The 227,264-nt window shown below is 67.4% G+C and carries 213 protein-coding genes, 1 tRNA gene and 1 pseudogene (2 of these 215 only partly in view); 118 read left to right on the top strand and 97 right to left on the bottom strand.

The genetic code is table 11. The features are described from left to right. The 3 genes in view from CFB47_RS16825 to CFB47_RS16815 are tightly spaced (at most 16 nt apart) and all read right to left on the bottom strand, a layout consistent with a single transcriptional unit that may run on beyond the window. Positions 1-1,295, bottom strand: the 5' portion of a protein-coding gene (locus CFB47_RS16825; protein ID WP_089461714.1) for an acetyl-CoA carboxylase biotin carboxylase subunit. Its footprint begins 169 nt before the window's first position; the window shows 1,295 of its 1,464 coding nt (coding positions 1-1,295); the start codon lies at positions 1,293-1,295; the stop codon falls past the left edge of the window. Between the two features lie 4 nt (positions 1,296-1,299). Beyond that, entirely contained in the window at positions 1,300-1,542 is a 243-nt protein-coding gene (locus CFB47_RS16820; protein WP_089461713.1) for an acetyl-CoA carboxylase, read from the bottom strand. 16 nt (positions 1,543-1,558) lie between these two features. Continuing rightward, positions 1,559-2,341 carry a 5-oxoprolinase subunit PxpA gene (locus CFB47_RS16815; RefSeq protein ID WP_089461712.1) on the bottom strand — a complete coding sequence of 261 codons (783 nt, stop codon included), beginning with the start codon at positions 2,339-2,341 and terminating at the stop codon, positions 1,559-1,561. A gap of 259 nt (positions 2,342-2,600) precedes the next feature. Here CFB47_RS16815 and CFB47_RS16810 point away from each other — a divergent pair, with 259 nt between their 5' ends. Then, on the top strand, positions 2,601-3,518 hold the full coding sequence (locus tag CFB47_RS16810; RefSeq protein ID WP_069249003.1) for a LysR family transcriptional regulator: 918 nt from the start codon (positions 2,601-2,603) through the stop codon (positions 3,516-3,518). 78 nt (positions 3,519-3,596) lie between these two features. Here CFB47_RS16810 and bioB read toward each other — a convergent pair whose 3' ends face one another. The 11 genes from bioB to aceK form a co-directional block, all read right to left on the bottom strand. Then, entirely contained in the window at positions 3,597-4,619 is a 1,023-nt protein-coding gene (bioB, locus tag CFB47_RS16805; RefSeq protein ID WP_089461711.1) for a biotin synthase BioB, read from the bottom strand. A gap of 54 nt (positions 4,620-4,673) precedes the next feature. Then, positions 4,674-5,393 carry a dethiobiotin synthase gene (bioD, locus tag CFB47_RS16800; protein ID WP_089461710.1) on the bottom strand — a complete coding sequence of 240 codons (720 nt, stop codon included), beginning with the start codon at positions 5,391-5,393 and terminating at the stop codon, positions 4,674-4,676. After that, complete coding sequence (gene bioF / locus CFB47_RS16795; RefSeq protein WP_256946699.1) at positions 5,390-6,760, bottom strand: 8-amino-7-oxononanoate synthase; 1,371 nt, start codon at positions 6,758-6,760, stop codon at positions 5,390-5,392. The genes bioD and bioF overlap by 4 nt, the downstream gene beginning before the upstream one ends. After that, a complete protein-coding gene (gene bioA, locus CFB47_RS16790; RefSeq protein WP_089461709.1) occupies positions 6,757-8,103 on the bottom strand; it encodes an adenosylmethionine--8-amino-7-oxononanoate transaminase in 1,347 nt (448 codons plus the stop codon). Before bioA ends, bioF begins: the two co-directional genes overlap by 4 nt. A 398-nt stretch (positions 8,104-8,501) precedes the next feature. Continuing rightward, complete coding sequence (locus CFB47_RS16785) at positions 8,502-9,851, bottom strand: type II toxin-antitoxin system HipA family toxin (RefSeq protein WP_089461708.1); 1,350 nt, start codon at positions 9,849-9,851, stop codon at positions 8,502-8,504. Beyond that, the gene (locus tag CFB47_RS16780) at positions 9,851-10,240 is read right to left on the bottom strand and encodes a helix-turn-helix domain-containing protein (RefSeq protein WP_241026014.1); all 390 of its coding nucleotides are present in this window, start codon (positions 10,238-10,240) and stop codon (positions 9,851-9,853) included. The genes CFB47_RS16785 and CFB47_RS16780 overlap by 1 nt, the downstream gene beginning before the upstream one ends. A gap of 154 nt (positions 10,241-10,394) precedes the next feature. Continuing rightward, a complete protein-coding gene (locus CFB47_RS16775) occupies positions 10,395-11,669 on the bottom strand; it encodes a dienelactone hydrolase family protein (protein ID WP_089461707.1) in 1,275 nt (424 codons plus the stop codon). A 106-nt stretch (positions 11,670-11,775) separates the two neighbouring features. Further along, a complete protein-coding gene (locus CFB47_RS16770) occupies positions 11,776-12,213 on the bottom strand; it encodes a YchJ family protein (RefSeq protein ID WP_069248996.1) in 438 nt (145 codons plus the stop codon). A 45-nt stretch (positions 12,214-12,258) separates the two neighbouring features. After that, positions 12,259-12,936 carry an SDR family oxidoreductase gene (locus CFB47_RS16765; RefSeq protein WP_089441137.1) on the bottom strand — a complete coding sequence of 226 codons (678 nt, stop codon included), beginning with the start codon at positions 12,934-12,936 and terminating at the stop codon, positions 12,259-12,261. 111 nt (positions 12,937-13,047) lie between these two features. Continuing rightward, positions 13,048-13,815 carry a carbonate dehydratase gene (gene can / locus CFB47_RS16760; RefSeq protein WP_089441136.1) on the bottom strand — a complete coding sequence of 256 codons (768 nt, stop codon included), beginning with the start codon at positions 13,813-13,815 and terminating at the stop codon, positions 13,048-13,050. A 55-nt stretch (positions 13,816-13,870) separates the two neighbouring features. Then, the gene (gene aceK, locus CFB47_RS16755; protein ID WP_089461706.1) at positions 13,871-15,688 is read right to left on the bottom strand and encodes a bifunctional isocitrate dehydrogenase kinase/phosphatase; all 1,818 of its coding nucleotides are present in this window, start codon (positions 15,686-15,688) and stop codon (positions 13,871-13,873) included. A 304-nt stretch (positions 15,689-15,992) separates the two neighbouring features. Here aceK and CFB47_RS16745 point away from each other — a divergent pair, with 304 nt between their 5' ends. Further along, entirely contained in the window at positions 15,993-17,072 is a 1,080-nt protein-coding gene (locus tag CFB47_RS16745; RefSeq protein ID WP_089461705.1) for an MBL fold metallo-hydrolase, read from the top strand. A gap of 15 nt (positions 17,073-17,087) precedes the next feature. Here CFB47_RS16745 and CFB47_RS16740 read toward each other — a convergent pair whose 3' ends face one another. The 6 genes from CFB47_RS16740 to argS all read right to left on the bottom strand — a co-directional run bounded on the left by CFB47_RS16740 (position 17,088) and on the right by argS (position 25,248). After that, positions 17,088-18,734 (bottom strand): ABC-F family ATP-binding cassette domain-containing protein, encoded by a 1,647-nt coding sequence (locus CFB47_RS16740; RefSeq protein WP_089461704.1) that lies wholly within the window; start codon positions 18,732-18,734, stop codon positions 17,088-17,090. Positions 18,735-18,933: 199 nt separating this feature from the next. Further along, positions 18,934-20,529 carry an ABC transporter substrate-binding protein gene (locus CFB47_RS16735; RefSeq protein WP_089457014.1) on the bottom strand — a complete coding sequence of 532 codons (1,596 nt, stop codon included), beginning with the start codon at positions 20,527-20,529 and terminating at the stop codon, positions 18,934-18,936. Between the two features lie 423 nt (positions 20,530-20,952). Next, complete coding sequence (locus tag CFB47_RS16730; protein WP_089441131.1) at positions 20,953-21,726, bottom strand: SDR family oxidoreductase; 774 nt, start codon at positions 21,724-21,726, stop codon at positions 20,953-20,955. 19 nt (positions 21,727-21,745) lie between these two features. Then, positions 21,746-22,384 carry a thiol:disulfide interchange protein DsbA/DsbL gene (locus tag CFB47_RS16725; protein ID WP_089441130.1) on the bottom strand — a complete coding sequence of 213 codons (639 nt, stop codon included), beginning with the start codon at positions 22,382-22,384 and terminating at the stop codon, positions 21,746-21,748. Between the two features lie 69 nt (positions 22,385-22,453). Further along, on the bottom strand, positions 22,454-23,359 hold the full coding sequence (locus CFB47_RS16720; protein WP_089461703.1) for an SPOR domain-containing protein: 906 nt from the start codon (positions 23,357-23,359) through the stop codon (positions 22,454-22,456). Between the two features lie 92 nt (positions 23,360-23,451). Further along, positions 23,452-25,248: an arginine--tRNA ligase gene (argS, locus tag CFB47_RS16715; protein ID WP_089461702.1), complete on the bottom strand. Its 1,797-nt coding sequence runs from the start codon at positions 25,246-25,248 to the stop codon at positions 23,452-23,454. A 200-nt stretch (positions 25,249-25,448) separates the two neighbouring features. Between argS and CFB47_RS16710 the strand changes: the two genes are divergently transcribed. After that, positions 25,449-25,772 carry a DUF1840 domain-containing protein gene (locus CFB47_RS16710; RefSeq protein ID WP_089426439.1) on the top strand — a complete coding sequence of 108 codons (324 nt, stop codon included), beginning with the start codon at positions 25,449-25,451 and terminating at the stop codon, positions 25,770-25,772. A gap of 113 nt (positions 25,773-25,885) precedes the next feature. Here the strand turns inward: CFB47_RS16710 and metH are convergent, their stop codons facing one another. From metH to CFB47_RS16680, 5 genes are all read right to left on the bottom strand, one after another. Beyond that, on the bottom strand, positions 25,886-28,603 hold the full coding sequence (metH, locus tag CFB47_RS16705) for a methionine synthase (RefSeq protein WP_179258954.1): 2,718 nt from the start codon (positions 28,601-28,603) through the stop codon (positions 25,886-25,888). Positions 28,604-28,645: 42 nt separating this feature from the next. Next, positions 28,646-29,713 carry a homocysteine S-methyltransferase family protein gene (locus CFB47_RS16700; RefSeq protein WP_089441336.1) on the bottom strand — a complete coding sequence of 356 codons (1,068 nt, stop codon included), beginning with the start codon at positions 29,711-29,713 and terminating at the stop codon, positions 28,646-28,648. Positions 29,714-30,201: 488 nt separating this feature from the next. Then, positions 30,202-30,459: a DUF3567 domain-containing protein gene (locus CFB47_RS16695; RefSeq protein WP_006477667.1), complete on the bottom strand. Its 258-nt coding sequence runs from the start codon at positions 30,457-30,459 to the stop codon at positions 30,202-30,204. Between the two features lie 254 nt (positions 30,460-30,713). After that, the gene (locus CFB47_RS16685; protein WP_089461834.1) at positions 30,714-32,003 is read right to left on the bottom strand and encodes a DUF3108 domain-containing protein; all 1,290 of its coding nucleotides are present in this window, start codon (positions 32,001-32,003) and stop codon (positions 30,714-30,716) included. Between the two features lie 127 nt (positions 32,004-32,130). After that, entirely contained in the window at positions 32,131-32,997 is an 867-nt protein-coding gene (locus CFB47_RS16680) for an IclR family transcriptional regulator (protein ID WP_011353357.1), read from the bottom strand. Positions 32,998-33,164: 167 nt separating this feature from the next. Between CFB47_RS16680 and CFB47_RS16675 the strand changes: the two genes are divergently transcribed. The 6 genes from CFB47_RS16675 (at position 33,165) to rfaE2 (ending at position 39,205) form a co-directional block, all read left to right on the top strand. Next, on the top strand, positions 33,165-34,157 hold the full coding sequence (locus CFB47_RS16675) for a fumarylacetoacetate hydrolase family protein (RefSeq protein WP_039346348.1): 993 nt from the start codon (positions 33,165-33,167) through the stop codon (positions 34,155-34,157). A gap of 137 nt (positions 34,158-34,294) precedes the next feature. Then, positions 34,295-35,122 (top strand): enoyl-CoA hydratase/isomerase family protein, encoded by an 828-nt coding sequence (locus CFB47_RS16670; protein WP_089461701.1) that lies wholly within the window; start codon positions 34,295-34,297, stop codon positions 35,120-35,122. An 88-nt stretch (positions 35,123-35,210) separates the two neighbouring features. After that, a complete protein-coding gene (locus CFB47_RS16665; RefSeq protein WP_089461700.1) occupies positions 35,211-35,972 on the top strand; it encodes a PhaM family polyhydroxyalkanoate granule multifunctional regulatory protein in 762 nt (253 codons plus the stop codon). Positions 35,973-35,996: 24 nt separating this feature from the next. After that, the gene (locus CFB47_RS16660) at positions 35,997-37,223 is read left to right on the top strand and encodes a patatin-like phospholipase family protein (protein WP_089461699.1); all 1,227 of its coding nucleotides are present in this window, start codon (positions 35,997-35,999) and stop codon (positions 37,221-37,223) included. Positions 37,224-37,690: 467 nt separating this feature from the next. Continuing rightward, the gene (locus tag CFB47_RS16650) at positions 37,691-38,569 is read left to right on the top strand and encodes a diiron oxygenase (RefSeq protein ID WP_089441121.1); all 879 of its coding nucleotides are present in this window, start codon (positions 37,691-37,693) and stop codon (positions 38,567-38,569) included. A 150-nt stretch (positions 38,570-38,719) separates the two neighbouring features. Next, the gene (rfaE2, locus tag CFB47_RS16645) at positions 38,720-39,205 is read left to right on the top strand and encodes a D-glycero-beta-D-manno-heptose 1-phosphate adenylyltransferase (protein ID WP_089426432.1); all 486 of its coding nucleotides are present in this window, start codon (positions 38,720-38,722) and stop codon (positions 39,203-39,205) included. A 16-nt stretch (positions 39,206-39,221) separates the two neighbouring features. Here rfaE2 and CFB47_RS16640 read toward each other — a convergent pair whose 3' ends face one another. The 6 genes from CFB47_RS16640 to CFB47_RS16615 all read right to left on the bottom strand — a co-directional run bounded on the left by CFB47_RS16640 (position 39,222) and on the right by CFB47_RS16615 (position 45,178). Further along, positions 39,222-39,464: a hypothetical protein gene (locus tag CFB47_RS16640; RefSeq protein WP_089426666.1), complete on the bottom strand. Its 243-nt coding sequence runs from the start codon at positions 39,462-39,464 to the stop codon at positions 39,222-39,224. A gap of 203 nt (positions 39,465-39,667) precedes the next feature. Further along, positions 39,668-40,468 carry a type III pantothenate kinase gene (locus CFB47_RS16635; RefSeq protein WP_089461698.1) on the bottom strand — a complete coding sequence of 267 codons (801 nt, stop codon included), beginning with the start codon at positions 40,466-40,468 and terminating at the stop codon, positions 39,668-39,670. Beyond that, the gene (locus CFB47_RS16630) at positions 40,465-41,385 is read right to left on the bottom strand and encodes a biotin--[acetyl-CoA-carboxylase] ligase (RefSeq protein ID WP_089461697.1); all 921 of its coding nucleotides are present in this window, start codon (positions 41,383-41,385) and stop codon (positions 40,465-40,467) included. The genes CFB47_RS16635 and CFB47_RS16630 overlap by 4 nt, the downstream gene beginning before the upstream one ends. A 110-nt stretch (positions 41,386-41,495) precedes the next feature. Then, positions 41,496-42,041, bottom strand: a complete 546-nt coding sequence (locus CFB47_RS16625; protein ID WP_089461696.1) for a hypothetical protein — start codon at positions 42,039-42,041, stop codon at positions 41,496-41,498. Between the two features lie 213 nt (positions 42,042-42,254). Beyond that, on the bottom strand, positions 42,255-43,100 hold the full coding sequence (locus CFB47_RS16620) for a tetratricopeptide repeat protein (RefSeq protein ID WP_089461695.1): 846 nt from the start codon (positions 43,098-43,100) through the stop codon (positions 42,255-42,257). Between the two features lie 8 nt (positions 43,101-43,108). Next, positions 43,109-45,178, bottom strand: coding sequence for a bifunctional 2',3'-cyclic-nucleotide 2'-phosphodiesterase/3'-nucleotidase (locus CFB47_RS16615; protein WP_089461694.1), 2,070 nt, complete (start codon positions 45,176-45,178; stop codon positions 43,109-43,111). Between the two features lie 305 nt (positions 45,179-45,483). On the opposite strand from CFB47_RS16615, the gene CFB47_RS16610 reads away from it, so the two are divergent. From CFB47_RS16610 to CFB47_RS16565, 10 genes are all read left to right on the top strand, one after another. After that, a complete protein-coding gene (locus CFB47_RS16610) occupies positions 45,484-46,608 on the top strand; it encodes an ABC transporter permease (protein WP_089441112.1) in 1,125 nt (374 codons plus the stop codon). Beyond that, positions 46,605-47,519, top strand: coding sequence for an ABC transporter ATP-binding protein (locus tag CFB47_RS16605; RefSeq protein WP_089457004.1), 915 nt, complete (start codon positions 46,605-46,607; stop codon positions 47,517-47,519). The genes CFB47_RS16610 and CFB47_RS16605 overlap by 4 nt, the downstream gene beginning before the upstream one ends. 18 nt (positions 47,520-47,537) lie before the next feature. Next, positions 47,538-48,467 carry an MlaD family protein gene (locus CFB47_RS16600; protein WP_089461693.1) on the top strand — a complete coding sequence of 310 codons (930 nt, stop codon included), beginning with the start codon at positions 47,538-47,540 and terminating at the stop codon, positions 48,465-48,467. Positions 48,468-48,505: 38 nt separating this feature from the next. Next, a complete protein-coding gene (locus tag CFB47_RS16595) occupies positions 48,506-49,129 on the top strand; it encodes an ABC-type transport auxiliary lipoprotein family protein (RefSeq protein ID WP_089461833.1) in 624 nt (207 codons plus the stop codon). 19 nt (positions 49,130-49,148) lie between these two features. Beyond that, positions 49,149-50,300, top strand: a complete 1,152-nt coding sequence (locus CFB47_RS16590) for a VanZ family protein (RefSeq protein WP_089457002.1) — start codon at positions 49,149-49,151, stop codon at positions 50,298-50,300. Between the two features lie 144 nt (positions 50,301-50,444). Continuing rightward, entirely contained in the window at positions 50,445-50,762 is a 318-nt protein-coding gene (locus CFB47_RS16585; RefSeq protein WP_011694422.1) for a ferredoxin, read from the top strand. Positions 50,763-50,775: 13 nt separating this feature from the next. Beyond that, complete coding sequence (locus tag CFB47_RS16580; protein ID WP_089457001.1) at positions 50,776-51,420, top strand: alpha/beta hydrolase; 645 nt, start codon at positions 50,776-50,778, stop codon at positions 51,418-51,420. Positions 51,421-51,906: 486 nt separating this feature from the next. Further along, positions 51,907-53,220: a D-alanyl-D-alanine carboxypeptidase family protein gene (locus CFB47_RS16575; protein ID WP_089461692.1), complete on the top strand. Its 1,314-nt coding sequence runs from the start codon at positions 51,907-51,909 to the stop codon at positions 53,218-53,220. A gap of 48 nt (positions 53,221-53,268) precedes the next feature. After that, positions 53,269-54,195 (top strand): D-amino acid aminotransferase, encoded by a 927-nt coding sequence (locus CFB47_RS16570; protein ID WP_089461691.1) that lies wholly within the window; start codon positions 53,269-53,271, stop codon positions 54,193-54,195. Further along, positions 54,195-54,503, top strand: a complete 309-nt coding sequence (locus CFB47_RS16565) for a YbeD family protein (protein ID WP_011353335.1) — start codon at positions 54,195-54,197, stop codon at positions 54,501-54,503. Before CFB47_RS16570 ends, CFB47_RS16565 begins: the two co-directional genes overlap by 1 nt. On the opposite strand, the gene CFB47_RS16560 is transcribed toward CFB47_RS16565, so the two are convergent. Next, on the bottom strand, positions 54,487-55,473 hold the full coding sequence (locus CFB47_RS16560) for a transcriptional regulator GcvA (RefSeq protein ID WP_089441104.1): 987 nt from the start codon (positions 55,471-55,473) through the stop codon (positions 54,487-54,489). The two genes, CFB47_RS16565 and CFB47_RS16560, sit on opposite strands and share 17 nt — an antisense overlap. A gap of 102 nt (positions 55,474-55,575) precedes the next feature. Here CFB47_RS16560 and CFB47_RS16555 point away from each other — a divergent pair, with 102 nt between their 5' ends. From CFB47_RS16555 to CFB47_RS16520, 8 genes are all read left to right on the top strand, one after another. Further along, positions 55,576-55,902, top strand: coding sequence for a DUF2917 domain-containing protein (locus CFB47_RS16555; protein ID WP_089441334.1), 327 nt, complete (start codon positions 55,576-55,578; stop codon positions 55,900-55,902). A gap of 84 nt (positions 55,903-55,986) precedes the next feature. Continuing rightward, positions 55,987-56,745, top strand: coding sequence for a lipoyl(octanoyl) transferase LipB (gene lipB, locus CFB47_RS16550; RefSeq protein ID WP_089461690.1), 759 nt, complete (start codon positions 55,987-55,989; stop codon positions 56,743-56,745). Beyond that, positions 56,738-57,730, top strand: a complete 993-nt coding sequence (lipA, locus tag CFB47_RS16545; protein ID WP_039346279.1) for a lipoyl synthase — start codon at positions 56,738-56,740, stop codon at positions 57,728-57,730. Before lipB ends, lipA begins: the two co-directional genes overlap by 8 nt. A gap of 333 nt (positions 57,731-58,063) precedes the next feature. Then, positions 58,064-58,432 carry a helix-turn-helix domain-containing protein gene (locus CFB47_RS16540; RefSeq protein WP_179258953.1) on the top strand — a complete coding sequence of 123 codons (369 nt, stop codon included), beginning with the start codon at positions 58,064-58,066 and terminating at the stop codon, positions 58,430-58,432. 7 nt (positions 58,433-58,439) lie between these two features. After that, complete coding sequence (locus CFB47_RS16535) at positions 58,440-59,765, top strand: type II toxin-antitoxin system HipA family toxin (RefSeq protein ID WP_089461689.1); 1,326 nt, start codon at positions 58,440-58,442, stop codon at positions 59,763-59,765. A gap of 182 nt (positions 59,766-59,947) precedes the next feature. Then, entirely contained in the window at positions 59,948-60,964 is a 1,017-nt protein-coding gene (gene tauA / locus CFB47_RS16530) for a taurine ABC transporter substrate-binding protein (protein ID WP_039346278.1), read from the top strand. Positions 60,965-61,004: 40 nt separating this feature from the next. Next, a complete protein-coding gene (locus CFB47_RS16525; protein WP_089456995.1) occupies positions 61,005-61,802 on the top strand; it encodes a taurine ABC transporter ATP-binding protein in 798 nt (265 codons plus the stop codon). Next, positions 61,802-62,764, top strand: coding sequence for an ABC transporter permease subunit (locus CFB47_RS16520; RefSeq protein ID WP_089461688.1), 963 nt, complete (start codon positions 61,802-61,804; stop codon positions 62,762-62,764). The genes CFB47_RS16525 and CFB47_RS16520 overlap by 1 nt, the downstream gene beginning before the upstream one ends. A 15-nt stretch (positions 62,765-62,779) precedes the next feature. Here the strand turns inward: CFB47_RS16520 and CFB47_RS16515 are convergent, their stop codons facing one another. The 3 genes from CFB47_RS16515 to CFB47_RS16505 all read right to left on the bottom strand — a co-directional run bounded on the left by CFB47_RS16515 (position 62,780) and on the right by CFB47_RS16505 (position 66,293). Beyond that, entirely contained in the window at positions 62,780-63,376 is a 597-nt protein-coding gene (locus CFB47_RS16515) for a hypothetical protein (protein WP_089461687.1), read from the bottom strand. A 5-nt stretch (positions 63,377-63,381) separates the two neighbouring features. Beyond that, complete coding sequence (gene ggt / locus CFB47_RS16510) at positions 63,382-65,259, bottom strand: gamma-glutamyltransferase (RefSeq protein ID WP_089461686.1); 1,878 nt, start codon at positions 65,257-65,259, stop codon at positions 63,382-63,384. A 71-nt stretch (positions 65,260-65,330) separates the two neighbouring features. After that, positions 65,331-66,293, bottom strand: coding sequence for a LysR family transcriptional regulator (locus CFB47_RS16505; RefSeq protein ID WP_089461685.1), 963 nt, complete (start codon positions 66,291-66,293; stop codon positions 65,331-65,333). A 249-nt stretch (positions 66,294-66,542) separates the two neighbouring features. Here CFB47_RS16505 and CFB47_RS16500 point away from each other — a divergent pair, with 249 nt between their 5' ends. The 9 genes from CFB47_RS16500 to CFB47_RS16460 all read left to right on the top strand — a co-directional run bounded on the left by CFB47_RS16500 (position 66,543) and on the right by CFB47_RS16460 (position 79,627). Further along, positions 66,543-68,675 (top strand): 3-hydroxyacyl-CoA dehydrogenase NAD-binding domain-containing protein, encoded by a 2,133-nt coding sequence (locus tag CFB47_RS16500; RefSeq protein WP_089461831.1) that lies wholly within the window; start codon positions 66,543-66,545, stop codon positions 68,673-68,675. A 29-nt stretch (positions 68,676-68,704) separates the two neighbouring features. Continuing rightward, the gene (locus CFB47_RS16495; RefSeq protein ID WP_089461684.1) at positions 68,705-69,913 is read left to right on the top strand and encodes an acyl-CoA dehydrogenase family protein; all 1,209 of its coding nucleotides are present in this window, start codon (positions 68,705-68,707) and stop codon (positions 69,911-69,913) included. A 14-nt stretch (positions 69,914-69,927) separates the two neighbouring features. Further along, positions 69,928-71,064: an acyl-CoA dehydrogenase family protein gene (locus CFB47_RS16490; protein WP_089461683.1), complete on the top strand. Its 1,137-nt coding sequence runs from the start codon at positions 69,928-69,930 to the stop codon at positions 71,062-71,064. Positions 71,065-71,094: 30 nt separating this feature from the next. Further along, positions 71,095-72,300 carry a CaiB/BaiF CoA-transferase family protein gene (locus CFB47_RS16485; protein ID WP_089461682.1) on the top strand — a complete coding sequence of 402 codons (1,206 nt, stop codon included), beginning with the start codon at positions 71,095-71,097 and terminating at the stop codon, positions 72,298-72,300. 197 nt (positions 72,301-72,497) lie between these two features. Then, on the top strand, positions 72,498-72,803 hold the full coding sequence (locus CFB47_RS16480) for a DUF485 domain-containing protein (RefSeq protein ID WP_039346261.1): 306 nt from the start codon (positions 72,498-72,500) through the stop codon (positions 72,801-72,803). A gap of 11 nt (positions 72,804-72,814) precedes the next feature. Further along, the gene (locus tag CFB47_RS16475) at positions 72,815-74,500 is read left to right on the top strand and encodes a cation acetate symporter (RefSeq protein ID WP_089461830.1); all 1,686 of its coding nucleotides are present in this window, start codon (positions 72,815-72,817) and stop codon (positions 74,498-74,500) included. 358 nt (positions 74,501-74,858) lie between these two features. Continuing rightward, on the top strand, positions 74,859-76,148 hold the full coding sequence (locus tag CFB47_RS16470; RefSeq protein ID WP_039346259.1) for a dicarboxylate/amino acid:cation symporter: 1,290 nt from the start codon (positions 74,859-74,861) through the stop codon (positions 76,146-76,148). Positions 76,149-76,152: 4 nt separating this feature from the next. After that, the gene (locus CFB47_RS16465; protein WP_089461681.1) at positions 76,153-78,177 is read left to right on the top strand and encodes an ATP-binding protein; all 2,025 of its coding nucleotides are present in this window, start codon (positions 76,153-76,155) and stop codon (positions 78,175-78,177) included. Positions 78,178-78,271: 94 nt separating this feature from the next. After that, entirely contained in the window at positions 78,272-79,627 is a 1,356-nt protein-coding gene (locus CFB47_RS16460; RefSeq protein WP_089426405.1) for a sigma-54 dependent transcriptional regulator, read from the top strand. A 97-nt stretch (positions 79,628-79,724) separates the two neighbouring features. Here CFB47_RS16460 and CFB47_RS16455 read toward each other — a convergent pair whose 3' ends face one another. Beyond that, the gene (locus CFB47_RS16455) at positions 79,725-80,261 is read right to left on the bottom strand and encodes a peroxiredoxin (protein WP_089426404.1); all 537 of its coding nucleotides are present in this window, start codon (positions 80,259-80,261) and stop codon (positions 79,725-79,727) included. A gap of 159 nt (positions 80,262-80,420) precedes the next feature. Between CFB47_RS16455 and CFB47_RS16450 the strand changes: the two genes are divergently transcribed. After that, on the top strand, positions 80,421-80,993 hold the full coding sequence (locus tag CFB47_RS16450; protein ID WP_089461829.1) for a hypothetical protein: 573 nt from the start codon (positions 80,421-80,423) through the stop codon (positions 80,991-80,993). Between the two features lie 333 nt (positions 80,994-81,326). Here CFB47_RS16450 and CFB47_RS16445 read toward each other — a convergent pair whose 3' ends face one another. After that, a complete protein-coding gene (locus tag CFB47_RS16445; RefSeq protein ID WP_089461680.1) occupies positions 81,327-82,940 on the bottom strand; it encodes a YifB family Mg chelatase-like AAA ATPase in 1,614 nt (537 codons plus the stop codon). Positions 82,941-83,274: 334 nt separating this feature from the next. Then, positions 83,275-83,526, bottom strand: a complete 252-nt coding sequence (locus CFB47_RS16440; protein ID WP_006489451.1) for an accessory factor UbiK family protein — start codon at positions 83,524-83,526, stop codon at positions 83,275-83,277. A gap of 355 nt (positions 83,527-83,881) precedes the next feature. On the opposite strand from CFB47_RS16440, the gene CFB47_RS16435 reads away from it, so the two are divergent. The 7 genes from CFB47_RS16435 to ptsP (CFB47_RS16405) all read left to right on the top strand — a co-directional run bounded on the left by CFB47_RS16435 (position 83,882) and on the right by ptsP (CFB47_RS16405) (position 91,308). Continuing rightward, positions 83,882-84,220, top strand: a complete 339-nt coding sequence (locus CFB47_RS16435) for a P-II family nitrogen regulator (protein ID WP_027789049.1) — start codon at positions 83,882-83,884, stop codon at positions 84,218-84,220. Between the two features lie 37 nt (positions 84,221-84,257). Next, positions 84,258-85,772: an ammonium transporter gene (locus CFB47_RS16430; RefSeq protein ID WP_089456981.1), complete on the top strand. Its 1,515-nt coding sequence runs from the start codon at positions 84,258-84,260 to the stop codon at positions 85,770-85,772. Between the two features lie 244 nt (positions 85,773-86,016). After that, positions 86,017-87,306, top strand: a complete 1,290-nt coding sequence (gene gshA / locus CFB47_RS16425; protein WP_011353295.1) for a glutamate--cysteine ligase — start codon at positions 86,017-86,019, stop codon at positions 87,304-87,306. Between the two features lie 26 nt (positions 87,307-87,332). Beyond that, positions 87,333-88,289: a glutathione synthase gene (gene gshB / locus CFB47_RS16420; protein ID WP_089456980.1), complete on the top strand. Its 957-nt coding sequence runs from the start codon at positions 87,333-87,335 to the stop codon at positions 88,287-88,289. Between the two features lie 231 nt (positions 88,290-88,520). Further along, a complete protein-coding gene (locus tag CFB47_RS16415) occupies positions 88,521-88,991 on the top strand; it encodes a PTS sugar transporter subunit IIA (protein WP_089426398.1) in 471 nt (156 codons plus the stop codon). Between the two features lie 73 nt (positions 88,992-89,064). Continuing rightward, positions 89,065-89,334 carry an HPr family phosphocarrier protein gene (locus CFB47_RS16410; protein ID WP_089441083.1) on the top strand — a complete coding sequence of 90 codons (270 nt, stop codon included), beginning with the start codon at positions 89,065-89,067 and terminating at the stop codon, positions 89,332-89,334. A 201-nt stretch (positions 89,335-89,535) separates the two neighbouring features. After that, positions 89,536-91,308 carry a phosphoenolpyruvate--protein phosphotransferase gene (ptsP, locus tag CFB47_RS16405; protein WP_089441332.1) on the top strand — a complete coding sequence of 591 codons (1,773 nt, stop codon included), beginning with the start codon at positions 89,536-89,538 and terminating at the stop codon, positions 91,306-91,308. A gap of 72 nt (positions 91,309-91,380) precedes the next feature. Here ptsP (CFB47_RS16405) and CFB47_RS16400 read toward each other — a convergent pair whose 3' ends face one another. The 3 genes from CFB47_RS16400 to gpmA form a co-directional block, all read right to left on the bottom strand. After that, positions 91,381-92,133 (bottom strand): molybdopterin-synthase adenylyltransferase MoeB, encoded by a 753-nt coding sequence (locus CFB47_RS16400; RefSeq protein ID WP_089456979.1) that lies wholly within the window; start codon positions 92,131-92,133, stop codon positions 91,381-91,383. A 103-nt stretch (positions 92,134-92,236) separates the two neighbouring features. Further along, a complete protein-coding gene (locus tag CFB47_RS16395) occupies positions 92,237-93,784 on the bottom strand; it encodes a S41 family peptidase (RefSeq protein WP_039346234.1) in 1,548 nt (515 codons plus the stop codon). 273 nt (positions 93,785-94,057) lie between these two features. Further along, complete coding sequence (gene gpmA, locus CFB47_RS16390) at positions 94,058-94,804, bottom strand: 2,3-diphosphoglycerate-dependent phosphoglycerate mutase (protein ID WP_027789056.1); 747 nt, start codon at positions 94,802-94,804, stop codon at positions 94,058-94,060. Between the two features lie 135 nt (positions 94,805-94,939). On the opposite strand from gpmA, the gene CFB47_RS16385 reads away from it, so the two are divergent. The 5 genes from CFB47_RS16385 (at position 94,940) to CFB47_RS16365 (ending at position 97,843) form a co-directional block, all read left to right on the top strand. Next, positions 94,940-95,362, top strand: coding sequence for a rhodanese-like domain-containing protein (locus CFB47_RS16385; RefSeq protein WP_089426395.1), 423 nt, complete (start codon positions 94,940-94,942; stop codon positions 95,360-95,362). Beyond that, on the top strand, positions 95,359-95,619 hold the full coding sequence (gene grxC / locus CFB47_RS16380; RefSeq protein ID WP_039346228.1) for a glutaredoxin 3: 261 nt from the start codon (positions 95,359-95,361) through the stop codon (positions 95,617-95,619). The genes CFB47_RS16385 and grxC overlap by 4 nt, the downstream gene beginning before the upstream one ends. Before the next feature lie 107 nt (positions 95,620-95,726). After that, the gene (gene secB, locus CFB47_RS16375) at positions 95,727-96,209 is read left to right on the top strand and encodes a protein-export chaperone SecB (RefSeq protein WP_089426394.1); all 483 of its coding nucleotides are present in this window, start codon (positions 95,727-95,729) and stop codon (positions 96,207-96,209) included. A 25-nt stretch (positions 96,210-96,234) separates the two neighbouring features. Next, the gene (locus CFB47_RS16370) at positions 96,235-97,233 is read left to right on the top strand and encodes an NAD(P)H-dependent glycerol-3-phosphate dehydrogenase (RefSeq protein WP_089441081.1); all 999 of its coding nucleotides are present in this window, start codon (positions 96,235-96,237) and stop codon (positions 97,231-97,233) included. 85 nt (positions 97,234-97,318) lie between these two features. Further along, positions 97,319-97,843, top strand: a complete 525-nt coding sequence (locus CFB47_RS16365) for an O-acetyl-ADP-ribose deacetylase (protein WP_089461679.1) — start codon at positions 97,319-97,321, stop codon at positions 97,841-97,843. 34 nt (positions 97,844-97,877) lie between these two features. Here CFB47_RS16365 and trmL read toward each other — a convergent pair whose 3' ends face one another. Further along, positions 97,878-98,348 carry a tRNA (uridine(34)/cytosine(34)/5-carboxymethylaminomethyluridine(34)-2'-O)-methyltransferase TrmL gene (trmL, locus tag CFB47_RS16360; protein WP_089461678.1) on the bottom strand — a complete coding sequence of 157 codons (471 nt, stop codon included), beginning with the start codon at positions 98,346-98,348 and terminating at the stop codon, positions 97,878-97,880. Between the two features lie 103 nt (positions 98,349-98,451). Continuing rightward, entirely contained in the window at positions 98,452-99,240 is a 789-nt protein-coding gene (locus tag CFB47_RS16355; RefSeq protein WP_089461677.1) for a ComF family protein, read from the bottom strand. 81 nt (positions 99,241-99,321) lie between these two features. On the opposite strand from CFB47_RS16355, the gene CFB47_RS16350 reads away from it, so the two are divergent. The 8 genes from CFB47_RS16350 to CFB47_RS16315 all read left to right on the top strand — a co-directional run bounded on the left by CFB47_RS16350 (position 99,322) and on the right by CFB47_RS16315 (position 106,385). Next, on the top strand, positions 99,322-100,287 hold the full coding sequence (locus CFB47_RS16350; protein ID WP_089461676.1) for a methyltransferase domain-containing protein: 966 nt from the start codon (positions 99,322-99,324) through the stop codon (positions 100,285-100,287). Positions 100,288-100,482: 195 nt separating this feature from the next. After that, on the top strand, positions 100,483-101,007 hold the full coding sequence (locus CFB47_RS16345) for a DUF2244 domain-containing protein (RefSeq protein WP_089441077.1): 525 nt from the start codon (positions 100,483-100,485) through the stop codon (positions 101,005-101,007). Positions 101,008-101,062: 55 nt separating this feature from the next. Further along, the gene (gene coxB, locus CFB47_RS16340; protein WP_089461675.1) at positions 101,063-102,664 is read left to right on the top strand and encodes a cytochrome c oxidase subunit II; all 1,602 of its coding nucleotides are present in this window, start codon (positions 101,063-101,065) and stop codon (positions 102,662-102,664) included. Between the two features lie 43 nt (positions 102,665-102,707). Next, positions 102,708-104,315 carry a cytochrome c oxidase subunit I gene (ctaD, locus tag CFB47_RS16335; protein ID WP_069248929.1) on the top strand — a complete coding sequence of 536 codons (1,608 nt, stop codon included), beginning with the start codon at positions 102,708-102,710 and terminating at the stop codon, positions 104,313-104,315. A gap of 69 nt (positions 104,316-104,384) precedes the next feature. Continuing rightward, on the top strand, positions 104,385-104,525 hold the full coding sequence (locus tag CFB47_RS41205) for a cytochrome oxidase small assembly protein (RefSeq protein ID WP_006760728.1): 141 nt from the start codon (positions 104,385-104,387) through the stop codon (positions 104,523-104,525). Positions 104,526-104,560: 35 nt separating this feature from the next. After that, positions 104,561-105,169, top strand: coding sequence for a cytochrome c oxidase assembly protein (locus CFB47_RS16325; RefSeq protein WP_089456974.1), 609 nt, complete (start codon positions 104,561-104,563; stop codon positions 105,167-105,169). 16 nt (positions 105,170-105,185) lie between these two features. Then, entirely contained in the window at positions 105,186-105,386 is a 201-nt protein-coding gene (locus CFB47_RS16320) for a DUF2970 domain-containing protein (protein ID WP_089441075.1), read from the top strand. A 141-nt stretch (positions 105,387-105,527) separates the two neighbouring features. After that, positions 105,528-106,385, top strand: a complete 858-nt coding sequence (locus CFB47_RS16315; RefSeq protein WP_039346195.1) for a cytochrome c oxidase subunit 3 — start codon at positions 105,528-105,530, stop codon at positions 106,383-106,385. 171 nt (positions 106,386-106,556) lie between these two features. Here CFB47_RS16315 and CFB47_RS16310 read toward each other — a convergent pair whose 3' ends face one another. Continuing rightward, positions 106,557-106,766, bottom strand: coding sequence for a twin transmembrane helix small protein (locus CFB47_RS16310; protein ID WP_043187227.1), 210 nt, complete (start codon positions 106,764-106,766; stop codon positions 106,557-106,559). A gap of 84 nt (positions 106,767-106,850) precedes the next feature. On the opposite strand from CFB47_RS16310, the gene CFB47_RS16305 reads away from it, so the two are divergent. From CFB47_RS16305 to CFB47_RS16285, 5 genes are read left to right on the top strand one after another with little or no spacing between them, the layout of a single operon-like run. Then, complete coding sequence (locus CFB47_RS16305) at positions 106,851-107,561, top strand: SURF1 family protein (RefSeq protein WP_256946703.1); 711 nt, start codon at positions 106,851-106,853, stop codon at positions 107,559-107,561. A 60-nt stretch (positions 107,562-107,621) separates the two neighbouring features. After that, on the top strand, positions 107,622-108,248 hold the full coding sequence (locus tag CFB47_RS16300; protein WP_089441072.1) for a cytochrome C oxidase subunit I: 627 nt from the start codon (positions 107,622-107,624) through the stop codon (positions 108,246-108,248). A gap of 24 nt (positions 108,249-108,272) precedes the next feature. Further along, positions 108,273-109,385 carry a heme A synthase gene (locus CFB47_RS16295; RefSeq protein ID WP_039346192.1) on the top strand — a complete coding sequence of 371 codons (1,113 nt, stop codon included), beginning with the start codon at positions 108,273-108,275 and terminating at the stop codon, positions 109,383-109,385. A gap of 8 nt (positions 109,386-109,393) precedes the next feature. Continuing rightward, entirely contained in the window at positions 109,394-110,296 is a 903-nt protein-coding gene (gene cyoE / locus CFB47_RS16290) for a heme o synthase (protein WP_006477738.1), read from the top strand. 18 nt (positions 110,297-110,314) lie between these two features. Further along, positions 110,315-110,932: an SCO family protein gene (locus CFB47_RS16285; RefSeq protein ID WP_089461673.1), complete on the top strand. Its 618-nt coding sequence runs from the start codon at positions 110,315-110,317 to the stop codon at positions 110,930-110,932. 152 nt (positions 110,933-111,084) lie between these two features. Here the strand turns inward: CFB47_RS16285 and CFB47_RS16280 are convergent, their stop codons facing one another. Beyond that, positions 111,085-111,375 (bottom strand): YciI family protein, encoded by a 291-nt coding sequence (locus CFB47_RS16280; protein ID WP_089441070.1) that lies wholly within the window; start codon positions 111,373-111,375, stop codon positions 111,085-111,087. 247 nt (positions 111,376-111,622) lie between these two features. Between CFB47_RS16280 and CFB47_RS16275 the strand changes: the two genes are divergently transcribed. Then, on the top strand, positions 111,623-113,227 hold the full coding sequence (locus CFB47_RS16275) for a methyl-accepting chemotaxis protein (RefSeq protein WP_089457209.1): 1,605 nt from the start codon (positions 111,623-111,625) through the stop codon (positions 113,225-113,227). A 212-nt stretch (positions 113,228-113,439) separates the two neighbouring features. Beyond that, positions 113,440-114,255, top strand: coding sequence for a MetQ/NlpA family ABC transporter substrate-binding protein (locus tag CFB47_RS16270; RefSeq protein WP_089456971.1), 816 nt, complete (start codon positions 113,440-113,442; stop codon positions 114,253-114,255). Between the two features lie 111 nt (positions 114,256-114,366). Here CFB47_RS16270 and CFB47_RS16265 read toward each other — a convergent pair whose 3' ends face one another. After that, on the bottom strand, positions 114,367-114,675 hold the full coding sequence (locus CFB47_RS16265) for a VF_A0006 family four-cysteine protein (RefSeq protein WP_089441068.1): 309 nt from the start codon (positions 114,673-114,675) through the stop codon (positions 114,367-114,369). Positions 114,676-115,010: 335 nt separating this feature from the next. On the opposite strand from CFB47_RS16265, the gene CFB47_RS16260 reads away from it, so the two are divergent. The 11 genes from CFB47_RS16260 to nagE all read left to right on the top strand — a co-directional run bounded on the left by CFB47_RS16260 (position 115,011) and on the right by nagE (position 131,220). Further along, entirely contained in the window at positions 115,011-115,976 is a 966-nt protein-coding gene (locus tag CFB47_RS16260) for an ABC transporter substrate-binding protein (RefSeq protein WP_011353263.1), read from the top strand. Positions 115,977-116,115: 139 nt separating this feature from the next. Next, a complete protein-coding gene (locus CFB47_RS16255) occupies positions 116,116-117,012 on the top strand; it encodes an ABC transporter permease (RefSeq protein ID WP_089461672.1) in 897 nt (298 codons plus the stop codon). Position 117,013: 1 nt separating this feature from the next. Continuing rightward, entirely contained in the window at positions 117,014-117,808 is a 795-nt protein-coding gene (locus tag CFB47_RS16250; protein WP_089461671.1) for an ABC transporter ATP-binding protein, read from the top strand. 306 nt (positions 117,809-118,114) lie between these two features. After that, entirely contained in the window at positions 118,115-118,822 is a 708-nt protein-coding gene (gene imuA, locus CFB47_RS16245) for a translesion DNA synthesis-associated protein ImuA (protein WP_089461670.1), read from the top strand. Beyond that, entirely contained in the window at positions 118,755-120,251 is a 1,497-nt protein-coding gene (locus CFB47_RS16240) for a DNA polymerase Y family protein (RefSeq protein WP_089456970.1), read from the top strand. Before imuA ends, CFB47_RS16240 begins: the two co-directional genes overlap by 68 nt. Before the next feature lie 6 nt (positions 120,252-120,257). Continuing rightward, positions 120,258-123,479, top strand: coding sequence for an error-prone DNA polymerase (locus CFB47_RS16235; protein WP_089461669.1), 3,222 nt, complete (start codon positions 120,258-120,260; stop codon positions 123,477-123,479). Positions 123,480-123,812: 333 nt separating this feature from the next. Then, on the top strand, positions 123,813-124,547 hold the full coding sequence (locus CFB47_RS16230) for a GntR family transcriptional regulator (protein WP_043187255.1): 735 nt from the start codon (positions 123,813-123,815) through the stop codon (positions 124,545-124,547). A 99-nt stretch (positions 124,548-124,646) separates the two neighbouring features. Beyond that, the gene (gene nagA, locus CFB47_RS16225; RefSeq protein ID WP_089426373.1) at positions 124,647-125,750 is read left to right on the top strand and encodes an N-acetylglucosamine-6-phosphate deacetylase; all 1,104 of its coding nucleotides are present in this window, start codon (positions 124,647-124,649) and stop codon (positions 125,748-125,750) included. Continuing rightward, a complete protein-coding gene (locus tag CFB47_RS16220; RefSeq protein ID WP_179258960.1) occupies positions 125,743-126,750 on the top strand; it encodes an SIS domain-containing protein in 1,008 nt (335 codons plus the stop codon). The genes nagA and CFB47_RS16220 overlap by 8 nt, the downstream gene beginning before the upstream one ends. 15 nt (positions 126,751-126,765) lie before the next feature. After that, entirely contained in the window at positions 126,766-129,363 is a 2,598-nt protein-coding gene (gene ptsP, locus CFB47_RS16215; RefSeq protein WP_089461667.1) for a phosphoenolpyruvate--protein phosphotransferase, read from the top strand. Between the two features lie 87 nt (positions 129,364-129,450). Further along, positions 129,451-131,220, top strand: coding sequence for an N-acetylglucosamine-specific PTS transporter subunit IIBC (gene nagE / locus CFB47_RS16210; RefSeq protein WP_089461666.1), 1,770 nt, complete (start codon positions 129,451-129,453; stop codon positions 131,218-131,220). A 165-nt stretch (positions 131,221-131,385) separates the two neighbouring features. Here the strand turns inward: nagE and CFB47_RS16205 are convergent, their stop codons facing one another. From CFB47_RS16205 to rpoH, 6 genes are all read right to left on the bottom strand, one after another. Then, positions 131,386-133,869 (bottom strand): family 20 glycosylhydrolase, encoded by a 2,484-nt coding sequence (locus tag CFB47_RS16205; RefSeq protein ID WP_089461665.1) that lies wholly within the window; start codon positions 133,867-133,869, stop codon positions 131,386-131,388. A gap of 587 nt (positions 133,870-134,456) precedes the next feature. Next, a complete protein-coding gene (cydX, locus tag CFB47_RS16195; protein WP_011353251.1) occupies positions 134,457-134,573 on the bottom strand; it encodes a cytochrome bd-I oxidase subunit CydX in 117 nt (38 codons plus the stop codon). A 62-nt stretch (positions 134,574-134,635) separates the two neighbouring features. After that, positions 134,636-135,772, bottom strand: a complete 1,137-nt coding sequence (cydB, locus tag CFB47_RS16190; RefSeq protein WP_089456965.1) for a cytochrome d ubiquinol oxidase subunit II — start codon at positions 135,770-135,772, stop codon at positions 134,636-134,638. Between the two features lie 31 nt (positions 135,773-135,803). Beyond that, complete coding sequence (locus CFB47_RS16185; protein WP_089441058.1) at positions 135,804-137,384, bottom strand: cytochrome ubiquinol oxidase subunit I; 1,581 nt, start codon at positions 137,382-137,384, stop codon at positions 135,804-135,806. Further along, the gene (cydP, locus tag CFB47_RS16180) at positions 137,374-137,658 is read right to left on the bottom strand and encodes a cytochrome oxidase putative small subunit CydP (RefSeq protein WP_179243673.1); all 285 of its coding nucleotides are present in this window, start codon (positions 137,656-137,658) and stop codon (positions 137,374-137,376) included. Before cydP ends, CFB47_RS16185 begins: the two co-directional genes overlap by 11 nt. 359 nt (positions 137,659-138,017) lie before the next feature. Then, positions 138,018-138,953, bottom strand: coding sequence for an RNA polymerase sigma factor RpoH (gene rpoH, locus CFB47_RS16175; protein WP_089426365.1), 936 nt, complete (start codon positions 138,951-138,953; stop codon positions 138,018-138,020). A gap of 360 nt (positions 138,954-139,313) precedes the next feature. On the opposite strand from rpoH, the gene pagL reads away from it, so the two are divergent. Both pagL and CFB47_RS16160 read left to right on the top strand, forming a co-directional pair. After that, the gene (gene pagL / locus CFB47_RS16165) at positions 139,314-139,883 is read left to right on the top strand and encodes a lipid A 3-O-deacylase PagL (RefSeq protein ID WP_089456962.1); all 570 of its coding nucleotides are present in this window, start codon (positions 139,314-139,316) and stop codon (positions 139,881-139,883) included. 45 nt (positions 139,884-139,928) lie between these two features. Beyond that, complete coding sequence (locus CFB47_RS16160) at positions 139,929-140,312, top strand: nuclear transport factor 2 family protein (RefSeq protein ID WP_039346091.1); 384 nt, start codon at positions 139,929-139,931, stop codon at positions 140,310-140,312. Between the two features lie 143 nt (positions 140,313-140,455). On the opposite strand, the gene leuA is transcribed toward CFB47_RS16160, so the two are convergent. Beyond that, the gene (gene leuA / locus CFB47_RS16155) at positions 140,456-142,102 is read right to left on the bottom strand and encodes a 2-isopropylmalate synthase (RefSeq protein WP_089461664.1); all 1,647 of its coding nucleotides are present in this window, start codon (positions 142,100-142,102) and stop codon (positions 140,456-140,458) included. A gap of 380 nt (positions 142,103-142,482) precedes the next feature. After that, positions 142,483-143,457 carry a DNA-binding protein YbiB gene (gene ybiB, locus CFB47_RS16150; RefSeq protein WP_089461663.1) on the bottom strand — a complete coding sequence of 325 codons (975 nt, stop codon included), beginning with the start codon at positions 143,455-143,457 and terminating at the stop codon, positions 142,483-142,485. A 193-nt stretch (positions 143,458-143,650) separates the two neighbouring features. On the opposite strand from ybiB, the gene maiA reads away from it, so the two are divergent. Then, positions 143,651-144,295: a maleylacetoacetate isomerase gene (gene maiA, locus CFB47_RS16145; protein ID WP_089461828.1), complete on the top strand. Its 645-nt coding sequence runs from the start codon at positions 143,651-143,653 to the stop codon at positions 144,293-144,295. 86 nt (positions 144,296-144,381) lie between these two features. Here the strand turns inward: maiA and ftsY are convergent, their stop codons facing one another. Then, on the bottom strand, positions 144,382-145,536 hold the full coding sequence (gene ftsY / locus CFB47_RS16140) for a signal recognition particle-docking protein FtsY (protein WP_089461662.1): 1,155 nt from the start codon (positions 145,534-145,536) through the stop codon (positions 144,382-144,384). 214 nt (positions 145,537-145,750) lie between these two features. On the opposite strand from ftsY, the gene rsmD reads away from it, so the two are divergent. The 3 genes from rsmD (at position 145,751) to CFB47_RS16125 (ending at position 147,300) form a co-directional block, all read left to right on the top strand. Next, on the top strand, positions 145,751-146,365 hold the full coding sequence (gene rsmD / locus CFB47_RS16135) for a 16S rRNA (guanine(966)-N(2))-methyltransferase RsmD (protein WP_089456958.1): 615 nt from the start codon (positions 145,751-145,753) through the stop codon (positions 146,363-146,365). Between the two features lie 111 nt (positions 146,366-146,476). Beyond that, on the top strand, positions 146,477-146,974 hold the full coding sequence (coaD, locus tag CFB47_RS16130) for a pantetheine-phosphate adenylyltransferase (RefSeq protein ID WP_039346084.1): 498 nt from the start codon (positions 146,477-146,479) through the stop codon (positions 146,972-146,974). A gap of 59 nt (positions 146,975-147,033) precedes the next feature. Next, positions 147,034-147,300 (top strand): YfhL family 4Fe-4S dicluster ferredoxin, encoded by a 267-nt coding sequence (locus CFB47_RS16125; RefSeq protein WP_069248899.1) that lies wholly within the window; start codon positions 147,034-147,036, stop codon positions 147,298-147,300. Positions 147,301-147,384: 84 nt separating this feature from the next. On the opposite strand, the gene hisC is transcribed toward CFB47_RS16125, so the two are convergent. The 8 genes from hisC to CFB47_RS16085 all read right to left on the bottom strand — a co-directional run bounded on the left by hisC (position 147,385) and on the right by CFB47_RS16085 (position 154,547). After that, positions 147,385-148,452, bottom strand: a complete 1,068-nt coding sequence (gene hisC / locus CFB47_RS16120) for a histidinol-phosphate transaminase (RefSeq protein WP_089456957.1) — start codon at positions 148,450-148,452, stop codon at positions 147,385-147,387. 115 nt (positions 148,453-148,567) lie between these two features. After that, a complete protein-coding gene (gene pth, locus CFB47_RS16115) occupies positions 148,568-149,167 on the bottom strand; it encodes an aminoacyl-tRNA hydrolase (RefSeq protein WP_006477776.1) in 600 nt (199 codons plus the stop codon). A gap of 121 nt (positions 149,168-149,288) precedes the next feature. Continuing rightward, positions 149,289-149,894 carry a 50S ribosomal protein L25/general stress protein Ctc gene (locus CFB47_RS16110; protein ID WP_089441047.1) on the bottom strand — a complete coding sequence of 202 codons (606 nt, stop codon included), beginning with the start codon at positions 149,892-149,894 and terminating at the stop codon, positions 149,289-149,291. Between the two features lie 161 nt (positions 149,895-150,055). Continuing rightward, positions 150,056-151,012, bottom strand: a complete 957-nt coding sequence (locus CFB47_RS16105) for a ribose-phosphate pyrophosphokinase (RefSeq protein WP_089441046.1) — start codon at positions 151,010-151,012, stop codon at positions 150,056-150,058. 44 nt (positions 151,013-151,056) lie between these two features. Further along, positions 151,057-151,133 (bottom strand) — tRNA-Gln (locus CFB47_RS16100). Between the two features lie 55 nt (positions 151,134-151,188). Further along, positions 151,189-152,070: a 4-(cytidine 5'-diphospho)-2-C-methyl-D-erythritol kinase gene (ispE, locus tag CFB47_RS16095; protein ID WP_089461661.1), complete on the bottom strand. Its 882-nt coding sequence runs from the start codon at positions 152,068-152,070 to the stop codon at positions 151,189-151,191. Positions 152,071-152,095: 25 nt separating this feature from the next. Beyond that, positions 152,096-152,716, bottom strand: a complete 621-nt coding sequence (gene lolB / locus CFB47_RS16090; RefSeq protein WP_089456956.1) for a lipoprotein insertase outer membrane protein LolB — start codon at positions 152,714-152,716, stop codon at positions 152,096-152,098. Positions 152,717-152,723: 7 nt separating this feature from the next. Next, the gene (locus CFB47_RS16085) at positions 152,724-154,547 is read right to left on the bottom strand and encodes a tetratricopeptide repeat protein (RefSeq protein WP_089456955.1); all 1,824 of its coding nucleotides are present in this window, start codon (positions 154,545-154,547) and stop codon (positions 152,724-152,726) included. An 86-nt stretch (positions 154,548-154,633) separates the two neighbouring features. On the opposite strand from CFB47_RS16085, the gene mutM reads away from it, so the two are divergent. Together mutM and mutY are read left to right on the top strand one after the other, a co-directional pair. After that, the gene (gene mutM, locus CFB47_RS16080; RefSeq protein ID WP_046544386.1) at positions 154,634-155,461 is read left to right on the top strand and encodes a bifunctional DNA-formamidopyrimidine glycosylase/DNA-(apurinic or apyrimidinic site) lyase; all 828 of its coding nucleotides are present in this window, start codon (positions 154,634-154,636) and stop codon (positions 155,459-155,461) included. A 24-nt stretch (positions 155,462-155,485) separates the two neighbouring features. Next, the gene (gene mutY / locus CFB47_RS16075; RefSeq protein ID WP_089456953.1) at positions 155,486-156,592 is read left to right on the top strand and encodes an A/G-specific adenine glycosylase; all 1,107 of its coding nucleotides are present in this window, start codon (positions 155,486-155,488) and stop codon (positions 156,590-156,592) included. Positions 156,593-156,807: 215 nt separating this feature from the next. Here the strand turns inward: mutY and CFB47_RS16070 are convergent, their stop codons facing one another. The 11 genes from CFB47_RS16070 to kdsD all read right to left on the bottom strand — a co-directional run bounded on the left by CFB47_RS16070 (position 156,808) and on the right by kdsD (position 166,040). Then, positions 156,808-157,443: an LON peptidase substrate-binding domain-containing protein gene (locus CFB47_RS16070; protein ID WP_089441042.1), complete on the bottom strand. Its 636-nt coding sequence runs from the start codon at positions 157,441-157,443 to the stop codon at positions 156,808-156,810. Between the two features lie 27 nt (positions 157,444-157,470). After that, the gene (gene rapZ, locus CFB47_RS16065) at positions 157,471-158,379 is read right to left on the bottom strand and encodes an RNase adapter RapZ (protein ID WP_089441041.1); all 909 of its coding nucleotides are present in this window, start codon (positions 158,377-158,379) and stop codon (positions 157,471-157,473) included. A gap of 74 nt (positions 158,380-158,453) precedes the next feature. Further along, positions 158,454-159,422: an HPr(Ser) kinase/phosphatase gene (hprK, locus tag CFB47_RS16060; protein ID WP_011353227.1), complete on the bottom strand. Its 969-nt coding sequence runs from the start codon at positions 159,420-159,422 to the stop codon at positions 158,454-158,456. A gap of 129 nt (positions 159,423-159,551) precedes the next feature. Beyond that, positions 159,552-160,091, bottom strand: coding sequence for a PTS sugar transporter subunit IIA (locus CFB47_RS16055; RefSeq protein ID WP_011353226.1), 540 nt, complete (start codon positions 160,089-160,091; stop codon positions 159,552-159,554). A 168-nt stretch (positions 160,092-160,259) separates the two neighbouring features. Continuing rightward, the gene (gene hpf / locus CFB47_RS16050; protein ID WP_006477786.1) at positions 160,260-160,619 is read right to left on the bottom strand and encodes a ribosome hibernation-promoting factor, HPF/YfiA family; all 360 of its coding nucleotides are present in this window, start codon (positions 160,617-160,619) and stop codon (positions 160,260-160,262) included. Positions 160,620-160,778: 159 nt separating this feature from the next. Then, entirely contained in the window at positions 160,779-162,284 is a 1,506-nt protein-coding gene (locus CFB47_RS16045; protein ID WP_089441040.1) for an RNA polymerase factor sigma-54, read from the bottom strand. 159 nt (positions 162,285-162,443) lie between these two features. Next, the gene (lptB, locus tag CFB47_RS16040) at positions 162,444-163,220 is read right to left on the bottom strand and encodes an LPS export ABC transporter ATP-binding protein (protein WP_011353224.1); all 777 of its coding nucleotides are present in this window, start codon (positions 163,218-163,220) and stop codon (positions 162,444-162,446) included. Then, positions 163,217-163,882, bottom strand: coding sequence for a lipopolysaccharide transport periplasmic protein LptA (lptA, locus tag CFB47_RS16035; protein ID WP_089426349.1), 666 nt, complete (start codon positions 163,880-163,882; stop codon positions 163,217-163,219). The genes lptB and lptA overlap by 4 nt, the downstream gene beginning before the upstream one ends. A gap of 20 nt (positions 163,883-163,902) precedes the next feature. Next, on the bottom strand, positions 163,903-164,517 hold the full coding sequence (gene lptC / locus CFB47_RS16030) for an LPS export ABC transporter periplasmic protein LptC (RefSeq protein WP_089441038.1): 615 nt from the start codon (positions 164,515-164,517) through the stop codon (positions 163,903-163,905). A 3-nt stretch (positions 164,518-164,520) separates the two neighbouring features. After that, entirely contained in the window at positions 164,521-165,057 is a 537-nt protein-coding gene (locus tag CFB47_RS16025) for an HAD family hydrolase (RefSeq protein WP_089456952.1), read from the bottom strand. Further along, complete coding sequence (gene kdsD / locus CFB47_RS16020) at positions 165,057-166,040, bottom strand: arabinose 5-phosphate isomerase KdsD (RefSeq protein ID WP_039345999.1); 984 nt, start codon at positions 166,038-166,040, stop codon at positions 165,057-165,059. Before kdsD ends, CFB47_RS16025 begins: the two co-directional genes overlap by 1 nt. A 125-nt stretch (positions 166,041-166,165) precedes the next feature. Here kdsD and CFB47_RS16015 point away from each other — a divergent pair, with 125 nt between their 5' ends. From CFB47_RS16015 to purU, 5 genes are all read left to right on the top strand, one after another. After that, positions 166,166-168,172 carry a monovalent cation:proton antiporter family protein gene (locus CFB47_RS16015; RefSeq protein WP_089446438.1) on the top strand — a complete coding sequence of 669 codons (2,007 nt, stop codon included), beginning with the start codon at positions 166,166-166,168 and terminating at the stop codon, positions 168,170-168,172. Positions 168,173-168,253: 81 nt separating this feature from the next. Further along, entirely contained in the window at positions 168,254-168,820 is a 567-nt protein-coding gene (locus tag CFB47_RS16010) for an adenine phosphoribosyltransferase (protein ID WP_011353218.1), read from the top strand. A 43-nt stretch (positions 168,821-168,863) separates the two neighbouring features. Next, complete coding sequence (locus CFB47_RS16005) at positions 168,864-169,478, top strand: LysE family translocator (RefSeq protein WP_089461660.1); 615 nt, start codon at positions 168,864-168,866, stop codon at positions 169,476-169,478. A gap of 6 nt (positions 169,479-169,484) precedes the next feature. Further along, complete coding sequence (locus CFB47_RS16000; RefSeq protein WP_089461659.1) at positions 169,485-170,351, top strand: NUDIX hydrolase family protein; 867 nt, start codon at positions 169,485-169,487, stop codon at positions 170,349-170,351. A 73-nt stretch (positions 170,352-170,424) separates the two neighbouring features. Further along, entirely contained in the window at positions 170,425-171,309 is an 885-nt protein-coding gene (gene purU / locus CFB47_RS15995) for a formyltetrahydrofolate deformylase (protein ID WP_089456949.1), read from the top strand. Between the two features lie 110 nt (positions 171,310-171,419). On the opposite strand, the gene CFB47_RS15990 is transcribed toward purU, so the two are convergent. Then, positions 171,420-172,505 carry an AI-2E family transporter gene (locus CFB47_RS15990; protein ID WP_174973068.1) on the bottom strand — a complete coding sequence of 362 codons (1,086 nt, stop codon included), beginning with the start codon at positions 172,503-172,505 and terminating at the stop codon, positions 171,420-171,422. A gap of 250 nt (positions 172,506-172,755) precedes the next feature. Further along, the gene (uvrA, locus tag CFB47_RS15985; protein ID WP_089456948.1) at positions 172,756-175,641 is read right to left on the bottom strand and encodes an excinuclease ABC subunit UvrA; all 2,886 of its coding nucleotides are present in this window, start codon (positions 175,639-175,641) and stop codon (positions 172,756-172,758) included. Positions 175,642-175,915: 274 nt separating this feature from the next. Between uvrA and CFB47_RS15975 the strand changes: the two genes are divergently transcribed. Together CFB47_RS15975 and CFB47_RS15970 are read left to right on the top strand one after the other, a co-directional pair. Then, positions 175,916-177,103 carry an MFS transporter gene (locus tag CFB47_RS15975; RefSeq protein ID WP_089426342.1) on the top strand — a complete coding sequence of 396 codons (1,188 nt, stop codon included), beginning with the start codon at positions 175,916-175,918 and terminating at the stop codon, positions 177,101-177,103. Between the two features lie 102 nt (positions 177,104-177,205). Beyond that, positions 177,206-177,763 (top strand): single-stranded DNA-binding protein, encoded by a 558-nt coding sequence (locus CFB47_RS15970; RefSeq protein WP_059233184.1) that lies wholly within the window; start codon positions 177,206-177,208, stop codon positions 177,761-177,763. Between the two features lie 314 nt (positions 177,764-178,077). Here CFB47_RS15970 and CFB47_RS40455 read toward each other — a convergent pair whose 3' ends face one another. Together CFB47_RS40455 and CFB47_RS15965 are read right to left on the bottom strand one after the other, a co-directional pair. Next, positions 178,078-178,404 (bottom strand): hypothetical protein, encoded by a 327-nt coding sequence (locus CFB47_RS40455; protein ID WP_143330839.1) that lies wholly within the window; start codon positions 178,402-178,404, stop codon positions 178,078-178,080. Between the two features lie 240 nt (positions 178,405-178,644). After that, entirely contained in the window at positions 178,645-180,039 is a 1,395-nt protein-coding gene (locus CFB47_RS15965) for an amino acid permease (protein WP_089456945.1), read from the bottom strand. Between the two features lie 383 nt (positions 180,040-180,422). Here CFB47_RS15965 and CFB47_RS41200 point away from each other — a divergent pair, with 383 nt between their 5' ends. From CFB47_RS41200 to CFB47_RS40450, 3 genes are all read left to right on the top strand, one after another. Continuing rightward, positions 180,423-180,572, top strand: a complete 150-nt coding sequence (locus tag CFB47_RS41200; RefSeq protein WP_179250023.1) for a hypothetical protein — start codon at positions 180,423-180,425, stop codon at positions 180,570-180,572. Between the two features lie 470 nt (positions 180,573-181,042). Beyond that, entirely contained in the window at positions 181,043-182,191 is a 1,149-nt protein-coding gene (locus tag CFB47_RS15960) for a branched-chain amino acid ABC transporter substrate-binding protein (protein WP_089461658.1), read from the top strand. A 211-nt stretch (positions 182,192-182,402) separates the two neighbouring features. Then, positions 182,403-182,618 (top strand): hypothetical protein, encoded by a 216-nt coding sequence (locus CFB47_RS40450; RefSeq protein WP_143330838.1) that lies wholly within the window; start codon positions 182,403-182,405, stop codon positions 182,616-182,618. Between the two features lie 81 nt (positions 182,619-182,699). Here the strand turns inward: CFB47_RS40450 and CFB47_RS15950 are convergent, their stop codons facing one another. The 3 genes from CFB47_RS15950 to CFB47_RS15940 form a co-directional block, all read right to left on the bottom strand. Next, entirely contained in the window at positions 182,700-183,587 is an 888-nt protein-coding gene (locus CFB47_RS15950) for a VOC family protein (protein ID WP_089461656.1), read from the bottom strand. An 11-nt stretch (positions 183,588-183,598) separates the two neighbouring features. Next, positions 183,599-184,378 (bottom strand): serine O-acetyltransferase EpsC, encoded by a 780-nt coding sequence (epsC, locus tag CFB47_RS15945; protein ID WP_218829427.1) that lies wholly within the window; start codon positions 184,376-184,378, stop codon positions 183,599-183,601. A gap of 134 nt (positions 184,379-184,512) precedes the next feature. Then, positions 184,513-185,424 (bottom strand): LysR family transcriptional regulator, encoded by a 912-nt coding sequence (locus CFB47_RS15940; protein ID WP_089456941.1) that lies wholly within the window; start codon positions 185,422-185,424, stop codon positions 184,513-184,515. Positions 185,425-185,572: 148 nt separating this feature from the next. Between CFB47_RS15940 and CFB47_RS15935 the strand changes: the two genes are divergently transcribed. The 9 genes from CFB47_RS15935 to CFB47_RS15895 all read left to right on the top strand — a co-directional run bounded on the left by CFB47_RS15935 (position 185,573) and on the right by CFB47_RS15895 (position 195,443). Continuing rightward, positions 185,573-186,442, top strand: coding sequence for an NAD(P)-dependent oxidoreductase (locus CFB47_RS15935; RefSeq protein ID WP_089461655.1), 870 nt, complete (start codon positions 185,573-185,575; stop codon positions 186,440-186,442). A gap of 20 nt (positions 186,443-186,462) precedes the next feature. Further along, a complete protein-coding gene (locus CFB47_RS15930; RefSeq protein WP_089456939.1) occupies positions 186,463-187,974 on the top strand; it encodes an aldehyde dehydrogenase family protein in 1,512 nt (503 codons plus the stop codon). A 53-nt stretch (positions 187,975-188,027) separates the two neighbouring features. Next, positions 188,028-189,371 (top strand): DUF3100 domain-containing protein, encoded by a 1,344-nt coding sequence (locus CFB47_RS15925; protein WP_089461654.1) that lies wholly within the window; start codon positions 188,028-188,030, stop codon positions 189,369-189,371. A 75-nt stretch (positions 189,372-189,446) separates the two neighbouring features. After that, positions 189,447-190,820, top strand: coding sequence for an L-serine ammonia-lyase (locus tag CFB47_RS15920; protein ID WP_089461653.1), 1,374 nt, complete (start codon positions 189,447-189,449; stop codon positions 190,818-190,820). A 90-nt stretch (positions 190,821-190,910) separates the two neighbouring features. Further along, on the top strand, positions 190,911-192,104 hold the full coding sequence (locus CFB47_RS15915; protein ID WP_089461652.1) for a M20 aminoacylase family protein: 1,194 nt from the start codon (positions 190,911-190,913) through the stop codon (positions 192,102-192,104). Between the two features lie 23 nt (positions 192,105-192,127). Beyond that, complete coding sequence (locus CFB47_RS15910; protein ID WP_089461651.1) at positions 192,128-193,330, top strand: MFS transporter; 1,203 nt, start codon at positions 192,128-192,130, stop codon at positions 193,328-193,330. An 87-nt stretch (positions 193,331-193,417) separates the two neighbouring features. Next, entirely contained in the window at positions 193,418-193,966 is a 549-nt protein-coding gene (mug, locus tag CFB47_RS15905; protein WP_089461650.1) for a G/U mismatch-specific DNA glycosylase, read from the top strand. Continuing rightward, positions 193,953-194,576, top strand: a complete 624-nt coding sequence (locus tag CFB47_RS15900; RefSeq protein ID WP_089461649.1) for a DNA-3-methyladenine glycosylase — start codon at positions 193,953-193,955, stop codon at positions 194,574-194,576. The genes mug and CFB47_RS15900 overlap by 14 nt, the downstream gene beginning before the upstream one ends. 102 nt (positions 194,577-194,678) lie before the next feature. Beyond that, on the top strand, positions 194,679-195,443 hold the full coding sequence (locus CFB47_RS15895; protein WP_089461648.1) for a ParA family protein: 765 nt from the start codon (positions 194,679-194,681) through the stop codon (positions 195,441-195,443). Positions 195,444-195,506: 63 nt separating this feature from the next. Here CFB47_RS15895 and CFB47_RS41195 read toward each other — a convergent pair whose 3' ends face one another. Continuing rightward, entirely contained in the window at positions 195,507-195,659 is a 153-nt protein-coding gene (locus CFB47_RS41195; protein ID WP_179243659.1) for a hypothetical protein, read from the bottom strand. A gap of 284 nt (positions 195,660-195,943) precedes the next feature. On the opposite strand from CFB47_RS41195, the gene phaP reads away from it, so the two are divergent. The 4 genes from phaP (at position 195,944) to CFB47_RS15870 (ending at position 199,278) form a co-directional block, all read left to right on the top strand. Next, complete coding sequence (gene phaP, locus CFB47_RS15885; RefSeq protein ID WP_089461647.1) at positions 195,944-196,528, top strand: TIGR01841 family phasin; 585 nt, start codon at positions 195,944-195,946, stop codon at positions 196,526-196,528. Between the two features lie 292 nt (positions 196,529-196,820). Then, on the top strand, positions 196,821-198,002 hold the full coding sequence (locus CFB47_RS15880) for an acetyl-CoA C-acetyltransferase (RefSeq protein ID WP_089431889.1): 1,182 nt from the start codon (positions 196,821-196,823) through the stop codon (positions 198,000-198,002). A 217-nt stretch (positions 198,003-198,219) separates the two neighbouring features. Next, positions 198,220-198,963: an acetoacetyl-CoA reductase gene (phbB, locus tag CFB47_RS15875; RefSeq protein WP_089441026.1), complete on the top strand. Its 744-nt coding sequence runs from the start codon at positions 198,220-198,222 to the stop codon at positions 198,961-198,963. Between the two features lie 108 nt (positions 198,964-199,071). After that, complete coding sequence (locus CFB47_RS15870) at positions 199,072-199,278, top strand: hypothetical protein (protein ID WP_089441025.1); 207 nt, start codon at positions 199,072-199,074, stop codon at positions 199,276-199,278. A gap of 87 nt (positions 199,279-199,365) precedes the next feature. Here the strand turns inward: CFB47_RS15870 and CFB47_RS15865 are convergent, their stop codons facing one another. From CFB47_RS15865 to CFB47_RS15820, 10 genes are all read right to left on the bottom strand, one after another. Next, positions 199,366-199,713 carry a hypothetical protein gene (locus CFB47_RS15865; RefSeq protein ID WP_089456928.1) on the bottom strand — a complete coding sequence of 116 codons (348 nt, stop codon included), beginning with the start codon at positions 199,711-199,713 and terminating at the stop codon, positions 199,366-199,368. Further along, positions 199,697-200,176, bottom strand: coding sequence for a hotdog family protein (locus CFB47_RS15860; RefSeq protein WP_089461646.1), 480 nt, complete (start codon positions 200,174-200,176; stop codon positions 199,697-199,699). Before CFB47_RS15860 ends, CFB47_RS15865 begins: the two co-directional genes overlap by 17 nt. Then, positions 200,173-200,991, bottom strand: a complete 819-nt coding sequence (locus CFB47_RS15855) for a beta-ketoacyl synthase chain length factor (RefSeq protein ID WP_089461645.1) — start codon at positions 200,989-200,991, stop codon at positions 200,173-200,175. The genes CFB47_RS15860 and CFB47_RS15855 overlap by 4 nt, the downstream gene beginning before the upstream one ends. An 8-nt stretch (positions 200,992-200,999) precedes the next feature. Continuing rightward, complete coding sequence (locus CFB47_RS15850) at positions 201,000-202,211, bottom strand: beta-ketoacyl-[acyl-carrier-protein] synthase family protein (RefSeq protein WP_089461644.1); 1,212 nt, start codon at positions 202,209-202,211, stop codon at positions 201,000-201,002. Between the two features lie 63 nt (positions 202,212-202,274). Then, a complete protein-coding gene (locus CFB47_RS15845; protein ID WP_089461643.1) occupies positions 202,275-203,168 on the bottom strand; it encodes a polysaccharide deacetylase family protein in 894 nt (297 codons plus the stop codon). Further along, a complete protein-coding gene (locus tag CFB47_RS15840) occupies positions 203,165-205,642 on the bottom strand; it encodes an MMPL family transporter (protein ID WP_089461642.1) in 2,478 nt (825 codons plus the stop codon). Before CFB47_RS15840 ends, CFB47_RS15845 begins: the two co-directional genes overlap by 4 nt. Then, entirely contained in the window at positions 205,642-206,298 is a 657-nt protein-coding gene (locus CFB47_RS15835; protein WP_089461641.1) for an outer membrane lipoprotein carrier protein LolA, read from the bottom strand. Before CFB47_RS15835 ends, CFB47_RS15840 begins: the two co-directional genes overlap by 1 nt. Then, positions 206,295-207,278 (bottom strand): acyl-CoA synthetase, encoded by a 984-nt coding sequence (locus CFB47_RS15830; RefSeq protein WP_089461640.1) that lies wholly within the window; start codon positions 207,276-207,278, stop codon positions 206,295-206,297. The genes CFB47_RS15835 and CFB47_RS15830 overlap by 4 nt, the downstream gene beginning before the upstream one ends. Continuing rightward, positions 207,275-209,023, bottom strand: a complete 1,749-nt coding sequence (locus CFB47_RS15825) for an acyl-CoA synthetase family protein (protein ID WP_089461639.1) — start codon at positions 209,021-209,023, stop codon at positions 207,275-207,277. The genes CFB47_RS15830 and CFB47_RS15825 overlap by 4 nt, the downstream gene beginning before the upstream one ends. Positions 209,024-209,073: 50 nt before the next feature. Continuing rightward, positions 209,074-209,727, bottom strand: coding sequence for a hypothetical protein (locus CFB47_RS15820; RefSeq protein ID WP_089441327.1), 654 nt, complete (start codon positions 209,725-209,727; stop codon positions 209,074-209,076). Between the two features lie 572 nt (positions 209,728-210,299). On the opposite strand from CFB47_RS15820, the gene CFB47_RS15815 reads away from it, so the two are divergent. The 5 genes from CFB47_RS15815 to CFB47_RS15795 all read left to right on the top strand — a co-directional run bounded on the left by CFB47_RS15815 (position 210,300) and on the right by CFB47_RS15795 (position 214,648). Beyond that, the gene (locus tag CFB47_RS15815; RefSeq protein ID WP_069249366.1) at positions 210,300-210,560 is read left to right on the top strand and encodes a phosphopantetheine-binding protein; all 261 of its coding nucleotides are present in this window, start codon (positions 210,300-210,302) and stop codon (positions 210,558-210,560) included. Between the two features lie 119 nt (positions 210,561-210,679). Next, the gene (fabG, locus tag CFB47_RS15810) at positions 210,680-211,396 is read left to right on the top strand and encodes a 3-oxoacyl-ACP reductase FabG (protein ID WP_089461638.1); all 717 of its coding nucleotides are present in this window, start codon (positions 210,680-210,682) and stop codon (positions 211,394-211,396) included. A gap of 87 nt (positions 211,397-211,483) precedes the next feature. Beyond that, complete coding sequence (locus CFB47_RS15805; protein ID WP_089461637.1) at positions 211,484-212,782, top strand: endoribonuclease L-PSP; 1,299 nt, start codon at positions 211,484-211,486, stop codon at positions 212,780-212,782. Between the two features lie 125 nt (positions 212,783-212,907). Then, positions 212,908-213,690: a glycosyltransferase family 2 protein gene (locus tag CFB47_RS15800; RefSeq protein ID WP_089456918.1), complete on the top strand. Its 783-nt coding sequence runs from the start codon at positions 212,908-212,910 to the stop codon at positions 213,688-213,690. 196 nt (positions 213,691-213,886) lie between these two features. Then, the gene (locus tag CFB47_RS15795; protein ID WP_089461636.1) at positions 213,887-214,648 is read left to right on the top strand and encodes a M48 family metallopeptidase; all 762 of its coding nucleotides are present in this window, start codon (positions 213,887-213,889) and stop codon (positions 214,646-214,648) included. Between the two features lie 100 nt (positions 214,649-214,748). Here CFB47_RS15795 and CFB47_RS15790 read toward each other — a convergent pair whose 3' ends face one another. Genes CFB47_RS15790 through CFB47_RS15775 form a run of 4 tightly spaced genes read right to left on the bottom strand, consistent with a single transcriptional unit; the run spans position 214,749 to position 219,488 of the window. Continuing rightward, positions 214,749-216,467: a lactate permease LctP family transporter gene (locus CFB47_RS15790; protein WP_089461635.1), complete on the bottom strand. Its 1,719-nt coding sequence runs from the start codon at positions 216,465-216,467 to the stop codon at positions 214,749-214,751. A gap of 50 nt (positions 216,468-216,517) precedes the next feature. Then, positions 216,518-217,963: a LutB/LldF family L-lactate oxidation iron-sulfur protein gene (locus CFB47_RS15785; RefSeq protein ID WP_089461634.1), complete on the bottom strand. Its 1,446-nt coding sequence runs from the start codon at positions 217,961-217,963 to the stop codon at positions 216,518-216,520. Further along, entirely contained in the window at positions 217,960-218,694 is a 735-nt protein-coding gene (locus CFB47_RS15780) for a lactate utilization protein C (protein WP_089461633.1), read from the bottom strand. The genes CFB47_RS15785 and CFB47_RS15780 overlap by 4 nt, the downstream gene beginning before the upstream one ends. Then, complete coding sequence (locus CFB47_RS15775; protein WP_089461632.1) at positions 218,691-219,488, bottom strand: (Fe-S)-binding protein; 798 nt, start codon at positions 219,486-219,488, stop codon at positions 218,691-218,693. Before CFB47_RS15775 ends, CFB47_RS15780 begins: the two co-directional genes overlap by 4 nt. Before the next feature lie 134 nt (positions 219,489-219,622). Between CFB47_RS15775 and CFB47_RS15770 the strand changes: the two genes are divergently transcribed. The 6 genes and pseudogenes from CFB47_RS15770 to CFB47_RS15745 all read left to right on the top strand — a co-directional run bounded on the left by CFB47_RS15770 (position 219,623) and on the right by CFB47_RS15745 (position 225,218). Further along, entirely contained in the window at positions 219,623-220,339 is a 717-nt protein-coding gene (locus CFB47_RS15770) for a FadR/GntR family transcriptional regulator (protein WP_069248848.1), read from the top strand. A gap of 225 nt (positions 220,340-220,564) precedes the next feature. Then, the gene (locus tag CFB47_RS15765; protein WP_089461631.1) at positions 220,565-222,190 is read left to right on the top strand and encodes a phospholipase D family protein; all 1,626 of its coding nucleotides are present in this window, start codon (positions 220,565-220,567) and stop codon (positions 222,188-222,190) included. 149 nt (positions 222,191-222,339) lie between these two features. Then, entirely contained in the window at positions 222,340-223,113 is a 774-nt protein-coding gene (locus CFB47_RS15760) for a class II aldolase/adducin family protein (protein WP_006497398.1), read from the top strand. A gap of 367 nt (positions 223,114-223,480) precedes the next feature. Further along, positions 223,481-223,915: a CHRD domain-containing protein gene (locus tag CFB47_RS15755; RefSeq protein ID WP_046544429.1), complete on the top strand. Its 435-nt coding sequence runs from the start codon at positions 223,481-223,483 to the stop codon at positions 223,913-223,915. Between the two features lie 17 nt (positions 223,916-223,932). Continuing rightward, positions 223,933-224,112, top strand: a pseudogene (locus CFB47_RS15750) (zinc ribbon domain-containing protein); the annotation flags it as partial. Between the two features lie 137 nt (positions 224,113-224,249). Next, positions 224,250-225,218 carry an alpha/beta hydrolase gene (locus tag CFB47_RS15745; RefSeq protein WP_089461630.1) on the top strand — a complete coding sequence of 323 codons (969 nt, stop codon included), beginning with the start codon at positions 224,250-224,252 and terminating at the stop codon, positions 225,216-225,218. Here the strand turns inward: CFB47_RS15745 and CFB47_RS15740 are convergent. Next, positions 225,188-226,030 carry an EcsC family protein gene (locus CFB47_RS15740; RefSeq protein WP_089461629.1) on the bottom strand — a complete coding sequence of 281 codons (843 nt, stop codon included), beginning with the start codon at positions 226,028-226,030 and terminating at the stop codon, positions 225,188-225,190. The genes CFB47_RS15745 and CFB47_RS15740 overlap by 31 nt on opposite strands. A gap of 107 nt (positions 226,031-226,137) precedes the next feature. On the opposite strand from CFB47_RS15740, the gene CFB47_RS15735 reads away from it, so the two are divergent. Continuing rightward, a protein-coding gene (locus CFB47_RS15735; RefSeq protein ID WP_089461628.1) for an MDR family MFS transporter crosses the window boundary here: on the top strand, positions 226,138-227,264 show its 5' portion. 469 nt of this gene lie beyond the right edge of the window; the window shows 1,127 of its 1,596 coding nt (coding positions 1-1,127); it begins with the start codon at positions 226,138-226,140; the stop codon falls past the right edge of the window.

Genomic DNA, 227,264 nt, shown 5'->3' with positions numbered 1-227,264 from the left:
GTCGTCTTCAGGCCGCCGACGTGCAGCTCGCCGAGCGCGCGAGCCAGGCGCCGCAGCGCGGCCGCGCGGCTCTCGTCGTGCACGATCAGCTTCGCGAGCAGCGAATCGTAGAACGGCGGCACGACGTAGCCCGGATAGAGCAACGAATCGACGCGCACGCCGGGGCCGGTCGGCCACACCAGTTCGTCGATCCGGCCGGGGTTCGGGCGGAAGTCCTGCAATGGATCTTCCGCGTTGATCCGGCATTCGAGCGCCGCGCCGCGCATCGTGATGTCGTGCTGCGCGAAGCGCAGCGGCTCGCCGTCGGCGATGCGCAGCGTCTCGCGCACGAGATCGATGCCGGTGATCGCCTCGGTCACCGGATGCTCGACCTGGATGCGCGTGTTCATCTCGATGAAGTAGAACTCGCCGCGCGCGTCGTCGAACAGGTATTCGAGCGTGCCCGCGCTGCGATAGCCGACCGCTTGCGCGAGTCGCGTGGCCGACGCGCACAGTGCGTCGCGCTGCGCGGGCGTGAGCGAAGGCGACGGCGCTTCCTCGAGGATTTTCTGGCGGCGCCGCTGCAGCGAGCATTCGCGTTCGAACAGGTGGACGACGTGGCGGCCGTCGCCGAGCACCTGCACCTCGATGTGGCGTGCCCGCGCGATGAAGCGTTCGAGGTACACGCCGCCGTCGCCGAACGCCGCCTGCGCCTCGCGCTGCGCGAGCGGCAGCTCGGCGTCGAGCTGCGCGGCGTCGTGCGCGACGCGGATGCCGCGCCCGCCGCCGCCGGCGGCCGCCTTGATCATGATCGGATAGCCGATGCGCGCGGCGACGTCCCGCGCCTCGTCGAGCGACTGCACGACACCGTCGCTGCCGGGCACGGTCGGCACGTTGGCGCGCCGCGCGGTTTCGCGGGCGCGGGCCTTGTCGCCCATCGTGGCGATCACCTGCGAGTCCGGGCCGACGAAGATCAGGCCGGCCGCCTCGACCTGCGCGGCGAATGCGGCGTTTTCCGACAGGAAGCCGTAGCCGGGATGGATCGCGTCCGCGCCGCACTGCCGCGCGGCGTCGAGGATCGCGGCGGGATTCAGGTAGCTTTTCGCCGCGTGCGACGAGCCGATGTGGATGGCTTCATCGGCCATGCGCGCGGCGAGGCTGTCGCGGTCCGCGTCGCTGACCACGGCGACCGCGCGCATGCCCAGTTCGCGCGCGGCGCGGATCACGCGCACCGCGATCTCGCCGCGGTTCGCGACCAGCACGGTCCGGATCCGCGAAGGGCGATAGAACGCGTCGGGGGAAGTTTCCGGTTTCATCGCGTCACCCCTCGATCCGCATCAGCACCTGGCCCGCGTCGACCGGCTCGCCGTCCTCGACGAGCAGCTCGACCACGCGACCTCCCGCATCGGCTTCGATCTCGGTGAACTGCTTCATCACCTCGACGAGGCCGACCACCGCGCCGGCGGCGACCGTCGCGTCGATCGCGACGTAGTAGTCCGCATCGGGCGACGGGCGCCGGTAGAAGGTGCCCGGCAGCGGGCTGACGATTTCGTGCAATGGCATCGTGGGTCTCCTTGAATCAGTGATGGGCGGCGAGCGGTTGCGGCCCGGCGGTCCGGATGCCTTCGCGGATCAGCGCGTGGCGCGTGTCGCGCACGAGGTCGAGCGCGCCCGGTGTGTCGCTGTGGATGCAGACCGAGTCGAAATCGATGTCGATGTCGTCGCCGTCGATCGTGCGCACCTTGCCGTCGATGCACGCGCGCAGCACCTTGTCGGCGACCTGGCGCGGGTCGAGGCGGCCGACGCGGCGCGTGAACACGATCGAGCCGCTGCGGTCGTAGTCGCGATCCGCGTAGAACTCGCGGATCACCGGTTGCCCGTATTCGACGGCGACGCGGTACGTGACCGACGCTTCCATGCAGTACAGCCACAGGCCCGGGTCGACACGCTGCAGCGTCTCGATCAGCAGCCGCGAGAACGCCTCGTTGCCTGCCGCATGCATGTAGAGCGCGCCGTGCGGCTTCACGTGCTGCAGGCTGACGCCGTTCAGGCGCGCGAACTCGCGCAGCGCGCCGAGCTGGTACAGGATGTCGTTGACGAGCGCCTGCGGCGTTTCGGCGATCGTGCGGCGGCCGAAGCCGACGAGATCGCGAAAGCCCGGGTGCGCGCCGATGCCGACACCGGCGTCGCGCGCGAGCTGCACCGTGCGCGCCATGATGTTCGGATCGCCGGCGTGAAAACCGGTGGCGATGTTCGCCGAGCTGATGAGCGGCATGATCTGCTCGTCGACGCCGTCGCCGATCGTCCACGGGCCGAAGCCCTCTCCCATGTCGGAGTTCAGGTCGACGCTGTGCTTCCTCATACGGTGTGCTCCTCCAGGTTCTCCGGTTCGCGTGCGTCGTGGCGCATGCCGAAACCGTGTTGAACGCAGGTTAGCCGCGCGGGTTGCGTCAAAAAAGTTCTATTTTTGTATGCAGCCGTATCGATTTTTTCGATACCCCGGAGAGCGGCCGCAGATGGCCGTCGCAGTTGGGATGGCAGGGTTTCCACGAGGCCAGGTTCAAGGGCGCGGCACGGTTGTTATGATGTTTATCGCGTGCCCATCTGCTTTCCCATCGACCATGGCCCTGACCCTCAGACAGCTCAAGTATTTCGTCGCGACCGCCGAGCTCGGCCAGATCTCGCAGGCCGCAATCCAGCTCACCATTTCGCAGTCGGCCGTGACGAGCGCGATCAAGGAGCTGGAGGACAGCCTTGGCACGCAGCTCTTTCTGCGAACGCCGTCGGGCGTGACGCTCACCGACACGGGGCGGCGCTTCCTGAATCATGCGTACACGATCCTGTCGTCGGTCGACGAGGCGATGCGGATTCCGAACCTCGAAAGCACGCTGACCGGCACGCTCGCGATCGCCGCGAGCTACACGGTGCTCGGCTACTTCCTGCCGCATCACGTGCTGAGGCTGAACACGCTGTATCCGCGGCTGACGATCCACCTGCACGAGCTGAACCGCGAGTCGATCGAGGAAGGGCTGATCGCGGGCCGCTACGACATGGCCGTGCTGCTCACGTCGAACGTGTCGAATCCGGCGCTCGTGCTGGAGCCGGTGATCCACTCGGTGCGACGGCTGTGGGTTGGTGCGCATCACCCGCTGCTCAGGCACGAGAGCGTCACGTTCGCGGAAGTCGCGCGCGAGCCGTTCGTGATGCTGACGGTCGACGAGGCGGGGCAGACGGCTCTGCGTTACTGGAACGAGACGCCGTACCGGCCGAACGTGATCCTGCGCACGTCGTCGGTCGAGGCGGTGCGCAGCATGGTCGCGAACGGCAGCGGCGTCGCGATCCTGTCGGACATGGTGTACCGCCCGTGGTCGCTCGAAGGGCGGCGGATCGAGACGATCGTGCTGCGCGATCCGGTGCCGCCGATGAGCGTCGGTCTCGCCTGGCGCAAGGACATCGAGTTGAGCCCCGCGATGCATGCCGTGCGCGACTATTTCCGGCACACGTTCATGGAGCCGCGCGCGCTGGGTGGAGCAGGCTGAGGGCGCGACGCACGCGAAAAAAAGCCGGGACGTATCCCGGCTTTTTCATGTGGCGAACCAACTCGCCGTGCGTGCCGCTTACGCGTTCGCCGTCATCGCGTCCGCATCGCTCGAGCGGATGCCGAGGCGTTCGAACAGCGCGCGGTCCTTCTGCGACTGCGGGTTGCTCGTCGTCAGCAGCTGGTCGCCGTAGAACATCGAGTTCGCGCCGGCGAGGAAGCACAGCGCCTGCAGCCCGTCGTCGAGCTGCTCGCGGCCGGCCGACAGGCGCACCACCGCCTTCGGCATCGTGATCCGCGCCACCGCGATCGTGCGCACGAATTCGAACGGGTCGAGCGGCGCGGTGCCTTCGAGCGGCGTGCCTTCGATCGCGACGAGGTTGTTGATCGGCACCGAATCCGGATACGGGTTCAGGTTCGCGAGCTGCGAGATCAGGCCCGCGCGTTCGCGGCGCGATTCGCCCATGCCGATGATGCCGCCGCAGCACACGTTGATGCCCGCGTCACGCACGCGGTCGAGCGTGTCGAGGCGATCCTGGTAGGTGCGCGTCGAGATCACCTGGCCGTAGAACTCCGGCGACGTGTCGAGGTTGTGGTTGTAGTAGTCGAGGCCCGCGCTCGCGAGTTCCTGCGCCTGCTCGTCTTCCAGCATGCCGAGCGTCATGCAGGTCTCGAGGCCGAGCTCCTTCACGCCGCGCACCATCTCGGTCAGCGCCGGCATGTGACGCTCCTTCGGGTTGCGCCACGCGGCGCCCATGCAGAAGCGGCTCGCGCCGTTCGCCTTCGCCGCGCGCGCGGCGTCGAGCACCGCGCCGACGTCCATCAGCTTCTCGGCCTTCAGGCCCGTGTCGTGGTGCGACGACTGCGAGCAGTAGCCGCAATCTTCCTCGCAGCCGCCCGTCTTGATCGACAGCAGCGTCGACAGCTGCACCGCGTTCGCGTCGAAGTGCTCGCGGTGCACCTGTTGCGCGCGGAAGAGCAGGTCGTTGAACGGCAGCTCGAACAGCGCGACGACGTCGGCGACGCGCCAGCGCTGCGAGACCGGAGCGGCCACGGGAATCGCGTCGGGTTGCACGGTGGCGGCGGTCTGGGCTTGGGTCATATCGTTTTCCTGTCCTGGTCGGGGATGAGGGATCGGGGATCTGTTTCGGTTGGGTCAATGCTGCGCGGTGCGCAGCGTCTCGACGAGCGTGGCGATGTCGAGCATCGCCGCGGCGGATTCGGGGGCGGCCGGGCTCAGGTGCGGAATGCGGCCGAGCAGCGGCGCGCCATGCTCGCGGGCGAGCCAGTCGCGCATCGTCGCGATGTTTTCATCGGGGAACGACATCGCCGGGTCGACGTGGTTCGCGACCCAGCAGGCGAGTTTGAGGCCGCGCGCGGCGATCGCGTCGGCGGTCAGCAGCGCGTGGTTGATGCAGCCGAGCCGTACGCCGACCACCAGCACGACCGGCACGCCGAGCGCGACGGCGAGATCGGCCATGTCCTGCGTGTCGTTCATCGGCACGCGGAAGCCGCCGGCGCCTTCGACGACGACGATCTCCGCGCGCGTCAGCGTTTCGCGATGGCACGCGACGATCGTGGCGATGTCGAGCGTCACGCCTTCCTGCGCGGCGACGATATGCGGCGCGGCCGGCGCCTTCAGCAGGAACGGCGTGCGCAGCTCGGGCGGCAGCACGACGTTCGCGGCCGCGTCGAGCTGGTCGGCGTCCTCGTTGCGCCACACGCCGTCGCGCTCATACGCGCCGGCCGCGACGGGTTTCAGCGCGGCCGCGCGCAGGCCATGCCGCGCGAAGCCGTACAGCATCGCGGCCGAGACGAAGGTCTTGCCGATTTCGGTGTCGGTGCCGGTAACGAACAGCGAGAGCGGGGCGGTCATGCCGCAGTCTCCCGCCGGGCCGCCCCAAGGGAGGCTGCAGCCCCCTCGGGGGGCAATGAACGAAGTGAGCGTGGGGGCTGTTCCGTCTCCTGCACGGCCTGCGCCTCACTGGCTTCGACCAGCGCGGCTTCGAGCCGCGCGAGATCGTCGAACGAATGCGCGGCCGACAGCGACACGCGCAGCCGCGACGTGCCGACGGGCACCGTCGGCGGCCGGATCGCGGGCACCCACAGGCCATGCGCGTCGAGCGCGCGCATCGCGGTGAGCGTCGCGTCGTTGCTGCCGATCACGAGCGGCTGCACGGCCGTGTGCGAATCGACCGGCTGCCAGCGCGTGTTGCGCAGCAGCGCGCGTGTGCGGTCAATCAGCGCGGCGAGATGCGCGCGTCGCGCGTCGCCTTCGTCGCCCGCGATCACCTTCAGGCTGGCCGATACCGCGTGCGCGACGGCCGGCGGCGCGGCCGTCGTGAAGATGTAGCTGCGCGCGCGCTGGATCATCCATTCGATCACGGTCTCGTGTGCGATCACGAACGCTCCCGCGACGCCGGCGGCCTTGCCGAGCGTGCCGACGTACACGAGATGCGGCGAGCGCAGCGCGGCGGCCGCGAGCGCGCCGCGGCCTTGCGGGCCGAGCACGCCGAAGCCGTGCGCATCGTCGACGACGAGCCACGCGCCATGGCGTTCGGCCAGCGCGACGAGTTCGGCGAGCGGCGCGATATCGCCGTCCATGCTGAACACCGTGTCGCTGACGATCAGCTTCGTTTCGGCATCCGATGCGTCGAGCAGCGCGGCGAGCGCGGCCGTGTCCGCATGCGGATAGACCTGCACGTTCGCGCGCGACAGCCGCATGCCGTCGATCAGCGACGCGTGATTCAGCGCGTCGGAGAAGATCGTCGCGCCCCGGCCGGTGAGCGCCGTCATCGCGGCGAGGTTCGCCATGTAGCCGGTGCTGAAGTACAGCGCGCGCGGCGCGTCGGAGAAGCCGCCGGAGAAGGCCGCGAGTTCTTCTTCGAGCGTCGCGTGCGCGCGCGAATGGCCGCCGAGCAGGTGCGAGCCGCCGCTGCCGGAGCCGTAGCGCTGCGCACCTTCGGCGAACGCGGCGACGAGCGCCGGATGCGCGGCGAGGCCGAGATAGTCGTTGCTCGCGAAGCCGACGATTTCGCGGCCGTCGACGGTCATGCGCGCATCGCAAGCGGTGTCGGCGGTGCGGCGCACGCGGCGCAGCCCTTGCGCGTCGAGCTCGGCGAGGCCGCGTTGCAGGGTATCGAGCAGAGGGTTCGTCGCTGCCTCCCGCCGGGCCGCCCCAAGGGAGGCAGCCGCCCCCTCGGGGGGCAGTGAACGAAGTGAGCGTGGGGGCTGTTGTGTCATCCGGCGATCTCCGCGAGCGTTGCATCGAGCGTGTCGCGCGTGCTTTGCGCGAGCCACGCGATGTCGTCGTCGCTCATCACGTACGGCGGCATCAGGTACACGGTCGTGCCGATCGGGCGCAGCAGCAGCTCGCGTTCCAGCGCGCGTTCGAAGAAGCGACGCGAGAAGCCGCGCGCCGCGTCGCCGTCGAGCGCGACGTCGAACGCGAACAGCGTGCCGCGCTCGCGCAGGTGGCGCACCTGCGGGTGCGCATCGAGCGGCGCGAGCGCCGCGCGCATCGTCGCCGATTTGCGGGCATTGGCCGCGAGCACGTCGTCGCGCTCGAACAGGTCGAGCGTCGCGACCGCCGCGCGGCACGCGAGCGGGTTGCCCGTGTACGAATGCGAGTGGAGAAAGCCGCGCGTCGTGTCGTCGTCGTAGAACGCGGCGAACACGTCGTCGCGCGTGAGCACGAGCGACAGCGGCAGGTAGCCGCCGCTGATGCCTTTCGACAGGCACAGGAAATCGGGCCACACGCCGGCCTGCTCGCACGCGAAGAAGGTGCCGGTGCGGCCGCAGCCGACCGCGATCTCGTCGGCGATCAGGTGTACGCCGAATTCGTCGCACAGCGCGCGCAGCCCGCGGACGTACGACGGATCGTGCATCGCCATGCCGGCCGCGCACTGCACGAGCGGCTCGACGATCAGCGCGGCGATCCGGTCGCCGCGTTCGACGAACAGGCGTCGCACGTCCGCGAGCGCACGGCCCGCGACGTCGGCGGCCGTTTCGCCCGGCAGCGCGCCGCGTGCGTCGGGTGATGCGACGACGTGCGCATGGCGGATCAGCGGGTCGTACGCGTCCTTGAACAGCGCGACGTCGGTCACGCCGAGCGCGCCGATCGTCTCGCCGTGATAGCTGTTGGCGACGCAGACGAATTCCTGCTTGTTCGCGCGGCCGCGGTTGCGCCACGCGTGGAAGCTCATCTTCAGCGCGATCTCGACCGCCGACGCGCCGTCCGACGCGAAGAACGCATGGCCGAGCGTGCGCTGGGTGAGCGCGTGCAGCCGCTCCGCGAGCTCGATCGCGGGCTCGTGCGTGCAGCCGGCGAGCATCGCGTGCTCGAGCGTGTCGAGCTGGTCCTTCAGCGCCGCGTTGATGTCCGGGTTCGCATGGCCGAACAGGTTGACCCACCACGAGCTGATCGCGTCGAAGTAGCGGCGGCCGTCACGGTCGTACAGCCACAGGCCCGCGCCGCGCGCGATGGGGATCAGCGGCAGGCGCTCGTGATGCTTCATCTGGGTGCAGGGATGCCAGACCGCGCGCAGGCTGCGCGCGACCCAGTCGTCGGTGGCTGGCGTACTCAAGGCGACTCCGGGGGATAAAACGGCTGCGCGGCATCGACGGGATGCCGCGCGGCGAGATACGAAACGCGCTGAGATTAGCGTGTTCCGCGACCCGTTGCACTACCGGTTACAAACACCGCAAAGCCTTGCCTGGCGGGAGTTCGGCGCAGATCGGAGCGGCTCGGGACGGTACGGTTCAGATATCCCGAAATGACCGCAGATGACGACGTTCGAGCGAGACCCCCAACCGAAAAAAATCGTGGGGCGGGTGGGGCGTGACGGCGCAGAAATATGGGGAATGATGAGGTGAGTGGTTTGTGGCGACACTGGGAGATCGAACGATTCAGCGTCTCGCGTTGCCCGATCGACGGGGGCCATGCGTGGCAAGGCGCCGGGACGGACGCCGATGGAAGGTGAGATCAGGGCAACGCTTTACGCAATGTCGGGTGGGATACGTCATCGATGTGGCGGAACGCCGGCGCGATCTTGTCGATTTCCTTGCCGGGCACGCCGCGCTCCTCGAAACACGTCTTCCACTCGCGGGTCGGTTGCCAGACTTCCGCAATCGCGAGTCCGGCATCCGTTTTCGAAAGACCGAACGCATCCCGGGCGTCGAACGCGTTGTCGAGCGTCGCGAGCCGGCCTTGCGGCCCGATGCCAAGGTGCAGATAGCGCTCGTGCGCGCTGCTCGGCCGGGGCAGGACATCGTACAGCGGGCTGAGGCGCCAGCCGGGCAGGCGGGGGTCGTGGATGAATCCGTGGTTGCGCAGGTGGTCGTCGTCGTTGCTCACGAGGATGTTGAAGACCATCCGCTTGAACAGTTCCCGGTTGTCGGCGCGAATGGTATCGATGTGTCCATGCTGCCGGATCGCGTGCGCGACGTCCTGGTAACTTTTCGCCATCGATTCCATCTCGGCACAGCCGACCAGGGTCAACGCACTCGCGAAGGGGAGTCTTCGCTCGGTCGTTCCGGCGCGAGGGGGCAGGTATAACGCGTCGTCGCCGCGAAGGGTGTCGAATTCGGGGTGGGTCCAGTACCGATCGAATCGGCGGATCAACATGACCTGACGGGTTCCCACGTCGACGATGCGGGTGGGCGGCACCCGAATGCCGCACCGTGCCGCCAGACGAAGCGTGGCTTCTTCGATGACCGTCAGGTTCAACCGATCGCTGAGACTCGGGAATTTGGCCAGCCACAACACGCCGTCTTCATCTCGCACCGTCGCCTTCGGGCGAGCACCACCGAGGCCGCTCCCTTGTACGAAGATGGCCTCGAGTTCGGCGGGCACGGTCTCGCCTTCCTCGATGCGCGCCGCCGAATCGACCAGGTATTCGAGGTTGAGCAGGCCATTGCCCGCCTGCCGGCCGGGGGGCGTGTCCAGGCTTTCCCGAACATCGAGTGCGCCGATCCGCTGACTGCCGGCGTGCAGGAGATAGGTGGACTCGGGCAGCGCGTTGGCTTTGGCCCTGAGCTTGGCTTCGATGACACGTCGCCCCCATGCATCGGGCGCGGCATCGCGAATACCGCCGAACTGCGTCAATCCGCCCGCCGGAAAGTTCATCTTGCCGCGTATCTCGTCCTTTCTTGCGAGGCTCAGGCTGACCGGGTCGACTTCGATGGCGTTGGGCCGGCCGAGATAGCGCAAGCCGTATGCGAAGCTCGACGCCTGCAGGCTCACGCCCTCTTCGGTCATTTCGAGCAGGCCGGCGGGTGCCCAGTCATCGTCGAGATAGGCAAACACCGCGAGTCTTTTGACGACGGCAGCCATCAGAAGTCCAGATCCTTGAGTTCGTTGTCGGTGAGCGAGCGCACACGCCGGCCGCGTTCGCGGGCCGCTTGAGCCTTGAGCGACGGGTCCGTTCCGGAGAGCAGTTCCAGCAGGGTCGTTCCTGGCGCAATCGCGTCGAGATACCGAAGCCACTGACCGAGGGCGACGCCAGGATCGCCTTTCTCGATACGATAGGCGGTATTGCGCGAGAGCCCGGCGCGGGTGGCCGCCTCGTTTTGCTGAATGCGTCGCGAAACGCGCAGACGGGCGAGCGCTTCGCCAACGCGGGCGGCTTCCGCGAGAACGGTTGGGCTGGCGGCAGCGGCTTGATTGACCTTCATGTTCGTAAAATCGATCGTTATGTCGATAGGGATCGAAATAACGATCATGATAGATCATGACTCCACGAATTCAAGCTGGATGCTCGTAAAAACGAGCGTTCCACGGATTGCGCTCGATTTTACGAGCACGAGCGATGCGTGAAGCGAGGCGCTGAGATGGCCTCGGCGTGACGGGCGAGGGGAGGGAAATGACGGGCCTGGGTCAGCGCGAAGCCAGCGCTGGCGTACCGGTGTCGCGTGCGGTGCCGTCGTCGTGATCGGCCGTCTGCGTCGCGTCGTTCCACACGACCCGGTCGTTGACCGCATACAGCCGGCACGAACCTGCGCCCTGCTTCGAGCAGTTGTCGAGCGCGAGCGCCATCGGATCGTCGCCGCCTTCGGCCCACGACCACGCGCCTTCCGACGACACCGCGAATGCGCGGCTCGGATGCTGGTTCAGGAAGCGGCGGTAGCCTTCACGGCCGGCATCGTCGACATACGGCACCGCGTTGACCGAGTCGATCGACGCATAGCCGCTCGCCTTCGGTTCGTGCGGGTTCGCGACCGCATAGCGCACCGACGTCGGCAGGTTCAGCTGCGCGAGGAATGCGTTGACCGCCGGCCACCACACCGGCACGCCGTCGCGATCGACGATCAGCCGGTGCGCGTCGTCCTTGTAGCGGCCGAAATCGATGAACTGGGCCTGCGTGCCGTGCGAAACGTAGGCGCCGTGCATCTGCGCGACGAGCCCGGGCGTCCACACGGAATCGTTGTCGCCGTACAGCCACAGCGACCGCACGGCCGTGTGCGCGCCGTACTGGTCGAACGCGTCGACGAGGTTTTTCTGCCAGCCGTCGCAGAGGTCCTGGCGCAGCCCGCCGGAGAAGTTGATGATGCCGCGCACGCCCGGTGCGGCTTCGGTGCCGTACGCGACCGACACGAGGCCGCCGTGCGACGTGCCGGCGACGACGATGCGCGACGCATCGACGTACGACTGATGCGACATGTAGCGCACGGTCGCGTCGACGTCGGCCGCCTGCGCGAGGCCGTTCTTGCCGACGTTGCAGCCTTCCTGCTGGTACGTGCCGTCCGAGCCGGCGAAACCCTGGCGGTTCGGCGCGATCACCGCATAGCCGCGGCGCACGAATTCGCGCGCGAACGCGAGCGGCCGGCTGCGCGGCTGCTGACGGAGATCGCCGGTGTTCTTGCCGTGGTTGAAGACGACGAGCGGGAACGGGCCGGGCCCGTTCGGCTTGAAAAGCGTGGCCTCGAGCATGACGGAGCCCGATGCGTCGGCCGGAATGCGGAGGATCTGTTCGTTCAGGTCGGCGGCGACCTGCGGCAGGTTCGAATCGGCGTAGTCGAAGCGTTCGGCGTGGGCGAGCGACCCGCTGGCGCCTGAATCCGTCCCCGTATTGGCGCCCGGCAGCGTACCGGCCTGAGCGGCCGACAGCGCACACGCCGCCATCCATCCCACCAATACCTTGCTGAACGCCATTCGTAAGCCCTGCCATGCAACATGACCAATTCGAGGTCATCGTAGCCGGACAAAATGGGGTTGTGCAATGCGGGAATTACCCGGCGTCTGACACAGCAACTATTTGTCAACGTTCACTGACTTCGCCGTCGACGTAGCGCCAGAAACCCTGTTCGTCGCGCTCGAAACGGCTCGTCTCGTGAAGCCGGTAAGCGCGCCCGCCGACCTTGTAGCGGGCCACGAACTCGACCTCCGCGTGCCGTTCGTCGAGCGGCGCGTGGCGTTTGACCGCGAGGCCGAGCCAGCGCGGCGCGTCGGGGGCTTCGGGGTCGGTGTCGAGATCGGGCGGGCAGGTGCGCGCGGCCCATGTCGCGCGCAGGTAGTCGGTCGCGCCGAGCACGTACGCGCTGTACCGCGAGCGCATCAACTCGAGCGCGGTGGGCGCGGCCTCGCCGCCGTCGATGAAGCGGCCGCAGCAGGCCGCATAGCGGGGCGCCGGCGCTTTGCCGGCGGGAGCGGGGGACGCGCCGCCGCACGGGCACGCGTCAGGTCGGTTCAAAATCATGCGAAACAGGAATTAACGACGTAGGGTTGTCGGCTGACTACCGGTTCACCAGCTCAGCTCGATACCGTCGTACTGGAAGAAACGGCCGTTTGCCTGCGACACGTCCGCGCCGGATTCGGCGATCACGCGGCGCATGCCGGTCACGCTGGTTTCGGGGTCGATCGCGGCCTGCGCGCCGCCCATGTCGGTGCGCACCCAGCCGGGATGGAGCGAAATGCATGCGGCGTGGCGCGTCTGCAGCGACGCGATGCGCAGCGCATCGTTCAGCGCGGCCTTGCTCGCGCGGTACAGCCAGCCGGTCGTGCCGGTCGCCTCGGCGATGCTGCCCATCCGGCTCGACACGACGGCCAGCACGCCGCGCGCGTCCTCGACGAGCGGCAGCACGATCGGCAGCAACTGCATCGGCCCGCGCACGTTCGTATGCATCACCGCGTCGAAATCCTCGGCGGTGACCGTCTCGACCCCTTCGGTGCGCGGCCCGTACACCCCCGACACCAGCACGGCCGCATCGAGCCGCTCGCCGTCGAGCTTCCAGCCGAGCGCCGCGATCTGCTCGGGCTGCGTGATGTCGAGCGCATGCGCCTGCGCGCCGAGCGCGCGCAGCGCGTCGAGCGACGCGTCGTCGCGCGCGGTGGCGATCACGTTCCAGCCGTCGCGCCGGTATTGGCGGACGAATTCGCGGCCGAGGCCGCGCGATGCGCCGACGATCAATGCGGTTTTCATGCCCGTCGCTCCTTTGCTTGGCGCCGCCGTGGCGGCAGCGCCGGTGTCAGATCCGTTCGATGAGTGCGCAGCGGCACGCCTGTGTAGCGATCCGCTGCGCAGGCCGTGGCGTCACTTCGCGTCGTCGCACGGCTTCAGCGTGGCGGCGACTGCCTGCGCGACGCCTTCGAGCCGTGCGGCGTCCGCCGCGATCATGTCGTTGTCCGGCGCATGCTCGCCGCCGGCGACGAGTGCGGCCACGCAGCGCTTGTAGGTCTCGTCGAGCGCGTCGAAGCTCGACACGGCCATCCCGAGGTTGCGCATCCGGCCGTCATGCACGCCGTACACGAGCCCGTGCACGGTGAGCGACTGGCCGCGCGCCCACGCGTCGTTGACGATCGTCGTGCGGCACACGTTGACGACCTGCTCGATCGCATTCAGCTCGATCAGGCGGCGATAGCGCGCTTCGCCCACCGGCCATGCGTCGAGCAGCGCCGAGTGGCGTTCGCGCACGTCCTGCACGTGATGCAGCCAGTTGTCGGCGAGGCCGACGCGGCGGTTGAGCAGGGCGGCGTTCACGCCCGAGCAGCCGTAGTGGCCGACCACCATGATGTGCTTCACGCGCAGGATGTCGACCGCGAACTGGATCACCGACAGGCAGTTCAGGTCGCTGTGCACGACCACGTTCGCGATATTGCGGTGGACGAACACTTCGCCCGGCGGCAGGCCGATTATCTCGTTCGCGGGCACGCGCGAATCCGAGCAGCCGATCCACAGATATTCCGGCGCCTGCTGGTGGGCGAGACGCGCGAAGAACTGCGGGTCGTCCTCGAGCTTGTGCTTGACCCAGGCGTCGTTGTTGTCGAACAGGTGTGAAAGCGGATTGTCTTGGGGGTTCATCGGTGTGGATTCCGTTGACGGAAATCGGGTCGCAATCGGTGCGGTCTAGCGGGCGTCAGGCGGCGCGCTGCGCGTCGCCTGCGCCCTCGTTCTGGTCCGTCGCGCCGAAGCGCGCGGGGTAGCGCACGCAAAAGCGCAGCGCGGTGTCATACGGATAAAAGTCGGGCAATTCGCCCTGGATCAGCTTGTCCTTGCTGGCCTGCCACAGCGCGGGATCGAAAAAGTCCGCGTGATGCTTCATGAAGACCTCGCGCACGCGCGGGTCGCCGAGCAGGAATGGCCCGTAGGTCTCCGGAAAGATGTCGTGCGGGCCGACGGTATACCACGGTTCGCCGGACAACTCGTCTTCCTCGTTGCGCGGCGGCGGCACACGGCGCACGTTGCAGTCGGTCAGGTACTCGATCTCGTCGTAGTCGTAGAACACCACGCGGCCGTGGCGCGTGACGCCGAAGTTCTTGTACAGCATGTCGCCGGGGAAGATGTTCGCCTTCATCAGCTCCTTCACCGCGTTGCCGTATTCCTTCACGCCGTGCTCGACGTCGGCATCGGAGCCGTTCTGCAGGTACAGGTTGAGCGGCGTCATCCGGCGCTCGATGTACAGATGCTTGATCACGAGATTGCCGTCCTCGTATTCGAGCAGCGACGGCACTTCCTTCTCCAGCTCGCGCACGAGCGCGTGGTCGAGCCGCGCGAGCGGCAGCGCGACGCTCGAATACTCGAGCGTGTCGGCCATCCGCCCGAGGCGGTCGTGGCGCTTCACGAGCTGGTACTTCTCCATGATCTGCGCGCGCGTCGTTTCCTTCGGCGGCGGGAAGTGATCCTTGATGATCTTGAACACGTACGGGAACGACGGCAGCGTGAACACGAGCATCACGAGGCCCTTGATCCCGGGCGCGATGATGAAGCGGTCGCTCGAATGCGACAGATGGTGCAGCAGGTCGCGATAGAACAGGTTCTTGCCCTGCTTCTGCAGCCCGACCGACGTGTAGATCTCCGCCTTCGGCTTGCCGGGCATGATCGTGCACAGGAAGTCGACGTACGCGGACGGCACACCCATGTCGACGAGGAAATACGAGTGCGAGAAGCCGAAGATGATCATCAGCTGGTCGCGGCGCAGCAGCACGGTGTCGAGCGCGAGCACGCCCGAGCGCACGTGGCGGATCGGCACCGCGAACGGCAGCACGCGGTCGGCGTTGATGATGCGGCCGACGATGTACGCGCTCTTGTTGCGGAAGAACAGCGACGACAGCACGTGGATCTGGAAATTCGGCGCTTCGTCGAAGTGGCCGAATTCGTCGTGGATCGCCTGCATCACACAGGCGATGTCGCGCGGGAGGTCGTCGAACGCCGGCTCGAGCTGGAAGTTCGTGACGATCCGCTCGAGCGTGGCCGCGAGCCCGTCGGTGCCCGGATAGTACGCGCGGTAGGTCGGCTTCGCGGCCGGCTCGTCGTTCTCCAGATACTCGGTCGAGATCGCCGGGCGCACGAAGATGAAATCGTTGCTGAAGTACGAGCGGTGCAGGATCTTGCAGCACACCGAATTGAAGAAGGTCTCCGCGCACTCGGGCTGGCGGTGCGACGTGAGCAGGCCGATGTAGTGCAGCTTGATCTGCTGCCACACTTCGTCGTCGATGTTCTCCGCGTCGTATTCGTCTTCCAGCACCTCGACGCATTCCTTCACGCGATCGTCGTACGACGTGATCCGCTCGCGCGCGAGCCGCTGCAGCCCGTGCCAGTCGCCCTGCTCGTACAGCGTCTTCGCCTCGACGGCCGCGTCGCGGAAGATCCGGTAGTGGCGGTCGAAGTTCTCGAGCATCGTCTGCGCGACGTCGAAACCGATCTGCGAGGACAGCAGTTTGGGGAAGTGATTCATCGCGTGCAGGCTCGTTCGGGAGGGGCTGTAAGCACTCGCCATTTTAGCGCCCAAGCGGGCGGTTCAAGGGCGTTGCGGCGACGCGCGGCCGGCAGGCAGGCGGCGGGTTGTCCGCCGTTGGGAGCCGTTCGGTGCATCTTCGCGTAAAGATACGGGTACGGAACCGATTCTGGCACGAACTTTTTTTGACCGGCAGCCAGCCGCCGGGCACGCGTTCCTCGGGACGGCGATAGAATCGACGCACCGCCCGCCATGGCCTGCCGCCGGCGTGCAATCGCACCGATAACGACGAGACGCCCCACCGATGAACGCACTGGAACACCAACTCGACTATCCCTTCGCCGACACGCTGCCCGCCGCGGGCGACACGTTCGAGGTCGCGCCCGGCGTGCGCTGGCTGCGCATGCCGCTGCCGTTCTCGCTCGATCACATCAACCTCTGGCTGCTGCGCGACGAGATCGACGGGCAGGCCGGCTGGACGATCGTCGATTGCGGGATCGCATCGGATGCGATCCGCACGCACTGGGAACAGATCTTCGACACGCATCTCGACGGCCTGCCCGTGCTGCGCGTGCTCGTCACGCACTGCCACCCCGATCACTTCGGCCTCGCGAACTGGCTGTGCGAAGGCGGCGAGAAGGGCCGCTGGAACGTGCGGTTGTGGATGACGCTCGGCGAGTACATGTTCGGCTGCCTGATGGCGGCCGGCAACGGCTCGAACGCGGGCGGCGCGGCCGCCGCCGATCATTTCGCGCGCCATGGGCTGACCGATCCGGCCGCGCTCGACAAGCTGCGCAACCGTCGCAACTACTACTCGGATCTCGTGCCGGCCGTGCCGCCGCGCTATCGGCGCCTGCGTGAGGGCGACGCGGTGACGATCGGCGCGCGCACGTGGCGCGTCGTGACCGGCTTCGGCCATTCGCCTGAACATTGCGCGCTGCACAGCGAAGCGGACGGCGTGTTGATTTCCGGCGACATGGTGCTGCCGCGCATCTCGACGAACGTGTCCGTGTTCGACCTCGAACCGGAAGCGAACCCGCTCGCGCTGTACCTGCAGTCGCTCGGCCGCTACGAGACGATGGCGCCCGATACGCTGGTGCTGCCGTCGCACGGCAAGCCATTCCGCGGCGTGCGCACGCGCATCGCGCAACTGCGCGAACACCACGACGCGCGCCTGGCCGAGGTGCGCGTCGCGTGCGCGGAACAGCCGATGAGCGCGGCCGACATCGTGCCGATCATGTTCCGCCGCCGCGAGCTCGACATCCACCAGATGACGTTCGCGCTCGGCGAGGCGCTCGCGCACCTGAACCTGCTGTGGCTTGCGGGCGAGCTCGTGCGCGAGCAGGGCGACGACGGCGTGCTGCGGTTCTGCACCGCCGGCTGACACCGTTCGTTCTCCTCAAGCGACGGGTTCGTAGCGCCACCCGTCGCGATGCCATTGCATCGTGTGCGTCGGGTCGAGCGCCGCAAGAAACGCGGAGTCGTGCGACGCGACCACGATCGCACCGGGAAAGCCCGCCAGTGCGGCTTCGATCGCCCGCACCGATTCGAGATCGAGGTGATTGGTCGGCTCGTCGAGCAGCAGCAGTTGCGCGGGCGTGCCGCGCCACAACGCGCACGCGAGCGCGGCTTTCAGCCGTTCGCCGCCGCTCAGTTGCCGCGCCGGCTGCGTCGCGCGCACCGCGTCGAGCTGCAACAGCGCGAGCCGGCTGCGCAGGTCGCCTTCGGCGAGCGGCGTATCGAGCAGCTCCAGTTGCTCGACGATCGAGCGGTCGGGATCGAGCAGCGCGAGCCGCTGGTCGAGATACGCGGCGCTCACGTGCGTCGTGCACGCGCCTGAACGCGGTTCGAGTTCGCCGGCCAGCATTCGCAGCAACGTCGATTTGCCGCAGCCGTTCGGGCCCGTCAATGCGATGCGCACGGGGCCGCTCGCCGACCACGTGATCGCATCGGCCGCGCCGGCGATGCGCCACGGCAGTTGCGCGCGGTCGAGCGTGAACAACTGGCGGCGTGCGCTGACCGCGGTGCCCGGCAGCGACACGAGCACGGGCGCATCGGCTTCGACGCGCGCGGCCGCTTCCTGTACGCGTTCGTCGAGTGTCGCCTTGAATTCGTTCTGGTGGCGCCGCACCGTGCCCATGATGCTGCGCGCCGCACCCTTGCGACTCTGTTTTGCCATCGACGACAGGTTGGCCGTCTTCGCGTCGCGCAGCGACGCGGCCGCGTGACGCTGGATCGTGTCGTGTTCCTGTTCGAGCCTGCGGCGGGCACGTCCGCGTTCCGCGCGCGCGTTGTCGAGCGCGGACTGCGCGGCATCCTGTTCCGCGTCGCGCTGCGCACGATAGAGCGCGTAGTTGCCGCCATACGCGCGCACGCCTTGTGGCGTCAGCTCGACGATCCGTTGCACGTCGGCGAGCAGCGCGCGGTCGTGGCTCACGATGACGAGGCCGCCGCGCCAGCCGTCGAGCGCCGCGCGCAACCACGCGCGGCCCGGCGCGTCGAGATGGTTGGTCGGCTCGTCGAGCACGAGCAGGCCCGCGCCGGACAGCAGCGCGCCGATCAGCGCGACGCGCGCGAGCTGCCCGCCGCTCAGTGCCCGCGCGGGCGTGTCGGCAAGCACGTCGTGCAGGCCGGCTGCGTCGAGCGCGGTGCGCAGCCGCTCCGCGAGATCCCAGCGATCGCCGATCAGGTCGAAGTCGTGCGGTTCCGCGCGGCCGTTGGCGAGACGCGCGAGCGCGCCGAGCGGTGCATCGAGCGCGGCGATCTGCGCGACGGTTCGCGGGCCGGCCGATACGTCACCGTCGTCATGCTGCTGCGCGACGTAGACGACTGACGTGTGCCGCTCGATCGTCCCCGCGCTCGGCGCGCAGCGGCCCGCGATCAATTGCGCGAGCTGGCTCTTGCCGATGCCGTTGCGGCCGACGATGCCGGTCGGCGTGCGGTCGATGGAAAGGTCGAGCGAATCGAACAGCGTGAAGCCGTCGTCGAAGCGGAAGGAAACGTGATGAAGCGCGACGAGCGCGCCGGTGGGCGTGGCTGCAGCCATAAGCACCTCCGAAAATGCGTGAAGACCTTCGCGCGCGGCGTGCGTGGCACGGCGGCGAAAACATTTTGGGAAGGCTTAGTTGTTCACTTTGGCTGGCGTCCGGTATGAGGAATAGGCGCGCAGTGTAGCAAGCGCGGCGCGCGGGCCGCAAGCGACGGTCGGACGCACCGTCGCTTGCGCGCCACGCGCGAGGGTCGCGTTACTGCACGGCGACGGTCGTGAAGTTCTGCCGTCCGAACGGACTCACGTGATAGCCGCTCACGTTCGTGCGCGTGAGCGCGGCCGCGGTCGGGTAGCCGAGCGGAATCCACAGCGCCTGGTCGTGGATGATCTTCTGCGCAGCTTCATACAGCTTCGCGCGCTTGGCCTGGTCGGCGGTCGACTTGCCGTCGGCGATCAGCTTGTCGAGCTGCGAGTCGCAGAAGCGCGCGAAGTTGATGCCCGACTTCACCGCATTGCAGCTGAACAGCGGCGACAGGTAGTTGTCCGGATCGCCGTTGTCGCCGGCCCAGCCCATGAACAGCATGTCATGCTGGCCGAGCTTCGCCTGCTTGATCAGCTCGCCCCATTCGATCACCTTGACCTCGGCCTTCACGCCGATCTTCGCGAGGTCGGCCTGCAGCAGCTCCGCACCGACCTTCGGATTCGGGTTCAGCACGCTGCCGGTCGGACGCGTCCAGATCGTCGTCGAGAAGCCGTTCGGGAAGCCGGCCTGCGCGAGCAGCTGCTTCGCCTTCGCCGGATCGTACGCATACGGCGCGACGTCCTTTGCGTAGCTCCACGTGTTCGGCGGATACGGATTGTTCGCGGCCGTCGCGGTGTTGTCGAACACGACCTTCAGGTAGGTCGCGCGGTCGAACGCGAGGTTCAGCGCTTCGCGCACCTTGTCGTTGTCGAGCGGCTTCTTCTGCGTGTTCAGCGCGACGAACGCGGTCATGAACGCAGGCGTCTGCACGACCTTCAGCGCGCTTTCGCCTTTCGCGGCGAGCACGTCCTGCGGCTTCGGCGACAGCGCGATCTGGCATTCGCCGGCCTTCACCTTCTGCAGCCGCACCGACGGATCGGGCGTGATCGCATAGATCAGCCGGTCGACCTTCGGCTTCGTGCCCCAGTAGGTCGGGTTCACGTCGTAGCGGATCAGCGCGTCCTTCGTGTAGCTCTTCAGCACGAACGGGCCGGTGCCGACCGGCTTCGCGTTCAGGTCGGCCTGCTTGCCGGCCTTCAGCAGCTGGTCCGCGTATTCGGCCGAGTAGATCGACGCGAAGCCCATCGTCAGGATCGGCACGAACGTCGCGTTCGGCTCGTTCAGCACGAACTTCACGGTGCTGTCGTCGACCTTCGTGACCGACTTCACGAGCTTCACGAGGCCCATCGACTGCGCGTGCGGGAAGCCGCTCGCGCCGGCCACCTTGTGCCACGGATTCGCGTCGTCGAGCATCCGCGAGAACGTGAACACGACGTCGTCCGCGTCGAGCGCGTGGGTCGGCTTGAAATACTCGGTGGTCTGGAACGCGACGTTCGGGCGCAGATGGAACGTGTACGTCAGGCCGTCGGCGCTCGCGTCCCATTTGTCGGCGAGCGCGGGCACGACTTTCTTCGCGGCTTCGTCGTACGACACGAGCGTGTTGAAGATCACGTCGGCCGACGCGTTGGTCGTGACGAGCGAGTTGTACTGCACGACGTCGAAGCCGTCCGGGCTCGATTCCGTACAGACGGTGAGCGGCTTGGCGGCGGCGAGGCCGGGGGCGGCGAGGGCGGCGGCGAGCGTGGCCGCGGCGAACAGCTTGACCTGCATAGGATCTCCCACGTGGCTTGTGTTTTTTGCTGGGTGACGGGATGCGGGCGCGGCCCGGAAGCGGACAGGGCCGGCGCGGCTGGCGAATAGCATACCGTCAAAGCGCGCGGCGCGTGAAAAAAGGCGCCTGAACGCGGCGAATTGGCCGAAAAACGGCTGCGTTCGCGACGGAACGGGTGTTGGGGCGGCGAGTGGGGCGGCGAGTGGGGCGAAGGAGGCGGCGGGCGGCGGAACGCTGGCGCCGGGGATGCAGGGCAGCGGCGCGTTGGGGATGGCGCGGGCGCGGTGCGGGCGTGTCGCGAATCGAAGCGTCGAAACGGCCAGGCGTCGGTGCGGAGAAGCGGAGAAGCGGAGAAGCGGAGAAGCGGAGAAGCGGAGAGACGGCCCGCGCAGCTTCACGCGGGCCCAGCGCTCACCGGTGCGTCAGTGCGCGCCCGCCTTCGGCTTGCGCGGTGCCTTCTCGAACAGGCGGTCGTACAGCCAGCGCGGCAACACATGCAGCACTTTCGCGACGACGCCCATCTGCCACGGAATCACGCGGAACGCGTGTTGCCGCGCGATCGCCTGGGCCGCACGCGCGGCGAAGCGATCGGCGTCCATCAGGAACGGCATCCGGTACGGGTTGTGCGCGGTCATCGGCGTGCGGATGTAGCCGGGCGCGATCGTCACGACGCCGACGCCGGCCGGCCGCAACTCGACGCGCAGCGCTTCGAGATACTTGATCGCGGCCGATTTCGACGCGCTGTACGCGCCGGAACCGGGCAGCCCGCGCACGCCGGCAACGCTCGCGACACCGACCAGCGTGCCGTGGCGCGTGGCCGTCATCGGGCCGACGAACGGCTCGAACGTCGCGACCATCCCGTAGTAATTGATGTCCATCACGTCGCGGAACGCCGCGAGATCGCCCTGGCCCGTGACGGCGCCCTGGCTGATGCCGGCGTTCGCGATCACGACGTCGGGGCAGCCGTGCGTCGCGATGAACGACGCGGCGGCCGTCGCGAGCGCGTCGGCGTCGCGCACGTCGGCGGAATAGACGGAGATGGACAGCTTCGGGAAGCGCCGCGCGAACGCCTCGAGGGCATCGGTGCGGCGCGCGACGAGTGCGAGCGTGGCGCCCTGGCGGGCGTATTCCTCGGCCATCGCGAGGCCGAGGCCGCTCGATGCGCCGGTGATGAAGACCTTCAGCGGAGTAGTCATGCCGGCGCGCGGGCGGGGATCAGAGCTTCTTGTCCTGAACCTGCTTCACGAGGAAGTCGAGCACCTGGGCGGTACCCGGGATGCTGTTCGTGTAAGCGGGGCCCGTCTTGTACTTGCCCTGGACGACGACCGTCGGCACGCCGTCGATCGCGTAGTCCTTCAGCAGCTTGGCCGACTGGTTCACTTCGCCCTGCACGCTGAACGAGTTGTACGCGTCCGTGAACTGCTTCTTGTCGACGCCCTGCGTGGCCAGGAAGTCGGCCTGCGCCTGCGGCGTCAGCAGGTAGTTCTTCTGCTTGTGGATCGCGTTGAAGATCGCCGGCGTGACCTTCTCGGAGATGCCGAGCGCGGACACCGCATAGAACAGCTTCGAGTGCGGGACGAAATCGTCACGGAATGCGACGGGGACGCGCTTGAAGTCGATGTTGTTGCCTTGCTTCTTCACCCAGGCTTCGATCGTCGGCTCGAATTCGTAGCAGTGCGGGCAGCCGTACCAGAAGAATTCGATCACCTCGACCTTGCCGGCCGGCGCGGACACCGGCTGCGGCGACTTCATCACCTCGAAGTCCTTGCCGGAGACCGGTGCGGCGGGCGAAGCCTGCGCGAGGCCGGCGGCCAGGCCCAGGGACAGAAGGAGCGTGCTAAGCAGTTTTTTCATGTTGTGAACGTCGAATCAGTTGCTCGGGTTACGAAACGTAACGGGTTCTGAGTGGGCTCGGCCGGTTGCTTACTGCTTCGTGAAACGAATCACCGCCGTGTCGACACCTGCATCGGACAGGCGCTGGCGAGCCGAGTTCATATCCTCGAATTTCGAGAATGGGCCGACACGCACGCGGAAATACGTCACGCCGCTGACATCGCGCTTCGACACCTTCGACTCGAAGCCCTGAAAGCCGAGGCGCGCGCGCTGCTGCTCGGCGTCGCCTTCCGTCTTGTACGCGCCCACCTGCAGGAAGTAGCCGGTATTCGCGTCGTTCGCGGTCGGCGGCTTTGCCGTCGCGGCGCCCGCGGCCGACGAGGTCGGCTTCGGCGTGTTCGCGGCCAGTTGCTGTTGCTGCTGCTTTTGCGCGGCCGCTTGCTGCGCCTGCTTCTGCGCGGCGAAGCGGGCGAGGTCGTCCTCGCCGCCTTGCTGCTGTTGCTGCTGCGCCTGCTGGGTCTTCTTCGGCGGCGGCGTGGTGTCGGCCGGCTTCGGCGCGACGGCCACGCCGTTGCTCGACGACGTGTTGGTCGACGCGGTCGAATTGTTCGAGCTGCCGGTGTTGTTCGAGCCGCTCGACCCGTTGGCCTGCGGCGGCACTTCGACGATTTGCGGCTCGGGCAGCAGGCCGCCCTGGGTCTGGTTCGCGGCCTGGCCGGGCGCGGTGTTCGGCGGCGCGGGCTGCGCGGCCTGCGGCACCGGCTGGCCCGGCGTCTTGCCCTGCAGCGCGCGGTTCGGATCGAACTGCTGCGGCTGGCTCGCGCCGTTGTCGGCCGGCGGCGGCGCGACCTTCGATACGAACGGCGACGGGGAACGCGTGATGTAGAGCGCCACCACCACGGCGATCGCGAGGCCGACGATCAGGCCCAGCACGATTCCAAGAAATGTCCCTCCGGCTTGTTTCGATTGCTTCGAAGTTCGGCGTGGTTGTGCCATTGCTTGAGTCACCTGCAAAAAGAATCGTGAAAAGGCTGCGACGGGCGCTCCAGCCGCAGCCATTCGCTGCCCGGTTCGGGCCGCTTACTGCCTTACATCTTCGCGGGCGCGGACACGCCGAGCACCGCCAGGCCGTTCTCGAGCACCTGCCGGGTTGCGGCGAGGAGTGCGGCGCGCGCATTGCGCGGCGCTTCGTCGTCGACCAGCACGCGCTCCGCATTGTAGAACGAGTGGAATTCGCCAGCGAGGTCGCGCAGGTAGAACGCAACGGCGTGCGGTGCCAGTTCGTTGGCCGCGTGCGTGAGCATGTCCGGGTACTCGGCCAGCTTCTGCATCAGCGACGCCGCTTGCGTGCTCGTCAGTTGCGACAGGTCGGCGCCCGGCAGCTGCGCGACGTCGACGTTGTAGCGCGACTTCAGCTCGTTGAGCACCGAGCAGATCCGCGCATGCGCGTACTGGACGTAGTAGACCGGGTTTTCGTCGTTCTGTTTCAGCGCGAGGTCGATGTCGAACACGAACTCGGTATCGGCCTTGCGCGAGATCAGGAAGAACCGCACCGCGTCACGGCCGCGCGTGATGGTCGCTTCGTCGATCAGGTCGGGCGCCGCTTCCTGGCCCGCCGCCGCGCCGCCCGACCATTCGATCAGGTCGCGCACCGTCACGTAGCTGCCCGCGCGCTTCGAGATCTTCACTTCCTGGCCGTCGCGCATCACGGTGACCATCTTGTGCAGCACGTAGTCGGGGTAGCCCTTCGGGATCCCGATGTGCAGGCCCTGGAGGCCGGCGCGCACGCGCGCGATCGTGCCGTGGTGGTCCGAACCCTGGATGTTGATCACCTTCGTGAAGCCGCGCTCCCACTTCGTCACGTGGTACGCGACGTCCGGCACGAAGTACGTGTACGTGCCGTCCGACTTGCGCATCACGCGATCCTTGTCGTCGCCTTCGTCGGTCGTGCGCAGCCACAGCGCGCCGTCCTGCTCGTAGGTCATGCCGGCCTTGATCAGCGCGTCGACCGTCTTCTCGACACGGCCTTCGCTGTACAGCGACGACTCGAGGTAGTACTGGTCGAACTTCACGCCGAATGCCTGCAGATCCATGTCCTGCTCGCGACGCAGGTACGTGACCGCGAACTTGCGGATCGCGTCGAGATCCTCGACGTCGCCCGTGCCCTTGACCGGCTCGCCGTCCGACGCGGCGACCGTTTCGCCGTTCAGGAAGTCGCGTGCGATGTCGGCGATGTATTCGCCGTTGTACGCCGCTTCCGGCCAGCCGGCGTCGCCCGGCTTCAGGCCGCGTGCGCGTGCCTGCGTCGAGATCGCGAGGTTGCCGATCTGCACGCCTGCGTCGTTGTAGTAGAACTCGCGGTGCACCGCGTAGCCCTGGCTCGCGATCACGTTCGCGAGCACGTCGCCGAGCGCGGCCTGGCGGCCGTGGCCGACGTGCAGCGGGCCGGTCGGGTTCGCCGACACGAATTCGAGCAGCACCTGCTTGCCTTTCTCGCGATCCGACGTGCCGAACGCGCGGCCCTGGTCGAACACGGCGGCGATCACCGCCTGCTTCGCGGCGGCCGACAGGCGCAGGTTGATGAAGCCGGGGCCGGCGATCTCGGCGGCTTCGACGAGGCCTTGCGCGCCCGGCTGCGCGGTGAGGGCGGCGACGATCTGCTCGGCGAGCTGGCGCGGATTCGTGCCGAGCGGCTTCGCGAGCTGCATCGCGACGTTGCACGCAACGTCGCCGTGCGCGGCGACCTTCGGGCGCTCCAGCGTGATGGCGGGGGCGACGAACGTGACGTCGGCGTTTGCCGCGTCGGCGCCTTTCAGCGCGTGTGCGACCTGCTTGACGCTATCCGCGAGCAGGGCTTCGAGGGTCTGTTTGTGTGCTGGCAGCATGCTGGTAGAAGGCTTCGTTGGTGGCGGCCGGAAACGCCGGGCCGCCGGCGCGCTTTTTAAGCGCGCGTTTCAGGGATCGCAGAATTTTAACAGGTGCTAATATGCCGCTCAGGCGGCCCGCGTCCGCGAGGCCGGACGCCGGTCTGCCGGCGTTCCCCAACCGCGCCGCGCAGGCACAACAAGATGAAAAGGGAATTGTCATGATTACGTTCAAGAGCAAGGCGGCACAGGATCTCGACGTGCTGAAGGATTTCGCCGTGTATGTGCTGGGTCTCGTCGGCAAGCAGCTGGGCGAGCGCGGGGTGATTACGCACGACGAGCTGGACCACGCGATCGCCAAGCTGGAAGGCGCGGTCGCGCAGGCGAAGCAGGAGCGCGCCGAGCACGCCGGCCATTTCCACGAGGACGAAGCCGACCACGCGCACCACGAAGTGCCGGCGAGCCTGGCCCAGCGCGTTGCGCCCTTCCTCACGATGCTGCGCGAAGCGAAAGCCGGCGAAGCCGACGTGCACTGGGGCTTCTGAGCCTGCTTGCCCGGCCGGTCCGAAAGGATCGAAAGGCAGAAAAGCCCGCGTTCGAGCGGGCTTTTTCTTTTGTCTGACGATAACGGGCGGTGGCGCGCCCGTCGAAGGGCCGATCAGAGCTGCGGCGCGAGCGCGCGGCGCGCGTCGTCGAGCGACAGCGCCATGCGCTGCGCGTAGTCCTCGAGCTGATCCTGGCCGATTTTGCCGACCGAGAAATACGTGCTGTCCGGATGCGCGAGATAGAAGCCCGACACGCTCGCGGCCGGCAGCATCGCCAGCGAGTCGGTCACGCTCATGCCGATCTCGTCCGCGCGCAGCACGTCGAACATGTCGCGCTTCACCAGGTGGTCGGGGCAGGCCGGGTAGCCGGGCGCCGGGCGGATGCCCGCGTACTTTTCCGCGATCAGCGCATCGTTGTCGAGCGTCTCGCCGCTCGCATAGCCCCACAGCTCGCGCCGCACGCGCGCGTGCATCGCTTCCGCGAAGGCTTCCGCGAAGCGGTCGGCGAGTGCCTTCAGCATGATCGCGCTGTAGTCGTCGTGGTCGGCTTCGAACTGCTTTTCCTTCGCGTCGACGCCGAGGCCGGCCGTCACCGCGAACATCCCGATGTAGTCGGCGACGCCCGATTCCTTCGGCGCGATGAAGTCGGCGAGCGAGCGGTTCGGCCGCATCACGCCGTCCACCACCGGGCGCACGCTCTGCTGGCGCAGGTTGCGCCAGGTCAGCAGCACCTCCGAGCGCGATTCGTCGCTGTAGATCTCGATGTCGTCGTCGTTGACGGTGTTCGCCGGCAGCAGCGAGATCACGCCGCTCGCGGTCAGCCAGCGGCCCTGGATCAGGCGCGCGAGCATCGATTTCGCGTCGGAGAACACGCGCCGCGCCGATTCGCCGACGATCTCGTCGTTCAGGATCGCCGGGTACGGGCCCGCGAGATCCCAGGTCTGGAAGAACGGGCCCCAGTCGATGTACTGCGCGAGCTCGTTCAGGTCGTAGTTCTTGAATACGCGGCGGCCGATGAACTTCGGCTTCACCGGCTGGTAGCCCGCCCAGTCGACCTTGGTCTTGTTCGCGCGCGCTTCGGCGAGCGTGACCATCGGCTGCGCCTTGCGGTTCGCGTGCTGGTCGCGGATGCGTTCGTAGTCGGACTTCAACTCGTCGAGGTACTTCGTCGCGCCTTCGTCGGACAGCAGGCTGGAGGCGACCGACACCGAGCGCGACGCGTCCGGCACGTACACCACCGGGCCTTCGTAGTGCGGCGCGATCTTCACGGCGGTGTGCACGCGCGAGGTCGTCGCACCGCCGATCAGCAGCGGGATCTTCTTCACGCGGAAGTAGTCGTCGCGCTGCATTTCGGACGCGACGTACGCCATTTCCTCGAGGCTCGGCGTGATGAGGCCCGACAGCCCGATGATGTCCGCGCCCTCGACCTTCGCCTTCGCGAGGATCTCGTTGCACGGGACCATCACGCCCATGTTGACGACTTCGAAGTTGTTGCACTGGAGCACGACCGACACGATGTTCTTGCCGATGTCGTGCACGTCGCCCTTCACGGTCGCGATGACGATCTTGCCCTTCGCGCGCACGTCGCCGCCCGCTTCCGCGAGCAGGCGCTTTTCTTCCTCGATGAACGGGATCAGGTGCGCGACCGCCTGTTTCATCACGCGCGCCGACTTCACGACCTGCGGCAGGAACATCTTGCCCTGGCCGAACAGGTCGCCGACGATGTTCATCCCGTCCATCAGCGGCCCTTCGATCACGTTGATCGGGCGGCCGCCGGCCGCGGCGATCTTCGCGCGCACTTCTTCGGTATCCTCGACGATGAAGTTCGTGATGCCGTGCACCAGCGCATGCGAGAGCCGCTTCTCGACCGGCTGGTTGCGCCACTCGAGGTTCTCTTCCTTCTTCGCGCCGCCTGCCTTGAACTTGTCGGCGATCTCGAGCAAGCGGTCGGTCGAATCGTCGCGGCGGTTCAGGATCACGTCCTCGACGCGCTCGCGCAGCTCCGGATCGAGGTCGGCGTACACGCCGAGCTGGCCCGCGTTGACGATGCCCATGTCCATCCCCGCCTGGATCGCGTGATACAGGAACACGGTGTGAATCGCCTCGCGCACCGGGTCGTTGCCGCGGAACGAGAACGACACGTTCGACACGCCGCCGCTCACCTTCGCGTATGGCAGGTTCTGCTTGATCCAGCGGGTCGCCTCGATGAAGTCGACCGCGTAGTTGTTGTGCTCCTCGATACCGGTCGCGACCGCGAAGATGTTCGGGTCGAAGATGATGTCTTCCGGCGGGAAGCCGACTTCGTTCACGAGGAAGTCGTACGAGCGCTTGCAGATCTCGGTCTTGCGCGCGAACGTATCGGCCTGGCCGGTTTCGTCGAACGCCATCACGACGGCCGCCGCGCCGTAGCGGCGGATCAGGTGCGCGTGGTGGCGGAACGCATCCTCGCCTTCCTTCAGCGAGATCGAGTTCACGATCGCCTTGCCCTGCACGCACTTCAGGCCCGCCTCGATCACTTCCCACTTCGACGAGTCGATCATGATCGGCACGCGCGCGATGTCCGGCTCCGATGCGATCAGGTTCAGGAAGCGCACCATTGCCGCCTTCGAATCGAGCATCGCCTCGTCCATGTTGATGTCGATCACCTGCGCGCCGTTCTCGACCTGCTGGCGCGCGACCGCGAGCGCCTCGTCGAACTGGCCGTTGAGGATCATGCGTGCGAACGCCTTCGAGCCGGTGACGTTGGTGCGTTCACCGACGTTGATGAAGAGCGTTCCGGACGTGACGTTGAACGGCTCGAGGCCGGCGAGGCGCATCATGTGATCGGTCATGGCGGTGCGAATTCTGGTGATGAAGGACGGGGGACGGTCGGGTCAGGCGTTGTCGCTGTACTGGTTCGGCCAGCGGCGCGGCTTCACGTCGGCGAGCGCCTTCGCGATCTCGGCGATGTGTTCGGGCGTCGTGCCGCAGCAGCCGCCCGCGAGGTTCACGAGCCCGGCTTGCGCGAATTCCTTCAGCAGGCCCGACGTGACGTCCGGCGTTTCGTCGAAGCCCGTCTCGGCCATCGGGTTCGGCAGGCCCGCGTTCGGGTAGCACGACACATAGGTATCGCACAGCTTCGCGAGCTCGGCGATGTACGGGCGCATCAGCGCCGCGCCGAGCGCGCAGTTCAGGCCGAACGTGAGCGGCTTCGCATGACGCAGCGAATTCCAGAACGCCTCGACCGTCTGGCCCGACAGGATCCGGCCCGACGCATCGGTGACGGTGCCCGAGATCATGATCGGCAGGCGCTCGCCGGTGTCCTCGAACAGTTCGTCGAGCGCGAACAGCGCGGCCTTCGCGTTCAGCGTGTCGAAGATCGTCTCGACGAGGAACAGGTCGACGCCGCCGTCGAGCAGCGCCTTCGCCTGCTGGTAGTACGACGCGCGCAGCTCGTCGAACGTGACGTTGCGCGCGCCCGGATCGTTGACGTCCGGCGAGATGCTGGCCGTCTTCGGCGTCGGCCCGATCGCGCCCGCGACGAAGCGCGGTTTGTCGGGCGTCGCGTATTGCTCGGCCGCTTGGCGCGCGAGCTTCGCCGATTCGATGTTCATCTCGACGACGAGATCTTCCATCTCGTAGTCGGCCTGCGCGACGGTCGTCGCGCCGAACGTGTTGGTCTCGACGATGTCCGCGCCGGCCGCGAAGTACTGGTCGTGGATCTCGCGGATGATCTGCGGCTGCGTGATCGACAGCAGCTCGTTGTTGCCCTTGATGTCGCGCGGGAAATCCTTGAAGCGCTCGCCGCGATACGCGGCTTCGTCGAGCTTGTAGCGCTGGATCATCGTGCCCATCGCGCCGTCGAGGATCAGGATGCGCGATTTGAGCAGCGCAGGCAGAGCGGCGCCGCGCGTGTAGGACGCGTCGAGCGGGACGGAAGCGGCGAGAGGAGTCGCAGACATGGGCGAAAGACCGGCGAAGACGGGAAAACCGTCATTGTAGCCGGTGCGCATGGGCGCCGCCCGCTAGGGCCTGTTCACGCTAATAACGGGCTTGCGCTGGCCACCAGAAGGGCCGAGCGCAAGGATTGCGACGAAGCGAATACTCAACGTATTCGCGAGGAGCATGACGCGGCGATCGGCCCTTCTGGTGGCCAGCCCCACGAATGAATTTTCCCGAACAGGGGAACGCGCCTTGCCGGCCGTATTGCGGCGTCGATCGTCGCTTGTTTGGCTCGGCCAAACGGCGCTCCTCACTCCTTGCACTACGACCGGCAAGGCGCGTTCGCAAGCCCGTTATTAGCGTGAACAGGCCCTAGCGCCGCGCCGGCCGGGCCGCCAAATGAAAACCCCCGCCGGCGAACCGGGCGGGGGCAGGATCGGAGTGCTCGCGGCGCCGCGTCGATGCGCGGCAAATGGCCCGGCCGCACGAGGCGCCGGGCCGCGGGTCGTCAGTGCAGCACGACGGGCATCATCATCAGGCTGTCGAATTGTCCGAGGAATTCGTCGACTTCATCGAGCGACGGTTCATCCTCGATCAACTGCTTCACGTGCGCGCGGAATCGTTCGGCAAGTTCGCCGTCGATGAAGATTTCGCGCTGCGCGTTCTTGTCGACGATTTCATATCCGCCGGCATTCATCAGGTGGTGGCCGGCCTGCGGCGCGAATTCGACGACGCAGTAGTTGGGGCTGTTGTAGATCATTTGCATGGCGGCACTCCTCTTCGCAGTGGCATCTGGCCTTGTTGTCCCCTAGGTGGGGCGAGCCTTGCCGGTTTCAAGGGGCTTGCGCTGCACACCCCGTTCCCGTTTGCGTGGGGTGTATCGGTTAGAAGCCGATGTCTATGAAACGTTTCCCATTGTCTGCCGGTGGACTGAAATAGTTGTTAAAGAGTGTCATCGGCCATTTCACGGAAATCTGTAATCGGTCGAAATTGCCGAATCGCGTGCATTCGCGCGCGAGTTCACTGTGTGACAGGCGATGTGACAGGCGAGGGCGCGGGCGGTGCAGCCGGTGGTGCCGGTGGTTGCACGGGAGCCGGCGGCGCGGGTTGGGCCGGTTCCGCAGCGGGAGCGGCCGATGCGTCGGGCGTCGGCGTACCGGCGGGCGCGTGCGTTGCGCCGCCTGCGGGTGCTGCGTCGGCCGGCGCGCTGGGCGCCGCGAGCCGGCCATGCCACAACAGCTCGATCTGCGCGCCGTTCGGTTCGGTCTGCACGAGCCGCGCCGGTAGCCAGCCGAGCGACGGCGCGAGCCACATGTCGATGCGGCGCGTGTCGCCGTCGCGTCGCGGCAGGCGCATGAAATGCCGCGCGCCGATGATGCCGGCCTGCGTCTGCACCTGCTCGTCGCCGATCACGGTGATCGGCCAGGTTTCGCCGCTGTTGTTGTCGATCACGAAGAACTGCTGCGTGACGCCCGGCTTGTACGCGGACGGATTGCCGCGCACGAGCCCCGACAGCTGCATCAGCATGCTGAAGCGGTCCTGCACGCCGTCGGGCAGCGGCGCGTTGTTCGGCGTGCGCGTGAACACGACCTGCCGGATCTCGCGGTTGAAGATCGCGATGTCCTCCGGCCGCTTGCCGCGCTTCTCGACGTAGCGCTCGGGCGCGACGCCGAACGCGTCGATGCGGCCTTCGCTGCGGTAGGTGAACGGGCCGACGAACGGCACGGGCATCGACACCGACAGGTCGTAGGTGTGCCCGTCGGTGCGCCAGTGGATCGTGCCGATCATGTTCTGCATGCCGTTGTAGAACGTGTCGTATTGCAGGTCGCCGGACGGCGGCGCGTTGAACTTCACGCCGTTCGTCGCGGGGCCCGGAGTCACGGTGGTGGCGGCGCTGGCGGCGCCGGCAGCCGACGCGGCATGCGCGCCCGATGCGGCAGGCACACCACTCGCTGCGGACGCGGCGGCCGGCGGCTCGCCGTGCTCGGCCGTTTGCGTCGACGTGAGGACCGGCTCAGGCGCGGGTTTCGGTGCGGCGGCCTTCGGGGCCGCCGGCGCGGGCGCGGCCGGCTGCTCGACCGGCTTCGGCGCGGGCGGTGCAGGCTGGCGTTCGATCGGTTGCGGTTTCAGCAGCTCGATCTGCACGGGGACTTCGGCGGGTGGCGGCGGCGTGAACGAATCGCGGTTGCGCATCAGCCAGAACGCGGCGAGCGCATGCAGCACCAGCACGATGACGAGCGCAATGCCCACGCGCAGCCAGTGGCGGGGCAACGCGTGACTCGGGCGGGTATCGGCAGGCTGCATGGGCATCGGGACAGGATCGGGGCGTTCGCGTGAGCTCGGGCGCGCGGCGCGCGCCACAGGAATCGGACTGTCGAATGCGCCGCACGTTCGCGCTGCGTGACGGGCAGGTGCCGGGGGGCGGTTACCGGAGGCGTCAGGCGTCGCGCGCGTCGGGACTATAGCCGAGTTCGTAAGACAGTTTCTGCGCGCAGGCGCGCAGCGCGGTGTCGATCTCGCCGCCCCATGCGATGTCGAACGAGCCTTCCTGGCCGAGCGCGACGATCGCGAGCGCGAGTTCGCCGACCGCATCGAACACGGGCATGCAGAACGCGTGGATCGTCGGCAGCAGCATCCCCTCGACGCGCGCGGCCTCGTGCCGGCGCACGTCGGCGAGCACCGCGTCGACCTCGTCGAGCGTGCGCGGGCCGCCGTGGTGCGGCGAGCGGCGCGTATCGGCGAGTTCGCGCTCGAGCATCGCGGCGGTCTTGCTGCGCGGCAGGTACGCGGCGAACAGCAGCCCCGTCGCGGAGCCGAGCAGCGGCATCACGTCGCCCAGCTTCAGCGACGCCTTCGCCGGGTGGCTCGATTCCATCCAGTGCACGATCGTCGGCCCCTGGTTGCCCCACACGGCGATGCCGACCGTCTGGTCGAGGCGGTCGCGGAATTCGGTCAGTGCGATCCGCGCGAGCTTCACGCCGTCGACGCGCGCGAGCCGCGCGAGCCCCATCTGCAGCGCGAAGCCGCCGAGTTCGTAGCGGCCCGAGACGGGGTCCTGCGACACCACGCCGAGCCGCGAGAAGCTGACCAGGTAACGGTGCGCCTTCGCAGGACTCATGCCCGCGCGCTGCGCGAGGTCGCGCAGCATCATCGCGCGCGGCTCGCTCGTCAGCACGTCGAGCAGGCGGAAGCCGACCTCGATCGACTGGATGCCGGAACGGACCTTCTCGCCGTGCTCGCCGGAAGCGGCGTCGTCGGTGTCGGAGTCGGCGAGATCGTCGTCGGGAAGCGGGCTGGCGGGCATGGGCGGCAGGGGCGCGAAAAGGCGGCAGGAAGCAGGCTGAAAAACCGGACTGAAAAACCGGGCCGAAGAATCGGGGCGAAAACGGCACGCACGATCGCCGCGCGCCGCAGGGATTCACCATCGTAAAATAGATTCCCTCCATCGTCACTACAACGCCAGAGTCCCCTATGAAACTTGCTTCGCTGAAGGACGGCACGCGCGACGGCCAGCTGATCGTCGTGTCGCGCGACCTGCACACCGCGGCGATCGCCGACGCGATCGCGCCGACGCTGCAGCGCGTCCTCGACGACTGGGCGTTCTACGCGCCGCAGCTGCGCGACCTGTACGACGCACTGAACCACGGCCGCGCGCGCAATGCGTTCGCGTTCGATCCGGCCAACTGCATGGCGCCGCTGCCGCGCGCGTTCCAGTGGGCCGACGGCTCCGCGTACGTGAACCACGTCGAACTCGTGCGCCGCGCGCGCGGCGCGGAGATGCCGCCCGAATTCTGGACCGATCCGCTGATGTACCAGGGCGGCAGCGACGATTTTCTCGGGGCCCGCGACGACGTCGTGTGCCCGTCCGAGGAATGGGGCATCGATTTCGAGGCGGAAGTCGCGGTGATCACCGGCGACGTGCGGATGAGCGCGACGCCCGACGAAGCGCTGAAGGCCGTGCGGCTCGTCACGCTGGTGAACGACGTGTCGCTGCGCAACCTGATTCCGGCCGAGCTCGCGAAGGGCTTCGGCTTCTTCCAGAGCAAGCCGGCCACCGCGTTCGCGCCGGTCGCCGTGACGCCCGACGAGCTCGGCGACGAATGGCGCGAAGGCCGCGTGCACCGGCCGATGATCGTCCACTGGAACGGCAAGAAGGTCGGCCAGCCCGATGCCGGCACCGACATGGTGTTCCACTTCGGCCAGCTGATCGCGCACGCGGCGAAGACGCGCAACCTGCGCGCCGGCTCGATCGTCGGCTCGGGCACGGTGTCGAACAAGGACGCGAAGCGCGGCTACTGCTGCATCGCCGAGAAGCGCTGCCTCGAGACGATCGAGCACGGCGCGCCGCAGACGGAATTCATGCGCTACGGCGACACCGTGCGCATCGAGATGTTCGACACGGCCGGCAAGTCGATCTTCGGCGCGATCGAGCAGTCGGTCGCGCCGCCCGACGGCGCGGCGTAAGTCGCGCGGCGCCCGCAGCGCTGCGCTTGCGCGAAACCCGGGCCCGGCCCGCGCGCCGGGTTTCGCCTGATGTTTGCCCGCGCGGGCTTGGCTACACTCGATTCAGGGGCGCGAGAGCCTCGAGCAAGGAGCAGCGCATGGCCGATCTCGCCGCGTACGGCGGTTACGAAGCACTGAAGGTGACGCGCCGCGACCATGGCGTGCTCGACATCGTGATGAGCGGCGAGGGCGCGAACCGCAGCGGCCTCGCGACCGCGAACGCACGCATGCATCGCGAGCTCGCCGACATCTGGCGCGACGTCGACCGCGATCCCGACACGCGCGTCGCGGTGATCCGCGGCGAAGGCAAGGGCTTCTCGGCGGGCGGCGACCTCGCGCTCGTCGAGGACATGGCGAACGACTTCGACGTGCGCGCCCGCGTGTGGCGCGAGGCGCGCGACCTCGTCTACAACGTGATCAACTGCAGCAAGCCGATCGTCTCGGCGATGCATGGCCCGGCCGTCGGCGCGGGGCTCGTCGCCGGGTTGCTCGCCGACGTCTCGATCGCCGCGAAGGATGCGCGCATCATCGACGGCCACACGCGGCTCGGCGTCGCGGCCGGCGACCATGCGGCGATCGTGTGGCCGCTGCTGTGCGGGATGGCGAAGGCAAAGTACTACCTGATGCTGTGCGAGCCGGTGAGCGGCGAGGAGGCCGAGCGGATCGGACTGGTCTCGCTCGCGGTCGAGCCGGCCGACCTGCTGCCGAAGGCCTACGAAGTGGCCGAGCGGCTCGCGCACGGTTCGCAGTCGGCGATCCGCTGGACCAAGTACGCGTTGAACAACTGGCTGCGCACGGCCGGGCCGACCTTCGATACGTCGCTGGCGCTCGAATTCATGGGTTTTGCCGGGCCCGACGTGCAGGAAGGCATTCGCTCGCTGCGCGAGCGGCGGCCGCCCGAGTTTCCCGGCGACGCGCCGTTCTGACACGCGCCGGCGCTCTGATCGATCCAGGCGCGGCTCGCGCGACGCATGGCGGCCGCCTCGCTCTCACCCAGTCAACCAGGATGCCCGTATGACGACCGATGCCTCCGGCTCCAACCCTTTCGCCGGCTTTGCCGGCTTCAAGCCCGCCGACATGATGGACCGGATGTGGGACATGATGCGGATGTCGCCGTTCGGCGGGATGACGTCGTTCCCGGGCGCCACGCAAGGGCTGCCGCCGTCGCTGTCGAGCATGTCCGACATGATGGCGCCGCTCACGAGCGTCGAGGAGCTCGACAAGCGGATCACCGATCTGCGCGCGGTCGAGCAGTGGCTGAAGCTCAACCTCGGGATGCTGCAGTCCGCGATCCAGGCGCTCGAGGTGCAGCGCGCGACGCTCGCGACGCTGCGTGCGTTCGGCGCGTTCGCGCAGAGCTCGATGTCGGCGGCCGAGGAAGCGGCCGTCGCGGCCGCGCATGCGGCGAAGCACGCGTCGGCGACGTCGAGCGATGCACCGCCGGCACCGGAGGCCGACGCGTCGGCGGCAGCGGCCGGCGACGCCGCGCAGCAGGCGTTCGACCCGTCGGGCTGGTGGAACCTGCTGCAGTCGCAGTTCAACCAGCTCGCGAGCCTCGCGATGGCGCAGCCGGGCATGCAGCCCGCCGCGCCGGGCGATGCGCCGCCGGACGCGGCCGCTGCGCCGGAGCCGGCTGCGAAGCCGGCACCGGCCGCCGCCGCGCCGCGCAAGCCTGCCGCGAAGCGCGCGAAGTCGGCCGGTGCGGCCGGTTCGGCCGCGGCACGCGCGGCCGCCGCATCGTCGCCCGAAACCCGTCCGCCGAAGCGTTCGACGTGACGCGGCGCAGGTAGCAGGTCGATCATGCGGCTCGCGCTCGTGCTGATGGGAGGCGGCGCACGTGCCGCCTATCAGGTCGGCGTGCTGAAGGCGCTGGCCGAGATCGCGCGCGAGGCCGATCCGCTGCGGCACACGCTGCCGTTCGCGGTCGTGTGCGGCTCGTCGGCCGGCGCGATCAACGCGACGTCGATCGCGAGCCACGCGGACGACTTTTCCCATGGCGTGCGGCGCCTGCTCGAATTCTGGGAGCCGTTGCGCGCCGACTACGTGTATCGCACCGACTGGCTCGGCATCGCGGGCGCCGGCGCACGCTGGCTGGCGACGATGACCTTCGGCTGGGCGGCCCGCCGTGCGCCGCGCGGGTTGCTCGACAACGCGCCGCTCGCACACCTGCTGCAGCGCGAGCTGAGTTTCCACCGGATCGAGCAGATGCTCGAGGCGCGCCTGCTGCATGCGCTCGCGGTGACGGCGCTCAGCTATTCGAGCGGGCGGCACCTCACGTTCTACCAGGCGGCCCAGCCGATCCAGGCGTGGCGGCGCGCGCAGCGCACCGCGCGGCTGGTCGACCTGTCGGCGTCGCACCTGCTCGCGTCGTCGGCGATTCCGTTCGTATTCCCGGCCGTGCCGCTCGTGCTCGACGGGCAGATCGAATACTTCGGCGACGGCTCGATCCGGCAGATCGCGCCGCTGTCGCCGGCGATCCACTTCGGCGCGGACCGGATCGTCGTGGTCGGCGCGGCCGACCCGCGGCCCGAGATTCCGGCCGCGAACGGCCACGGGTTGGTGCGCGGCTACCCGACGCTCGCGCAGATCGGCCAGCAGGTGCTCGCGAGCGTGTTCCTCGACTCGATCGGCTCGGACATCGAGCGCATCGAGCACATCAACCGGATGATCGAGCACCTGCCGCACCAGGTCGAGTTGGACAGCGGCTGGCGGCACGTCGACGTGCTCGCGATCGCGCCGTCCGAGCGCATCGAGCTGATCGCCGCGAAGCACCTGAAGCAGATGCCGGCGACGATGCGCGGGCTGCTCGGCGCGATCGGCGGCAGCCAGCCGGCCGGTGCGTCGTTCGCGAGCTACTTGCTGTTCGAGGAGGCGTTTACACGCGAGCTGATCGAGCTCGGCTACCGCGACGGGCGCGCGCAGCGTGACACGCTGTCCGGCTGGATCGCGCGCGCGGACGGCGGCAGCGCGCCGGCCGCCGGCATGCCGCCGGACGACGGCCTCGCGACCGGCGAAATACGGGTCTGATGCTTGCAGGAGAATGTAAGGTTGCGTTTTCGCGACGGTCGGCCGCGACCGATCGCCGCACCGCGATGGGCGGCGCACGACCGGGCAGGCGTCTCGGAACCGTCATGCACGCGTGATATCATGGCCGCCGCCGTATACACCATATCGAGCAGCCCGCCGATCCGGCATCCGCACGGGACCTTTCGGGGAACCCGCCTGGGGCAGGGGACGGGCGCGCCAACGAGCCGGCCAGCGCCGGCCCCCACTCAGGCAGGCGTGCAGCCGGTTCCGTTCGCGGAGCGTGGCTGCGGCATGCCGCAACGGCGGCGGCGCGGCCGCCCGGCTGCCGGACGAGGAATCACCGTCCGGCTGGCCGGTTTCCCGCGTAAAATTAGAGTCTTGGCTGCAAAAGGCGCGCTCGGGCGCGCTTGCGCGGCAACAGTCACGTTTAGAGAAGTCGCATTGCGCAGAACAGGGGTGGGACCATCATGAACACGATGCTTTATCCGGAACTTTACCGATCGCTCGAAGCCGTCCGCTGGGACATGGAGAAGGACATTCCGTGGGACAAGTTCGACGCTTCGCTGCTCACCGACGAGCAGGCGAAGACGATCAAGATGAACGCGATCACCGAATGGTCGGCGCTGCCCGCGACGGAAATGTTCCTGCGCGACAACCAGCACGACAGCGACTTTTCCGCGTTCATGAGCGTGTGGTTCTTCGAAGAGCAGAAGCATTCGCTCGTGCTGATGGAATACCTGCGCCGCTTCAAGCCGGAAATGGTGCCGACCGAAGAGGAACTGCACGCGGTGCGCTTCCAGTTCGACCCGGCGCCGCCGCTCGAGACGCTGATGCTGCACTTCTGCGGCGAGATCCGCCTGAATCACTGGTACCGTTGCGCGGCCGACTGGCACACCGAGCCGGTCATCAAGCAGATCTACGAAACGATCTCGCGCGATGAAGCACGCCACGGCGGCGCGTACCTGCGCTACATGAAGAAGGCGCTGAACAACTGCGGCGACGTCGCGCGTGCGGCATTCGCGAAGATCGGCGTGCTGATGGCGTCGGCGCGACGCACCGAGAAGCCGCTGCACCCGACCAACCTGCACGTGAACCAGGCGCTGTTCCCGCGCGACACCGTGCAGTCGCGCCTGCCGGATCCGGAATGGCTCGAGCGCTGGCTCGACGAGCAGATCCGCTTCGACGGCGAATGGGAAAAGAAGGTCGTCGAACGGATCCTGCACAACCTGTCGATCCTGTTCGAGCGCACGTTCGCGACCGCGCAGGAGCTGAACCGCTACCGCAAGGAAGTCACCGGCCGCCTGCAGGCCGAAAGCGGCTCGTCGTCGGCCGCGCAGCCGGCCTGAGGCCGGTTGGCGCCGCAGCCGGCGTGAATCGCGCCGGCCGCGTTGCGCGATGTCGTACCCGTTGCATGAAGCCCGCCCGGTCAGTCCGGCGGGCTTTTTATCTGGCGCCGCCGCCGCGCGCGCCGTTGCCCACTTCGTCCGACCTCCATCATGTCCGCCACCTTCGAACGCAAGCTGATCACCCGTGATGCCCTCGTCGCCCTGCGCGCGTCGCTGCCGTCGCCCGTCGTGTTCACCAACGGCGTGTTCGACATCCTGCATCGCGGCCACGTCACCTATCTCGCCGACGCGAAGGCGCTCGGCGCATGCCTGATCGTCGGCGTGAACAGCGACGCATCGGTACGCATGCTCGGCAAGGGCGACGACCGGCCGATCAATCGCCAGGAAGACCGCGCGGCGCTGCTCGCGGCGCTGGAAAGCGTCGACTGGGTCGTGACGTTCGAGGAAAAGACGCCGGTGTCGCTGATCGAGGCGGTCCGGCCGGACATCCTCGTGAAGGGCGGCGACTACGACATGGATGCGTTGCCGGAATCGGCGCTGGTGCGTGGCTGGGGTGGGCGGGCACTGGCGATTCCGTTCGAGCACGATCGCTCGACCACCGCATTGCTGAAGAAGGTGCGCGCGCAGCAGTCCTGAGCGCAGCCGGGCGCCGTCAGGGCGCGGACGCGGCGAGCGGCTCGGCCGTGACGGACGGCGGCGCGATCGGGCCGCCGATGACGGGCTGGTCGGTGGCCCGTGCGAGCGGCGTCACGCGCAGCGCATCGGGCCGCACCTGTCGCGCCAGCACGCCGGGTTCGCGCGGGCCGGCCGCCGGCAGCGGCCCGAACACGCCGCGCGCCACCACGAACGCGAGCATGTTGGCGAGAAAGAGAACAGCGATCAGCCAGCGCAGCATCGTCGACACTCCTCGTCGTCATTGACGTGGTTCACGTCATTCAATCGGGCCGGCTGCATCGCCGGCGATTTCATTCCTTCTCGTTCCTGCCGTTGACCGTGCGCGCGGGGCCGGCATGGCGCCCCCGTTCTTCACCGTCATCGTGACGCAGGCCCGCACGGGCTCGCGTTGCCGTGCGCCGGCGCGCTGTCGGCGTTTTTCCGTCACGCCTGCGTCGAGGTGGCGGTTGCTGCTTCCGCGGCGATCAGCGCCAGCCCGGACAGGATCAGTGCATCGTGCCGCGTATGCGGGAGCGTCAGCGCACGCGCGACGTCGTCCGCCGCGCCGCCGGCCAGCACGAGCCGCACGGGCGCTTGCCACGCATCCGCGAGATCGCGCCACGCGCGTTCGATCAGCCCGGCCTGCGCATACAGGCAGCCGGCCGACAGCGAGCGCGGCGTATCGACCTGGAACGGTTCGGCCTGGGCACCCGCGAGCAGGCCGCTCGCGATATCGGTGGTCAGCGTCGGCAACTGCGCGGTGTGCGTGCCGAGCGCGCGCATCATCAGCGCCCAGCCCGGTGCGATCAGCCCGCCCGTGAAGCGGCCGTCCGCGCGCAGCGCCTCGAGCGTCGTCGCGGTGCCGAACGTCGCGATCAGCAGGTGCTCGCCCGGAAACGCCGCGTGCGCGCCGATCAGGCCGGCCCAGCGGTCGCTGCCGAGCTGGTCGGGCGTCGTATAGCCGTTCGTCACGCCGCATTGCGTCTGACGCGCGCGTATCGTCGTGCGCGGCAGGCCCGGCCAGCGTGCGTCGAGCAGCGCGTCGAGCCGGGCGACCACGTCGGCGCCCGCGACGTTCGAGATCCACGCGCCGCGCGGCCGCGGCAGCGTCGACCAGTCGGGATCGGCGCCGCCGTCGCGGGTGTGGCCGAACGCGCCCGTCTCGACGAGCGTGCGCTGCGCATCGGCGAGCGCCCACTTGATCCGGCTGTTGCCGGCGTCGATCAGCAGGTGCGGCTCGTTCATTGCGCTTCGCGCAGCGACACGTCGCCGGCGGCGATCGCCTGCCTGCCGTCCGGCGTATCGAGCAGCAGCTGGCCGGTCGGGTCGATGCCGGTCGCGATGCCGCGCACGCGTTCGACGCCCTGTTCGAGCAGCACGACTTCGCGCCCCGCGTACGCGTGCAGCGCGTGCCAGCGCGGCAGGAACGGCGCGAGCCCTTCGGCGCCGAACTGCGCGAGCGCGGGCGTGAGTGCGTTCAGCGACGCGGCTAGCGTATCGGTGAGGTTGGCCGATGCGCACGCGATCGACAGCGCGGCGGGCGGCAGCCCGCTCGCGAGCGTCGCTTCGCGCGCGCGCAGCGCGTCGACCTGCGCGGCGACGGCTTCCGCGCCGCGCACGTTGATGCCGAAGCCGATCACGACGGCGGTGGCGTCGGCGCTGGTCCACGCGGTTTCGATCAGGATCCCGGCGAGCTTGCCGACGATGCGCGGCGTGCCGTCGTCGGTGGCGGTCAGCAGCAGGTCGTTCGGCCATTTGAGCGCGACGCGCGTACGGGCGTCGAGCGGCAGCGCGGCCAGCCCTTCGGCGAGCGCAACGCCGATCGCGATGCTGAGGCCGCCGAGTGCTTCGACGGGGCGCGGCACGATGCAGCCGACCGAGCACAGCAGCGCATTGCCGGGCTGCGCGAACCACGGTCGGCCCTGCCGGCCGCGGCCGGCCGTCTGCTCGAACGCGACGCGCACGAGCGGCGCGGGTAATGCGTTCGCGGTGCGCGGCAGCGCCTTGAGCCGGGCGGCGACGTCGGCGTTGGTCGAGCCGGTGGCGGCGACGATGTCGAGCGGCCACGCACGCGGCGCGGCGTCCAGGTGCGCCTCGAGCCGGTTGCGCGCGATGTGCGCGTCGCCGGAATCGGGCGTGTCGGAGGAGGTGGGGGCGTTCATGGCGCCTATTGTAGCGACAGGGGGCGGTGGCGCGCGTCGGGCGACGCACGCGGCCGGGCAGGGCGGTGCGCGGCCGCCCGCATGCGAACGGCGCCGCAGCGCCGCCTGGCTCAATGCCTTTCCATCCGCTCCAGCGCCTTGATGTCCTCTTCGGACGTCATTTCGCAGGCCAGCAGCGTCTTGCCCTTCAGCGCTGGGCCCTGGCGGGCCGACACGAGGATCAGCGCGCCGCCCGGGCCGCGGACCGTCAGCCGGCGCGAATAGCCGACGGACGACGCGCCCAGCAGGTGGCCCTTCTCGAGGGTGAGCTGGTAGCGTTTCGCGAGCTGGTCGGCGACTTCGTCGTCCACGAGCACGCCGATCCCGGTACTGACGAACACGACCTGCTGCGTCGTGAAGCCGTCGCGGTGGATCGGCTCCGGCAGGCGATAGACGGCGGCGCCCAGCATCGATTCGTCCGGCTTCGGATCGGCCGCCTTGGCGATGTTGTAGATCGAATCCATCAGGTCCGACGTGAACGGCGGCTTGCAAAGCGCGGCGTTGAAGATGTCGGGCTGGGCGGGCGGCGCGGCGAGGGCGGTGAGCGGTGCGCAGGCAATGACGAGGGCGACGGCGCCGACGGCAGCGGCACCACGCCTGAAAAGGCGATGGGACATGGATGCAGTTCTCTCAGGTTTTATTGTGAGGCTGCATGTTAATGCATTGCCGCGTGTCGAACGGTCGACGTAGCGCAGCCGGATGGCGGCAATGCAACCGGCGCGCGAGCCCGACGCGCCGCGATCGATTCCGTTGCCGGGTGATCGATGCGCGGGGCGTCGGGGCATGCGCGTCATGCAGCCGGTGAGATGCCGGTGCGTGCGGACGAACCGTTACGGCGCGACGACCGGGTGCTTCAGCGCGTGCGCGGTCTCGATCCACTGCGCGTGGAATTCGTCCGCGTCGGGCTTGAGCCCGAGCTCGCCGTTGCGATAGGCCATCGCGAGCGTCTGCACGGCTTCCGGCAGCTCGTGCTCGGCGGCGCGGCGATACAGCGCCAGCGCGTGCGCCTCGTCGCGCGGCACGCCGCTGCCTTCACGGTACGCGTTCGCGAGCATGAAGTCCGCGGCCGGGATGTCCGCGCGCGACGCGACGTCGAACCAGTGCGCGGCCTGCACGGGATCGGCGGCGACGCCGTAGCCGCTGCGATAGATCAGCCCGAGGTAATACGCGGCGGCCGGATCGCCCTGCGCGGCCGCTTCACCGAGCAGCGTGCGGGCGCGTGCGTAGTCCTTCGGCATGTCGCTGCTGCCGAGCAGCAACGCCTTGCCGAGCGCGAGCTGCGCACGCCGGGCGGCCGGCGCGTCGGCCTTGCTGTCTGCCGCCGCGGCCGTTTCCAGCCAGCCGCGCCCCTCGTCGCGCAAGCCCGGTTCGCGCGCGTCGACGAGCGCGATGCCGAGCGCCGCCTGCGCGTCGCCCGAGCCGCGGCGCGCCAGCGTGCGCAACTGCGCGAGCGCATGCGGCTCAGTGGCCTGGGTGACCATCGCCTGCCACTCGTCGAGCTGCGCGGCGCTCGGCGCGGGGCCGGCGCCGCGTAGGCCGGCTGCCGCGACGACGGCCGCGACGGTCACGGCCGCCGCCGCGAGCAGCGCGGCCGGCGGGAGTTTCGCGCGCAGCAGGCGCCGCGCGGCGGCGGCGAGGCCGGTTTCGGCCGGCCGCATCGTCCGGATCGGTTGCATCGCGGGTCTCATTGCGTGAGGTCGATTTCGTAGGTGGCGAGGTTCTTGCCCGAGCCGTCGTCGGCCGCGACCTGCGTGATGCCGGTCAGGCCGGCCGCCGCCGCGTCGCCGAGGCGGTTCGGCGCGGACGCGAACTGCACGTGCGCGACCGAGCTCGCGAGCTTCGTGAAGCGCCAGCTGCGCTGTGCACCGTCGGCCGCGCGTGTGATCGCGCCGCGCTTCTTGACGAACGCGATCAGCACGTCGCGGTTCGCGTCGGGCGACGCGAAGATCGTCTTGCTGCCGTCCAGGCCCGGGAAATTGCCGCCGCCGCTCGCGCGGTAGTTATTGGTCGCGACGATGAACTGCGCGTTCGGGTCGATCGCCGCACCCTTGTACGTCAGGTTCTTGATCCGGCTGCCGACCGGCTGCGTGACGTCGATTTCATACGCGAGATCGGCCGACGTGAACATGTCGAAGTTGTAGCCGGGGAACGTGCTGACGAGCGGCTGCACGGTCGCCTTGGTCGGGTCGATGCGGTTGAAGCGCTTCGCGGCCGTTTCGAGCCAGTTCTTCACGTCGGCGCCGCTCACCTTCACCGCGTAGACGGTGTTCGGGTACAGGTACAGGTCGGCCGCGTTGTTGATCGCGAGCGCGCCCGGCGCGACGTCGGTGTAGTCGGTGCCGCCGCCGAAGCCGCTCTTGAACGGCGCGCTGACCGACAGCACCGGCAGCGACGCGTATTGCGGCAGGTTCGCCTGCACGTAGGTCTTCACGTAGTCGGCCTGCGCCTCGTTGACGATCTGGATCGCGCCCGGATCGCCGACATCGGCGAAGTACGAGTTCATCCGGTAGTCGGTCGAGCCGATCGGCGTCTTCACGTAGTCGATCGTCGCCTGGTGCTCGGCGGCGATCGCGGCGGACACGGACGGATCGGCCGCGACGTAGCTCTTGTCGGCGTTCTGGATCGGCCGCGCTTCGACGGTGGTCTGCGACTTGTCGACACTCCACGTCTTGCCGTCGAACTTCAGGCCGAGCTTGATCACGCCGAGGTGCTTGCCCCAGTAGTTGGCCATCACGGTCGGCACGCCGTTGACGGTGCCCTTGACCTTGTCGACGCCCGGCAGGTTGAACTGCGACACGGTGCTGTTCGCGTCCGGGAACACCTGGTGCGAGTGGCCGATCAGCATCGCGTCGATGCCGGTCACCTTCGACAGCCACCAGCTGCCGTTCTCCATCGTCGGCGAATACGCGGAATTGTCGAGGCCGCCGTGCGAGATCGCGACGACGAGATCGGCGCCCTTTGCGCGCATCTCCGGAATGTACTTCTCGGCGGCTTCCTTCAGGCCGGTCGTATAGACCTTGCCGTCGAGCCAGCGCTTGTCCCAGTTCATGATCGCGGGCGGCGTGAAGCCGATGATGCCGATCTTCACGGGCGCGCTGACCGTCTTGCCGTCCGGCGTCGTCGCGATCACGGTGCGGGTCAGGATCGTGTACGGCGTGAACAGCGGCGCGTTGGTCTTCGCGCTGATCACGTTCGCGAGCACCTGCGGGAAGTTCGGGCCCGCGCACTTCTTCTGCTGGGCCGGCGCCGGCAGGCCGTCGACCTCGAACGTGTTGCCGGTCACCTGCGACAGGTACGGCAGCCCGTAGTTGAATTCGTGGTTGCCGATCCCGCCGCCGTCGAATTTCGCCGCGTTCATCACCTTGTAGATCGCGAGCGTCTGGTCGCAGCCGACCGGCTTCACGAGCGCCTGGTAATCCGACAGCGCGGTGCCCTGGATCGTGTCGCCGTTGTCGAGCAGCAGCGTGTTCGGATACTGCGCACGCGCTTGCGCGATCAGCGTCGACACGCGCTCGAAGCCGAGCGAGTTGTCGGCGGCGAGCTTGAAATAGTCATACGACAGCACGTTGGTGTGCAGGTCGGTCGTCTCGAGCAGGGCGAGCGTGGCCGTCGTGCCGACGGGCGCCTGCGCCGCCGGCGGCGTCGCGGGCGGCGAGGTGACGTCGTCGCCGCCGCAGGCGGCAAGGATGAAGGCGAGGCTGGCGAGCGCGGCGATGGCCGGCACGCGACGGCGGGAAAGCAGGGGGAGACGCATCGGTTGTCCTGTTCGGTGTTCTGTTTTATGAAAGGCGAGAGTCGCAACGATTGGCGGCGCGGGGCGCCGACGGCCTGATGTGCGGCGCGTGAGAGTATCGAAAGGATTCGTGACGGAAGAATGAAAGGTGACGAAGCCGGCAACGGGCCCGGGGGTGGCGGCTTCCACGCAGCCCCCGGACGGGGGTTCCCGGCCAGTCGCGCCGCCCGTCGCCTGCGGCTGGGCGCCGCACGGAAATCCTCACGTCGCGTCGCCGGGCGGTTCGCTACAATGGCCGCTGTCACCTTTTTGCAAACAACCTGCCCTTGGACTTCGAGACTCCTCCCGGCCTGTCGGTCGACGCCGGCGGCCAGGGCCAGACGGTGCGCCTGACCGGCCAGTGGACCGCGCTCGCGCTTGCACGCAATCGCGGCGCGGTGGCGCGCCGTATCGCGAGCATCGCATCCGGGCGCGTGAGCGAATGGGATCTGTCCGGCATCGAGCGGCTCGACCACGTCGGCGGCCAGGCGCTGTGGCGCGTGTGGGGCCGCAAGCTGCCGGCCGGCGTCGCGCTGAGCACCACGCAGCGCACGATCTTCGAGCGCATCGAGCGGCTCGACAGCGCGCGCGAGGCGCCCGAGCGGGTGGTGCGCTTCGGCCCGATCACGCGCCTCGGCTTCATGCTGTTCGCGTTCGGCGAACACCTGAAGGGCGGTATCGCGATGTTCGGCCTCGTGATCCTTGATGCGCTGTCGGTGCTGCGCCGCCCGAAGACGATGCCGTGGAAGGAAACCTCGGCGAACATCTACAGCGCCGGCGCGCAGGCGCTGCCGATCACCGCGCTCGTCGCGTTCCTGATCGGCATCGTGCTCAGCTACCTGTCCGCGCAGCAGCTGCAGATGTTCGGCGCGAACCGCTACATCGTGAACATCCTCGGGCTGTCGGTGATCCGCGAGCTCGGCCCGGTGCTGTCGGCGATTCTCGTTGCCGGCCGCTCGGGCTCGGCGATCACCGCGCAGATCGGCGTGATGCGTGTGACCGAGGAGCTCGACGCGATGCGCGTGATGGGCATCCCGCACGGGCTGCGGCTGATCCTGCCGCGCGTGCTCGCGCTCGGTATAGCGATGCCGCTGCTCGTGATGTGGACCAACATCATCGCGCTGACGGGCGGCGCGCTTGCCGCGAAGCTCGTGCTCGGCATCGACGTCAACTATTTCGTGCGCTCGCTGCCGGGCGTCGTGCCGATCGCGAACCTGTACATCGGGGTCGGCAAGGGCGTCGTGTTCGGCATGCTGATCGCGCTGGTCGCCTGCCATTTCGGCTTCCGGATCAAGGCGAACTCGCAGAGCCTTGGCGAAGGCACGACCACGTCGGTCGTGACGTCGATCACGGTCGTGATCCTCGCCGACGCGGTGTTCGCGATCCTGTTCCAGAACGTGGGGCTCGGATGAACGCATCGAACGAAACGACCGTGCACGCCGCGGCCATCGGCGCCGGGTCGGTGGGCAACGGGCCGGCCGCGGCGACCGACGGCGGCGACCTCGTGATCGAGGTGCGCAACCTGACCAAGCGCTACGGGCGCAACATCGTTCACCAGAAGCTCGACTTCGACGTGCGGCGCGGCGAGATCGTGTCGATCGTCGGCGGCTCGGGCTCGGGCAAGACCACGCTCGTGCGGCAGATCCTCGGCCTCGAGCGGCCGACGTCGGGCACGATCAAGGTATTCGGCGAGGACACGGCGACGATCGACGACGCGAGCGCGCGGATGATGCGCACGCGCTCCGGGATGCTGTTCCAGCAGGGCGCGCTGTTCTCGTCGATGACGGTGTTCGACAACGTCGCGCAGCCGCTGCGCGAGCTCGGCCGCGTGCCGCCGGACCTGCTGCACGACATCGTGATGCTGAAGCTCGAGATGGTCGGGCTGCCGTGCAAGCACGCGTCGAAGATGCCGGCCGCGCTGTCGGGCGGGATGGTCAAGCGGGTGGGCATCGCACGCGCGATCGCGCTCGAGCCCGAGCTGCTGTTCCTCGACGAGCCGACGGCCGGCCTCGATCCGCAGGCGTCGGACGAATTCGTCGAGCTGATCGCGACGCTGCACCGCACGCTCGGGCTGACCGTCGTGATGGTGACGCACGATCTCGACACGATGGTCGCGCTGTCGACGCGCGTCGCGGTGCTGGCCGATCGCAAGGTGCTGGTCGCCGCGCCGGTCGAGGAGGCCGCGAATGTCGACCATCCGTTCATCCACGAATATTTCCTGGGGCTGCGCGGGCGCCGCGCATTGCAGGCGCTGCCGCCCGAGCGGCGCGCGAAGCTGCCGAAGGCGGCCCTCGAACCGGCGCTGTCGAGCGTCGAGCTGTAGGCACGAAGGAATCCGCGAATGGAAAACAAATCACATGCGTTCTGGGCCGGCCTGTTCACGATCGCGCTGACGCTCGCGATCGCGGGCACCGTGTTCTGGTTCAACGTCGACCGCACCGTGCGCGTGCCGTACGACCTGCTCGCGCGCACCAACGTGACGGGGCTGTTCCCGGACGCGGCCGTGCGCTTTCGCGGCCTCGACGTCGGCAAGGTGCAGTCGATCGGCTTCGATCGCGCGCACCCGGGTCAGATCCGGATCCGGATCCTCGTCGATCACGACGCGCCGATCACGCAGTCGACCTACGGCAGCCTCGGCTTCCAGGGCGTGACGGGCATCGCGTTCGTGCAGCTCGAGGACACGGGTCGCGATCTGGCGCCGCTGCCGTCGTCGACGAAGGCGATCGCGCAGATCCCGATGCGGCCGAGCCTGTTCGACCAGATCCAGGAGCGCGGCGACGTGCTGCTGCGGCAGCTCGAACTGGCCGCGAAGAGCGCGAATGCGCTGATGTCGCCCGAGATGCGCGAGCAACTGCGTGCGACCGCCGAAAGCCTGCAGCACGCGGCCGATGGCGCCGCCACGCTGACGAAGCAGCTCGGCCCGGCGGTCACCGCGCTGCCGGAAACGATGCACGAGGTGAATCGCGCGATGGCGTCGGCGAACACGCTGCTGCAGCCGAATGGGCCGCTCGCGTCGAACCTGAACAAGGCCGGCACGGCCGCCGAGCAGATCAGCGTCGCGCTGAACGGCCTCAACGCGCGTGTGCAGTACGACACGCTGCCGCGTTTCAACGCGCTCGCCGGCAGCGTCGGCGACGCCTCGCGGCAATTGAAGGACGTGGCCGGTGAACTTGGCCGCAATCCGCGCAGTCTGTTGTTCGGTTCGCCCGGCGCGGCGCCGGGGCCCGGCGAGCCCGGCTTCGTCTGGCCGGGTGCGACGGCCGGGCAGTAATACCCATCGAAACCGGAAACATCATGCAGGAACACGCCATGCCACGAATCCTTGACCGCGCGCTGCGTCCCGCCGCGGCCGCGCTCGCCGTGCTGACGCTGTCGCTCGCGGCCGGCTGCGCCGGCAACAGCGCGGTGCTGTCGAATGTCCGCTACGACCTCGGGCCGGCCACGTCGGTCGTGACCGCAGGCCCGGGCCCCGCGCTGAAGGTGCTCGACGTCGCCGCGCCCGACGCGCTCGACTCCGACAAATTCGCGTACCGCCTCGCGTACGTGGACGCGCAGCACGTGGCCGTCTATCGCGACAGCCGCTGGACCGCACCGCCCGCGCAACTGCTCACGCAGCGGCTGCGCGGCGCGCTGTCGTCGCGCGGCACGGTGCTCGAAGGCTCCGACGGCGTGCGCGCGCCGACGCTCAAGGTCGACCTGAACGAATTCGAACAGGTGTTCGACGGCCAGTCGCAGAGCCACGGCGCCGTGACCGCGCGCGCGACGCTGATGCTGGACGGCAAGGTGCTCGGCCAGCGCACGTTCGTGGCACGCGCGCCGTCCAGCACGCCGGACGCGGCGGGCGGCGCCCGCGCGCTCGCGACGGCGAGCGACCAGCTCGTGTCGCAGATCGCCGCGTGGGTCGGCATGCAGGCGTACGCGGGCACGCCGTGACGCGTGCCGTGCAGCCGCGATGAGCGCGACCGGCACCCCTCGCGCATCGCCGCTCGCGCGGCAGGCCTTTGCCGCTTACGCGGCCCTCGTCGTCTACGCATCGCTGTATCCGTTCTCAGGCTGGATGTCGCTCGGCATCGGGCCGTTCGACTACCTGTTCGCGCCGATGCAGCGCTACGTGACCGCATTCGACGTGGTCACGAACGTGCTCGGCTACATGCCGTTCGGCGCGCTTGCCGTGCTCGCGCTGCACCCGCGCTGGCGCGGCGTGGCCGCGACGCTGATCGCGGCCGGGCTCGGCGTGCTGCTGTCGGGCACGATGGAAGCGCTGCAAACCTACCTACCGACGCGCGTCGCGTCGAATCTCGATCTCGCGGCCAACGCGCTCGGCGCGCTGCTGGGCGCGGCGCTCGTCGCGCCGGCCACCGGTGCGCTGCTCGATCGCGGCGCGCTGCGCCGGCTGCGCTTCGCGTGGTTCGAGGACGACGGCGCGACGCCGCTGCTGCTCGCCGGGCTGTGGCCGTTCGCGATCCTGTTTCCGTCGCCGTTCCTGTTCGGCATCGGCGACTGGCCGGCCGCGCTGTGGGAGCGCGCCGACGTATCGATGCAGGACGCGCTGCTCGCGTGGCTGCCGGCCGCGTGGCGCGTGGGCGAATGGCCGGAGCGCGTCGACGGCTGGCTGTCCGACTCCGGTTGGGAAGCCGCGCTCGGCGGGTTGATGCTGTTCGCCGCGCTGACGATCGCGTCGCTCGCGATGCGGCCGCGCGCGCCGCGCATCCGGCTCCTGATCGCGCTCGTCGTCGCGACGCTCGTGCTGAAGGCGGCCGCGACCTTCATGCAGTCGGCCACCGGCCTCGTCGTCGTGTGGGCGACGCCCGGCGCGCGGCTCGGGATCGAGCTCGGGTTCGCGGCCGCGCTTGTTGCGCTGCACGTGCCGGCGACCTGGCGCGCGACGCTTGCGGTGCTCGCGCTGCTGGCCGGCGTGGCGCTCGTGAACCTGCTGCCGGTCAATCCGTTCTTCGACTTCACGCTGTCGGGCTGGCGGCAGGGCCGCTACGTGCACTTCAACAGCCTCGCGCGCTGGCTCGCATGGATCTGGCCCTACGCGGCGCTGATCTGGCTCGGCCAGCGCGTCGAGCATGCGTGGCTGCCGGCCGTGCTGCGCCGCTGACGCGGGGGCCGATGTGGCGCGGCGGCGGTATCGCAGGCAGCGGCGTGCGCCGGTCGCTATAATCGTCCGAACCCGCCGCTGCCCCGCGCGGCGGCAACCGCTCCTCTTTCCGCACGGCCTCGCGCCGCGCCGCTCGTCACCATCATGGATTCCTACTACCAGCACCACGTCTTCTTCTGCCTGAACCAGCGCGAACCGGGCGCCGAACGCCCGAGCTGCGCGCAATGCGACGCGCAGACCATGCAGGAATACGCGAAAAAGCGCGTGAAGGAACTCGGCCTCGCGGGGCCCGGCAAGGTCCGCATCAACAAGGCCGGCTGCCTCGACCGCTGCGAGGAAGGGCCCGTGATGGTCGTGTATCCGGAAGGCACGTGGTACACGTACGTCGACCAGGCCGACATCGACGAGATCGTCGAATCGCACCTGCGCGACGGCAAGGTCGTCGACCGCCTGAAGATCTGAGCGGGCCGGCGCAATGAACGTTCATACGCAGAAGTCGCTGATCGCGGGCCCGGTCGGGCAGATCGAAATCGCCGTCGACCTCCCCGACGCCGTGCGCGAAAACGGCGCCGCCCCGCGCGGCATCGCGCTCGTCGCGCATCCGCATCCGCTGTTCGGCGGCACGATGGACAACAAGGTCGCGCAAACCCTCGCGCGCACGCTCGTGCAGCTGAACTACGTCGTGTTCCGGTCGAACTTCCGCGGCGTCGGTGCGACCGAAGGCGTGCACGACAACGGCACCGGCGAAGCCGACGACCTGCTCGCGGTGCTCGCGCACATGCGCGCGCAGCCCGCGTATGCGGACCTGCCGCTCGTGCTCGCCGGCTTCTCGTTCGGCACCTTCGTGCTGTCGCACGTCGCGAAGCGGCTGCGCGACGCGGGCGAGACGATCGAGCGGATGGTGTTCGTCGGCACGGCCGCGAGCCGCTGGCAGGTGGCCGACGTGCCGGAGAACACGCTCGTGATCCACGGCGAAACCGACGACACGGTGCCGATCGCTTCCGTGTACGACTGGGCGCGGCCGCAGGAACTGCCGGTGGTCGTGATCCCCGGCGCCGAGCATTTCCTGCATCGCAAGCTGCACGTGCTGAAGCGCATCATCGTCGACGCGTGGCGCTAGCCAGTGCGCGGGTGCGGGCGTAACGCCGGCACCCGCGTCGCGTCTCACCCAGGATCTCCTGGCACGCGCCGGACGCGCGTTCCCCCACGCGACATCGCGCCGCGCCGTGCGGCGCCGCCTCACTTCCGCCTCGCCTGCGCATGCCTTTCGCGCCCCTTCGTGTGCGATGACGGGCAGCTTGTCGTCACCCCGCGCCCGATGCGGATGCGCAACTGTCCGGCGCCAGGTTCGCGAAAACGCGCTGCGCGCCCACGTATAATGGCCGGATTCCGCGTCGCCCGCGGCCCGGCTGGGCGCATTGCGGCGCTCGTTTCGCCGCCTGTCCGCCCGCTCGCGACGGCCGCGAACCGAACGCGTCCGCACGAGTCCAACCGGCGCGTTTCGCGTCGCCCGACGATCTCGGGCGAGTGCCCGAAACGCCCGCCGCCTTGCCGTTCAACCCTGCGCGTTTCGCACCGCACTTTCTGCCATCAGCCTGAATCGATCATGCGTCTGTCTCCCCAAGGCCTCAAGTCCCTCGCTTCCTCCATCGCCTTCGGCACCGCCGCGCGCAACGTCGCGCTCGGCGTGATGCTGCCCGTCGCGCTCGCATCGACGATCGTCGTTGCCGAGGCGAAGCCGGCCGCCAAGGCCAAGGCCGCGCATGCGGCGCCGGCCGCCGCCGAGCAGTTCACCGGCGCGCCCGCGACCTACATGCCGGGCGCGGTGCCGCCGCCGGGCGTGAACGCGCGCTCGTGGGTGCTCGTCGATGCGACCAGCAACACGGTGCTCGCGTCGGGCAATGCCGATGAACGCGTCGAGCCCGCGTCGCTGACGAAGCTGATGACCGCCTACCTCGTGTTCGAGGCGCTCGACAAGAAGAAGATCTCGATGGAGCAGATCGTCACGCCGAGCGAGGCCGTGCGCCGCGTCGGCCGCGACGAGTCGCGCATGTTCATCGAGGCGAACAAGCCGGTGTCGGTGCATGACCTCGTGTACGGGATGATCATCCAGTCGGGCAACGACGCCGCGATCGCGCTGGCCGAACTCGTCGGCGGCAGCGAAGGGCAGTTCGTCACGCTGATGAACGACGAGGCGCAGCGCCTCGGCATGAAGGGCACGCACTTCGCCGACGTGAACGGCATGCCCGACCCGAACCACTACACCACGGCCGGCGACCTCGCGAAGCTGTCCGCCCACCTGATCCGCGATTTTCCGCAGTACTACAGCATCTTCTCGGAGAAGGAATTCAAGTACAACAACATCCGCCAGGGCAACCGCAACCGCCTGCTGTGGCTCGACCCGACGGTCGACGGCCTGAAGACGGGCCATACGCAAGCGGCCGGCTACTGCCTGATCGCGTCGGCGAAGCGCGCGATCCCGGGCGTGGACGGCCAGCGCCGCCTGGTGTCGGTGATGATGGGCGAGCAGAAGGAAAGCGAGCGCACGCAGGACAGCATGAAGATGCTGAACTACGGCTACAGCGCGTTCGATTCGGTGCGCCTGTTCAAGGGCGGCCAGGCGATGTCGACGCCGCGCATCTACAAGGGCAAGGACAACACCGTGCAGGTCGGCGTGAAGGCCGACCAGTGGGCGACCGTGCCGCGCGGCCTCGGCGACAAGATCAAGACGGAAGTCGACGTCAACGCGCCGCTGATCGCGCCGCTCGCGGAAGGCCAGCAGGTCGGCACCGTGAAGATCGTCGCCGACGGCAAGACGCTGTCGGAATTCCCGGTCGTCGCACTGCAGGCCGTGCCGGAAGCGGGTATCTTCGGGCGTATCTGGGACTCGATCCTGCTGATGTTCAGCAAGAAGAAGTAAGCACGACGGGCCTTTGTTTTCGCGACTTCATCCCCATCTGACATAGCTATGAGCCAAGCCGAATTCGAACCGATCGTCTACCTCAGCGTCTCGTCGCAGGAGGAAATGGTGCCGCTGTCGGAAGCCCGTGTACCGGTGCTCGACCGCGGGTTCATCTTCGGCGACGGCGTGTATGAAGTTGTCCCCGTTTATGCGCACGACGGCGCGCACGTGCCGTTCCGGATCGAGCAGCATCTGGCACGGCTCGAGCGCAGCCTGAAGAAGATCGGCATCACGAGCCCGCACGACGACGCGGGCTGGCGGGCGTTGATCGAGCGGGTGGTCGCGGCGAATGCCGAAGCGCTCGGCGAGGGCAACGCGCTCGTCTACCTGCAGGTGACGCGCGGTGTCGCGAAGCGCGGCCACGCGTTCCCGGCGAACGCGGTGCCGACGGTGTTCGCGATGACGAGCCCGCTGCGCCTGCCGTCGGAAGAGGAGCGCGCGAAGGGCGTGCGCTGCGTGACGGCCGAGGATCGTCGCTGGCTGCATTGCGACATCAAGTCGATCTCGCTGCTCGGCAACGTGCTGATGGCGCAGCATGCGGCCGAGCGCGATGCGTTCGAGACGCTGCAGCTGCGCGACGGCAACCTGACGGAAGGCTCGTCGTCGAACGTGTGGATCGTGAAGAACGGCGAGCTGCTCGCGCCGCCGCGCAGCAACAAGATCCTCGAGGGGATCCGCTACGCGCTGATCGAGGAACTGGCGGACGAATGCGAGATCCCGTTCGTCGCACGCGAGATCAGCGAAGTGGAGTTGCGCGCAGCCGACGAAATCATGATCACGTCGGCCACGAAGGAAGTGCTGCCCGTCACGTCGCTCGACGATCTGCCCGTGCACGGCGGCAAGCCGGGCCCCGTATTCGCGGCGTTGTACGACGCGTACCAGCGCGCGAAAGCGCGCGAGTTTGAACAGTTTGACCTAACCCGGAGCAAATGATGAGCGAACCGACCAAAACCATCGAGGTGACAGGCGCAATCGATACCCGGAAGGAGTCGCTGCTGGAGTTCCCGTGCGATTTCCCGATCAAGATCATGGGCAAGGCGCACCCCGAGTTCAAGGACACGATCTTCAAGGTCGTCGCCGTTCACGACAACGAGATCGACGTCGAGAAGATCGAGGAGCGCGCGTCGAGCGGCGGTAATTACACGGGCCTCACGATCACCGTGCGGGCGACGAGCCAGGAACAGCTCGACAACATCTACCGCGCACTGACCGGCCACCCGATGGTCAAGGTCGTACTCTAAGCGCCTTCCATCCTCCTTCCTGCGCGCACTCGGCGGGGGTCTTCCCCGCCGCGCGCCGCGCGTCCAGCTCGTCGCACAGCCGCTTGTATTCGGCGACTTCCTGAAGCAGCCAGGTCCTGAACGCCTGCACGCGCGGCGTGTTCACGAGCGGCGGCGGACACACGAAAAAATAGTGCCACGGGCTCGGCCCGTCGATGTCGAACAGGCGCACGATGCGCCCGTCGAGCAGGTCGTGCACCGCGAGCGAGCGGCGCACCAGCGCGATGCCCTGGCCGTCGATCGCGGCCAGCAGCAGGTTCGACGAATCCTGGTACAGAATCCCCCGTTTCGGCTCGGTCAGCGTCTTGAGCCCGGCCGCGTCGAACCACGGCCGCCACAGCTCGTCGTCCGAGCGCAGCAGGTTGTAGTGCACGAGATCCGCGGGGGTTTGCGGCAGCTTGCCGCCGTTCAGCGTCGGCGCGCACGCCGGAAAGAACACCTCGTCGAACAGCGGCTCGACGTGCAGCCCCGGATAGTTGCCTTGACCGAAGCGGATCGCGATGTCGACGTCGTCGCGCGCGAAATCGGTGAGCGAGTTGGTCGACTGCAGCTCGACGTCGATTTCCGGGTGCCGCTCGATGAACGTGCCGATGCGCGGCGTGATGAAGCGCGCGGCGAACGACGACAGCATCGACACCACGAGCCGCCGGTCGCGGTCGCTCGCGCGCACGTCGCGGGTCGCGTCGGCGATCACCATCAGTGCGGTGCGGATCTGCTGCGCGTAGCGCATGCCGGCGTCGGTCAGGCACAGCCGCTTGCCGTTGCGCGTGAACAACTGCACGCCGAGCTCCTCCTCGAGTGCGCGTACCTGGTGGCTGACCGCGCCGTGCGTGACGAACAGCTCGTCGGCGGCGCGCGAGAAATTCTCGTGACGGGCGGCGGCTTCGAACGCGCGAATCGCGTTCAGCGCAGGTAGCTGGCGGAGGTCCATTTGCTAATTTTCCTCACATCGACGTGAAAATTGGTCGTTTTGTCCGATGCCTTGAAGTGACTACGATTGTAGCCATCGAAGCACTTTTTGGCGGAGTCGATCATGCAAGAAATTTCTTCAAGCATCACGTTCGAAATCCCCGCGGGCGAAACCGTGCCGATGAAGGTACAACGCAGCACGCGGCTGATCGTCCAGCGCGGGCCGGTGTGGGCGACGCGCAGCAACGACGTCGACGACTACTTCCTGGTCGACGGCGAGTCGCTGAAGCTGCGCCGCGGCGAGCGGCTGTGGCTCAGCGCGGAAGGCCGGGAGGGCACGTGCGTGGCGTTCTCGGTATCGCGGCCGCCCCGGGAGGTCGCGCTCGGCGGGCTGGCACGGCTGCGTGAACGCCTGTCCGCGCTGCTTCACAACGGCTGGCGCACCGTCTGACCATCATTTCCTCCGACGGATACCGGCGATCCGTCCCCCTCCCCAGGCCGGCGAGACCCACGGGTTTTCGGTAAACTACCGCCCATGTCCGTTTCGCCGGTTTCCATCGTGTCCACGCCTGTTGCCGCTTCCGCATCGCCCGCCGGGTCCCCGGATCAGCCGGCCCCGCCGGTCACCGTGCGGTGGCGGGGCGTCGAGACCTACGAGGCGAGCTTCGACGCGATGCGCGCGTTCACCGACACGCGCACGGCCGACACCGGCGACGAGATCTGGCTGGTCGAGCACCCGCCCGTCTACACGCTCGGCCAGGCCGGCGACCCGGCCCACCTGCTGGTGGCCGACAGCGGCGTGCCGCTCGTGAAGGTCGACCGCGGCGGGCAAATCACTTACCACGGCCCCGGCCAGATCGTCGCGTACCTGCTGCTGGATCTGCGCCGGCGCAAGCTGATGGTGCGCACGCTGGTGACGAAGATCGAGGAGGCCGTGATCGAAACCCTCGCGGCGTATAATCTCGCTTCGGTCCGCAAGGCGGGCGCGCCCGGGATCTACGTGGCGTCCGGCGCGCACGAGGGCGCGAAAATCGCGGCCCTCGGCCTGAAGATCCGCAACGGCTGCAGCTATCACGGGCTGAGCCTGAACGTGAAGATGGATCTGCGCCCGTTTCTTGCGATCAACCCGTGCGGCTATGCCGGACTGGAAACTGTCGACATGGCGAGCCTCGAGGTTGCCGCCGACTGGAACGACGTCGCGCACACGCTGGTGCGCCGTCTGATCGCCAACCTCGACGGCGCATCCGCGGCCGCCGACAAGCCGCAGGCACTGGAACAACATTCGAATGACTGACGTTACCGCTTCCCCCGCACCGGCCGATTCGGCCGCGACCCCTGCCTACGATCCGACCGCCAAGCAGAAGGCGCAGGCGAAGACGGCGCGCATCCCGATCAAGGTCATTCCGATCGAGAAGCTGAAGAAGCCCGAGTGGATCCGCGTGAAGGCGGCCACCGGCAGCTCGCGCTTCAACGAGATCAAGACGATCCTGCGCGAGCACAACCTGCATACGGTGTGCGAGGAAGCGAGCTGCCCGAACATCGGCGAGTGCTTCGGCAAGGGCACCGCGACGTTCATGATCATGGGCGACAAGTGCACGCGCCGCTGCCCGTTCTGCGACGTCGGCCACGGCCGCCCCGATCCGCTGGATCCGGACGAGCCGAAGAACCTCGCGCGCACGATCGGCGCGCTGAAGCTCAAGTACGTGGTGATCACGAGCGTCGACCGCGACGACCTGCGTGACGGCGGCGCCGGCCACTTCGTCGAGTGCATCCGCGAAGTGCGCGAGCAGTCGCCGGAAACGCGCATCGAGATCCTGACGCCGGACTTCCGCGGCCGCCTCGACCGCGCGATCTCGATCCTGAACGCCGCGCCGCCGGACGTGATGAACCACAACCTCGAAACGGTGCCGCGCCTGTACAAGGAAGCGCGCCCGGGTTCGGACTACGCGCATTCGCTGAAGCTGCTGAAGGACTTCAAGGCGCTGCATCCGGACGTCGCGACGAAGTCGGGCCTGATGGTCGGCCTCGGCGAAACCGAAGAGGAAATCCTGCAGGTGATGCGCGACCTGCGCGCGCATGACGTCGACATGCTGACGATCGGCCAGTACCTGCAGCCGTCCGAGCACCACCTGCCGGTGCGGGCGTACGTGCATCCCGATACCTTCAAGATGTACGAGGAAGAGGCGTACAAGATGGGCTTCACGCACGCGGCCGTCGGCGCGATGGTGCGCTCGAGCTATCACGCCGATCTGCAGGCGCATGGGGCCGGGGTGGTCTGAGCACCGTTGCTTCGTCGTCTTCCGGCGAAACCAAAAGAAGCCCGCAGCGATGCGGGCTTTTTGTTGGCGCGGACGCGGAGCGTGGCCAAAGGGCCGAATTGTGTGCCGGATGGGTGCCGTCGATGATGTATGCGACGACGAAGTGTTGGACTACGCGACACGTCAGAGTCCCGCTGTTGACGGTGCCCGCGTTGGGTGCGGTAGCGTATTGCCCATCAATGAATGCCCTTTAAGGTATCCGATGAGAGCTGTTATAAAGGTTAATGGTTCTCGTTGGGGCTCTTAATGGGTGCTCGCCTTGAGATCCTGCAGTGTCGACTTATAATGGGTCTCATGGAAACCATTAAGTCAGATAAAGGCTCGGTTGAGAGCCGTAAGGTTGAGCGACCTTTGCCCGTCATCGCGCAGCGTACGCTCAAGAAACTGGGTGGTGACATCAATCGTGCCCGGCGTCGGCGAGGGTTGACGCAGCAGGCGTTGGCCGAGCGTGTCGGAGCAGGACTCAGCACGATCAAGCGACTGGAGGCCGGTGATCCGCGCATGCAACTGCATGTGCTTGCGCGCGTGCTTCAGGTGTTCGGTGAGCTCGACCGGCTGAGCGATCTGCTCGACAGTGCACAGGACGACGTCGGGCTCGCGCTGATGGACGAGCAACTGCCCCAACGGGTTCGCACGCCCAAGAAGAGCCCCCACGCATTTTGAGCAGCGAATGAACGGTAAAGCGATCAAACCGGATGTCAGCGACGCACTGGACTTGCACATCGGCACGGCCGGGTTGCCGGTCGGGCGCTTGCTCTATGTGAGTCAAGGGCGGCGCGAATTGTCCCAGTTCGTCTATGACGAGCGCTGGTTGACGCATCCCGATCGCTTCGAGATATCGCCGGATCTGCCGCTGCACGCTGGCTATCAGACCCGCCGCGCACCGCGCGCGGTGGATTCGGTCTTTCACTTCGCGCTCGCCGATACGGAGCCCGATGCATGGGGGAGACGCGTCATCGATCGAGCGCACGCCAAGCTGCGTCGAACCCAGCCCGACCTCAGGCCACTCAACGAGCTGGATTATTTGTGTGCGGTCGATGACTTCAGCCGGGTTGGTGCACTGAGGCTGTGTCGTTCGGGCCGGTATTTGCGGACCGAGGAGGGCGGGCGGCGGACCACGCCACCTTTCATCGAACTCGAGCGGATCGCCGATGCCACGCGCGCGCTCGAGGCGGGCACCGACACGGCCGCCGATCTGAGCTATCTGCAGGGCAAGGGTACGTCGCTGGGTGGTATGCGCCCGAAATGCACGGTGCTGGACGAGAACGGCAGGCTCGCCATCGGCAAGTTTCCCAGCATCGGGGATACGATCAACGTCACGCGAGCCGAGGTGTTGGCACTGCGTCTCGCTCGCATGGCCGGTATCGATGCGGCGGGCGCGCGATGCGTGATGGTGGGCGAGACGCCCGTTGCGCTCATCGAACGGTTCGACCGCACCGGCGACGATCTTCGTATTCCGTATCTGTCAGCCGCGTCGATGCTGCAGGCGTCCCGTGACGATGAGCACGCCTATACGGAGATCGTCGATGCGATGCGCCAGCATGGCGCCCGGCCGCTCGATGATGCGCGCGAGCTCTGGCGGCGTCTCGTGTTCAACCTCCTTATCACGAACACTGACGACCATCTGCAGAATCTCGGCTTCCTTTACGACGGCAATCGACGATGGCGGTTGGCACCGGCTTTCGACGTCAATCCGATGCCCGGCAAGCTGCGCGAATCGAAGACGTGGCTAACCGAGGATACGGGTCCGATCGATTCGATTGGCATGCTGCTCGATGCCTGCGGTCATTTTTCGTTGACGCGTGACCAGGCGCTTGACGTGCTGGGCGTCGTGTTCGATGCCGTCCAGAGCTGGCGGCGCGTCGGTCAATTGGCGGATATCGGTTTGACGGTACGGGAGCTCGACGATCTCGAAGACGCTTTCGAGCACCCGCAGACCGAGCAAGCGGGCAGGTATCTCGGCAGACCGGTGCGACGCGGGACAGGCGAACGCTGACGCACGCGTTCCGCGTCCCCGCACGACAATCGCCACCCGACCGGACGCGCAATCCGGTCGAGCGTGGAAAGCAAAGCTGAAACGGCATCGATAGCTTCGCAGGATAAGTTCGCTCCCACCGCGCGTAAAGCTCCTATAGTCGGCTCTCCCGCAGCAATGCCCGCATTCCGAAGGAGAGCCGCATGTCCCGTTTCAGCTTCATCCGCCGCGCCGTCGTCGCGCTGACCGCCTTTGCCGCGCTCGGCGCGGCGCACGCCGAAACGCGCGAAGTCGTGATCGCGTACCAGGACATGGTGGTGCCGTGGCGCTACGCGCAGGCGAGCGGTGAAGTCGAAAAGGCGACCGGCTACAAGGTCACGTTCCGCAAGCTCGACAGCGGCGCCGACGTGATCCGCGCGCTCGCGTCGGGCTCCGTGCAGCTCGGCGAAGCCGGCTCGAGCCCGATCGCGGCCGGGCTGTCGCAAGGGCTCGACATCTCGCTGTTCTGGGTGCTCGACAACATCAACGACGCCGAGGCGCTCGTCGCGCGCAACGGCTCGGGCGTGACGAACATCGCATCGCTGAAGGGCAAGAAGATCGGCGTGCCGTTCGTGTCGACGTCGCATTTCCACACGCTCGTCGCGCTGCAGGCCGCGGGCGTCAATCCGAACGACGTGAAGATCGTCAACCTGCGTCCGCCCGAAGTCGCGGCGGCGTGGGCGCGCGGCGACATCGACGCGACCTACATCTGGGATCCGGTGCTCGCGAAGGTCAAGCAGTCGGGCACCGTGCTGACGACATCGGGCCAGGTTGCGAAAGAAAGTGGCAAGGCGACCTTCGACGGCTTCGTCGTGAGCCGCAAGTTCGCGCGCGAGAACCCCGAGTTCGTCACGCGCTTCGTGAAGGTGCTCGCGGCGGCCGATGCCGACTACCGCGCGCATGCGGCGGCTTGGAAGGTCGGCTCGCCGCAGGTCGCGGCGGTCGCGAAGGTCTCGGGCGCGAACGCACAGGACGTGCCGGCCAGCCTCGCGCTCTATGCGTTCCCGACGGCGGCCGAGCAGGCATCGCCGACGTGGCTCGGCGGCGGTGCGCAATCGGGCGCCGCGAAGTCGCTGGCAGCGACGGCCACCTTCCTCAAATCGCAGGGCACGATCCAGACGGTGCTCGCCGACTATTCGGCCGGCGTCGATCCGCAGTTCGTGCAGAAGGCCGCGCGCTGAGCGCGGCCACTCAGCCCACTCGTCGCGGAGCCCTTCGATCATGAGCACGCTGGAAGTCCGTCAGGTATCGGTCGCCTATCCGGGCGAGCGCGGCAGGCCGACGACGCAGGCGCTCGCGCGCGTCGACCTGCGCATCGATGCCGGTGAATTCGTCGTCGCGCTCGGCGCGTCCGGGTGCGGCAAGACGACATTGCTGAACTGCATGGCCGGCTTCGTCGCGCCGACGACCGGCGAGGTGCGGGTCGACGATGTGCCGGTCACGGGCCCCGGCGCCGATCGCGGCGTCGTGTTCCAGAAGTACGCGCTGCTGCCGTGGCTCGACGTGCTCGACAACGTCGCGCTCGGGCTGCGCTTCGCGCGCGTGTCGAAGGCCGAGCGTGAAGCGCGGGCGCGGGAGATGCTCGCGCTGGTCGGGCTCGACGGTCATGCGCATGCGCGCGTGTACGAGCTGTCGGGCGGGATGCAGCAGCGTGTCGGCATTGCGCGCGCGCTCGCGAGCGACCCGCGCGTGCTGCTGATGGACGAACCGATGGGCGCGCTCGATGCGATGACGCGCGGCACGATGCAGGCGCTCGTGCTCGACGTGTGGGCGCGCACCGGCAAGACCGTGTTCTTCATCACGCATGATGTCGAGGAGGCGCTGTTCCTCGCGACGCGTCTCGTCGTGATGACGCCCGGCCCCGGCCGGATCGCGGAAACCTTCGAGCTGCCGTTCGCGCGCCGCTATGTCGAATCGCGCGATGCGCGTGCGGTGAAATCGTCACCGGATTTCATCGCGTGGCGCGAGCGGCTGATCGCGTACCTGCATCGCGACGAAGCGGCCGAGGCGGCCGCGTGATGCATGAACTCGCGCGACACGGCGCGTCGGTCGGACGCGGTCGGATCAGCACTTTGCACAGGCAGGACAGCATGAGCACCCGGGATTCGTGGGCGGCCGACGGAACGGCTGCAGGTTTCGAGCAGGGCGACCGCACGCGGATTCGGGCGGCGGAGCGTCGTGCGCCGTCGTCGCGCCGCTACCGGTTGCCGGGGGAGGGGAAGACGGCGGCCTTGAGTACGGCGACGGTCGCGGTGCTGGCCGTGCTGTGGTGGGTTGCCACGCATCGTCAGTGGCTGCCGCCGCTGTTCCTGCCCTCGCCGGAAGCCGTTTGGACGGCATTCGTCGATGCCTGGCATGGTCGCATCCAGGGTGGGCTGCCTTTATCCGAACACCTGCTGTGGAGCGCCGCGCGCGTGTTCGGCGCGTTCCTGCTCGCAACCGCGATCGGCGTGCCGGCCGGCATCCTGATGGGCGTGAGCCGCATTGCACGCGGCGTGCTCGATCCGCTGCTGGAGTTCTACCGACCGCTGCCGCCGCTCGCGTACCTGCCGCTCGTCGTGATCTGGTTCGGCATCGATGAAACGGCGAAGCTCGTCGTGATCTTCCTCGCGTGCTTTGCCCCGATCGCGATGGCCGCGCGCGCCGGCGTGCGTGCCGCGACGATCGAGCAGATCAACGCCGCGTATTCGCTCGGCGGCAGTTTCGCGCAGATCGTGCGCCACGTCGTGCTGCCGGCCGCGTTGCCGGAGATTCTCACCGGGCTGCGGATCGCGATCGGCTTCGGCTGGACGACGCTCGTCGCGGCCGAGATGGTCGCCGCGACCGCCGGGCTCGGGCAGATGGTGCTCAACGCGTCGAGCTTCCTGCGCACCGACATCGTCGTGATGGGGATCCTGATCATCGGCGCGATCGCGTGGCTGTTCGATCTCGCGATGCGATGGGTCGAGCGGCGGATCGTGCCGTGGAAGGGGCGTGGTTGACGCAGCGCGCAGTGCTCAGATGTGCTGGTGCACGACCGCCAGCGGCTGGCCATACGCGGCGGTGAATTCGGCGATGAACGCATCGCTCAGCAGCCAGTTCTGGAAATTGAAGCCGAGATTGCCGAAGGCCCACGGCGGGTCGTAGCGCCACTGCGTCACGGCCTGCCGATGTCCGCACGCGCCGCATACGAGCGGAGCCGCATCGTCACCCTTGAACCAGTCGGAAAATGCATCACCCCATGCGTCGCCGAGTGCGGTCTGCTCCGCGTTGCACGCCCGGCAGAAAATTTCGAGGCCGTTCCCCCCGGCATCGAAGATGCGGCGCTCCACGGCGACCTCCAGCCAGTTCGGGATTGACGGCGGCAAATTCGCGCGCGCGTCGCAGGCGTTCGCATGATGCGGGCCGGGTGGGTAACCGGTTCGGTCGATGGCCGTCAGATGGCTTTCCTTGAGCCCGCAGGTCTTGCCCCATTCGCGATACAGGTCACCGACGCGCGTCGCCGTGCCGACGATGCCTGCTGCCTGCAGCCACGCGATCATTCTCTGCGCTTGCGCAGGCGCTGCATCGAGTGAAACCGCTGGGTCGATCAGCCACGTGAAGTTGTCGCTCATCGCCCTCATTCCCCCATCGCCATGCCTTCGCGCCGCGGATCCGCGCCGCCGAACCACACCGTCTGCCCCTGCACGTTCAGCCGCTGGATCCCCTGCAGCCCCGAGTTCATCTCGACGATCTGCACGTCGTGCCCGCGGCCCTTCAGCCCGTCGGCAAGCGCCTCCGACACGCGGCCGCGTTCGAGCTGCGTCGGCCCGTTCATCGACCCGAAGTTCGGCAGCGCGATCGCCTGCTGCATCGTCATCCCCCAGTCGAGCACGCCGACCAGCGTCTTCGTGACGTGATTGATGATCGCGGGGCCGCCGGCCGAGCCGACGATCATCGTCACCTGCTTCGTCTTCTTGTCGAACACCAGCTCCGGCGACATCGCCGAGCGCGGCCGCTTGCCGGCCTGCACGCGGTTCGCGACCGGCCGGCCGTTGTCGTTCGACACGAACGAGAAATCGGTGAGCTGGTTGTTCAGCATGAAGCCGCGCACCATCAGCCGCGAACCGAACGCGTCCTCGATGCTGGTCGTCATCGACAGCGCCTGGCCGTAGCGGTCGACGATCGCGATGTCGGACGTCGACGGCAGCTCGGGGCTGCGGTCGTCGGCCATCGCGAGCGTCGCGCCCTGCGGCGTGCCGGCCTGCGCGACGCCCATGCTGCTGTCGCCGATCAGGTGCGCGCGCTGCGCGAGATAGGTCTTGTCGATGAGGCTCGCCCAGCTGCCGCCCGGCAGCGGCACGAAATCGGGATCGGCGACATAGCGCGCGCGGTCCGCATACGCGAGGCGCCCGGCTTCGCTGAACAGGTGCGCGGCGAACGGGGTCGGCTCGTAGCCGACGTCGTTGCGCACCGGCTTCTGCGCGCCGATCTGCTGCCAGTCGGGCATCGCTTCGAGGATGCCGAGCATCTGCGCGATCGCGAGGCCGCCCGACGACGGCGGCGGCATCCCGCACACGACCGAGCGTCGGTAGTCGGCGCACAGCGGCGCACGCACCTTCGCCTTGTAGCGCGCGAGATCCTGCAGCGACAGCAGGCCCGGGTTGGTCGGGTGCTTGCGCACCTTCGTGACGATGTCGCGCGCGATCGCGCCGCTGTAGAACGCGTTCGCGCCGCGGTCGGCGACCTGGCGCAGCACGGTCGCGAGTGCGGGGTTCTTCAGCACCGTGCCGGCCGCCTTCGGCGTGCCGTCCGGGTTGTAGAAGTACGCACGGGCGGCCGGGTCGTTCCTCAGGTACTTGTCATTGGCGATCAGTGCCGCGAGCCGCGGGCTGATCGTGAAGCCGTGCTCGGCGAGCCGGATCGCCGGCTGGAACAGCCGGCGCCACGGCAGCTTGCCGTGCGCGCGATGCGCGGCGTCGAGCATGCGCAGCACGCCCGGCGTGCCGACCGAGCGCCCGCCGACGACACCTTCGTAGAAGCTCATCGGCTGGCCGGTCGGCCCGTAGAACAGGCGGTCGGTGGCAGCGGCCGGCGCGGTTTCGCGGCCGTCGTAGGCCTGCGTTGCCTTGCCGTCGAAGTACAGCATGAACGCGCCGCCGCCGATCCCCGACGATTGCGGCTCGACGAGCGCGAGCACCATCTGCGTGGCGATCGCCGCGTCGATCGCGGTGCCGCCGGCCTTCAGCATGTCGAAGCCGGCCTGCGTCGCGAGCGGGTTCGCGGCGGCGATCATGACGTGCTGCGAGGTCCAGCCCGGCTTGTCGGTCCAGCCGGACGACAACTCGGGCGCGTGGAAGCCGGGCAGCGGCACGGCGGCGCCCGAGGCGGCGGCGACGGGCACCACCGCACCCGACGGCGGCGTGGACGGGGACGTGCAGCCGGCGTTGAACGCGACGAGCGCGACGGCGGCGAGCAGCGTCCAGGAGCGCGAATGCGGACGAATCCGGTCGAACATTGAACCCTCGGCAGCAGTGAATTCGAAGGAGGCGACGGTGCCGGCGCAACGCGGCTGCCCGCCCCGGCGCGCTATTGTCGCCGCGCGCCCGGCGGCTTGTCACCCGACAGGAAACCCTGACGCAGCGCGCCGGGCCCGCCCCGGCCGGTCTTTCCGGCCTGTTCGAGGATGAACTCTATGAACGTCGACGTCGCGCGCGTGTGGTGCCGGTTCGGCATGTAGAGCATGTACATGTGCGTGCCGAAGATGCTGAGCCGGTACGCGTCGAGCGACGTGACGACCGTGCCGCGCCGGATGTCGTCCTGCACCACGTAGTCGGGCACGATGCCGACGCCGATCCCGCCGAGGATCGCCTGCCGCAGGAACAGGAAGTTCTCCGAAACCAGCGTGGGCTCGAGCAGCACCTCGTGGCGCTCGTCGCCGAGATACGCGGCGATCCTGAGCTGCCGGCCCATCACCGTCGCGGTGACGACGGGGGCGGCCGACAACGCGCCGAGGCTCGCCGGCATCCCGTGCTCGGCCGCGAAGGCGGCCGACGCGCACGCGACGTAGCGCACCGCGCCCATGTCGCGCGCGACGAGGTTCTGCGGCGGCTCCGGCATCACGCGCACCGCGATGTCGATCTCGTCGCGCATCAGGTCTTCCACGCGGTTCTCGAACACGACGTCGAGCACGATGCCCGGATGCAGCCGCTTGAACGCGAGCAGCCAGTCGGACATCACCATCTGCCCGTAGCCGCTCGGCACCGACAGCCGCACGCGGCCCTGCAGGTCCTGGCCGAGCGTCGTCACCGATTCCTGCGCGGCGAGCAGTTCGTTGCGGATGCGCCGGCCGTGCTCGTACAGCTTCAACCCGATCTCGGTCGGCTCGATGCGCCGCGTCGTGCGCCGCACGAGCTGCTGGCCGATCGAGCGCTCGAGCTGGTTCAGCCGGTAGCTGACGTTTGCGCGGCTCATCTTGAGCCGCTGCGCGGCCTTGCTGAGATTGCCGGCATCGAGGATCTCGACGAGCAGCGTCAGCGCGTTCAGGTCCATGCGTCGCGTCTCCTGATCCGTCCCGTTTAATGGTCGGACGCACTCAATGTCAAGTCAGACTTGACAGCTTGTAAAAGCGGAAGGGAATTGTCAATGAATCTAGATCAATCGAGAATCAGGTCATGCCCGGCATACGGCCGGATCTTGTCCCGCTTCGTGCGGGACCGGGGCCTGTGCCCCGGCGCCGCTCGCGTGGCCGTGAGCCACGAACCGGCGTCGACGCACCCGCCGCCGCGTCAAGGAGACACGATGAATTCACCCGCTTCCCCCGCCAGCCCGGCCGGCACCGTCACGCGCGAACGGCGCGACAAGGTGCTCGTCGTCACGATCGACCATCCGCCCGTCAACGCGCTGTCCGCCGAGGTGCGGCGCGGCCTCGCCGACGCCCTCGACGCGGCGCACGCCGACGACGCGATCCGCGCGGTGCTGATCGTCGGCGCCGGCCGCAACTTCATCGCGGGCGCCGACATCCGCGAATTCGGCAAGCCGATCGTGCCGCCGTCGCTGCCGGATGTATGCGAGCGGATCGAATCGGGCACGAAGCCGGTCGTGGTCGCGCTGCACGGCGCGACGCTCGGCGGCGGCCTCGAAGTCGCGCTCGCCGCGCATTACCGGCTCGCGGTACCCGGCACGAAGCTCGGGCTGCCCGAAGTCACGCTCGGCCTGCTGCCCGGCGCGGGCGGCACGCAGCGCGCGCCGCGCCTGATCGGTGCGAAGGCCGCGCTCGACCTGATGCTGACCGGGCGTCATGTGAGCGCGGACGAAGCGCTCGTGCTGGGCCTCGTCGACCGCGTCGCGCACAGCGACGACACGCTCGCCGAAGGCCTCGCGTACGCGCAGGAACTCGTGTCGCTCGGCGCGCCGGTGCGCCGCACGCGCGATGCGCGGGGGCTCGCCGATCGCGTGGCCGCGCAGGCCGCGATCGATGCGGCGCGCGCGGAATTGCCGAAGAAATCGCGTGGCCTGTTCTCGCCGGCGAAGATCGTCGACGCGGTCGAGGCAGCGCTCACGCAGTCGTTCGACGCGGGGATGAAGCTCGAGCGCAGCCTGTTCCTGCAGTGCATCGACAGCCCGCAGCGCGCGGGCCTCGTGCATGCGTTCTTCGCGGAGCGCGAAGCGGCGAAGGCACCCGAGGCGCGGCGCGCGAGCGTGCGGCCGGTCGAGCGGATCGGCGTGGTCGGCGGCGGCACGATGGGCGCGGGCATCGCGGTCGCGGCGCTCGACGCCGGGCTGCCGGTGACGATGATCGAACGCGACGAAGCATCGCTCGCACGTGGCCGGGCGCACGTCGAGAAGGTATATGACGGCCTCGTCGCGAAAGGGCGGATGACGCCGGCCGCACACGCGGCGCGGCTCGCACGCTTCAAGGGCAGCACGTCGTACGACGCGCTCGCGCAGGCCGACGTCGTGATCGAGGCCGTATTCGAGGACATGGCCGTCAAGCAGGCCGTGTTCGCCGAACTCGCGCGCGTGTGCAAGCCGGGCGCGGTGCTCGCGACCAACACGTCGTATCTCGACATCGACGCGCTGGCCGCCAGCATCGACCGGCCGGCCGACGTGATCGGCCTGCATTTCTTCTCGCCGGCCAACGTGATGAAGCTGCTCGAGATCGTCGTGCCGGCGCGCGTGAGCGCGGACGTCGTCGCGACCGCGTTCGCGCTGGCGAAGCAGCTGAAGAAGACGCCGGTGCGCGCGGGCGTGTGCGACGGCTTCATCGGCAACCGGATCCTCGCGGTCTATCGCACGGCGGCCGACACCCTGATGGAAGACGGCGCGTCGCCGTACCAGATCGATCGCGCGGTGCGCGAATTCGGCTTCCCGATGGGGCCGTTCCAGGTCGTCGACCTCGCGGGCGGCGACATCGGCTGGGCGACCCGCAAGCGCCGCGCGGCGACACGCGACCCGCGTGCGCGCTACGTGGAAATTTCCGACCGGCTGTGCGAGCGCGGCTGGTTCGGCCAGAAGACCGCGCGCGGCTACTACCTGTATCCGGACGGCGCGCGTGTCGGCACGCCGGACCCGGAAGTCGAGGCGATCGTCGCGGAAGAACGCGCGAAGAAGGGCGTCACGCCGCGCACGTTCACCGACGACGAGATCCTGCGCCGCTACCTCGCCGCGATGATCAACGAAGGCGCGAACGTCGTGCACGAGAAGATCGCGCTGCGCCCGCTCGATGTCGATGCGGTGTTCCTGCACGGCTACGGCTTCCCGCGCTATCGCGGCGGCCCGATGCATTACGCGGACACGGTCGGCCTCGCGAACGTGCTCGCCGATATCCGCGCGTTCGCGAAGGAAGATCCGCTGTTCTGGAAGCCGTCGCCGCTGCTCGTCGATCTCGTCGCGCGCGGCGCGGATTTCGCGAGCCTGAACCGCATCGACTGAACGCCCACCGCATTCGCCACGGACCCACGATGGACCTCAATTTCACTCCCGAAGAGGAAGCTTTCCGCACGGAAGTGCAGCGCTTCCTGCAAGCCGAACTGCCCGCGCGCATCGCGCGCAAGGTGAAGGGCGGCCTGCATCTCACGCGCGACGACATGCGCGAATGGCACGCGATCCTCAACGCGCGCGGCTGGCTCGCGAGCCACTGGCCGCGCGAATACGGCGGCCCCGGCTGGAGCGTCGCGCAGAAGTTCCTGTTCGACAACGAATGCGCGCTCGCGGGTGCGCCGCGCATCGTGCCGTTCGGCGTGAACATGCTCGGCCCCGTGCTGATCAAGTACGGCAACGACGCGCAGCAGCGCCACTGGCTGCCGCGCATCCTCGACGGCACCGACTGGTGGTGCCAGGGCTACTCGGAGCCGGGCGCCGGTTCCGATCTCGCGGCGGTGAAGACGAGCGCGGTGCGCGGCATCGACGCGCAGGGCGAGCACTATCTCGTGAACGGCCAGAAGACGTGGACCACGCTCGGCCACTACGCGAACATGATCTTCTGCCTCGTGCGCACCGCGACCGACGTGCGCAAGCAGGAAGGCATCAGCTTCCTGCTGATCGACATGAACACGCCGGGCGTCGAGGTGCGCCCGATCGTCACGCTCGACGGCGAGCACGAAGTGAACGAGGTGTTCTTCACCGACGTGCGCGTGCCGGCGGCCAACCTCGTCGGCGAAGAGAACCGCGGCTGGACTTACGCGAAATACCTGCTCACGTACGAACGCACCAACATCGCGGGAATCGGCTTCTCGACGGCCGCGCTCGACCGGTTGCGCGCGGTGGCCGCGAAGGTCACGAAGAACGGCCGGCCGCTCGCGGACGATCCGTTTTTCGCGGCGCGCGTCGCGCGGGTCGAGATCGAACTCGAGAACATGCGCACGACCAACCTGCGCGTGCTGGCCGCGGTCGCGGGCGGCGGCGCGCCCGGAGCGGAAAGCTCGATGCTCAAGATCCGCGGCACGCAGATCCGCCAGGAGATCACCGCGCTGATGCGGCGCGCGATGGGGCCGTACGCGCAGCCGTTCGTCGAGGAAGCGCTCGATGCCGATTACGACGGCGAGCCGGTCGGCCCGGACGACGCCGCGAGCGCCGCGCAGCAGTATTTCAACAACCGGAAGCTGTCGATCTTCGGCGGCTCGAACGAGATCCAGAAGAACATCATCGCGAAGATGATGCTCGGGCTGTAACGAGGGACGCGACGATGGATTTCCAGCACACAGAAGACCGCCGGATGCTGGCGGATACGTTGAACCGCTTCATCGCCGAACAATACGCGTTCCCGGTGCGCGATCGCATCGCGCAGTCGGCCGAGGGGTTCGATCGCACGATGTGGCGGCGCCTTGCCGAACTCGGCACGGTCGGCGCGCTGTTTGCCGAAGCCGACGGCGGGTTCGGCGGCGCGGGCTTCGACATCGCCGTGGTGTTCGAATGCCTCGGGCGCGGGCTCGTCGTCGAGCCGTTCCTCGGCGCGCTGCTCGCGGGCCGAGCGCTGTCGCTCGCCGGCGGCGCAGCGCATCGCGACCGGCTGGCCGCGCTGATCGACGGCAGCGTGAGCGCCGCGTTCGCGCATGACGAGCCGGGCTCGCACTACGAACTGACGACCGTGCGCACGCGTGCCGAACGCTCGGGCGACGGCTGGGTGCTGACGGGCGCGAAGGGCGTCGTCGACCAGGCCGCGCACGCGGCGTTCTTCGTCGTCAGCGCGCGCGTGTCGGGTCATGACGACGATGCGGCCGGCATCGGCCTGTTCGTCGTGCCGGCCGATGCGCCGGGCGTATCGCTGCGCGACTACCGGAAGATCGACGGCGGCCGCGCGGCCGAGGTGCGCTTCGAACGCGTCGTGCTGCCGGCCGATGCCGCGCTCGGCGCGCACGAAGGTGAAGCGGGCGTCGAACTGCTCGAACGCGTGCTCGGCTACGGATTGCTCGCGCTGTCGGCGGAGGCGCTCGGCGCGATGGACGTCGCGAAGGAATACACGCTCGACTACCTGCGCACGCGCAAGCAGTTCGGCTTGCCGATCGGCAGCTTCCAGGCGCTGCAGCACCGGATGGCCGACCTGCTGCTCGAGGTCGAGCAGGCGCGCTCGGCCGTGATCAACGCGGCCGCGCAGCTCGATGCGCCGCGCGCGGTGCGCGAACGCGCGCTCGCGGCGGCGAAGTACACGATCGGCCGGATCGGCACGCTCGTCGCCGAGGAGAGCATCCAGCTGCACGGCGGGATCGGGATGACGTGGGAGCTGCCGCTGTCGCATTACGCGAAGCGCCTCGTGATGATCGATCACCAGCTCGGCGACGAGGATCATCACCTCGCGCGCTACATCGCGCTGTCGAAACAGTAAAAACGAACGACGCGAATGGAGGAGACAAGGATGACGAACGAATCGCGCGCATTGCCGCTGGCCGGCGTGAAGGTGCTCGATTTCTCGCGCGTGCTCGCGGGCCCGTGGTGCGCGATGGTGCTCGCCGATTTCGGCGCGGAAGTGATCAAGGTCGAGCATCCGGCGCGCGGCGACGACACGCGCGACTGGGGCCTGAGGATCGGCGACACCGAGACGACCTACTTCAACAGCGTGAACCGCAGCAAGCGCTCGATTTGTCTCGACCTGCAGACTGAAGACGGGCGCCGGCTCGCACGCGAGCTGGCCGCGCAGGCCGACGTGGTGCTCCACAACTTCAAGTTCGGCGGTGCGGAAAAGCTCGGGCTCGGCTACGACGCGCTGGCCGAGTTGAATCCGCGCGTCGTGCACTGCGCGATCTCCGGCTACGATCGCTCGGGCGCCGAGGCCGCGCGGCCCGGCTACGACCTCGTCGTGCAGGGCGAGGCCGGGCTGATGGCGCTGAACGGCGAGGCCGGCCAGCCGCCGCTGAAGTTCGGCGTCGCGGCGGTCGACCTGTTCACCGGCATGTATTCGGCGCAGGCGATTCTCGCCGCGCTGTATGAGCGCCATGCGACGGGGCGCGGGCGGCGCATCGAAATGGCGCTGTTCGACTGCGGGCTGATGATCACCGCGTACTACGGGCTCGACGCGCTGCTGATGGGCGAGGACCCGCCGCGCTACGGCAACGCGCATCCGTCGGTCGTGCCGTACGGCGTGTTCGACGCGGCCGACGGCCCGCTCGTGATCACGGTCGGCAACAACGCGCAGTTCGCGCGCTTCTGCGCGGTGATCGAACGGCCCGACCTCGCAGCCGACACGCGTTACAAGACCAACCTCGGCCGCTCGGAAAACCGCGCTGAGCTGCTGCCGGAGATTGGTCGTGAACTCGCCCGCCGGTCGCGCGCGACGTTGCTCGCGGCGCTCGCCGAGGCGGGCATTCCGTGCGGCGAAGTGCTCGGGCTGCACGAGGCGCTGACGTCGGAACGCGCGACGCGCGCGGGGCTCGTCACGCGGCAGCCGCACCCGGTCGCGGGCGGCGTCGACGTGCTGGCGCCGCCGTACCGGTTCGATGGCGCGCGGTTGCCGGTGCGCGGTGCGCCGCCGGTGCTCGGTGCCGATACGGAGGCGGTGCTCGGCGGCTGGCTCGGGATGTCGGCGGAGGACGTCGCGCGGTTGCGGGCGGATCGCGTCGTGTAACGCGTTTCATCGGTTGCCGCCGCGGCGCGGGCGGAGCAGTGGACGCGCGCCGGCCATTCCACAAGACACCCCTCGCAATGACGAGGCGGTTGCCCTGCGGGGACTGGAGTAGGCGCTAAAGCGCCAACTCCGGTCGCCCGCGAAGCATGGGACCAGAGTAAGCGCTGAAGCGCCAACTCTGGTCGACAGGAGACACCATGGAGCTTTCCGTCATCGAATCGGTCACGGCGCGCCGTGACTACCAGCAACTCGTGCGGGCGCGGCGCCGCTTCAGCTTCACGCTGACGGCGCTGATGATCGCCACGTACTACGGCTTCATCCTGCTCGTCGCGCTCGCGCCGCACGTGCTCGCCGCGCCGCTGTACCGCGGTGCGACGATGACGGTCGGCATCGCCGCCGGCGTCGCGATCATCCTGGTCGCGATCAGCCTGACCGCGTGCTACGTGCTGCGCGCGAACCGTGCGTTCGACCGCCGCGTCGACGCGATCCTGCAGCGTTCGTGACGGAGGCCGACATGCGACGACTCTCGATGGCGCTCGGCGCGCCTGCCGTTCTCGTTTCCTCCGCCGCGCACGCGGTATCGGTCGCGGGCCCGATGCCCGACAAGGTCGAACTGAACCCGGTCGCGATCGGGATGTTCTTCGCGTTCGTGTTCGCGACGCTCGCGCTCACGCGCTGGGCCGCGCGCCGCACGCGCTCGACACGCGACTTCTACACGGCCGGCGGCGGCATCACCGGGCTGCAGAACGGGCTCGCGATCGCGGGCGACTACATGTCGGCCGCGTCGTTCCTCGGGCTGTCGGGGATGGTGTTCATGTTCGGCTTCGACGGGCTCATCTACTCGATCGGCTTTCTGGTCGGCTGGCCGTTCGTGATGTTCCTGATCGCGGAACCCTTGCGCAACCTCGGCAAGTTCACGTTCGTCGACGTCGTCGCGTACCGCTTCGCGCAGCGGCCGATTCGGCTGCTGACGTCCGCGAATTCGCTGACCATCGTCGTGCTGTACCTCGTCGTGCAGATGGTCGGCGCGGGCAAGCTGATCCAGCTGCTGTTCGGGTTGTCGTACGGCACGGCCGAGCTGATCGTCGGCGTGCTGATGGTGGTCTACGTGTTCTTCGGCGGGATGACGGCCACCACCTGGGTGCAGGTGATCAAGGCCGTGCTGCTGCTGTGCGGCGCGACGCTGCTCGTCGTGCTCGCGCTCAGCGAATTCGGCTTCAGCATCGACGAGATGTTCCGCCGCGCGGTGGCCGTGCATCCGGGCGCGCTGTCGATCATGGGCCCCGGCAAGCTGATCCGCGATCCGGCCAACGCGCTGTCGCTCGGCATCGCGCTGATGTTCGGCACGGCCGGCTTCCCGCACATCCTGATGCGCTTCTTCACGGTGCCGAACGCGAAGGAGGCGCGCAAGTCGGTGCTCTATGCGACCGGCTTCATCGGCTATTTCTATTTGCTGACCTTCGTGATCGGCTTCTCGGCGATCGTGCTGCTCGCGCAGCATCCGGAGTTCTTCAAGCTCGGCGCGAACGGCACGTTCAACCTGACGCACGATCTGCTCGGCGGCTCGAACATGGTCGCGGTGAAGCTGGCGCAGGCGGTCGGCGGGAACTGGTTCTACGGCTTCATCGCGGCCGTCACGTTCGCGACGATCCTCGCGGTGGTCGCGGGCCTCACGCTCGCCGGCGCAACGACGATCTCGCACGACCTGTATGCGCAGATGTGGGCGCGCGGCAAGCCCGACGAGCGCGTCGAGATGCGCATCTCGCGCGCGGCGACGATCGCGCTGTCGGCGGTCGCGATCGGGCTGTCGATCCTGTTCGAGCACGTGAACGTCGCGTTCATGGTCGGCCTCGTCGCGGCGGTCGCCGCGAGCGCCAATTTCCCGGTGCTCGCGATGTCGATCTTCTGGCGCGGGATGACGACGCGCGGCGCGGTGCTCGGCGGCGGCCTCGGCCTCGTGTCGGCGGTCGCGCTCACGGTGCTGTCGAAGTCGGTGTGGGTCGACGTGCTGCACCATGCGCACGCGCCGGTGTTCCTCGACAACCCGGCGCTCGTGTCGGTGCCGCTCGCGTTCATCGGGATCGTTGCGGGCTCGCTCGCGGATCGCGGCGAGCGCGCGCGGCGCGAGCGCGACGCGTTCGCGCAGCAGGAGTTCTACGCGCAGACGGGCGTGCTGGCCGGCCGCGCCGTGCAGCACTGATTCATCTGATGAATGAATGCATCCGTCCGGATCGCCGGACGGATATTTTCCGGAAATCCGGAATCCCGGATTTCCTTGCCTGCCGCATTATGAGAAATACAATGAATACAAAGGCTTGACGGGTTTCAGGAACCTGGCATCGACCTTGCAATATAAAGCGCACGGCCATCCCCCCGGCCGAACTACTACAGCAAGCAAGGAGACAATCGATGACCACTGCCTTCCTCCCCCTCCGGATGTCCTGAGGCATCGCTTGTTGCGGCACGGCAGCCGCGCGGGCGAATGAATCTCCCCTGTGACATTCGTCCGCGCGCGTGACGCCGTTTCCATCGGCTCATCTACTTCTGCAGGAACCATCGTGAAGAAGAAACCCTTCTACAAAGTGCTCTATGTGCAGGTGATCTTCGCCATCATCGTCGGCGTGATCCTCGGCCACTTCTATCCGTCGATCGCCACCGACATGAAGCCGCTCGGCGACGGCTTCATCAAGCTGATCAAGATGGTGATCGGCCCGATCATCTTCTGTACGGTCGTCACCGGCATCGCCGGCATGGAGGACATGAAGAAGGTCGGCCGCGTCGGCGGCAAGGCGCTGCTGTACTTCGAGATCGTGTCGACCTTCGCGCTGGTGCTCGGCCTGGCGGCCACGCACATCCTGCGTCCGGGCGTCGGCTTCAACATCGATCCGGCGACGCTCGACGGCAAGGCCGTGGCGTCGTATGCGGCGAAGGCGCACGGGCAGTCGACGGTCGACTTCCTGATGCACATCATCCCGAACACGATGGTCGATGCGTTCGCGCAAGGCGAGATCCTGCAGATCCTGTTGATCGCGTTGCTGTTCGGCAGCGTGCTCGCGCACCTCGGCGAGCGCGGCAAGGTCGTCACCGACTTCATCGACGGGCTCACGCGCGTGCTGTTCGGCATCGTGCACATCGTCACGAAGCTGGCGCCGATCGGCGCGTTCGGCGCGATGGCGTTCACGATCGGCAAGTACGGCGTCGGCTCGCTGGTGCCGCTGCTCAAGCTGATCGGCACCTTCTACCTGACGTCGGTGGTGTTCGTGCTCGTCGTGCTCGGCACGATCGCGCGCTTCACCGGCTTCTCGATCATCCGCTTCGTGTCCTACATCAAGGAAGAGCTGCTGATCGTGCTCGGCACGAGCTCGTCGGAAGCCGCGCTGCCGCAGCTGATGGAAAAGCTCGAGAAGGCCGGCTGCTCGCGTTCGGTCGTCGGCCTCGTCGTGCCGACCGGCTATTCGTTCAACCTCGACGGCACCAACATCTACATGACGATGGCCGTGCTGTTCATCGCGCAGGCGACCAACATCGAACTGACGTGGATGCAGCAGCTCACGCTGCTGGCCGTCGCGATGCTGACGTCGAAGGGCGCGAGCGGCGTCACGGGCGCGGGCTTCATCACGCTCGCCGCGACGCTGGCCGTCGTGCCGACGATCCCGCTGTCGGGCATGGTGCTGATCCTCGGCATCGACCGCTTCATGAGCGAATGCCGTGCGCTGACCAACATCGTCGGCAACGGCGTCGCGACGGTCGTCGTGTCGGCCTGGGAGAAGGAGCTCGACCGCAACAAGCTGCGCCAGGCGCTGAAGGGCGGCGGCGAAGTGACGCCGACCGAGACGGCCGGCGTCTGACGTCATGAAGGAGCAGGCGGCGGCACCGCCCGCCGGCGGCGCGAGCCGTGGCGCTCGAGGCGGAAGGGCGGAGGCCTATGACACAATAGGCGATCCGCATCGCCAGGAAGCCTCGACCGTGACGCGTCGTCTGCTCATTCTCGTCGTGCTTGCCGCCGCGCTCGCCGCGGCGTGCACGCTGACGTGGACGATCACCTGGCGGCGCGGTGTCGCCGAGTTGCAGCGCAATGCCGCGGTGCGCGTCGACCGCACCACCAACGCGCTCAAGAGCACGCTCGACCGCTACGAGTCGCTGCCCTATCTGCTCGGCAGCCATCCGTACGTGCAGGACCTGCTCGCCGAGCCGACGCGCGCCGACTACACAGGGCGCGTCAATCGCTATCTCGAAGACCTCAACGAACACGCGCACGCGACCGTCACCTACGTGATCGGCGCGGACGGCCTGTGTGTCGCCGCCAGCAACTGGCGCGCGCCCGACAGCTTCGTCGGGATCGAATACCGCTTCCGCCCGTATTTCCTCGATGCGATGAACGGCCAGGTCGGCCGCTTCTTCGGGATCGGCACGATCTCGCGCGATCCCGGCTACTACATCTCGCAGCCCGTGTGGCGCGACGGCAAGATCGCGGGCGTGGTCGTCGTGAAGCTCAACCTCGAATGGTTCCAGGGCGCCGATGCATCCGAGCCGCTCGTCGTCGTGGACGACCACGGCGTCGTGTTCCTGTCGTCGGTGCCCGCGTGGAAGTACCACACGCTGCGGCCGCTGACGGGCTCCGTCGCCGCGTCGATCTACGAGACGCGCCAGTACGCGCAGCAGCCCGTCACGCCGCTGCCGCTGCGCATCGAGCAGGTGCTCGGCCCCGATGCGGAGATCGTGCGCCTCGGTGCGGCCGGCGTAGGCCCGGGCTTGCGCGCGCCGCGATTCCTCGCGAGCAAGCGCCGGATCGGCGAGCCCGACTGGCTGCTCGTCACGCTCGCGCCGATCGCGCCCGTCGATGCCGATGCGCGCAACGCGACGATCGTCACCGGTTTCGGCTTCGTGTCGGTCGCGCTGCTCGCGTTCTACTGGCGGATGCGCCGCGCGCGCGTGCGTGAAATGATCCGCGGCCGCGCGCTGCTGCAGCAGGCGTATGCGGAGCTGAACCGGCGCGTCGAGGAGCGCACGGCCGACCTGTCGGAAGCGAACGAGCAGTTGCAGAAGGAAGTCGGCGACCGGATCCGCGCGGAGCAGGAGCTGCGCGCCGCGCACGACGAACTGATCCAGGCGAGCAAGCTCGCCGCGCTCGGCCAGATGGCGGCCGGCATCACGCACGAACTGAACCAGCCGCTCGCGGCGCTGCGCAGTTTCTCGGACAACACGCGCGTGCTGCTCGATCGCGGCGAGCAGGCGGCCGCGCGCGAGAACCTCGAGGCGATCGCCGCGCTCACCGAGCGGATGGGCAAGATCACGAACCAGCTGAAGCTGTTCGTCGGCCGCGCGAAGCCGCGCAACGAGCAGGCGCTCGTCGTGCGTGCGCTGCGCAGCGTGCTGTCGCTGCTTGGCGAGCGCCTGAGCGGCGTCGCGCTCACGCTGACGCTGCAGGACGCGACCGTGTCGCCCGCGCAGGATGCGCCGCTCGACCTGGCGCGCGACTATCCCGAGCTCGTCGCCCGTTGCGAGGATCTGCGCCTCGAACAGGTACTGATCAACCTGCTCGGCAACGCGCTCGACGCGGTGGCCGGCGTCGCGGCGCCGGCGATCGAGGTGACGATCGCGGTGTCGGCGGCCACGCTCGCCGTCGAGGTGCGCGACAACGGAAGCGGTATTGCCCCCGACCTGCTGCCGCGCCTGTTCGAGCCGTTCTTCACGACCAAGGAAATGGGGCGCGGGCTCGGCCTCGGCCTCGCGATCTCGTCGTCGATCGCGAGCGATGCGGGCGGTGCGCTCACAGCGCGCAACTCGCCGTCGGGCGGAGCGCTGTTCGTCTTGACGCTGCGGCGCGCCCGCACGCATCATCCGGACTCCGTGTCCGAGCCGGCGGGCTCGCGCTAGGCGCGCCACGCCGCCCGCCCGATCGGCGCACGATCGGTATCAACGACGCCGCGCGCGCTGCCGCCGCGCGGCCCGTCAGGAGCAAGTGAGTACGATGGCCAACCGGCTGCAAGTGATCTATATCGAAGACGATGCGCTCGTTCGCCGGGCCAGCGTGCAGAGCCTTCAGCTGGCGGGGTTCGACGTCGCCGGCTTCGAGTCGGCCGAAGCGGCCGAGAAGGCGATCGTCGCGGACAACGCCGGCGCGATCGTCAGCGACATCCGGCTGCCCGGCGCGAGCGGGCTCGACGTGCTCGCGCAGTGCCGCGAGCGCGTGCCCGACGTGCCCGTGATCCTCGTCACGGGGCACGGCGACATCTCGATGGCCGTGCAGGCGATGCGCGACGGCGCATACGACTTCATCGAAAAACCGTTCGCGGCCGAGCGCCTGATCGAGACGGTGCGCCGCGCGCTCGAGCGCCGCGAGCTCGTGCTCGAGAACCACGCGCTGCGGCGCGAGCTGGCCGGGCAGAACGTCGTCGCGCCGCGCATCATCGGCCGCAGCCCGGCAATCGAGCAGGTGCGCAAGCTGATCGCGAACGTCGCGCCTACCGACGCGTCGGTGCTGATCAACGGCGACACCGGCGCCGGCAAGGAGTTGATCGCGCGCAGCCTGCACGAGCTGTCGCCGCGCCGCGACAAGCCGTTCATCGCGGTGAATTGCGGCGCGCTGCCTGAGCCGATGTTCGAATCGGAGATGTTCGGCTACGAGCCCGGCGCGTTCACCGGCGCCGCGAAGCGCCGCGTCGGCAAGCTCGAATATGCGTCGGGCGGCACGCTGTTCCTCGACGAAATCGAAAGCATGCCGCTCGCGCTGCAGGTGAAGCTGCTGCGCGTACTGCAGGACGGCGTGCTGGAGCGGCTCGGCTCGAACCAGCCGATCCGCGTGAACTGCCGCGTGGTGGCGGCCGCGAAGGGCGACATGAGCGAGCTCGTCGCGGCCGGCACGTTCCGGCGCGACCTGCTGTACCGCCTCAACGTCGTGACGATCGCGCTGCCGCCGCTGGCCGAGCGCCGCGAGGACATCGTGCCGCTGTTCGAGCACTTCATGCTCGACGCGGCCGTGCGCTACGCGCGGCCCGCGCCGGTGCTGACCGACCGGCAGCGCGCGAGCCTGATGCAGCGCGACTGGCCCGGCAACGTGCGCGAGCTGCGCAACGCGGCCGACCGCTTCGTGCTCGGCGTGGCCGACATGCCGCAGGAGACGGGCGCGAGCGGCGACGACGCCGACAGCGAGCAGACGCTGAAGGAGCGCATCGAGCAATTCGAGCGTGCGGTGATCGCCGAGGCGCTGAACCAGACGGGCGGCGCGGTCGCCGCGACGGCCGACCGGCTGCACGTCGGCAAGGCGACGCTGTACGAGAAGATGAAGCGCTACGGACTGTCGGCGAAAGGCGAAACCGAGCGCTGAAAAGCAAACGGACCGCGGAACCGGGTTGCCCGGTCGTGCGGTCCGTGGTGCGGGGAAGGGCGCGGTGCGCGGCCCTTGCAGCCGGATCGGGCGGCGCTCAGGCCGCGTTGCCGTCGAGTGCCTTCTTGAGCAGCGCGTCGAGTTCCGCGAACTGCGGTGCGCCGACGTAGCGCTTCAGGATCTTGCCGTCCTTGTCGACGACGAAGGTCGTCGGCGTGAGTTGCACGTTGCCGAACTGCTTCGCGACACTGCCGTCGTCGAGCGCGACCTTGAACGGCAGCTGGCGCGTCTGCGCGTAGTTCGCGACGTACATCGGCGGATCGTAGTTCATCGCGACCGCGACGAATTCCAGACCCTGGCCCTTGAAGCGATTGTAGGTATCGACCATCTGCGGCATTTCCTGCATGCAGGTGGCGCAGCTCGTCGCCCAGAAGTTCACGAGATAGACCTTGCCTTTCAGGTCGCCTGCCGTCGAGACTTTCTGGCCCGACAGCAGCGTGAACGTGGCGTCCGGCACGCTGGACTTGCCGTTGAACGCGAAGAAGCCGGCGACGGCGATCGCCGCGACGACGGCGGCGGCGACGATGTAGCGGACGGGGCCGGCGCTGCGCCGGACGGGAGGCGTGGTGTTCATCTGGTGCTCTCGGAGTCGGTCGATGACGCGGATCAATGCAAAGGACATCGAAATTCGACGCTCATTTTAGCGCGAATGCGGCTTGCGCACCGGCGGCGGCCGCACATCCCGGATTTCACGTTGGCGGATAATGCGCGTTTTGCCTGCCCGATCCACGCCATGCCGAAGGAAGTCACCGTTTCGTTGCGCCCCCTTTTTCGTCCGCTGCGACACTTCGCCGCGCTCGCGTGCGTGAGCGCGGCGCTGGCCGCGTGCTCGCCGTCGTACGACTGGCGCACGCTGCACAACGACGCCGGCTACACGATCGACCTGCCGGCGAAGCCGACCGTCGAGGAGCAACCGGTGGCGATCGGCGGCGCGTCAATGCCGATGCGGATGCAGGCCGCGCACGTCGACGGCGCGGTGTTCGCGGTCGGCACGCTGACGCTGCCGGACGACCGCGACGACACGCGCCGCGCGGCGCTCGAGTTCCTGCGTGCCGGGTTGTCCCGCAATCTCGAAGGCGCGCCGCAGACGGCTTCGGTGCCCGTGCCGCTTGCGGCCGGCGGCGCGGTGAACGGGCTCGAGCTGCGCATCGCCGGCGCGGCCGCCGGCGGCGATCGCGCGCACAAGACGATCATTGCGCGACTCGTCGCGCGCGGCCGGCACGCGTACCAGGCCGTCGTGATTGCCGACGGCAAGCTCGCACAGGAGCAGCTCGACCAGTTTTTCGGGTCGTTCAAACTCGACTGACGATGGTCGGAGAGGGCGCTCAGACACGCTGTGACAACTGAAAGTTCATTCGCAGCTTTCGACGCTAGTCGCCGGATTTTGCGAGGTTTTTTCGGCTATCCACAACGCATGTGGATAACTTTGTTGAAAAGTCGCCCGGGATTCCCGCCAAGCCGCGCGGGACGGCCTTCCGGCTCGTTTGGTCGCTCGCTCGCGTTTTGATAAAAGTCAATCAAAACAACGGGATACGGATTCCGTGCTGCAAAGGTCTCGACGAGCCCCAATCCGGGGCCGGTTTCGCGGAATTGTGCATAAGTCAAGTCTTGACAGCCGGATTTTGTCCTCCGAGGGCGTTCAGAGCGCCGTCAGTGCGCGCCGGTAGCGGATCGCTTCGGCGATCTGCGCGGCCGTCGGCAGCGGGTCGCCGGCCAGGTCGGCGATCGTGCGCGCAACCTTCAGCACGCGGAAATACGCGCGCGCCGACCAGCCGAAGCGCTCGCCGGCCTCGCGCAGCAGCCGTTCGCCTTCGTCGGTCGGCCGGCACAGGTCGTCGGTCTCGCGGCCGCTCAGCATGTGGTTCGTCTTGCCCTGCCGATCGAGCTGCAGCGCACGAGCGTGCGCAACCCGCGCAGCGACCGCCGCACTCGGCTCGCCGGGCGCCGACGCGCGCGTCGCCAGCTCGGCCGGCGACAGCGCGGGCAGGTCGATCTGGATGTCGATGCGGTCGACGAGCGGCCCCGACAGCTTGCGCAGGTAGCGCGCGGCGACGTCCGGCGAGCAGCGGCAGCGCCCCGACGGATCGCCGTGCCAGCCGCACGGGCACGGATTCATCGCGGCAATCAGCTGGCAAGCGGCCGGGAAGTCGGCTTGCTGGGCCGCGCGCGAGATCGTGATGCGGCCGGCCTCCAGCGGTTCGCGCAGCATCTCGAGCACGTGCCGGTCGAATTCCGGGAGTTCATCGAGGAACAGCACGCCGAGGTGCGCGAGCGTGATCTCGCCCGGTTGCGGCGGATTGCGGCCGCCGACCAGCGCGGCGGCGCTCGACGAGTGATGCGGTGCACGGAACGGCCGCCGGCGCCACTGCGCGGGCGAGAAGCCGAGGCGGCTCGCGGAAAGGAGCGCCGCCGACGTCAGCGCCTCGTCGTCGGTCAGCGGCGGCAGGAGGCCCGGCAGCCGCGCGGCCAGCATCGACTTGCCGGCCCCCGGCGGCCCGACCATCAGCATGTGATGGCCGCCCGCGGCCGCGACTTCCAGCGCGCGGCGGGCGCCGCGCTGGCCGACCACGTCGGCGAGATCGGGGGCGGCCGGCGTCGGCAGGCCGTCGAGGCACGGCGCGGCGACCGGCGCGAGCCGCCCGTCGGGTGCGCCGGTGAGGTGCGCGCACAGCGCGGGCAGGTCCGGCGCGCCGAACACGGTGACGCCCGGCACGAGCGCGGCCTCGGCGGCGCTGGCGAGCGGCAGGTACAGCTCGGGGGCGTTCGACGCGGCGGCGGAGCGCGGCTCCGGGCCGGCCCCTTGGCCACCGATGCCGGAACCCAGGCCGGAAGCCGCGCTACTTTCCGCTGACTGCGCATCCCGCGCCACGCCACACGCCATCGCGAACGCGCCGCGCATCGGCCGCAGCGCGCCCGTCAGCGACAGTTCACCCGCGAATTCGCGGCCGGCCAGCGCGTCGGCCGGGATCTGGCCGTTCGCGGCGAGGATGCCGAGCGCGATCGGCAGGTCGAACCGTCCCGACTCCTTCGGCAGGTCGGCCGGCGCGAGGTTGACGGTGATGCGGCGCACGGGGAACTCGAAGCCGCAGTTCTGCAGCGCGGCGCGCACTCGCTCGCGGCTTTCGCGGACTTCGAGATCGGGCAGGCCGACGATCGAGAACGACGGCAGCCCGTTGGCGAGATGGACTTCGACGGTGACGTCCGGCGCACGGCCGGAGGCGGGCGCGCGACTGCGCACCACGGCGAGCGACATGGCGAGGCTCCTGTAAGCAAGACGGACGACGGCCGTTCGAGGCCGCATGCCGCGGGAATCGGAGGAATCGGTGCGCGCTTGCCGGCGTGGCGCGGGAAAGAACGAGGCACAGCGGAACGACGGACTGCGAAGAGCGATGAACAGCGAAGAGCGGGGGTGCTGCGGGGAACGACGGACGACGAAGAGCGGTACGGTGACTTCAGTGCTTCAGTGCTTCAGTGCTTCAGTGCTTCAGTGCTTCAGTGCTTCAGTGCTTCAGTGCTTCAGTGCTTGAGGCGGCGGGCGCGGGCCGCACGAGGCGGCCCGCGCCCGGGCCTTGCGGCCGGTCAGGGCGTCAGGCTTGCGGCGCGGCGAGCTTCTGCTCGAGTTCCGCGACGCGTTTCTCGAGTTCCTCGAGGCGCACGCGGGTGCGGGCGAGTACTTGCGCCTGCGTGTCGAATTCCTCGCGCGTGACGAGATCGAGTTTCGAGAAGCCTTGCGACAGCATGGCCTTCACGTTGCGCTCGACGTCCTTGGCCGGCGAGTTTTTCAGCAGATCGCTGACGCGCGACTGCAGATCGTTGAAAACGTCGCTGGGTTGCTTCATGTGATTCCCCTTCCTTGCACAAAAAATGTGCATCTTCAGTTGCGTACGTGCCCATGATGCACGCATGACCGGAAATGGTGCGCCCGGAGCGCGAATTCCGGGCATGGCGCCCGCATGGGTGAATGGCCCGGCGATCCGGGACGTGCGTGCACTCTAGCAACGATCCTTTCGCCGCGCCAGCAAACCGGGCCACGTTGGCCATTCGGCCGGGCCTCCGCACCTTACATCACGCGATGCGACCCCTTGATGAAGCCCTTTGAAACGGTGCTCGAACCGACTTGGCATGCGAGTTGCTGAGAAGAGTCCGTAACAACATTCCAACCAATTCGACGGGACAACCCAGCGAGAGGACTTCATGAAACTCATTACCGCAATCATCAAGCCGTTCAAGCTCGATGAGACGCGCGAAGCGCTGTCGGCGCTCGGCGTCTCGGGCATCACGGTGACGGAGGTGAAAGGGTTCGGGCGGCAGAAGGGGCACACCGAGCTGTACCGCGGTGCCGAATACGTGGTCGATTTCCTGCCGAAGATGAAGATCGAGGCAGCCGTGTCCGACGATCTCGTCGACCAGGCGGTCGAGGCGATCGAGCGGGCCGCGCGCACCGGCAAGATCGGCGACGGCAAGATCTTCGTCACGGCGATCGAACAGGTGATCCGGATTCGCACCGGGGAGACGGGCGCTGACGCGCTGTAACAGAACAGACAAGACAAGCGAGAAGAGGAAACCCAAGATGCGCAAACTTCTGATGTCCCTGCTGATGGCCGGCTCGCTGATCGCGGCCGGCGTCGGCCCCGCGCTCGCCGACGACGCGGCGTCCGCCGCGGCTGCGTCCGCGCCCGCCGCCACGGCTTCCGACGCGTCGGCTGCCGCCGCTCCGGCCGCCTCGGCGCCGGCTGCCACCGACGCATCCGCCACGGCCGCCGCTGCTGCGCCGGCCTCGGGCGCCACCGACGCGTCGGCTGCTGCCGCCGCTTCGGCACCGGCCGCTCCCGCCGCGCCGACCGCCCCGTTCTCGGTTGATTCGTCGAAGATCAATGCGGGCGACACCGCATGGATGCTGACGTCCACCGCGCTCGTGCTGTTCATGACGATTCCCGGCCTCGCGCTGTTCTACGCCGGCATGGTCCGCAAGAAGAACGTGCTCGCGACCGTAATGCAGAGCTTCGCGATCACCGCGGTGATCACGGTGCTGTGGACGGTGGTCGGCTACAGCCTCGCGTTCACGCCGGGCAACGGCTTCATCGGCGGCCTGTCGCGTGCGTTCCTGCACGGGATGAACTACATCCACGGCGACAAGGCGACGACGCTGACCGTCAGCCACCTGGCCCCGACGATTCCGGAATCGGTCTACTTCGTCTACCAGATGACGTTCGCGATCATCACGCCGGCGCTGATCTGCGGCGCATTCGCCGACCGGATGAAGTTCTCGGCGATGCTCGTGTTCATGACGCTCTGGTCGCTGATCGTCTATGTGCCGATCGCGCACATGGTGTGGGAGCCGACCGGCTGGCTGTCGTCGGACGGCGTGCTCGACTTCGCGGGCGGCACCGTCGTGCACATCAACGCCGGTATCGCGGGCCTCGTGTCGTGCCTGATGCTCGGCAAGCGGATCGGCTTCGGCCGTGAATCGATGGCGCCGCACAACCTCGTGCTGACGATGATCGGCGGCTCGATGCTGTGGGTCGGCTGGTTCGGCTTCAACGCGGGTTCGGCGGTGGCGGCCGACGGCCGTGCCGGCTTCGCGATGCTGACGACGCAAGTCGCGACGGCCTGCGCGGCGCTCGGCTGGATGTTCGCCGAGTGGATCTCGCACGGCAAGCCGTCGGTGCTCGGCATCGTGTCGGGTGCGGTCGCGGGTCTCGTCGCGATCACGCCGGCGGCCGGCTTCGTCGGCGTGACGGGTGCCCTCGTGATCGGTATCGCCGCAGGTGTCGTGTGCTTCTGGTCGGCGACGTGGCTCAAGTCGAAGCTCGGCTACGACGATTCGCTCGACGCATTCGGCGTGCACGGCATTGGCGGGATTCTCGGCGCGTTGCTGACGGGCGTGTTCGCGATCAAGGACATCGGCGGCGCCGACGGCAGCCTGCTGCTGCAGGCCAAGGGCGTGCTGATCACGCTGGTCTACAGCGGCGTGCTGAGCTTCGTGCTGCTGAAGCTGATCGACCTGACGATCGGCCTGCGCGTGTCGGAAGAAGAAGAGCGCGAAGGCCTCGACGTGGTCCTGCACGGCGAGCACGTCGAATAAGTCACAGGAATGACCGGCGGGCCGCCGCGACGACGGCGCCCGCCATGAATGAGCGCAGCGACTTGGGCCCGCCTCACCCGGCGGGCTTTTTTTCTCCTGCCACCCACTGCCGTAGCGCATAACCCTTTGCACTATCGGGTCAATAGCCGAAAACTTCCTCCAAACCCTTGCGAAGCCGGGAACAATCCCCAAATGGGCAGGGCAATTGCTCTACAATCTTCATTCTCCCGCTCGCGAGTGATTCATGGTTCCCCACCTCGTTACGGCGTTGAACGGTCCGCTGCTCGAACTCGAGCAGAAGATCCTCGACGCGACGCCTGCGATCGAACGCTGGTTCAGGCTCGAATGGCAGGAACATACCCCGCCGTTCTATTGTTCGGTGGACCTGCGCAATGCCGGCTTCAAGCTGGCGCCCGTCGACGCGAACCTGTTTCCCGGCGCATTCAACAATCTGCCGTCCGAAGTGCTGCCGCTCGCCGTGCAGGCGGCGATGGCCGCGATCGAGAAGATCTGCCCGGACGCGAAGAACCTGCTCGTGATTCCCGAGCTGCCGACCCGCAACGCGTTCTACCTCGAGAACGTCGCACGGCTCGCGACGATCATGCGCCAGGCCGGCCTGAACGTGCGCTTCGGTTCGCTCGACCCGAGCATCACCGACATGACGCCGATCACGCTGGCCGACGGCCAGAAGATCGTGCTCGAACCGCTCGAGCGTTCGCAGCGCCGCCTCGGCCTGAAGAATTTCGATCCGTGCTCGATCCTGCTGAACAACGACCTGTCGGCCGGCATTCCGGCCGTGCTGGAAAACCTGCACGAGCAGTACCTGCTGCCGCCGCTGCACGCGGGCTGGGCCGTGCGCCGCAAGTCGACGCACTTCTCGTGCTACGACGACGTCGCGAAGAAGTTCGCGAAGATGGTCGGCGTCGATCCGTGGATGGTGAATCCGTATTTCGCGCACGTGGAAGGCGTCGACTGGCAGGCGCATGAAGGCGAACAGGCGCTCGCCGACGCGATCGACGGCGTGCTGAAGAAGATCGCGCGCAAGTACCGCGAATACGGGATCAGCGAGAAGCCGTACGTCGTCGTGAAGGCGGACGCGGGCACGGCGGGGCGCGGCGTGATGACCGTGCACGACGCGGCCGAGATCGGCCGGATGTCGAAGGCCGAGCGCGCGCAGATGGCCGAGTCGAAGGCCGGCCTCGCGGTGCGCGACGTGATCGTGCAGGAAGGCGTCTATACGTTCGAGCGCGTCGGCGACGAAGTCGCGGAGCCCGTCGTGTACATGATCGACCGCTACGTGGTCGGCGGCTTCTACCGCACGCACGCCGGCCGCGAGCGCGACCAGAACCTGAACGCGCCCGGCATGCACTACGTGCCGCTCGGCTTCGAGCACACCGCGTTGCCGGATGCGGGCGCGAAGCCGGGTGCCGCGCCGCCGAACCGTTTCTACATGTACGGCGTCGTCGCGCGGCTGTCGCTGATCGCGTCGTCGATCGAACTGGAAAAGACCGATCCCGAAGCCATCCAGGTGTAACGGACCTTCGCCACGTACAGGACCTCATGGACATTCTCTTTATCGCCGACCCGCTCGAGCGCTTCAAGATCTACAAGGATTCGACCTACGCGATGATGGCCGAGGCGGCGCGGCGCGGGCATGCGGTGTACGCGTGCGAGCCGAACCAGCTCGCGTGGACGGGCTCGGCCGTCGAGGCCGACGTGCGCCGCATCACGTTCGTCGGCGACCCGGACGACCTGCATCGCGAGACGTGGTACGAGGCCGGGCCGGTCGACGCGCGCCGCCTCGAATCGTTCGGCGCGGTGCTGATGCGCAAGGATCCGCCGTTCGACATGGAATACGTGACGTCGACCTGGCTGCTGGAGCTGGCCGAGCGCGCCGGCGCACGCGTGTTCAACAAGGCGCAGTCGATCCGCGACCATTCGGAGAAGCTCGCGATCGGCGAGTTTCCGCAGTTCGTCGCGCCGACGCTCGTCACGCGCGACGCGAAACGGCTGCGCGCATTCCACGCCGAGCACGGCGACGTGATCCTGAAACCGCTCGACGGGATGGGCGGGATGGGCGTGTTCCGCGTGAAGCCGGATGGCATGAACCTCGGTTCGATCATCGAGATGCTGAGCCACGACGGCACGCGCTCGGTGATGGCGCAGAAATTCATCCCCGAGATCAAGGCGGGCGACAAGCGCATCCTGCTGATCGGTGGCGAGCCGGTGCCGTTTTCGCTCGCCCGGATTCCGCAGGGCAGCGAGGTGCGCGGCAATCTCGCGGCGGGCGGCCTCGGCGTTGCGCAGCCGCTGACCGCGCGCGATCGCGAGATCGCCGACACGCTTGGACCCGTGCTCGCGGCACGCGGGTTGCTGCTGGTCGGCCTCGACGCGATCGGCGACTGGCTGACCGAGGTGAACGTCACGAGCCCGACGTGCTTCCGCGAGATCATGGAGCAGACGGGCTTCGACGTCGCCGCGATGTTCATCGACGCGCTGGAGCGTGCGGCCGCGTAGGCCGCTTTCCCGCGCAACCCCGGCGGCGGCCGCGCAGGTCCCCCGTCGCCGGAGCAGTTCGACCGGCCTGCTACAATGCCCGCTTGTCTGGTGCCGCGCTCGCGCACCCAAGGCCCGGCGGTCGGGCCGAAACTGTTGCAAGGCTGAACATGGAACGTTTCCCTCACTCGCTACGCTCATTGCCCCGCCGCGGGGTGTTGGCCCGCCAGGGGCGGCCGGGAGCGATCTGACATGGCCGGGATCCTGATCATCGCGCACGCCCCGCTCGCCACCGCGCTGCGGGACTGCATCGCGCACATCTATGGCGGCGTGCCCGCCCGCATCGGCTGTATCGACGTGATGGCGGACAGCGATCCGACCCAGGTGATGGCGTTCGCGCACGCGGAGCTCGCGCGGCTCAAGGAAGAGAACGGCGTGGTCGTCCTGACCGACATGTACGGCGCGACGCCCGCGAACATCGCCGGCCAGCTGGCCAAGATCGACAACGTGCGCGTGCTCGCGGGCGTGAACCTGCCGATGCTCGTGCGGGCCGTCTGCTACCGCACCGTGCCGCTCGACAAGCTGGTCGACAAGGCGCTGTCCGGCGGCGCGAAGGGCGTCCACGAGGTGTCGTCCGGTACGCCGCCGCCGCCGACGGAAACCGGCTGCGGCCAGTGCGCGCCGATTCCGCCCGAGCCGCAGCCGCGCACCGAGTCGCACTGATTTCCCGTTTTCCGTTTTAGACCGCACCGCCGACGCGCGCCGCCGGCGGCCCCGACCGACCCGACCGAGAATCATGCTTCAACAAGAAACCACCATCGTCAACAAATTGGGGCTCCATGCGCGCGCATCGGCCAAGCTTACGCAACTGGCCGGCAACTTCCAGTCGGAAGTCTGGATGACGCGCAACGGGCGCAAGATCAATGCGAAGAGCATCATGGGCGTGATGATGCTGGCGGCCGGCATCGGCAGCACCGTGACGATCGAGACCGACGGGGCCGACGAGCAGGAAGCGATGGACGCGCTGCTGAAGCTGATCGCCGACAAGTTCGGCGAAGGCCAGTGATCCTCACGCGGGATCGTTGCCGTTTCCAGCCAGAATGCCGCGGATTCCGCGGCATTTTTTTCGTCGCAAGCATTGATGCGGAATGCGCAATGCTGCGGTGCATGCAGTCAGCGGGGAGTCGCGGAATTTATAATCGCTAACCGGGGTCATAAGCGCATCGCAGCAGTGTGCCGCGGCTTTACTTGTACAGAGGAGGTGCGCGTGTCCTTCACGCTGCATGGCATTCCCGTCTCACGTGGTATCGCGATCGGGCGAGCGTATCTGATCGCGCCGGCGGCGCTCGACGTCGCCCATTACCTGGTCGAGGCAAACCAGATCGATGCGGAGGTCGAGCGCTTCCGCACCGCGCTCGAGGTCGTGCATCACGAACTCGAAGCGCTGCGCGCCGACCTGACCGACGACACGCCGAGCGAAGTCGGCGCATTCATCGACGTCCACGCGATGATCCTGAGCGACGAAATGCTCGTGCAGGAAACCATCGACCTGATCCGCACGCGCCGCTACAACGTCGAGTGGGCGCTGACCGAGCAGCTCGAGCTGCTCACGCGCCACTTCGACGATATCGAGGACGAATACCTGCGCGAACGCAAGGCCGACATCGAGCAGGTGGTCGAGCGCGTGCTGAAGGCGCTCGCCGGCGCGCCGTCCGCGTCGCAGGCGCTCGACCGCGCGGCCAAGAACGGCACGAACGAGATGATCGTCGTCGCGCACGACATCGCGCCGGCCGACATGATGCAGTTCAAGTCGCAGTCGTTCCAGGCGTTCGTCACCGATCTCGGCGGGCGCACGTCGCACACGGCGATCGTCGCGCGCAGCCTCGGCATTCCGGCCGCGGTCGGCGTGCAGCACGCGAGCGCGCTGATCCGCCAGGACGACCTGATCATCGTCGACGGCGACCAGGGCATCGTGATCGTCGATCCCGCGCCGATCGTCCTCGAGGAGTATTCGTACCGGCAGTCCGAGAAGCTGCTGGAGCAACGCAAGCTGCAGCGCCTGAAGTTCTCGCCGACGCAAACGTTGTGCGGCACCAAGATCGATCTGTACGCGAACATCGAGCTGCCCGACGACGCGAAGGCGGCCGTCGAGGCCGGCGCGGTCGGCGTCGGGCTGTTCCGTTCCGAGTTCCTGTTCATGCATCAGAAGGAGATGCCGGAAGAGGAGGAGCAGTTCGCCGCGTACAAGCGGGCCGTCGAGTGGATGAAGGGCATGCCGGTGACGATCCGCACGATCGACGTCGGCGCGGACAAGCCGCTCGAGGCGCTCGACGAAGGCTACGAGACGGCGCCGAACCCCGCGCTCGGCCTGCGCGCGATCCGCTGGAGCCTGTCCGAGCCGCAGATGTTCCTCACGCAGTTGCGCGCGATCCTGCGCGCGTCCGCGTTCGGCCAGGTGAAGATCCTGATCCCGATGCTCGCGCACGCGCAGGAGATCGACCAGACGCTCGACCTGATCCGCGAGGCGAAGCGCCAGCTCGACGACGCGGGGCTCGCGTACGACCCGAACGTGCGCATCGGCGCGATGATCGAGATTCCGGCCGCGGCGATCGCGCTGCCGCTGTTCCTGAAGCGGTTCGATTTCCTGTCGATCGGCACGAACGACCTGATCCAGTACACGCTCGCGATCGACCGCGCGGACAACGCGGTCGCGCACCTGTACGACCCATTGCATCCGGCCGTGCTGCACCTGATCGCCTATACGTTGCGCGAAGCGAAGCGCGCGGGCGTGTCCGTGTCGGTGTGCGGGGAAATGGCGGGGGACCCGGCGCTCACGCGCCTGTTGCTCGGGATGGGGCTCACCGAGTTCTCGATGCACCCAAGCCAGTTGCTGGTCGTGAAGCAGGAGATCCTGCGCGCGCACCTGAAGGCGCTCGAAAAGCCGACGGCCGACGTGCTCGCCGCGTTCGAGCCGGAGGAAGTGCAGGCCGCGCTGCAGCGTCTGTCGGTCGCGGAGCCGCGCGCGGATGCGGCTGCCTGAGGCGCTGGCGTCCCCGTTAATCGTAGCGAAGTGTCACCACGCATGCGCCGCCCGGTGCATGCCCGTCGCGCGTCAGTGCCGGCCCCCGCACACGGGGCAGTCGGCCTGACGCGCGATTTTCATCGTCGTCCATTCCATCCGCAGCGAATCGAGCATCATCAGCCGCCCGTTGAGCGTCTTGCCGATGTCGCCGATCACGCGCAGCGCCTCGGCGGCCTGCATCGCGCCGATGATCCCGACCGTCGGCGCGAACACGCCCATCGTCGCGCACGCGACTTCCTCGAACGGCTGGTCTTCCGGAAACACGCACGCATAGCAGGGCGCGGCCGGGTCGCGGAAATCGAACGTGCTGATCTGCCCGTCGAAGCGCAGCGCGGCGCCCGATACGAGCGGCACGCCATGCGCGACGCACGCGCGGTTGATCGCATGCCGCGTCGCGAAGTTGTCGGTGCAGTCGAGCACGACGCTCGCATGCGGCACGTGCGCGTCGAGCCATGCATCGTCGACACGCTCCGCGACCGCGTGCACCGTCACCTCGGGGTTCAGCTGCGCGAGCGTGTCGCGCCCCGATTCGACCTTGTGGCGGCCGACCGACGCCGTCACGTGCAGGATCTGCCGCTGCAGGTTCGTGAGATCGACCGTATCGGCGTCGACGAGCGTGATCGTGCCGACGCCCGATGCCGCGAGGTACATCGCGGCGGGCGAGCCGAGCCCCCCCGCGCCGACGACGATCGCATGCGCGTCGAGAAAGCGCTGCTGCGCCTCGATGCCGATTTCGTCGACGAGGATGTGACGGGAGTAGCGAAGGAGTTGATCGTCGTTCATGGGGAGTCGTGGCGAGGCGGCGTATGTGTCGTTATTTTAGGCGCGCATGAAAAACGGGCCATCGCGGTCTTCCCGCGATGGCCCGTCGGATGCCGGCCGGCGCTTACTTCGGCGCCGACGCGGGCTTCGGTGCGGAAGCCGGCTTCGCGCTGGCGCCCGATGCCTTCGAGGCCGTGGCAGCCTTGCCGGCCGGGCCCTTCGTGCTTTCGGCGAGCAGCGACTTCGATTCCTGGACCGGCTTGCCTTCGAGCTTGTTGAGCGCCTGCTGCATCATGAAATCGTCGGCGCTGCCGAACTCGATCGGCTTGCGATCGCGATCCTTCTGGCGCTGCTCCGGCGTCTTCTTGTCGTTCTGCTCTTCAAGCACGCGCAGCTGATCCATCCGGCGCTGCTCGCGGTCTTCCTGTTCCTTCTTCTCGTTCGGATCCTGCGTGTTCGCGAGGTGGTTCGTGTAGTCGACCTCGCGCGTCACGAGCACGTCGTCCGGATCGCCGTCCGCGTACTGATCGACCGGCACGTCCGGCGTGATGCCCTTGTTCTGGATCGAACGGCCGCTCGGCGTGTAGTAGTACGCGGTGGTCAGGCGCAGCGCGGTGTCGGCCGTCATCGGGCGCACCGTCTGGACCGAACCCTTGCCGAACGTCGTCTTGCCCATGATCTGCGCGCGCTTCGAATCCTGCAGCGCACCGGCGACGATTTCCGACGCGGACGCCGAATAGGCGTTCGTCAGCACGATCATCGGCACGGTCTTGAAGACCGGCGGCAGGTTCTTCAGCGGATCGCCGTCAAAGGACGGCAGGCGATAGTTATCGTACGTATCGCGGTAGACCTGCTTCGAATCGGCGATCTGGCCGTTGGTCGACACGACGACGGAGTCGGGCGGCAGGAACGCGCCGGCCACGCCGACCGCGCTCTGCAGCAGGCCGCCGCCGTTGTTGCGCAGGTCGAGGACGAGGCCCTTCAGGTTCGGCTGCTGGCGTGCGATATCTTGCAGCTTCTGCGCGAGATCGGGCGTCGTGCGCTCCTGGAAGCTCGTGATGCGGACATACGCATAGCCCGGATCGAGGATCTTCATCTTCACGCTCTGGACCTTGATGATCGCGCGCGTGACCGTGACCGGGAACGTGCGGTCGTCGCTCTTGCGGAAGATCGTCAGCGTGACCTTGGTGCCCGGCTCGCCGCGCATCTGCTTCACGGCCTTGTCGAGCGTCATGCCGCGCACCGGCTTGTCGTTGATGCGGGTGATCAGGTCGCCCGGACGGATGCCGGCGCGGAACGCGGGGGTATCCTCGATCGGCGAGATCACCTTGACGAGGCCGTCTTCCTGCGAGATCTCGATGCCGAGACCCGCGAAGCGGCCCTTCGTCTGCTCCTGCAGCTCGTCATAGTCGGTCTTGTCGAGGAACGACGAGTGCGGGTCGAGGCTCGACACCATGCCCTTGATCGCGGCCGTCAGCAGCTTCTTGTCGTCGACCGGTTCGACGTACTCGCGCTTGATCTGTCCGAAGACTTCCGCGAACAGGCGGAGCTGGTCGAGGGGGAGCGGCGCCGTGGCGGTCTGCTCGGCCGATGCGGAAACCTGCAGCGTGGCGAACACGCCCGTGGCGAGGCCCGCGGCAATCAGGCCGATGTTCTTCAATTTCATTCGCATAGAGATCTGGTGCGGTCGGGAAGCGCGTGGCGGTAGCGGGGATGATGTAGCGGACAAGTATAACTGTTCGTCCGATAACTCAGTGGAACGGCGCGAAAAGCGTCGAAAAGGGCCCGGAGCCGCTCAGGCGGGGCGCCGCCGGATGCGCTGCGGGTTCGAAAGCGGATTCGACAGCGCCGGAGTCGCGAAGGTTCGCGCGGTGCGCCGTTCATTGCCAGGGGCCGGGCGGGCCGCACCGGACGCGGCCCGCCCGGCTCACCCGGCCGACGAGCGTCAGCCCGCCTTGCCCTGCTTCGCGACGGCGGCCTGCGCCTGCGCGATCGCGTCCTGGTCGCCGAGGTAATAGTGCTTGATCGGCTTCAGGTTCTCGTCGAGTTCATACACGAGCGGCACGCCGTTCGGGATGTTCAGGCCGACGATGTCGCTGTCCGAGATGCCGTCGAGGTACTTGATCAGCGCGCGCAGCGAGTTGCCGTGCGCGGCGATCAGCACCTGCTTGCCGGCGCGGACCGCCGGGGCGATCGACTCGTTCCACAGCGGCAGCACGCGCGCGACCGTGTCCTTCAGGCACTCGGTGAGCGGCAGCTGCTCGCGCGGCACCTTCGCATAGCGCGGGTCGTTGAACGGCGCGCGCTCGTCGGTCGGCTCGAGCGCGGGCGGCGGCGTGTCGTAGCTGCGGCGCCACACGAGCACCTGGTCGTCGCCGAACTTCGCGGCCGTTTCCGCCTTGTTCAGGCCCGACAGCGCGCCGTAGTGGCGCTCGTTCAGGCGCCACGAGTGGACGACCGGCAGGTACATGAGATCCATCTTGTCCTGCACGTGCCACAGCGTGCGGATCGCGCGCTTGAGCACCGACGTGTAGGCGATGTCGAACGTGTAGCCGGCCTCCTTGAGCAATTCGCCGGCCTGGTAGGCCTCGTTGCGACCCTGTTCGGTCAGGTCGACGTCGACCCAGCCGGTGAAGCGGTTTTCCTTGTTCCACGTCGATTCGCCGTGGCGGATGAGAACGAGTTTGTACATGGATCTTGCGGTCGGTAGTGAAGGAAGCGGTGGCGCGTCGTGCAGGACCCGACCCGGGCCCGCCATCGCGCAAGACGGTTATTTTATAATGGCGGGATTGTCCTCATCCGATTTCTCTTTTTCCGGCGGAATTCCGTGACGTTCTTTACCAATTACACCAACCTGGCCCTTATCGCGATCCTGGTGGTATCCGGCGGCCTGCTGGCCTGGCCCGCGCTGCGCCGCGGCCGCGGCGGCCTGTCGGCCGCGGAGGCGACGCAACTCATCAACCGCCGCAACGCGGTCGTGATCGACGTGCGCGCCGCGTCCGACTTCGCTGCCGGCCACCTGCCGTCGGCGCGCCAGGTCGCGGCGGGCGAGATCGGCACGAAGATCGCGCAGGTCGCGAAGAACAAGAGCACGCCGGTGCTGCTCGTCTGCCAGAACGGCCAGCAGTCGCAGAAGGCGGCGCGCGAGGTCGAGGCGGCGGGTTACGCCGAGGTGCACGTGCTCGAGGGCGGCGTGGCCGCCTGGCAGCAGGCCGGGATGCCGGTCGTCAAACAAGGAGTGGCGAAGTGAACAAGGTTTTGATGTACAGCACGCAGGTGTGTCCGTATTGCATCCAGGCCGAGCGCCTGCTGAAGCTGCGCGGTGTCGAGCAGATCGAGAAGGTGCTGATCGACCGCGATCCGGCCCGTCGCGACGAAATGATGACGCGCACGGGGCGCCGCACGGTGCCGCAGATCTATATCGGCGACACGCACGTCGGCGGTTACGACGATCTGTCGAAGCTCGACCGCGAAGGCGGGCTCGTCCCGCTTCTGCAAGCGGCCTGATTAGGGCAGAATGGCCGCCGGCCGCGCCGCGGCTTGGGCGCGCAGGATTCATCCGTGGCGGCCGGCGAGAAGCCGGGCCGCCCCGTCACCACTTTTAGGGAAACACCATGTCCGACGTCGAAAACCAACCGTTCTTCAACATCCAGCGCGTCTACCTGAAGGATATGTCGCTCGAGCAGCCGAATTCGCCGGCGATCTTCCTCGAGCAGGACATGCCGTCGGTTGAAGTCGAAGTCGACGTCAAGGCCGACCGCCTCGCGGAAAGCGTGTTCGAAGTCGTCGTGTCGGGCACCGTCACCGCGAAGGTGAAGGACAAGATCGCGTTCCTGATCGAAGCGAAGCAGGCCGGCATTTTCGACATCCGCAACATTCCGGACGAACAGCTCGACCCGCTCGTCGGCATCGCCTGCCCGACGATTCTGTTCCCGTACCTGCGTTCGAACATCGCCGACGCGATCACGCGTGCGGGCTTCCCGCCGATCCACCTGGCGGAAATCAACTTCCAGGCGCTGTACGAACAACGCCTCGCGCAGCTTCAGCAGCAGGCCGGTGCCGCAGCAGGCGCACCGAACGGCACGACGCTGAACTGACGTTTCACTCGGACCGGTGCTGGGTATGAAAGTAGCCGTTCTCGGCGCCGGTGCGTGGGGCACCGCGCTCGCGGGCCATCTGGCCGCGCGGCACGATACGCTTTTGTGGGCGCGCGATGCCGCGCTCATCGCCGGGCTGCAGGCCCGGCACGAAAATTCCCGCTATCTGGACGGTATCGCGCTGCCTGACGCGTTGCGCTACGACGCCGATCTCGGCGCCGCGCTCGCGCATGGCGCCGCGGACGACGCACTGTGCGTGATCGCCGCGCCGGTGGCCGGGTTGCGCACGCTGTGTCACGCGATGCGCGACGCAGGCTGCGTGCCCGCGCATGTCGTCTGGGTCTGCAAGGGCTTCGAGGCCGACACGCATCTGCTGCCGCATCAGGTGATCGCGGCCGAGCTGCCCGAGCAGCTCAGCAACGGCGTGCTGTCGGGGCCGAGCTTCGCCCGCGAAGTCGGGCAGTCGCTGCCCGTCGCGCTGACGGTGGCGAGCACGTCCGCCGAATGCCGCGAGCGCACGCTTGCCGCGTTCCATCACGGCGCGATGCGGATCTATACGGGCGACGACGTGGTCGGCGTCGAGGTCGGCGGCGCGGTGAAGAACGTGCTCGCGATCGCGACCGGCATCGCCGACGGTCTCGGCCTCGGGCTGAACGCGCGCGCCGCGCTGATTACCCGTGGCCTTGCCGAAATGTCGCGGCTCGGTGTCGCGCTCGGCGGCCGGGCGGAAACCTTCACGGGTCTCACGGGCCTCGGCGACCTGATCCTCACCGCCACGGGCGACCTGTCGCGCAACCGCACGGTCGGCCTGCAGCTGGCGGCCGGCCGCACGCTGAACGACATCCTCGGCGCGCTCGGCCACGTGGCCGAAGGCGTGCGCTGCGCGCAGGCCGTGCTGGCCATCGCACGCGCGCAGTCGATCGAAATGCCGATCACCGAAGCCGTGTGCGGCGTGCTGTTCGACGGCATCGCGCCGCGCGACGCCGTCAGCGGCCTGCTGCGGCGCGACGCGCGCGCCGAGTAACGCGGCCTGGCGCCGTGTTCGCTGCGGGCGCGCGGCGTCAAAGCGCGCTACGCTTGAGCAGTCTCCGGCATTCCGGGAGGTTGTCATGCTGCAGATCCATTCCACCACGCTCGATGCGCAGGTCGTCGACATCACGACGCTCGAGGTCGACGCGATCGTCAACGCCGCGAACGGTTCGCTGCTCGGCGGGGGCGGCGTCGACGGCGCGATCCATCGCGCGGCCGGCCCCGGCCTGCTTGCCGAGTGCCGCACGCTCGGCGGCTGCGAGACGGGCGACGCCAAGCTCACGCGCGGCCACGGGCTGCCGGCGCGCTACGTGATCCATGCGGTCGGGCCCGTGTGGCACGGCGGCGGCCGCGGCGAGGCCCACCTGCTCGCGTCGTGCTACCGGCGCGCGATCGAGCTGGCCGAGGAGGTCGCGGCGACGTCGATCGCGTTCCCGGCGATCAGTTGCGGCATCTATCGCTATCCGGCCGAGGAAGCCGTCGAGATCGCGGTCGGCACCGTCGCCGAAATGCTGCCGCAGGCGCCGAACCTCGCACGCGTGGTGTTCGCGTGCTTTTCTCCCGACATCTACGACCTGTATCGCGCGCGGCTCGCGCGGACGTGACGCGCGCCGCGGCGCGCGCTGCGCCGTGCAGGCGTCATGCGCCGCCTTCGAAGCCGGCCTGGCGCCACGCCTCGAACACGACCACCGCGACCGTGTTCGACAGGTTCAGGCTGCGGTTGTCCGGCCGCATCGGCAGGCGTACGCGCTGTGCGTTCGGGAAGCGCTCGAGCAGCTCGGCGGGCAGGCCGCGCGTTTCCGAGCCGAACACGAACCAGTCGCCGGGCAGGAACGCGTGATCGTGGAAGCGGCCCGAGCCGCGCGTCGTGAACGCGAACATCCGCGCGGGGTCGGGCGTTTCCGCCGCGACGAACGCATCCCAGTCGCGGTGCACACGCATCTGCGCATACTCGTGATAGTCGAGGCCCGCGCGGCGCATCCGCGCGTCGTCGAGCGGGAAGCCGAGCGGCTCGATCAGGTGCAGGCGCGCGCCCGTGTTGGCGCACAGGCGGATCACGTTGCCGGTGTTCGGCGGAATTTCGGGGGCGACTAGGACGACGTTGAACATGTTTCGGTCTGGCTGGGCCGGCCGGGGCGGCGCAACGCGCGCTCCCGGCCGGCCGGTTCGTGGCGGCCGCCGCCGTGCTCGGGCGGCTGGCCTCTCTATCTAATTAATCCCTGGCGGTGCGCAGCGCAACCAGATTCGTCACGCGCGCGGCGCCCGCCGCCTTCAGCGCGTGCGCGGCGGCCGCAAGCGTCGCGCCGGAGGTCATCACGTCGTCGACGAGCGCGACGTGGCGGCCCGCGACGCCACCCGCCACCGCGAATGCCGCCATCACGTTGTCGCGCCGTGCGTGCCGGTCGAGCCGCGACTGCGGCGCGGTGTCGGCGACGCGCGCGAGCAGCACCGCATCCGCGCGCACGCCGAGCCGCCGCGCGAGCGGGCGTGCGATCGCCCACGCCTGGTTGTAGCCGCGCGCGACGAGCCGCCGGTGCGACAGCGGCACCGGCGCCACCAGGTCGAAGCCGCCGGCGCCGAGCGTATCGTCGATCAACCGGGCGAGCCGCGCCGCGAATTCGGTGCCGAGCGCGAGTTGCCGGTGAAACTTCAGGCCGCGCGCGAGCCCGTCGAGCGGTGCGCGGTAATCCGCCAGCGCGAGCGTTGCATCGAACGGCGGCGGCGCCGTGCGGCACGCATCGCAACGGTATGCGGTAACGCGAGCGCCGCGCAGCGGGGGCGAACGCGATGGCCCGATGCCCAGCGGCAGCGCGCAGACGTCGCAGCGCAGCCGCGCTTCGTTCCAGTACGCGGCGTCGCAAGCACCGCAAATCACGGCGTGTGACAAATTGCCGCACAGCGCGCAGCGATTCGGCAGCGCGACCGCGGCGACGCGCGCTGCCAGCGCGCGAACCTGCGACAAAGCGACGCGCATCGTGCGCGGGGCGGAACTGCGGATCATTGCAACACTCCTGACACCCCGCCTCAATGAAGCCTGCGGGGCGAGCGAGTATACTTCGGGCTCTTCGCCAGTGTGCCCGACATGTCCCCAGCTTCGACTTCAACCGGCCGTCCGGCCAATGACGCAAGGCGCCTGCGGCGGATCTTCGACCGCCGTGCCGCCACGTTCGATGCGGTCGCGTTCCTGCCGCGCGAGATCGCGCAGCGCATGAACGAGCGCCTCGAATACATCAAGGTGAGCCCCACAGCCGTGCTGGACGCGGGCTGCGGCCCGGGCGACGACCTGCCGGCGCTGCGCGCGCGCTTTCCCGAGGCGCCCGTCTTCGGCGTCGACCTGTCCGGCGCGATGCTCGCGCGAGCAGGGCAGCGCGAGGTCGAGCAGACGAGTTGGCGCCGCTGGCTGCCGGCCTCGCTCGGCCGCGCACTGGGCCCGCGCGGCCCGCGCGTCGCGCAGGCCGATTTCGCCGCGCTGCCGTTCCCCGGCGGCGCGTTCGACCTGATCTGGTCGAATCTCGCCCTCCACTGGCATTCGCGCCCGGACGCGGTGCTGCCCGAGTGGCAGCGCGTGCTGCGCGTGAACGGGCTGCTGATGTTCAGCACGCTCGGCCCCGATACGCTGCTCGAACTGCGCGCGGCCTGCGCGGACGCCGAAGCGGCGCTCGGCATGGCGCCGCCCGCCGCGCGCGTGATCGACTTCGTCGACATGCACGACCTCGGCGACATGCTCGTCGAGAGCGGCTTCGAGATTCCCGTGATGGATCAGGAAGTGCTGACCGTCACCTACAAATCCCCCGATTCGCTGCTGGCCGACGTGCGCCGCTGGGGCGCCTATCCGTTCGATCGCGAGGCGCCGCAGCGCGCGACGCGGCGCTTTCGCGCGGCGCTCGGCGACGCGCTGGAGGCCCGCCGGCGCGAGGACGGCACGATTCCACTGACGTTCGAAGTGATCTACGGCCACGCGTGGAAGGCCGTGCCGCGCACGACCGCCGAAGGGCACGGGATCGTGCGCATCGAGGACATCGGAAAGGGGCGTCCGAAGAATCGGTAAAGCGGTAAAGAGGGGTTTTGTTATGTCTGAAATTAGCGGCGCAAAGCGGGGTCGAATTGGCGCCTAAAATGGCCGGAAAGCTTGTCGCGCTTGGCTCGCGGGCCGATAGTCGCTTGCTTGTGGATGCCATTGAACCCGCCTATAATGCGTCAGCTTGTCGTCCCGGGGTCCCCGCAATACGGGCCGACGAGTCCGATGCAGGCATGCATCGCATGCCATTCGCGTGAGGCGGCGATGGAAGCAGCGAGGGTGTTGGCGGAGACGACGAACGGCGAGCCGGTCCTCGAAGACTGGCTGATGAAACGCAACTGTTCGGCGTCGCCGCGCCAGTTCGTGCTGTTTTATGCGTCGCTCGCGAGCTTCTCGCTGGTGATCGCGACATTGCTGATGTGGCGGGGGGCTTGGCTCGTCATGCCCTTCACCGGAATCGAGTTGCTGGCGGTGGGTGTCGCATTTGCGATCTATGCTCGCCATGCGGTCGATTACGAACGCATCAGGCTGTATCCGCACCGGCTCGTGATCGAGCGGATGGATGCGGAGCGGCTCACGCAGATCGAATTCAACCCGCGCTGGGTGCGGGTCGAGCCGGGTGCGACGCCACGCGATCCGATTCGGCTGGTATCGCGCGGGCAGACCGTCGTAATCGGGCAGCATCTCGCGCAGTACAAGCGTGCGCAGTTCGCCGACGAACTGCGTATATCGCTCAGGCGCTGCGGCTGACGAGGCGCGGGCACCGGCGGATAGGGCCGGTCGCTTGCGACGGGGGAGGGTTTGAATGGAAATTTTGGGTAAGGATGCTATGAAAACAATCAAGCGAGCCCTCGCGGGCGTGCTGGCATGCAGCGGTTTGCTCTTTGCCGGTGCCGCCCTGGCGGTCGGTGATAGCCCGGGCGGCCCCCGTGTCAACGAGATCAACTTTCAGCCGCCTGTCACGAAGATCGCCGAGGAGCTCTACGATCTCCACACGATGATGCTCATCCTGTGTACGGTGATCTTCGTCGGCGTGTTCGGCGTGATGTTCTATTCGATCTTCGCGCACCGCAAATCCAAGGGCCACAAGGCCGCCAATTTCCATGAAAGCACGACCGTCGAGATCATCTGGACGATCGTGCCGTTCGTCATCGTCGTGCTGATGGCGCTGCCGGCGACGAAGGCCGTCGTCGCGATGAAAGACACGACCAACGCCGATCTCACGATCAAGGTCACCGGCTACCAGTGGAAGTGGGGCTACGACTACGTGAAGGGCCCGGGCGAGGGCATCGGCTTCCTGTCGACGCTCAGCACCCCGCGTGACGAAGTGATGGGCAAGAAGCCGATCACCGACACCTATCTGCAGGAAGTCGACAACCCGCTCGTCGTGCCGGTCAACAAGAAGATCCGCATCATCACCACCGCGAACGACGTCGTCCACTCGTGGTACGTGCCCGCGTTCGGCGTGAAGCAGGATGCGATCCCCGGCTTCGTGCGCGACACGTGGTTCAAGGCCGACAAGGTCGGTACGTTCCGCGGTTTCTGTACCGAGCTGTGCGGCAAGGAACACGCGTACATGCCGGTCGTCGTCGAAGTCCTGTCGGAAGACGACTACGCGAAGTGGGTCACCGCGCAGAAGGCCAAGCTGGCCAGCGCCGCAGTCGATCCGAACAAGGTCTACACGATGGCTGAACTCGTCGCGCACGGCGAGGAAGTCTACAAGGCGAACTGCGCGGCCTGCCACCAGGTGAACGGCAAGGGCCTCGGCGCCTTCCCGGCCATGGACGGCAGCCCGATCGTGAACGGCCCGATCGCCGGCCACGTCGAGCGCGTGCTGCACGGCAAGGGCGCGATGCCGTCGTGGGCGTCGCTGTCGGATCTCGACATCGCGTCGGTCATCACGTACGAACGCAATTCGTGGGGTAACCACAAGAACGACCTGCTGCAGCCGAAGCAAGTGGCCGACGCGCGTAACGGCAAGATGCCGGAAGACGCGGCGGGCGCAGCGGCAGCGGCACCGGCGGAAGCCGCTTCGGCACCGGCGCAGGCTGCGTCGGGCGCAGCCGAGCAGCCGGCGGCAGCGTCGGCATCGGCCGCACTGTCGACGATCTACTTCGAGACGGGCAAGAGCGTGCTGCCGGCCGACGCGAAGGCGGCGATCGCCGCCGCGGCCGACTATGCGAAGGCACATCCGGACGCGAAGCTCGCGCTGTCGGGCTTTACCGACAAGACGGGCTCGGCCGACGCGAACGCCGAACTGGCGAAGCATCGTGCACAAGCCGTGCGCGACGCGCTGAAGGCAGCAGGCGTGGCGGAAGACCACATTATTCTCAAAAAGCCGGAAACGATCACGGGCGGGGCTGACGCGAAGGAAGCCCGGCGTGTCGAGATCGGCCCGGCGGCTTGACGTGTCGCTGAGTTAGTCGACGTATTCGCATTAGGAGATTCTCATGTCTAGCATCGGGCACGACGTAGCCGCGGACCACGCGCACGACGACCACGCGCACGAAATGCCGCACGGCTGGCGCCGCTGGCTGTTCGCCACCAACCACAAGGACATCGGTACGCTGTACCTGTTGTTCTCGTTCATCATGTTCCTGTCGGGCGGCGTGATGGCGCTCGCCATCCGGGCCGAGCTGTTCGAACCGGGCCTGCAGATCATGCGTCCGGAGTTCTTCAACGAACTCACGACGATGCACGGCCTGATCATGGTGTTCGGCGCGATCATGCCGGCGTTCGTCGGCTTCGCGAACTGGATGATTCCGCTGCAGATCGGCGCGTCCGACATGGCGTTCGCGCGGATGAACAACTTCAGCTTCTGGCTGCTGCCGGTCGCGGCCGTGCTGCTGGTCGGGTCGTTCTTCGCGCCGGGCGGCGCGACGGCCGCCGGCTGGACGCTGTACGCCCCGCTGTCGACGCAGATGGGCCCGGGCATGGACTTCGCGATCTTCGCGGTCCACATCATGGGTGCATCGTCGATCATGGGCGGGATCAACATCGTCGTGACGATCCTGAACATGCGCGCACCGGGCATGACGCTGATGAAGATGCCGATGTTCGCGTGGACGTGGCTGATCACGGCTTACCTGCTGATCGCCGTGATGCCGGTTCTGGCAGGCGCGATCACGATGGTGCTGTTCGACCGCCACTTCGGCACGTCGTTCTTCAACGCGGCAGGCGGCGGCGACCCGGTGATGTACCAGCACATCTTCTGGTTCTTCGGCCACCCCGAGGTGTACATCATGATTCTGCCGGCGTTCGGGATCGTGTCGCAGGTGATCCCGGCGTTCGCACGCAAGACGCTGTTCGGCTATAGCTCGATGGTGTACGCGACGGCTTCGATCGCGATCCTGTCGTTCATGGTCTGGGCGCACCACATGTTCGCCACGGGCATGCCGGTCACCGGCCAGCTGTTCTTCATGTACGCGACGATGCTGATCGCGGTGCCGACGGGCGTGAAGGTGTTCAACTGGCTCGCGACGATGTGGCGCGGCTCGATGACGTTCGAAACCCCGATGCTGTTCGCGATCGGCTTCCTGTTCGTGTTCACGTTCGGCGGTCTCACGGGCCTGATGCTCGCGATGGCGCCGCTCGACATCCAGTATCACGGGACCTACTTCGTGGTGGCGCACTTCCACTACGTGCTGGTGGCCGGCTCGCTGTTCGCGCTGTTCTCGGGCTGGTACTACTGGGCGCCGAAGTGGACGGGCTGGATGTACAACGAGACGCGCGGCAAGATCCACTTCTGGGCGTCGATGATCTTCTTCAACCTGACGTTCTTCCCGATGCACTTCGTCGGTCTCGCAGGCATGCCGCGTCGCTACGCGGACTACCCGGCGCAGTTCACGGACTTCAACCAGGTCGCGACGATCGGCGCATTCGGCTTCGGCCTCGCGCAGGTGTACTTCCTGTTCGCCGTCGCGCTGCCGGCCTACCGTGGCGGCGGCGAGCTGGAAAAGGCGTCGGACAAGCCGTGGGATGGCGCGGAAGGCCTCGAGTGGACGGTGCCGAGCCCGGCTCCCTTCCATACGTTCGAGCAACCGCCGCACGTCGAGTAAGTGTCACAGTGCGCCCCGCCGCTGCCTGCCGCGCAGGCCGGCGCGGCGGGCGCCGAACCGAAGTGTCAGATGAACCGGAATCCACAAGAAAGACGAACGCCCGAGCAGATCCGCGCGGGCAACAAGCGGCTCGGCCTCATCCTGCTCGTCATCGCCGCCGTTTTTTTTGTGGGTGTCGTGATCAAGCAGTGGTGGCTGTCCACTCACTGATGCAGCAACAGACGCAGTAGCGAGGAAGTTGTCGTATGTCGAAGCCGGAAGAGGGCGCCGTCGATCGCGCGTTCAATCGTTCGATGCTGGTGAAGCTCTTCGTCGTGGCCGGGCTGATGTTCGGTTTCGGCTTCGCGCTGATCCCGATGTATCGGGCGATCTGCCAGATCACCGGCATCAACAACCTGGTGCAGCGCGATGTCAGCGAGCGCGAGGTGAAGAACTCGCAGGTCGACTTCAGCCGCACGGTGTCGGTCGAGTTCGATGCGAACGCGCGCGGCCCGCTCGGTTTCAAGCCGGAGCACAACAGCCTCGACGTGCATCCGGGCGAGCTGACGACGATCGTGTACGACGTGACGAACGGGCAGGGCCGGCCGGTCGTTGCCCAGGCGATTCCGAGCTACGCGCCGAAGCAGGCGACGGAGTTCTTCAAGAAGATCGAGTGCTTTTGCTTTACGCAGCAGACACTGGCCGCTAACGAGTCGCGCAAGATGCCGGTGGTGTTCGTGATCGATCCGAAACTGCCGAAGGACGTGAAGACGATCACGCTGTCGTACACGTTCTTCGAGCTGAATACGCCGGCCACGCCGGCGCCGGCGCCGGGCAAGACCGCGGCGCAGGGCGCGGCGAAGCCGGACGCGTGACGACGGAGGCGGGGCGATGACGGAGAGCAAGCGGGGCGGGTCGTTCGGCCAGGCGCTGAAAGCGGTGCTGTGGTCGTTCTTCGGGGTGCGCAAGCGGCGCGACCTGGAGGCCGACGCGACGCAGCTGAATCCGCTGCACGTGCTGATCGTCGCGCTGCTGGCAGCCGCTGTGTTCATCGGCGTGCTGATCCTGGTCGTGCGTGCCGTCGTGGGCTGAGGCCCGCGGCCACGAAAGAAGGATGCGGTGCGCGGCGCCACGGCGTCGCGTGCAGGAAGGAGCGGTGGTGGTCACGCCGCGCAAGAAATAAAGCCGGAGCGGTTTCCGGTACACAAATTGGACTGAAGTGGAGAATCAAGCATGAGCGGTCAAAACCAGACCCCGTACTATTTCGTGCCGCATCCGTCGCAGCATCCGATCAGCGCGGCCATCGGCCTGCTGGTCATGCTCGGATCGACAGCGCTGTGGATCAACGGTCACGACTGGGCGCCGTTTACGGCGCTGCTCGGCCTGCTTTGGTTGCTCTTCACGCTGTATCACTGGTTCGGTGACGCGATCGCCGAATCGGAAGGCGGTCACTACGGCAAGAACGTCGACAAGTCGTACCGCTGGAGCATGAGCTGGTTCATCTTCTCGGAGGTCATGTTCTTCGGCGCGTTCTTCGGTGCGCTGTTCTATGCACGTGAAATCGCGCTGCACCAGCTCGGCAGCCTCGACTACAAGCTGATCTGGCCGGATTTCTCCGCCGTGTGGCCGAACGAAGGCCCCGCCGCGCTCGCCGGTCACTTCAAGACGATGGGCCCGTGGCCGATCCCGACGCTGAACACCGCGTTCCTGCTGTCGTCGGGCGTGACGCTGACGATCTCGCACCACGCGCTGCGCGACGATCATCGCAAGAAGGCGATCGCCTGGCTGGCCGCGACGCTCGTGTTCGGTATCTGCTTCCTGTTCCTGCAGGGCTTCGAGTACTACCACGCGTACAACGAACTGAACCTGACGCTGAACTCGGGCGTGTACGGTTCGACGTTCTTCCTGCTGACCGGCTTCCACGGCTTCCACGTGTTCCTCGGCGGCACGATGCTCGCGGTGGTGCTGGTGCGGATGATCCGCGGCCACTTCAAGCCCGATCACCACTTCGCATTCGAAGGCGCCGCGTGGTACTGGCACTTCGTCGACGTCGTCTGGCTCGGCCTGTACGTCGTCGTCTACTGGCTGTAAATGGAACAACGGCCCGCGCAGCAATGCGCGGGCCGTTTTCATTGGGTCGGCCGGGCAGCATGACTGCCGGCCTTCACCACCCGGGCGCCGCCGCGACTCAGTCAGGCGGCGCTTTTGCTTGGTGCCGTGGCCGTGCGGCGAAATGCCACAGCGGCCGCGGCGGCGAATCGATCAACGCCCGATCGGCAGGCCGGTCGAATGGATCCAGCCCATCCCGTTCGCGATCAGGATGAGCAGGAACAGCGACACCGACAGCCCGACGCGGGTGGCGAGCGACCAGACCATGCGTTTCGTGTGGCCGCGGTCGTGCATCATGAAGTAGAGCGCCGAGCCCATGCTGGCAATGATGAGGACGAAGGCGATGGGAACGAGTATGTGCATGACACGAACCGGACGACGGCAATTCGAAAGGAAGAGGATAATTATCGCACTTCGCTTGTCGGCAGGTGCCGGGCGGGCCGCATGATGAAGATTCGCTGGCTGCCCGCGTTGCTGATCCTCGTCGTCGTCGCGGTCACGATCCGTCTCGGTTTCTGGCAGCGCGACCGCGCGCACCAGAAGGAAGCGCTGCAGGCGAGCATCGCGCGCTACGAGCAGGCGGCGCCCGTCGACGTCGGCGCGCAGCCGATGCCGCTCGCGTCGATCGAGTTTCATCGCGTGCGCGCAAAGGGCCGTTTCCTGCCCGAGCAGGCCGTGTTTCTCGACAATCGGCCGTATAACGACCAGCCGGGTTTTTACGTCGTGATGCCGTTTAAACTCACGGGCGGCGGCGTCGTGCTCGTGAACCGCGGCTGGCTGCCGCGCAATATTTCCGATCGCACGGCGATCGAGCCGTTCGCGACGCCCGCGGGCGACGTCGAGATCGTGGGCATCGCGCGCGCCGACGCGTCGCGCGCGTTCGAGCTCGGCGAAGGCGGGTCGGCCGCGCACCAGAAGATCCGGCAGAACCTGGACGTCGCCGCGTATGCGAAGGAAACGGGGCTGCCGCTGCAGCCGTTCGTGATCCAGCAGACGAGCGACGACGGCGACAAGCTCGTGCGCGACTGGCCGGCGGCGACGACCGGCGTCGAGCGCAATTACGGTTACATGTTTCAGTGGTGGGCGATGGCGGCGGCCGCGCTCGGCTTCGGTCTGTACGCCGCGCGGCGTGCGGCGAAGAAGTCGGCCGGCGCGTGAGCGCCATGCCAGGACGCGGCGCTCGCGCCGCGGGTTCGTTTCGAGAGGTCTGATTTGTCCATGCAATCTCCCCGTCAGGGTTCGGCCGCTGCGCCGATGTCGCCGGCGGCCCGCAAGCGCGGCCGCTGGATGCTCGTGCTGCTGGGTCTCGTGTGCGCCGCGCCGATGATCGCGTCGTATTTCACCTATTACGTGATCAAGCCGAAGGGCGGCTCGACCAACTACGGCACGCTGATCGAACCGCAGCGCCCGATCCCCGCGGATCTGCAGGTGACCGACGAAACCGGCAAGACCGTGCCGCTGTCGTCGCTGCGCGGCGTGTGGCTGTTCGTGATGACCGACAGCAGCGCGTGCGACGAGGCCTGCGCGAAAAAGCTCTATTTCATGCGCCAGATCCGCGTCACGCAGGCGGGCGAGCGGCACCGGCTCACGATGGTGTGGCTGCGCAGCGATGCGGGCGCGATGCCGCAGAAGGTGCTGGACGCGTACCCCGACACGCGCCGGCTCGTCGCCGATCCGGCCGCGGTGGCCGCGTGGCTGCCGGCCGACGCCGGCACGAAGGACAGCGACCACATCTACATGGTCGACCCGAACGGCAACCTGATGATGCGTTTCCCGAAGGATCCGAACCCCGGCAAGATCAAGTCGGACGTGACGAAGCTGCTGAAGTGGTCGAGCATCGGCTAAGGCAACACGAGAGGCATTGAACCGATGGCGTATCTACTGCAACTCGGCCTGATCGGCTTCTGCATCGCGCTGCTGCCGCTGTCGTACGTGTGGGTGAAGGCCGACGACAACAAGTTTCGCAAGCTGGTGTGGATCACCACCTTCCTGACGCTCGACCTGGTGATGTTCGGCGGCTTCACGCGGCTGACCGATTCGGGGCTCGGCTGCCCGGACTGGCCCGGCTGCTACGGCACGTCGTCGCCGTTCATCGCGCACGCCGCGATCACGGCCGCGCACCAGGCGATGCCGACGGGCCCCGTCAGCATGTCGAAGGCGTGGATCGAGATGATCCACCGCTATTTCGCGATGGCGATCGGCGTGCTGATCATCGCGCAGGTCGTGATCGCGTGGTCCGCGCGGCTGCGCCGCCGCCCGCTGCACGTGTCGCCGTGGTGGCCGACGAGCCTGCTGCTGCTGATCCTCGTGCAGGGCGCGTTCGGCGCGTGGACGGTCACGATGAAGCTGCAGCCGGTGATCGTCACGATCCACCTGCTGCTCGGCCTCACGCTGCTCGGCACGCTCGGCTGGCTCGCGGCGCGGCAGACGCCGCTGCCGTCGCATGACCCCGAAGCCGGCCGCTATCGCGCGGCCGCGCTCGCGGCGCTCGTGCTGCTGGTCGTGCAGATCGCGCTCGGCGGCTGGGTGAGCACCAACTACGCGGTGCTCGCATGCACCGACTTCCCGACCTGCAACGGCCAGTGGATCCCGCCGATGGACTTCCAGCACGGCTTCCACCTGTGGCGCGCGCTCGGGATGACGAAGGACGGCGAGGCGATCACGCAGGACGCGCTGGTCGCGATCCACTGGACGCACCGCACGTTCGCGTTCGTGGTGGTCGCCTACCTGGTCGCGTTCGCGCTCAAGATGCGCCGCTTCGAATCGCTGCGGCGGCCCGCGAACGGCGTGCTGCTGGTCGTCCTGCTGCAGTTCGTGACGGGCCTGACCAACATCGTGCTGCAGTGGCCGCTGCCGGTCGCCGTCGCGCACAACGGCGGGGCCGCGATCCTGCTGCTGCTCGTCGTCATGTTAAACTTTCGCATCCTTTCAAGCCGCCCCGGCCGTGTCGCGCAGCCTGCGCGCGACGCCGCCCCGGCGTGACCGCCCCCATGCAAAGCACCCTCTCCCAATCGCCCGGTAGCCGGTTTTCGCAGTACATGGCATTGACGAAGCCGCGTGTCACGCAGCTCGCGGTGTTCTGCGCGGTGATCGGCATGTTCCTCGCGACGCCGGGCATGGTGCCGTGGCACGTGCTGATCGGCGGTACGGTCGGCATCTGGCTGCTGGCCGGCGCCGCGTTCGCGATCAACTGCCTCGTCGAACAGAAGATCGACGCGATGATGCGCCGCACCGCGTGGCGCCCGTCCGCGCGCGGCGAGATCACGACCCCGCAGATCCTGCTCTTTTCGGCCGTGCTCGGCAGTGTCGGCGCATGGACGCTCTATACGTTCACGAACCCGCTGACGATGTGGCTGACGATCGCCACCTTCGTCGGCTACGCGGTGATCTACACGCTGCTGCTCAAGCCGATGACGCCGCAGAACATCGTGATCGGCGGCGCATCGGGCGCGATGCCGCCGGCGCTCGGCTGGGCCGCGGTCACCGGCGCGGTGCCGGGCGACGCGTGGATCCTCGTGCTGATCATCTTCGTGTGGACGCCGCCGCATTTCTGGGTGCTCGCGCTCTATCGCCGCAAGGATTACGAGAACGCGGGGCTGCCGATGCTGCCCGTCACGCATGGCGAGAAGTTCACGCGGTTGCACATCCTGCTGTACACGGTGATCCTGTTCGCGGTCACGCTGATGCCGTTCATCTCCGGGATGAGCGGGGCCGTGTACCTGACGAGCGCGGTGCTGCTCGGCGCGGTGTTCCTCGCGTATGCGTGGAAGATTCATCGCGACTACTCGGACGAACTCGCCCGCAAGGCCTTCCGCTACTCGATCGTCTACCTGTCGCTGCTGTTCGCCGCGCTGCTCGTCGATCACTATGCACGCCCGCTGCTCGGCGTGTAACCGCACGGTTTGAACGCAATGCTCCAATCACGGTTCGGGCGCCGCGCGCGCCAAGGCTGGATGCTCGCGTGCGCATTCACGGCAGCGCTGCTGCTCGCCGGATGCGACAACGCGCCGAAATTCCAGAATCTCGACATCACCGGCAACACGCAGTTCGGCAGCGACTTCTTGCTGCCCGATACGGCCGGCAAGGTACGCACGCTCGCCGATTTCAAGGGTAAGGCCGTCGTGATGTTCTTCGGCTATACGCACTGCCCGGACGTGTGCCCGACGACGATGGCCGAGCTGTCCGAAGCGCTGAAGCAGCTCGGGCCCGATGCCGCGAAGCGCGTGCAGGTGCTGTTCGTCACCGTCGATCCGGAGCGCGACACGCCGGCGCTGCTCGGCCAGTACGTGCCCGCGTTCGATCCGTCGTTCATCGGCCTGCGGCCCGCCGACGAAGCGGCACTGAAGAAGGTCACGAAGGATTTCCGCGTGTACTACGCGAAGGTGCCCGGCAAGACGCCCGGCAGCTACACGATGGATCACACGGCCGCGAGCTACGTGTTCGACCGCGACGGCAAGCTGCGCCTGTTCGTGCGCGACGGCCAGGGCCCGGGCCCGTGGGTCCACGACCTGAAGCTGCTGGTCGACTGACCGGCAGCCGCCGGGCGCCCGGCCCGGCGATCACGTGACGGCCGCCTCGCGCCGTCACGTTTTCCCCTCTCTCTTCGTTATTTGCATGCGCCGCCCGGCGGGCGGCGTATCGGCCTGTGCGCGTATCGTGCAGAGGTCGTGCAGGCGTCGCGTTACGGCAGCGCGGGCACGTTGAAGCCGGTTGCGGCACGCGTGATCCGGAATTCCGTCACGCGATACGTGGCGAGCCCCTCGATGACGAACGGATCGGTATTCAGGATCGCGTCCAGTTCGTCGCGATCGATGCGGGCCGCGAGGATCACGCCGCCTTCGCGCGGCACCTTCGGCCCCGCTGCGATGAAGATGCCCTTGTCGAACTGCGGCTGAAGGAACGCGCGATGGCGTTCGAGTGCGTCGTCGATGCGCTCGAGCGATGCGGTGTAGTGAATGTCGATGACGTACATGGGTGGCCCTCGGAATGGCGCCGGCTCTTCGTGTGCCGGCTGGCCGGTCTTTTTAGCACAGCGGATGCGGACTGTCGCGCTGGCGGCCGCGGTGCGGCGCGGGCACGGGCGGCCTGTCGATCGCCGGTTCGCGGCGCCGGCCGTATTCAAGTTGTAAGCCTCGGTGCCGTAAATGAATGGGCAAGCGTTTGCGCGCGGCAGGCCGTTCGCGCGCAGCGTGCGCATCGACATCGACAAAGGCACGCAGATGAGCAGAATGAGTTTGAACCGCAAGCTGTGGCTCGCGCTTGCGCTGGTATGGATCGGTCTCCTGGGCGTCGGCGCATGGAGCGCGTACGAGACGCGCGCGACGATGCTCGCCGAACGCAAGGCAGGCATCGCGAATCTCGTCGATTCGGCGGCCGGTATCGTGAAGGCCTATCACGCACTCGCGCAGAGCGGCACGCTGCCGGAGGCCGATGCGAAGCGCGACGCGCTCGCGAGCCTCGCCGCGATGCGTTACGGCGATTCGGGCTACGTGTTCGTGATGGACTCGAAGCCGGTCGTGCTGATGCATCCGACGCTGCCGAAGCTCGTCAACACGCAAGTCGGCGACTATCTCGACCCGGACGGCAAGCCGCTGTTCGTCACGATCCTGAACGCCGCGAAGGAAACCGGCAGCGGCTTCGCCGAGTATCGCGGGCGGCTGCCGCACAGCGAGACCGCCGTGCCGAAGATCAGCTACGTCACGCGCTTCGCGCCGTGGGACTGGAACATCTCGAGCGGCGTGTTCCTGAAGGACATCGACACCGTCTATTACCGGACGCTGCTCGGCCACCTCGCGGTCGTGTTCGTGATCGGCTTCGTGATCAGCGCGGCGATGCTCGTGATCATCCGCAACGTGCGCAGCAGCCTCGGCGGCGAACCCGACGAAGCGGCCGCGCTCGCGACGCGTATCGCGCAGGGCGACCTGACGCAGCCGGTGCCGGTTCGCGCGGGCGACCGCACGAGCATGATGGCCGCGATGCACGACATGCAGGCACGGCTGCAGGCGACGATCGGCGGGATTCGCCAGTCGGCCGGCTCGATCGCGTCGGCGAGCCGCCAGATCTCGGCCGGCAACGACGACCTGTCGCAGCGCACCGAGGAGCAGGCCGCCTCGCTGGAAGAAACCGCCGCGAGCATGGAGCAGCTGACTGCAACGGTGAAGCAGAACGCCGACAACGCGCGGCAGGCAAGCGGGCTCGCGAACAGCGCATCGGAAATCGCGCGCACCGGGAGCGACGTCGTGAACCGCGTGATCGGCACGATGGGCCAGATCGACGACAGCTCGCGCAAGATCGCCGACATCATCGGTGTGATCGAGGGCATCGCATTCCAGACCAACATCCTCGCGCTGAACGCGGCGGTCGAAGCCGCGCGCGCCGGCGAGCAGGGCCGCGGCTTCGCGGTGGTCGCGGGCGAAGTGCGTTCGCTCGCGCAGCGCAGCGCGACGGCGTCGAAGGAGATCCGCGAGCTGATCGTCGATTCGGTCGAGCGTGTGCGCAACGGATCGACGCTGGTCGGCCAGGCCGGCACGACGATGGGCGAGATCCTGCAGGCCGTCGCACGCGTGACCGACATCATGGGCGAGATCGCGGCGGCGTCCGAGGAGCAGGCGAGCGGCATCACGCAGGTCGGGCGCGCGGTCACGCAGATGGACCAGGTGACGCAGCAGAACGCGGCGCTCGTCGAGGAGGCCGCCGCGGCCGCCGCGTCGCTGCAGGAACAGGCCGCGCGACTGCGCGATACGGTCGGCGCGTTCCGGGTCGGCGGGCAGATGGGCGAGCCGGCATTCGAGACGAAGTCGGCCGACTGGGCCGCGGTGGCGTAACGCGCTCGGGCCGATGCGCGACGCGCATAAACGCAACTAACGGCCGAGTCGTGCCACCTCCGCCAGCACCGCAGCGGTGCATACCCATATGAGCGGGATGTATTTCACTTCCCGCGGATCCTGTGACACCATTTGCCCCTTCGTGCGAGTCGGGGCATACCCGCATCGCGCCCCATTTTTAGTCATCCCGTAAGCAAGAAAGCGAGAAACAGATGAAGCGTCGCAGTCTCCTGAAGGTATTTTCCGTGCTGGCCACCGGTGCAGCACTGACGCTGTCGGCAGGCGCGCACGCCGAAGACAAGGTGATCAAGGTCGGCACGGTCGCCGGCCCGGATTCGGAAGTGTGGCAGCTCGTGCAGAAGGTCGCGAAGGAGAAGGAAGGCCTGAACGTGAAGGTCATCGAGTTCAACGACTACGTGCAGCCGAACGCGGCGCTCGACTCGGGCGACCTCGACGCCAACAGCTTCCAGCACCAGCCCTACCTCGACAGCCAGGTGAAGCAGCGCGGCTACAAGATCGTCAGCGCGGGCCTGACCTACATCTCGCCGATGGGCGTGTACTCGAAGAAGTTCAAGGCGCTGAAGGATCTGCCGCAAGGCGCGAAGGTCGCGGTGCCGAACGATCCGTCGAACGAGAACCGCGCGCTGCTGCTGCTGCAGACGCAAGGCGTGATCAAGCTGAAGGCGGGCGCCGGCACGGGCGGCAACAACGCGACGGTGCTCGACATCGCCGAGAATCCGAAGAAGCTGAAGATCTCCGAACTCGACGCCGCGCAACTGCCGCGCGTGCTGTCGGACGTCGACGCGGCCGTGATCAACACGAACTACGCGCTCGCCGCGAACCTGCAGCCGACCAAGGACGCGATCGCGCTCGAATCGCTGACGAGCCCGTATGCGAACCTGATCGCCGTGCGCGCGAAGGACAAGGACCAGCCGTGGGTGAAGAAGCTGGTCAAGGCATACCAGTCGCCGGAAGTGCGGGAATTCATCAAGAAGCAGTTCAAGGGCTCGATGGTCGCGTCGTTCTGAACGCCGCCCCCCCGCCTCACCGCTGAACGAAAAGGCCTGCATCGCGCAGGCCTTTTTCATTGGCGCGGCCGCTCGACGACGGCCGCGCGGTGTGGCGCGTGCAACGCCGGTTCACATCTCGCCGCGCCGCGAGCAGATCGACATGATCTGCTGGATCGCATAGTTGTCGCGCACGCCCGGCAGCGACTGCACGACGCACTCGTGAAAACGCCGCTCGCGCGGCAGCAGCATCGCGTTGTTGCGATACAGCGCGTCGCACGAGCGCTGGATCAGTTGCGCCGCCGCGCCGTTGCGGCTTTCGCGCAGCGCATTGAGCATGCAGTCGTCGTATTGCGCACTGCCGTCGGTCAGTGCGAATGCCGCACCCGGCAGCGCCAGCGCGACGGCCGCGCATGCGATGACTCGGCTCCCCCGTTTCATGTGCCCTCCGATGGCGTGGACTGGGTCGGCCGACAGCATAACGTAAAGCCGCGCGCGCGGCTGACGCGTTGTGCCGGGGCCAGCCGGAACCCCTGCCGGACGGGCTTCACGCGCGCTCGCGCACGGTCGGCGCGCGCTGCAATCCGGGGGGGCGATGCGAAAGCCTGGAGTCAGGCGGTGGTCTGCGGAAATGGTATCCTCGTGCGTTCGCCGCCGCACGCTTTCCCGGAGCGTGCGCGGGCCGCTCGCCAGCGCGTCGTACGCATGGCGGCGCCCGCCTGACGGCGGCGGGAATCCATCATCCAGAACCGACACAATACGGGGGAGACACACCCATGAAGCGTTTCAAGACTTTCGCGATCCGTTCGATCACGGCCGGCGTGGCCGCGCTCGCGCTGGCCGGTGCCGCGCACGCCCAGACCGTCAAGGTGCTGTCGATCGTCGACCACCCGGCGCTCGACGCGATCCGCGACGGCGTGCGCGCCGAGCTGAAGGCGGAAGGTTACGGCGACGACAAGCTCAAGTGGGAATACCAGAGCGCGCAGGGCAATACGGGTACGGCCGCGCAGATCGCGCGCAAGTTCGTCGGCGACCAGCCCGACGTGATCGTCGCGATCGCGACGCCGGCCGCGCAGGCGGTGGTCGCCTCGACGAAGAGCGTGCCGGTCGTCTATTCGGGCGTGACCGATCCGGTCGCCGCGCAGCTCGTGAAGGGCTGGGGCCCGTCGGGCACCAACGTGACGGGCGTATCCGACAAGCTGCCGCTCGATCGCCAGGTCGCGCTGATCAAGCGCGTCGTGCCGAATGCGAAGACGGTCGGCATGGTCTACAACCCGGGCGAGGCGAACTCGGTCGTCGTCGTGAAGGAACTCAAGGAGATCCTCGCGAAGCAGGGGATGACGCTGAAGGAAGCGGCCGCGCCGCGTACCGTCGACATCGGCCCGGCCGCGAAGAGCCTGATCGGCAAGGTCGACGTGATCTACACGAATACCGACAACAACGTCGTGTCCGCGTACGAAGCGCTCGTGAAGGTCGCGAACGAGGCGAAGATCCCGCTCGTCGCCGGCGACACCGACAGCGTGAAGCGCGGCGGCATCGCGGCGCTCGGCATCAACTACGGCGACCTCGGCCGCCAGACGGGCAAGGTCGTCGCGCGCATCCTGAAGGGCGAGAAGCCGGGCGCGATCGCGTCGGAAACGAGCAGCAACCTCGAGTTGTTCGCGAACACGGGCGCGGCCGCGAAGCAGGGTGTGACGCTGTCGCCGGATCTGCTCAAGGACGCGAAGACGGTCATCAAGTAAGCCGCGGTTCGACCGCCGCGCTTGCGGGCCCGATCCGGGCCTGAACGACACCGCCGGACGGGCGGCTCCCACCCGGGGCCGCCCGTTCGCTTCGCCCGGCCGTACACGTCCGCCCGGGAAGCAACAGGATTTCCCCATCATGTCTCTGTTCTCGTTTCTGGGCGCGCTGGAGATCGGCCTGATCTTCAGCCTCGTCGCCCTCGGGGTGCTGATCTCGTTTCGCATCCTCAACTTCCCCGACCTCACCGTCGACGGCAGTTTTCCGCTCGGCGGCGCCGTTGCCGCGACGCTGATCTCGGCCGGCTACGACCCGTTCAGCGCGACCTGCATCGCGATCGTCGCGGGCGCGGTGGCCGGCTTCATCACCGGCTGGCTCAACGTGCGCCTGAAGATCATGGACCTGCTCGCCAGTATCCTGATGATGATCGCGCTCTATTCGGTGAACCTGCGGATCATGGGCCGGCCGAACGTGCCGCTCATCACCGAGCCGACCATTTTCACCGTGCTGCAGCCGGACTGGATGCCCGACTACGTGCTGCGCCCGGCGCTGCTCGCGATCGTCGTCGTGGTCGCGAAGCTCGGCCTCGACTGGTTCTTCTCGTCGCAGCTCGGCCTCGCGATGCGCGCGACCGGCGCGAACCCGCGGATGGCGCGTGCGCAAGGCATCGCGACCGGCCGTGCGACGCTCGCCGGGATGGCGCTGTCGAACGCGCTCGTCGCGCTCGCAGGCGCGCTGTTCGCGCAGACGCAGGGCGGTGCGGATATCTCGATGGGGATCGGCACGATCGTGATCGGGCTGGCCGCCGTGATCATCGGCGAGACGCTGCTGCCGGCACGCCGGCTCGTGCTGGCGACGCTCGCCGTCGTGCTCGGCGCGATCGTCTATCGCTTCTTCATCGCACTTGCGCTCAACAGCGAATTCATCGGGCTGAAGGCGCAGGATCTGAACCTCGTGACGGCCGCGCTCGTCACGATCGCGCTGGTGCTGCCGGCGACGCGCAAGAAGCTGTTCGCGCGCAAGAACGGAGGCGCCTGACATGCTGTCCGCACAAGACCTGAAACTCACGTTCAATCCCGGCACGCCGATCGAGACGCGCGCGCTGCGCGGGTTGTCGCTCGAGATTCCCGACGGCCAGTTCGTCGCGGTGATCGGCTCGAACGGCGCCGGCAAGTCGACCTTCCTCAATGCGGTCAGCGGCGACCAGGCCGTCGATGCGGGACGCATCTCGATCGACGGCACCGATGTGACGCGCAAGGCCGCGTGGGATCGTGCGCACCTCGTCGCGCGCGTGTTCCAGGATCCGATGGCCGGTACCTGCGAGGCGCTGACGATCGAGGAGAACATGGCGCTCGCGATGGCGCGCGGTGCGCGGCGCGGCTTCCGGGCCGCGCTCGACCGGCCGTCGCGCGAGCTGTTCCGCGACAAGCTGCGGCTGCTGAACCTGGGCCTCGAGAACCGGCTGACCGACCGGATCGGGCTGCTGTCGGGCGGCCAGCGGCAGGCGGTGAGCCTGTTGATGGCGTCGCTGCGGCCGTCGCGGATCCTGCTGCTCGACGAGCACACGGCCGCGCTCGACCCGAAGACGGCCGCGTTCGTGCTGGAGCTGACCTCGCGCATCGTCGCCGAGAGCAAGCTGACGACGATGATGGTCACGCACAGCATGCGGCAGGCGCTCGACTACGGCGACCGCACGGTGATGCTGCACCAGGGGCAGGTCGTGCTCGACGTGTCGGGCGACGCGCGCAAGGGGCTCGACGTGCCGGACCTGCTGCAGATGTTCGAGAAGGTGCGGCACGAGCAGCTCGACGACGACGCGTTGCTGCTCGGCTGACGGGCGGCTGATGGACCGGCGCGGTGTGCGGGGTGTGCATCGTGCCGGTTGGTCGGCCGGGCCGGGCTCTGCTCGGTTCGGCCCTGCTGCGCGATTCGGTTCGCATGCGCCGCATCGGCGCCCGAGGGGTGTGGCGGGCGTCCGGGCGGTGCGAGCCGGTGATGCCGGGGGTGACCCGTCGTCATAGCGTGGGCCTGCCGGCTTTTCACCCGTCTTTCATCTGACGAAATACCGGTTTCGTACCAGTACTGTGCGGCGTGGACGCATTGCCATATACTGTATATCCATACAGTTGTGGGTGGCATCATGCTCGCATCCTCCATTTCTCCCGAATCCCTTCATCCATCGCTGTGGCGCGGCTCGCAGCTCGCGCGCGGCGGCCCGCGCACGATCGAGACCGGCTTCGCGCCGCTGTCGGCCGAATTGCCGGGCGGTGGCTGGCCGGTCGGCGGGCTCGTCGAACTGCTGGCCGCGCAGCCGGGCTGCGGCGAGATGCGGCTGCTCGCGCCTGCGCTCGCGCACACCGTCAGCGCCCGGCGCCCGCTCGCGCTCGTCGCGCCGCCGCAGTCGCCGCATGCGACTGCGCTCGCCAGTCTCGGCGTGCCGGCCGACGCGCTGCTGTGGCTGCGCGCCGGCAGCCGCACGGATGCGTTGTGGGCCGCCGAGCAGGCACTCAAGACCGGTTGTTGCGGCGCGCTGCTGCTGTGGCAGGACGCGCGGCCCGATGCGCTGCGGCGCCTGCATCTCGCGGCCGCGCGCACGGGCGACACGCTGTTCGTGATGCTGCGTCCGCTGTCGGCCGAGCGGCAACCGTCGCCGGCCGTGCTGCGCGTCGCGCTGTATCCGGTGCCGGGCGGCGTGTCGCTCGACATCGTCAAGCGGCGCGGCCCCGCCCGCAGCGAGCCGCTCGTGCTCGACCTGCCGTCGCCCATCGTGGAGAGCCGCTATGCGCGTCTTGCTCGGCATCCATCTGCCGCGCCTGCCGCTCGACGTGTGCGTCGCGCTTCCGTCTGACGGCGAGGCGGGCGAGGCCGGCGGTGCAGGCTGTGCGGTGCTCGAGCAGGGTGTCGTGCTGATCGCCGACGCTGCCGCGCGCCGGCAGGGCGTGCGCGCGGGCATGAAGCGCGGCGGCGTGCTCACGCTCGCGCCGCACACGCAGCTCGTCGAACGCGATCCCGCGCGCGAGGCCGATGCGCTGCGCGCGGTCGCGCTCGCGTTGCTGCGCTTCTCGCCGTGCGTCGCGCTCGGCGACGAAGCCACGCTGCTCGTCGACGTCGGCCCGAGCCTGCGCCTGTTCGGCGGGCTGCCGTCGCTGTGCCGCCAGGTGCGCGCGACGCTCGCGGCGCTCGGCTATGCGGCGCGCCTGTCCGCCGCGCCGACCGGGGGCGGCGCGTGGCTGCTCGCGCGTGTGTCGGCCCGTGCACGCATCCGGCGCCGCGTCGCGAGCCCGGCCTCGCTTGTCCGTGTGCTCGACCGGCTGCCCTGTGTGCTATTGCCCGATGCGCGTCCGTATGCAGGCTGGTTCGACGGCCTCGGTTGCCGCACGCTCGCCGATCTGCGCGGCCTGCCGCGCGCGGGGCTGCAGCGCCGTTGCGGTCCCGCGTTGCTGGCCGCGCTCGATCGTGCGTATGGCGACGCGGTCGAGCCGCTTGCGTGGATGGCGGTGCCGCCCGTGTTCGATGTGCGGCTCGAATTGCAGGAGCGGGTCGAATACGCGGAAGCCGTGTTGTTCGTGGCGCGGCGGCTCGTCGTGCAGCTGTGCGGCTGGCTGGCCGCGCGGCACCTGTCGCTGGCCGCGATGACGTTCGATCTCGAGCACGAGCGCGGCCGCCAGGCCGTGCCGCCGACGCCGCTCGAACTCGCATTCGCGTCGCCCGTGCGCGACGAGGCGCATTTCATGCGGCTACTTGGCGAACGGCTCGCGCGCGTCGAGTTGCCGGCAGCGGTGATTGCGGTGCGTCTGAAGGCCACGCGCGTCGAATCGGTCGCGCCGCCGGCCGACGATCTTTTCCCCGAGCCGGGCGGCACGCGCGAGACGCGTGCGCGGCTGTTCGAGCTGCTGGTCGCGCGGCTCGGCGCGGACAACGTGCTGCGCGCAGCGCCCGTCGCCGATCATCGGCCCGAGGCCGCGAACCGCTGGCTGCCGCTCGATGCGCAGGCCGGCAAGCCGGCTCCCGGGCCGCCCGCCGTGCCGCCGAGGCCTGCGTGGTTGCTGGCGGAGCCGCTGCCGCTGTTGATGCGCGGGGAGCGGCCGGTATTTCATACGCCGCTGAGGATGATGTCGTCGGTGGAGCGGATCGAGGCCGGGTGGTTCGACGGTCAGCTCGCTGCGCGCGATTACTGCGTCGCGCAGGACGAGGCCGGTGCGTGCTACTGGGTGTTCAAGGAGCGGGCGGGGAGCGAGGCCGAGCCGCGCTGGTTCCTGCACGGCCTGTTCGGGTGAGCGGTCATGGTTGCGGAATTCAGCTGGCTGCCCGATTACGCGGAGTTGTTCTGCCGTTCGAACTTTTCGTTCCTGCATGGCGCGTCGCATGCGGAGGAACTGGTCGAGCGCGCGTCCGAGCTCGGCTATCGCGGGATCGCGATCACCGACGAGTGCTCGCTTGCCGGCGCGCCGCGCATGCACGTCGCGGCGAAGGCGAAAGGGCTGCCGCTCGTCATCGGGTCGTATTTCGACGTCACGCCGGATGAAGTCGCGCCCGGCCACGATCCGGGCCCCGGCGCGTTCGGGCTCGTGTTGCTGGCGCAGAACCGCGAGGGCTACGGCAACCTGTCCGAGCTGATTTCGTGGCGGAGGATGGCGTCGCCGAAGGGCACTTACAAGCTGACGTCGCGGATGCTGTCGGCGCCGCCTGCGGAGTTTGCGCATTTGCGCGGCATGCCTGACTGCTTCGCGATCCTCGTGCCGACGTATCCGGTACGTGCCGATGTGCTCGATGCGCAGGTTGCGTGGTTTCGCGCGACGTTCGGCGAGCGGGCGCGGCTCGGGCTCGTGCAACTGCAGCGCGCGCTGGACGGTGCGCAGCGCGAGGAGATTCGTGCGGCCGGCGAGCGGCGTGGCGTGCGTGTCGTCGCGCTGGGCGACGTGACGATGCACCGGCGCTCGTGCAAGGAACTGCAGGACGTGATGACGGCGATTCGCGTCGGCATGCCGGTTTCCGAGTGCGGGTATGCGCTTGCGCCGAATGCGGAACAGCATTTGCGCGGGCGGAACCGGATCGGGAATCTGTTCTCGCCGGAGGAGATTGCGCAGACGTGCGCGATTCTCGATGCGTGCAATTTTTCGCTTGGTGAGTTGCGGTACGAATATCCACTCGAACTCGTGCCGCGCGGACACACGCCGACCAGTTACCTGAAGCAAGAGACATGGGCTGGGGTAGCTCGACGTTATTGGAATGGTGTGCCGGAGAAAGTGGCAAGGCAGATCAGGTATGAACTCGCCCTGATCGCGAAACTCAATTACGAGCCGTTCTTCCTGACCGTCTACGACATCGTCAAATACGCGCGCAGTCAGAACATCCTGTGTCAGGGCCGAGGTTCGGCTGCGAACTCGGTCGTCTGTTATTGCCTCGGCATCACCGAAGTCAATCCCGATCAGAGCACGATGCTGTTCGAGCGTTTCATCAGCGAGAAACGGGGAGAGCCGCCCGATATCGACGTCGACTTCGAGCATCAGCGTCGGGAAGAGGTGATTCAACACATCTACAAAAAATACGGACACAACCGCGCAGCACTTGCAGCCGCCGTATCGACCTATCGTCCGCGCGGCGTGCTGCGCGAAACCGGCAAGGCACTTGGCGTCGATCCGATGCTGGTCGATCGTGTCGCGAAGGGGCATCGCTGGTTCGACGGTAGCCGCGACCTGCTGCAGCAATTCTCGACGATCGGGCTCGATCCCGAGACGCCGCTCATCCAGTCATGGGCCAAACTTGCCGCGCGGCTCCTCAATTTTCCGCGACACCTGTCACAGCATTCGGGCGGTTTCGTGATCAGCCGCGGCAAGCTCACGCGACTCGTGCCGGTCGAAAATGCAGCGATGGACGGGCGGCGCGTGATCCAGTGGGACAAGGACGATCTCGAAGCGCTCGGGCTGATGAAGGTAGACGTGCTGGCGCTCGGCATGCTGTCGGCACTGCATCGCGCGTTTGACCTGCGCACAGCGTGGCGCGGGCCGCCGTCACCGGATGGCAAGCCATTTACGCTGAAACACATTCCTCAGGATGACAAAAAGACCTACGACATGATCTGTCGCGCCGATACGGTCGGCGTGTTCCAGATCGAATCGCGCGCGCAGATGTCGATGCTGCCGCGCCTTCGACCGATCAACTACTACGACCTCGTGATTCAGGTGTCCATCGTGCGGCCCGGCCCGATTCAGGGCGGCGCGGTGCATCCGTATCTGAAGCGGCGCAGGATCATGGCGGGCGAAGAGGAGGGCGAGGTGACTTACCCGAGCGACGCGCTCAAGGAAGTGCTCAAGCGTACGCTTGGCGTGCCGATTTTCCAGGAACAGGTGATGCAGATTGCAATCGTCGCGGCCGGTTTCACGCCCGGCGAAGCGGACGATCTGCGCCGCGCAATGGCTGCATGGAAGCGCAAGGGCAATCTCGAGAAGTACCACGACAAGATCGTCCACGGCATGCTCGAACGAGGCTACACACGTGAATTCGCCGAACAGATCTTCGAACAGATCAAAGGCTTTGGTGAATACGGTTTCCCCGAAAGCCACGCAGCCAGCTTCGCGAAACTCGCGTACGCCAGCAGCTGGCTCAAATGCCACGAACCGGCGATCTTCCTCGCCGCGCTGCTGAACAGCCAGCCGATGGGTTTCTACCCGCCGTCGCAACTCGTGCAGGACGCGAAGCGGCACGGCGTGCGGGTGCTGCCGATCGACGTGACGCAAAGCAACTGGGAAGCATCGCTGGAAGCGCTGCCCGACCAGCCGCCGCCGCACGGTCAGCCGGCCGTGCGGCTCGGCCTGTCGCTCGTGCGCGGGCTCGGCGAAGCCGCCGCACGCCGCATCGAAGCCGCGCGCACGGCGGCCGGCCGGTTCGACAACGTCGACACCCTCGCGCGCCGCGCGCAGCTCGAACGCCGCGATCTCGAAGCGCTCGCCGCCGCGAACGCGCTTGCGACGCTCGCCGGTCATCGCCGCGATGCGCTATGGCAAGCGGTTGCCGCCGCCCCCGAACGCGACCTGCTCGCGACCGCGCCGATCGACGAAGCGGAGAAGCCCGCGCTCGGCGCGCCGTCGGAAGCCGACGACATCCTCGCCGACTATCACACCACCGGCCTCACGCTGAACCGCCACCCCGTCGCGCTGCTGCGGCCCGAACTGCGCGCGCGGCGGCTGTCGTCCGCGGCCGAATTGCACGACCGCCCCGACGGCCGGCTCGCGCGTGCGTGCGGGCTCGTGACCGCGCGGCAGATGCCGGGCACCGCGAAAGGCGTGATGTTCATGACGCTCGAGGACGAAACGGGCTGCGTGAACCTGATCGTCCGGCCCGAGCTGCTCGCGCGGCAGCGCCGCGAAACCCTCGATTCGCGGCTGCTTGCCGCATCCGGCGTGTGGCAGGTCGCGAGCGACGTGAGGCACCTCGTCGTGCAGCATTTCGAGGATCTGACGCCGCTGCTCGGCGGCCTGCGCACGTCGAGCCGCGAATTCCACTGATTCCACTGACGCAGCCGGCGCGCGCCGCCGAACGCGCGTTGCCTCGTCACCGTGCATACCAGTTGGCCAAACTGGTTCTATCCAGGTCTCATATTCGCGCCCCAAACCAGGCCGAATCGCGTACTGGAACTGTCCCCTTGCATACCAATCCGGGTAAATCCCTACCCCGTACTTCGTTGTAAACAAAGGGTTTGTGAGAGCTAAAACGCTTGCCGGGCAAGGCTTCCGGCGATTTCGGCGCCACTAATACCAGTTCGTTGACTGGTATTATGGTGGTTATATAATGCCCTCACTTTCGACGGCCTGCGGTCGTCGTCCGACACCCGGAGGCACATGGAAACCGGCTGGTCCGAACTGGCGCCCGATCCCCTCAGCGATACGCCGCTCTATCTGCAGCTCGCCCGCAACCTGGCGAGCGCGATCCACGCCGGCGCGTGGCGGGCCGGCGAGGCGCTGCCGTCGGAACGGCTGCTGTCGGTGTCGGTCGGCGTGTCGCGAATCACGGCCCGTCGCGCCCTCGCGCTGCTGGTCGAACAGGGGCTGATCAAGCGGGCGCGCGGGGCGGGCAGTTTCATCACGCCGCGTGTCGCCGATCCGCTGTCGCGTCTCGTCGGCTTCACCGCGAAGATGCAGCAGCGCGGCTTCGTGCCCGATTCGGTGTGGCTGTCGCGCACGCTGCGTGCCGCAAACCGCGACGAGATCACGCGTCTCGGCCTCGCGCCCGGCGCGACGGTGGCGCGGCTCGAACGGCTGCGCCGCGCGGACGGCATCGTGATGGCCGTCGAGCACTCGACGCTGCCGGCCGCGGTGGTGCCCGATCCGCAGGTGCTCGGCGCGTCGCTGTACGAATACCTCGAAGCGCGCGGCATGACCGTCGTGCGCGCGCTGCAGCACTTTCGCGCGGCGAACGCGACCCACGCGATCGCGAAATGGATGGCGGTGAAGCCGGGCTCGGCCCTGCTGGTGATCACGCGGATCGGCTATGGCGCCGACCAGCGCGCGATCGAAGTGAGTGAAACGTATTGCCGCGACGATTACTACGACTTCGTCGCCGAACTGAAACGCTGACGCGCGAGACTGCCCCGCGCGCGACACGCGTGAAGCAACGACACGGATTGGCAAATCACGACGCGGATGCCCGCGTCACCAGATCATCAAGAGAACGTCATGCTGACTGGAAACATCCTTACCCCCGACGGCTGGATTCACGGTTCGCTCGATAGCGAGAACGGCCGCATCACGACCCTCGACGGCACGCCCGTCGATCCCGCGAAGAACGACGCGCCGTACATCCTGCCCGGCTTCATCGACCTGCACGTGCATGGCGGTGGCGGCGCCGACGTGATGGAAGGCGGCGACGCGATCGAGACGATCGCCCGCACGCACGCGCAATTCGGCACGACGAGCCTGCTCGCGACGACGATGACCGCGCCGCGCGACGAACTGATGCAGGTCGTCGCGAACCTCGGCACCGTCGCGCGCACCCGCACGCCGGGCGGCGCGCGCGTGCTCGGCGTGCACCTCGAAGGCCCGTACATCAACCCCGGCAAGCTCGGCGCGCAACCCGACGCGGCCGTGTCGGCCGTGCTCGACGAAGTGCTGAAGTACCTGTCGATCGCGCCGATCCGCGTCGTCACGCTCGCGCCGGAAATCGCCGGCCACATCGAGATCATCGGCGAGATGGCCGCGCGCGGCGTGCGCGTGCAGCTCGGCCATTCGCTCGCGACCTACGACGACGCGGTGGCCGCGCTCAAGCACGGCGCGTGCGGTTTCACGCATCTGTTCAATGCGATGTCGCCGCTGCATCACCGCAACCCGGGCCTGGTGGGGGCCGCGCTTGCCCACGCCGAATACGCGGAAATCATCCCCGACCTGCTGCACGTCCACCCGGGCGCGATTCGTGCTGCGCTGCGCGCGATCCCGCGCCTGTACGTCGTGACCGACAGCACGTCCGCAACCGGCATGCCCGACGGCGAATACCGGCTCGGCAGCCAGCACGTGACGAAGTGCCTCGGCGGCGTGCGCCTCGCCGACGGCACGCTCGCCGGCAGCACGCTGACGATGGACCAGGCGCTGCGCAACCTCGTGTCGCTCGGCCTGCCGATCGCCGACGTGTCGAACCGGATGTCGCGCTACGCGGCCGACTACCTCGGCGTCGCCGATCGCGGCCGCCTCGAGCGCGGCGCATGGGCCGACCTCGCGGTGTTCGACCGCGACCTGAACCTCACCGCGACCTACGTCGAAGGAGAATCGATTGTCGAATATGCTTAAGGAAGCGCGCGAGTCCGCCCAGGTCGTCGCCGCGCAGCTCGCCGACACGACGCGCGTCGAAGCGCTCGCCGGCCAATTGCTCGATCACCCGCCGGCCGTCGCGCTGACGGTCGCACGCGGCAGCTCGGATCACGCCGCGAGCTATTTCGCGAGCCTGACGATGAGCCGCCTCGGCGTGCCGGTCGCGTCGCTGCCGATGTCGGTCGCGACGCTGCAGCAGGCGCCGCTGAAGGTGCAGGACCAGCTCGCGATCGCCTTCTCCCAGTCGGGCAAGAGCCCCGATCTCGTCAATACGATGGCCGCGCTGCGCGAAGCCGGCGCGCGCACCGTCGCCGCCGTGAACGTGCTGCCGTCGCCGCTCGCCGACGCGTGCGAGCACCAGCTGCCGCTGCTCGCCGGCCCCGAACTGTCGGTGGCCGCGACGAAGAGCTATATCGCGATGCTGTCGCTGTCCGCGCAGATCGTCGCGTACTGGCAGCGCGACGCCGCGCTGATGACCGCACTGCGCGGCCTGCCCGATGTGCTCGCGCAGGCCGGTCAGCTCGACTGGTCGCAGGCGGTGGCCGCGCTGGCGGGTGTCGAGCGGATGATCGTGATCGGCCGCGGCCTGGGCCTCGCGATCGCGCAGGAAGCCGCGCTGAAGCTGAAGGAGACGTCCGGCATCCAGGCCGAGGCGTTCTCGAGCGCCGAAGTCCGTCACGGCCCGATGGAGCTGATCGACCGCGACTATCCGCTGCTCGTGTTCGCTCCGCCGGGGCCTGAACAGGCCGGCCTGCTGCAGCTTGCCGCGGACATGCGCGCCCGCGGCGCCGCGGTGCTGCTCGCCGCGCCCGCCGGCATACCCGGCGCGACGCTGCCGCTCGCGCAGTCCGCCCATTCGGCGCTCGACCCGATCGCCGCCATTCTTTCGTTCTACGTGATGGCGGCGGATCTCGCCGTTGCGCGCGGCCGCAATCCCGACACGCCGCGCCACCTGAACAAAGTCACCGAAACGCACTGATAGCCGAGACCGCCGATGAGACGCGCCGAGGAGTCCCAGTTGAAGAGCCCCACCCACGATCAGATCGTCCTGCTTAGCCCCCTGACGGGGCCGATCGTCGCGCTGGCCGACGTGCCCGATCCGGTGTTCTCCGGCGGGATGTTCGGCGACGGCATCGGTATCGACCCGCTCGCGGGCCAGCTCGTCGCACCGTGCGCGGGCGTCGTGTCGCATCTCGCGCGCACGGGCCACGCGGTGACGATCACGACGCCGCAAGGCGCGGAAGTGCTGCTGCACATCGGCATCGACACGGTCGAGCTGAACGGACAGGGTTTCATCGCGCACGTCGAAGCCGGCGCGCGTGTCGAGGCCGGCACGCTGCTGATCGAGTTCGACCAGGACGCGGTGGCGCGCAGCGCGCATTCGCTCGTGTCGGTGATCGCGATCGCCAACTCGGATGCGTTCGAGGTCGTCGATCGTGCCAGCGGCTTCGCGACCGCCGGCGAGACGCCGCTGCTCGTGCTGCGTGGCAAGGGCGAAGCGGCCGTGCAGGCGGCGCAAGCCGGCGCCGCCGCGCAGAACGAAGTGCGCCGTGAAATCGTGCTGGCGCAACCGGGCGGCCTGCATGCGCGGCCGGCCGCGCGGGCGCGTGAAGCCGTGCGCGGGTTCGACGCGACCGTCGACGTGCTGTTCGACGGCCGCAAGGCGTCGATCGCGAGCGTCGTCGGCCTGCTCGGCCTCGGCGCCGGCGAAGGCGCGACGGTCGAACTGGTCGGCCGTGGCGCGCATGCGCAGCAGGCCGTCGATGCGGTCGAGCACGAGCTGCTGCGCGAAGCGCACGGCGAAGTCGAGGAAAAGCCGGCGCGGCTGAAGTCGCCCGCGCCGCAGACGCTCACACGCAACGTCGGTGCTCCGCGCGACGGCGCACCGATCGACCCGAACACGCTCGCAGGCGTGTGCGCGGCGCCTGGCATCGCGGTCGGCACGCTGGTGCGTCTCGACGATGCGGAAATCGTGCCGCCCGAGCAGGCTGCCGGCACGCCGGCCACGGAAAGCCGCCAGCTCGACCAGGCGCTGAAGGCTGTCGACGCCGAACTCGACGAAACGGTGCGCAACGCGTCGGCGCGCGGCGCGGTCGGCGAAGCGGGCATCTTCGCGGTGCACCGCGTGCTGCTGGAAGACCCGACGCTGATCGACGCGGCGCGCGACCTGATCAGCCTCGGCAAGAGCGCGGGCTTCGCGTGGCGCGCGACGATCCGCACGCAGATCGACACGCTGTCGAAGCTCGACGATGCATTGCTCGCCGAACGCGCGGCCGACCTGCGCGACATCGAGAAGCGCGTGCTGCGCGCGCTCGGTCATACGAATGGCGCTGCACGTGCGCTGCCCGACGAAGCGGTGCTCGCGGCCGAGGAGTTCACGCCGTCCGACCTGTCGTCGCTCGATCGCCAGCGCGTGACCGCGCTCGTGATGGCGCGCGGCGGCGCGACGTCGCACGCGGCGATCATCGCGCGGCAGCTCGGCATTCCGGCGCTGGTTGCGGTCGGCGATGCGCTGTACGCGATTCCGGACGGCACGCAGGTCGTCGTCGATGCAAGTGCGGGCCGGCTCGAACACGCACCGACCGCGCTCGACGTCGAACGCGCGCGGCACGAACGCCAGCGCCTGGACGGCGTGCGCGAGGCGAACCGGCAACTGGCAGGTGTTGCGGCCGCGACCGTCGATGGCCGCGCGATCGAGGTCGCCGCGAACATCGCGACGCTCGACGACGCGAACACCGCGGTCGACAACGGCGCCGACGCGGTCGGCCTGTTGCGTACCGAACTGATGTTCATCCATCGCCAGGCCGCGCCGACGGTCGTCGAGCACCAGCAGAGCTACCAGTCGATCGTCGACGCGCTGCAAGGCCGCACGGCGATCATCCGCACGCTCGACGTCGGCGCCGACAAGGAGGTCGACTACCTGACGCTGCCGCCCGAACCTAACCCGGCGCTCGGCCTGCGCGGCATCCGTCTCGCGCAGGTGCGCCCCGATCTGCTCGACGATCAGCTGCAGGGCCTGCTCGCGGTGAAGCCGTTCGGCGCGGTGCGCATCCTGCTGCCGATGGTGACCGACGCGGGCGAGCTCGTGCGCCTGAAAAAGCGCATCGACGAATTCGCGCGCGCCCAGGGCCGCACCGAGCCGATCGAGGTCGGCGTGATGATCGAGGTGCCGTCCGCCGCGCTGCTGGCCGACCAGCTCGCGCAGCACGCGGATTTCCTGTCGATCGGCACCAACGACCTGACGCAATACACGCTCGCGATGGACCGTTGCCAGGCCGACCTGGCCGCGCAATCCGACGGCCTGCATCCGGCGGTGCTGCGCCTGATCGACATCGCGGTGCGCGGCGCCGCGAAGCACGGCAAGTGGGTGGGCGTGTGCGGCGCACTCGGCGGCGATCCGCTGGCGGTGCCGATCCTGGTGGGCCTCGGCGTGACCGAACTGTCGGTCGACCCCGTATCGGTGCCGGGCATCAAGGCGCGGGTGCGCCGTCTCGATTACCAGTTGTGCCGTCAGCGCGCGCAGGATCTGCTCGCGCTCGATTCGGCACAGGCGGTAAGGGCAGCAAGCCGCGAGGTCTGGCCGCTCGACTGAGCGTCGACGGCAGGTTCGCGACCGGTTTCAAGACGAAGGCAATTAGGTCAACGACGATTAATGACGAGACAAGGATTGGAGGACTGAATGAACGGGAATCCGTTTCTGAAAATACAGGGCCTGGGCCGGGCGCTGATGCTGCCGATCGCGGTATTGCCGGTCGCCGGCATCCTGCTGCGACTCGGCCAGCCGGACGTGCTCAACATCAAGATGATCGCCGACGCCGGCGGTGCGATCTTCGACAACCTGCCGCTGCTGTTCGCGATCGGCGTGGCGGTCGGTTTCGCGAAGGACAACAACGGCGTGGCGGCGCTCGCGGGCGCGATCGGTTACCTGATCGAAACCGCGATCATGAAGGACATCGATCCCAAGCTGAACATGGGCGTGCTGTCCGGGATCATCGCGGGTGTGGTCGCGGGCCTGCTGTACAACCGCTACAAGGACATCAAGCTGCCGGACTACCTCGCGTTCTTCGGCGGCAAACGGTTCGTGCCGATCATCACGGGGCTGGTGTGCGTGATACTCGGCATCGCGTTCGGGTACGTGTGGCAGCCGGTCCAGCATCTGATCGACGCGGCCGGCCAGTGGCTGACGACGGCGGGCGCGATCGGTGCGTTCGTGTTCGGCTTCCTGAACCGCCTGCTGCTCGTCACGGGCCTGCACCACATCATCAACTCGCTCGCATGGTTCGTGTTCGGCAACTTCACGCCGCCCGCCGGCGGCGAGATCGTGCACGGCGACCTGCACCGCTTCTTCGCGGGTGATCCGACCGCGGGCACCTTCATGGCCGGCTTCTTCCCGATCATGATGTTCGGCCTGCCGGCCGCGTGTCTGGCGATGCTGCACGAAGCGCCGAAGGAACGCCGCGCGATGGTCGGCGGCCTGCTGTTCTCGATGGCGCTCACGTCGTTCCTGACCGGTGTGACCGAGCCGATCGAATTCAGCTTCATGTTCCTCGCACCGGTGCTGTACGTGATCCACGCGGTGCTGACGGGGCTGTCGCTCGCGATCTGCCAGATCCTCGGCGTGAAGCTCGGCTTCACGTTCTCGGCCGGCGCGATCGACTACGTGCTGAACTACGGGCTGTCGACGAAGGGCTGGATCGCGATCCCGCTCGGCATCGCGTACGGCGCCGCGTACTACGGCCTGTTCCGCTTCTTCATCCGCAAGTTCAACATGGCCACGCCGGGCCGTGAGCCGGCATCGGCCGATGCGGCCGCGCAGTCGTATGCATCGGGCGGCTTCGTCGCGCCGGCTGCAGGTGCCGCTGCGGTTGCCGCCGCACCGCGTGCGCAACGCTACATCGCCGCGCTCGGCGGGGCAGGCAACCTGTCGGTCGTCGACGCGTGCACGACGCGCCTGCGCCTGACCGTCGTCGATCCGGAGAAGGTCTCGGAGCCGGAACTGAAGTCGATCGGCGCGCGCGGCGTGCTCAAGCGCGGCGGCAACAGCGTGCAGGTGATCATCGGGCCGGAGGCCGACATCATTGCCGACGAGATGCGTGCGGCCATCGGCAGCGGCGCGGCAGGCGCGGCACCGACGGCGACGGCCGCCGCCGCACAGCCCGTCACGGGCGCGGCCGCCGGCCCGCTCGATCCGGAGCCGACGCGCTGGCTCGCGGTGTTCGGCGGCGCGACCAACGTCGTGTCGCTCGACGCGGTCGCGGCCACGCGCCTGCGGGTGGTCGTGCGCGATCCGTCGGCGGTCGATCGCGAGCGTCTCGGTGCGCTCGACGTCGCATGGGTGTCGCTCGACACGTTCCACATCGTCTGCGGCAACGCGGCGGCGCGCTATGCCGAACAGCTCGGCGCGCGCCTGCCGCCGTCGGGCAGCGGGGCGGCCGCACAACCGGCCTGATGCTGATGCGATGAAACCGATCCGATCCGCGCTGCGGGTTCGGGCCGGTCGGTAAAACGAAAACGGCTTGCGATGCGTCGCAAGCCGTTTTTCTTTGGTGCGGGCGATGGCGCGATGCGTTCGCCTGCGTCGCGCCGTCGCTCAGCCCTGCAACCGCTCAGCCGTTCACGGATTCGTCAGCGTGAAGGTCGGCTTCCGGTAACCGACGCCGGCGCGGTCGAGCTTCGGCAATTCGCGTTGCGTGAGCAGCGTCGCGAAGCCGGCCCAGTCGCGCTGCAGCGCGGCCGTGTCGACGTGATGCGTGTCGCCGCGCCTGAAGCGCACGCCGGCCGCGTACGGCAGTTCCCAGTCGGCCCGGTGCCATGCGCGTTCGGCCAGTGCGAGCAGCCGCGGATAGGCCATGTATTCGAGGAAGGTGTCGTTGCGCATCACCTCACCCCACGCCTGCCCCTGCATGCCTTCGATGCGCGGCGCGGGGCCCGTGCCCGTCACCTCGAACGTGTTGCCGTCACGGTCGCCCATCACTTCGGCGTTCTGCGGCAGGTTCTCCGGCGCGAGCGAGAACACCTTGTACTCGTCCGTCGCGTGCGAGCCCCAGTAGTAGCCGCGCTCGCGCGGGTTGAGCGTGTACGGGAAGTCGAAGTACAGGTAGTCGGGCAGCGCGAGCACCGTCAGGTAGCCCTTGCCGCTCAGGTCGCGCGCGCTGTCCGAGGCGCCCCAGAAGATCGTGTTCCACAGCGACACCATCACGTGGCGCGTGCTGAAGTCCTGCGGGCCGTTCGCATGCTTGATGCCGTCCTGCCACGCGGCCATCGTGTCGATCCCGTTCGCGCTGACCGCCGCGCTCACCTGTTGCGCGAAACGTGTCGGCAACTCGTCGATCGACTTGATCTCGCCGCGCTGGAGCAGTGCCGTGCATGCGGGCGAACGCGCCCACGGCTTGTCCTGCGCGGCGAGGTCGATGCGCCCCTTGTTCGGATCGGTGCCGTTCAGCGGCTGGAAGCCCCCGCCGAGGAAGATGTTCTTCGCCTCGTCGCCGCCGTAGTGCCAGGTGTGCAGCGGCGCCTGCGCGTCGGCATGCATCGCCGCGATCTCGCGGATCACCTTCGACGCGAAATTGAGCGCGCCCGGCACGCACGGGTTCAGGTCGCTGCGCCGGTCGTAGAACTGCACCGTCGTCAGGTTCGATGTGTCCTGCGGATCGATCAGCCGGTATGCGTTCGCTTCCTGCTCGCGACCGGCCGCATGCAGCCGCTTGTAGCGTGCCTCCATCGTCACGACGGCCGCCCGCGCATGCGCGGGCATGTCGATCTCGGGGATGATCTCGACGAAATGCGCGGCTGCGTAGCGCACCAGCGACACGTAGTCGTCGCGCGTCAGGTAGCCGCCGCCGGAGCGGTTGTCCGGGCCGGAGCCGAGTTGCGGCAGCAGGCAGCGCGTCTCGCTCGGGTCGTGGCAGCGGCGCCCCCCGATCTCGGTGAGTTCGGGCAGGCCGGGAATCTCGATGCGCCAGCCCTCGTCGTCGGACAGATGCAGGTGCAGGCGGTTGAGCTTGTACGCGCTCATCTGGTCGATCAGCCGGCGCAGCGTCGCCGGGTGCTTGAAGTTGCGTGCGAGATCGACGTGCATTCCGCGATGCGTGAAGCGCGGCGCATCCTCGACGAGCATTGCCGGAATCGGGCCGCCGCCGGCGGGCGCGAGCGAGTAGAGCGTCTGCACGCCGTAGTAGAGGCCGGCACGATCGTAGCCTTCGATCAGCACGCCGCGCGGCCCGATCGCGAGCCGGTAGCCGCCCGGCGTCGCGATGTCGGCCGGCAGCCGGCGCGGCGCGACGGCACCGCGCACCGGCACGCGTGCGCCGTCGAGACCGAGTGTCGTTGCGCGCTCGCGCAGTGCTGCGACTTGCGTGTCCGGCAGATCGGGCAGCGCGAGCTCGACGCCGCGCAGGTCGAGCGTGCCGGGCAGCGGCTGTTCGCGCTTCACGCTCGGCAGCGCGCGGCTCGCGTCGGGCCGCGCGGCCACGGGCGGCGCGTTGCCGGTCGAGTTGTTCTGCGCATCGGCCGGCAGCGATTCGACGTAGCGCAGTTCGTCGTCGGTGTCGTTGTAGCGAAGCACGGCGGGCGGTGCGCCGTCGACGACCACGTACGGGCGCGGGATCACGTCGCTGTAGCGCAGCAGCCAGTATTCGGCGACGAACGGCAGCTCGATGCGCTCGCCCGGTGCCAGCCGCACCGAGCCCGGTTGCGGCGTCAGTTCGTACAGGTCGCCGGTGAGCCGCCGCAGCGCGAAGCCGGGGCGGTCGATCCGCAGCAGGCGGCGGATGCTGTGCAGGTAGAGCTTCCAGCCGCCATCGGCGATCGCCTGGTGGCCGCGGTTCTGCAGGATCAGGCGGCCGGTCGCGCAGGCCGCGCCGTCGGCGCCGAGATCGGCGCACGGCACGCCGGCCGCGGCCGCGTGATTGTTGTCGACGGCGACGCGCAACGCGAGGCCGTTCGACAGCCGAGCCGCGAGCTCGGCCTGCGGCACGGGGGGACGGACGGCGCCGGCCGTCGCGACCGCCGCGCTCGACGCCGGCAGCGCGCCGAGCGCGACCGGCGACAGGGCCGCGATCAGCAGGCCGGCAAACAGGGTGGACAAGGTTCGGTTCATGCGGACTCCTGAGACAAAAGGGGGCGTAGCGGCGTCACGGGATGACGTCGCTGCGAACGGGTCTTTCAACGGAGCTGCGGGGACAACAGGGTGCGCGGGCGATGCGGCTGCCCCGCGCGCAGTCGGCACGCGGGCGCGTGCGTTACGGAACGGGTGGCGGGCAGGCGTGCCGGTCGGATCGGCGCGGGCGGGTGCGCGTCTTCATCGGCGGCGCACGACAGCGGCTGCTGCTGATGGTGATGCCGTGACGACGTGCCCATCGGCAAAGGCGCGCGCGCGACCTGCACGGCCGATGACGGCAGCACTCGCCGACGATGCACGACCGGCCGCCCCGCGCCGACGACGAGACGGCGCGCCAGCGCGCGCCACATACGGGATTCGCATGTCTCCCCCACCCGGAAGGATTCGGCCTGTCAGCGGCCGTGTCCAAAGATCTTATGAAACCTTTTATTGGTATTCAAGTGGTATCCATCTGGCGCTAAATTGGCATCGCTCGGGCGGGCATGTCCAGCCGGCAGGACGAAAAAAAGCCTCGCGCGAGGCGAGGTTCCTTCGGGACGGCGGCGGCGCGATCGGCCGCGCGCGCGTCAGTCGTGGCGAACGCGTGCTTCCTGCGTCTTCTGCCGCGCTTCGAGCCACATCGCATTGACGATGCCGAACGACAGCGCGACGCCGATACCGAGAATCCAGCTGAAATACCACATGATCCGACTCCTTGCGAAACGGTGGGCGAGGGCGCGTGCGCGCCCCGACCCGGTTCAAAGCATCAATACATCGAATGCTTGTTCTCTTCGAGCACCTCGCGCGTGACCTTGCCGCGCATCACGCGATACACCCAGCCCGTGTAGAGCAGGACGATCGGCAGGAACACGATCACCGCGAACAGCATCACCTGCAGCGTCATGTGGCTCGACGTCGAATCCCACACGGTCAGGCTGCTGCGCGGGTCGAGCGACGACGGCATGATGAACGGGAACATCGAGAAGCCGGCGGTCAGGATCACGCCGGCGATCATCAGGCCGGTGCAGAAGAACACCGTCTTTTCCTGCTTCGAACCGGCGAGCAGCAGCGCGACCAGGCCACCCGCGATCGCGACGACGGGCGCCGCGATCATCCACGGGAATTCGCCGTAGTTCGCGAGCCACAGGCCCGAGCCGGCGGCGACGTCCTTGAGCAGCGGGTTCGCGACGGTGTCGGTCGGTGCGGCGTGCGTGATGTGGAAGCCGCCGATGGTCGACGCGACCAGCACGCCGGCCAGCACGAACAGCACGACCGCGAGGAACGACGCCACGCGCAGCGCGACCGACGCACGGCGCGCGATCACGCCGTCCGTCTTCATCTTGATGAAGGCCGCACCGTGCGCGACGAGCATCGTCAGGCTGACGAGCCCGCACAGCAGCGCGAACGGGTTCAGCAGCGCCCAGAAGCCGCCGTAGTAGGTCACGCGCAGGTCGCTGTCGAACTTGAACGGCACGCCTTGCAGCAGGTTGCCGAACGCGACGCCGAACACGAGCGCCGGCACGAAGCCGCCGGCGAACAGGCCCCAGTCCCAGCCTGCGCGCCAGCGCGGGTCGGGCCGCTTGCTGCGGTAGTCGAAGCCCACCGGCCGGAAGAACAACGCGAACAGCACGAGCAGCATCGCGAAGTAGAAGCCGGAGAACGACGCCGCGTAGACGAGCGGCCAGGCCGCGAACATCGCGCCGCCGGCCGTGATCAGCCACACCTGGTTGCCTTCCCACGTCGCGCCGACGGTGTTGACGATGATGCGGCGTTCCTCGTCGGTCTTGCCGAGGAACGGCAGCAGCGCGGTCGCGCCCATGTCGAAGCCGTCGGTGACGGCGAAGCCGATCAGCAGCACGCCGACGAGCAGCCACCAGATCAGCTTGAGAGTTGCATAGTCCATAGCGATTCCTTGTTCCGTTTCAGGTGCGTGCTCACGCCGGGGCGCGCTCGCTGGCGGCCGCGATTTCGTGGTGATAGCGGCCGGTATGCAGCGACGACGGGCCGAGGCGCGCGTACTTGAACATCAGCTTGATCTCGATGACGAACAGCGCGGTATAGAACAGGATGAAGCCCGCGAGACTCAGGTACAGGTCGCTCGGCTGCAGGCTCGACGCGGACAGGTGCGTCGGCAGCACGCCGGCGATCGTCCACGGCTGGCGGCCGAGCTCGGCGACGATCCAGCCGAATTCGATCGCGATCCACGGCAGCGGGATCGCCCACACCGCATAGCGGAGGAACCAGCGGCGGTTGTCCTGCAGCAGTTCGCGGCGCGCGCAGAACCAGAACGCGGCGATGAACGTCGCGACGAACAGGAAGCCGAGGGCCACCATGATCCGGAACGAGAAGAACACGGGCGCGACCGGCGGGATCGTCTTCTTCGCGGCGGCCTTGATCTGCTCGGGCGTCGCGTCGACCACGTTCGGCGTGAACTGCTTGAGCATCAGCCCGTAGCCGAGATACTGCTTGTGCTGGTCGAACAGCGCGCGGGTCGCGTCGCTCGTATCGCCCTGCTTGATCTTCTGCAGCGCGCCGTACGCGACCATCCCGCTCTGGATGTGCTCCTCGCTGTGCTTCGCGAGCTCGCGCAGGCCGATCACCGGTTCGTCGATCGAGCGCGTCGCGATCAGGCCGAGCGCGTACGGGATCTTGATCGCATAGTCGGTGCGCTGTTCTTCCTGGTTCGGGATGCCGATCAGCGTGAACGATGCGGGTGCCGGCTGCGTTTCCCATTCGGATTCGATCGCGGCGAGCTTCATCTTCTGCACTTCGCCGGTCGTATAGCCCGATTCGTCGCCGAGCACGATCACGCAGAGCGTTGCCGCGAGGCCGAAGCCGGCCGCGACCGCGAACGAGCGCAGCGCGAAGTCGATGTCGCGTTTCTTCAGCAGGTACCACGACGACACGCCGAGCACGAACATCGCCGCCGACACATAGCCGGCCGACACCGTGTGCACGAACTTCACCTGCGCGACCGGGTTGAACAGCACGTCGAACAGGCTCGTCATCTCCATGCGCATCGTCTGGTAGTTGAACTCGGCGCCGACCGGGTTGTTCATCCAGCCGTTCGCGACGAGGATCCACAGCGCGGACAGGTTCGAGCCGAGCGCGACGAGGAACGTGACCATCAGGTGCTTGACCTTCGACAGGCGGTTCCAGCCGAAGAAGAACAGGCCGACGAACGTCGATTCGAGGAAGAACGCCATCAGGCCTTCTACCGCGAGCGGTACGCCGAAGATGTCGCCGACATAGTGCGAGTAGTACGACCAGTTCGTGCCGAACTGGAATTCGAGCGTGATGCCGGTCGTCACGCCCATCGCGAAGTTGATCCCGAACAGCTTGCCCCAGAACTGGGTCATGTCCTTGTAGACCTGTTTGCCGGTCATCACGTACACCGCTTCCATGATGACGAGCAGCCAGGACAGGCCGAGCGTCAGCGGCACGAACAGGAAGTGGTAGAGCGCCGTGATGCCGAACTGCAGACGTGACAGATCGACGACTTCACTACTTATCATGGTGGTCTCCCTCGGTAGATGCAGGCGCCGGTACCGAGAGCAGCTTCTCGGCGACAGCGGCAGGCGGCAACGACATGTGCTTGGCCTGCGGATGATTGAAGAATGCGTATTTGAGCGACATCAGGAGGATCAGCTTGACGATCAGCACCAGGGTGATGTCGCGGGCGAGGGTCGGTCCGCGAGCCCACGCGGCGATGCGCGCGCGCCAGCCGATCGTACCGGCCGGCCGCGCGGGAGGCGGCGCAGGCTCTTTATTGATCGAGATCAAGGTAATTATCCTGAATCGATTTAAGTCTGATTTGGGGCGACTTTACGTCGGATTTATGACGGCCGTGAAGCTGTTTTAATCCTTTTGCGCCTGACATGCCAATTTTAAAAGCACGGCTTTCCGATGCCGAGTGCTGCGCTGCGGCAGACCGTCGCGAAACCCGGGCCGAAACTTGAGGCAGATCAAGGTTATGCGGAAGGGGGCGCCAAACGGCCTATTACCTGACGAATCAGGTCAATTAATCCGCACTGAAACGCGCCGAGAAACGAACGAAGCGGCGAATGAAAAGCAGGGGGAAAAGGGCGAAAAAAAACCGCTGCCGGTCGGGCAGCGGTTTTTGATGAAGCGCTCTAAATCGCAGCGATTTACGCGTATTCGGCGAGGGCGGTGCGCATCTTTTTCATCGCGCTCGCCTCGATCTGGCGGATGCGCTCTGCCGACACACCGAACTCGGCAGCGAGATCGTGCAGCGTCGAGCCGCCCGAGCCGTCGTCGTCGACGTGCAGCCAGCGCGCCTCGATGATGCGGCGGCTGCGCGCGTCGAGTGCGCCGAGTGCCTGCGCGATGCCGTCCGTCTGCAGCGTGTCGCGCTGACGCGCGGCCAGCACGGCGGTCGGTTCGTTGTGCGAGTCGGCCAGGTAGGCGATCGGCGCGTACGATTCCTCGCCGTCCTCGACCTGCCCTTCGAGCGCGATGTCGCCGCCCGACAGGCGCGTTTCCATTTCGGTCACGTCTTCGCGCTTGACGTTGAGTTCCTTCGCGAGGCCGTCGATTTCCTCGGGCGTCATTGCCTGCAAGCCCTTCTTGTGGCTGCGCAGGTTGAAGAACAGCTTGCGCTGCGCCTTCGTCGTCGCGACCTTCACCGTGCGCCAGTTGCGCAGGATGTACTCGTGAATCTCGGCCTTGATCCAGTGGATCGCGTACGACACCAGACGCACGTTTTGCGCCGGGTCGAAGCGCTTCACCGCCTTCATCAGGCCGATGTTGCCTTCCTGGATCAGGTCGCCGTGCGGGAGGCCGTAGCCGAGATAGTTGCGCGAGATCGACACGACGAGCCGCAGGTGCGACAGCACGAGGCGGCGTGCCGAGTCGAGGTTGTTGCCTTCGCGGAATTCGGTCGCGTACTGGCGTTCCTCTTCCGGCGTCAGCAGCGGAATGCGATTGACGGCCTGGATATACGCGTCGATGTTGCCAAGCTGGCCCGGCAACATCGATTGGGCTGCGAGCGCCAGCGAGCCTGCCGATGCGGCCTTGGCCGGCGTGGGGCTCAGGGTGTTCGGGAGGGTCAGGGCGTTGCTCACTAAAAAACTCCTTTGGAATCAGGGACAAACCCCCGGTCTCGGATGAGATTCCGGGAGCCATCTTAGCACTCCCGGAAACCGAGTGCTAATTCCTTAGAGCAAGCGTGGGCATCGGAGTTCCCGCTTTTTCTATCGAGCAAGTCGAGTCGATAGTCTATTCTGCGACACAGGTCGCGAAGCGAAGTTCCGTAAGCCGTTGTTTCTGATGGTAAACGGTAGACGATTTCGATTTTTGTCGTTTCGGAAGCAAGCCATTTCGCTTTGTGATGCCGATCCGAAAAGTCCTTTACCATACCATTCAGTTCGCTTGAGCCGGCCGAAGCGGCTGGCTCCATTCAACCCACAAAGTTGGAGTGACAGATGAACAATAAGAAGAATCGCCGGCCCCGCAGCCGGCTGGCGCTGCATGCGATGCTGGCGGCGTCCCTTCTGGGCGGATCGGGTGCGGCATGCGCGGATCGATGGGGGATTCAGGCGGGCGGCGGTTTTTCGGATCGCCGCGGGGTCGACAAGGCCGATCTCGGCGTGGTGTGGGATCCGGGCTGGAACTGGTGGGAAATCGGCGGCTGGCACTTCGCGTTCGTCGTCGAAGGGCATGCCGGCTACTGGCACACGGGCGGCAACGTCCATAGCAGCATCGGTGAATTCGGCGTGACGCCGATGTTCCGCTTCATCAAGAGCGCCGGGGAGATCCGCCCGTTCATCGAGGCCGGCGGCGGCGTGAGGCTGCTGACGCACCCGACGATCTCGGATCACTTCTCGTTGGGGACCGCGTTCCAGTTCGCGCCGACGGCGGGGGTGGGCGTGCAGTTCGGCCAACGGCAACAGTATCAGGTCGGCTACCGTTTTGAACATGTGTCTAACGCGGGTATCAAAGAGCCGAATCCTGGTATAAATTTCCACCAGTTCTACTTGCAGTACAACTTCTGATCCGCACGCCCGCGCACGGCGTGCGCGTTGCCGAGGAGTCAGGCGATGGCGAAGGTGGTCGATGCGATCCGCGCGCTCGAGCGCGATCGGTTCCGGGCGATGGTGGACGGGGACGGCGAGGCGCTCGACACGCTTTTGTCGGACAAGGTGTTCTTCGTCCATACCAACGGCAAACGCGAAACCAAGCAGCAGTTCATCGACGCCATCGTCGCCGGCCGCCGCCGCTATCGCCAGATCGAAATCCAGTCGCAGGACGTGCTGCCCGTCGGCGATGAAACCTGCGTCGTCACCGGGCGCGCGTTGATCGAGATGGAAACGAACAACGGCGGCCTGGTCTTCCCGATTGCCTATACCTCCGTCCACACCCACGAACAGGGCCGCTGGAGCCTGTTCGCGTGGCAGGCGACACGGTGCGCGACCGAGACATGAGCGCGCGTGGCGCTCCTTTTCATGTCCCGACCGAAGCGGCCTTCTGAGCCGCTTTTTGTTGCCTCGTGCGGCGCGGATCGCGCGGCGCACGGGCGGTCACGCCCCGCTCGCTGACGTTTGAACCCTGAAACGGAACCCGCCGCTCAGGCCGCCGCGCGGCGATCCGCGCAGTGCCAGGCCGAGCGGTTGATCGCGCTGACCACCGCGTCGAGCGCGGCGCTCGCCGCATCGGCGTGCAGGCCGACGCCGTGCCGCAGCGGCGCATCGCCGACCCGGCAGCCGACCGATACCGCGATTCGTCCGTCCGTCGTGCGGGCGTGTTCGCACGACGCGACGTCGATCGCCGCGCCGGCGGCCGCCGCGAATGCCGCGGCCAAACGTCGCACGGCCTCGTCGGGCGTCGTATCCGCCGCGGGCGCTGCCGCGATCTCGCGGTTTTGCCAGCGCGCGCCGTTGCCGTGTCGCGCGGCCGGCCCGTCGGTGTCGAAGAATTCGCGCGCGAACAGCGCGCAGATCGCGTCGCCCGTCACTTCCTCGCCGGACGCGTCGGCGAGCGTCTGCACCGCATGGCTGAATTCGATCTGCACGCGGCGTGTCGGCGTGAAGCCTATCCCGCGTTCGAGCAGGAACGTCGCGCCGCCCTTGCCGGACTGGCTGTTCACGCGGATCACCGCGTCATAGCTGCGGCCGAGGTCGGCCGGGTCGATCGGCAGGTACGGCACTTCCCAGGCCGCGTCGGGGCGCTGCTGCGCGAAGCCCTTGCGGATCGCGTCCTGGTGCGAGCCCGAGAACGCGGTGAACACGAGGTCGCCCGCGTACGGGTGGCGCGGATGCACGGGAATCTGGTTGCAGCGTTCGACGACGCGGCGCACCGCATCGATGTCGGAGAAATCGAGACCCGGATCGATGCCCTGCGTGTAGAGATTCAGCGCGAGCGTGACGAGATCGACGTTGCCGGTGCGTTCGCCATTGCCGAACAGGCAGCCCTCGATGCGGTCGGCACCCGCGAGCAGCGCGAGTTCGGCCGCCGCGACCGCGGTGCCGCGATCGTTGTGCGGATGCACGGACAACACGATGCTGTCGCGGTACGCGAGGTTGCGGTCCATCCACTCGATCTGGTCGGCGAACACGTTCGGGCTCGCGGCTTCGACGGTGGCCGGCAGGTTGACGATCATCTTGTGATCGCGGGTCGGCCGCCAGGTCTGCGCGACCGCGTCGCAGATCTCGCGCGCGAACGTCAGCTCGGTCATGCTGAAGGTTTCCGGCGAGTACTGGAACGTCCATTGCGTGTCGGGGCGCGCGGCGGCGTGCTCCTTGATGATGCGCGTGCCGTCGATCGCGAGCGCCTTCACGTCGGCCTTCGACATCCCGAACACGATGCGGCGGAACGACGGGCACACCGCGTTATACAGGTGCACGATCGCGCGCGGCACGCCTTCGAGCGCGTCGAACGTGCGGGCGATCAGGTCCTCGCGCGCCTGCACGAGCACTTCGATCGTCACGTCGTCGGGAATCCGCTTGTCGTCGATCAGCTTGCGGACGAAATCGAAGTCGGTTTGCGACGCCGACGGAAAACCGACTTCGATCTCCTTGAATCCGATCGCGACCAGCATCTCGAAGAATTCGAGCTTCTGCTCGATGCTCATCGGCTCGATCAGCGACTGGTTGCCGTCGCGCAGGTCGGTGCTCATCCAGACGGGCGCGCGCTCGATGGTGCGCGACGGCCATTTGCGGCCATTGAGGCGGACGGGCTCGAACGGACGGTACTTGTCTTGCGGATTGCGCTGCATCTTCTGGACCTCGGGTCTCAAGTCGCGAGCGAAGACGGGCGGCATGGGCGACGGTTGGCGCTGCCTCGCTCCGCGGCACGTGAACGCGCTGCGGATGCGGATGATCTTCGCGAGTCGGCCGACGGATAGACGGACGAATGCTGACGACTTCGGGTTGTAAAAACTACGAGAGGGGTACGGCGAGGAACTGCTGGGAGGGACCGTGCGGACAGCACACGGCGCTACGAAAGCCTTAGGCTAGTCGTAGCGATAGCGGCCGCGCTAGGCGGCCGGAGGTAATTCGGAGGGTGTTCGGAAAGGAACGCATGACGGCAACTCTATGCCAGGATGCGCTCGCGTGTCAAATGCCCCGCAAGCGGGGCCGGTTCGCGAGCGTGCCGTCAGCGTGCGATGCGGGCGATCTGCACGATCGTCGCGACCTGTCGGGCGACCGTGTCGGGCACCGGCACTTCGCCGCGCAATACGGCGTCGGTCCATGCGGCCGTCGTGGCCGCGTCGCGCGATTCGGGCAGGGGAACCGGGGGCGCATCGGTCGACGAGCGTTCGGCCTCGATCAGCGTGTCGCACGCGCCGTCGTGCAGCCAGTCGACCTGCACCTGGCGCCGCGTGTCGGCAACGGCTTCGCCCTCGGTGCCACGTGCCAGCAGCGCGCCGCCGAGCGCGGCATCCGGATGGTCGCGGAACAATTGCGCCAGGCTGTCGCGGTACGGCGGGTGCGTGTAGTTGACGAGCCGCAGGCCGGCCGGCGCGAACGGCTGCAGGATCTTCACGAGCGTGTGCGTCGAGTTGCGCACGCCGAGCACGCTGCGCATCGACAGCAGGCGTGCGATGCGCGGCGCCAGCACCTCGATCGACGCGAACGCGACGCGGCGCTCGGCGAGCATGTCCTCGATGGCATCGTGCGAAGCCGACGGTGCGAGCGACAACGCCGAGAAGATCTCGGCGCTCGTCACGCGGCCCGGATCCTGCTCGACGCCGTGCACGAGCACCGGCACGCCTTCGCGCGCGAGCAGCAGCGCGAGCAGCGGCACGAGGTTCGGCTGCTTGCGCGCGCCGTTGTAGCTCGGGATCGACACGGGTCGGAACGCGGCATCCTGCACGTGCACCGGCTCGAACGACGCCTGCGCGGCGGCGAGCATCGCGGCCAGCTCGTCGGCGGATTCGCCTTTCAGCCGATAGGCGATCAGGATCGCGCCGAGTTCGACGTCCGACACGCGCGTGTCGAGCATCGCGCGATAGAGCTCGAACGTGTCCTCGGCGGACAGCGCGCGTGCGCCGTGCGGGCCGCGGCCGATTTCCTTGATGAAGCGGGCGCACGGGAACGGAACGGCGGCGGGATCGTGGGAAGCGGTCATCGGGGCGTGGGGCGGGCGGCCGGCATCGGGCCGCGCTGTGAGCGGTGAGGAATGCCCCGAGTATCGCACGGGTGCGGCTGCCTTCAGGCGAGGCCGCTCGGCGCGGCGCGCTACACTCTGATTCCCGGCGGTGCGCGCCGGCTGCGCCGCGCCCGTGCCGTCGCCGGCCGAATACGACTACGAGAGACATCCCATGAAGCTTTACAGCTATTTCCGCAGTTCCGCGTCGTACCGCGTGCGGATCGCCCTGAACCTGAAGCAGCTGCCGTTCGACTATGTCCCCGTGCACATGCTGCGCGACGGCGGCGAGCAACTGAAGGACGCATACCGCGCGCTGAATCCGGATGCGGTCGTCCCGACGCTGACCGACGGCGACGCGACGCTGCAGCAGTCGCTCGCGATCATCGAGTATCTCGAGGAAACCCATCCGGAGCCGGCGCTGCTGCCGAAGCAGCCTGTCGATCGCGCGTATGTGCGCGCGGTCGCGCTGCAGATCGCGTGCGAAATCCATCCGCTCAACAACCTGCGCGTGCTGAAGTACCTGAAGCATACGCTGCAGGTGCCCGAGGAGGCGAAGAACGCGTGGTACCGGCACTGGATCGAGGCGGGCTTCGAGACGCTCGAGACGCGTCTCGCGAGCGATCCGCGCACCGGCAAGCTGTGCTTCGGCGACACGCCGACGCTTGCCGACGTGTGCCTCGTGCCGCAGGTGTTCAATGCGAACCGCTTCTCGATCGATACGACGCGCTATCCGACGATCCAGCGGATCGTCGACCATGCGTCGACGCTCGATGCGTTCAAGGCCGCCGAGCCCGGCGCGCAGCCCGACGCCGAATGAGCGCGGCGTGCCCGGGCCGTGCATGACCGGGCGCGCATGAAAAAAGGGCGCCCGAAGGCGCCCTGTGCGATGCGTGCCCGCGGTGTTCAGCCGAGCAGCGCGTCCGCGAATTCGACCGCGCTGAACGGCTGCAGGTCCTCGACCTTCTCGCCGACGCCGATGAAGTAGACCGGCACCGGGCGCTGCCGCGCGATCGCGGCGAGAATCCCGCCCTTCGCGGTGCCGTCGAGCTTCGTGACGATGAGGCCGGTGAGGCCGAGCGCGTCGTCGAATGCCTTCACCTGCGTGAGCGCGTTCTGGCCGGTGTTAGCGTCGATCACCAGCAGCACTTCATGCGGCGCGCCGTCGTGCGCCTTCGAGATCACGCGTTTCACCTTCTTCAGCTCTTCCATCAGGTGGAGCTGCGTCGGCAGGCGGCCGGCCGTGTCGGCCATCATCACGTCGATCTTGCGCGCGCGCGCGGCGCTGACCGCGTCGAAGATCACCGCGGCCGGATCGCCGCTTTCCTGCTGCACGACCGTCACGTTGTTGCGCTCGCCCCAGACCGCCAGCTGTTCGCGCGCGGCCGCGCGGAACGTGTCGCCCGCGGCCAGCAGCACCGACTGGTCGAAACTCTGCAGGTGCTTCGCGAGCTTGCCGATGCTGGTCGTCTTGCCCGCACCGTTCACGCCGGCGATCATCATCACGAGCGGCTGCGCGCGGCCGAGCATCAGCGATTTCTCGAGCGGCGTCAGCAGCTCGACGAGCAGGTCGTGCAGCGCGGCCTTCACCTGTTGCGGGTCGGTCAGGCGGCCCGCACGCACCTTTTCGCGCAGCGCGCCGAGCAGGTACTCGGTCGCGTCGACGCCCGCGTCGGACATCAGCAGCGCGGTTTCGAGCTCCTCGTACAGATCCTCGTCGATCTTCGTGTTGACGAACACGCCGGTGATGCTCGAGCCCGTCTTGGCGAGCCCCGTTTTCAGGCGCGCGAGCCACGATTTCTTCGCGGTGGCGTCCTGCAGCGGCGGCGGGACGATTTCGACCGTCTCGACGACTTCGTCGCGGCCGTCGTTGGTCGGCGTGACCGTCATCACGACGGCCGGCGCGGCCGGTTGCGCGGGCGCTTGCGGCACGTCGGCCGCGGGCGGGGCCTCGACCGCGGGCGCATCGGACGGTTCGTCCGTTTGCTGCGCGTCGGCCGATTGCGACTCCGCCGGATCGGGCTCCTGCGTTTTCTTGAATCGTTTGAAGAAGCTGAACATGGTCTGACGTCGGGAAGAGGGCGGCCGCCGCCAGGGGCGGGCACCGGACGGGCCGTTCTGCGTTCGCGCGGGCGCGGCGCACGGCGGCCGAAACCATGCATTTTATCAGTGCGGCGTGGCGCTCGCGCCAGCGCGCATCGCCGCTGTGGTAACGTGCGCCTGTTTAGCGGTGCGCCCGCGCGCGCGCCCGGTCCCTCCGTCGTCGATATTCCGTATGTCCCGTTCCTCTCCCGGCCGCCCGGCGGCCCCTTCTGGCCGCGGCAAGCCGCACACGATCCGCATCATCGGCGGTGACTGGAAACGCACGCCGCTCGCGGTGCTCGATCTGGACGGCCTGCGGCCGACCCCCGATCGCGTACGCGAGACGCTGTTCAACTGGCTTGGCCAGGATCTCGAAGGCCGGCGTTGCCTCGACCTGTTCGCCGGCACCGGTGCGCTCGGTTTCGAGGCGGCGTCGCGCGGCGCGGCGAGCGTCGTGATGGTCGAGCGCCATCCGCGCGCGGCGCAGCAGCTGCGTGCGATCAAGGACAAGCTCGGTGCACGTGCGGTCGAGGTCGCGGAGGCGGACGCGCTGCGGCTCGCGGCCGGGCTCACGCCGGGCGCGTTCGATGTCGTGTTCCTCGATCCGCCGTTCGACGATCTGGCCGTGCTCGAGCGCGCGATTGCGCTGGCGGCGCCGCTCGTCGCGGCGGGCGGTGCGCTGTACGTCGAGACGGGGGCCGAGCTCGATCCCGCCGCGCACGACGCACTCGCCGGCTGGGAGGTCGTGAAGCACGGCAAGGCCGGTGCGGTTCACTATCATTTGCTGCGGCGCGAAAATGATGAATAATGCGCGTTCCATACGAGGCGGCGCGCCGCAAAGGCGACGCAAGCCCATCTCGGCAGCGGCGTGTGCATCGCACGGCTGCCATCCCGTTTGCGTGATGACAGGAGGAGCGACATGGTAGTCGCCGTGTATCCCGGTACGTTCGATCCGCTGACGCGCGGGCACGAAGACCTCGTGCGGCGTGCGTCGAGCATTTTTGATACGCTGGTGGTCGGTGTGGCCGACAGCCGCGCGAAAAAGCCGTTCTTCTCGCTCGAAGAACGTCTGACGATTGCGAACGAGGTGCTCGGCCATTATCCGAACGTGAAGGTGATGAGTTTCACCGGCCTCCTGAAGGATTTCGTCCGCACCAACAATGCGCGCGTGATCGTGCGCGGCCTGCGCGCCGTGTCCGATTTCGAATATGAGTTCCAGATGGCGGGGATGAACCGCTACCTGCTGCCCGACGTCGAGACGATGTTCATGACGCCGTCCGATCAGTACCAGTTCATCTCGGGGACGATCGTGCGCGAAATCGCGCAGTTGGGCGGCGATGTCAGCAAGTTCGTATTCCCGTCCGTCGAGAAGTGGCTGACCGAGAAAGTCGCTGCGATCGGAGGCCCTGCCGCGTGATGCGGCGCCGGCCGGTTTCGTTGCGAAGCCGGCCGTCGGCCTGAAGAAGTGAGATCAGTATGGCTTTGATGATTACCGACGAGTGCATCAATTGCGACGTGTGCGAGCCCGAGTGCCCGAACGGCGCGATTTCGATGGGCCCGGACATCTACGTGATCGACCCGAACAAGTGCACCGAGTGCGTCGGCCATTTCGACGAACCGCAGTGCCAGCAGGTGTGTCCGGTCGAATGCATTCCGCGCGATCCGCAGCATGACGAATCGCACGCGCAATTGATGGAGAAGTATCACGCGTTGACGGCCGAAAAGGGCGACGACGCGTCGTGACCCCGCGGTGACGCGCGCGCTCGAGTCCTTCGGCACGCCCGTCACGCATCCGGATCGGCGCCGCCCGGCGCCGGTTCTTCCGTTTTAGGCCAGCAGCTCGCGCAACGCCGCGACGAGCGCATCGCATTCGGCGTCGGTGCCGACGGTGATGCGCAGGTGCTGGTCGATCCGCGGCAGCCGGAAGTGCCGTACGAAAATCTCCCGTTCCTTCAGTTTCGCCGCAATCGCACCCGCGTCGTGCGCAGGATGGCGCGCGAACACGAAATTCGCGGCCGACGGCACGATGTCGAAGCCGAGCGCGTCGAGCGCATGCGTCAGACGTGTCCGGCTGTCGATCACGCGCCGGCAGGTTGCATTGAAATAGTCGGTGTCTTCATAGGCGGCCTGCGCGGCAACTTGCGCGAGCCGGTCGAGCGGGTACGAGTTGAAGCTGTCCTTCACGCGGTTCAGCGCGTCGATCAGCGCGGCATCGCCGAACGCGAAGCCGACGCGCATGCCCGCGAGCGAGCGCGCCTTCGACGTCGTGTGGACGACGAGCAGGTTCGGGTAGCGGTCGATCAGCGTCATCGCGGACTGCGCGCCGAAGTCGACATACGCTTCGTCGATCACGACGACCGACGACGGATTCGCTGCTGCGATCCGCTCGACGTCAGCGAGCGGTAGCGCGCGCCCGGTCGGTGCGTTCGGGTTCGGAAACAGCACGCCGCCGGCGTCGTCGAGATAGTCGTCGACACGGATCGAAAAGTCGTCCGCGAGCGGCACGATCGACGTCTGGACGCCGTACAGGCGCGCATAGGTCGGGTAGAAGCTGTACGTGATGTCGGGAAAGCGCAGCGGCCGGTCGTGCTTGAGCAGCGCCTGGAACGTGTGCGCGAGCACCTCGTCGGAGCCGTTGCCGACGAACACCTGCTCGGGCTTGATGCGGTGATGGGCCGCGACCGTTTCGCGCAGCGCGCGCGCAACCGGGTCGGGATAGCGGCGCAGCGTGTCGCCGGTCTCGCCGAGTTCGCGTGCGATTGCCGCGACGACGCGCGGCGACGGCGGATAGGGATTCTCGTTGGTGTTCAGCTTGACGGGGTGTGCGAGCGCGGGCTGCTCGCCCGGCACGTAAGGCACGAGTTGCTGAACGATGTCGCTCCAGTAACGGCTCACCGCTTGGCTCCTGTCGGGCAAAGCGACCAGATTACCGCATGTGCGCGCAGGGCGGGGCGGGCGGGGCCGCCCGGCGGCGCCGGACGGCTCGATGCACCGGAGCGGTGCGATGCGGTCAGTTGCGATGCAGCTGCATCGTCGCGCGGTCGAGTTCGCCCTTGACGACCATCGGCATCACGGCGAGCGCGCGTTCGATCGACGCGTCGATCACGTCCTGTTCCTCGCGGCGCGGCGGCTTCAGCACGAAGTTCGCGACGTCGGGCTTCGCGCCGGCGCGCGCGCTTTCCGGAATCAGGTCGCGCGGATGGCCGATGCCGATCCGCAGCCGCCAGTACTGCTGCGACGACAGGTGGGCGGTGATGTCCTTCAGGCCGTTGTGGCCGCCGCTGCCGCCGCCGAGCTTCAGCTTCACGGTGCCGGGCGGCAGGTCGAGCTCGTCGTGCGCGACGAGGATCTGGTCGGGCAGGATCTTGAAGAATTGCGCGAGCGCGACGACCGACTGGCCGGAGCGGTTCATGTAGGTTTGCGGCTCGAGCAGGTGGACTTCTTCGCCGTGCAGGCGCGCTTTCGCGTAGAAGCCATGGAAGCGGCGCTCGTCGCGCAGCGTCGTGCCGGCTTCGCGGGCGAGCTGGTCGATCAGCCAGAAGCCGGCGTTGTGGCGCGTCGCGGTGTATTCCGCCCCGGGATTGCCGAGGCCGACGATCAGTTTGATCATGACGTTTCGAAGGCGGCAACGGCCGCCTGGGCGCAGAAAAAGAAAAACCCGCCGGGCAAGCCGCGGCGGGTTGCGTCGACCGTTTCGAGAAACGGATCGATGGGGCGCGTGGGCAGCCCGCTCAGGCAGCCGGCGTTTCGCCTTCTGCTGCGTCCGACACGGCACCAGCCGGGACCGTCGCCGATGCGACAACCGGGTTTTCCGCGTCGATGTGCGCGACCAGCGTGACACCCTTCGGCAGCGTGATGTCCTTCGCGTGCAGCGATTGACCGGCTTCGATCTTCGACAGGTCGACTTCGAGGAACTCCGGCAGGTCAGCCGGCAGGCACTCGATTTCGATTTCCGTCGCGACGTGCGAAACGATCGCGCTCGACAGCTTCACGGCCGGGCTGATTTCAGCGTTCAGGAAGTGCAGCGGAGCCTTCGTGTGCAGCTTCTTCTTCGCGTCAACGCGTTGGAAGTCCACGTGCAGCACCAGTTGCTTGAACGGGTGGTATTGCACGTCGCGCAGCAGAACCTGTTGCGACTGGCCAGCCACTTCGAGGTCGAGGATCGACGAGTGGAAAGCTTCCTTCTTCAGGGCGTGCCACAGGGCGTTGTGATCGAGTTCGATCTTTTGCGGGGCTGCTTCGCCACCGTAAACGATACCCGTGGTCTTACCAGCGTTGCGCAGGCGGCGGCTCGCACCCGTACCTTGCTCTTGGCGCTCGAAAGCGACGACTTTCATGTGATTCTCCAATGGCTGCCCGCGACCAGGCAGTAAAACGGGGCCGTCAGATTGCGGCCCCCGATGAAACGGACGGGGTTTCGTCTATCCCGTCCGATTGTGCAAAAAGCGAAGCGTTGCCGCTTCGCTTTCTGCGCATGCTTTGTTCAGTCGATTCGCGATCAGGATTCCGCGAACAGCGACATCACCGAGTCGCCGCGGCGGATCCGCGAGAACGTTTCGGCCAGCAGGCTCGCGCTCGTCAGTGCACGGATCTTCGAGCAGCCGAGCGATTCGGCCGACAGCGGGATCGTGTCGGTGACGACCAGCTCGTCGAGTGCCGAGGCGGCGATGCGGTCGCCTGCGCCACCCGACAGCACCGGGTGCGTCGCGTAGGCGAAGACCTGCTTCGCGCCGCGCTCTTTCAGCACCTGTGCGGCCTTGCAGAGCGTGCCTGCCGTATCGACCATGTCGTCCATGATCACACAGGTGCGGCCTTCGACTTCACCGATGATGTTCATCACTTCGGAGACGTTCGCCTTCGGGCGACGCTTGTCGATGATCGCGAGATCGCAGTTGAGCTGCTTCGCGAGTGCCCGGGCACGCACCACGCCGCCGACGTCCGGCGACACGACGAGCAGATCCGGGTAGTTCTGCTTGCGCAGGTCGCCCAGCAGGATCGGCGTTGCGTAGATGTTGTCGACCGGGATGTCGAAGAAGCCTTGAATCTGGTCGGCGTGCAGATCCATCGTGATGATCCGCTCGACGCCGGCGATTTCCAGCATGTTCGCGACGACCTTCGCCGAGATCGCGACACGCGCCGAACGCGGGCGGCGATCCTGACGGGCGTAACCGAAGTAGGGGATGGCTGCAGTGATCCGGCCGGCGGATGCGCGCTTGAGCGCATCGACCATGATCATCAGTTCCATCAGGTTGTCGTTCGTCGGTGCGCACGTGGATTGCAGGACGAAGACGTCCTTGCCACGCACGTTTTCCTGGATCTCGACCTGGATCTCGCCGTCGGAGAAACGGCTGACCATTGCTTTGCCGAGGGGAATTCCAAGGATCTTGACGACTTCCTGGGCGAGCGCGGGATTCGCGTTGCCAGTAAAAACCATCAGGCCGTCATGGCTGCTCATCGTGCACCTGCTTCGGGCTTAGGCGGGAAATGCGGGAAAATTTTTGGCAGGGGAGGAAGGACTCGAACCCTCGCATGCCGGAATCAAAATCCGGTGCCTTGACCAACTTGGCGACTCCCCTACACTTAACTGATAACTTCACCGAACTTGTGTAGGCCGTTCGGCAAAGTAAAACTTCATGACGCGAAAGCGAAGAGCGGATGCTCGTTCAGGCTCTCGGCAACTGCACCGTTCCAGCCGGTGGGCAGCTTGGCTTGCGCCGCTTCTGCCTCATGCTTGCTGCGAAACGCTGCAAACACGCTTGCTCCGGAGCCGGTCATCCTCGCGGGGGTCACATCATACAACCATTTGACCACCTGCGCAACTTCCGCGTACTTACTTGTCACAACTTGCTGCATATCGTTCCGACCGAAACTATCTGGCCATCCCGCGTCGCTGCTTTGCTGTGCAAGAAAGTCCGTAATTGTGACGCGCTTCGAATCTCTTGTCAACAACTCATCTGAAAATATTTCAGCGGTTGGGACGTGAACGCGGGGCGTTACAACCAAGAACCAGCGAGTCGGCAATTGTACCTCAGCTAATTCTTCTCCGATACCCTCTGCGAATGCATTTTTTCCAAAAATAAAAAACGGGACGTCAGCGCCGAGTTTTACCGCAAGCGACTGGAGTTCGGCACGCGGCAGGTCGAGTTGCCACAGGCGGTTCAGCGCGAGCAGCGTCGTCGCCGCGTCGGAGCTGCCGCCGCCGAGGCCGGCCCCCATCGGCAGGCACTTGTCGATCTCGATGTCGACACCGTGCGCGGTGCCCGTATGCGCTTTCAGCAGGTCGGCCGCGCGCACGACGAGATCGCTTTCCTCGGGCACGCCGGGCACGTCGGTGACGCGTGCGACGCGGCCGTCGTCGCGGAGCGTGAAGTGCAGCGTGTCGCCCCAGTTCAGCAACTGGAACACGCTCTGCAGATCGTGATAGCCGTTCGGGCGGCGGCCGGTGATGTGCAGGAACAGGTTGAGTTTCGCGGGCGCAAGGCAGTTGCGCAGCGAGCGGGTCGAATCGGTCATGCGTATGTCTGGGCTGGGCCAGTGCTCACTGATCGAGCACGAGCTTGATGTCGAGCGGCGGTGTCGCGCGCACGAGGTTGACGCGTTTGACGCCCGTGGCCGGGGCATCCGCGTAGGCAAGGTAGTCGATCGTCCAGCCGTCCTGGCGGATCTGCTTGACGCGCGTACCGTCGGCCGGATCGCGCACCGTCTGCGCGGGCGTGGCGGGCGCGGCGGTCGGCAGCAGCCAGTAGCGCAGGCCCGCGAGCGGCAGTTCGAAACCGAGCGTTTTCTGCATCAGGTCGCCGACGTCCGGCGCATATTGCGTCGGATGGTTCGGCAATTCGAGCGATGCCGCCTGCGGCGTCGACTTCACGACCGCGAGCGTCTGGCCGAGCGGGCTGCGCAGCTCGAGCGACACGTCGTCGCCGTGCTCCTGCCAGTCGAAGTTGCCGTACACGTTCTGCGGATTGCCGAGACGGTCGTCGTACCGCACCGCGAAGCGGCCATGGTAAGCGTGCGTGGCGGTAGTCTGCAGCGCCGCGCCGGTTGGCGCGCTGGCCGACGGCGGCGTGCTCGCGCAGCCGGCGAGCACGAGCGCCGTGCCGGCTGCGGCCAGCGTGCGCTGCGCGCGGAAGGACAGGGAAAACGTCGGGAACATCTGCATATCTGCATCAGAGACCGTTGATCTGGAGGCGTTTCAGCGTCTGCACGAGCGTGTCGTTGTCCGGCTCGAGCTTCTGTGCGTCACGCCATGCGGAACGCGCATCGTCCTGCGCGCCGCTCTTCCACAGCACTTCGCCGAGATGCGCGCCGATCTCGGCGTTCGGCTGCAGTTCGTACGCGCGTCGCAGCACCTTCGCCGCGCCGGCCGTATCGCCCATCCGGTACTTCACCCAGCCGAGGCTGTCCATGATGTACGCGTCGTTCGGTGCGAGCGTCATCGCCTTGTCGATCAGCTTGCTGGCTTCGGGGAGCCGCTGGTTGCGATCGGCGAGCGAATAGCCGAGTGCGTTGTACGCCTGCGGATTGTCGGGCTGCGTGCGGATCAGCTCGCGCAGCTGCTTTTCCATCGTCGTGTAGTGGCCGGTCTTTTCGGCCGCCATCGCGTAGTCGTAGCGCAGGTCGGGATCGTCGGGGAAGTCCTGGACCGCCTGCCCGAGCCGTGCCTCGGCTTCCGGGTAACGCTTCGCGGTGAACAGGATCGACGCGTCGGTGCGTGCGACCACGGCCGCATCGCGCGGATCCGTGATCGGCAGGTCGTCGAGCACCTTGCGCGCCTCGTCGGTCTTGCCCTGTTTCTGCAGCAGCTGCGCGCGCGTGATCTGCGCGGGCAGGTAGTGCTGGCTCGTCTGGTCGACCTTGTCGAGCCACTGCGACGCCTGCGCGTCGTTGTTCTGGTCGATCGCGATCTGCGCGAGGTAGATGTAGCCCTGGCCGACGTCGAGGTTCGGCTGCTTGTCGCCGAGCTGGACATACTGCTTCAGGTAGCCGGTCGCTTCGTCGAGCTTCTTCTGCTGGATCTTGATCAGCGCGAGCGCCATCAGCGGCGTCGGATCCTTCGCGTCGAGCTTGCGCATCGTCTCGAACTGCTTCTGCGCGTCGTCGAGGCGATCGTCGGCGAGATAGAGCTGCGACAGCGCGAGCCGCGCATCGCGCGACTTCGGATTCTGCTGAACATACTTCTCGAACGACGTGATGCCCGCCGCGCGTTCCGCCGGCCCCATCTGCGACAGCATCAAGGCCGCCGGCAGGTAGTCGGGGCGGAGCTGCAGCGCCTGCTTCAGCGACTGCGCAGCGCCGTCCTTGTCGTCGACCGCGAGCTGCTGGCGTGCGATCGCGAGCTGCGCTTCGGGCCGGTTCAGGTCGTTCTTCAGCATGTCCTTCAGCACCGCGAGGCCGCCGACGCGGTCGGAGCCGCGCACGAGCAGCGCCTGCAGCGCGAGGATCGCCGGGCCGCGCGTCTCGCCGGTCGCCCGTGCCAGTTCGCGCGCGAGCATCGGCTGCGCGTCGGCCGGCTTGCCGGCGAGCACCAGCAGCGCGGCGTCGACCTGCGACGCGCGATTCGAATCGGGTGCGTACTGGCGCCACAGGTTCGCCGCTGACAGCGCGTCGGCCGGGCTCTGCGCGCCGAGCGCGATTTCGGTCGCACGCTGCGCCATGCGCGGATCGCGCGTGTCGCGGGCGAGCGCGAGGTAGGTCTGGTAGGCCGGCGCGGGCTGGTTACGCTGCAGCGCGACCTCGGCGGCGAGCACCTGGTAGACGATCTGGCTCGTCAGCGGAACGCCGGGGAGATCCTTTTTCTCGTCCGGCATCACATGCTCGAACGCGCCCTGCGACTCCGCGTCGTCCGATGCCGGATCCTGCGCGTGGGCCGGGAAGGCGGTGAGGGTCCAGGCGGCAAACAGCGCGGCGCCGAGTGCACGGCGGACCGGGAAGGCGCGCGCGCCGCGCACGGCGGCGGGACGCTTCTGAAGCAGCTTCGAGGGCAAGGTCATGGAAATCCGTTCGATGTTTCAACCGATTGTAACGCGCTCGCTACAATACACGCACGATCGTGAATCCAGTCTCAGACCCGCAAAACATGCCAGAGTTGCCAGAAGTCGAAGTCACGCGCCGGGGCATCGCGCCCTTTGTCGCGGGCCGCCGCGTCGAGCGTGTCGACGTCCGTACCGAGATGCTGCGCTGGCCCGTGCCGGCCGGGCTCGCCGAGCAGTTGCGCGCGCGCGAGGTGCTCGCCGTCGAGCGTCGCGGCAAGTATCTGCTGTTCGAGGTCGACGCGGGCTGGTTCATCGTGCACCTCGGCATGACGGGCACGCTGCGCGTGCTGCCCGCGGCTGGCGTGCCGGTCGCCGCGAAGCATGACCACATCGACTGGATCTTCGACGAATTCGTGTTGCGGTTCCGCGATCCGCGCCGCTTCGGCGCGGTGCTGTGGCACCCGCGCGAAGCGGGCGACGTGCATGCGCATCCGCTCCTCGCGAGCCTCGGCGTCGAGCCGTTCTCGCCGGCGTTCACCGGCGCGCTGCTGCATGCGCGCACGCGCGGCCGGACCGTGTCGGTCAAGCAGGCGCTGCTCGCGGGCGACATGGTCGTCGGCGTCGGCAACATCTATGCGTCGGAGAGCCTGTTTCGCGCCGGCATCCGGCCGACGACGGCCGCCGGCAAGGTGTCGCTGCCGCGCTACGAGCGTTTGGCCGACGCGGTGCGCGCGACGCTTGCCGACGCGATCGAGCGAGGCGGCAGCACGTTGCGCGATTTCGTCGGCAGCAACGGCGAAAGCGGCTATTTCCAGCTCGACTGCTTCGTCTACGACCGTGCGGGCCAGCCATGCCGCGTATGCAACACGCCGATCCGCCAGATCGTGCAGGGCCAGCGGTCGACCTATTTCTGCCCGACCTGCCAGCGTTGAAACCTTTTTCCACAATTAGATCACTTGAAGCCGCCCCGCATCGCCCCCGCTCCGTTCCCCGTCACGCCGCTGCATCGCACGTTCGCCACGCGCCTGGTCGCGTGGCAGCGCGAGCATGGCCGCCACGATCTGCCGTGGCAGAACACCCGTGATCCGTACCGGATCTGGCTGTCGGAAATCATGCTGCAGCAGACGCAGGTATCGACCGTCATCCCGTATTACACGCGCTTTCTCGAACGCTACCCCGACGTCGCCGCGCTCGCGGCCGCACCGACCGACGACGTGATGGCGCTCTGGGCGGGGCTCGGCTACTACTCGCGCGCGCGCAACCTGCATCGCTGCGCGCAGGTCGTCGTCGCCGAGCACGGCGGTGCGTTTCCGGCGACGCCTGACGCGCTGGCCGAATTGCCGGGCATCGGCCGTTCGACGGCCGCGGCGATCGCGTCGTTTGCGTACGGCGCGCGCGCGACGATTCTCGACGGCAACGTGAAGCGCGTGCTGGCGCGGGTGTTCGGCGTCGAAGGCTTTCCGGGCGAGAAGCGCGTCGAGAACGACATGTGGGCGCTCGCCGAATCGCTGTTGCCCGACGCCGCGAACGCGGCCGACGTGAGTGCGTATACGCAGGGCCTGATGGATCTCGGCGCGACGCTGTGCGTGCGCGGCAAGCCCGATTGCGCGCGCTGCCCGTTCGCGGGCGACTGCGTCGCGCAATCGACGGGCCGCCAGCGCGAACTGCCGGCCGCGCGGCCGAAGAAGGCCGTGCCGACCCGCAAGACCTGGATGCTCGTGCTGCGCGACGGTGACGCGGTGCTGCTCGAGCGGCGGCCGCCGACCGGCATCTGGGGCGGCCTGTGGAGCCTGCCGCAAGCGGACGGCGACGCCGCGCTCGCGGAACTCGCACGCGGCTTCGGTGGCGGCGGCACGGTGCCGCTCGCGCCGCTCACGCACACGTTTACGCATTTCCGGCTCGAGATCGAGCCGCGGCTGAGCGACATGACCGACGGCGGCGGGCTGCCTTCCGGCGCGCGGGACGCGGACACCGCCTGGGTGCCGCTGAGCCGGCTCGACGCGTATGGCGTGCCGGCGCCCGTGCGCAAGCTGCTCGATGCGCTGAGCGGGCCGCTGCTGTAACGAAGGGGGAGGGGCGCGGCGCATGCCGCGCTTTCAGGGAAACGTCGGACGCTCGTGGTTTTTCGTGCGGACGGAAGTCGCCCTGGGTTGGCTGGCGCGAAGGGGCCGTCGGGGGCGATTCGGAACTCGCCGGCCCGGCTTTTCGCCCGGAAGGAAGCCCCTCGTTGGATGCCCTCTCCCGGATAACTCAGGCAAAGCGACAGGTCCCGCGCTCGCTATAACCAGCCGTGCCGGTCGAGCACGTGATGCACGGCATCGATGCGCGCGCCGACGTCCGGAAACTCCATCAGCTTCTGCCGCGCGCGCAGGTCGAGCGGCAGCAGTTCGGCGAGACGGTTCGATACCCAGCTCGGATCGTCGAGCCGGAACGGTTCGCCGAACGGCATCTTCTGCGGATCGGACTTCTTCAGCGCGTCGATGATGCGCTCGAGCACCTCGGCGCACGAGCCGAACTGCGCGAGCGCCTGCTCGCCTTCGAGCGGGATGTCGTCCGGCAGCGGCTCCGCGATGCCGACCAGCAGCCCGTTGCCTTCGACGCGGTACGACAACAGCTCGAAACGCTGCGTACCGACCGCCTGCAGGTACAGCATGCCGAATTCACCGGTATCGCATTCGGTGATGCGCGCCATGCAGCCGATGGTCTCGGGCACCGACACGGCGCCGTCCTGCGCGACTTCCGGCCCGCTCTTCAGCAGGCACACGCCGAACGGTGCATCGTCGCGCAGGCACGCGCGGGCCATGTCGAGATAGCGCGCCTCGAACACCTTGAGCGGGAGCAGGCCCCCCGGGAACAGCACCGTGTGCAGCGGAAACAGCGGCAGGTCGATCAGGGTGGTCGATAGGGAGGACATGGCGCGCGGGCGTTGGGGCGGGCGTCGCTAGGGTCGGTCGACCTCGGAGACGAGCCGCGACGACGCGTCGACATCCAGTGGCGCGTCACGATGCCGCACGATCACGTTCGCGTCGTGCGCAAGGCGCGCGGCGAGCGTTTCCGCGATGAACACCGACCGATGCTGGCCGCCCGTGCAGCCGATGGCGACGGTCAGGTAGCTGCGGTTGTCATCGCGGAAGTGCGGCAGCCATTTCATCAGGAACGCATGGATGTCGTCGATCATCTGGTGGACGATCGGCAGTGCGTCGAGAAAGGCGATGACCGGCTGGTCGAGCCCGGTGAGCGGGCGCAACTCGTGGTCGTAGTACGGATTCGGCAGCGCGCGCACGTCGAACATCAGGTCGGCGTCGAGCGGCACGCCGCGCTTGAAGCCGAACGATTCGAACATCACCATCAGGTCGTTGTTCTTCTGCTCGATGAAGCGCTTGACCCAAGTACGCAGCGCGTTCGCGCGCAGCGTGCTGGTGTCGATCTGGTGGCCGAATTCGGCGAGCGGCGCGACGAGCTCGCGCTCGCGCTCGATCGCTTCCTCGAGCGACGACAGCAGGCCGACGTCCGCATCGTGCGACAGCGAGCCGGACAGCGGATGGCGGCGGCGCGTCTCGGAGAAGCGCTGGATCAGCGCCTGGGTGCTCGCGTTGAGGAACAGCACGCGCACGTCGTGCTCGCGCGACAGCTCGCGGATCAGGCCGGGCATTTCGTCGAGCGACGCGCTCGAGCGCGCGTCGATCGCGACCGCGAGCCGGCGCTGGCCATCCTCGCCGAGGTAGCGGGCGAGTTCGGGGAGCACGTGCGGCGGCAGGTTGTCGACGCAATAATAGCCTGCGTCTTCGAGCGCGTTCAGCGCGACGGACTTGCCTGAGCCGGAGATGCCGGTGATGAGGACGATGCGCATGGGAAGCAGAGAATCCTGACGTTTCATCATAGCACCGGCTCGACGCGTCGGCGTGGCGTGGCCGGCGCGTGCGGTTACACCAGTTTGCCGGGGAACTGACTGTCGGGATCTTGCATCGCGAGTCGTTGCCGATCCATGAAATCGCGCAATGTGTCGATTCCGCGCAACTGCAGGATCGTGTTCCGGACGGCCGCCTCGACGAGCACCGCGAGGTTGCGGCCGGCCGCGACCTGGATCGTGACCTTGCTGATCGGCAGGCCGAGCACGTCGACCGTCTGGCTTTCGAGCGGCAGGCGCTGGAATTCGCCGTCAGGGCGCCGAACCAACTGGACGATCAGCTTCAGCTTCATTTTCCGCCGCACGGCGGTTTCGCCGAAGATCGTCTTGATGTCGAGCAGGCCCAGACCACGCACTTCGAGCAGGTTCTGCAGCAGCGGCGGGCAGCGCCCTTCGACGAAATCGGGGCCAAGTCGGACGAAATCGACCGCGTCGTCGGCGACGAGGCCGTGGCCGCGGCTGATCAGCTCGAGGCCGAGCTCGCTCTTGCCGAGGCCCGAATCGCCGGTCAGCAGCACGCCCATCCCGAGGATGTCGATGAACACGCCGTGCAGCGTCGCGCGCGGCGCGAGGATGCGCGACATGTAGAGCCGCAGGCTGTCGATCACCGCGGCGGCCGACATGGGCGTGGTGAACAGCGGGGTCGACGAGCGCGTGCAGCGCAGCACGAGCTCGGGCGGCGCCGCGGCGCCGCCGGCGACGACGAGGAACGGCGGTTCGAGCGCGATCAGCTCGGCCATGTGGCGCGAGCGGTCTTCGTCGGTTTGTCGCTGGTAGTAGTCGATTTCGGCTTCGCCGAGCACCTGGATCCGGTTCGGGTGGATCAGGTTCAAGTGGCCGACGAGGTCGGCGCTCGAGGTTGCATTGCCGACGGTGTCGGCCGAAAAACCGCGCTCCCAGCCTTCATGCCCCGTCAGCCAGCTCAGTTTCAGCGTGGCCGCGTTGTCGTCGAAGATGCTCTGGGCGTTGATGCTGGACGTATCCATGACTCTCGTCACTCCAATGGGCCGGTGCGTGCGCGCGGCGACGGACGTCGCCATGCCGGGCCGGCGCCGGGCGGCCCTGAACGGCGGCGTGTGCCGCCGCGTACGGGAAAATATTCCGCCCGGATCAACTCAAGGTTGCCACTGAGTGAGCAGGCGATGCAACTCGGCGATATCCGTTTCGTTGTGCAGACGCTCGCGCGCGTCGCGATCGGACAGCAGTTGCGCGATTTCCGACAGGATCTCGAGGTGCTGCTGGGTGGCTTGCTCGGGCACGAGCAGGAAGATCAGGAGACCGACCGGCTGGCCGTCGGGGGCTTCGAACGGGATTGCATCGGCGAGCCGGACGAACGCGGCGAGCGGGTGCTTGAGACCCTTGATGCGCCCGTGCGGAATCGCGACGCCTTCGCCGAGCCCGGTCGAGCCGAGGCGCTCGCGCGCGAACAGGTTGTCCGTGACGGTGCTGCGGGCGATGCCGTTCTGATTCTCGAACATCAGCCCGGCTTGTTCGAACACGCGTTTCTTGCTGGTGACTGAGAGGTCGATGACGACGTTCTCTATGGGCAGGATTTTGGCTAGGCGATTCATGTTGGCAGGCGATTGGGCGGCCTGGGGTCTCCTTGCGGCGGCAGACTGATTATCCATGTTCGGCGATATCAAGGCGTTCGGCATCGGCAACCTGCAAGGCAGCTACCGCATCCAGCGCCCCCCGGCGATAACCGGAACATTATAGAGCACAGCCGCGTGCGTGGCGCAGCGCGGAAGGACCGGTTGCACCCCTGCGCGGAGTCGCAAAAAAAACGCCCGGCGAACCGGGCGACGTGTGTGTTGCAGGGAAGGTTACTGCGGCGGCAGTTCGATCTGGTCGATCGACGGTTGAAGCTTGATCGGGTCGTGCGCGTGCGTTTGCAGACGCTCCATGTGCTTGACGACCTGGCGGTCCAGCTTGTCGATCAGCAGGTCGATCGCTGCATACAGGTTACCGTTCGCGCTTTCGACGAAGATGTCCTTGCCCTTCAGGTGCAGGTTGATTTCCGCGCGCTGCTGCTTGTCCTTTTCCTTGTGGTTGTCGACCGAGAGGATCACAGTGCCATCGATCACCTGATCGCTATGCCGTAGCACCCGGTCCAGCTTGGTGATCACGTATTCGCGAATTGCAGGCGTGACTTCGAGATGATGTCCACTGATCTTCAGGTTCATAGTACTTCTCCAAGCGAGTGACCACCCGGCCGCATCGAGGCGGCGCTCCGGTCGACTTGCCCGTGCCGCACGAAGGCGGCGTATCGCGGACAGGTCGCCCGGCCTGTTCCCCGTGTGCGCGGTGGTCGGGACACGCCTGCCGCCGGGCAGGCAGCAGGCTTAAAGAGACTTGCGCAGATTCACTGCCGGGATCTTGAGGGCTTCGCGATACTTCGCAACCGTGCGGCGCGCGACCACGAATCCCTGTTCTGCCAGCAGCTCGGCAATGCGGCTGTCCGAAAGTGGCGATTTAGGGTCTTCAGCTCCTATCAGTTGCTTGATGAGGGCTCGGATGGCTGTCGACGAAGCGGCGCCACCGGTGTCGGTCGAGACGTGAGATCCGAAGAAGTACTTAAATTCAAGCGTCCCGAACGGGGTCAGCATGTACTTCCCGGTTGTCACACGGCTGACAGTCGACTCGTGTAGGCCCAGCGTATCAGCTATTTCCCGCAAAACCAAGGGGCGCATGGCAATTTCACCGTGCGCAAAGAAGTTCTTTTGACGCTCGACAATGGCCTGCGCGACACGCAGGATCGTGTCGAAACGCTGCTGGATGTTCTTGATCAGCCAGCGTGCTTCCTGGAGCTGCTGCTTGAGCGAACCGGCCGACGGATCGCCGCGGCTGTTGCGCAGGATGTTCGCGTAAAGGTTGTTGATCCGCAGGCGCGGCACGACCTCCGGGTTGAGCTCCGCGAGCCATCCCTGGCCGGCCTTCTTCACGATGATGTCGGGCACGACGTAGTCGGCCTCGGCCTTGCCGTACGCGGCGCCGGGGAACGGCTCCAGCGAGCGGATCAGCGTGTGCGCGTCGCGCAGCGCGTCGTCGCTCGCCTTCAGGTGCTTGCGCAGCCGCGTGAAGTCGCGGGCGGCGAGCAGTTCGAGATGCTGCGACACGATCTCGAGCGCGAGCGTGCGTGTCGGGGACGGATCGAGGCGCAGCAGCTGGAGCTTCAGGCATTCGGACGCCGAGCGCGCACCGACACCGGCCGGATCGAAGCTGTGCAGCAGCGCGAGCGCCGCGTTCAGTTCGTCGCAGTCGATTTCCAGCTCGGGCGGCAGGTCGGCGAGTACTTCATCGAGCGTGGCGGTCAGGTAGCCGTCGTCGTCGAGCGATTCGATCAGGAACATTACGAGCGCGCGGTCGCGCGGGCCGGCCTGCGTGACGCGCAATTGCGCGGAAAGGTGGTCGCGCAGCGACGTCGCCGCTTCCTGCACCTGCAGCGGCGGGAGGTCGTCGTCGTCGGATGCGCCGCTCGAGCGGCCGTATTCGTCGAGGTTCCACTGCGGGCCGTCGTTGCCGTCGCCGGAAGCATAACCGTCGTATTCGTCCGCGCCGGCCGGCTCGTCGCGCTCGGCACGATCGCTCGACGAACTGCTGCCGTTGGCCGCGACGGGCTCGGTGTTCTGCGCGGGAGGCGTCTGCGCGATCAGCGATCCGTCCGCAGCAACACGCAGCGGGCTCGCGATCCATTCATCGTCGTTCTCGAGCAGCGGGTTCTGCGCGACGGCCATCGCGACTTCCTGCTGCAATTCGAGCGTCGACAACTGCAGGAGCCGGATCGACTGCTGTAGCTGGGGCGTCAGCGCCAGATGTTGCGACAGGCGGAGTTGAAGGCTGGCTTTCATGGCAAGGAGGGAGTCATACCGGCAGTTTGCCACGACCCAGGCGCGTTGAGCCATCCGCGATTACGCGCGGCGCGCCGCCCGGCCGCGGGCATGGCCGCGAAGCGGGGCGCGGCCCCGCGCGGCGACGCCGGGCGGGGTGCAGCCAGCCACGAGGAGGAGTTACATCCGGAAGTGTTCGCCGAGGTACACGCGGCGTACGCTTTCGTTTTCGATGATTTCGCTCGGCGCACCGGCGGCGAGCACCGAGCCGTCGCTGATGATGTACGCGTGGTCGCAGATGCCGAGCGTTTCGCGGACGTTGTGATCGGTAATCAGCACGCCGATGTTGCGCTGCTTCAGGAACTTGACGATCTTCTGGATCTCGAGCACCGCGATCGGGTCGACGCCGGCGAACGGTTCGTCGAGCAGGATGAAGTTCGGGTTGGTGGCCAGCGCGCGCGCGATTTCGACCCGGCGCCGCTCGCCGCCCGACAGCGACAGCGCGGGATTCTCGCGCAGGTGGCCGATCTGCAGCTCGTCGAGCAGCGCTTCGGCGCGCGACGAGATCGCGTCCTTCGACAGCCGCTTGCCGTCTTCGCCGTGCTGCAGCTCGAGCACCGCGCGGATGTTCTCCTCGACGGTCAGCTTGCGGAACACGGACGCTTCTTGCGGCAGGTACGACAGGCCGAGCGACGCGCGCTTGTGGATCGGCAGCAGGCTGATCGAGCTGCCGTTCAGCGAGATCTCGCCGGCATCGAGCGGCACCAGGCCGACGATCATGTAGAACGACGTGGTCTTGCCGGCGCCGTTCGGGCCGAGCAGGCCGACGACTTCGCCGCTTTTCACGTCGAGCGACACGTCCTTGACGACCGTGCGCGAGCCGTAGCGCTTCTTCAGGTTGCGGACGACGAGCGAGCTCGTCGTGCCGGCCGGCTGGCGGTTCGGTAGCGCGTTCATTGGCCCGGCGCCCCCTGGATCGTGGTCGACGGCGACAGCTTTGCCGGCGCGCCGTTCAGCGGCGCGGGGCCGCCGTTCTTCGGCGACAGCATCGCGCGCACGCGGCCGTTCGGGTTGCCCGGCGCGGCGACGTCCTTGCCGCCCTTCGCGGTGTAGAAGTCGCGCTGGCCGTCGTACGTGATCACGCTGCCGTGCACGGTATCGGCGACGGTCGACGTGCCCTGCAGGCGGCGCACGGTCGCGGCGGTGGTCAGCGTGGTCAGGTCCTGCTTGCCGTCGTAGTCGATGCGCTCGGCGTCGCCGTCGATGTACTCGTCGAGGCCTTCGCGCTTCTGGCGGAACGTCGCGTGCTTCTTGCCGCTGCCGAACGAAGTGGCGTACTGATAGCCTTCCGGGTCCTGGCGCACTTCGACGCGATCGCCCTTGATGATGATCGTGCCCTTCGTGATCACGACGTTGCCGGTTGCGACCGTGACCTGCTTCAGGTCGTCATAGGTCAGGTTGTCGGCCTCGACGTTGATCGGCTTGCCTTGGTCGGCCTTCTCGGCATGGGCGAGCGGCGCCAGCCCGACCAGCGGGAGCGCCACGAGCGTCGCGGCAAGCGCGGCGCGGACGGCGCGCGCAGCGCCGCCGGAAATCTGTCGAGGGAACGATTCGTTCATGCAGTCACGTGAGGGATGCGTCACTTGGGTTGACCTTTCGAGCCGCCGGACGTGTCCTGCGCGGCGATCGTGCCGCGCACGTTGCCGTAAAGCTCGATGACCCGGGTGACGTTGTTGTACTTCATGCCGTCGGTCGCGTTGACGAGCGACAGGCCGCGCTGAAGTTTAACCGGCTTTTCGGTCTGGATCACATCGTCATTGACGAAGATCCGGAAATGCTGGGAATCAGCCTGCATCTGCGGATCGCCGCCGCCGGCCGCGCGCAGGATACGCGCGTCGTCGTACAAATCGACGATCGACACGTCGCCGTTGACGGTGCCGCGCTTCGAGGTGGTCGTCACGACCGGCTTGCCGGGCTGGAACGCGCGCATGGCCGGATCGGTCAGGTCGCTGTCTTCGGTGTCTTCGTAATGGATCAGCTTCGCGGCCGTCAGCCGGTACTGGGTCGCGCCCGACTGGTCGAGCTCGGTGACCGAGAAGTTGTCGGCGAAATAGTCGGGCGTGTGGCGCTTCGGCTGCACGGTGCCCTCGCCGGGCGGCGGCAGCGTGGCCTGCAGCAGCCACCAGGTGATGCCCGCGAGCGCGGCAACCGCGACGAGCGGCAGCAACTGGGTCCAGCGGAAATGCGTGTTCATCCGTCAGGCTCCGCAGGCGGCCGCGAGCAGCGCGTCGTAGCGGCGCTGCGCGCGCAGGATCGCGTCGCAGACTTCGCGGACGGCGCCGTGGCCGCCGCGGGCCTCGGCCACCCAGTGCGCGCGGGCGATCACCTCGGGGTGCGCGTTCGCAGGGGCCGTCGCGAAGCCGCAGCGCAGCATCACGGGCAGGTCGGGCCAGTCGTCGCCCATGTAGCCGCACTGGTCGGCGGTGAGGCCGAGCGACGCGATCAGGTCGGCGAACACGGCGAGCTTGTTCTCGACGCCCTGGAACAGGTGCGCGATCTTCATTTCCTTCGCACGCGCCGCGACGATCTCCGAGCGGCGGCCCGTGATGATCGCGGTTGCGATGCCGGCTTCGCCGAGCAGCTTCACGCCGTGGCCGTCGAGCGAATTGAACGACTTCATCGCGTCGCCGGCCGCGGTAAACAGCAGGCCGCCGTCGGTCAGCACACCGTCGACGTCGAAAATCATCAGCTTCACGCGGCTCGCGCGTTCGGCCGCAGTCAGCGCTGCGCTCATCAGATCACCTTCTTCGAAAACAGGTCGTGCATGTTCAGCGCGCCGATCAGCACGCCGTCGGCATCGACCACCAGCATCTGGTTGATCCGGTGGCGCTCCATCAGTTCCACGGCCTCGACCGCCAGGTGATCCGGCGCCACCGTGCGCGGGTCGCGCGTCATCACGTCGGTGATCGGCAGCGTGCGGAAGTCGCCGTCGCGCGCGAGCACGCGGCGCAGGTCGCCATCGGTGAAGATGCCCGCGACCTTGCCGCCGGCGTCGACCACGGCGGTCATGCCGAGGCGCTTCGCGGTGATCTGGAACAGGGCGTCCGACAGCGTCGCGTCGAGCCCGACGGACGGGACGTCGTCGCCCGAGCGCATCACGTCGCGCACGTAGGTGAGCAGGCGTCGGCCGAGTGCGCCGCCCGGGTGCGAGCGCGCGAAATCCTCGGAGCCGAAGCCGCGCGCGTCGAGCACCGCCACGGCGAGCGCGTCGCCGAGCGCGAGCGCGGCGGTCGTGCTCGCCGTGGGCGCGAGGTTCATCGGGCAGGCCTCTTTCGAGACCGCGGCGTTCAGGTTCACGTCGGCGAGCGTGCCGAGGCTCGATTCCGCGCGGCCCGTGATCGCGATCAGCTTCGCGCCGATCCGCTTCACGAGCGGCAGGATCGCCACGAGTTCTTCCGATTCGCCGGAATAGGAGATGCCGATGAAGACGTCGTCGGAGGTGACCATCCCGAGGTCGCCGTGGCTGGCCTCGGCCGGGTGGACGAAGAAGGCCGGCGTACCGGTGCTGGCCAGCGTGGCCGCGATCTTGCGGGCAATATGCCCCGATTTGCCGATACCGGACACCACCACGCGGCCGCGGCAGCCGAGCAGCAGCGCGACGGCCTGGACGAAGCCGCCGTCGAGCTGGTCGCGCAGCGCGCGCACGGCGTCCGCCTCGATGTCGAGCACGTCGCGGGCGAGCGCGAGCGCCCGGTCATCATTGATTTTCGCTATCATGCGCGGAGTATAGCAAAGGCGTTTGTTCGCCGCGCCGGGCCTTCGGACTCGTCCGAGGTCGCCTGACCACCGCCACCACCCGCGCCCGCATTGCCGTGGCCCCGACGAACGAGGACGCTTCGCCCGTGATTTCCCCGCTCGAAATGACCCTGCTGCTGCTGCTGGCCTCAGTGGTGGGCGTCGTCGTATTCCGCTCGTTGAACCTGCCGCCGATGCTCGGCTACCTGACCGTCGGCATCCTGGTCGGCCCGCATGCGTTCGGCATCGCGGCGGATCTGGAGCGGGCCGAGCATCTCGCGGAATTCGGCGTGGTGTTCCTGATGTTTTCGATCGGCCTCGAGTTCTCGCTGGCGAAGCTGAGGGCGATGCAGCGGCTCGTGTTCGGGCTCGGGCTGCTGCAGGTCGTCGCGACGCTCGTGCTCGCGCTCGTGCTGGGCATGCTGTTCGAGCACTGGGTGCACATCACGTGGCAGGGCAGCATCGCGCTCGGCGGCGCGCTCGCGATGTCGTCGACGGCGATCGTGTCGAAGATGCTCGCCGAGCGGCTCGAGATCGAGACCGAGCACGGCCGCAACATCTTCGGCGTGCTGCTGTTCCAGGATCTCGCGGTGGTGCCGCTGCTGATCGTGATCGCCGCGTTCGGCGCCGAGTCGTCGAAGGACCTCGCGATCACGCTCGGCTTCGCGGCCGTCAAGATCGTGATCGCGCTCACGCTGCTGCTGGTCATCGGCCAGCGCTTCATGACGCGCTGGCTCAACGTCGTCGCACGGCGCCGCTCGCAGGAACTGTTCGTGCTGAACCTGCTGCTCGTCACGCTCGGCGCCGCATTCATCACCGACCGTTTCGGCCTGTCGCTCGCGCTCGGCGCGTTCATCGCGGGGATGCTGATCTCCGAGACGCCGTTCCGCCATCAGGTGGAGGAGGACATCAAGCCGTTCCGCGACGTGCTGCTCGGCCTGTTCTTCGTGACGACCGGGATGCTGCTCGACCCGCGCGTGATCTGGGAGCACCCGTTGCTCGTGCTCGGTTTCTTCGTCGGGCAGATCCTGTTCAAGGCGACGATGATCGCCGGGCTCGCGCGGCTGTTCGGCGCGACGCCGGGCGTCGCGATGCGTACCGGCATCGGGCTCGCGCAGGCCGGCGAATTCGGCTTCGTGCTGCTGAACCTGATCCTCGACCGGCATCTCGTCGATTCGACGCTGCTGCAGGCGATCCTCGCGTCGATGCTGCTGTCGATGCTCGCGGCGCCGTTCCTGATCCAGAACGCCGACCGGATCGTGATGCGGCTGTCGTCGACCGAATGGATGCAGCAGTCGCTGCAGATGACGCGGATCGCGACGCAAAGCCTCAAGCAGCGCGGCCACGTGATCATCTGCGGCTACGGCCGCGCCGGCCAGAACCTGGCGCGGATGCTCGAACAGGAAGGCATTTCGTACGTCGCGCTCGACCTCGACCCCGATCGCGTGAGCGCGGCCGCAGCCGCCGGCGAATCGGTCGTGTTCGGCGACGCGGCGCGCCGCGAGTCGCTGCTCGCGGCCGGTATCCACCGCGCGGCGGCGGTGGCGATCACCTATGCGAACACGCCGTCCGCGCTGCGCGTGCTGCATCACGTGCACGAACTCGAGCCGACGCTGCCCGCGATCGTGCGCACCGTCGACGACGCCGATCTCGAGAAGCTGCTCGCAGCCGGCGCGACCGAGGTGATTCCGGAGATCGTCGAGGGCAGCCTGATGCTCGCGTCGCACACGCTGGTGCTGGTCGGCGTGCCGATGCGCAAGGTCGTGCGGCGCGTCGAGGAGATGCGCGACGAACGCTACAGCCTGCTGCGCGGCTATTTCCGCGGCGCGGACGACGCGGACGACGACGACCACGAGCAGGTGCGGCTACAATCGGTGCCGGTCGATGCGCGCGCGGACGCGGTCGGGCGTTCGCTGGAAGAACTGGGGCTGTATGCACTCGGGCTCGAAGTCACGGCGATTCGCCGGCACGGTATCCGCGGCGTCGAACCCGATCCGCAAACCAAGCTGCGCGCGAGCGACATCGTCGTGCTGCGCGGGCTGCCCGAGGCGCTCGCGCTCGCGGAGGAGCGGCTGTCGCGCCATCGGCGCGAACCGCCAGCCGCGGCCGCCTGAGCCGCGCTGGTTTGATAACCTGACCCGTATTTATTCGAAACGGTGCCCGATCTTCGCGCACCGTTTTTTTCGGAGAGTTTCATGCCGCATTCGTCGTCGGGCGCACCGCTCGATCCGGTCGCCTTCATTCACAGCCAGATCCGCACGGTGCCCGACTGGCCGCAGCCGGGCGTGATGTTCCGCGACATCACGACGCTGCTGCAGAGCCCGAAGGCGCTGCGCATCCTCGTCGACCTGTTCGTCGAGCGCTATGTCGATGCGAAGCTCGACTACGTCGCGGGCCTCGATGCGCGCGGCTTCATCATCGCGCCGATCGTCGCGTACGAGCTGAGCGTCGGCTTCGTGCCGATCCGCAAGGTCGGCAAGCTGCCGTACAAGACGCGCTCGGAATCGTACGACCTCGAATACGGCAGCGCGACGGTCGAGATCCATGAAGATGCGTGCCGCCCCGGCGACCGCGTGATCATCATGGACGACCTGATCGCGACCGGCGGCACGATGATGGCGGGGCGCAACCTGCTGCAGCGGCTCGGCGCGGAAGTCGTCGAAGGCGCGGCGATCATCGACCTGCCCGATCTCGGCGGCTCGGCGCTGCTGCGCAACGCAGGACTGCCCGTCTACACCGTCACCGAATTCGCCGGCCACTGAACGCCGGTCCGCCTGAGCTTCCACGTTACGCAGCGAGGTCACGATGCCCAACTTCATGCTGTTTCTCGCCACGTCGATCGCGATCACGTTCGCGCCGGGTCCCGACAACCTGCAGGTGCTCGCACGCGGCATCTCGCAGGGCCGCGCGGCCGGCTTCGTCGCCGCGCTCGGCTTCACGGCCGGGATCCTGTTCCACACGACGCTCGCGGCGCTCGGCGTCGCGGCCGTGCTGCGTTCGTCGCCGGTCGCGTTCGAGATCCTGAAGCTCGCGGGCGCCGCGTACCTCGTGTGGATCGGCATCAAGGCGCTACGCAGCCAGGGACTCTCGAATGCGCATGCGCGCCCGCCGCAGCCGCTCGGCACGATCTTCCGGCAGAGCGTGATCGGCAACCTGATGAACCCGAAGGTCACGCTGTTCTTCGTCGTGTTCCTGCCGCAATTTGTCGATCCGCACGGCGCGCAGAGCGTGACGCTGCAGATGTTCGAACTCGGCGCGCTGTTCATGCTGCAGACGGCTGCGGTCTTCTCGCTGTTCGGCGTCGGCGCGGGCATGATCGGCGCATGGCTGAAGCGCCGCCCGAAGGCCGGCGTGTGGCTCGACCGGATCGCCGGCGCGACGTTCATCGCAATCGGCATCCGCGTGGCACTGAAGGACTGATCGACGATGACGTTCCCGTGCATTGCGGCCGCGCGCCGCTTCGATCCGGCCGCGCACCTGCGTTTCGAGATCGCGGGCCGGGCGGTCGGCTGGGTGCGCCGCCAGGACGTCGCGATGCTCGCCCGCTGGCCCGACGTGTTCGAGCTGACCGACGAGCGCGTCGTGCTGTCGGCGCGCTACGATTCGGTCGACGCACGCAGCATGGCGCTGGCGAGCGCAATCGGCGCGCTTGCGGCCGACGGCGCGATTCCCGGCTGGCGCGACGAGATCTACGCGATCCGCAACCGCTTCGACGATCCGCCGCTCGCGTACATCGAGCGCGCCGCATCGCGCTTCTTCGGTACGCAGACTTACGCGGTGCATCTGAACGGCATCGTAGAATATGAGGTTGCGCCGGGCGAGCCGTCCGCCGCGGCCGTCCCGCAGATGTGGCTCGGCCGCCGCAGCGAGACCAAGGCAACCGATCCCGGCATGCTCGACAACGTCGTCGCGGGCGGGATCGGCTGGGGGCTGGGCGTTCACGAGACGCTCGCGAAGGAATGCTGGGAAGAAGCCGGCATTCCGGCCGAACTGGCCGCGCGCGCGATCGCCGGCCGCGCGGTGCAGGTGCTGTGCTCGCTGCCGGAAGGCACGCAGTCCGAACTGATCTTCGTGTACGACCTGCCGCTGCCGCGCGACTTCGCGCCGCGCAACCAGGACGGCGAAGTGGCCGAGCACCTGCTGGCCGGCGTGCCCGAGGTGATCGGCTGGCTGCGCGCCGGCCGCGCGACGATGGATGCGAGCCTCGCGACGCTCGATACGCTGCTGCGCCACCGCTGGATCCCGGCGGCCGACGCGGCGGGCATCGACGCCCTGTTCGCACCGGCCGCGTGACGCGTGCCGCGCGCGCAGCCTGGCGGCGCGAACGGGCAATTTGACGAATACGGAAACGAAGGGAGTAGCGGTCATGCCGACCGATCACAGCTTTATCTTGAAACTGTCGTGCCCCGACCGGCACGGCATCGTCCATGCGGTCACGGGCTTCCTGTTCGAGCGCAGCAACAACATCCTCGATTCGGCGCAGTTCGGCGACAGCCGCACCAGCGAGTTCTTCATGCGCGTGCACTTCGTGCAGGACGGCGGCGGCGCGGATGCCGCGACGGCGCTCGACACGCTTCGCAAGGAATTCGCGCCGCTCGCCGAACAGTTCTCGATGCGCTGGGAGCTGCATGACGCGGCCGTGAAGCCGCGCGTCGTGATCATGGTGTCGAAGATCGGCCACTGCCTGAACGACCTGCTGTTCCGCTATCGCACCGGCCAGCTGCCCATCGAGATCCCGGCGATCGTGTCGAACCACAAGGAGTTCTACCAGCTTGCCGCGAGCTACAACATCCCGTTCCATCACTTTCCGCTGGTCGGCGGCTCGTCCGATGCCGCGAAGGCCGCGCAGGAGGCGCGCGTGCTGGAAGTGATCGACGAGCACCAGGCCGATCTCGTCGTGCTCGCGCGCTACATGCAGATCCTGTCGCCGAACCTGTGCAAGCAGCTCGCCGGCCGCGCGATCAACATCCACCATTCGTTCCTGCCGAGCTTCAAGGGCGCGAAGCCGTACTATCAGGCGTTCGACCGCGGCGTGAAGCTGATCGGCGCGACCGCGCACTACGTGACGACCGATCTCGACGAAGGCCCGATCATCGAGCAGGAAGTCGAGCGCGTCGACCACAGCATGACGCCCGACCAGCTGACCGCGATCGGCCGCGACGTCGAATGCGTGACGCTGGCGCGCGCGGTGAAGTGGCACGTCGAGCACCGGATCGTGCTGAACGGGACGAAGACGGTCGTGTTCCGCTGATGTGTTGAATGCCGATTGCCGGCCGTCGGCTGGCGGGCAATCACAAACAAAAACGCCGCGCCCTTCACGGGGCGCGGCGTTTTTTTATCGCTGTTGGCGGGCGGGCTGCTTCAGATCAGCCGCAGCAGGTACAGCTCGCGCTTCAGGTACGCGTAGAAGATCGGCGCGGCGATCACGCCCGGCAGCCCGAACGCGGCCTCCATGATCAGCATCGCGAGCAGCAGCTCCCATGCGCGCGACTCGATCTGGCCGCCGATGATCTTCGCGTTCAGGAAGTATTCGAGCTTGTGGATGACCACGAGGAACGCCAGCGACGCGATCGCGGTGCCCATGCTGACCGACAGCGACACGGCGACGATCAGCGTGTTCGAGATCAGGTTGCCGATCACGGGCAGCAGGCCGACGATGAACGTGACGAGCACGAGCGTTTTCGACAGCGGCAGCCGCTGGTGGAAGATCGGCAGCGCGACGAGCAGGTAGATGCCCGTGAACACCGCGTTGATCGCCGAGATCTTGATCTGCGCGAACACGATCCGGCGGAATGCGTCGGCGAAGCGCGACACGCGCGTGACGAGCGCCGTGGACAGCGGCCGGCGCACCTTGCCGTGCTCGACGCCGATCGCGATCATCGCGCCGATGATCATCCCGAACAGCACGTGGCCGAAGCCGCGCGCGACGCTCTTGCCGCTTTGCTGGAGCTGGTCCATGTGCGAGTGCATCAGCACGGCGGCCTTCGTCTTCATCTGCTCGACGTCGACGGGCAGCAGGTTCGCGATCCAGGCCGGCGTGCGGGCGCGGGTCTGCTCGACGATCTGCATCAGCTGGTCGAGCAGGCTTTGCAGGTTCGGCACCGTGCGCTCGAAGTGTTCGATGATGCCGATCGTCAGGCCCGTCAACGCGCCGACGATCGCGATCGACAGCAGCACGACGGCGACCCAGCGCGCGCGCATGCTCGTGGTATGGCGTTCGATCACGGGGGCGATCGTGTGGATCAGCTGGTAGACCAGCAGGCCGGCCAGCAGCCCGCCGAGCAGCTTGAGTTCGATCACGAGCCACATCGCGAGGATCGCGAATGCATAGCTGCCGATCTCGAGCGCCGACAGCTTCGGCAGGCTGAAGTCGCTCGTCAGCCGCACGCTGCGCAGGTGCGGTTCGCGATTCTGCGCATCGCGCGACGAGTCTGGTTGCTTCTCCATCGTGGATTCCTGTCGTTCGTGTGTCATGCCGCGGAATGCGCGGCAGAGCCGTGTTCGCCCGGCGCCGCACCGAATTGGTGCGTACGGCGAACCTTACGACCGTAAAGTATAGCTGCCATTATGGTCCGCAACGGGGCCGTTTGGCGCGTGGTGTAAACGCAGGAGGGAAAACGAGAAGGGGCCGGTTCGGCGGGACGCAAGGGGGCGCGGCCGGGCGGCCGCGCGCGGGAGGGCAGGCAGGCGCGACGTGTCAGCCGGCCGCGACCTTGCGGGCCGTGCGCTTGAGCAGCGGCGCGAGGTATTTGCCGGTGAAGCTCGCCTTCGTCTTCGCGACCTGCTCGGGCGTGCCCTGCGCGATGATCTGGCCGCCGCCGGCACCGCCTTCGGGGCCGAGGTCGATCACCCAGTCGGCCGTCTTGATCACGTCGAGGTTGTGCTCGATGATCACGACCGTGTTGCCCTGGTCGCGCAGCCGGTGGATCACTTCCAGCAGCAGGGCGATGTCGTGGAAGTGCAGGCCGGTGGTCGGCTCGTCGAGGATGTACAGCGTGCGGCCGGTGTCGCGCTTGGAGAGCTCGAGCGACAGCTTCACGCGCTGCGCCTCGCCGCCCGACAGCGTCGTGGCCGACTGGCCGAGGCGGATGTAGCCGAGGCCGACGTCGAGCAGCGTCTTCAGCTTGCGCGCGATGACCGGCACCGCGCTGAAGAATTCATACGCGTGCTCGACCGTCATGTCGAGCACTTCGCTGATGTTCTTGCCCTTGTACTGCACTTCGAGCGTTTCGCGGTTGTAGCGCTTGCCGTGGCACACGTCGCACGGCACGTAGACGTCCGGCAGGAAGTGCATTTCCACCTTCAGCACGCCGTCGCCCTGGCACGATTCGCAACGGCCGCCCTTCACGTTGAACGAGAAACGGCCCGGATCGTAGCCGCGCTCCTTCGAGGTCGGCACGCCCGAGAACAGCTCGCGGATCGGCGTGAACAGGCCCGTATACGTGGCCGGGTTCGAGCGCGGCGTGCGGCCGATCGGCGACTGGTCGACGTTGATCACCTTGTCGAAGTGCTCGAGGCCCTCGATCGCCTCGTGCGGCGCCGGCTCGGCCGACGAACCGTACAGGTGGCGCGCGACCGCGTGATACAGCGTGTCGTTGATCAGCGTCGACTTGCCGGAGCCCGACACGCCGGTGATGCAGGTCAGCAGGCCGACCGGCAGCTCCAGATCGACGTGCTTCAGGTTGTTGCCGTGTGCGTCGATGATGCGCAGCATCCGCTCGGGATCGGGGGCCAGCCGCTCGTCCGGGTACTCGATCACGCGTTTGCCGAGCAGGTACTGGCCGGTGAGCGACTGCGGATTCGACTGCACCTGCTTCGGCGTGCCCTCGGCCACGATCACGCCGCCGTGCTCGCCGGCGCCCGGGCCCATGTCGACGACGTAGTCGGCGGTGCGGATCATGTCCTCGTCGTGCTCGACGACGATCACCGAGTTGCCGAGGTCGCGCAGGTGCTTGAGGGTCGCGATCAGGCGGTCGTTGTCGCGCTGGTGCAGGCCGATCGACGGCTCGTCGAGCACGTACATCACGCCCGTGAGACCCGAGCCGATCTGCGACGCGAGCCGGATGCGCTGCGCCTCGCCGCCCGACAGGGTTTCCGCGCTGCGTTCGAGCGACAGGTAGTCGAGGCCGACGTTGTTCAGGAAGGTGAGGCGCGCGACGATTTCCTTGATGACCTTGTCGGCGATCTCGCGTTTCGCGCCGTCGAGCGACAGCCCGTCGAAATAGCCGAGCGCGTCGCGCAGCGGCCAGCCGCTGATTTCGAAGATGCCGCGCGCGTAGTCGCCCGTGCCGATCCGCACGTGGCGCGCTTCGCGGCGCAGGCGCGTGCCGTCGCACGACGGGCACGGCTGGTTGTTCTGGTACTTCGACAGCTCTTCGCGCACCGCGACCGAATCGGTCTCGCGGTAGCGGCGCTCGAGGTTCGGGATGATCCCCTCGAACACGTGCTCGCGGATCGTCGTGCGGCCGCGCTCGTTGATGTACGAAAACGGGATCGTCTGCTTGCCCGAGCCGAACAGCAGCACCTTCCGGATCTTTTCCGGCAGATCCTCGAACGCGGCGTCGATGTCGAATTCGTAGAACGCCGCGAGACTCTGCAGCATCTGGAAGTAGAACTGGTTGCGGCGGTCCCAGCCTTTCACGGCGCCGGCGGCGAGCGACAGCGACGGGTGCGCGACGACCCGCTTCGGGTCGAAGAACGTAATCTGGCCGAGGCCGTCGCATTCCGGGCACGCGCCCATCGGGTTGTTGAACGAGAACAGGCGCGGCTCGAGCTCCTGCAGCGAGTACGAGCAGATCGGGCACGCGAACTTCGAGCTGAACAGGTACTCGCGGTCGGTGTCCATCTCGAGCGCGATCGCGCGGCCGTCGGCGAGGCGCAGCGCCGTCTCGAACGACTCGGCGAGGCGCTGCTTCATGTCCGGGCGCACCTTGAGACGATCGACGACGACGTCGATCGTGTGCTTGTCGTTCTTCTTCAGCTTCGGCAGCGACTCGACCTCGTAGATCTTCGCGACGCCTTCGTTCGCGGCGCCGCCGCCCGAGCGCACGCGAAAGCGCACGAAACCCTGCGCCTGCATGTCCTCGAACAGCTCGGCATGCTCGCCCTTGCGGTCCGCGACGACGGGCGCGAGGATCATCAGCTTGGTTTCCTCGGGCAGCGCGAGCGCCGCGTCGACCATCTGCGACACGCTTTGCGCTTCCAGCGGGATGTCGTGGTCGGGGCAGTACGGCGTGCCGACACGTGCGAACAAAAGTCGCAGGTAGTCGTGGATTTCCGTGACCGTGCCGACGGTCGAGCGCGGGTTGTGGGACGTCGCCTTCTGCTCGATCGAGATCGCCGGCGACAGGCCTTCGATCAGGTCGACGTCGGGTTTCTCCATCAGCTGCAGGAACTGGCGGGCATACGCGGACAGGCTTTCGACGTAGCGGCGCTGACCCTCGGCATAAAGGGTATCGAACGCGAGCGACGACTTGCCCGACCCGGACAACCCGGTAATCACGACCAGCTTGTGGCGCGGCAGGTCGAGATTGACGTTTTTCAGGTTGTGGGTACGAGCCCCACGGATGCGGATCTGTTCCATGAACCTGGCGAAAATGGAGGGAACCAAACCTGCTACTATAACGGCTTTTCGAGGCCGTCGTTTGGGGTCCCCAGCCTTAGCAGCAGGTGGCAGCAAGATGGCGCCTGCGCCGGGAAAAGTGGCCGCAGCGGCCGCGCCGCGCGGTTCCGGGCAGCCTGCGGGCGGCCTGAATCCTGCCCCGACGTGTTGCCGGCCAAGCCTCCCGGGCCGCTGGTCCTGATCTTCCGCCGCCCGGTGTCGGGCGGGCATTCCGATCATTCGAAATTCATTCCCGATGTCCAATCCGTCTGCCACGTCTTCCCGCATGACCGCGCCCGAATTGCGCGCGACCACGTCGCTCGCGGCGATCTTCGCGCTGCGCATGCTCGGCCTGTTCATGATCATGCCGGTGTTCTCGGTCTACGCGAAAACCATCCCGGGCGGCGACAACGTGCTGCTCGTCGGCATCGCGCTCGGGGCCTACGGCGTCACGCAGTCGCTGTTCTATATCTTCTACGGCTGGGCGTCCGACAAGTTCGGCCGCAAGCCGGTGATCGCGACCGGCCTCGTGATCTTCGCGATCGGCAGCTTCGTCGCCGCGTCCGCGCACGACATCACGTGGATCATCGTCGGCCGCGTGATCCAGGGGATGGGCGCGGTGTCGTCCGCGGTGCTCGCGTTCATCGCCGACCTGACCTCCGAGCAGAACCGCACGAAGGCGATGGCGATGGTCGGCGGCTCGATCGGCGTGTCGTTCGCGGTCGCGATCGTCGGTGCGCCGATCGTGTTCCACTGGGTCGGGATGAGCGGGCTGTTCGCGATCGTCGGCGTGCTGTCGATCCTCGCGATCGGCGTCGTGCTGTGGATCGTGCCCGATGCGGCCAAGCCCGTGCACGTGCCCGCGCCGTTCGCCGAGGTGCTGCACAACGTCGAGCTGCTGCGCCTGAACTTCGGCGTGCTGGTGCTGCATGCCACGCAGACGGCGCTGTTTCTCGTCGTGCCGCGCCTGCTCGTCGACGGCGGCCTGCCGGTCGCCTCGCACTGGAAGGTCTACCTGCCGGTGATGGGGCTCGCGTTCGTGATGATGGTCCCGGCGATCATCGTCGCGGAAAAACGGGGCAAGATGAAGCCGGTGCTGCTCGGCGGCATCCTGGCTATCCTGATTGGCCAATTGCTGCTGGGCAGCGCGCCGCATACCATCCTGATTGTGGCGGCGGTTCTTTTCGTCTACTTCCTCGGCTTCAACATCCTGGAAGCGTCGCAGCCGTCGCTCGTGTCGAAGCTCGCGCCCGGTTCGCGCAAGGGCGCGGCCACGGGTGTGTACAACACCACGCAGTCGGTCGGGCTCGCGCTCGGCGGCATCGTGGGCGGCTGGCTGCTGAAGCACGGTGGCGCCAATACGGTGTTCTACACGTGTTCGGGGCTCGTTGCCGCGTGGCTTATAATCGCGGCCAGCATGAAAGCGCCGCCGCGCAAGGCCTGAACTCATTTCGGGCAGGCACCGGCGACTTTCGCCGGCTTGCCCCGGCGGGCCGCACCGACAGCATGAGCGGGCGGCCCGGCATCGAATTTACTGGAGAAACACATGGCATCCGTCAACAAGGTCATCCTCGTCGGCAATCTCGGCGCCGATCCTGAAGTCCGTTACCTGCCGAGCGGCGACGCGGTTGCGAACATCCGTCTCGCGACGACCGACCGCTACAAGGACAAGGCGAGCGGCGATTTCAAGGAAATGACCGAGTGGCATCGCGTCGCGTTCTTCGGTCGCCTGGCGGAAATCGTCAGCGAGTACCTGAAGAAGGGTTCGTCGGTCTATATCGAAGGCCGCATCCGCACGCGCAAGTGGCAGGGTCAGGACGGCCAGGATCGTTACTCGACCGAAATCGTCGCCGACCAGATGCAGATGCTCGGCGGCCGCGGTGCGGGCGGCGGCGGCGGTGGTGGCGGTGACGAAGGCGGTTACGGCGGCGGCTACGGTGGTGGCGGCGGCGGTGGCCGTGGCGAGCAGATGGAGCGCGGTGGTGGCGGCGGCGGTCGTGCCGGCGGCGCAGCGCGTGGCGGTGCAGGCGGCGGCGCGCAAAGCCGTCCGAGCGCACCGGCAGGCGGCGGCTTCGACGAGATGGACGACGATATTCCGTTCTAAGAGGAACGTTAGTCCCCAGTGCAAGGATGGACCCGAATTTCTGAGCTAAATCAACGATTTAGCCTGGAGCTTCGGGTCTTTTTTCGTTTGCACATTTTTCGATCCAGGCGGAACGTGCCTGATCGGCAAAAAATGGGTTCCGTTCGTCGAATGGAGCCTGGCGTGACCCGATACGCAATTCGTGAAGTTCGTCTTGCGAACGGCGAACGCTTACCTCTGTGGGTGCATGCGGACCCACTGGGTTTGCCGGTTCCAGAGATCGTGGAATATGCCATCGCGAAGCTATGTGCGTGTGGGCTTCGACGCAGGAGCATTCACCATCGAGCCGAAGCGTTCGGGCTGCTTCTCTTTGAGCGTTGTATGAGCGCGGCAATTGACAAGCGTTCATGCGGAGGTGCACTGAAATTTCCCTCGGCTCTTTGATGTGCTGAAACGAGTTCGTCAAGCGGTGCAGTCTGCAGCTGGTTGTCATAGCGTTCGAGCAATCTGGCCGTAACCGGAACCAAGTCCGCTTTCACGCTCCATCCGGTGTTGGCGCGAGCGCGTAAGGCGAGTTCACCGAGCATCACGTCGGCAGTGCTAAAAACGGACAATTCGCCTTTGCCGAATCCGGCGTCGAAGAGGTAGAACGACGCGAACATCGTCCGAACAATTGTGCCCAAATGAAATGCCGTGCCGTGCTCAGTACGTAGCGTGGAAGCAAAGATGGTTACGAAGCGATAGATCGATTAGCGCGTGTGTTGAGAGACGAGCTACTCTGCTGAGATCGGCTCCCCGAGTATTCGATACCATTGGAATAAGCGATTTAACCGACCCTATTTCTTATTCGCTCAGCCGACACATTTTCCTGCGTGGTGTGGCTGAGCGGTTCATGGCTTCCGTTATCGGGAAGCTACCTCTTTGGCGCGAACATCGGCGGATGCGCGACTATAGCCTCGCACGTAGTACAGCACGACGAGCAAGGCAATCCACGCTGGACCGACGATGAGCGCAATCTTGGTGTCGGAGTGAAATGCCATGACGATCAGCACCGCGACCAGGAATAGTCCTGCGAGATAGGACGTGTACGGGAAGAAGGGTACCCGCAACGTCATCCGGTTCACCTCGCTTCGCGACACGGACTTTCGGAAGCCGATCTGCGCAAGCAGAATGACGCCCCATGTCCAGACCGAACTGAACGCGGAAATCGCACTCAGCCACGTGAACACTTCGGTCGGGGCCAAATAGTTGAGCGCCACGCCAACGAAGAGAAGCGCCACGGATATCAGAATCGCCCGACGTGGGACCCCATTGTCGGACGTGTTGGCTAGCGACGCGGGAGCCTGACCTTGCTGCGCCAGATTGAACAGCATACGGCCGGTGCTGAAAATGCCGCTGTTGCAAGACGACAATGCAGCAGTTAGAACGACAAAATTCACGATGCCGGCTGCAGCGGGAACGCCCATTCTGTCAAACAACATGACGAAGGGACTTCCTTGGCTGCCGATTTCGTTCCACGGGTAAATGGCCATGATGACGAACAGGGCGCCGACGTAGAAAATCAGAATCCGCCAGAACACCGAGTTGACTGCGCGTGATAGCGACTTCTTCGGATTTTTCGCCTCGCCTGCTGTCAGGCCAAGCATTTCGATCCCACCGTACGAGAACGCGACCATCGGTAACGCCAACATCAATCCCGAGAGACCATGGGGGAAAAAGCCGCCGTTCGTCCAGAGATTGTGAAGACCCGTGGCGACGCCGCCATTTCCGATGCCAAAGAAGATCGCGCCGAAGCCAGAAACGATCATCAGAATGATCGTCGCGACCTTCACCAGCGCAAACCAGAATTCGAGTTCGCCGTACATCTTCACTGCGATGAAGTTGATGCTGCCCATGAGTACGAGCGCGGCCAAAGCCCATATCCAGTTCGGTATGTCGGGATACCAGACATGCATGTACACGCCGACAGCAGAAATCTCGGCCATGCAAGTGACGATCCACATGAACCAGTACGTCCATCCAGTCAGGTATCCCGCTAGTGGGCCGATGTAGTCACGAGCGTATCGACTGAATGAGCCGGAAACGGGATTGTGTACAGCCATCTCACCGAGGGCACGCATGATCACGAAGATCGCGAGACCGCAGACAACGTAGGAAATCAGGATTGCAGGACCAGCGAGCTTGATTGCGGTCGCCGATCCGAGAAATAGCCCGACGCCGATGGCGGCACCGAGTGCCATGAGGCTGACGTGTCGCTCCTCTAGGCCGCGGTGCAGATCATCACCTGAGTTCTGCATTGGGTGTCTCCTGGATGGGGGTTGGGATTGGACTCAGTAAGAGTGTCGATGCCGGCTGCACAGCCGATGTCTATTGCGATACATCGGTATGAAGTTCGACGCTTCGTTCGATCTGTCTACGTGGGTGATGAGTCTTACCAGCCAAAAAGGCACCGGGAACGCGAGCAATGGACCTTTTTCGTTCTGAAAAATAGAACGCTTATTTGGACGCCACTTGGAGAGTGTGTTTGGAGAATCAGATTTCTCGGGAGAGCCGGCGATGCTGTTCACGCGTTGCCGTCACCGCAACAATGCGATTGTCGATAATCCATTGGAGGAGTACATGGCGGGCGCCCCGCATTTTTGATGAACCGCATCGGTTGTTTCGACCTTCGAACGCAAGCATGTCGCACGGCGACAACCCGCCGAAGACCCGCTCCGGCAAGATCATGCGCCGCCTGCCGCGCTCGCTCGCGAAGGGCGAGGCGATCACGCAGGACACGTCCACACTTGAGAACCCCGCGATCCTCGCGCAATTGCAGCGCTCGAAGTAGATGCAAATTGGGCGGCGCGATTCCTACGGGGTGGCGTAAGCCACCCTTTTCGTTCCGCGTTGTTAAACGCGATACGTATCCGAATGATCGACTCAGACGCTTGCGCAACAGGACTACAACCTGCGGATGGTCGATCAGGTTTACCCGAGCGCTCGCCTGGCTACGAAGCCGTCGAATCATCCTACGTTTTCGGCAGGCTCCGCCGGATAGGGCGCCTCCATCCCGAATCTGAGCACTCGACGAGTGTTCTCAAAAACAGAACAATCTCGACGAGTCGATGCTATTGGCGAGCTAATTTGGCGCGCAGACACTGAATTTGCGCGCCGGGACATGCGATCGAGATCTACCGGGATCGCATCCGTCAGGGAAGTAGATCAATTCTGGTTGGACGCGTTCAGTCCGGAATCAATTTTATACGGATTCCTTACTATCAAAACCTTCGCACTACACGTTGCGGTTGGAGAAAGGCAATGAAACTTTCGAAATCAGTTGCATTTGTCAGCGGTGCCATGCTTGTGTGCGCGTCCGGCGTCACGAGCGCGCAGGAGGACACGGTGGTGAAACTCGGGTTCGCCGGACCGTTGACTGGCCAGAATGCCAACCTCGGCAAAGACGTCGAACGGGGCGCTCGAATGGCCGTCGACGACCTGAATGCCAATTCGCCGGTGATCGGCGGCAAGAAGGTGAAAGTTGAGCTTCAGGTCGAAGATGATGGAGGCGATCCGCGTCAGGCCACCCAAGTCGCGCAGCGTCTCGTTGACGCCAAGGTCAAGGGGGTTGTCGGGCATTTCAACTCCGGCGCGACGATTCCGGCATCGAAGATCTATTACGACGCCCGTATTCCCGAGATCTCGCAGTCGTCCACCAACCCGAAGTACACCCAGCAGGGCTTCGACACAGCCTTCCGACTGGTTGCCAACGATGGGCAACTCGGTTCGGTTCTGGGCAAGTATGCCGTCCAGAAATGGGGCGCAAAATCCGTCGCGGTCATTGACGATCGAACCGCATACGGACAAGGCATTGCTGATGAATTTCTGAAATCCGCCACGGCCGCCGGTGCGAAGCTGGTTTCTCGGCAGTACACGACCGACAAGGCAACGGACTTTCGCGGTGTCCTGACTGCGGTGAAAGGCGAAAGTCCTGACGTCGTCTTCTACGGCGGAATGGATGCGCAAGGCGGCCCGATGATCAAGCAGATGCAACAGCTCGGGATGGTGTCGAAGTTCATGGGCGGCGACGGTATCTGCACCGGAGAGTTGCCTAACCTCGCGGGAACGGCGCTCAATGGTCGACAGGTCATTTGCGCGGAGGCGGGCGGAATCACGTCGGAATACGAGCCGGGGATGGAGAACTTCAAGAAGCGCTTCAAGCAGAAATATGGTCAGGATGTGGTGATCTACGCGCCGTATGCATACGACGCCATCATGATTCTGGTTGATGCAATGAAGCACGCCGGCTCGTCCGAGCCGGCGAAGTACCTGCCGTATCTGAAGAAGACGGACTACAAGGGTGTCATCGGTGAAACGCGCTTCGATTCGAAGGGCGATCTGCAAAACGCAACACTGACGCTCTATACGTTCAAGGACGGCAAACGCGAAAGCCTGGGCGTTCAACATTGAGACCCTGGCCGCGATGCGCGTTGCGCTCGCAGTGTTTCCACATTTTCAAAACAAACAGCGCTCTGCGTCCTCGCCTTTGTTATCGACAAGGGCAAGGGCGCGTTTTTTTGAGCATGTTCCCGATTGAATCTGCAATGGGTCTCGCCCGCTTCGCCGGGCTCGCGATCCTGGGTACCTGCGGCCGGGAAGACACTGGCCGCAGGAGTGACGGATGGATATCTCTATTCAGCAGATCGCGCGCGATCCTGTCGAAGCCGAAGCCGAAGCCGAAGCCGAAGCTGCTGCTGCTCGACGATCCAAAGGTGCGGGCTGCTTACCTGGGCGAGTAGCGTACCGGCGCTGGCTCGCGCTGACGTCCAGTCCTGGCGCACGCGCGGACGAGGAGAAAAAAGTGCAGCCCGGCGAATGGCCGGGATGCACTGACTGAAGTCCAAGTCTCTCAGCATGAACAACATTTGCTACAACAGCGTCCAGCAAACCTCACATGCGCCGAGCGGATTGATGCGTATTACTGGACGAACTCGATGATCGTATTGCCGGCAGAGTCGGGCGTCACGGCGATACCCTTCGATGTTCTTCCATACTTGACCGCATTCTCGGCAAGTATCTTCTCGGTCTGTCCGAGGTTCCGGACACGGAGTTGCAGCGCGATACCGTGCGGCTTGTCGGTGTAGCGGGTCGGGAGGCCGACTGACGCGAAACGCTCTTCGGCCTGCGTGGGTGTGAGGGCAACCACACGCCCACATCCGGTATCGGCCTCGACGTGACCGTCGACTCGCGACGTTTGATCCGCGCCAAAGAGTCTGGACCATCTCTCTTCCAGGAGATCGAGATCCGGCGTGATGTAAACGACTTCATCAACAGCGATAGCGCCGTTCGGATGGTTTTGCCAATCCTTTCTCCAAATGAATTCCGGACGATGTTGTTGGCAGAGGAAGTTGGATGCGTCGCCAAGCTCCGTGTCCATCACCATGCCGAGAGATACGACGGCCTCATCCGGTTTCCCGTCCGGCGTCGTGATTTTTCGTCGAAACTCGACCCGTTGTTGAACCGGCAAGCCGGTTGCCTTGACTGCAGCGAAATCGGCATCGATGTCCTTGCTGTGCAGCGCAAGCAGTCCGAGTCCTTCGGAGCGCTCCAGAAATTCGCCCAGTGTGCGGCCATAGCAGAATCCGTTGACCTCGCCGGTGCCGAATTTCGATGGATCGTCGATCCCGATGACCTCGATGAAATTGTTCTCGAACATCATCAGCGTGAGAACCGAACCCCACGGGTGGTACGAGATCGGGCTCGGAGCAAAACCGAGACGCTTGTACTGTTCCACGGCTTTCGGGTGGTCTCTCACCGAAACGACAGGGTGATCGATACCGAGACGGTGCTGGTTCGGAGGAATCATCCGGGTGACCTTTATTTGGCGGAAGGGGCGGTGATCGCGGCGTAGGACGCCGAGACCGGCTTGATAACCTTGGCGGGAACGCCGGCGGCGACCATGTTGGCCGGAATCGACTGGCGCACGACGCTACCTGCGGCGACAACCGCGTTCTCGCCGATCTCGATGTTGCCAAGGATGAGCGCATGGGCCGCAAGCGTGGCGCCGCGCCTGACCTTGGGATGGCGATCACCCGCCTCGGCAAATGTGCTCCCGAGCGTGACGCCATGCCAGATGCTGACGTCATCTTCGACTACGGCCGTCTCGCCGATTACGATTCCCATCGCGTGATCGACAAATAGTCCCTTGCCAATCCGTGCCGCAGGGTGAATGTCGACGTTATAGATCCTGGCGCACCAGTTCTGGAGAAGCACGGCGAACGTCCGCTCACCATCAACCCAGTATGCGTGGGCTACACGATGAAGTTGTATCGCGAGGATGCCCCGGAAGGTGAGGAACGCGGAAAGTGCATTCGGACACGCGGGATTCGCGCTGGCAATTTTGTGAATGTCTGCGGCTGCGCTTTCATCGATTGCAGCTGACGCGATCGTCCGTTCGAACTCAGCCGAAAAGTCGGGCAGTGAACCATCCATCGTCATGAGATTGGCTGCAAGCAGCGCGGCCAATGCCTGTCCCAGCGACGGGTGCCCGAGTACGGCTTTCTGATAGTACGGGCGCATGGCTGGGCGGGCGGTCGCTTCCCGTTCGGCCTCAAGCTCGATTGTTTGCCAGACGGTATCGTGAATGTGCGTGTCCAAAGTCGTTCTCCTTTACCGCCAGTGTGGGCTCGCCAAAACCGACCGCAAATGCCGCAGATATACCTTTTTGTTCTAAAAATTAGATGGCAGTTCGCGAAGTCGTCCGATGAACAGCTGCCCAACGTACTGTCGTTTCACCGAAATGCGCGCATTTGCGAGTGCATGAGCTGAAGCATCTTGTTCGAAGCGACCGATAGCTTCCGCCCGACACGGGTAACGAGGTGCGCCTCCGCCTTGGCGAGGATCGGATGGTCGATAGCGATAGCAAACAGCTCGCCGGCATCAATCTCGGTCGACACCGCGAACGCGGGAAGGCAAACAATCCCTAACCCGGACTTGACGAACTGTTTGAGTATCGTGATGGAGTTTGTTGTCACGACCGGATCGAATCGGATCTTTTCGGCAAATTCCACCGCCTCGAGCATCTGACGGGTGCCGTATGACGCGTGAGTTGCGGCGAGCGGATACGACGCCAGTTCTTCGACGGTCATGGCTTCGTCCCGACCGCGGCGTGGAAAATCTGGGCCGACGATTGCCATCATCGGTTGCAATTTCGACGCCCTCGACACGATCTTGGGATCGAGAGGCGGGTTGTAGACGAGCCCGATTTCGCCTTCGTCCTCGGTGACTTTACGCATGACGTCGTTGGTGCCCGCGAGATCCAGGTTGACGCGGATTCCAGGGTATTGCTTGCAGAACGTCTGCATGGGGCCCGCGAGCATGTCCGACACGAACCCTTCGCCGAGCACGACATTGACGTGGCCGGTTCGCAGCCCCCTCAACTCCTGCAACCTCGAAAGCAGATCGTCCTTGTGGGCCACCTGCTCGCGGAAGTATTCGATCACGAGCTGGCCGGCTTCCGTTGGCTTGACCCCTCGGGCGTGACGCTCGATCAGGACGGCGCCGAGTTCCCCTTCGAGCAGGCCGATTTGTCTGCTGACTGCAGACGGTGCGACGTTCAGCCAGTCGGCCGCGGCGCGGATCGTCCCGCAGCGGACAGCCTCGAAAAAGTACACGATCCTGCTTTCCGTCAGATTTTCGACCATGGATCACCGTTCTAATTTTTGGAACATTTCTGAAATTGGCGTTGATTGATTATAGGTCTCCAGAAGTCCACTATGGAATCCCGAACAGTCACAACGATGTGGAACTTCCACAAAGGCGGGCTGCGAAATCAAATACGGAGCACGAAATATGAAAACGGTTGGTGTGATTGGTCTGGGCAATATGGGTCGCGGTATGGCTCTGTCGCTGAAGCGTGGCGGGTACGACGTCCTGGGGTTCGATGCCACGCCGGGCGTTGCCGAGGCCTTGCAGGCCGAAGGCGTGGTCGCATCTGCGTCGATTGCGGAAATCACGCGAAATGTGGACGTGCTCATTCTGTCGCTGCCGACTTCCGACATCGTCGAAAAGGTGGTCCTCGGAGAAGGCGGTGTTGCCGCGAATGCGCGACCAGGCCTGATCGTGGTTGACACCACGACCGCCGAGCCGGCCAGCACGCGGAAGGTCGCGGCGGCGCTCGCCGAAGTCAAGGTCGGACTGGTCGATGGCCCCGTCAGCGGCGGCCCGAAGGGCGCCGCGACCGCGACGATGACGATGGTGCTCGGTGGTTCGGATGCCGACGTTGCTGCTGTCGAGCCGGTCCTTGCCGTCATGAGCGCGAAGCGCGTCCACGTCGGTCCCGTCGGGGCGGGGCATGTGACGAAGATCATCAACAACATGCTGACTGGCGTGCATCTGCTCGCGACGAGCGAGGCGGTCCGTGCCGCCGAGGCCGCGGGCGTGAACCCCGAGAAGCTTGTCGAAGCATTGAACGGCGGATCGGGGCGCAATAGCGCAACGCTGACGAACTATCCGACCTGGATCTTCAACGGCAAATTCGATTCCGGATTCACGATGAAGCTGATGCGCAAGGACGTGCGCCTTGCGATGGACATGCTGCGCAAGCTCGACGTCACCGCACCGATCGCGATCGAAGCTGGCCGCCTTTGGGCCGCGAGCGTTGAATCGATCGGCGACCAGGAAGACTTCAACCGGATCGTGGAATTTACCGAAAAGAACTGACTGAATTCAGGAGCATGGACATGGAAAACCAGGCAGCACAAAACCTTCTGGCCGCATTCGCGTACTTCTTCCCGAATGCTCAGACCATCGGATCGTACGTCGGTGGTCAACTGATCGAAGGCGCCGGCGAATCGATCCAGTTGTACGACGCAGCGACCGGCAAGCCGAGCCTCGTCTACCAGGATGGGGGCGCCGCCGTCGTCGAACTGGCGGCTCAGGCGGCCGAGATTGCACAGAAGCAGTGGTGGTCGCTAACACATGCAGCGCGCGGACGGGTGATGTTCGAGATCGCGCGCGAGCTGCGCAAGGAAGTCGAGCAAATCGCACGCCTCGAGTCGCTCGGTTCCGGCAAGCCCATTCGCGATTGTCGCGGCGAAGTGGCCAAGGTCGCGGAGATGTTCGAATACTACGGCGGCTGGACAGACAAGTTCTACGGTGACGTCATTCCCGTTCCGACCTCGCATCTGAACTACACCCGTCGGGAGCCGGCGGGCACGGTCCTGCAGATCACGCCGTGGAATGCCCCGGTGTTCACCTGCGGATGGCAGGTTGCCCCGGCCATCGCGATGGGCAACGCCGTCCTGCTCAAGCCGTCCGAGCTGACACCGTTCACTTCCCTGGTGGTCGGCCTCATCGCCGAGCGCGCGGGCCTGCCGAAGGGGGTGATCAACGTGCTTTCGGGTTATGGGCATACCGTTGGTCAGGCTGCCATTGCACACAAGGTCGTCAAGAAAGTGGTGTTCGTCGGCTCGCCGGCAACCGGTGCACGGATTGCGGAGTCGGCCGCGAAGCGTGTGCTGCCTTGCGTGCTCGAACTGGGCGGAAAGTCCGCGAACATCATTTTCGGTGACGCGGACCTGAAGCGCGCGGCGCTGACGGCACAGGCGGCGATCTTCGCGGGCGCTGGCCAAAGCTGCGTTGCCGGCTCGCGATTGCTCGTCCAGCGCTCCGTCTATGACGAGTTCGTCTCGATGGTCGCGACCGGCGCGAAGAAGATCAAAGTCGGCGACCCGCTCGACGACAGCACCGAAGTCGGCCCGATTAACAATCGCAAGCAGTACGACCACGTCATGTCGATGATCGCGCGTGGCGTCGAAGCCGGCGCCACGCTCGCATCGGGATCGACTGACGTGTCGGACGGCGGTTACTTCGTGACCCCTACCGTCTTGGCAAACGTCACCAATGAAATGGATGTCGCGCGCACCGAGATCTTCGGTCCGGTCGTCGCTGCCATTCCGTTCGACACGGAAGACGAAGCCATCGCGATTGCCAACGATACTGAATTCGGTCTCGCCGGGGCCGTGTGGACGACCGATGTCGGCCGTGCGCACCGGGTGGCCGCACAGGTGAATGCCGGCACGTTCTGGGTGAACGGATACAAGACGATCAACGTTGCGTCTCCGTTCGGCGGGTATGGTCTCAGCGGCTATGGCCGATCCAGCGGCGTCGAGGCTCTTTACGAGTACACGCAGACGAAGAGCGTGTGGGTCGAAACGGCGAAAGAACCGGCGACTGCATTCGGCTATCTGTAAGGCGAAATGGGCTCCCGCCAAATCAGGCGGGAGTCCAGACGGAGGAAGGGGATATGGAAACGGTGGTCAGTACGCGCGAGCATGGGGACACGGGACAAACAGCCGTCAAACTGTTTGTCTACGCCGCGGTGATTGTGGTCATCGCCGAATTGATCGGTTCGTTTACGTTCAAGATCGGTCCCGGAAAGGTGGTCCTGCTACCGATGATCTGGGCGCTATTGTTGGGCGCGGCACTTGGCCTGCTGAGCCAACGGTCGAAAAACGGCTTGAGTCTTGATGTCCCGACGCAGTTTTACGCAGCTGCGATCCTGCAACCGGCTCTTCTGCTTTTCATTGCGAAACTCGGCCTGATGATCGGAAGTGCGCTTCCGAAGCTCGCTGCCGCAGGTTGGGCGCTGGTGTTTCAGGAGTTTGGTCATTTTGTGGGAACGATCCTGCTCGGCCTGCCGCTGGCGCTCATGCTGGGCATCAAGCGCGAAGCCATCGGTGCAACATTCTCGGTTGGGCGCGAACCGAGTCTCGCGATCATCGGTGAGAAGTACGGGATGGATTCGGCCGAGGGACGCGGGGTGCTCGCCGAGTATCTGACCGGCACGATTTTCGGTGCGGTATTCATTGCGATTTTTGCGGGCTTCGTCGCGAGCCTGAACATCTTCGATCCGCTCGCACTTGCGATGGGATCCGGTGTCGGGTCGGGCAGCATGATGGCTGCGGCGTCGGGCGCGATCGCTGCTCAGCAGTCGCCTGAAGTCGCGAAATCGGTCCTTACGTTCGCGGCCGCGAGCAACCTCATCACGACGACGGTGGGGACCTACTTCACGTTGTTCATTTCGTTGCCGATGGCTATCTGGGGATATCGTCTCTTCGAACCGGTGATCGGTCGGACGACCCGTGCTTCCACCACGTCTGACGCGTCGGACGACACGCGCCCCAGGCTCGGCGACGTGGCAACGGAAGCGCCGACGCTGCAGTACGGCGGAAAGGCATTGGCATGGGGGGCTACCGCGGTGTTGTCGCTGGTGTGCGACTGGATTGCGCATGGCACCACTCCGCTCGAGGGTTTGCCTGGAATGGCGCTCATGGTGGTCGCGGTGGTTGCCGGCGATGCCCTGTGTACCCTCACTCGACGCAAGATTCCGGCGGTTTGCTGGGTATCGTTCATCGCGATGTTCCTCACCTCTCCATGGTGTCCGCTCGGAGCGCATTTCGCCGAGTTGAGCGCGAAGAACGACTTCCTCGGCGTGACCACTCCGATGCTGACCTTTGCCGGACTGTCGATCGCCAAGGACGTTCCCGCGTTCCGACGCCTTGGCTGGCGGATCGTGCTGGTCTCGTTCGTCGCAAATGCCGGGACCTTCCTGGGCGCGACGCTGGTGGCGCAGATCTTTCATATTTGAAGCGACCATTCTTTCGACGACACCTGTCGGCTCGCTCGATGCGGCCGACGGGCCACTACCCGCGAGCAAGACTACATGTCAGTCAGCGTCTTTGATCTCTTCAAGATCGGTATCGGGCCGTCGAGTTCGCATACGGTCGGTCCGATGCGCGCCGCGTTGATGTTCGTGCGTGCGATCGAGAGCGACGGCCGGCTCGAGGCAGTGAGCCGAATCCGGGCAGAGTTGTATGGTTCGTTGGGCGCGACCGGTAAGGGGCACGGCACCGATAAGGGCGTGATGCTCGGCTTGATGGGGCAGGCGCCCGACACGATCGATGCAGACGAAATCGACTCCATGCTTGGTGAGATATACGCATCCGGGGAACTGCGGCTGGCCGGGGTCAAGCGTATTCCGTTCTCGTCCAAGCGGGACATCGTGTTCTATCGACAAGCGCTGCCGGAGCACCCGAACGGCATGAAGCTTTTTGCGTTCGATGGAGACGGTGCAGTGGTGCGTCAGGGCGTCTACCTGTCGGTCGGTGGCGGGTTTGTCGTGACGGCCGAATCGGAGAACGACGGGGTGTTCGCGGTACCGGGTGAGGTCCCGTATCCGTTTTCAAACTCGAAGCAATTGCTCGAGCTCTGTGAACAGCATGGAAAATCCATTGCGGAACTGACGTATGCGAACGAACGTGTGTCGCGCTCGGAAGCCGAAATTCATCGCGAGCTGCGGCGCATCTGGTTCGTCATGCAGGCCTGTGTCGAACGGGGGTGCCGCACGGAGGGAAGTTTGCCCGGTCCGCTCGGCGTAAAGCGCCGCGCGGCGTCCTTGCATCGCAAGCTTACGGAGCGTGCGAGGAGCGACGGTGACGTGTCGCTGGCGGCAATGGACTGGCTCAATCTCTATGCGCTGGCGGTGAACGAAGAGAACGCCGGCGGCGGTCGCGTCGTGACGGCACCGACGAATGGCGCGGCGGGAATCATTCCAGCGGTATTGCACTACTACATGCAATTCGTTCCAGGGGCGAACCTGCAGGGCGTATTCGACTTTCTGTTGACCGCCGCTGCTATCGGCATGTTGTACAAGCTCAACGCGTCCATCTCCGGTGCGGAGGTCGGTTGCCAGGGCGAGGTCGGGGTGGCGTGTTCGATGGCTGCCGGCGGGTTGTGCGCGCTGCTCGGGGGAACGCCGAAGCAGGTCGAGCACGCGGCGGAGATCGGGATGGAACACAACCTCGGCCTGACTTGCGATCCATTCGGTGGCATGGTGCAGATACCCTGCATCGAGCGAAATGCAATGGGCGCCGTCAAGGCGGTCAATGCTGCCCGGATGGCCATGGATGGCGACGGGACACACTACGTGTCGTTGGACTCGGTCATCAAGACCATGCGACAGACCGGCGCCGACATGAAGACAAAGTACAAGGAAACATCTCGGGGCGGTCTGGCAGTCAACATCATCGAATGCTGACTATCCGAAATCAGATCGGATTCCCAATCGACGCGCGAGGCCCGGGACGTATTCCCTGCAAGCCATCTCTGAACTTGAAGAACCACGATCATGAACGTCATTGCAGAAATCAATGCGGAGTCGGACGCACTGAAAGCGATCCGGCGCGACATCCATGCGCATCCGGAGGTGGGCTATGACGTACATAGAACCGCTGAGCTCGTTGCATCCAGGCTCGAACAATGGGGGCTGAGTGTCGTGCGTGGTGTCGGTCGGACGGGGGTCGTTGGTACGTTGAAGCGCGGCACGAGCGCTCGCTCGATCGGATTGCGAGCCGACATGGACGCCCTCCCGATGCAGGAAGCGAACGAGTTCCCGCATCGCTCGACGGTACCCGGGGCCATGCACGCCTGCGGCCACGACGGACATACCGCGATGCTGCTCGGAGCAGCACGTCACCTGGCTCGATCGGGCGACTTCGATGGAACGGTGCATTTTATCTTCCAGCCGGCGGAGGAAGAGGGCGGTGGCGCCAATGCGATGATCGAAGACGGCCTGTTCGATCGGTTTCCGGTCGAAGCCGTTTTCGGCGTACACAACTGGCCCGGGATTCCGGCGGGTCATTTCGGTGTAAGACCCGGACCGATCATGGCGTCGACCAGTCTTTTCAAGATCAAGCTCACTGGGGCTGGGTGTCATGGAGCCATGCCGCACCTGGGCACGGATCCGGTGTTCGCGGCTGCGCAGATCCTGACCTCGTTGCAGAGCATCCTGACCCGAAACAAAAACCCGATCGAAGCGGCAGCACTGTCGGTCACGCAGATCCATGCAGGAGAAGCTCAGAACGTTGTGCCGACCGACGCATGGTTGGGAGGAACGGTTCGCACGTTTACTGACGAAACGCTCGATCTCATCGAGAAGCGGATGCGCGCAATCGTGGCCGCAACTGCTGTTGGTTTCGATTGCCATGGCGAGATCGAGTTCGATCGAAACTATCCGCCGACGGTGAACGATCCGGCGCAGACAGCGATGGCCGTCGAGGTGATGCGTGAACTCGTTGGCGACGATGCAGTGAACGCGTCAATTCCCCCGACGATGGCCGCGGAAGATTTCTCGTTCATGTTGCGTGCGAAGCCGGGTTGTTATGCGTTTATCGGAAACGGGGCGGGGGACCATCGCGTGATCGGGCATGGCGGTGGACCTTGCCTGCTGCACAACGCTAGCTACGACTTCAATGACGATCTTCTTCCGGTCGGGTCGAGTTACTTCGTGCGGCTGGTCGAACGGTTCCTGCGGTGTATCTAACGTGTGAACAGAATCAATTGCACATGTCCAGATATACGGCGGTGGTGGTGACCACGATCGTCCAGGTTTGTACGGCATTTGCCGCCCTGGCGATACCGAGCACCGCACCGCTCATGATTCACCAATTCGGCCCCGGTGCGCCCGGTGTAGGGACGTTTGTCTCGATCACTTACGCCGCGGCAGCCGTTGCATCGGTTGCGGCAGGCGGTCTGGTTCCGCAGCTTGGGCCGATTCGGCTCTGCCAGATTTCGCTGCTGGCGTGCGCAACCGGGCTTGCCATGGTTGGCGGAGGCACGCCCGTGTGGTTGATCCTGGGAGCGATCGGCGTCGGCATTGGGTATGGGCCAGTCACGCCTGCGAGTTCGTACCTGCTCGCGGCAACGACATCACCCAAAAACAGACGATTCGTTTTCTCGCTCAAACAAACGGGCGTTCCCGCGGGCGCAGCATTGGCAGGCGCAGTCATGCCGGTTGCTATGCTGTTCATGGGTTGGCGGGCGGCAGTGTGGCTCGTCGCAGCATGTTACGTGTGCATAGCGCTTGCAATGGATCCCGCGCGTCGATTGTTGGACGGCCAGATTGGCTTATCTGGCCACCGACGTTTCCATGTACTCGCGGCGTTGACCGCGATCTTCGCAAGAGCGGATCTACGACGACTGGGAATCACGGCGTTCGTGCTGGGCGGCGCGCAAATGTGTACAAGCACATTCATCGTTTCCTACCTGCATGCGTCCTACGGCATGTCGCTGATTCATGCCGGGTTCCTGCTTTCCGTCACGAATGTTGCCGGGGTCTTGTTTCGCCTGATCTGGGGCGCAGCAGTCGATCGTGGCATCGGCTCCAGCAAGCTCCTCGCGTTTCTGGCGATACTTACCGGCCTCGCCAACTTTTCGATGGCGGACCCTGAAATGATGTCGCGCACCTTATCGGCATTCGGCACGTGCGTGGTTCTGGGGGCTGCCGCGATTGGCTGGAATGGCGTCCTGCTTGCGGAGATTCCGCAGGTCGTTCCTCAGGCAGAGGTCGGCATTGCAACATCGGGCTGCCTGTTTTTTAGTTTTGCGGGAGTTGTCGCTTTGCCGGCGCTGTTTGGCGCAGTGGAGCAGGCCAACGGGGGCTACGCTGCTTCGTGGATGTCGATTGGCGTCATGGCGCTGGTGCTGGGTGTGGCGCTTCTTGTTGCGAACGATGCGGCGTCCCGTCGAAGGTCTGTTGACGCGCAATAGCTTCGATTGATTATCGATGGAAAACAGAAATTGAAGCTGTCGTAAGCTCACTATTTACTTCGATGTTCCTTGCGCGCGAGGCAAACCGTGGCTGACGAACTTCCCGACCTCATCGCTCCGCATCTCGACGTGCTGTTTTGCGGGATCAACCCGGGCCTGACCGCGGCCGCCACCGGGCATCACTTCGCCGGGAGAAGCAACCGCTTCTGGCGCGTGATCCATCTCGCGGGCTTCACGGCGGCGGAAATTTCGCCGCAGGACGATCGCGCGATTCTTCAATATGGCTGCGGCCTGACCACGGTGGTGAAGCGGCCGACCGCGAGCGCCGATCAGCTTTCGCGCGCGGAATTCATCGCCGCGGCTGCGGAGTTCGACCAAAAGCTGGCGCGCTACGCGCCGCGCTTCGTCGCTTTTCTCGGCAAGGCGGCGTACTCCGCGCTTTCCGGGCAGCGAGCAATCGACTGGGGGCTGCAACCGGCCGGCATGCAGGAGGCAAGCGTCTGGGTGCTGCCCAATCCCAGCGGGAGAAACCTCGCGTTCGGCCTCGACGATCTGGTCGACGCATACCGTCAGCTTCGGCTGCAGGCGAGGGCCGTTTCCGGTCTCCAACTGGAGGGGCAGGATGCGGCGCGATGAACCCGCGCCCCGGTGGCCGGGCACCGTGCTGCCCCGCGCATTCTTCGACCGAGTCGCCACCGACGTCGCCCCGCAACTGCTGAACAAGATCCTCGCGGCCGCCGACGGCCGGGCCGGGCGGATCGTCGAAGTGGAAGCCTATGCCGGCGCGATCGATCCGGCTGCGCATACCTACCGCGGCAAGACGCCGCGCAATGCGACGATGTTCGGGCCGCCTGGGCATCTGTATGTCTATTTCACGTATGGCATGCATTGGTGCTGCAACTGCGTGTCTGGCCCGGATGGCACGGGAACGGGCGTGCTGATCCGTGCGCTCGAGCCGCTGCACGGGCTCGAGCAGATGCGTGCGGCCCGGCCGCCGCAGACGCGCGATCGCGACCTGTGCCGGGGGCCGGCGCGGCTGACCCAGGCGATGGGGATCACCGGCGCGCACGACGGTGTCGACCTGATCGGTGCGCAGGAAGGGTTCGCGATCGTCGACGATGGCATCGCGCCGCCCGCCGATCCGGCGAGCGGGCCGCGCATCGGCATTCGTGTCGGCACGGATCTGCCGTGGCGCTGGAGCGTGCCGGGCAACCTGTACGTATCGGGGCCGGTGACGCGCCGCTGAGACACCCCGTGCCGGAATGCGCACAATTCGACCTGCGTCACGCGACCGCCATTATTGACCGGCTAAGCTTGTCTTTTCGGCGTATTCGAGCGAGGAGACACCATGCGGCGGGTCGTATTCAACCAGAAGGGCGGCGTGGGCAAATCGACGATCGTCTGCAACCTGGCAGCGATCAGCGCGAGCGAAGGGCTGCGCACGCTCGTCATCGACCTCGATGCGCAGGCGAATTCCACGCGCTACCTGCTCGGCGACGCCGCAGCCGACGCGCAGCCAGGTGTCGCCGATTTCTTTGAAACCGCGCTGACCTTCAACTTCCGCCCGGTCGACGTCGCGTCGTTCATTCATCCGACCCCGTTCGAAGGGCTCGACGTGATGCCCGCGCATCCGGAGCTCGACACGCTGCACGGCAAGCTCGAGTCGCGCTACAAGATCTACAAGCTGCGCGATGCGCTGAATGAGCTCGACGCCTACGACGCCGTGTACATCGACACGCCGCCGGCGCTGAATTTCTATACGCGCTCGGCGCTGATCGCGGTCGAGCGCTGCCTGATCCCGTTCGACTGCGACGATTTCTCGCGCCGTGCGCTGTACACGCTGCTCGAGAACGTGAAGGAAATCCAGCAGGACCACAACGCGGCGCTCGAAGTGGAAGGGATCGTGATCAACCAGTTCCAGCCGCGGGCGAGCCTGCCGCAGCGACTGGTCGACGAACTCGTCGAAGAAGGGCTGCCGGTGCTCGCGTCGAGGTTGTCGGCGTCGGTGAAGATCCGCGAGTCGCATCAGCAGTCCAAGCCGGTGATCCATCTGGAACCCGGGCACAAGCTCGCGCAGGAGTTTCTCGCGCTGCATCGCGAACTGGCCGGCTGACACCGCATTTGCCTGACGATACCGCGGCCGCATCATGCGGCCGCTTTTTATTGCGACGGCAATTCATCCGATCATTGATTCCGTCATTAATAATCCCGAAAACGATTTCATAATAAATCCAGAAAAAACGATTACATAGGTGGCCGCTCCATTTTCAATGCGCCCCGGTTTTCTAATAAACGGAATAATGGATTGGTAAATGTTGCGCGACGTCATGATCCGTTATCCTGTAACAAGGTAAAAATGCATTGCGGGACAGAGTGATGCGCGGCCCCGTCTGCGATGTCGGCGTGCTACGGGTTCCAGCAGTCGTCCCGGACAGGAATAAGGGTTTATACCTAGCATTAATGCCATTTAATTGACAATTAATCGATCTAGAATGGGCTCCTTCACCTTCCCGCACTCAAATAAGTGACGGGTTGTCAATAAGGAAGCCCGCTGTCGATCCGGCTTCCAATTTCTTTACGTCGTCTCTCGCATTGCCAACAGGAGCGTGCCCGATGTCCGTATTTGCCCCCGAAAAAATCAACGCCGAATATCAATCCGGTATTGCAGCGTGGTTTGCGATTGCCCGTCCGGCGATCCAAGGTTTCGAGGCTGTCGTCGAACTCAACCTGCAAGCGGCCCGGACGGCGCTCGAGGAATACGAGGACAAGCTGAAGAACGCATTCAACAGCAGCAACCCGGCCGCGGGTTTCGCGCAGCAGATCGCCGCACCGCAGGAAGCGGCCGGCAAGGCCGTGTCGTACGGCCGCCATCTGTTCGACATCGCGGTGTCGACGCAGTCCGAATGGGCGAAGGTTGCGCAAGCGCAATATGAACAGAACGACAAGCGCCTGAAGGAGGTGCTCGGCGAACTGTCGAAGCATGCGCCGGCCGGCTCGGCGCCGGTGGTGGCCGCGCTGAACTCGGCGCTGTCGGCGGCGACCGCCGCGGCCGATTCGGTTCGTGCCGCTACGGGCCAGGCGATCGAAGCCGCGCAGAGCGGTTTCGATGCGGTCAGCGAAACGGCCGCGCGAGGCGCGAAGCAAACGGCTGGCGCCGCTCGCAAGGACGCCGCGGCCGCACGCGAATCGGCTGCGTAATCGCGCAACCACGCAAGCACGTGTCGCGCACGGGCGCGACACGATTGAGCGGCGCCGGATGGCGCCGGATGCCGCGTGTGCCGCGTGGAATCCGGCGAATGTCCGGTTTGCCGCGAGACGCCGGTGAACCGGCGAGCCGTACCGGTGTGCCGCCCGTTCGAACGGGTGCCGTGCGCCGTACGACGGCGTGCGATCGCTATCGGGCCGAATGGCCCGGGAGGCACGATCGCCAGCCGAGGCCGGCACGCGCCGGCGTCAGAACGACGAACTGATTTCGATGCAGGAACTGGACATGACGGATGTAGTGATCGTATCGGCCGCGCGGACCGCGGTCGGCAAATTCGGCGGTTCGCTTGCGAAGATTGCGGCGCCCGAGCTGGGCGCGACGGTGATCCGCGCGGTGCTGGAGCGTGCGGGCGTGAAGCCCGAGCAGGTCAGCGAAGTGATCATGGGCCAGGTGCTGACGGCCGGTTCCGGGCAGAACCCGGCGCGGCAGTCGCTGATCAAGGCCGGGCTGCCGACGGCAGTGCCGGGGATGACGATCAACAAGGTGTGCGGCTCCGGCCTGAAGGCCGTGATGCTGGCGGCGAACGCGATCGTCGCGGGCGACGCGGAGATCGTGATCGCGGGCGGCCAGGAGAACATGAGCGCGTCGCCGCACGTGCTGCCGGGCTCGCGCGACGGGTTCCGGATGGGTGACGCGAAGCTGGTCGACACGATGATCGTCGACGGCCTGTGGGACGTGTACAACCAGTACCACATGGGCATCACGGCGGAGAACGTCGCGAAGGAATACGGGATCACGCGCGAGGAGCAGGACGCGTTCGCGGCGTTGTCGCAGAACAAGGCGGAAGCCGCGCAGAAGGCCGGCCGCTTCGACGATGAAATCGTGCCGGTGGCGATTCCGCAACGCAAGGGCGAGCCGCTGCAGTTCGCCACCGACGAATTCGTGCGTCACGGCGTGACGGCGGAGTCGCTGGCGGGGCTGAAGCCGGCGTTCTCGAAGGACGGCTCGGTGACGGCGGCGAACGCGTCGGGGCTGAACGACGGCGCGGCGGCGGTGCTGGTGATGTCGGCGCAGAAGGCGGCGGCACTCGGCCTGACGCCGCTGGCGCGGATCAAGGCGTACGCGAACGCGGGCGTGGATCCGAGCGTGATGGGGATGGGCCCGGTGCCGGCATCGCGCCGGTGCCTGGAGCGCGCGGGCTGGACGCCGGGCGACCTGGACCTGATGGAGATCAACGAGGCATTCGCGGCGCAGGCGCTGGCGGTGCACAAGCAGATGGGCTGGGACACGTCGAAGGTGAACGTGAACGGCGGGGCGATCGCGATCGGCCACCCGATCGGCGCGTCGGGCTGCCGGATCCTGGTGACGCTGCTGCACGAGATGGCCAAGCGCGATGCGAAGCGCGGGCTGGCGTCGCTGTGCATCGGCGGCGGGATGGGTGTCGCGCTCGCGGTCGAGCGCGCCTGAGTAGAGTCTGACGACTCGTCCCGCGTGCGGCAGCGGCCAGCGTCGCACGCGGGCGAAGCGGTTCTCGCGCACGACAAGCAGTCAACAACACGCGCGAGGTGCAGGTGCGTGCCGCGCCCGCGACGCGGGCGGCTGCGCATCGAAGCGGTGGGGCGGCAGCATGAGCGACGCCGCCGCTCCGCCTTGATCGATTACTTTTTTGTCGGTAATTAATAGGATGACTAAGCGAATTGCAGTAGTGACTGGTGGAATGGGCGGCCTCGGCGAAGCGGTCAGCATCAGGTTGAACGACGCGGGCCACCGGGTAGTCGTCACGTATTCGCCGAACAACACCGGCGCGGACCGCTGGCTGACCGAGATGCACGCGGCCGGCCGCGAGTTCCACGCATATCCGGTGGACGTGGCCGACCACGATTCGTGCCAGCAATGCATCGAGAAGATCACGCGGGACGTCGGCCCGGTCGATATTCTCGTGAACAACGCGGGCATCACGCGCGACATGACGCTGCGCAAGCTCGACAAGGTCAACTGGGACGCGGTGATCCGCACCAACCTCGATTCCGTGTTCAACATGACGAAGCCGGTCTGCGAAGGCATGGTCGAGCGCGGCTGGGGCCGCATCGTCAACATCTCGTCGGTGAACGGCTCGAAGGGTTCGGTCGGCCAGACCAACTATGCGGCCGCGAAGGCCGGCATGCACGGTTTCACGAAGTCGCTCGCGCTCGAGATCGCGCGCAAGGGCGTGACGGTGAACACGGTGTCGCCGGGCTACCTCGCGACGAAGATGGTCACGGCGATCCCGCAGGACATCCTCGACTCGAAGATCCTCCCGCAGATTCCGGCGGGCCGGCTCGGCAAGCCCGAGGAAGTCGCGGCGCTGGTGGCTTACCTGTGCTCGGAGGAGGCCGGCTTCGTGACGGGCTCCAACATCGCGATCAACGGCGGCCAGCACATGCATTGACGCGGGGCGGCCCGGCGGCGTGCGCGCACCTGCCGGGCCGCGTTCCGCGCGATCCAGTGCCGGGGCGGCGGCAGGCGCGCCGCTTCGGCTTCGCATTCCGGAGAAGGCATGGGCGATACCTGGATGGGACTCGTAATCGGCGGCACGGCACTGGCCGTCGCGCTGACGATGGCAGTCTCGCTCTACTGGCTCGAGCGGCGCCGTGCGCGGCTGCTGCGGAACTTCGATCATCGCGATTGTTCGCTCGTCGCGTACGGCAGGTGCTTCGCACGCGTGCGGACCCGGCCGGCACGCCGCCTGCGCGGCGCGCGTTGACGGCGGCATCGCGGCAGTGACGCGTCACGCTTGACGAGCGGTCGTGCATCGCGCGCATGCCAGCGGGGATGCGCGCGATGCCCTTGATCAATCGTTCTTTTCGCTCTTCCCGCCCGACTCGCCCGAGTCGTTCTTGTGGAAGATCCGCTTCGTCGTGCGCTTGGTGGCATCCCAGCCTTCGCGCGACGCGTGTGCGACCCCGTGCCCGACCGCCTTCGCGGCGCTCGCGGTCGCGTGGCCGAAGCTGCGGGCCGCCTCGCCGGTCTTGTGCGCGGCTTCCTTCGAATCGCGCTTGATGTCCTGCTTCACTTCCGACATGTCCGCGTGCGCGATCGGGCTGATCAGCGCCAGAACGAGCGCGGTGCCAATGAACTGACGAACTTTCACGACCTGGTTTCCTTCTCTTGGGTAAGCGGCTTCATCGAGGATTCGCATCGCCGGCCGCCGACGCGTCGAGCATCACCGCGGCGCGGCCGGACAGCAGCACGCGATCGCCGCAGCGCAGCGCGAAGCCGTACAGCACCGAACGGGCGTCACCGCTCACGCGTTCCGCTTCGACGACGAGCGGCCGCGCGAACGTGTCGAGCCGGTCGACGAACGCGTCGATGTTGCGCACGCTCGCCAGATAGCCGACGCGCGGGCGCGCTTCGTGCGCACCGAGCAGCGCGCCGTGCACGGCCATCGCCTGCGCCGCGTATTCGATCCCGCAGACGGCGGCAAGCCGGCCGTGCGCGCGCAGCGGGTTGTGCGGATCGCAGTGGCTCGTCGCGGTGCAGCGGATGCGAGCGGCATCCCACGCATCGACCGTATCGAGCACGCACATCGCGCCGCCGTGCGGAATGTGCGCGGCGATCCACGTGTGGTCGAGCGGCGGTGCGAGCGGGATGGTCGCGGTCATCGCGCGCGCTCCGCGAACGTATCCGGCATCGCGACGTCGACCTGCACGCGCGTATCGGCCAGGTAGTCGAGCACGACACGCGTCGAACGCCGCCCGGCGATGGCGTCGAGCAGCGGCAGCACGCGCGCGGCCGGATTGCCGGCGCGCAGTGCGTCGAGTTCGGCGATCGCGAGCGGCGTGGCGGGTGCGTCGGCGAGCTGGACGTCGATGCGGGCGAGCGCGCGCTCGCTTGCTTCGGGCGCGAGCACGAGTGCCACGCCGAATGCGTCGCCGATCGGGCGCACCGCACGCAGCGGTTCCGGGTAGTCGGTGTCGTACGCGATCAGCAGCGTCGGCACGCGATCGACGACGACCTGGCACAGGCTTTCCAGCAGGCCCGCGGCAAAGCTTCCGTCGTGCGCACAAAGCACATTCGACGTCGCCATCGCGCGGGTCGCGATGCTCCAGTAGCCGGCCGGTGCGTTGTGCACGGAGTTGTGGAAGCGCGTCGGCGACAGCTGACGATCGTCGCCGGCCAGCGTCTCGCAGATCGCGTGGCAATTCTGGCCGTCGCCGCCCGACGCGCTGAACACGGTTGCGAGCGTCGCGGCGTCGCGTCCGCTCGCGGCCACCGCTTCGTGGCCGGCCGCGAGCGCCACGCGCACGACGGGGCCGGTGCGGCGCCGCTCGGCCGACGGCAGGCCGGCCGGCGGCGGCAGCTCGGTACGGGCCGGCGCATACGGCACGCGGCCCGCGAGCACGTCGGCCGCGTGCGGCCAGTCGTTCAGTCCGGGCCCGATGAGGCCGATGCTCTCGATGAAGGCGGTGAGTGTCATGGCGGGCCTCAACGGCGGGCATGGTCGGCGCGGCCGAGGATCAGGCTGCAATTCGTGCCGCCGAAGCCGAACGAATTGGACAGGACGGCGCGCACGCGCGTCGCGCGGCTCGCGAGCACATAGTCGGCGGCGAGTGCCGGGTCGGGCTGTGTCGTGTTGACACCGGCCGGCACGAACTGCTCGCGCAGCGCGAGCGCGGCGACGACGGCCTCGAGCGCCCCCGCCGCGCCGAGCGTATGGCCGGTCGCGCCCTTCGTCGAGCTGCACGGCGTGCTGGCGAACAGCGCGCCGATCGCACGGCTTTCGGCCGCATCGTTGCTCGGCGTCGCGGTGCCGTGCAGGTTCACGTAGTCGATGTCGGTTGCGCCCAGGCCGGCGGATGCAAGCGCCTGCTCGATCGCGACGCGCGCGCCGAGCCCGTCCGGATGGGGCGACGACATGTGATGCGCGTCGCTCGATTCGCCGATGCCGAGCAGCAGGATCCCATCGGCGTCGAGTGCGGCGGGCGGGTCGGGCACGCGTTCGACGAGCGCGAACGCGGCGGCCTCGCCGATCGAGATGCCGTCGCGCGCGACGTCGAACGGCCGGCACGGCTGGCGCGACAGCAGCTCGAGCGAATTGAAGCCGTACAGCGTCGTCAGGCACAACGAATCGACGCCGCCGACGACCGCCGCGTCGATCAAGCCCGCCTCGATCATGCGGCGCGCGGAGCCGAACACTTTCGCGCCGGACGAGCACGCGGACGAGATCGCCATCGCCGGCCCGCGCAGTGCGAAGAACGCGCGCACGAACGCGGCCGGCGAATACGGGTTGTGCGTCTGCGCGTAGCGGAAGCCGGCGGGCAGCGCGCCGCTCGTCGGATCGCGGCGCTGGTATGCGTGTTCGGTCTCGAGGATGCCGGCCGTGCTCGTGCCGATGAACACGCCGACGCGCGCCGCACCGTAGCGCGCGACGGCCGCCGCGACGCGTGCGTCGAAGCCGTCCTGCGTGAGGCCGAGTTGCGCGAGGCGGTTGTTGCGGCACGCGAAGTCGGCGAGATCGGCCCGCACGGGCTGCGCATCGACGCCGCCCACCGCGCCGATCCACGTGTCGAGATCCGCACGTTCGAAGTCGCAGGGCTGGAGCCCGCCGCGCGCGTCGCGCAGCGCATCGAGGGTCGCATCGAGGCCGCGGCCGATGCAGCTGGTGGCGGTGAAGTGCGAGAGCAGGAGAGGTTTCACGAGGGTCGCATCCGGTGGCCGGAACGGGTGCCGCAGCAGGGCTGGCACGCGCGCCGTTCGAGGTCAGATTTTATCAAACGGGGGTGCCGAACCGGCCGGCTCGCCCGGCCCGCCGGGCGGCTCCGGCGCGAGCGCCGCGCGCAGCGTGGTCCAGTGCAATTGCGCATCGGCAGCCGCGCGCAGCACCGCTTGCAGCACGTCGAGCACGACCGGTTCGCCGCGCGTGTCGCGCGCTGCGTGGCCGTCGTGCACGAGCAGGATGTCGCGTGCCGCGAGGCCGTGCAGCAGGCGGCGCGTGACGGTCGCGGCATCGCGCGCACGCGTGTCGAAGCCACGTCGCGTCCAGCTCGCCAGTTGCAGGCCGAGTTCGCACAGCACCGGCTCGAGAAACGGGTTGCGCAGGCCAGCCGGCGCGCGGAAGAACAGCGGGCGCGTGCCGGTGAGCTCGGTCAGCGTCTGCTGCGCGGCCGCGATCTCGCGCCGCAGCGCGGCGGGCCCCGACAGCGAGAACGTGTGGCGGTGCCGCTGGCTATGGTTCTCGATTGCATGACCGCGCGCGACGATCGCCTCGATCCAGCGCGGATGACGGCGCGCGAGATCGCCGATGCAGAAGAACGTCGCGCGCGCGTCGTAACGGTCGAGCAGGTCGAGCACGCGCGGCGTGACGTCCGGGTCCGGGCCGTCGTCGATCGTCAGCGCGATGCGGCGGCCAGCGTGGGCCGGCAGGCGCGTCCAGTTCGGGCCGAGCAGCGTGCTGCGCGGCCACAGGCCCGCGGCGGTCAGCGCGAGATGCGACGCGACCACGCTACCGACCGCCCACGGCCACGCGGCCGGCTGCGCGACGACGGCGGCCGCCGCGCCCGCATGCAGCGCGGCCGTGCCCGCGATCAGCGGCGTCGGCTTCCAGCGGCGCGTATCGCCGGGGCGTTGCGACGGAACGGTCGACGGCGCGTTCATGCGCGGCTTCCTCGATGACGGTCGATGGCCACAGCGTCAGCCGCGCGTGGCGCGAGAATCGCCGCGAACGCGAGCGCGAGCATCGCGCCCGGGCCGACGGTCAGCCCGAAGGTTTCGAGCAACGGCACGCGCGACAGCGCCAGCAGCCCGAAGCCGGCAACCGTGGCGAGATTCGCGATCAGCAGCGACACGAGCGTGTACGGCGTGACGGGCTGCGCGTCGTCGCGCTTGCAGAAGAACAGCGCGTAGTTCGAGCCGACCGCGACGATCAGCAGCATCCCGACGAGATGCAGGATCGTCAGCTGCACACCGGCGAGCGCGAAGCCGGCCGTCACGACCAGCACGGCCGCGACGAGCGGCGCGAGCGCGCGCATGGCGCGGCGCGGCGAGCGCAGCGCGATCAGCAGCAGCACGGCGATCGCGGCGAAACCCGCGAGCGACAGCCGGATGTCCTCGTGCACATAGCTCACGTACAGGCGATCGGCTTCGGCCTTCATGTCGACGAACAGCGCATCGGGCACGCCCGCGCGGGCGACGGCTTCGCGAATCGGCGTGGCATCGAGACTCGATGCCGGTTGCGCGGCGCGGGCGGCATCCGGCGCGCGCAGCGGCAGCATCGCGCTCCAGCGGCCGTCGCGTTCGGTCAGCAGCGCATCGACGGCGAGCGCCATCGACGTGCCGCGCAAGTCCGCGCGTGTCAGCAGCGGCGCGTGGCGCGCGGCCTCGATATCGGTGATGAACGGTGCGAACAGGTCGGGCTTGACCGCGATCGGCTGGTTCGCGACGGCGTCGTGCATCCGCGCGGCGAGCACGTCGGCATCCGGCAGGCTCGCCTGGCGTGCTCGCTGCGCGGCGTCGCTCGGCAGGTAGCGCGCGGGGCTTTCGAAGCCGGCGAGTGCGCCCCGGTCGACCAGCGGCTGCAATTGCGCGGCGACCTTTTCGGCGCCTTCGAGCGCGGCCTGTTCGGTCGAGGCGGAAATCACGACGAGATAGCGCACGTCGGGTGCGCCGACATCGGCGCGCAGCCGCGCATCGAGCGCCTGCGCTTGCGCCGGCACCGGGCTGAGCGCGGCGAGTTCGCGGCTCCACAGGCCGTCGCGATGCAGCACGAGCGTCGCGACGGCGGCGATCACCAGCACGGCGAGCGGCCCGCGCAGCCGCGGCGCGGCGTCGGCCGCACGCGCGAGCACGGCGCCGACGCGCGACACGTCGCGGATCGCGACATGCTCGCCGCGCAGGTGCGGCAGCACGAAGCGCGTGACGAGCGCGGCGGCCGTCAGCCCGACGATCGAATACAGCCCGAGCTGCACGAGGCCCGGGAATCCGGAGAACAGCATCGACGCAAACCCGCACACGGACGTCAGTACGCCGAGCCGGATCGTCGGCCAGTACGCGACGACCCACGCGCGCGTCGCGTCGGCCGGGCGCGCCGTGCCGCGCGTGCCGGCCTGCGCCGATTGCACGAACAGGTAGATCGAATAGTCGACGGCTTCGCCGATCAGCGTCGTGCCGAAGCCGAGCGTCAGCCCGTGGACCGTGCCGAACGCGACGCTGACCGCCGCGATGCCCGCCACGATGCCGGTCAGCACCGGCAGCAAGCCAAGCGCGAGCGTGCGCGGCGAACGGTACAGCGTCAGCAGCAGCGCGACGATCAGCACGACGCTCGCCGTCGACAGCCGTTCGACGTCGTGCCGGATCGTGTCGCGCGTGTCGACCGAGAACACGCCGGGGCCGGTCATCGCGAGCGTGGTCGCGGCGGCGTTCGGCACGGCCTGCTGCGCGGCGGCGAACGCGCGGCGCACCATGTCGATCGCGCGGGCCTGCGCGTCGGTATCGGACCCGGCGGCGGCCGTCTGCACGACGAGCACCGCGCGCGTGCCGTCGCGCGATGCCCACACGCCGTCGCGGCTCGCCGGTTCCGCCGCGCTGTCGAACTGGTCGACGAGCGTGGCAACTTCACCGGTCGGGTCGCGCGGCAGCATCGCCTTGGCCACGAGGCCGGCCGACGAACTCAGCAGGTCGAGGCTGTCGCCGAGCGCCTGATGCAGGCCCGCCGCGCTGAAGCGCTGCGGCGTGACGGCCGGGCTCAGCAGGTAGCGGTGATCGAAGATGAACTGGCGATCGCGCGCGTCGTTCGCGGCTTCGCCGTTGTGAACGGCCGCGAATTGCGGATCGGTGCGCAGCGCGCCGGCGACGCGTCGCGACAGCGCGGCGCGCGTCGTGGCATCGCCGCCGTCGATCGCGACCAGGATCAGCCGCGACACGACGCCGTCGCGCAACTGGTCGACGAGCACGCGCTGCCCGGCGCTCGGCGCGCTCGGCAGGAACGCGGACAGGTCGGCCGTGAAGTGCGCGCGCCCGATCGCGACGCCGCATGCGATGAGCGCGAGCAGCCACGCGAGCACGGCACGCTGCCGCAGCGCAGGCAGGCGGCGCGCGACCGGTGACGCGGGGGGCCGGGTGCGTTCGTCCATCAGTTCGGGTTCGCCGGAACGGGCCGCAGCCGCATCACCGAGCGGTCGCCGTCGGCCTGCCGGATCGCGACGCTGCGCAATACGTCGCGCGTGCCGTCGAGCGTGATCGTGCTGACGACCTTCAGCATCCGCGAGTCGAGCGGCGTGAGCGTCAGCGTCCAGTCGTCGCCGCGACCGGCGAGCGCGACCTTGTACACCTGTTCGAGCGCGAAGCGGTTGCCGGCGAGCGTCGCGCGGATGCTGTCGATGAACGCGCCGAGTTCCGGATAGCGTGCGAGCGCGAGCGTGAACTTGCGGTTGTTGCGCTCGACGGTGAGCATGTCGCCATCGACGACGAGGTGTTCGGGCTTCGGGCTCAGCGTGTGCTTCTCGAGATGATCGGGCGCGACGAACACGAGTTCGCCGGACGATTCGACCGGCTGCGTCGCGATCGACAGGGTCTTCGTCTCGGTGAATGTCGCGCGCCCCGACTTGTGTTGCGCAAGCGTCGACATCAACCGGTCGAGGTTCCACGCCGGCGCCGTGTCGGCCGGTTGCGCGGGCGTTGCAGCCAGCGCGGCCATGGCGGCGCTTGCCGCGACGGCGACGGACAGCGTGCGGACGGCGCGACGCAGCGTGGACGGGAGCGGGGGCAGGCAGCGGCGAACGGCGGTCATGCGTCGGAATCCCTCGTGGCGGCCAGGCCGGCACCGGCGCATGCAGCGTCGCTGCGAGCGGTCACGGTCGCGGCATCGCCGCCTTGCCAGAAGTCGAAATAGTTGAACCAGTTGTACGGCGCCGCGCGGCAGTATTTGTCGAGCAGCGCGACGTAGCGCGCGAGTGCCGCGTCGACGGCCGCCGTGCGTGCGTCACGCCGCACGTCGGAGAAATCGGCGAGCGTCTCGAAGTGCACATCGTAGCGGTTGCCGTCGCGATAGAGGCCCGTCATGAAGATCACCGGACGCTTCAACATCGCGGCCATGTAGAGCGGCCCGAGCGGGAACGCGGCCGCCGCGCCGAGCAGCGGCAGCCGGCGCAGCGACGCGGCCGCGTCGTCGAGCAGCGTGCGGTCGGCGAGCATGCCGACCATGCAGTTCGCGTCGAGGCGCTCGCGCACCTTCAGCATCGAGTCGACCTGCCCGAGCGGAATCACTTCCGGCTGCGCGGCGGGATTCACCGCGGCGAGCGTCGCGTTGATCTTGCGCGCGTTCTTCTCGTACATCGTCACGACCACGCGCAGGTCCGGGTGCGTGCGGCCGATCGCGCGCACGACCTCGAAGCTGCCGAGATGCGCACCCATCAGGAACGCGCCGCGCCCGCCCGCGAGCGCGTCGTCGACGAGCGTTTCACCGTGCAGCCGGATGTCGAACAGGTCGAAGCGTCCGTTCATCAGGTAGATGCGGTCGTGGATCGTCGCCGCGAACGTGAACACGTGCCGGTACACGTCGCGCCAGCGCGCGGGGCGGCCGAGCACGCGGCGCAGGTAGTCGCGCGACGCCGCGCACGCGACCGGCGAGAACAGCACGAAATACGTCGCGATCAGGTGCAGCACGACGCGCGCGCGCTGCCGGCCGAAGCGCAGCGAGATCCACGTCATCGCGCGCAGCAAGCCCGCATTGCTGCGTTCCTGGCGTTCGGCCCACGCGGTGCGCTTCATGGCTGCACGCCATCCTGTGCGGCCGGCGGCGCGGACAGCACGCCGCTCGCGACTTCGCGCGCCCCGGTGCGCAGCGTGAAGCGGATCGCACCGCTCGCCGCGGCGTCGTACGCGAGATCGAGCGGTTCGCCGGGTGCGACCGGGCTCAGGAATTTTGCGGACCCGAGCCGCCACGTGTGCAGCGGACGGTTCAGCGCCGTGCCGATCGCATGGATCGCGTGATCGAGCAGCACGACGCCCGGCACGACCGGATGGCCGGGGAAGTGGCCGGGCAGCGCCGGGTGATCGGCGGGGATCGTGAACCCGAGCGCGGGCGCGGGCGCGCCGTCCGGGTCGCGTACGGGCGTCGGCGCGGCCGAAGTGCGCGCGTGTTGAGCAACGAGCGCGGCGAGCACGTCGCGCGGCAGCTTGCCGGTTTCATTGCGCGGCAGCGCATCGACGAACACGAGCGGGCGCGGCATGAACGCGGGATCGATCCGCTCGCGCAGCGCGCGCTGCAGATCGGCGGCCGCGAGCGTCGGCGCGACGACCAGCGCGACGAGGCGCGTGACCGGCTCGAGGCCCGCGTCGGCATGCGCCGGCGCGGCTTCGTCGGGCATGAAGAACACGCCGTCGATCACCTTCGGAATCGCATTGAGCTGATGGTTCAGGTACGCGAGCGACGTGCGCTTGCCGGCGATGTTGACGAGGTCGGCCTTGCGGCCGTGCAGCAGGAACCGGCCGTCGCCGAGCAGTTCGAGCGCATCGCCCATCGGCACGGGCGCTTCGACGTGCCCGCCCGACACCCAGATCGTCGGCTCGCCGTCGTCGCTCTCCGGTTCGTCGCGCGCATCGAGCCGGATGCCCGGGAACAACGCCCACGCCGCGCCTTGCGACGTGCGACGGGTCGCGATCTGGCCGGTTTCGGTGCTGCCGTAGATCTCGACGAGCGGCGCGTCGAGCGCGGCTTCGGCTTCGCACGCGAGCTTTTCGGACAGCGGAGCGGTGGCCGACAGCACGAGCGCGGCAGGCGGCAGCGCCTGGCCGGCCGCCAGCAGCGCCCGCAGGTGGATCGGCGACGTGACGAGCACGCGCGGCTGCGGGATCGCATCGAGTTCGTCGCGAATGTCGACCGGGTAGAACGGCTGGCGATTGCTGAACGCGAGGCCGCCGATCAGCGCGAGCAGCACCGTCGACTCGAAGCCGTACATGTGCTGCGCGGGCACCGTGCCGATCAGCGTGGCCGCGCGGCCGTCGAGCAGCCCGAGGCGGTCGGCCGCCGCGCGCACGCAGCCGACCAGGAAGCCCCAGGTCTTGCGGTGCGGCACCGGTGCGCCGGTCGAGCCGGACGTGAACACGTAGGCCATGATGCGCGCCGCATCGATCTGCGGCACGACGAACGGCGCATCGCTCGCGCGCTCGCCGCGGGCAGCATCGGGGTACGCGAAGCGCGGCAGGTCGATCGCGCAGTCGGGCGCGTCGTGCAGGCAGAACGCGTCGGGCGCGAACGATGCGAGCTGGCGAACCATTTCCGGCGTGTGCGTCGACGGCAGCAGGCTGATCTTGCCGGCAACGAGCGCCGCGCACAGGCTGACCGCGAAGCGGTAACGGTCGCGGCACACGTTGAACACGTGGCCGCCGGCGGGCAGCGCGGCGGCCACGCGGGCGACGTCGGCGACGAACGCGCGCACGGTGACGGGCGCGCCGTCGCGCCAGGCGATCGTCTGGTCCGGCGACGAATGGAAAACCAGCGGGTGAGTCGGCATAAATCGGTCAAAACGGGAGCGAAGGCCGGCGCGCGGCGCCGGCCGTGAATTCATCGTGACGGCTGCGATGCGTGAGTCGTCGCGCGATACGCGCGCACCGCATCGACCATGCGCGGCCGCGGTTCGTGCGGCAGTGCGAAGCGCCGGCACGCATGCTCGGCGGCGAACATCACGGCGACGAGCGGCAGCGACAGGTAGTTCGCGAACGTCGACCACGTGACGATCGGCGCGGTCGCGAACAGCAGCGTCGACACGGCGGCGATCGCGACGAAGAACAGCGTCCACGCGAGCGTGATCTGCCGGGTATAGCGCGCGACGGCCGGCGTGATCGCGCCGTGGATCATCGTCGCAAAGCGCGTGCACAGCGGCACCTGGCCGGCCGCGAGCGTGCGGCCGAACAGCAGCGCCATCGCGAGGTTGAAACTGGCGTGTTCCAGATACAGGCCCCATTCGAAATGCCGGGCGAGCGGCACGCGCGCGGCCCACAGCACGGCGGCGGCAAGCAGCCACGCCGGCACGAGCCATGCGCGATGCGGCGAGCGCAGCGCCGCGCCGAGCGCGAGCAGCAGCGGCGGCACCAGCGCCATCGCGAGGCCGAAGCCGTGCGCGCCGGGTGTGGCGGCCGCGTAGTGTGCGCCGGCCTGGTATGCCGCGACGGCGCCGACCGCGGCGAGGCCGCGCGCGACGGGCAGCAGCCGGCTCATCGGCGGCCTCCGCGCGCGCGGCGTGCGAACGCGCGCCCGGCGGCCGGGCGGCAGCGGACGGACGGGCGAACCGGAACGGAGCGGAAGGACGGGCGCGGCATGACTGGCGACATCGGGCGGATCGTGGCCGGACGCGATGGTCAGGCCGTCAAACATCATATGAAAGGCGGCCGGGACGCAGATCCGGGCCGGTGGTCGGGCACGCTCATTTTAGGGCCGCGGCACGGCGTGTTCGGGGCGGGCGCGAACGGGTTTTGTAACCGATTGTATGGCGCGGGACGAATGGTTTGGCGGGGTCGGTCCGTTTCCATCCAAAGCGGCTCAAGCGTCTCGTGCATTCGGGTCCCGAAACGGGCCGCGGAGCCGGCTCGCCAGTCTGTAACCATTGGCGGTATACGGCCCGATACCCGTTCGTCTAGAATCCGCGTAACTTTTACAAACAATCCCCCAATAAAGCAGGCGGGGAAGCCGGCAGACGCCGGAGGGACGGAGATTCGCACGCGCCGGGCGTGCATGGCGACAGCCGTTTCCGGGCACCTTCCGCTGCCACGGGCCGCCTGCCCGCACGCATGATGAACGCACTGGAACAAGAGCTCGCCACGCTGATCATCGGCGAACTGAATCTCGAAGACGTCACGCTCGACACCGTGACGGCCGAGACCCCGCTGTATGGCGAGGGTTTCGGGCTCGACTCCATCGACATCCTGGAAATCGCGCTGCTGATCTCGAAGAAATACGGCTTCGAGCTGCGTTCGGACAATCCGGACAACCAGAAGATTTTTGCGACGCTCGGTGCACTGGCGGCGTACGTCGCCGCGCACCGCACGAAGTGACCGTGTCGCGCCACGGGCGCGACGTGCAGATGTGCAGATGATGACGGCAGGCGGCCGCGATCGGCAGACGATACGCGGCCGCGTCGATCGAGGTGGAACGAGATGAACGGAGCAATTCGGTGCGCGCGCTCGTGACGGGCGGCAGCGGTGCACTTGGGCAGGCGATCTGCACGGCGCTCGCGCAGGCCGGCCATGAAGTGTGGGTGCATGCGAACCGCCATCTCGCGCAGGCGGAGGCGGTCGCGCAGCAGATCGTCGCGGCCGGCGGCACCGCGCACGCGATCGCGTTCGACGTGACCGACGCCGATGCGACGCTCGCCGCGCTGAAGCCGTTCATCGACGAGGCGCCGGTGCAGATCCTCGTCAATAACGCCGGCATTCACGACGATGCGCCGATGGCCGGCATGTCGCGCCGGCAGTGGCACAGCGTGCTCGACGTGACGCTCAACGGCTTCTTCAACGTCACGCAGCCGCTGCTGTTGCCGATGATCCGCACGCGGCGCGGCCGGATCGTCAACATCGCGTCGGTGGCCGGCGTGACCGGCAATCGCGGGCAGGTCAACTATGCGGCCGCGAAGGCGGGGCTGATCGGCGCGACGAAGTCGCTGTCGCTCGAGCTCGCGTCGCGCGGCATCACCGTGAACGCGGTCGCGCCCGGCATCATCGAATCGCCGATGGCCGAGCACGCGTTTCCCGCGGAACGCATCAAGCAGCTCGTGCCCGCGCAGCGCGCGGGCCGGCCCGACGAAGTCGCGGCGATGGTCGCGTATCTGGTGTCCGACGCCGCGGCCTATGTGACGGGGCAGGTGCTGTCCGTCAACGGCGGGCTCGCGTGACCAAGCGCGCAGCGTCGGCGTGACGTAACGCAACGCGGCGCAGGCCGCGAGGTTGCGCGGCCTGCGCCGCATAGTGAGGAAATCGAAGTGTCCGTGCATCCAGTCGACGCCGAACGGCGCCCGGGTTCCCTGTCGTCCTCTGCCGCGCCCGTCGTGCGCGGGCAGACGGCGGCCGGGCCGGTCGCGTCGCGCTCGGGCGAAGCGCTCGCGCACGACGGCGAGGGTGCGCTGCGGCTCGTCCGGATGAGCCATGCGCGGCTCGCCGCGCTGCTGCACGATGCGCGTGGCCGTGGCGACGGATTCGAGCGCGCGTTTCCCGGCGCATTGGGTGCGGTATGCATCGGCGCTGGCACAGCATCGCATGCCGAATCACGCGCGGACGCGGCAGCACGGATGCTGGCCGATGTCGTGCCCGACCTGCCGGTCGCCCCGGTGCCGATGACGCTGCTCGGCGCCGGCATCGCGCCGGACGACGCCGTCTGCGAAATCTGGCAATGCCGTGCGCGCGACCTGCGCAGCGAACGGCGCGGCGCGCTGCACTTTCGGTACAGCGAAACGGCGGGCCTCGTGTTCGGCAGCATCGTCGTGCACGAAGCGGCACTCGAGGCGAACGAATCGCACGACAGCGGCACCCCGCTCGAACGCGCGACCCACGACGCGTACCGCGCACTGTTCGACGTGCTCGATTCGCTCGGCATGCCGCATCCGCTGCGCATCTGGAATACCGTGCCGGCGATCAATGCGGTGCAGTTCGGGATCGAGCGCTATCGTCAGTTCAATATCGGCCGCCAGCATGCATTCGATGCGTGCCGCCGCGCGCTGACGGGCGGCGTGCCGGCCGCATGCGCGCTCGGCTCGGTCGTGCCGGTCGCGGGCGATGCGTCGCCGGCCGCGCCGCTCGCGATTCATTTCCTCGCGAGCCGCACGCCGGCCGATCCGGTCGAGAACCCGCGCCAGGTCAGCGCGTATCACTATCCGGCGGAGTACGGCCCGCGTGCGCCGACGTTCGCGCGTGCTGCCGCGTGGCCGCAACGCGATGCCGCGCCGCTGCTGTTCGTGTCGGGCACCGCGAGCATCGTCGGGCACCGCACCGTGCATCACGGCGACGTTCTCGCGCAAACGCGCGAGACGGTCGCGAACCTCGCGGCCGTGCTCGAGCAGGCCGCGCGCCAGGGGCACGGCCCGTTCTCGCTCGCCGACCTGAGCTATCGCGTCTACGTGCGCGACGCCGGCGATGCCGCGGCGCTGGCCGCGATCGAGCGCGTGCTGCGCGAGGCGGCCGGCCCCGGCGTGCGGCCGCTCGTCGTCCATGCGGACGTGTGCCGCGACGACCTGCTGGTCGAGATCGAGGCCAGCGCGGGTCATGAGGAGGCGTGGCTGTCATGAAGCGAGAAAACCTCACGATCGAGCCACCGGCTGCGCACGCGGGCGACGTCGACGAAGCCTGCCGACGGTCGCCGGCAAGTCATAAACTTTTGTCAGGATCCCCGTCTTCGCAATCGGCCGTTTCCATGTCCAAGCTGCACGCCTCGTCCACCCATCTCGTCCTGATTCCGAGCTACAACCCGGGCATCAAGGTCGACACGACCGTGCGCAATGCCCGCGCGCAATGGAATCCGGTGTGGGTCGTCGTCGACGGCAGCACCGACGGCAGCGCCGAACGGCTGCAGGCGATGGCCGAGCGCGACCCGGGCTTGCGCGTGATCGTGCTGCCGGAGAACCGCGGCAAGGGCGCCGCGGTGCTCGCCGGGCTCGACGCGGCGGCCGCGAGCGGCTTCACGCATGTGTTGACGATGGATTCCGACGGCCAGCATCCGGCCGACCTGATTCCCGCGTTCATGGCCGCGTCGCAGGCCGCGCCCGATGCGATGGTGCTGGGCGTGCCGAAGTTCGACGCGAGCGCGCCGCAGTTGCGCGTGCAGGGGCGCCGGCTGTCGAACGCGTGGGCCGACCTCGAGACGCTGTGGGCCGGGATCGGCGATTCGCTGTACGGGTTTCGCGTGTATCCGGTCGCGCCGCTGGCCGCGATCATGCGCCGCCAGCCCTGGATGCGCGGCTTCGACTTCGATCCCGAGGCGGCCGTGCGGCTGTGCTGGGCCGGCGTGCGGCCGATCCGCATCGACGCGCCGGTGCGCTATTTCGGCCGCCACGAGGGCGGCGTCTCGCACTTCCATTACGGCCGCGACAACGCGCTGCTCGCGTGGATGCACCTGCGCCTGTTCACCGGCTTCGCGGTGCGGCTGCCGATGCTGGTCGCGCGGCGGCTGACGCGACGCCACGACCAGACGGCCTGAGCCCGCCCGTTTCCCGTTCCGGTCGTCGCCCGGTTGCGGCGATTGCTCCGTTTTCCGTCGTCAATCCCGTGTCGACGCGCCGCATCGTTGCTGTTCGTCGAGTAATCCGCATGTCATCGGATGTAAACATCTGGTAATTTTCTGCCGGATTATGCAAAATCGCCGCTCCCAAATACAACTATCGAGGGATTCCGGGATGCAACTCAAGAAAGCGGTGGCAGCGTGTGGCGTGGCGTTTCTGTTGAGCGCGTGCGGTGGGGTACAGAACCTTGACGCGAACAGCCTGACGTCGGCGGGGACCAGCCTGTTCAAGGCAGCGACGCTGTCGGATGCCGACATCGCCGCACTGTCGAACGACTCGTGCAAGGCCAGCGATGCCGAATCGAAGATCGCGCCGGCGAACAGCGCGTACGCGAAGCGCCTGACGAAGGTGATGAAGGGCTTCGGCGACATGACGCTGAACGGCCAGAAGATCAACTACAAGGTCTACATGACCAAGGACGTCAACGCGTGGGCGATGGGCAACGGCTGCGTGCGCGTGTACAGCGGCCTGATGGACCAGATGAACGACGACGAGCTGCGCGGCGTGATCGGCCATGAAATGGGCCACGTTGCCCTGGGTCACTCGAAGAAGGCGATGCAGACGGCCTACGCGGTCAGCGCGGCGCGCACCGCGGCCGGCGCGGCATCGCCGGGCGTGGCGGCACTGACGAGCTCGCAGCTCGGCGACATCACCGAGAAGTTCATCAACGCGCAGTTCTCGCAGACGCAGGAAAGCGCGGCCGACGACTACTCGTTCGACCTGATGAAGCAGAAGGGCATGAACCAGAAGGGCCTCGTCACCGCATTCCAGAAGCTCGCGAAGCTCGACGGCGGCAAGAGCTCGATGATGGATTCGCACCCGTCGTCGGCGAGCCGTGCGCAGCACATCGAGGATCGCATCGCGAAGGGCAGCTGATCGCGCAACCGGTCGCCTGCCGCGGCGGGCGATCCAGCGGCGACATGAAAAACCCCACGCTCTTCCGGGCGTGGGGTTTTGTTTTTGGGGCGGGCGCTGCTTACGGCACCATCCCCGGCAGCACGTAGGCCTGCGCGAGCGTGATCAATCCGACGATCACCGCGAACAGCACGCTGTGCCGCACCGTGAAGCGGAACAGCTCCGACTCCTTGCCGACGAGGCCCGTCGCCGCGCAGGCGACCGCGATCGATTGCGGCGAGATCATCTTCGCGGTCACGCCGCCCGTCGTGTTCGCGGCCACCGCGAGCGTCTCGGGCACGCCGAGCTGATGGGCCGTGGCCTGCTGCAGCGAACAGAACAGCGCGTTCGACGACGTGTCCGAGCCCGTCAGGAACACGCCGAGCCAGCCGAGGAACGGCGAGAAGAACGGGAACGCGGCGCCGGTCGCGGCCAGCATCAGCGCGAGCGTCGACGACATCCCCGAGTAGTTCGCGACGAATGCGAACGCAAGCACGAGGCCGATCGACAGGATCGGGCGCGTCAGCTCCTTCAGCGTCTCGCCGAACGTGACGAGCGCGTCGCGCGGCTTCATCCGCAGCAACGCCATCGAGATCAGCGCGGTCACGAGGATCGCGCTGCCCACCGCCAACACGAGATCGATCTTCAGCACCGCGTCGAGCGCCTTCGGCGTCGCGGCGATCGGCGCGGTCTTCACGACGAGCTGGTCGAGCCCCGCCACATGGAACTTCAGCACGGTCGACGCGAGTGCGCCGTGCGCGGCGAACAGCGCCTTGAACGGCGCGATGCTCCATACGGTGACGACGGCCGTCAGGATCAGGAACGGCGACCACGCGCGCACGGTCTGCGCGAGCGTGTACGGCGACGCCTGCCGGCTCGTGCCGGTGCCGAAGCCGCTGCGCGAGCCTGCGCCCGCGCCGCCGAAGCCCGCGAGCGCGGCGCCGCCGCCGGATGCGACGAGGCCGCCGGCCGTCTGCTTCGCGGTGCGCGGCTGCCAGACCTTCAGGAACGCGGCGAGCGCGACGAGGCTGACGAGCGACGACGTGATGTCCGGCAGCTCGGGCCCGATGTGGTTCGACGTGAAGTACTGCGTCACCGCGAAGCTGCCGCCCGCGACGAGCGCGGCCGGCCAGGTCTGCCGCACGCCGCGCAGCCCGTCCATCATGAACACGAGCCAGAACGGCACCGCGAGCGACAGCAGCGGCAGCTGGCGGCCGGCCATCGCGCCGATATGGAACGGGTCGATGCCCGTCACCTGCCCGGCGACGATGATCGGAATGCCCATCGCACCGAACGCGACCGGCGCCGTGTTTGCAATCAGACACAGTCCCGCCGCGTGCAGCGGCTTGAAGCCGAGCCCGACGAGCAGCGCCGCCGTGATCGCGACGGGCGCGCCGAAGCCGGCGGCGCCTTCGAGGAACGCGCCGAACGAGAAGCCGATCAGCAGCATCTGCAGGCGCTGGTCGTCGGTGATCGACAGTACGGACGCGCGAATGATGTCGAACTGGCCGGTCTTCACGACGATCTTGTACAGGAACACGGCCGCGACGATGATCCACGCGATCGGCCAGATGCCGTACGCGAAGCCGAAGCCGGCTGCTGCGAGTGCCTGCGGCACGGGCATCCCGTACGCGAGGATCGCGACGCCGAGCGACAGCAGCAGCGTGATCGCCGCGGCGACGTGGCCCTTGAGCCGCAGCGCGGCCAGCGCGACGAAAAAGAAGATGATCGGGATTGCGGCGACGAACGCCGACAGCCCGAGGCTGCCGAGCGGCGTGTAGATCTGATGCCAGGCCTGCATGGATGTCTCCTCCATAGGTATTTGTCGATACGGCTTGAGAAACGAAACGGCTATTCGGGCTGGCCGCGTGCGCGCAGCAGGTCGGACAGGCTGCGCGGCGCCGGTTCGAGCGGCGTGCGGTGCTGCGTCCAGCCCATCTGTTTTGCCGGCGTCAGCGCACGCAGCCGCGTTGCGGTCCAGCGGAACGCGCGATAGGCACGCGGATGCGCGAACGCACCCGACCAGAAGCGCCACACGAGGTCTTCCGCGCGGTTGTAGTTCGCGCCCTGGCCGCGCAGCGGATGCGCGACGGGCTCGTCGGGCTTGCGGTTCGCTTCGGTGCGCAGCCGCATGAGCAGCTGCGGGATCGGAATCCGCACCGGGCATACCTCGCCGCAGGCACCGCACAGCGTCGATGCGGTCGGCAGGTCGGCCGTCGCGTCGAGGCCGAGCAGATGAGGCGAGATGATCTTGCCGATCGGGCCCGGGTAGGTCGTGCCGTAGGCGTGGCCGCCGATGCGCGTATAGACGGGGCAGTGGTTCATGCACGCGCCGCAGCGGATGCACTGCAGCGTCGCGCGCAGCTGCTCGTCCGCGTAAGCCTGCGTGCGGCCGTTGTCGAGCAGCACGAGATGCAGCTCGCGCGGGCCGTCGCGTTCGCCGTCGCGGCGCGGGCCCGAGATCAGGTTGAAGTACGTCGTGATTGCCTGGCCGGTGGCCGAGCGCGTGAGCAGGCTCGACAGCGGCACGATGTGCTCCAGCTTCTCGACGACCTTCTCGATCCCCATGATCGCGACGTGCGTATCGGGCACGGTCGTCGACAGGCGGCCGTTGCCTTCGTTCTCGACCAGCCACAGCGTGCCCGTGTCGACCGCCGCGAAGTTCACGCCGGACAGGCCGATGTCCGCCTCGGCGAACGCGCGGCGCAGCGCGCGCCGGCCGGTCTGGATCAGCGCGTCGACGTCCTCCGTGTAGCGCGTGCCGGGGATGTGCGCCGCGAACAGCTCGGCGATGTCGCCGCGCGTCTTGTGGATCGCCGGCATCACGATATGCGACGGCTTCTCGCCCGCGAGCTGCACGATGAATTCGCCCATGTCGGATTCGATGCAGTCGACGCCGTGCTCGGCGAGGTAATGGTTCAGCTCGATTTCCTCGCTCGCCATCGACTTGCCCTTGATCACGCGGCGGGCCTTCTTCGCCTGCGCGATGCCGAGCACGATCGCGTTCGCGTCGGCGGCCGTTTCGGCCCAGTGCACGTGCACGCCGGCTTCGGTGAGCTTCGTTTCGAGCCGTTCGAGCAGGGCGGGCAATTGCGCGAGCGCGTGCTGCCGCACGGCTTCGCCGAGGTCGCGCAACTGCTGCAGCTCGGTGTCGTCGGGGAACTGCGTCGCGCGCTTGCCTTGCAGGAAGTCCATCGCGCCACGAAAGCTCTTGCGCAGCGCGGGATCGTCGAGCGCGGCGCGCGCGCGGGCCTTGAAGTCGCCGGGGGCGACGAAGTGCAGCGTGTGGTCGTTCATTGCGGGAGAGCCTCGCTGGCGGTGGCGGCCGGGCCGGCGGCGGCCGTCTCGGTGACGATCACGACCCACAGGCGGCGCGGACCGTGTGCGCCATAGGCGAGCGTCTGCTGGATGTCGGAGGTTTTCGATGGGCCCGATACCAGCACGAGGTTGGTCGGCATGCCGGCGTGCCAGCGCTCCGCGTGCACGGCCGCGTGCAGGTCGGGGTGCAGCGTGCTCGCATGAACGAGCGCGACGTGCAGCGGCGGCACCAGCGACACCGTGCGCGGCGTGCCGGCATCGGGTGCGAGCACGACGGTGCCGGTGGCCGCGATGCCCGAGCGCGCGACGGTGAAGCCCGCGTCGATCGTGTCGAACAGTTCGGCCTTCCATGCGTCGATCGGCCGGTCGAACGGCACCGGCGCGACCGTGTCGGGCAGCGCGCGGGCGAGCGCCGCGGATTCGGCACGGGCCGGGTCGAGCAGCAGGCGGCGCACGCCGGCCTCGGCGAGCCGCGCGGCGAGCTGCGCGGGCCATTCGTCGCCGGTCGCGCACCAGACGTCCGCGTGCGACGCGGCGAGCGCGGCCTGCATCGTGAGGGCAAGTGTGTGCGGATCGTGTGCCGCCTCGGCTTCCATGCGGCGTGCGTCGTAATGCGTGTCGATGCGCGCGTCGAGCGCCGGGGCGGCATCGGCGGCGACACCCGGGGCGGCGGCGCGCAGCCGCTGGAGGATGGCGTCGCGCGCGCTCATCGCTTGTCTCCGCGCAGCGATGCGGCGCCGGCCGTGCGCCGCCACAGGAAGCTGGCGAGGTGCTCGACCGGCAGCGGCGCGCCGGATTGGTCGGCCGCGTGGCCGATGTTCAGCAGGCAGCCGCAGTCGGCGGACACGAGCCGGTCGCAGCCCGTCGTGCAGGCCGATGCGACCTTGTCGCGCACCATCGCGCCGGAGATGTCGGGATGCTTCAGCGAGAACGTGCCGCCGAAGCCGCAGCACTCGGATTCGCGTTCGTGTTCGATGCGCGTCACGCCCGGCAGCGCGTCGACGAGCGCGACGCCGTGCACGCGCGTGCCCATCTCGCGGCGGGCCGCGCACGACGTGTGCAGCACCACGCGCTCGTCGGCGCCGGCCGGCGCGGTGAGTGCATCGAGCCGCACGTCGAGCACGTGTACGAGGAATTCGGTGAGTTCGTAGGTGCGTTCCGCAATCGCCCGCGCCTGGGGGCCATGGACGGGATCGTCGGCGAACAGCGCCGGCCAATGGTGCCGGATCATGCCGCCGCACGAGCCGGACGGCACGATCACGGGCCACGGTTCGGCGAACAGGTCGAGCTGCGCGGCCGCGACGCGGCGCGCCTCGTCGGGATTGCCGCTGCTGTAGGCCGGCTGCCCGCAGCAGCTCTGGCCGCGCGGATAGTGGACGGTCAGGCCTTCGCGTTCCAGCAGGCGGACCGCGTCGAGCCCGGCGTCGGGGACGAACAGGTCGACCAGGCAGGTCGCGAACAGATAGACGTGCGCGGGGGCGGCGGGGTACTGCCTTGGGTTCATGTCTCGCTCCAGAGGCGCCGGCCCGGCATGCGGATGCGGGACGACGATTTCGCTGCATAATTCCCGCGACGGCGCCGCAGCTCAAATTGGTTGGGCCAATCGGCACGGAAGGCATTGCGCAGGGAGACGCGACGATGGCAGCGATGACGGCACGGGGCCGGACCGAAGTGGTGATGCGCAAGATCGAGACGGCGCTGCTCGACGGCACCTGGCCGGCCGGCGCGCGCCTGCCGGCCGAGCGCGTGCTCGCGCAGGAATACGGCGTGGCGCGCAATACGGTGCGCGAGGCGACCCAGCGGCTCGTCGCGCGCGGGCTGCTGCAGAGCCGGCGCGGCGCGGGTGTCTACGTGACCGACCAGTTGCGTGCCGGGATCGCGTCGCCGTGGGGCCAGCTGGTCGCCGATCATCCGGCGCTGCGCGACGACATCCTCGAGTTCCGCCGCGTGCTCGAAGGCGCGACCGCCTATTTCGCCGCGCTGCGCGCCGATGCGAACGACCGGCGCCGGATCCGTGCGCTGCTGCGCGAGCTCGAAACCGCGCATGCCAACGGCGCCGCGGCCGTCGAAGCCGCGACCGACGCGAAGCTGCACGAGGCGATCGCGCTTGCGTCGCACAACACGATGTTCCTGCACCTGCATACGAGCGTGATCGGGATGCTGCGCGAGCACATCTCGATCAACGTGGCGGGCATGACGACGCACGACGAGCAGGCGTCCGAGCTGCTGTTGCTGCAGCACCGCGTCGTGTGCGACGCGATCTGCGCGCAACGGCCCGAGGAGGCGCGCACCGCGATGCAGACGCATATCGATTATGTGCGCAGCCATTTCGAGCGCAGCGGCGATGGCGCATGAAGTTGGTTGGGCCACTTCGGCGCGTGGCCCGTCCGGCGGGCGACTCCGGAGCGGCGGGGCATCGGTGCCCGGCAGGCGGGCGGTCGTCCGTGGCCTGAAGCTGCCGGCGGCGCCCCGCGCGATTGACCGGTTCATCGGGCGCCCACTAGAATCGGCCGGAACCGCGCGCCAGCCGCGCGCCGCGGCGCATGCGGGCCTTTTGTTCCGCCAGTCGAGGAAGTTTCCGTGTTCACCTCTTTGATCCGGCGCGCACCGGCCGCGCTGTCGTGGCGCGCCGCCTGCCGCCCGGCCCGCGCACTGGCCGTCGGTATGCTGTTGTCGCTCGTCGCCGCCTGCGCGACGCATCCGCCCGCCACCACGCTCGAGCGCCCGGTCTCCCACGCGTTGCCGCCCGATGCCGCGACGCCGCTGCGCGACGCGCTGGCCGCGCCCGAGGCCGCGCATCCGGGCCAGTCCGGGTTCCGGCTGCTGCCGGAAGGTGCCGAGGCGCTGCAGATGCGCATCGCGCTCGCGCGCGCCGCGACGAAGACGCTCGACATGCAGTACTACATCGCGACCGAGGACACGACCGGCAAGCTGCTGCTCGCCGCGGCGCTCTACGCGGCCGATCGCGGCGTGCGCGTGCGGATGCTGGTCGACGACCTGAACTTCCGCGATATCGATCGCATCATGGCCGCGCTGAACACGCACCCGAACATCGAGATCCGTGTGTTCAACCCGTTCGGCGCGTCGCAGCAGCGCATGGTCGAACGTACGGCCAATTTCTTCACGCGCATCGACAGCTTCACGCGCCGGATGCACAACAAGGCGATGATCGCGGACAACCAGATCGCGATCGTCGGCGGCCGCAATCTCGGCGACGAATACTTCAACGCGAGCCCGACGCTGCAGTTCCGCGATCTCGACGTGCTGGCCGCCGGCCCCGTGACGAACGACGTCTCGGCGAGCTTCGACGCGTACTGGTCGAGCGCGAGCAGCTATCCGCTGCGCGTGCTGAATCACCAGTCGTTCGATCCGAAGGACCTCGACGCGACGCGCGACGAGCTGCGCGCCCACTGGCGCACGAACGCCGATCCATACAACGCGAAGCCGCTGAACGCGACGCCGCTCGCGCAGCAGATCTCACGCGACGAGCTCGCGCTTGTCTGGGCGCCCGCCGAGTTCAAGGTCGACGCGCCCGACAAGGTCGCGCGGCCGACCGACGCGTACGTGAGCCCGCCGATGCAGCGCCTGGTGGACCTCACCCGCGGCGCGCAGCAGGAATTTCTCGCGTTCTCGCCGTATTTCGTGCCGCACGACGCGGGCGTGAAGATCCTCGGCGACGCGACCGCGCGCGGCGTGCGCGTCGCGATCCTGACGAATTCGCTCGCCGCGACCGATGCGGTCGCCGTGCAGGCCGGCTACGGTCCGTATCGCGTGCCGTTGCTGCGGCACGGCGTCGAGCTGTACGAGTTCAAGGCGCAGCCGGGCCAGCCGCGCGCGCGCCTGTTCGGGTCGCGCTCGCGGGCGAGCCTGCATGCGAAGGCGTACGTGATCGACCGGAAGATCCTCGTGATCGGCTCGATGAACCTCGATCCGCGTTCCGCGCACCTGAACACCGAACTGGCGCTCGTGATCCACAGCCCGGCGCTCGCGCAGCAGGTCGCGACGATTTTCGCGCGCGTGACCCGGCCGGATGAAAGCTACCGCGTGAGCCTCGTCACGCCCGCGGGCGGCGGGTCGCCCGAACTCGAATGGACGGGCATCGACAACGGCCAGCCGACCACCTATCACGTCGATCCGCACGCGGGGCTGCTGCGCAACGTGATGACCGGCATGTTCATGCTGCTGCCGGTGGACGACCAGCTTTAAGGGGACGGAAGCGCTCCGGCTAAACCCGCGTTTCCGGTGCTCGGGGAAGCGTGATATGGTTGTGCGCGCAACTAATGTGGCGTGCGCGACGGGGCCGCCGGGCGGCTCGCGCCACGCGTGCCGCGCACACCCGCAACCGGAGTTCCCCCATGCAACGTGTCCCGAACCAGCCGTTCACGCGCCCCGCCCGTTTCTCCGAAGCCGAATGGCAGGCGCGCGTGCAGCTCGCGGCGGCTTACCGCATCTTCGACCATCTCGGCTGGACCGAGCTGATCTACAACCATATCTCGCTGCGCGTGCCGGGCGAGGACGGTCATTTCCTGATCAACCCGTTCGGGCTCCATTACCGCGAGGTGTGCGCGTCGAACCTCGTGAAGATCGACATCGACGGCAACGTGATCGGTCATTCCGACTGGCCGATCAATCCGGCCGGCTTCACGTTCCACAGCGCGATCCATGCGGCGCTGCCCGATGCGCACTGCGTGATGCACGTGCACACGACGCCGACGATGGCCGTGTGCTGTTCGCGCGACGGGCTGTCGTTCTCCAATTTCTATTCGGCGCAGCTGTACGGGAAGATCGCGTATCACGACTTCGAGGGCATCACCGTGCATCTCGAAGAGGGGCGGCGCATCGTCGAGAGCGCCGGCGGGCGGCCGGTGCTGCTGTTGCGCAACCATGGGCCCGTGACGATCGGCGCGACGCTCGCGCAGACCTTCTCGCTGATGTGGCTGCTCAATCGCGCATGCGAGGTGCAGGTCGCCACGCATGCGATCGGCGACGCGCTACCGATCGCGCCGCCGGTGCTCGAGGGGTGCGTGCGGGATTCGCTGAATTTCGATCCGAAGCATGGCGCGGGGCAGGACGCGTTCGACGCGTTGCAGCGGATCGTCGATCGCATCGATCCGGGCTATCGCGCGTGACGTGAAGCGGCGCGCTCGCATCGTCGTGCCTGATACGGGGTGAACCGGATCCGACGGCGGCGTGCGCAAAAAAAACGCGGCCGGGCGGCCGCGTGAATACTCGCAGACTCCTTCGGACGAAGGAAACAAGCAACTGTGAGACGAAGTGTAGCGAAAGGCCGCGTGCCGATTCAGTCATCCGGCTGCAAAGGTCCATTCCAGGTTGATGCAGACTGACGCGCCGTGCGCCGCGCGAGCGGGCCGGCCGGGCGCGGTGCGGCGATTCGCTGCATGGCCGTTCGGTCGACTCCCGGACCGGCGGCGATCGACTACCATCCTATCTGGCGCCCCCGTTCGGGTGGCGTACAACGTCGTACAAGGAGAGTCCATGCTCAAGCTGCGTTTGCTCCAGGTCGCGTTACTCGCGGGCGTGCTGGCCGCCGGCAGCGCCGCCGCCGAAACGGTGCGTCTGTCCGCCAATCTCCAGCCATCGAGTGAGGTGCCGCCCACGGCGACCAAGGGCTCGGGCGACGTCGAGGCCACCTACGACACGGCCACGCACATGCTGCAGTGGAAGGTCACCTACGAGCACCTCACGGGGCCGGCCACCGCCGCGCACTTCCACGGGCCGGCGCCGGTCGGCCAGAACGCGGGCGTGCAGGTGCCGATTCCGAAGGAGGAACTGGCGAGCCCGATCAAGGGCTCGAAGGAGCTCACCGACGCGCAGGTCACCGACCTGATGGGCGGCAAGTGGTATTTCAACGTCCATACGAAGGAGCACCCGGCCGGCGAGATTCGCGGCCAGGTGATGCCGGCGAACTGAGTGCCGGCGTTTGATCCGTGAGCGCCGGAAACCGGCAGCCGCAGGCGGCATTCCGCTGTGTCGGGTGCGGGCATGAGGGCCATGCCGATGTGGTCGGTATGATCAACATACTGGCGCGGGGGCACCGCGTTGCAGCCTGTGGAGAGCCGGTGCAGTCGGGCCGCTCCGTGAAGCAGGAACCCGCCGAGGCGATCTGAGACGAGCATCATCGTTTCAAACGCGGTAGGAATCCCGAGCCTTCAGGCGCGGGAGGATGTCAAGTAGAGGCACCTGTCGAGCGGTGCGGGAGCGATCGCACGTACCATCGTCACACTGTGATTACGGAGTGCGTCCGATGAGTTGGCAAAGCAAGTTCGCCTGCTGGCTGCTGCGCTGGCAGTTCCGTCCCGAGACCACGCGCGAGGTGCTCGATCCCGCCCGCGCACGGCGCTTTACCGACCTGCGGATGGTTGTGCCGCGCCGTGCGCCGTCGGGCTACCGGCTGCGCCAGTGCTATGGCCCGGCCGATGCGCCGCTGCGCGGCGAATGGCTCGAACGCACTGACTCGGTCGCGGGCCGCGGCCGCGGCCCCGGCCGCACGCTGCTGTACTTCCACGGCGGCGGCTATTACTTCTGTTCGACGAAGACCCACCGTCCGCTCGTGTTCGGCCTGACGAAGCGCGCGGGCGTGCGCTCGTTCTCGCTCGACTACCGGCTGGCGCCCGAGCACCGCTTCCCGGCCGCGCTCGACGATGCGCTCGCCGCGTACCGGCAATTGCTGGCGCTCGGCACGCCGCCCGAGTCGATCGTGCTCGGCGGCGATTCGGCGGGCGGCGGCCTTGCGCTCGCGACGCTCGTCGCGCTGCGCGACCGCGGCGAGCCGCTGCCGGCCGGCGCGATCCTGTTCTCGCCGTGGACCGATCTCGCCGCCACCGGCGCGACGCTGCGCACGAACGACGGCGCCGATCCGATGTTCGCGGGCGCGGCGCTGGCGAAGGCCGCGAAGCTGTACCTGGGCGACGAGCCGGGCACGAATCCGTACGCATCGCCGCTCTATGCGGATTTCACGGGGCTGCCGCCGCTGTATATCCAGGTCGGCAGCACCGAGGTGCTGCTCGACGATTCGCGCCGCGTCGCCGAGAAGGCGAAGGCTGCCGGGGTCGCGGTGGAGATCGAGGTGTGGCCCGACATGCCGCACGTGTGGCAGCTGTACGCGCCGATGGTGCCGGAGGCACGTGACGCGCTCGACCGCGCGGCCGCGTTCCTGCGCCGCGTCGCGGTCGAGCGTGCGGTTCAGCGCGCCGGCGAGGCGTCGATCGCCTGATAGGCGGCCTTGACGGCCACCGTGCCGTACTTGCGCTCGAGCCGGCGCACGGTGAAGTGGCCGTGCGCCATCTGCTGGAAGTGGTCGATGAACAGCGTATTGACGGTCGCGCCGAGCACGGCGCCGATCGCCGGAATCGACTTCGCGGCCATCTGCTCGGTCACCTGCACCGAGAAGCGCGACGCCACCGTCTGCACGAGCTTGAATACGGCCGCCGAGCTGTGCGCGGCGATGCCCTTCGTCGTGATGTCGGACGACGCCTTCGAGATCGCCTGCGCGAGCGCGCCGCGCAGCACGAAATAGCCGAGATCGGCGTCCTCTTCCTGCTTGTCCGGGTTGCCGCCCATGCCAAGCACGGCCAGGCATTGCAACTGCGTATCGACCGAGCCCAGGTCTTCTCCCTCGCTGCGCGCGATGTCGCACACCGAGCGGAAGATCAGCGTCGTCGTCACCGGCAGCTCGACCGGCAGCGCGAGAAAGCCGAACGCGCCGCCCGCCGCGCCGGTCGTCGCCACCGCGAGCTTGTGCAGCAGGTTGCTCGGCTTGTCGGGTTCGGCGTCCGGCCCGGGCGGCTTGCCGAGCGTGCGCAGCGCGATGTTCAGGCACTTGCGCAGCGCGAGCTGCGTCGCGTCGTTGATCTTGCCGGTCGCGAAATCCGGCAGCCGGGCGATCATTTTCTCGACCGGCGCGCCGAGCATGCCCGTCAGCTTCATCGTCAGCGACGGGCTTTCCAGCACCTGCTTCGCGCGCCACAGCGCGTCCCGATCCTCTTGGGACAGCGTGGTCGCGGGGGTGATTGAAATCGGTTCCATCTTTCTCCTTGGCGGTCTGGTTCGGTTTGACCGTCGCCAGCCTAGATTACTCCGGCGTGCTAGAATTTTGAGATTGTTTGACTCGTCAAAAGTTGCGCCAACAAAAAATGGCCGTCCATACTGCCGCCCACCATTCGAGCGGGCAAGTCCTGCCGTTCCGCGAATCGCTGCTGGCGATGATCGGGATCTCATTCGTCACCATGCTGGTCGCACTCGACCAGACCGTCGTCGGCACCGCGTTGCCGACCATCGTCGCCGAGCTTCGCGGTTTCGACCTGTACGCATGGGTCGCGACCTCGTACCTGCTCAGTTCCGTGATCACGGTGCCGATCTTCGGCCGGCTCGGCGACTATTACGGCCGCAAGCCGTTCGTCATCGTGTCGATCGTCGTGTTCACCGGCGCGTCCGTGCTGTGCGGGATGGCGAACGACATGCTGATGCTCGTGCTCGCCCGCGGGCTGCAGGGGATCGGCGGCGGGATGCTGGTCGGCACCGCGTTCGCGTGCATTCCCGACCTGTTCCCCGATTCCGTCGTGCGCCTGCGCTGGCAGGTGCTGATGAGCTCCGCGTTCGGCATCGCGAACGCGGTCGGGCCGTCGCTCGGCGGCGTGCTGACCCAGTCGTTCGGCTGGCGCTCCGTGTTCTACGTGAACCTGCCGGTCGGCCTGCTGTCGCTGCTGTTCGTGTGGCGCTACCTGCCGCACCTGCGCCACGTCGAGCACGATCGCAAGATGCGGCTCGACTGGCCGGGCGCGCTGCTGATCGCGCTGTCGCTCGGCGCGCTGCAGCTATTCGTCGAATGGCTGCCGAAGTACGGCGTCGCGAGCTGGGCGTCGCTGCTGCTCGTCGTCGCGGTCGCGGCCGGTTTCGGCCTGTGGCACTGGGAGAAGCGTTGCGCGCAGCCGATCTTGCCGTTCGACATGTTCGGCAACCGTGCACTGTCGGCGCTCTTCGTGCTGGCGATCCTCGCCGGCTTCGCGATGTTCTCGCTGCTGTTCTACGCGCCGCTGCTGTTCCAGGGCGGGTTCGGGATGTCGCCGAAGGAGGCGGGGCTCGTGATCACGCCGCTCGTCGTGTTCATCACGATCGGCAGCATCATGAACGGCCGTGTCGTCACGCGCATCCGCAATCCGAATGCGATGCTGCACGTCGGCTTCGTGCTGTTCGCGATCACCTGCGCGGGCATCGTCGTGTCGACCCACACGACGCCGAAGTGGCTGCTGATGGCGCTGAT

Origin of the sequence: Burkholderia sp. AU27893 (assembly GCF_002223205.1) — a bacterium.
Taxonomy (GTDB): domain Bacteria; phylum Pseudomonadota; class Gammaproteobacteria; order Burkholderiales; family Burkholderiaceae; genus Burkholderia.
This window is presented reverse-complemented; position numbering and strand designations above follow the sequence as displayed.

Coding starts and splice junctions, on each gene's coding strand:
- CFB47_RS15760 (WP_006497398.1), top strand. CDS start 222,340: ATGCAACGTGTCCCGAACCAGCCGTTCACGCGCCCCGCCCGTTTCTCC.
- CFB47_RS16555 (WP_089441334.1), top strand. CDS start 55,576: ATGCAAGAAATTTCTTCAAGCATCACGTTCGAAATCCCCGCGGGCGAA.
- CFB47_RS15925 (WP_089461654.1), top strand. CDS start 188,028: ATGGAAACGGTGGTCAGTACGCGCGAGCATGGGGACACGGGACAAACA.
- imuA (WP_089461670.1), top strand. CDS start 118,115: ATGCTCGCATCCTCCATTTCTCCCGAATCCCTTCATCCATCGCTGTGG.
- CFB47_RS16695 (WP_006477667.1), bottom strand. CDS start 30,459: ATGCAAATGATCTACAACAGCCCCAACTACTGCGTCGTCGAATTCGCG.
- CFB47_RS16275 (WP_089457209.1), top strand. CDS start 111,623: ATGAGCAGAATGAGTTTGAACCGCAAGCTGTGGCTCGCGCTTGCGCTG.
- CFB47_RS16305 (WP_256946703.1), top strand. CDS start 106,851: ATGAAGATTCGCTGGCTGCCCGCGTTGCTGATCCTCGTCGTCGTCGCG.
- CFB47_RS16630 (WP_089461697.1), bottom strand. CDS start 41,385: ATGAACGCCCCCACCTCCTCCGACACGCCCGATTCCGGCGACGCGCAC.
- pagL (WP_089456962.1), top strand. CDS start 139,314: ATGAACAATAAGAAGAATCGCCGGCCCCGCAGCCGGCTGGCGCTGCAT.
- CFB47_RS16730 (WP_089441131.1), bottom strand. CDS start 21,726: ATGACTACTCCGCTGAAGGTCTTCATCACCGGCGCATCGAGCGGCCTC.
- CFB47_RS16435 (WP_027789049.1), top strand. CDS start 83,882: ATGAAACTCATTACCGCAATCATCAAGCCGTTCAAGCTCGATGAGACG.
- ctaD (WP_069248929.1), top strand. CDS start 102,708: ATGTCTAGCATCGGGCACGACGTAGCCGCGGACCACGCGCACGACGAC.
- CFB47_RS16430 (WP_089456981.1), top strand. CDS start 84,258: ATGCGCAAACTTCTGATGTCCCTGCTGATGGCCGGCTCGCTGATCGCG.
- CFB47_RS16270 (WP_089456971.1), top strand. CDS start 113,440: ATGAAGCGTCGCAGTCTCCTGAAGGTATTTTCCGTGCTGGCCACCGGT.
- CFB47_RS16665 (WP_089461700.1), top strand. CDS start 35,211: ATGACGACCGATGCCTCCGGCTCCAACCCTTTCGCCGGCTTTGCCGGC.
- CFB47_RS16635 (WP_089461698.1), bottom strand. CDS start 40,468: ATGAACGAGCCGCACCTGCTGATCGACGCCGGCAACAGCCGGATCAAG.
- CFB47_RS16230 (WP_043187255.1), top strand. CDS start 123,813: ATGGAAACCGGCTGGTCCGAACTGGCGCCCGATCCCCTCAGCGATACG.
- CFB47_RS16070 (WP_089441042.1), bottom strand. CDS start 157,443: ATGTCCTCCCTATCGACCACCCTGATCGACCTGCCGCTGTTTCCGCTG.
- CFB47_RS16280 (WP_089441070.1), bottom strand. CDS start 111,375: ATGTACGTCATCGACATTCACTACACCGCATCGCTCGAGCGCATCGAC.
- CFB47_RS16650 (WP_089441121.1), top strand. CDS start 37,691: ATGAACACGATGCTTTATCCGGAACTTTACCGATCGCTCGAAGCCGTC.
- gshB (WP_089456980.1), top strand. CDS start 87,333: ATGGACATTCTCTTTATCGCCGACCCGCTCGAGCGCTTCAAGATCTAC.
- rapZ (WP_089441041.1), bottom strand. CDS start 158,379: ATGCGCATCGTCCTCATCACCGGCATCTCCGGCTCAGGCAAGTCCGTC.
- CFB47_RS15830 (WP_089461640.1), bottom strand. CDS start 207,278: ATGAAGCGCACCGCGTGGGCCGAACGCCAGGAACGCAGCAATGCGGGC.
- CFB47_RS16480 (WP_039346261.1), top strand. CDS start 72,498: ATGGAGCTTTCCGTCATCGAATCGGTCACGGCGCGCCGTGACTACCAG.
- CFB47_RS16325 (WP_089456974.1), top strand. CDS start 104,561: ATGTCGAAGCCGGAAGAGGGCGCCGTCGATCGCGCGTTCAATCGTTCG.
- lolB (WP_089456956.1), bottom strand. CDS start 152,716: ATGCAGATGTTCCCGACGTTTTCCCTGTCCTTCCGCGCGCAGCGCACG.
- CFB47_RS41195 (WP_179243659.1), bottom strand. CDS start 195,659: ATGACGTCGCGCAACATTTACCAATCCATTATTCCGTTTATTAGAAAA.
- CFB47_RS16345 (WP_089441077.1), top strand. CDS start 100,483: ATGCAGGCATGCATCGCATGCCATTCGCGTGAGGCGGCGATGGAAGCA.
- CFB47_RS16560 (WP_089441104.1), bottom strand. CDS start 55,473: ATGGACCTCCGCCAGCTACCTGCGCTGAACGCGATTCGCGCGTTCGAA.
- lptB (WP_011353224.1), bottom strand. CDS start 163,220: ATGAACGCGCTACCGAACCGCCAGCCGGCCGGCACGACGAGCTCGCTC.
- CFB47_RS15845 (WP_089461643.1), bottom strand. CDS start 203,168: ATGAACGCGCCGTCGACCGTTCCGTCGCAACGCCCCGGCGATACGCGC.
- CFB47_RS16255 (WP_089461672.1), top strand. CDS start 116,116: ATGTCTCTGTTCTCGTTTCTGGGCGCGCTGGAGATCGGCCTGATCTTC.
- CFB47_RS15930 (WP_089456939.1), top strand. CDS start 186,463: ATGGAAAACCAGGCAGCACAAAACCTTCTGGCCGCATTCGCGTACTTC.
- CFB47_RS16105 (WP_089441046.1), bottom strand. CDS start 151,012: ATGAGCAGCCATGACGGCCTGATGGTTTTTACTGGCAACGCGAATCCC.
- CFB47_RS16600 (WP_089461693.1), top strand. CDS start 47,538: ATGGAAAACAAATCACATGCGTTCTGGGCCGGCCTGTTCACGATCGCG.
- CFB47_RS16415 (WP_089426398.1), top strand. CDS start 88,521: ATGGCCGGGATCCTGATCATCGCGCACGCCCCGCTCGCCACCGCGCTG.
- CFB47_RS16765 (WP_089441137.1), bottom strand. CDS start 12,936: ATGAAAACCGCATTGATCGTCGGCGCATCGCGCGGCCTCGGCCGCGAA.
- uvrA (WP_089456948.1), bottom strand. CDS start 175,641: ATGGAACAGATCCGCATCCGTGGGGCTCGTACCCACAACCTGAAAAAC.
- nagA (WP_089426373.1), top strand. CDS start 124,647: ATGCTGACTGGAAACATCCTTACCCCCGACGGCTGGATTCACGGTTCG.
- CFB47_RS16160 (WP_039346091.1), top strand. CDS start 139,929: ATGGCGAAGGTGGTCGATGCGATCCGCGCGCTCGAGCGCGATCGGTTC.
- CFB47_RS16595 (WP_089461833.1), top strand. CDS start 48,506: ATGCCACGAATCCTTGACCGCGCGCTGCGTCCCGCCGCGGCCGCGCTC.
- mutM (WP_046544386.1), top strand. CDS start 154,634: ATGCCAGAGTTGCCAGAAGTCGAAGTCACGCGCCGGGGCATCGCGCCC.
- CFB47_RS16445 (WP_089461680.1), bottom strand. CDS start 82,940: ATGTCGCTCGCCGTGGTGCGCAGTCGCGCGCCCGCCTCCGGCCGTGCG.
- ispE (WP_089461661.1), bottom strand. CDS start 152,070: ATGACCGATTCGACCCGCTCGCTGCGCAACTGCCTTGCGCCCGCGAAA.
- nagE (WP_089461666.1), top strand. CDS start 129,451: ATGAACGGGAATCCGTTTCTGAAAATACAGGGCCTGGGCCGGGCGCTG.
- CFB47_RS16725 (WP_089441130.1), bottom strand. CDS start 22,384: ATGAAAAAACTGCTTAGCACGCTCCTTCTGTCCCTGGGCCTGGCCGCC.
- CFB47_RS15815 (WP_069249366.1), top strand. CDS start 210,300: ATGAACGCACTGGAACAAGAGCTCGCCACGCTGATCATCGGCGAACTG.
- CFB47_RS16770 (WP_069248996.1), bottom strand. CDS start 12,213: ATGATTTTGAACCGACCTGACGCGTGCCCGTGCGGCGGCGCGTCCCCC.
- phbB (WP_089441026.1), top strand. CDS start 198,220: ATGACTAAGCGAATTGCAGTAGTGACTGGTGGAATGGGCGGCCTCGGC.
- CFB47_RS15970 (WP_059233184.1), top strand. CDS start 177,206: ATGGCATCCGTCAACAAGGTCATCCTCGTCGGCAATCTCGGCGCCGAT.
- gpmA (WP_027789056.1), bottom strand. CDS start 94,804: ATGTACAAACTCGTTCTCATCCGCCACGGCGAATCGACGTGGAACAAG.
- CFB47_RS16605 (WP_089457004.1), top strand. CDS start 46,605: ATGAACGCATCGAACGAAACGACCGTGCACGCCGCGGCCATCGGCGCC.
- cyoE (WP_006477738.1), top strand. CDS start 109,394: ATGCAAAGCACCCTCTCCCAATCGCCCGGTAGCCGGTTTTCGCAGTAC.
- CFB47_RS15840 (WP_089461642.1), bottom strand. CDS start 205,642: ATGGACGAACGCACCCGGCCCCCCGCGTCACCGGTCGCGCGCCGCCTG.
- CFB47_RS16410 (WP_089441083.1), top strand. CDS start 89,065: ATGCTTCAACAAGAAACCACCATCGTCAACAAATTGGGGCTCCATGCG.
- CFB47_RS16315 (WP_039346195.1), top strand. CDS start 105,528: ATGAGCGGTCAAAACCAGACCCCGTACTATTTCGTGCCGCATCCGTCG.
- CFB47_RS16685 (WP_089461834.1), bottom strand. CDS start 32,003: ATGCCCATGCAGCCTGCCGATACCCGCCCGAGTCACGCGTTGCCCCGC.
- CFB47_RS16085 (WP_089456955.1), bottom strand. CDS start 154,547: ATGACCTTGCCCTCGAAGCTGCTTCAGAAGCGTCCCGCCGCCGTGCGC.
- CFB47_RS15935 (WP_089461655.1), top strand. CDS start 185,573: ATGAAAACGGTTGGTGTGATTGGTCTGGGCAATATGGGTCGCGGTATG.
- CFB47_RS16565 (WP_011353335.1), top strand. CDS start 54,195: ATGAGCGAACCGACCAAAACCATCGAGGTGACAGGCGCAATCGATACC.
- CFB47_RS16735 (WP_089457014.1), bottom strand. CDS start 20,529: ATGCAGGTCAAGCTGTTCGCCGCGGCCACGCTCGCCGCCGCCCTCGCC.
- purU (WP_089456949.1), top strand. CDS start 170,425: ATGCCGACCGATCACAGCTTTATCTTGAAACTGTCGTGCCCCGACCGG.
- ybiB (WP_089461663.1), bottom strand. CDS start 143,457: ATGACCGCTTCCCACGATCCCGCCGCCGTTCCGTTCCCGTGCGCCCGC.
- CFB47_RS41205 (WP_006760728.1), top strand. CDS start 104,385: ATGAACCGGAATCCACAAGAAAGACGAACGCCCGAGCAGATCCGCGCG.
- CFB47_RS15915 (WP_089461652.1), top strand. CDS start 190,911: ATGAACGTCATTGCAGAAATCAATGCGGAGTCGGACGCACTGAAAGCG.
- CFB47_RS15800 (WP_089456918.1), top strand. CDS start 212,908: ATGTCCAAGCTGCACGCCTCGTCCACCCATCTCGTCCTGATTCCGAGC.
- bioF (WP_256946699.1), bottom strand. CDS start 6,760: ATGACACAACAGCCCCCACGCTCACTTCGTTCACTGCCCCCCGAGGGG.
- ftsY (WP_089461662.1), bottom strand. CDS start 145,536: ATGTTCAGCTTCTTCAAACGATTCAAGAAAACGCAGGAGCCCGATCCG.
- CFB47_RS16520 (WP_089461688.1), top strand. CDS start 61,802: ATGCATGAACTCGCGCGACACGGCGCGTCGGTCGGACGCGGTCGGATC.
- CFB47_RS16585 (WP_011694422.1), top strand. CDS start 50,445: ATGGATTCCTACTACCAGCACCACGTCTTCTTCTGCCTGAACCAGCGC.
- secB (WP_089426394.1), top strand. CDS start 95,727: ATGTCCGACGTCGAAAACCAACCGTTCTTCAACATCCAGCGCGTCTAC.
- CFB47_RS16490 (WP_089461683.1), top strand. CDS start 69,928: ATGGATTTCCAGCACACAGAAGACCGCCGGATGCTGGCGGATACGTTG.
- CFB47_RS15790 (WP_089461635.1), bottom strand. CDS start 216,467: ATGCAGGCCTGGCATCAGATCTACACGCCGCTCGGCAGCCTCGGGCTG.
- CFB47_RS16710 (WP_089426439.1), top strand. CDS start 25,449: ATGATTACGTTCAAGAGCAAGGCGGCACAGGATCTCGACGTGCTGAAG.
- CFB47_RS16740 (WP_089461704.1), bottom strand. CDS start 18,734: ATGGCTGCAGCCACGCCCACCGGCGCGCTCGTCGCGCTTCATCACGTT.
- CFB47_RS16570 (WP_089461691.1), top strand. CDS start 53,269: ATGAGCCAAGCCGAATTCGAACCGATCGTCTACCTCAGCGTCTCGTCG.
- CFB47_RS15855 (WP_089461645.1), bottom strand. CDS start 200,991: ATGACACTCACCGCCTTCATCGAGAGCATCGGCCTCATCGGGCCCGGA.
- CFB47_RS16625 (WP_089461696.1), bottom strand. CDS start 42,041: ATGTCCCATCGCCTTTTCAGGCGTGGTGCCGCTGCCGTCGGCGCCGTC.
- CFB47_RS41200 (WP_179250023.1), top strand. CDS start 180,423: ATGTCGCACGGCGACAACCCGCCGAAGACCCGCTCCGGCAAGATCATG.
- CFB47_RS16745 (WP_089461705.1), top strand. CDS start 15,993: ATGAACGCACTGGAACACCAACTCGACTATCCCTTCGCCGACACGCTG.
- CFB47_RS16055 (WP_011353226.1), bottom strand. CDS start 160,091: ATGCCGAACGCCTTGATATCGCCGAACATGGATAATCAGTCTGCCGCC.
- hpf (WP_006477786.1), bottom strand. CDS start 160,619: ATGAACCTGAAGATCAGTGGACATCATCTCGAAGTCACGCCTGCAATT.
- CFB47_RS16265 (WP_089441068.1), bottom strand. CDS start 114,675: ATGAAACGGGGGAGCCGAGTCATCGCATGCGCGGCCGTCGCGCTGGCG.
- CFB47_RS15785 (WP_089461634.1), bottom strand. CDS start 217,963: ATGAACGACCACACGCTGCACTTCGTCGCCCCCGGCGACTTCAAGGCC.
- CFB47_RS40450 (WP_143330838.1), top strand. CDS start 182,403: ATGGATATCTCTATTCAGCAGATCGCGCGCGATCCTGTCGAAGCCGAA.
- CFB47_RS16815 (WP_089461712.1), bottom strand. CDS start 2,341: ATGAGGAAGCACAGCGTCGACCTGAACTCCGACATGGGAGAGGGCTTC.
- bioD (WP_089461710.1), bottom strand. CDS start 5,393: ATGACCGCCCCGCTCTCGCTGTTCGTTACCGGCACCGACACCGAAATC.
- CFB47_RS15960 (WP_089461658.1), top strand. CDS start 181,043: ATGAAACTTTCGAAATCAGTTGCATTTGTCAGCGGTGCCATGCTTGTG.
- CFB47_RS15880 (WP_089431889.1), top strand. CDS start 196,821: ATGACGGATGTAGTGATCGTATCGGCCGCGCGGACCGCGGTCGGCAAA.
- CFB47_RS16780 (WP_241026014.1), bottom strand. CDS start 10,240: ATGATCGTTATTTCGATCCCTATCGACATAACGATCGATTTTACGAAC.
- CFB47_RS16580 (WP_089457001.1), top strand. CDS start 50,776: ATGAACGTTCATACGCAGAAGTCGCTGATCGCGGGCCCGGTCGGGCAG.
- CFB47_RS15975 (WP_089426342.1), top strand. CDS start 175,916: ATGTCCAATCCGTCTGCCACGTCTTCCCGCATGACCGCGCCCGAATTG.
- CFB47_RS15900 (WP_089461649.1), top strand. CDS start 193,953: ATGCGGCGCGATGAACCCGCGCCCCGGTGGCCGGGCACCGTGCTGCCC.
- CFB47_RS16675 (WP_039346348.1), top strand. CDS start 33,165: ATGAAACTTGCTTCGCTGAAGGACGGCACGCGCGACGGCCAGCTGATC.
- cydX (WP_011353251.1), bottom strand. CDS start 134,573: ATGTGGTATTTCAGCTGGATTCTCGGTATCGGCGTCGCGCTGTCGTTC.
- CFB47_RS15870 (WP_089441025.1), top strand. CDS start 199,072: ATGGGCGATACCTGGATGGGACTCGTAATCGGCGGCACGGCACTGGCC.
- CFB47_RS16010 (WP_011353218.1), top strand. CDS start 168,254: ATGCCGCATTCGTCGTCGGGCGCACCGCTCGATCCGGTCGCCTTCATT.
- kdsD (WP_039345999.1), bottom strand. CDS start 166,040: ATGATAGCGAAAATCAATGATGACCGGGCGCTCGCGCTCGCCCGCGAC.
- CFB47_RS16450 (WP_089461829.1), top strand. CDS start 80,421: ATGCCGAAGGAAGTCACCGTTTCGTTGCGCCCCCTTTTTCGTCCGCTG.
- tauA (WP_039346278.1), top strand. CDS start 59,948: ATGTCCCGTTTCAGCTTCATCCGCCGCGCCGTCGTCGCGCTGACCGCC.
- CFB47_RS16300 (WP_089441072.1), top strand. CDS start 107,622: ATGCAATCTCCCCGTCAGGGTTCGGCCGCTGCGCCGATGTCGCCGGCG.
- CFB47_RS15860 (WP_089461646.1), bottom strand. CDS start 200,176: ATGACCGCGACCATCCCGCTCGCACCGCCGCTCGACCACACGTGGATC.
- CFB47_RS16475 (WP_089461830.1), top strand. CDS start 72,815: ATGCGACGACTCTCGATGGCGCTCGGCGCGCCTGCCGTTCTCGTTTCC.
- CFB47_RS16775 (WP_089461707.1), bottom strand. CDS start 11,669: ATGGCGTTCAGCAAGGTATTGGTGGGATGGATGGCGGCGTGTGCGCTG.
- CFB47_RS16505 (WP_089461685.1), bottom strand. CDS start 66,293: ATGGACCTGAACGCGCTGACGCTGCTCGTCGAGATCCTCGATGCCGGC.
- CFB47_RS16185 (WP_089441058.1), bottom strand. CDS start 137,384: ATGATAAGTAGTGAAGTCGTCGATCTGTCACGTCTGCAGTTCGGCATC.
- CFB47_RS16320 (WP_089441075.1), top strand. CDS start 105,186: ATGACGGAGAGCAAGCGGGGCGGGTCGTTCGGCCAGGCGCTGAAAGCG.
- CFB47_RS15825 (WP_089461639.1), bottom strand. CDS start 209,023: ATGCCGACTCACCCGCTGGTTTTCCATTCGTCGCCGGACCAGACGATC.
- CFB47_RS16365 (WP_089461679.1), top strand. CDS start 97,319: ATGCTGCAGATCCATTCCACCACGCTCGATGCGCAGGTCGTCGACATC.
- gshA (WP_011353295.1), top strand. CDS start 86,017: ATGGTTCCCCACCTCGTTACGGCGTTGAACGGTCCGCTGCTCGAACTC.
- CFB47_RS15745 (WP_089461630.1), top strand. CDS start 224,250: ATGAGTTGGCAAAGCAAGTTCGCCTGCTGGCTGCTGCGCTGGCAGTTC.
- CFB47_RS15940 (WP_089456941.1), bottom strand. CDS start 185,424: ATGGTCGAAAATCTGACGGAAAGCAGGATCGTGTACTTTTTCGAGGCT.
- CFB47_RS16395 (WP_039346234.1), bottom strand. CDS start 93,784: ATGCGAATGAAATTGAAGAACATCGGCCTGATTGCCGCGGGCCTCGCC.
- CFB47_RS15780 (WP_089461633.1), bottom strand. CDS start 218,694: ATGAGCGCGCGCGACGCCATCCTCCAGCGGCTGCGCGCCGCCGCCCCG.
- CFB47_RS16295 (WP_039346192.1), top strand. CDS start 108,273: ATGGCGTATCTACTGCAACTCGGCCTGATCGGCTTCTGCATCGCGCTG.
- CFB47_RS15965 (WP_089456945.1), bottom strand. CDS start 180,039: ATGCAGAACTCAGGTGATGATCTGCACCGCGGCCTAGAGGAGCGACAC.
- lipA (WP_039346279.1), top strand. CDS start 56,738: ATGACTGACGTTACCGCTTCCCCCGCACCGGCCGATTCGGCCGCGACC.
- CFB47_RS15775 (WP_089461632.1), bottom strand. CDS start 219,488: ATGAACCCAAGGCAGTACCCCGCCGCCCCCGCGCACGTCTATCTGTTC.
- CFB47_RS16045 (WP_089441040.1), bottom strand. CDS start 162,284: ATGAAAGCCAGCCTTCAACTCCGCCTGTCGCAACATCTGGCGCTGACG.
- CFB47_RS16025 (WP_089456952.1), bottom strand. CDS start 165,057: ATGAGCGCAGCGCTGACTGCGGCCGAACGCGCGAGCCGCGTGAAGCTG.
- CFB47_RS15910 (WP_089461651.1), top strand. CDS start 192,128: ATGTCCAGATATACGGCGGTGGTGGTGACCACGATCGTCCAGGTTTGT.
- rsmD (WP_089456958.1), top strand. CDS start 145,751: ATGTCCCGTTCCTCTCCCGGCCGCCCGGCGGCCCCTTCTGGCCGCGGC.
- CFB47_RS15920 (WP_089461653.1), top strand. CDS start 189,447: ATGTCAGTCAGCGTCTTTGATCTCTTCAAGATCGGTATCGGGCCGTCG.
- CFB47_RS15740 (WP_089461629.1), bottom strand. CDS start 226,030: ATGGAACCGATTTCAATCACCCCCGCGACCACGCTGTCCCAAGAGGAT.
- coxB (WP_089461675.1), top strand. CDS start 101,063: ATGGAAATTTTGGGTAAGGATGCTATGAAAACAATCAAGCGAGCCCTC.
- hprK (WP_011353227.1), bottom strand. CDS start 159,422: ATGGATACGTCCAGCATCAACGCCCAGAGCATCTTCGACGACAACGCG.
- CFB47_RS16615 (WP_089461694.1), bottom strand. CDS start 45,178: ATGCGTCTCCCCCTGCTTTCCCGCCGTCGCGTGCCGGCCATCGCCGCG.
- CFB47_RS16810 (WP_069249003.1), top strand. CDS start 2,601: ATGGCCCTGACCCTCAGACAGCTCAAGTATTTCGTCGCGACCGCCGAG.
- phaP (WP_089461647.1), top strand. CDS start 195,944: ATGTCCGTATTTGCCCCCGAAAAAATCAACGCCGAATATCAATCCGGT.
- CFB47_RS16285 (WP_089461673.1), top strand. CDS start 110,315: ATGCTCCAATCACGGTTCGGGCGCCGCGCGCGCCAAGGCTGGATGCTC.
- bioB (WP_089461711.1), bottom strand. CDS start 4,619: ATGACCCAAGCCCAGACCGCCGCCACCGTGCAACCCGACGCGATTCCC.
- CFB47_RS16465 (WP_089461681.1), top strand. CDS start 76,153: ATGAAGGAGCAGGCGGCGGCACCGCCCGCCGGCGGCGCGAGCCGTGGC.
- lptA (WP_089426349.1), bottom strand. CDS start 163,882: ATGAACGAATCGTTCCCTCGACAGATTTCCGGCGGCGCTGCGCGCGCC.
- lptC (WP_089441038.1), bottom strand. CDS start 164,517: ATGAACACGCATTTCCGCTGGACCCAGTTGCTGCCGCTCGTCGCGGTT.
- ggt (WP_089461686.1), bottom strand. CDS start 65,259: ATGTTCGACCGGATTCGTCCGCATTCGCGCTCCTGGACGCTGCTCGCC.
- CFB47_RS16370 (WP_089441081.1), top strand. CDS start 96,235: ATGAAAGTAGCCGTTCTCGGCGCCGGTGCGTGGGGCACCGCGCTCGCG.
- can (WP_089441136.1), bottom strand. CDS start 13,815: ATGAACCCCCAAGACAATCCGCTTTCACACCTGTTCGACAACAACGAC.
- CFB47_RS16495 (WP_089461684.1), top strand. CDS start 68,705: ATGGACCTCAATTTCACTCCCGAAGAGGAAGCTTTCCGCACGGAAGTG.
- CFB47_RS16110 (WP_089441047.1), bottom strand. CDS start 149,894: ATGAAAGTCGTCGCTTTCGAGCGCCAAGAGCAAGGTACGGGTGCGAGC.
- CFB47_RS16310 (WP_043187227.1), bottom strand. CDS start 106,766: ATGCACATACTCGTTCCCATCGCCTTCGTCCTCATCATTGCCAGCATG.
- CFB47_RS16125 (WP_069248899.1), top strand. CDS start 147,034: ATGGCTTTGATGATTACCGACGAGTGCATCAATTGCGACGTGTGCGAG.
- CFB47_RS16535 (WP_089461689.1), top strand. CDS start 58,440: ATGAACGGTAAAGCGATCAAACCGGATGTCAGCGACGCACTGGACTTG.
- CFB47_RS16515 (WP_089461687.1), bottom strand. CDS start 63,376: ATGAGCGACAACTTCACGTGGCTGATCGACCCAGCGGTTTCACTCGAT.
- CFB47_RS16240 (WP_089456970.1), top strand. CDS start 118,755: ATGCGCGTCTTGCTCGGCATCCATCTGCCGCGCCTGCCGCTCGACGTG.
- CFB47_RS16235 (WP_089461669.1), top strand. CDS start 120,258: ATGGTTGCGGAATTCAGCTGGCTGCCCGATTACGCGGAGTTGTTCTGC.
- CFB47_RS15990 (WP_174973068.1), bottom strand. CDS start 172,505: ATGGAGAAGCAACCAGACTCGTCGCGCGATGCGCAGAATCGCGAACCG.
- leuA (WP_089461664.1), bottom strand. CDS start 142,102: ATGCAGCGCAATCCGCAAGACAAGTACCGTCCGTTCGAGCCCGTCCGC.
- CFB47_RS15795 (WP_089461636.1), top strand. CDS start 213,887: ATGCAACTCAAGAAAGCGGTGGCAGCGTGTGGCGTGGCGTTTCTGTTG.
- CFB47_RS40455 (WP_143330839.1), bottom strand. CDS start 178,404: ATGTTCGCGTCGTTCTACCTCTTCGACGCCGGATTCGGCAAAGGCGAA.
- CFB47_RS16250 (WP_089461671.1), top strand. CDS start 117,014: ATGCTGTCCGCACAAGACCTGAAACTCACGTTCAATCCCGGCACGCCG.
- CFB47_RS16670 (WP_089461701.1), top strand. CDS start 34,295: ATGGCCGATCTCGCCGCGTACGGCGGTTACGAAGCACTGAAGGTGACG.
- trmL (WP_089461678.1), bottom strand. CDS start 98,348: ATGTTCAACGTCGTCCTAGTCGCCCCCGAAATTCCGCCGAACACCGGC.
- aceK (WP_089461706.1), bottom strand. CDS start 15,688: ATGAATCACTTCCCCAAACTGCTGTCCTCGCAGATCGGTTTCGACGTC.
- CFB47_RS16220 (WP_179258960.1), top strand. CDS start 125,743: ATGCTTAAGGAAGCGCGCGAGTCCGCCCAGGTCGTCGCCGCGCAGCTC.
- CFB47_RS16575 (WP_089461692.1), top strand. CDS start 51,907: ATGCGTCTGTCTCCCCAAGGCCTCAAGTCCCTCGCTTCCTCCATCGCC.
- CFB47_RS16720 (WP_089461703.1), bottom strand. CDS start 23,359: ATGGCACAACCACGCCGAACTTCGAAGCAATCGAAACAAGCCGGAGGG.
- ptsP (WP_089461667.1), top strand. CDS start 126,766: ATGAGACGCGCCGAGGAGTCCCAGTTGAAGAGCCCCACCCACGATCAG.
- metH (WP_179258954.1), bottom strand. CDS start 28,603: ATGACCGATCACATGATGCGCCTCGCCGGCCTCGAGCCGTTCAACGTC.
- CFB47_RS16350 (WP_089461676.1), top strand. CDS start 99,322: ATGTCCCCAGCTTCGACTTCAACCGGCCGTCCGGCCAATGACGCAAGG.
- argS (WP_089461702.1), bottom strand. CDS start 25,248: ATGCTGCCAGCACACAAACAGACCCTCGAAGCCCTGCTCGCGGATAGC.
- maiA (WP_089461828.1), top strand. CDS start 143,651: ATGAAGCTTTACAGCTATTTCCGCAGTTCCGCGTCGTACCGCGTGCGG.
- CFB47_RS16620 (WP_089461695.1), bottom strand. CDS start 43,100: ATGCAACCGATCCGGACGATGCGGCCGGCCGAAACCGGCCTCGCCGCC.
- cydB (WP_089456965.1), bottom strand. CDS start 135,772: ATGGACTATGCAACTCTCAAGCTGATCTGGTGGCTGCTCGTCGGCGTG.
- CFB47_RS16355 (WP_089461677.1), bottom strand. CDS start 99,240: ATGATCCGCAGTTCCGCCCCGCGCACGATGCGCGTCGCTTTGTCGCAG.
- CFB47_RS16485 (WP_089461682.1), top strand. CDS start 71,095: ATGACGAACGAATCGCGCGCATTGCCGCTGGCCGGCGTGAAGGTGCTC.
- CFB47_RS16525 (WP_089456995.1), top strand. CDS start 61,005: ATGAGCACGCTGGAAGTCCGTCAGGTATCGGTCGCCTATCCGGGCGAG.
- rfaE2 (WP_089426432.1), top strand. CDS start 38,720: ATGTCCGCCACCTTCGAACGCAAGCTGATCACCCGTGATGCCCTCGTC.
- CFB47_RS15835 (WP_089461641.1), bottom strand. CDS start 206,298: ATGACCGCCGTTCGCCGCTGCCTGCCCCCGCTCCCGTCCACGCTGCGT.
- CFB47_RS16000 (WP_089461659.1), top strand. CDS start 169,485: ATGACGTTCCCGTGCATTGCGGCCGCGCGCCGCTTCGATCCGGCCGCG.
- CFB47_RS16700 (WP_089441336.1), bottom strand. CDS start 29,713: ATGTCTGCGACTCCTCTCGCCGCTTCCGTCCCGCTCGACGCGTCCTAC.
- CFB47_RS15820 (WP_089441327.1), bottom strand. CDS start 209,727: ATGAGCCGGCTGCTGCCCGTCGCGCGCGGCCTCGCCGCGGTCGGCGCC.
- CFB47_RS15755 (WP_046544429.1), top strand. CDS start 223,481: ATGCTCAAGCTGCGTTTGCTCCAGGTCGCGTTACTCGCGGGCGTGCTG.
- CFB47_RS16455 (WP_089426404.1), bottom strand. CDS start 80,261: ATGAACACCACGCCTCCCGTCCGGCGCAGCGCCGGCCCCGTCCGCTAC.
- CFB47_RS16540 (WP_179258953.1), top strand. CDS start 58,064: ATGGAAACCATTAAGTCAGATAAAGGCTCGGTTGAGAGCCGTAAGGTT.
- CFB47_RS15950 (WP_089461656.1), bottom strand. CDS start 183,587: ATGATTCCTCCGAACCAGCACCGTCTCGGTATCGATCACCCTGTCGTT.
- CFB47_RS16680 (WP_011353357.1), bottom strand. CDS start 32,997: ATGCCCGCCAGCCCGCTTCCCGACGACGATCTCGCCGACTCCGACACC.
- lipB (WP_089461690.1), top strand. CDS start 55,987: ATGTCCGTTTCGCCGGTTTCCATCGTGTCCACGCCTGTTGCCGCTTCC.
- CFB47_RS16820 (WP_089461713.1), bottom strand. CDS start 1,542: ATGCCATTGCACGAAATCGTCAGCCCGCTGCCGGGCACCTTCTACCGG.
- CFB47_RS15895 (WP_089461648.1), top strand. CDS start 194,679: ATGCGGCGGGTCGTATTCAACCAGAAGGGCGGCGTGGGCAAATCGACG.
- CFB47_RS16400 (WP_089456979.1), bottom strand. CDS start 92,133: ATGAACGACGATCAACTCCTTCGCTACTCCCGTCACATCCTCGTCGAC.
- CFB47_RS15865 (WP_089456928.1), bottom strand. CDS start 199,713: ATGCGAATCCTCGATGAAGCCGCTTACCCAAGAGAAGGAAACCAGGTC.
- pth (WP_006477776.1), bottom strand. CDS start 149,167: ATGATCAAACTGATCGTCGGCCTCGGCAATCCCGGGGCGGAATACACC.
- CFB47_RS16205 (WP_089461665.1), bottom strand. CDS start 133,869: ATGAACCGAACCTTGTCCACCCTGTTTGCCGGCCTGCTGATCGCGGCC.
- coaD (WP_039346084.1), top strand. CDS start 146,477: ATGGTAGTCGCCGTGTATCCCGGTACGTTCGATCCGCTGACGCGCGGG.
- CFB47_RS16005 (WP_089461660.1), top strand. CDS start 168,864: ATGCCCAACTTCATGCTGTTTCTCGCCACGTCGATCGCGATCACGTTC.
- CFB47_RS16260 (WP_011353263.1), top strand. CDS start 115,011: ATGAAGCGTTTCAAGACTTTCGCGATCCGTTCGATCACGGCCGGCGTG.
- CFB47_RS16590 (WP_089457002.1), top strand. CDS start 49,149: ATGAGCGCGACCGGCACCCCTCGCGCATCGCCGCTCGCGCGGCAGGCC.
- CFB47_RS16660 (WP_089461699.1), top strand. CDS start 35,997: ATGCGGCTCGCGCTCGTGCTGATGGGAGGCGGCGCACGTGCCGCCTAT.
- CFB47_RS16785 (WP_089461708.1), bottom strand. CDS start 9,851: ATGGCTGCCGTCGTCAAAAGACTCGCGGTGTTTGCCTATCTCGACGAT.
- CFB47_RS15770 (WP_069248848.1), top strand. CDS start 219,623: ATGGCAGCGATGACGGCACGGGGCCGGACCGAAGTGGTGATGCGCAAG.
- CFB47_RS16440 (WP_006489451.1), bottom strand. CDS start 83,526: ATGAAGCAACCCAGCGACGTTTTCAACGATCTGCAGTCGCGCGTCAGC.
- CFB47_RS16460 (WP_089426405.1), top strand. CDS start 78,272: ATGGCCAACCGGCTGCAAGTGATCTATATCGAAGACGATGCGCTCGTT.
- CFB47_RS16640 (WP_089426666.1), bottom strand. CDS start 39,464: ATGCTGCGCTGGCTGATCGCTGTTCTCTTTCTCGCCAACATGCTCGCG.
- CFB47_RS16500 (WP_089461831.1), top strand. CDS start 66,543: ATGAATTCACCCGCTTCCCCCGCCAGCCCGGCCGGCACCGTCACGCGC.